The following is a 230686-nucleotide window of genomic DNA, read 5'->3' on the forward strand; positions in this document are numbered from 1 at the left end:
ACCAGTACTGGTATCGACAGCGCCGCCGGCTCGAGCACGTTATGCCCGCCGATCGGCACCAGGCTGCCGCCGACGAAAGCCACTTCCGAAGCCGCAAAAAACGGCATCAGCCGACCCATCGCATCGATCACGAAGACCTGGTGCATCGGCAGCGGCAGGCCGTCGACGCTGTAGCTGGCCGTGGTGAAACCCAGACTTCGTACGGATTGCTCGACTGCACGAAACCGTTCCGGATGGCGTGGCGCCAGCAGCAGCAGCGCATCGGGCAGGCGCTTGAGCACCTCCAGATGCGCCTGCAGCACGGCCAGCTCCTCGCCCTCGTGCGTGCTGGCCGCCATCCACACCGGGCGCCGCGCGCCCCAGTGCTCACGCATCGCGGCGCCGTCGGTAACCGCACCGCAGGGGATCGGCATGTCGAACTTCATGTTGCCGGTCACCACCAGTTGCCGCGGATCGGCGCCCAGCAACCGATAGCGCGCTGCATCGGTGCGCGACTGCGCGGCGATCTGCCGAACGCAGCGCAGCGACGATCGCACCAGGCTGCGCAGGGGCTTGTAACCCCGCAGCGAACGCTCCGACAGGCGCGCATTGACGATCATCAGCGGAATGCCGCGATTGCGGCAGGCGAAATAGAGGTTTGGCCAGATTTCGGTTTCCACGATGAGAGCGAGCTGGGGCCGCACGCGCTGCATGAAGCGGTTTACCGAAAACGGCAGGTCGTACGGCAGGTAGACGTGGAACACGCTCTCGCCAAACAGCTGATGCACCCGCGCCGTGCCGGTGGGCGTTACCGTGGTGATGACCAGCGGGGCGTTCGGATAATCGCGTTGCAGTGCCTTGATCAGCGGCTCGGCCGCATTGACTTCGCCGACCGAAACGGCATGGATCCACAGGCTGCCGTTGAAGCCTGGCGCTTCGAAAATGCCGAACCGCTCCGGCCAGCGCCGGTGATACGGCCGCGAACGCACGCCGCGGGCCAGCAGCCTGAGCACCAGCAGTGGCGTGACCAGATACATCGCAATGGTGTACAGAAAACGCAGCAAGAGTCCGCCGATCAGCCGATCAATCAACGTTGAAGTATAGCCACAGCGATTGGGGCGAGCCGCCGCAGGGGCGGCCCGTTACAATGGCACGGATGCCAGGCATGCCACGCCCCCGTTTCAACCGATCGCTGCTCGCACCTCGGCATTGGCCGGCGTGGGTCGGGGTGGCCGTGATCTGGCTGATCGCCAGGCTTCCCTACGCCGCGCTGCTCTGGCTGGGCCGTCGGCTCGGCGGACTGGTGATGCGCGTGCCGTCGGCACGGCGGCACATCGCCGAAACCAATATCGCATTGTGCTACCCCGAGCTCGATGCGGCGGCACAACGTCGGCTGGTCGATGACAATCTGCGCGACATCGGCTTGATGCTGGTGGAGTTCGCGCTGGGCTGGATGGGCAGCGAAAGGAAGATCGCGGGCATTCCCATCGTCATCGAGGGGCTGGAGCATCTGGAGCAGGCGCGCGCCCGGGGTCAGGGCGTGCTGCTGGTGGGTGGCCACTTTTCGCACCTCGAGCTCTGCGCGAGGCTCGTTTCGCAGCGCATCCGCATTTCCGGCATGTACCGCAAGATGGACTCGGCGGTGTTCGAGTGGGCCGTGCTGCGCGCCCGACTGGACTACGCCACCACCATGTTCGACAAGGACGACCTTCGTGGCACGGTGAAATACCTGCGCAGCGGCGGCACGCTGTGGTACGCGCCCGACCAGGACATGCGCAGCAAGGACAGCGTGTTCGTGCCGTTTTTCGGCGTGCCGGCCGCCACCATCACCGCGACACATCATCTGGCGCGACTGTCGGGCGCCGCGGTGATTCCGTTTTTCCACCGCCGCCTGCCCGATGGGGCCGGCTATGCGCTTCGCCTGGGTGCGCCGCTGGAAAACGTTCCCAGTGCCGACGCGCTGGATGACACCGCGAGAGTGAACGGCTGCATCGAGCAGATGGTGCGCGAGTCGCCCGAACAATATCTGTGGGTGCACAAGCGCTTCAAAAGTCGACCTGAAGGGCAGCCAACGCTCTACTGAGCGCGACAGATTGGCGACAGGAATCCGCCCCAGAATCGCGCATCGCTCGCGCTAGCTGCGCTGCCAGACCGGCAGCGCACTCCGGGCAGCTCAAGGAAGATTGCGCGTCCATGACTTCACCCGCCAAAACCAAACGAGCGGCGATTCCGATTCTGATGTATCACAACATCGCGTCGGCGCCGCGCGATCTTGCGGTCTATCGCAGCCTGTATGTAAGCCCCGGCGCATTCAGCCGACAGATGTGGCTGCTGCGCAAGCTGGGCTATACCGGTCTGTCGGTCAGCGCAGCCGAGCCCTATCTGCGTGGCGAAAAGAGCGGACGGGTGGCGGTCATCACGCTCGACGATGGATACGCGGACAACGTGCAGTCCGCGATGCCGATACTGCAAAAGTTCGGCTTCAGCGCCACCTGTTATGTCGTCAGCGGCCAGATCGGTCGCTACAACAGTTGGGACGACCACCGCCTGGGCATCCGGAAAAAGTTGATGACCGCCGAGCAGCTTCGCGCATGGCGCGACGGCGGCATGGAAGTCGGCGCGCATACGCGCAGCCATCCACGCCTCACCCAATGCACCGAGCCGCAGCTGCACAGCGAAATTCGCGGCTGCAAGGATGAGCTGGAAGATCGCATCGGTAGCGAGGTGACCCAGTTCTGCTACCCGTACGGCGATGAAAACGAGCGCGTAGTCGAAGCAACCCGCGAAGCCGGCTTCAGCACGGCTACCACTACGCATCGCGGCCGCGCCATCGCCGGCGACGACCTGTGGCGACTGCCGCGGATGCAGGTCGCCCGCCACCACTGGCTGCCGCAGTTTGCGATGAAAGTCTTTTCCGATTACGAGGATCGGCGTCGATGAAATTCCTGTTTGTCGGCACCAACCCGGAACATACCGGGGCGGCAACCCATTTTGTGGCGCTGGCACAGGCCATGGCACAGGCCGGCCACGACGTCAGCGCCGTGGTGTATCCGGACGGCCTGATTTCGCACGGCCTGAGCCAGTCGAATGTCCGCCTGCACCACGCGCGGTTCCGCAACATCTTCGATTTGCGTGGCTATCGCGCCGTTTTTGCCGCGGCGAAAGAGCAAAAGCCCGACTGGCTCGTCGGCAATTTCGGCAAGGAGTACTGGCCGCTGATTCTCTGTGGCCGACTGCTCGGCGCAAAGGTTGCCCTGTTCCGTCACCGCACGCCGGCGATGAGCCGGATCTCGGCTTACTTTCTGCCGCGGCTCGCCGATCGATTTTTCGCCGTATCCAAATATGCACGACAGGCCTATCTCGACAGCGGGATCCCGCCCGAGCTGGTGCAGATTCTGTACAACCCGGTAAATATGGACATCTACAAACCGGACCCCGAAAAGGGCCGCCGGGCGCGCCGCCAGCTTGGGATACCCGAAGACGCGATCGTGGTCGGCTACTTTGGCCGCATGAGCGATGGCAAAGGCATCTTCACCCTTCTCGAAGCCGCCAGCGCAGCAATGCGCGACGAACCAAGGCTGCACTGCCTGTGGGTCGGCGACGGTCCCGATGCAGCGGATCTTCGCGGGCGCGTCGCGTCACATCGTGAAACGGCGCATCGCCATCATTTCACCGGCTGGATGGAGGAAGTACATCCCCTCTACAACGCCATCTCGATGCTTGCGTTTCCGTCAAAACGCCCAGAAACCTTCGGCCGTGTTTCCGTGGAGGCGCAAGCTTGCGGCGTTCCGGTTCTGGGGAGTGATGTCGGTGGCGTGCCTGAGACATTGCTGGCTGACATTACGGGTGTGCTTTTGCCGCCAGCCCAGGTAACAGCTTGGCGCGACGCCATCGTGAAATTGACAGACAAGGCCCTTCTGCAGGAAATGAGCAGGGCTGCAAACGCGTTCGTGTCGCAGCACTTCAGTACGTTAATCGTTGCCGAAAATTTTTCGCAAATTCTGGCCACTGCCGGTTCAGAAACAAAGGCCGAAGAAGCCATGTCAGTTTTGCGCAACTCGCTTTAGCAAACTCAAAGAGCGCGCGATATGGGTACGGGATCAAGGCACACGACGGTCCGCATCTGGAGAGATCCGGGCTCTGCCCACAAGGCCTGAACAAGCTCACCTGCCTGGGCGTTCGCTTGATAGCCTGGCCTCACGAAGCTGTAGCGCGCGCTCATACAAGCGAACATCCTTGGCGTGAAACGCACGCACCTTTTTGAGAAAACCTTGATCGAATTCGCGATACGCATTCGTCTTCGCCGTGATGTTTTCTCGCTGCGGCACCAGTTCCGACGATAGAAACTGTCGTGCGAAACAGAGCAGGTCTTCTTGGTAGTGCTCGCTTATGCCGATGAAGGCAAAATTTTCCAGCGGAAAGCACCAGAGATATTGCGTGTATATATTCTGGAATTTTTCGCTGAGACAGAACTCCTCCAGCGTCCACCGCTCCTCTACGACTTGACGGTGATGAGGCGCAGCCGTTCGCTCGCTGTAGCTTTCCTGCCAGTAGTGGTAGTGGGAAATCAGCCTGGCTGCCGGCTCCCTCATCCACGTGATGAAGGTGAGATCTCGTATCAGACTCAAAGGCCGGTATTTGAACGGCAAGAAATGGCCGTGGACGCAATCGACACCAGCCAAACCTTGCCTAAATATTTTTGCGCCTGAAAGCATCGCTTCTTTGCGCCGCCTGTACGTCGTCTTGCTGATCGCCTGATCATCGTAGTCGCCACGATAACGATCGCCAAAATGATTCGCCAGCGAAACCCTGAAGCTCGTTCCGGCGGTCTTTGGCAAATGTAGCGAGATGATGGTCATCGCGCTTCATTCTCCACATCGATGGCGTCCTGCATAGCCATAGTGATCAAGTTAGTCCGTGACATGTTGTCGATTACGTCCAACTGTCAATTCCAGAGCAGCACGTTCGCACATGAAAAATCCCCGGCGGCAAGCCACCGGGGATCAGTAGTTTTGCTTTTGGCACTTTCCGTGCCGAAAGTCGCCCGCCTTCTGCTTACTTTAGCGTCACAGCCTTCGGTGCTATCGGTGGCATCGGGGGAGCACCCACGAACGCGCGCCATGCGATCAGCAGGTTCCTGGTGTTTACGGAACCAAGACCGGCAGCAAAACTCCAGCCCGGATGTGCCGAGTACGCCTTGTTCGACGGCGTATAGCTTGTCGGCGCAGCATCCGTCGTGGTGAGGCCAAAGTTCAGGTAAACCGGATTTCCGTCCTTATCCGTCGCGCCTTGAGTGGTGTTGTAGAAATAGCAATTTTCGGTGTTGAAGTTGTAGTAACCCTCACCCGGTGTCGAGGTCACGCTATAGCAACCGGACGAGATCGAGCCTCGCGTCACGTTGTGAAATACGCAGCCGTCCGTGCCGGTAGCGCCGTTGTCGGCATTGCACGTTGCGAGGCTGCTACCTGCACTTGCCGAGCCGCCGTATTCATCGGCTGCAAGCGCGTACAAGGTGGGTGCCGCGTTGCCCTGATTCGCAGCCAAGCCGCGATCAGAAAGACCCTGATCGATCAGCGCCTGGATGCCGGCGAACATCGGCGAAGCGAGCGAGGTGCCGCCCGACAATCCTACGTTGGCGGGATTGGGCGCATCCGAAGTAGGCGAGGTAAAGTCGGGTGTGCAAACGTAGAGCGAAGAGCAGACCGACACGAAGGTATTGTCACCAAACGAACCGGCAAACAGGGACACGTCCGGCAGATCGCGCGACTGATCTTTTGCGGCGCCGAAAACCTGACGCTGCCACACCGGCTTGCGATCGACCGACGACGGACCGCCGCTGCCAGCTTCGGACGTCTCATAGACCTTCGAATAGTAGGTGGCCACGTCCGGATTGCCCGGCGTACCCGTGCCGAACGATGCGCGGATGGCGTCATTGCAGAAACCTACGGGACGGGTGTATCCGAGCGATTTGGCCGCCACGCCGTTGCCGCAGGATTGATTCCATGGAATCTCCGGCACGTACGACAATGCCGTGCCACCGACTGCACTTGGCGTGGAGGCAAAATACTGGCTGGTGGTGCCGTCGATGATGTCGGCCAGATCGGTACCACCGACGCCGGTGACATTTGGGGAGGTCGCGAACGAGTTGGCGTCGACACCGGTTGCGCCGTAGTAGCCATTGATCAGCGCGCCGTTGAAGCTGGGATTGGAGCCCGAATCACCGGTGGAAACGAACACCGAAATACCTTCGACGTCCGCCTGTGCCCACATCAGGTCGATAGCCGACTTGCTTGGCGAGTCGGTGAAAAATTCACCATAGCCATAGCTGGCGCTGATGATATTCGGGCGACTCCCGTCCGCCGCATTGATCAGGTTATCGGCGGCAAGATAGACGCCACCAAAGAAGTTAGTCGTTTCTGGATCCACTCCATTTGCTTGAGATGCATCAGCGCAAGTTGCCACCACGATATTCGCGCCAGGAGCTATAGCGGTAGACCATTCTGCATCGAGCAGCGTTTCGCCATCATCCGGGTCGTAGTACTTCGTACCGGGGGTGTTTACCGTGTCGGGATCCAGGCAGTTGTTTGTGCCCGCGATCGGCGCTGGGTGCGTCAACGCAAATGTGCCGCCGTATTGCTGCAGATTGAACACCGACGTGAAGTTGGTCCAGTCACTCTGGATCATGTTGTTATCTTCTACGACCGCGATAGTGATGCCTTTGCCGGTCACGCCGTTGGCGCGAATATCGCGGATGCCGTACATGGTCATCATGTCATTCGGCACCAGGGCGCGAATCTGACCCTGCGGGTTGTAGCCGGTGTAACCGACGTTGATGGCCTGGCTCTTCCCGCCCGTTTTCGCCGAGACACCGGGTTGATTCAGAACGAGGCTTTTCTTCTTTGCATCCCACTTCGCCGTCTTGAGCTTGGGGCGCAACGCTTTCGGATGGAAATCGTTGAGGCCCATTACACCAGCTACAACACCATTCAACGCCGCCGGAATCTGGATATCACCGGAATTGGCAAGGTGCTGTTCCTTGTTCTGGCCGACCTCATAAATGCCTTCCTGAGTGTGGAAGGCATTTTTGATCTGGCCGGAGGTACCGCTGAAGTCAATCTGGGTCTTGTTTGGGTAGACGTTGTTGACGGTAAAGCCCTGCGACTTCAGCCAAGAGGTCACGGCGGCGATGTCACTGTCGGCTACGCCATAGCTTTCACCAAACTGCTTCGGTGTCAGCCACTGGTGGAAGCGCGAGGATTTCGGGTTGTGCTGGTCGGCAATAAGACCCGCCAGTGCAGCTTGACGCGCAGCGCTGGGCTTGAGAATCAACTGCATATGATTCATCTTCACCGAGTCGGCAAGCGTCTTGACTGGCGCCTTCCTTTCCACGAAGCCAAGGTGGGTCCTGGCGATCAAGGAAAGATTGTTGTTGTTGACTGTCTGGGTGACCCGCGCTGCCTCCGAGGTGTTACCGGCGAAACTAAGCGCCTGCGCCGGTTGTGAAAAAACGGACGCGCCTGCAAGAGCAGTCGCGATGGATGCACTGAGAATGAAATGCCCGTGTTTCATGGTTGAAGCTCCCTTAATCAATAAGTTGGTCAAAAATTTTTGCCACAACTGCCGGATCACTTTTCAACGCTGAACCCTTGGCCAGCACAGTCCCAAATGCCCTCCCCGGGTTTTTCCCTGTACCACCTCTCGCTTTTTCAATCAAAAGCCCTTTTTGCCACATGAATCCACGCCGATACCGCTCTGAATTGTTCACCCAAATCAGCTAGATAGGCAGCGAGTAACACAGAATTTTCTGGAGCCCCACCGGGCCACAGCGTCCCCAATCTATCGGTGAATTCCCCAACTTCTCGAACAGGAGCAACCCAGGCTGCCGAGTGTGCAACGCATGCTCTCGGCCTGCAATGGCATTCATCGAAATTTAAGCGTTAAACTCAGGAAAAAAATTAAAACCATAAGAAGCAATAAGTTATCTTTAACTAAATAAATAACCGAACGGAATATAAGAGCTTAACAAGTTCGCAAGGTATTGCGTTTTGATTTTTTGGCGTTGAAATAGCCAGAAATGCCTGCCCTTTGTCGCAATTTATTACGTCAAGGTCACGCCACGATTAATTCGAAAAAATAAACCTCAAGCCTTCATGAATTTATGCTTAACAGATGGCCAGCCTGCTAAATTCCGTTTTGGTATTCACGGTGAGTTACAATCGTAGGGGCGCCGCCGCCTAGCCTCATGAAGTTTTGCGTACTTCAAAAACGCGTAGAAAGCGCCGGTGACACTGGCAATAAAGCCTGCCCAGCCGTTCAGAAAGTAGCGCTTGCCAATGTACTGGCGCAGAAAAAAGACCGGTGGGTAAAACACCATGCGCAGTCCCGTGAAACGCTGACGTTTGCGCAGTTTGTGGGCAACCATGCCCGTGGTGTACCGGTTGATCTTTTCTATTCGCGTGGCGATGTCGCTGTCGCCGTTGTTGACGAAATCGGCGCGGCGGAGAGTTTTCACCGGCCCGCGAACCTCAACGGCCGAATGGACCTCGACTTCGTTCATGCCGCCACGGCGCCGATCGAAAAGCCGCAGATGTCCGTTGCGCCAGCTCAGGCGGTGCTGCACGGTCCAGAACATGCGCTCGCGGCGCGGCAGGCGAAAACCGGCGTAAGCAGGGGCAATCAAGGCCGCTTCAATGATCTCGCGCGTTCCCGGCGAAAGAATTTCATCGGCGTCCAGATTGAGTATCCAGTCGTAGCTGGCCATGTCATAGGCGCGCTGCTTCTGCGGGCCGTAGTCATCGAAGGGATGTTCGAACACGCGCGCACCGTGCGCTTCGGCAATGCGCGTCGTGGTATCGGTGGATCCGGAATCGAGCACGATGATCTCCTCGGCCCAGTCGACTTCGCGCAGGCACGCGTCGAGCGTATCAGCGTTGTTGAACGTGATGACGACCACCGAAAGCGGTTCACGCGACATGGCTGACCGCCGTGCCCGCAGCGTTTCTTGCATCCATCGTTTCAACGAACATCGACGCACACCACAGGCCCAGCAGCCAGCCAAACAGCAGGCCCCACCAAGCCGAATAGAAGGCGAGGTGGGTGTTCAGGGGAAATAGCATCACGCTGATGGCAACCGTCGCGGGAAATGCCCGCGCGCGCGCCGCCGGTCCCACGTCTCGCCACGCGCGGAAAGCGAGGCAGGCTCCCGCAAGCCACAGCAGCAATCCCACCGAACCGGTTTCGCAAAGTATCTCCAGCACCAGCTGGTGGGGATGACAGGCACCTTCGCCATCGCCGCACGACTCAGCCACGACAAAATGGTCGCTCGCCGGTGCAAAATGCGGATAGGCGTAACGAAACCCGCGCACGCCCACGCCGTTGACGGGATGCGCGGCAATCATCGCGGCACTGGCGTGCCAGATATCCAACCTTCCGCTAAGTGCCGTATCCACCGATTGCGGGTCACCATGCAGCGCGACCAGAGTGCGGTCCATGCGGTCGTGGAAGCGTTCGGAGGTTTTCCACGCGACGGCGCCGGCCAGCACTAGCGCGACGGCGACGAGCGCGCCGAACCCGATGAATCGCGCGGGAGTTCGGGCTTCACGCCAGACAAAAGCCACAGCGACCAGGGCGTAGCAGATCCAGGCCGCGCGCGATCCGGCCAGCAGCACCGGCCCGAGCAAAAAAACGAAAGACAGCATCAGCCCAGGCAAGCCCCATCGCCGCGACGCCGCCCAGAGCACGAAAGGCGACAGCACCGCCAAGGTCGGTCCCAGCTTGAGATTGGCGGCGCCGAAAATGCCGGAGATACGTTCGGCCTCGGCGTGACCGCCCAGGCTCCAGCCGGTGAGGGCCTGAACCCAGGCATCGGCGGCCCAGAACGCGACCACCCCGGCCACACTGTCGTAGAACGTCTGGAGCTTCTCGATGCGGCGGATCGCAAAGCAGGCGTAAAGGCCAAGCGGAACGTACCGCAGAACCGCCGCCACCGTGCCCCAGCTCTTGCCGGGCATCACCGAATCAAAAGCAGATATCAGCGCCGCGCCGACGTACGCTGCCAGCAACCACAGCAACAGGCGCGCGGCACCATTTTCCCGCAGCGCGTGAGGATGCCTGGCAAAGAGCATGATGACGCCGAGCAGGCAAAGCACCGTGCCCAGCTCCGAACTGCGCCCCACCGGCAACAGCGCCACTACCAGCCAGAACGGCAGCAGCGGCGAGCGCAGCGCGGCCTTGAGCGTGGAGCCAATGGACATCATGCAATCAGCCGCGATGAATTCAATGCCGCATTGTAGGCGACCAGGCAGACGGAGACCGGGTTCAGCTGCCGGCGACTTCCGCGTACAGCGCCAGCGTGGCTTGCTGCATATCCACCAGTCGATAGCTTTGTAGCGGAGCGATCGGCGGCGCGACGCGCAGCAGTTCCGCTGCGCGGTCCACCAGCTTCTCGCGATCTCCGGGCGGGACGCGGCCGGCTGGATACAGTTCGGCCAGCAGTTCGCCGACGCCACCGTGCGCGTACCCGAGCACCGGCCGACAGAGCGACAGCGCCTCGATCACCGTGCGGCCGAACGACTCGGGCTTGTTGGACAGTTGCAGCACCAGCGTGGACACCGCATAGATGTCGCGGACGTCGCTGCGCGAGGGCGTCAGCACCACCTGCGAGGTCACGCCGCGCATCCGGATCAACTCCTGCAGCTCGGCCAGGTAGTCCTCCCTCCCCGGTTCCACCACACCGAGCAGCAGCAGGCGTGCCTCGATGCCGCGCCGTTTGAGATCGGCCAGCAGCTCGATGGCATCGTGATGACCCTTCAGCCGGGTCCCCCGTGCCGGAAGCGTGAGCAGGGGCGCGCCGGCAAGCGCCGGGTATTCGGCGAAAAACGCCTTTGTCCAAGCATCGTCCGGCCGGTGGCCGTAAGGGAAGGCAGCGGCGTCGATACCGCGCGGAATCACCCGCACGCGGCTTGACTCGAGCCACCGGTAATGGCTCAGCACGTAATCCCGAAGGGTCTGTGAAACCGCAATGACCCTTTCACCGCGCAGCAGAATCGCGCTGTACCGCCCGGGCGAATTGAGCCCGTGCACGGTGGTGACGAAATGCGGCCGCGGCGCGAGGCCCTTCATGGCCCACCAGCCCAGCCAGGCAGGCAGGCGCGAGCGCGCGTGCACGATGTCCGGTCGTATGGCGCGCAGCACACGGCGAAGCCGGCCCAGTCGCCCCAGCGTGAGCAGCGACTTGCGCGCAAGGTCCAGCGTGATGTGCTCGCTGCCTTCGGCCTGCAGCTGCGCAGCCATTCGACCACCCGCAGAGATGACTACCGAGCGGTGGCCCGCCTCTACCAACGCACGCGCGATTTCCAACGTCGATCGCTCGGCACCGCCCGCGTGCAGGCGGGGAATCAGCTGGACGACGGTGAGGCGTTTGGCGGCCGCCGCGGCGCCTGGCGCAAACTCTGGGCGAATGACTTTCATCCCGTAGGTGATGCAAAAACAGTGCCGCCACTCGCCGCGAGCCGATGCCTGCCGTCAGTCCCGCAGCACGTACTTAGCGCCGCAATAGGCGCACACCGACTCACCGTCGTCACCGACGATAGGCAGATAAACCTTCGGGTGCGAATTCCAAAGCTCCATGCCGGGCATCGGGCAGGATAGCGGCAGGTCGGCGCGCGTCACTTCGTAACGATTTTCGGCATTGGCCGGCACCAGCGGCACGGCAGAAACAGGGCGCGACATGAGGAACTCCGGACGATCTGACAGGGGGCGAATGGTAGCAGGCTCGGCGCTCGCACCGGACAGGCCGTGCGCCAGACATGGAAAACCCGCGCCGTTGCCGGCGCGGGTCGGAATCAACCAACCGGGGGAGATATCGGCTTACTTGGCCGGGGCGACCGCGCCTTCGGTGGTGATGTGGATCTTGATCTCGTCGCTGACGTTGGGCACGTAGGCGGCGACGCCGAAATCCGAGCGCTTCAGCGTGCCGGTAGCGTCGAAGCCGATCGCCTGCACTTTCTTCATCGGATGCTCGCCGACCTTGTTGAGCTTGGCATCCAGCACGACCGACTTGGTCACACCGTGCACGGTCAAGTCGCCGGTCACCTTGAACTTGTCGCCGCCGAGCGGCTGCACCTTGGTGCTCTTGAAGGTCACGTCCGGATATTTGGCGGCGTCGAAGAAATCCGGCTTTTTCAGGTGCTCATCGAGCGCGCTGACGTGGGTATCCAGATTGGCCAGCGGCAGCGTCACTTCCACACTGGACTTGGACGGCTGCTTCTCGTCGTACACCAGGGTGCCGCTGCCCAGCGGCAGGTCGGCGGTGGGGTTGGAGAAGCCGAAATGGTTCCAGGTGAACAGCACCATCGTATGACCCGGGTCGAGCTGATAGGTGACCGGCGCGGCCTGAGCCGAGGAGACAGCGGCGCCGAGCAAACCGGCGATGGCGAGAAAACGAAGAGTGCGCATGGAGTATCTCCTGGGAGAGGTGAGAGCTTGAAAGGACGATTTGAGATCGGTATTGCGGCGCTCGGCGATCAGGCGATGGTGCATGCCTCGTCGAACGAGAGCCGCGGGCTGCGCGGGAACATATTGCGGCTGGCGTCGCCGTAACCGATGTTGATCAGGAAGTTGGACTTGATCGACGTGCCGGCAAAGAAGGCGGCATCGACGCCGGCCTGGTCGTAGCCGGACATCGGTCCGCAGTCCAGGCCGAGCGAACGCGCCGCCATCAGCAGGTACGCACCCTGCAGGCTGGAGTTGCGGAACGCCGTGGCCTCGATCATGGCCTGATTGCCGACAAACCAGCTACGCGCATCGGCGTGCGGGAAAAGCTTCGGCAGCTTTTCGTAGAAGGCCTGGTCGCTGCCGATGATCGCGGTGACCGGGGCCTCCGCCGTCTTGGCGCGATTGGCTTCGGACAGAAACGGTGCCAGCTTGGCCTTGGCCTCTTTCGACTTTACGAACACCACGCGCATCGGCGAGGCGTTGGCGCTGGTCGGCGCAAACTTGGTCAGCTCGTACAGCTGATGCAGCTGTTCGTCGCTGACGTCCTTGGGCAGCCACGCGTTGAACGTGCGGGCCTCGCGAAAGAGCTGGTCGAGGGCGGCCTCGGAAAGTGTCTGGCTCATCGGTATCCTCTGTCGTCACTGTGCACCGTTACGGCGCGGTAGGCGTTCAGTGTATAGGTGTGGCGTTACCAACAGATCATGGGCTTGAGGAACGTACTGTGCTCGCAGGGGAAACAATGCCGCGCCGCCGACCATGCTGAAACTGCGCGGTGAATGCTGGGCGATTACCGACAGTGCCGCTGGCAACCAGCGCCAGGCCTGGGCGCTGGCCGAACGGCTGGGTCTGCCGGTACGCCATCTGATCCTCGAACCGCGCCCGCCGTGGTCATGGCTGGCACCGCGCCTTTCCCTCGGCGGCGCCCTGGCGCTGCGTGCGGATCAGCAGCGTCTGTTTGTGCCGCCGTGGCCGGACGTGGCGATTGGATGTGGGCGCGCTGCTGCACTATTCACGCGGCAGCTGCGCGGGCTTTCGCAGGCGCGCTGTTACACGGTGCAGATTCTCGATCCCCGAATCGCTCCGGCGCACTGGGATGCGGTGATCGCGCCGCTGCACGATCAGCTGCATGGCGCCAACGTGCTGACGCCGATGGGCTCGCTCAACACCATCGACGACGGCTGGCTGGCCGACGGGCGCGAATCCTGCCCGGCGCTGGCCGACCTGCCGCAGCCGCGCGTGGGCGTCCTGCTCGGAGGCCCGCGCAAGGGCATGCCACTCGACGCCGATTACGCGCAACGGCTGGTCGGCCACCTGCTCGATCGGCATCGGCGCGAGGGCGGCAGCCTGCTGGTGCTGGCCTCGCGTCGCACGCCAGCCGCCCTGATCGACGTTTTCCGCCAGGCGTTCGGGAACGTTCCGGGACTGATCTGGGCCGGGCACGACGATGGCCCCAATCCCTACCCCGGCGTGCTGGGCTGGGCCGACCGCCTGGTGGTGACGCCCGACTCGGTCAACATGCTCAGCGAAGCCTGCGCGGTCGGGTGCCCGGTACATACGTTTGCCATGGCGCCACTGCCGGCAAAAATCGAACGGTTTCATGCGGCCCTGCGCGACGCTGGCCTGCTGCTCGATATCGATGCCGACTCCGCCCGTTCAGCGCCGCCGCTGCGCGAAACCGCGGCCTTGGCCGACGAGCTGTGCCGACGCGTCCGGGCGCGGCAGGCGCTATCGTGACGCTCGCTCGGCCGCTCCCTCGAGCGCTGCATTGATTAAAAAACGCGCTTCAGCCGAACTGAAAGCCCAACGCTTCTGACACATCTCGCACGCCGGCGCAGACCTGCCCGAGCTCCGCATCGCGAGGCGCCAGGCGTGAGCGCAGATCCATCGTGCAAGTGAGCGAGCGCTGCAGCAGATCGGCGTGCGCGACGGTCAGTATCGCTGCCTGGTTGGCATCGAGCAGCCCTGCCCCGCGGCAGGCTTCGATCATCGCCGCGTTTGCGGTAACTTCCAGCAGCTCCGGGTACTGCGCGGCGTTCGCCAGCACAAGCCCCTGCAGCAGAAATTCAATATCGAGCAAACCGCCGTGGCCCTGCTTCAAATCGAGCTGGTGCGCATCGGAGCGATCGCGCTCGGCGCGCCAGCGCTGGCGCATGCTGCTGACTTCGGCAAAGACCGTCGCGTGATCGCGTGGCACGGACAGAATATCGCGACGCACCTGCGCCAGATCCTCGTTGAGCGCCGCATCGCCGGCCACCGGCCGCGCCCGCAGCAGCGCCTGATGCTCCCAGGTCCAGGCGCGGCTTTTTTGATAGGCGACAAACGTGTCCAGACTGCTCACCAGCAGACCCTTGGAACCGTCCGGCCGCAGCCGCGCGTCGACTTCATAGAGTCGGCCGGCGCGGGTCAGCACCGTAAGCCAGTTCAATACGCGCTGCGCGAGGCGCTGATACCAGCGCACGCCTTCGAGCGGCCGATCGCCGTCGCTCAACAGGCTCGCGCGGCGGCTGTCGTAAACAAACACCAGATCGAGGTCTGACGCGAAGCCGAGCTCCTTGCCGCCCATGCTGCCGTAGCCGAGCACGGCAAAGCCCGAGCCCAAGCCCGGCAACCGGCCATGCTTGACCATCAGCTCGCGCTCGGACAGCGCAGTCACCGCAATCACGACCGATTCGGCCAATGTCGCCAGCCGTCGCGCCGTCGCGACCGCATCCACCCGACCGTCGTTGAAGGCTAGCCCGAGCCGGAACGCGGTCGAGGCCTTGAATTCATTGATGCGCTCCAGTTCGGCCTCGGCCTCGCGTTCGTCCAGCGTCGCCAGCACGCGGGTGATCTCGGCGACGATGTCGGCGCGCTTGAACGGCAGTTGATCGATGCGCGGATCGAGCACGTCATCCAGCAGCAGCGGCTGTGCGATGACGCGCTCGGCCAGAAACGCGCTGTCGGCGAACAGCTGCACCAGCCGCTTGCGCGCACCGGGCTGCTCCTCCAGCAGCGCCAGATACGATGAGCGCCGCGCCACCGCCTGCATCAGCCGGCACAGGCGCAGCAGACACGGCACCGGCGCCGCGCTGCGTCGCGCCGCGTCGAGCAGCTGCGGCATCAGATGATCGAGCTGTTCGCGCGAGCGCACCGACATGGCGCGCACGGCGGCCGCCTGCGGCAGTTTCAGCAGCGCATCGGCGAGCTCCGCACCGTGGGTAAAGCCGGAAGCCTCCAGCGTGGCGGCGTCGAGCGATTCATCGCAGGCCTTTTGCCACAGCAGCATGTCCTGCACCGGCACGCTGGCTGCGCGGCCACCTTGCGGCATCAGCACCGCGGCGAATTCCTCACTGACGTTGACACGATGCTCGGCCAGCGCCGCATCGAGCGCATGCCAGTCGGCATACCTCAGGCTCAGCGCGATGCGTTCGCGGCTCACATCGTCATCCGGAATATCGTGCGTCTGCGCATCGCGCAGCATCTGCACGCGGTTCTCCACCCGGCGCAGCAGCACATAGGCGTCGCGCAAAAGGCTCGCGCGCGCGGCGTGAATATGCCCGCGGGCTTCGCATTCGGCCAGCGCCGGCAGCAGGCCGCGCACGCGCAGGCTGGGTTCACGCCCGCCGCGAATGAGCTGGGTCAGCTGCACGATGAATTCGATCTCGCGGATGCCGCCGGGACCGAGCTTGAGGTTGTCGGCCAGATCCTTGCGCACGACCTCGGCATCGATCAGCGCCTTCATTTCGCGCAGGCCGGCAAACGCGGTGTAGTCGAGGTACTTGCGATAGACGAACGGCCGCAGCAGCTCCTCCAGCTGTTCGCCGGCCGCGCGATCGCCGGCGACCGGGCGCGCCTTGATCCAGGCGTAGCGCTCCCAGTCGCGGCCCTCGCTCTGGTAGTACTGCTCCATCGCGCCGAACGACAGCGCCAGCCGACCGGCGTTGCCGAACGGGCGCAGGCGCAGGTCGACCCGCGCGCAGATGCCGTCCATCGTCGGCTCGTTCAACAGGCGCACCAGCTGGCGCCCCAGCCGCACGAAGTATTCGCTGTTGTCCAGCGGCCGCGCGCCGTCGCTCTGGCCGCCCTGCGGATAGGCCAGTACCAGATCGATGTCGGACGAAAAATTCAGCTCGCTGCCGCCGAGCTTGCCGAAGCCGACCACGACCATGCGCTGCAGCTCGCCGTCCTGATCGCGACTGTGGCCGTAGCGCACGGCCAGCGCACGTTCGGACCAGGCCAGCGCCACGCCGAGCAGCACTTCGTAAAGCGCGCTGGTGGCCGACAGCGTCTCGGGCAACGCATCGAGCTGATTGACGTCGCGAAATACCAGGCGCAGCGCCTCGGCGTGGCGAAAACGGCGCAGCACCCTGAGACTGCGTGCCTCGTCATCCGGCAGCTTCAAGTCGTCGACGCGGGCGTCTGCCGCGCTTGTGTCATGCAGACGCGCCAGCCCGGCCGGCGACAGCAGTTCCGGCTGGCGCGACCACACGTCGAAGGCGAAGTCGCTGGCCAGCAGCGTCCGGCGGATGCGCCTCGTGGCCTGGTCGTCGTGCTGAACGGCAAGGCCAGCGGCGCGGCAGCGGGCAAGCAGATCGCCGTAACGATCGTCGATCAGGGCGCGCAGCGCGAGGGATTCTTGGGCAGACATCGCCGCATTGTGCCGTACGAAACCGGGTCGGCGGGTCAACGAGCGAGCCGAGTCCGCCGGTTATCTGTAAACCGGGCCGGCAGCCGGCGCGTTTACGCTCCAATTCGGTTCAGCCTCGGCACGTGGTCACCCACACTGGGTTCATCTGCGCTCGATTACATTTTCGTGTCCAAACCATGTCAGCAAGCGCAGGACTGTCATGCCGTTGAATGCCTCCAAGCCAGTCCGCCCCGCTCGTTCGCTTGCCGTGCGCGCGGGCTGGGTGCTGTTTGCGGCCATCATTTTCATTGTTTTGACCAGCCTGCTGGACGGCGGCCCGGGCGTGGCGCCGTCGCAGTGGCTGCAGCAGCCGCGTTTCGCCGTGGCCAATGCTTTGGCGGGCCTGCTGCTGGCCGGCGTGCTGCTGGTGCTGACGCGCCGGCTGTTGCTGTCGTTCGGGCTGGCCTTTCTGCTGCAGGGCGTTTTTTATGCGGTGAATACGCTGAAGGTTGCCAACCTCGGCACACCGCTGCTGCCCGATGATTTCCGCATGGTGGGTCAGCTGCGCCGCGGCGGCGCGCACCTGCTGCTGGGCTATCTGCCGCACAGCCCATGGCCGTATCTGGGCATGCTGGTCGCCGTGGCGCTGGTGGTGGCGATATGGCGCTTCGAGCCGCCGCTGTTCACCCGCCGCACCGGCGGCAAACGGCTGCTGTCCGGTAGCGTGCTGGCCGCGTTGCTGGTCAGCCTGCTGATCGGCGCATCGCCGTGGGGCCGAATCTACAACGGCCACGTGCTGTGGATGGAGCCCTGGTCGGCCGCGTCCACCAGCGCGCACGCCGGAATGATCAGCTCGCTGGTGATGTTTCAACTGCAGAATGGCAAAAACAAGCAGAAGCCCGATCACGTCGCGGCAAGCCAGCTGATCGATCAGTCGGCGGCAGCGATGAAGCAGTACATGCAGACGCCAGCGGACGGGCACGACCTGCCCGACATCGTGGTGATCCAGAGCGAATCGTTTTTCGATCCCACCATCATGCGCGGCTACGAGCACAGCCAGTTCACGCCAAACCTCAAGCGACTGGCCGAACACGGCGTCAGCGGTCCGCTGCACGTGCCGACCTTTGGCGGCGGTACCATCCGCACCGAGTTCGAAGTGCTGACCGGCCTCTCGCTGCGCTATTTCGACAACCTGCAGTTTCCGTATCTGCAGATGAACAAGAAATCGGTGCCCAGCCTGGTGCGCACACTGAACAGCCACGGCTACGACACCATGGCGCTGCACGGCAACGATCCAACCTTCTGGAACCGCAGCACCGCGTTCAAGGCGCTGGGTTTCCATCGCTTCGTGTCGCAGTCGGCGTTTCCCGCCAATGCGGCAAACGACGGCAAATACATGGCCGACAGCGCGATGACCGACGAGATCATGGCGCAGATGAAGGACAGCGGGCCACCGCAGTTCATCTTCGCCATCAGCATTGAGGCGCACGGCCCGTACGACGTCGAGCCCGCGCACGCCGACGAACGCGACGCCATTCCCGTGCCCAACAGCCTGGCCGATATCGACAAGCGCGAGCTGCAGAATTACATCTATCACCTGCGCCACGCCGACGCCGAGCTGGGCCGGCTGGTCACCTGGCTGGCCAAGCGCAATCGTCCGAGCCTGGTACTGTTCTACGGCGACCATCTGCCCGGTTTGACCGACAGCTACCGCACCACCGGCTTCGTCGACGGCCAGAACATGCTGAGCCAGGCCGGCACGTGGCTGATGGTCGACCCGCACAATCTGCACGGCAAACCTATCAGCACCGACACCGCCGCCTGGCTGCTGCCCGGCAAGCTGCTGGAGCAGGCCGGCATCCACGATGATCCTTACTTCGCCTTGACCACCCTGGTCGGCCCACAGCTCGCATCACTGACCAAGGCGCCCGGCGCGCCGCCGCCGGCCGAAGCCGGCGACGAACAGCGCATCGATCAGGCGATGTCCAGCGTCGACCAGCTGCGCATGAGCGGCAAGCTCGACAACCTGCTCCCGAAAATCGATACACCGCAAGCCAGCGGCATCGCGCGCGACGATGCCGGATCGCCTCCGCCATCGGCACCGGCTGCGTTGTTCTACTAGCGCCGCAAGATCATCAAGAGCGAGCGACGATTGCCCTGTTTCCAAAACCCATGTTCAGGGTAAAAGCGGCAGCCCCAGTTCCTTGAGGAACGCGTTATGGCGCTGCTTTGCCTTCGTCAGCTCCTGCTCGATCTTCTCCAAGTCTTCGTGCACGGCAAAAAGATCGACCTCTTCTTCAGCCTGTGCGGTGCTGACATAGCGGGAGATGTTGAGGTTGAAATCGTTCTGCTCGATTTCTGCCATGTCCACTCGACGGGCATAGCGCGATTGTTCTGAGCGCGCCCGATAAGTATCCACAATTTTGTCGATGTGCTCGGGCAGCAGGCGGTTCTGACGCTTGCCTTTTTCGAAGTGCTCGGCAGCGTTGATGAACAGCACATCGGCTGCGGCGTATAGAACTCGCCGGCGTTCTTGCCGGATACGGCGCGGGAACTGTCCGATCAGATGCTCGTCGGCATCGCCCAGGCGGTTACTGGCGGGGGAAAGCGGCGCTAGCCCTTTGGCAATTTCCCCAACGATCTTCAACAGCTGGCTGTTACGTTGACCTTGTGGGAACACCACACTGCCAGTGGCGCGCGTCGATCCTCCGTTTCCACCGCTGGCTAATCGCAGCTTAGCTCTCGGCACGCTGCGGCTTCGTAGTTATCAGAGAGGTAGCTCAAAAACGGGAAGGCCAGCATTCAGTCGCGTCGCCTTCCGCGTCCATACCGCCGCGCAGCTTGTCGGCGATGCCTCAGAAGGTAGTACCGGGTTTGGGTTTATCGTCCCTGCCTCAGGCAGCTTTCTCCTCGCGCGCACCTCGGCGCAGCTGATCGGCAGATATCAGCACCACTTCTCCATCATTCACGACCACAAGGTTGGTATCTGTCTGGATAGCAGTTTGTCGTGCCAGGGCTGCCGCACGCCGCAACGCATTCAGCGATACACGCATCTCGGGACTTTTTGCTTCGGAAATATCGAGGGCTTGAATGCGTTCTCTCATGGGCATTTATTGTTTCGGGCGTCGGGTAAGTTTCTGTTCGAGAGCTTTGAGCTGGGCTTCATCGGCCCGGTCGGCGTCCAATGCATCCTGCCGCCGGCGCCGATGGTCGAACTCGGCGTAGCGCGTGAAAGTGGTTTGCTCCATCTGCGCTTGACTGACGGAACCGGCGTGGGTCAGCAAAGGGAAGCCATTGGAGGTAATGATCTGACTAACGTTCTCTTTCCAGAAACTCATCCGGATTTCGCGGCGGCTCTTGGTGCGCAGCTCGGCAGTTTCTAGAAAAATCACCACGAGCCGGTTGAGCGTATCGATCTCGTCTTCCGTCAGATAGTTCTTGGCGACGACCACGTCTTGCTTGCGTACTTTCGCACCCTTCCAGGTTCGCAGACCAAAATGTCGGTCGTCGGAATTGGCGCGCGCTGTAATGATTTCCGCGGCCGTCTTGCCTGCTACGGCAAATAAAAGCAGGTTCTGTACGGTGGCAAAAAACTCGCCGGTGGTGCGGTCCGTCGTGTCGTAGTCCACGCTGAGCGCGAACAGGTCGCGCACCTTCTGGTAAAAGCGTTTTTCCGACGCTCGGATGTCGCGGATGCGCTCCAGCATCTCGTCGAAATAATCGGGGCGGCCGTCAGGGTTCTTGAGTCGCTCGTCATCCATGACAAAACCCTTGAGCAGATACTCCTTGAGCACACTGCTAGCCCATCGACGAAACTGCACGGCACGCGGCGAGCGCACGCGGTAGCCCACGGCCAGGATGGCGTCGAGGTTATAAAGCGTCAGCGGGCGCTTAACTCGGCGGCCACCCTCGGTTTGAACTACCGAGGACTTCTCGGTAGTTGTCTCCCGGATCAACTCACCGTCCTCGTAGATGTTCTTGAGATGCAGGCCGACGTTGTCCTGGCTGACATCGAATAACTGCGCCATATCGCGCTGACTGAGCCACACAGTCTGATGTGCCGCGCGCAGTTGGATCTCGCTGCGGCCGTCTTCGGTAGTGTAAAGAATAAGCATGTCAGGCATCCCTATCTCTGACGGATGCGTCACGCATCCACCACAGAAGTATTGCAGCAATAACCCGCTAGCCTTCAGTCTACCGACCATAGAATCGCAGCCAATATTTTTCTCGTTCAAAAAAAACCCCGCCGAAGCGGGGTTTTTTTGTTGCAAACACTTTTACTGAGAAGTGCGGCCTCGTAGGGCCGCTTTGCACCCGCGCAATCAGCAGTGATCGCGCGGGTGCAAGGGACTTAGAAGTCCATACCGCCCATGCCGCCCATGCCGCCCGGCGCGCCGCCGCCGTGGCCATGGCCGTCGTCTTTCTTCGGCACTTCGGCAACGATCGCCTCGGTGGTGATCGCCAGACCCGCAACCGATGCGGCGTGCTGCAGGGCCGAACGCGTGACCTTGGTCGGATCGAGGATGCCCATTTCAACCATGTCGCCGAACTCGCCGGTGGCGGCGTTGTAGCCGAAGTTGCCGGTGCCTTCCTTGACCTTGTTGAGGATCACGGACGGCTCTTCGCCGGCGTTCGACACGATCGCACGCAGCGGCGCTTCGAGCGCGCGGCGGGTGATGGCAATGCCCAGGTCCTGATCGGTGTTGTCGCCTTTCAGGCCTTCGACAGCCTTCAGTGCGCGAATCAGGGCCACGCCACCGCCGGGGACCACGCCTTCTTCGACGGCTGCGCGCGTGGCGTGCAGGGCGTCTTCGACGCGGGCCTTCTTCTCTTTCATTTCGATCTCGGTGCCGGCACCGACCTTGATCACGGCAACACCGCCGGCCAGCTTGGCCACGCGCTCCTGCAGCTTCTCGCGGTCATAGTCGGACGAGGTCTCTTCGATCTGCGCCTTGATCTGGCCGATGCGCGACTGGATCTTCTCCGCTTCGCCAGCACCGTCGATGATCGTGGTGTTTTCCTTGGTGATGACGATGCGCTTGGCGCGACCCAGATCGCCGATCGTGGTCTTCTCCAGCGACAGGCCCACTTCCTCGGAAACGACCTGACCATTGGTCAGCACGGCGATGTCTTCAAGGATCGCCTTGCGACGATCACCGAAGCCCGGCGCCTTGACGGCGGCGACCTTGACGATACCGCGGATGGTGTTGACGACCAGCGTGGCCAGGGCCTCGCCCTCGACTTCCTCGGCGACGATCAGCAGCGGCTTGCCGGCCTTGGCGACGGCTTCCAGCACGGGCAGCAGCTCGCGCACGTTCGACACTTTCTTGTCGTGGATCAGGATGTACGGGTCGTCCAGCTCAACCTGCTGCGACGCCTGGTTGTTGATGAAGTACGGCGACAGGTAGCCGCGGTCGAACTGCATGCCTTCGACGACGTCGAGCTCGTTCTCCAGACCCGAACCTTCTTCCACCGTGATCACGCCTTCCTTGCCGACTTTCTTCATCGCGGTGGCGATGATGTCGCCGATGTTGGTGTCGGAGTTGGCCGAAATGGTGCCGACCTGTGCGATCGCCTTGTCGTCGGCGGTCGGGTTGGACAGCTTCTTCAGCTCGCCGACAGCGGCGATGACGGCCTTGTCGATGCCACGCTTCAGGTCCATCGGGTTGATGCCGGCGGCAACCGCCTTCAGGCCTTCCTGGATGAACGCCTGGGCCAGCACGGTCGCGGTGGTTGTGCCGTCACCGGCAACGTCGGACGTCTTGGAAGCGGCTTCCTTGACGATCTGCGCGCCGAGGTTCTCGTACTTGTCAGCCAGCTCGATCTCCTTGGCGACGGACACGCCGTCCTTGGTGATCGTGGGGGCGCCGAAGCTCTTCTCGAGCACGACATTGCGGCCCTTGGGACCGAGGGTGACCTTGACCGCATTGGCCAGGGTGTTCACGCCCTTCAGCATGCGGGCGCGGGCGTCTTCGCCGAAACGTACTTCTTTAGCTGCCATGATTTTTTTGCCTCAAAAAAATTAAATTAGGTAAGGTTTGTCGCTTGCGAAAGCCCAACGGAAAGGAGCCAAAGGCGACTGGAGTGCGCGGCTTTTCAATTCGCGCTCATCCCGCCCAGACCCCCGCTCGAATCAGCCTTCAATCACAGCCACGATGTCGTCTTCCTTCAGGAAGACCAGATCTTCGCCGTCGATCTTGATTTCCTGGCCGGCATACTTGCCGAACAGGACGGTGTCGCCCACCTTTACCGACATCGGGCGCACGCTGCCGTCCTTCTGGATCAGGCCGGTGCCGGCGGCGGTGACCTTGCCGCGGGTCGGCTTTTCGGTGGCGCTGTCGGGGATGACGATGCCGCCAGCCGAGACGCGCTCTTCTTCGAGACGCTTGACGATGACGCGATCATGCAACGGACGCAGTGTGCTCATGGGTGGACTCCAACTTGGCTAGTGAAATGGAACGAGGTTTCAAAGACCCGGATCGGCGACTTGTTAGCACTCGATTCCGATGAGTGCTAATTTTAATGATGCAGAAATCCTGTGCAAGCGTCTTGAACCGGTGACTGGACAGCAGATTGGGGGCCTTGACGCCGCTTTCAAGGTGCCGTCATCGAACGATCACATTAAGAATCTGAACGCAAGTCTCCGCCCCACCCCGCCAAACCGACCAAGCGCTGGCGAAATGCCTGATTCAACCGAAGGTGCTACTAGCTGAAAGTTGCACACGGTCGTTGGTCGGCATCGCACCCGGAGCGCAAGTCGGCAGATGGAAAACGCCAGCCTTGCATGCGCGCCTAATACGCCATAATGCCGAGTCGCCTGTCCCCGCAGGCCCCGATTGCTGGAGTTGTCATGAGACTGCTGCTTGCCGGCCGAAGGTCCGTTCGTGCGCTGATAAACACGCTGCTCTGGCTGGGCCTGCTGCTCGCCGCCGCGCCGGTATTTTCGCAAAGCACGGCCGATCTGCTGCCGGTCACCGAGGCCTACAAGCTCACCAGTGATGCATCCACGCCCGGCGTATTGAAGCTCCACTGGACCCTGGCGCAGGACTACTACCTCTACCGCGGCCGCATGAAGTTCAAGGCCGGCGCTGGCGTTACGCTGGGCGATCCGCAGTTCCCCAACGGCGAAAAGCATCACGACGAATACCTGGGCGACGTGGAGATTTATCACCACGCCATCGACGCCAGCGTGCCGTACACCGTGGCCGCCGGCACCACGCGGCTGGCGTTGAGCGTGCAGTACCAGGGTTGCCACGAGGTCGATCCGAAGATCTGCTACCCGCCGCACACCGAACAGCTCGACCTGCCGCTGCCGGCTGGGGCGGCCAAGTCCGCCGACTCGACACCGGCGTCAAACAACGGCTCGCTGGGCGACGCCCTGCACGCGCTGGGCGGCAAGTCACCGACGGCCGGCAGCGGACCGCTGCCGCCGGAGCAGGCGTTCCGGCTGGAGGCGCTGGCCAGCTCGCCGGGCCATCTGCTGCTGCGCTGGACCATGCCCAAGGGCTATTACCTTTACAAAGATCAGACCACGCTGCAGCCGCACGATGCGCCGGGCCTGACCCTGAAGCCGACGTGGCCTGCCGGCGTGATGCACCAGGATGCGAAGTACGGCAACGTCACCGTGTATTTCGATCAGCTGGAGCTGCCAGTGGCCGTCGACGGCGATCTCGCCGGGCGGCAGTCGCTCGCGCTCGACGCCAGTTTTCAGGGCTGTCAGGACGGTGGCCTGTGCTACCCGGTGATGCATCGCACGCTGACGATCGATCTGGCCAGCGCCGGCGCTTCGCCAGGCGCTGCAGCAGTGGCGCCGGAAATGCCGCCTGCCGGCATCGCCGGCATGGCGGTGCAGATCAGCCTGGTCAGTGCGCTGCTGCTGGCGCTGGGCGGTGGCCTGGTGCTGAACCTGATGCCTTGCGTGCTGCCTGTGCTGTCCATCAAGGCGGTGAGCATTCTCGAAAGCGGCGAGAGCGCCACCAGAGCGCGTCGTCATGCGTTGTATTACAGCGCTGGCGTGATGAGCAGCTTTGCCGCGCTGGGCCTGGGCATTCTCGCGCTGCGTTCGGCCGGTCACGCGCTGGGCTGGGGCTCGCAGCTGCAGCAGCCGCTGCTGGTCGGTGTGCTGGCCTGCGTGATGCTGGCCGTTGGCCTGTCGATGTCGGGCGTGGTGCAGTTCGGTGCTTCGCTGGGCAATACCGGCGCATCGCTGGCCTCGCGCTCGGGCCCGGCGGGCGATTTCTTCACCGGCGTGCTCGCGGTGGTGGTGGCCAGCCCGTGCACCGCGCCGTTCATGGGCAGCGCGCTGGCGTATGCGTTCGCCGCGCCGATGCTGTCCGCGCTACTGGTGTTTCTGATGCTGGGCGTCGGCCTGGCGCTGCCGTTTCTGCTGATCGGCTTTGTGCCGGCGCTGGCCCGCCTGCTGCCGCGACCCGGCCGCTGGATGGAAACGCTGAAAGAGGTGCTGGCCTTCCCGATGTACCTAACCGCCGTATGGCTGGTCTGGGTGCTGGCGCACCAGCGCGGTGCCGACGCCGTCGGCCTGGTGCTGGTGGCGATGGTGCTGCTGGCGATGGCACTGTGGTGGTTCGAGCGCAGCCGCCACGGACGCGCGCTGAGCAAGGTCTTTGTCGCCCTGCTCGCCATCGCTACGCTGGTGCCGCTGTATCTACTGGCGCACGTGCCGCCGCAGTCGTCCGCCGCCGCGACGCAGGAAGGCGTGGTCGCCTACACGCCGGAGAAGCTCGCCTCGCTGCGCGCCTCCGATACGCCGGTCTTCGTCGACATGACCGCCGACTGGTGCGTCACCTGCAAGGCCAACGAGCACACCGTGCTGGATACGGACGCGTTCCGCGACCTTCTCAAGCGCACCGGCGCGGTCTACATGAAAGGCGACTGGACCGACGTCAACCCGACCATCAGCGCGTTTCTGCAGCAGTACCACTCGCCCGGCGTGCCGCTGTATGTGGTGTTCCCGAAACACGGCGGGCCGGGCAACCAGCTGTCGACCGTGCTCACGCCCTCGATGGTCGAGCAGGCGCTGACCGCGGCGGCGCAGTAAAAAATGACGCGAACGAACTGGTTCATCCTCGGCATGGCCGTGCTGGCCGCGGGCGCCGGCGGCTACATCGAGCATCGCCAGCGCCAGCCAGATGCGTCGATCATCGGCCAGCCCGCGCCCGTCGACAGCCTGCCCGATCTCAACGGCAAGACCCACGCGCTGAGCGACTACCGCGGTCACCGCGTGCTGCTGAATTTCTGGGCCAGCTGGTGCGGACCCTGCCTCGACGAAATGCCCGCGCTCGATCGCGCGCAGGCCCGGTTCGGTGGCGGCACGACCGCCAAACCGGGTGCCATCGTGATCGGCATTGCGATGGACGACCCGGCCATGGCACGCGCGTTTCTTGCCGCGCATCCGCCGCACTATCCGATTCTCCTTGGCGACCTCAATGAGCCGAGCACTTCGCAGCAATTCGGCGATACCACCGCCGTGCTGCCCTATAGCGTGCTGCTGGGGCCGGATGGCCGCGTGCTGGCCACGCATACCGGCGCGCTGTCCGACGCGGAGATGGCCGCCTGGCTGAAACCGGACAGCAAGCCCTGAATCCTCGCCCGGCATACGCCCGCGCACGGGAAACTTTCACTTCTCCGCCAAACATCGCCGATCGTCAGCGAACTGGACAATAGACCCGTCTGCGGGCAGACTTCGCAGATTCCGGATATCCGGGCGCGACCGTGGGTGCAACGTGGCGAAGATTCTTGTCCTGCACGGACCCAACCTCAATCTGCTGGGCGCGCGCGAGCCGGACATCTATGGCCGTCAGACCTTGGCCGACATCAATCAGCAGCTGGCCGAACGGGCACAGGAAGCGGGACACGAGCTGGCTTGGTTCCAGTCCAACGCCGAGCACGAGCTGATCGGCCGCATCCAGCAGGGTCGCGACGATCGCACGGCGCTGATCCTGTTCAACCCCGCCGCCTTCACTCACACCAGCATCGCCCTGCGCGACGCGCTGATGGCGGTGGCGATCCCGTTTATCGAAGTGCATCTATCCAACGTCCACGCGCGCGAGCCGTTCCGGCATCAGTCGTACCTGTCGGATATCGCGGTGGGCGTGATCTGCGGCTTCGGCGGCGACAGCTATCGGCTGGCGCTGGAAGCGGCGATCCACCGGCTGCACGCGTCGGCCGCCAGCGCGCCGGACGTACCGAAGTAATGCCACGACGATTCAACTGACCGTACGACCTCATAGTGACTGTACGACCAAGGCCGCAAGCCAGTTTTCCCCCTCCCCACGCGCCAATGCGATGGTGCGACAGACAAAAGGCTGATCCGATGGATTTGCGCAAAATCAAAAAGCTGATCGATCTGCTCGAAGAGTCCAATCTCGCCGAGCTGGAAATCAAGGAAGGCGAAGAAGTCGTTCGCTTGTCGCGCGTGCCGAAAAACGCCGCGCCCGCCCCGGCACCTGCCGCACCCGTGGCCGCTGTGCCGGTTGCTGCCGCGCCGGTCGCCGTACCGGCAGCGGCCGCCGTTGAATCGCCGGCAGTGGATGCGCTGCCGGCTGGACACGTGGTCAAGGCACCGATGGTCGGCACGTTCTACGCCTCCGCCACGCCGGGCACCCCGGCCTTCGTCAAGGTCGGCCAGCAGGTCGCGGCCGGCGAGACGCTGGGCATCATCGAGGCGATGAAGATGTTCAACCAGATCGAGGCCGACGTGGCCGGCACCGTCAAGGCCATCCTGATCGAGAACGGTCAGCCGGTGGAATTCGACGAACCGATGTTCGTGATCGCCTGAGCGACGGGCGCCCGCCCGGGCGCCGCGCCAAGCACCGCCACCTGACAGCCGCGCGCTCGATGCGCGCCGCTCGGAAGTTACCGCACAGGCTTCAAACCATGCCCAAGCTTGAAAAAGTCGTCATCGCCAACCGCGGAGAAATCGCGCTGCGCATCCTGCGCGCGTGCCACAGCCTCGGCATCAAGACCGTGGCCGTGCACTCCACCGTCGACCGCAACCTGAAGCACGTCGGCCTCGCCGACGAATCGGTCTGCATCGGCCCCGGTCCCTCCGTCGACAGTTATCTCAATATTCCGCGCATCATCGCCGCGGCCGAGATCACCGACGCCGGCGCGATTCACCCCGGCTACGGCTTTCTATCCGAGCGCGCGGATTTTGCCGAACAGGTCGAGCAATCCGGCTTCGTCTTCATCGGCCCGCCGGCCGGCGTGATTCGGCTGATGGGCGACAAGGTCGAAGCGATTCGCGCGATGAAAGCCGCCGGCGTGCCTTGCGTGCCCGGCTCCGGCGGCCCGCTGGGCGACGACGTGGACGAGAACCTGCGCATCGCCAAAGAAATCGGCTACCCGGTCATCATCAAGGCTTCCGGCGGCGGCGGCGGTCGCGGCATGCGGGTGGTCCGCACCGAGGCGCACCTGGGTAACGCAGTGACCATGACCAAGGCCGAAGCCAAGGCCGCGTTCGGCAACGAACAGGTCTACATGGAAAAATTTCTGGAAAACCCGCGCCATGTCGAGGTGCAGGTCATGGCCGACGGCCAGGGCAACGCCATCCATCTGGGCGAGCGCGATTGCTCAATGCAGCGCCGCCACCAGAAAGTGGTCGAGGAAGCGCCCGCGCCGGGCATCACGCCGGAGCAGCGCGCGGCGATCGGCAAGGTCTGCGTCGACGCCTGCCTGCGCATCGGCTATCGCGGTGCCGGCACGTTCGAGTTTCTGTTCGAGAACGGCAACTTCTACTTCATCGAAATGAATACCCGCATTCAGGTCGAGCATCCGGTGACCGAGCTGATCACCGGCATCGATCTGGTGCGCGAGCAGCTGCTCATCGCCGGCGGCGAGAAGCTTTCGATCCGGCAGGAAGATGTCGTGATCCACGGCCACGCCATCGAGTGCCGCATTAACGCCGAAGATCCGGACACCTTCATGCCGTCGCCCGGCACGGTGAAGCGCTTCGAGGCGCCCGGCGGCCCCGGCGTGCGCGTGGACACGCACCTGTACGACGGCTACCGCATTCCGCCCAACTACGATTCGATGATCGGCAAGCTGATCGTGCACGGCCCCGACCGCGAAACCGCGATCGCACGCATGCGCCTGGCGCTGGCGGAAACCGTGATCGAAGGCGTCAAGTGCAATATCCCGCTGCAGCAACGCATCATGGCCGACGCGGGCTTTCAGCACGGCGGCCAGAACATTCATTACCTGGAAAAGCGCATGGCCGAGCAGAAGGGCCAGCAGCCGGCCGAGCACTGATCTGCCAGCACGCGACGGTCGTTTGCCAAGAAACGACAGCTGCACTTCATCGCCAACCTCCACGGACACCGCATGCCCTGGCTAGAACTCTCCCTCGTCGTACGCACCGAACAACAGCCCAGCGCGGAAGAAGCGCTGGACGAACTCGGTGCGCTGTCGATCACGCTGCAGGATGCCGACGCGGAAACGCCGGACGAGCAGGCGATCTTCGAACCCGGCGTGGGCGAGCTGCCGCTGTGGCCGATGATCACGCTCAACGCGCTGTTCGATGCGGGCACCGATCGTCGTGGACTGATCGAAACGCTGGGCGAGTTGCTGTCATGGCTGGAGCCGGCGCAGGTCGTGTTTCGCGACGTCGCCGACCAGGACTGGGAGCGCGCCTGGATGGATCAGTTCAAGCCGATGGTGTTCGGCCGTAGGCTGTGGATTTATCCGTGGAATATCGAGCCGCCGGAAGATGAAGAACTCGTCGGCCGCTCCAGCGCATCCTGCGCCCGCGGCACTAACGCATCCATGCGCGTCGTCGTGCGGCTCGATCCCGGCCTCGCCTTCGGCAGCGGCACGCATCCGACCACTGCGCTTTGCCTCGAATGGCTCGACGGCCTGTCGCTCGCCGGCAAGAGCGTGATCGACTACGGCTGCGGCTCGGGCATTCTGGCCATCGCCGCGCTGAAGCTCGGTGCGGTCAGCGCGGTGGGTATCGACAACGACCCGCAGGCGCTTATCGCCTCGGCCGACAATGCACAGCGCAACGGCGTGGCCAATCAGCTTGAGGTGTTCGAGCCCGGTGCCGTAAGCACCGCGGCCGATGTGTTCATTGCAAACATTCTCGCCGGTCCCCTGGCCGCGCTGGCGCCGACCTTTGCCGCACTGGCGAAACCCGGCGCGCCGTTTGCCATCTCCGGCATTCTCGCCGGCCAGCAGGACGAGTTGCTGGAACGCTACGCCGAGTGGTTCGACGAACTCAGGTTCGACACACGCGAAGACTGGGTGCGCATCAGCGGCCGTCGACGCGCTTGAAATCACTGCGGGGAGAGCGATCGCACCGCAGCGTTCCATTCGCTTCCAATGCAGCACGCAGCCTTGATGGACGACGCTAACAGGCTGCACCGGACCAGCCTGCTAAACTCGTACTACTGAGTTCAAAGCGGCCTGCATGTATACCCAATGCCCTGAATGCCTGTCCGTGTTTTCGCTCGATGCGCACACGCTGGCGCAGGCGCACGGGCACGTGGTGTGCGGGCATTGCGACGCCAGCTTCGACAGCATTGCCACACTCACCGGGCAGCTGCCGCCCGAGCCGTTTCGCGAGCTGCCGATCAACGACCCGGCTTACCAACCGCCGCGCATTGACCTGGTGGTCTATCGCCCGCAGCCGTTGCCGCCAGCGGTCATCGATGCAGTGTTGACGGACCAGGACGCTGCGCTCGAACCGGCGGCTTCGGAAGAAGACTTTTCCCAGCTGGTGTTCGCGCCCCGCTTCGTTCGCCAGAAAGTCAGCAAACAGTCTCGACGCTCGCAGCGCCGGGCGAACAATCAGCGCAAGCGCGCGACGGGCGACCGCCACTGGCCATGGGTTGTCGCCGGCCTGGTGCTGTTGCTGGGCCTGGGCGCGCAACTGGCGTGGGCCAAGCGCGATTTGCTGATACGCGACCCGATCGTCGGCGGTTGGCTGCGTGAAGCGTGCAGCCAGCTCGGCTGCGAACTTCCGCTGATCGCCGCGCCGCAGCAGCTGCGCCTGCTGGCCAGCAACGTGCAGGCGCACCCGAGCGTGTCGGGCGCACTGATGATCAGCGCCAGCGTGCGCAACGATGCGATTTTTGCCCAGCCCTTTCCTGTGCTCACGGTCACATTGTCGGACGCACAGGGCCAGCGTATTGCCATGCGCCGACTGCAGCCGCGGGAGTATCTGGACGACACGTCAATACTCCGCCACGGTCTGGCGCCGGGAGCCAGCGCCGCCCTGCTGCTCGAGGTGGAAGATCCGGGCGACAAGGCGGTGGCTTTCGAATTTGGTTTCGAATAGCACTTAATTTTCTCCACGGGCACGGGTAGACTCGGTCCCTCGCGCGAAAGGGCAGCATGCTCGACACACGCCGCGAACGACACCCACTAATAATCAATGCAGCGGCCAACGCAGCCGTCGCACCGCGAGGGAATCCATCCGTGAATGCCGTCAGACTGCCTGCCATCGAGGCCGCGAAACAGACCTCGTCACCGGGTAACGGTTCGCACAGCGATAGCGAGCACGGCGCCGTGCATCAGGGCAACGGCCACACGCATAACGTCAGCGCACTGAGTGAATGCGTGGCGCGTACCGTACGCCGCTATCTGGCCGACATCGGCGATACCGAATGCGCCGAGGGCCTGCACGCCATGGTTCTGCGCGAAGTGGAAACGCCGCTGCTGCGCGAAGTGCTGGCGTTCCACGACGGCAACCAGAGCCGCGCCGCGAGCGCGCTGGGCATCAACCGCGCCACGCTGCGCAAGAAGCTTGCGGCGCACGGGTTGCTGTAAGACGCCGGGAACGGGGAACGGGGAACGGCCAGAGCGTCGCCCAAAGCGACTTCGTGCTGCGCGTGAATCGCGCTTTCAGTTGTACACACGGCGTTTCAATTTTTTCTCTGCTGACAAACTCGTATAGCACGAGGCTTCCCGCTTCAAACCGTTCCCCGTTCCCCGCTCCTCTATAATAGCCGGCTGCATAAATCGGGAACCGCCATGTCTGCTCCAGCTCTCACACCTATTCGCCGCGCGCTGATCAGCGTGTCGGACAAGACCGGCATGATCGAGCTGGGCCAGCGGCTCGTCGCCGCTGGCGTGGAACTGCTGTCGACCGGCGGCAGCGCCAAGGCGCTGCGCGAGGCAGGCGTCGCGGTAGTAGACGTGAGCGACGTGACCGGCTTTCCGGAAATCATGGACGGCCGCGTCAAGACCCTGCATCCGAAGGTCCACGGCGGCCTGCTTGGTCGACGCGGTACCGACGACGCGGTGATGACCGAGCTCGGCATTGCGCCGATCGACCTGCTGGTGCTGAACCTGTATCCGTTCGAGAGCACGGTGGCGAAGCCCGACTGCACGCTCGAGCAGGCGATCGAGAACATCGACATCGGTGGCCCGGCGATGCTGCGCTCGGCGGCAAAAAACTGGAACGATGTCGGCGTGCTGACCTCGCCCGATCAATATGCCGAAGCGCTGAGCGAAATCGAAACGCACGGCGGCCTTACGCGCGCGACGCGCTTCAAGCTCGCGGTTGCCGCCTTCAATAACGTGGCGAACTACGACGGCGCAATCAGCGATTACTTGTCGGCTCTGCAACTTGACGAGTCGCAGAAGGCCATCGCCGGGCACCACGCGTTCCCCGGACAGATCAACAGCCGCTTCGTGAAATTGATGGACCTGCGCTACGGCGAAAACCCGCACCAGCAGGCGGCGTTCTATCGCGACCAGTATCCCGCCCCTGGCACGCTCGCCACCTTCCAGCAGGTGCAGGGCAAGGAGCTCTCGTTCAACAATATCGCCGACGCCGACGCGGCGTGGGAATGCGTGCGCAGCTTTACCAAGCCGGCCTGCGTGATCGTCAAACACGCCAATCCCTGCGGCGTGGCGGTAAGCCTGGACGGTATCGGCCGCGCGTACGAGCTCGCCTACCAGACCGACCCGACCTCGGCCTTCGGCGGCATCATTGCGTTCAATCGCGAAGTGGATGCCGAGACCGCGCGCGCCATCGTCGATCGTCAGTTCGTCGAGGTGGTGCTCGCGCCGGGCTATGCGAAAGACGCGCTGAAGGTGTTCAGCAAGAAAGCCAACGTGCGCGTGCTGGTGATTCCGCTGCCCGAGGCGGGCGCGTTGGCCGATGCGCATCCGGGCAACCATTCCAAGCGCGTCGGCTCGGGCCTGCTGATACAGACCGCCGATCTGGGCATGATCGGCGCCGACGATCTGAAAATCGTTACGCGCCGTGCGCCGACCGAGGCGGAAATCCACGACCTGATCTTTGCCTGGAAGGTGGCCAAGTTCGTCAAGAGTAACGCCATCGTCTACGCGCGCGATCGCCAGACCATCGGCATCGGCGCCGGCCAGATGAGCCGCATCTACAGCGCGCGCATCGCCGGGATCAAGGCAGCCGATGAGAAGCTCGAAGTACGCGGCTCGGTGATGGCCTCCGACGCGTTCTTCCCGTTCCGCGACGGTATCGACGCAGCCGCCGAAGCCGGTATCCGCGCAGTGATCCAGCCCGGCGGCTCGATGCGCGACAGCGAGGTGATCGCCGCGGCGGACGAGCACGACATGGCGATGGTGTTCACCGGGATGCGCCACTTCCGCCACTGAGCGTCGCTGGCGACCATCGCGCCAGCGCTACTCAGTCGACGGCGGCACCCTTCGGCACGGCGTCCGACAAAGTCGCCGCGCCGGCTTTGCGCTGCGCATATTTGCGCGCCAGCACGGCGCACGTCATCAGCTGAATCTGATGGAACAGCATGATCGGCAGCACGATCGCACCGAGCTGGTGTCCGGCGAACAGTACCTTGGCCATCGGCACGCCGCTGGCCAGGCTTTTCTTCGAACCGCAGAACACGATGGTGATCTCGTCCTCGGTGCCGAAGCCCAGCGCGCGCGAACCGTAGCGCGTCACCGTCAGCGCCACAGCCAGCAGAACCGCGTTCACCACCAGCAGGCCGCCCAGCACCGGCAGCGGCATCTGCTTCCACAAACCTTGCAAAACCGCGGCGCTGAACGCGGTATAGACCACCAGCAGGATCGAACCCTGGTCCACATAGCTGAGCAGACCGCGGTGGCGCTCGACCCAGCGGCCGATCCAGCGCTGCGCGACCTGGCCGGCGACAAAGGGCACCAGCAGCTGCAGCACGATCTTGCCGATCGCATCCAGCGACATGCCGCCCTGTCCGTGCGACTCCATCATCAGCCCGACCAGCAGCGGCGTGATGAAGATACCCAGCAGGCTGGACGCCGATGCGGCGCAAATCGCCGCCGGAATATTGCCGCGCGCGATCGAAGTGAACGCGATCGACGACTGCACCGTCGATGGCAAGGTGCACAGAAACAGCACGCCCAGATAAAGATCCGGCGTCACCAGCCACGAGAGCAGCGGCTTCAGCAGCAGCCCGAGCAGCGGAAACATCACGAAGGTGCTGCCCAGCACGATCAGATGAAGCCGCCAGTGCGTCATGCCGGCCACCACCGCCTCGCGCGACAGCTTGGCGCCGTGCAAAAAGAACAGCAGGGCAATCGCCGCGTCGGTCAGCAGGTTGAAGGCACTTGCCGTTTCGCCCCGGCACGGCAGCAGGCTCGCGATCAGCACCGTGAGCACCAGTGCGCAGGTAAAGCGATCGGGAAGAAAACGGGCGATTGCCATGGCATGGGTGACCTGAAAAGTTCAGGTCGCCATTGCAGCGCGCCGGCATTGATAAATCAAATCGTATTATGTGATCTTTTGATACTCTTTACGCATGAATATCAGCCTGCGCCAGCTGCGCGCCTTTCTCGCCGTTGCCAGGCTGCGGCACTTTCGCCGCGCGGCCGAGAGCCTGCATCTGACCCAGCCCGCGATCAGCCGGCAGATTACCGATCTGGAAAACGAGCTGGACGTGCGGCTGTTCGACCGCAACACACGCGAAGTGGTGCCGACCGAAGCGGGCCGCTACCTGCAGGTGGCGCTGGAGCGCGTGCTGGAGGAACTGGAGGGTGTGCTGGCCCACGTCCACTCCGAAAGCGAACGCCGCCACGGCAAGGTCCGCGTGGCCGCGGTGCCGACGCTGTCGGCCGGTTTGATGCCGCAGTGCATTGCCGCCTGCGCGCAGGCGTATCCCGAGCTCACCGTGCAGTTGCACGATCAGGCGCAGGTGCTGGTACTGGACAGCGTGCGCGGCGGCGAAGTGGATTTCGGCCTCGCCATTGAACCGGGCGAAAAGGAAACCTTCGACTGCGAAACCATTCTGCGCGACCCCTTCGTGCTGGTCTGCCATCGCACGCATCCGCTGGCCAGGCTCGCCGCCGTGCCGTGGAGAAAGCTGCGTGGCGAAGCCCTCGTGCTGCTTGATCACACCTCGGGCAGCCGGCGCCTGATCGACCAGCAGCTGGCCGCGCACGGGGTGGAGGCCAACGTGGTGCAGCAGACCGGGCATACGCACACGGCGTTTCGCATGGTCGAGTCCGGGCTTGGCATCAGCATCACGCCACGACTGTCGCTGCCCGTATCCGATCAGCTCGTCACAAGGCCGCTGACGCCAACGTCCAGTCGCGCCATCACCTTGGTCCGTCGACGCCATCGCTCGCTGTCGCCCGTGGCTGAACTGGTGTGGGCGCAGATTCGCGCAATGGCCGCTGAACTCCCGCAAGCGCCGCGCGCTTCGCTAAAGGACGCCAAATCGGCGTGACATTCCTCACGCACCGTTGAGTCGAACGCGCCTAGCTTCGACCTTATTCAACGGAGGTCGGCATGCGCTATCAGCTTTACTACTGGACCGGTATCCAGGGACGCGGCGAATTCGTGCGGTTGGCACTGGAAGACGCGGGCGCCGACTATGTCGATGTGGCGCGCGAACAGGGCGACGAGGCGATCATGCCGTTCCTGCATGGAAAACATCCCGGCGCCCTGCCCTTTGCGCCGCCGTTTCTAAAAGATGGCCGCGCGGTGATCGCGCAGGTGGCAAACATCCTTTCGCATCTGGGCCCGAAGTTAAAGCTGGTGCCTGCGTCCGCCAGCGCCCAGCAGTATGCGAACCAGCTGCAGCTGACCATCGCTGATCTGGTCGCCGAAGTGCACGACACGCATCATCCGATCGCCAGCAGCCTCTACTACGACGACCAGCGCGCCGAGGCCAAGCGTCGCGCCGAGGATTTCCGGCAGAACCGCCTGCCGAAGTTTCTCGGTTATTTCGAGAGCGTGCTGGAGCGCGGCAACGGGCGGCACGCGCTGGCAGAGCATTCGTACGTCGATCTCTCGCTGTTCCAGGTCGTGAGTGGACTCGACTACGCCTTTCCGCGCGCGATGAAGAAAATGCGGCGCAAGCTGCCCCGTCTGAGAGCACTCACCGAGCGGGTTTCGCAGCGACCGCGCATCGCGGCCTATGTGGCGTCACCGCGGCGCATTGCATTCAACGAGGACGGCATCTTCCGGCATTACCCTGAGCTCGACGCCGCCCGTTGAGCGGCGCTTGACGGTTCGGCCTGTCGCATGAGGTTTAGCGAACCGCGTCAGCCGCCGTCGGACGCCGAGCTGGCCTCGGCCGGCTTGCTCTTGCCCCACTCCAGCACCTTGTACATCGCCGGATGTACCGGCGCCTGGCCGGGCTGCATGTGGCGGGTGCCGTCCGGATCGACGGTATAGCTCTGCGGTATACCGTTCTTCGGCGTCACCACCACCATGTACAGCATGCCGCTGCGGCGGTATTCCTCTACCTGGTTGTCGCCTTCCTGATGCGTGCTGACGTCCGGCAGCGTCATGTGCTTGCCGTCACTCGCCGTGCCGGCATCCTGCATGGCAGGCAGGTTCTTGCCGGCGGAGGATTTGCTCACTGTCGCGTCGGGAGCCTGGGGCGGCGGCGGCAGCGGCTTGACGCCGGGGTCGTTCATGCCCGGCGGCGGCGGCGCGTTGGTCGGCGGCGCGGACGATTGCGCGTAAACGCTGCTGGCGGCGAGACCTGAGACGAAGAAAAAACTGGCGGCAGCTAGCACGGCGGCTGATTTCATGGGGGCAACCTCAGGTCGGGTGTCAGAGGATAGCAGCGCCTTTGCCGATCAACTGTGAAGCGTCGCCGAGGCGGCCTTCGACGCACGCATGCGAGAATGGGGGCATGGCCAAACTCATTCTTATCGACGGTTCGTCCTACCTCTACCGCGCGTTCCACGCGCTGCCGCCGCTGACCAACGACCACGGCGAGCCGACCGGTGCGCTGTTCGGCGTGGTCAACATGCTGCGCGCCACGCTGAAGGCCAAGCCGGACTATCTGGCTTTTGTCAGCGACGCTGCAGGGCCGACCTTTCGCGACGAACTCTACGACCAGTACAAGGCCAACCGCCCGCCGATGCCGGACGATCTGCGCGCGCAGATCGAGCCGATGCTGGCGATCGTGGGCGCGCTGGGCTTTCCGATTCTGCGCGAGCCGGGCGTGGAAGCGGACGACGTGATCGGCACGCTGGCGACCCAGGCGCAGGCGCTGGGCATCGAGGTGCTGATTTCCACCGGCGACAAGGATCTGGCGCAGTTGGTCAGCTCGCACGTCACCCTGGTCAACACGATGAGCAATACCGTCACCGATATCCACGGCGTGATGGAAAAATTCGGCGTGCGGCCGGAGCAGATCATCGACTTTCTGGCGCTGACCGGCGACACCGTCGACAACGTGCCGGGCGTGCCGAAGTGCGGCCCGAAAACTGCGGCGAAATGGCTGGCCGAATACCACACGCTGGACGGCGTGATTGCCAACGCCGACAAGATCGGCGGCAAGATCGGCGAGAACCTGCGCGCGGCCATACCGCAGCTGCCGCTGTCGCGCGAGCTGGTGACGATCAAGCTGGACGTGCCGCTGGAGGTTGGCCCCACGGATCTGGCGCAGCGCGAGGCCGACACCGCACAGCTGCGCGAGCTGTATACGCGCTATGGCTTCAAAGCGGCGCTGAAGGATCTGGAGGCGCTGGAAGAGCGGGAAACGGGGACTGGGGAACGGGGAACAGCCAGCTCTTCGCAAACTGCTGCAAGCGCGGCGGTTGCCACGACAGACGCCATTGATGCATCGCTATCGGCTCCCGGCACCTACGAGCTTGTCACCACGTCCGACCGCTTCGACGCATGGCTGGAAAAACTGCGCAGCGCCGAACTGATCGCCTTCGATACCGAAACCACCAGCATCGACGCGATGCGCGCCGAGATCGTCGGCGTCAGCCTGGCGGTGGACGAGGGCACCGCCTGCTATATCCCGCTGGGCCACGACTATCCCGGCGCACCGTCACAGCTGCAGCGCGATGCCGTGCTCGCCGCGCTCAAGCCGATCTTCGAAGATGCCGATAAACCCAAACTCGGCCAGCACGCCAAGTACGACATCAACGTGCTCAGCCATTACGGTATTGCGGTGCACGGGCTGAAGCACGATTCGATGCTTGAGTCCTACGTGTGGAACGCCACGGCGACGCGCCACGACATGGACTCGCTGGCGAAAAAATATCTCGGCATAGACACCATCAAGTACGAACAGGTCGCCGGCAAGGGCGCCAAGCAGATTTCGTTTTCGCAGGTCGATCTCGACACCGCCTGCCGCTACGCCGCCGAGGATGCCGATATCACCCTGCGCCTGCACCACGCGCTGTGGCCCAGGCTCGAAAGCGTGCCGAAGCTGCGCGCGGTGTATCAGGACATCGAAATTCCGTTGGTGCCGGTACTGGCCGAGATGGAACGCCGCGGCGTGCTGATCGACGGCGACGTGCTGCGCACGCAGAGCCAGCAGCTGGGCAAGCGCATGCACGAGCTGCAGCAGCAGTCGTACAAGCTGGCCGGCCACGAGTTCAACCTCGACTCGCCCAAGCAGCTGCAGGCCGTGCTGTTCGACGAACTCGGCCTGCAGGCGAAAATGAAAACGCCGACCGGCCAGCCGTCGACGAACGAAGAGGCGCTGGAAGCCATTGCCGACACGCACGAGCTGCCGCGCCTGCTGCTGGACTACCGCGGCCTGGCCAAGCTGCGCTCCACGTATACCGACAAGCTGTCCGGCATCGTCAATCCGCGCACCGGCCGCGTACATACCAGCTATCACCAGGGCTCGGTGGCGACCGGGCGCATCTCGTCGTCCGAACCGAACCTGCAGAACATCCCCGTGCGCACCGAAGAGGGCCGTCGCATTCGCCAGGCCTTTATCGCGCCGCCGGGCTGGAAGGTGATGGCGGCCGACTATTCGCAGATCGAGCTGCGCATCATGGCGCACCTTTCCAGCGACGAAGGCCTGCTGCGCGCGTTCCACGAAGGCGGCGACGTGCATCGGGCCACCGCCGCCGAAGTGTTCGGCGTAACCGCGGAAGAGGTCACCACCAACCAGCGTCGCGCGGCCAAGGCGATCAACTTCGGCCTGATGTACGGCATGAGCGCCTTCGGCCTGGCCAAGCAGCTCGGCGTCGATCGCGGTGAGGCCAGCGATTACATGGCGCGCTATTTTTCACGCTACCCCGGCGTGCGAGCGTATACGGACGCCACGCGCGAGCAGGCGCATCGCGATGGCTACGTCGAAACCATCTACGGCCGCCGGCTGTATCTGGAAAATCTCACCTCGCGCAATCAGGGCCTGCGCCAGGGCGCCGAGCGCGCGGCGGTGAACGCGCCGATGCAGGGCAGCGCCGCCGACATCATCAAGCGCGCGATGATCGCCGTTGCCGGCTGGCTGAAGGGCCGCGATGATGCCCACATGCTGATGCAGGTGCACGACGAACTGGTGTTCGAGGTGCGTGCAGACGCCGTGGACGAAGTGCGCGACGCGGTGATCGAACGGATGTCCGGCGCAGCGGCACTGGCCGTGCCGCTGCTGGTCGATGTGGGCGTGGGCGACAACTGGGACCAGGCGCATTGAAAACGCAGTCGGCTCCCACCGCTGCCGAGATGCTAAAAATCCATGCGTAACAGGGAATTGGACGACTCTTTTCTGCACATGAACCGGCAATAAATTTTTTCGAAGATCTTTTGCAACTTTCCCTGCAACCGGCGTTCAAATCTATCGGATGCACGCAACGGCATCCCCGGCGCGCCTACCTCCCTGGGCCGCCACCCGGTACAAACCTCTCCCCTGGGTTTTGTAACGGCCGGCCCCGAAGGTTCCCCCTAGCCTTCGGGGCCTTTTTTTGCCCGCGATAGGCCAGCGCCGTGGACTTTTTGTGCACAGGGCCGTCCGGCATACTCGCGGCTCAATCAATGGGGAGAGTTTCATGCGCGCAGGTCTCATCATCGTCGGCATCCTTCTGCTGGTTGCCGGTATCTATGTCACCCTGGGTAACGGCAGCTACAAGCAGACCGATACCGTGGCGCAGCTTGGGCCGGCCAAAATCGAAGCCACGCACACCAAGACCGTGCCCGAATGGGCGGGTATCGCCGGCATCGTGGTCGGTGGCTTGCTGGTGGTCGGCGGGTTCGTCAGCAAAAAGCGCTGAGGCTTCGGCTCCCGTCCCCATAAACCGCCGCCTCCGCGGCGGTTTTCTTCTGCGCGGGCTTTCATGCCGCGCGGGCCAGCCCACGGAGACGCCGCCCGCTACAATGGACGCGATGGATGTCTCCTACCTGATCGACTCGCTCAACGACGCGCAGCGCGAAGCCGTCTGCGCCCCGCCCGGCCACTATCTGGTGCTGGCCGGCGCCGGCTCCGGCAAGACCCGCGTGCTCACCCACCGCATCGGCTGGCTGACCCAGGTCGAACGCGTACCGCCCTGGGCGATTCTCGCCGTCACGTTCACCAACAAGGCCGCAGGCGAAATGCGCGCGCGGCTGGATGCCTTGATTCCCGGCAGCACGCAGGGGCTGACCGTGGGCACCTTCCACGGCATCGCGCATCGCCTGCTGCGTCGGCACTGGCGCGAGGCGGGGCTCACCGAAACCTTTCAGATCCTCGATTCGGACGATCAGCTGCGGCTGGTCAAACGCGTGGTGGCCGGCCTGGGCCTGGACGACGCGCGCTTTCCGCCGCGCCAGGCCAGCTGGCAGATCAACAACTGGAAGGACGAGGGCAAGCGGCCGGAGAGCATCGAGCACGGCAACCATCCGGTCACGCGCACCTTCGTGCAGATCTATCAGGCCTATGAAGACGCCTGCCGCCGCGCCGGGCTGGTCGACTTCGCCGAACTGCTGCTGCGCGCGCACGAGCTATGGCTGAAAAATCCTGCCGTGCTGGAGCACTACCAGCAGCGCTGGCGCTATCTGCTGATCGACGAATTCCAGGACACCAACACACTGCAATACGCGTGGATTCGCGTGCTGGCCGGCAGCGCCGGACAAGTCTTCGTGGTCGGCGACGACGACCAGGCGATCTACGGCTGGCGCGGCGCGAAAGTCGAAAACGTGCAGCAGTTTCTGAAGGATTTTCCCGGCGCCCGCACGATCAAGCTGGAGCAGAACTACCGCTCCACCTCCAACATCCTCAAGGCCGCCAACAGCGTCATCGCGCGCAACGGCGGACGCGTGGGCAAGCAGCTGTGGACCGCCGGCGACGACGGCGAGCGCATTGCGCTGTACGCCGCGTACAACGAGCAGGACGAGGCGCGCTTCGTGATCGAGCGCATCCGCGAATACGTCGCCGAGCACGGCAGCGCGAAAGACTGCGCGATCCTCTATCGCTCCAACGCGCAGTCGCGCAACTTCGAAGAGCAGTTGATCCAGCGCGATATTCCCTATCGCGTCTACGGCGGCCAGCGCTTCTTCGAGCGCGCCGAGGTCAAGGACGCGCTGGCCTATCTGCGCCTTACGGCCAACCGGCATGACGACGCGGCCTTCGAGCGCGCCGTCAACACGCCGCCGCGCGGCATCGGCGATCGCACGCTCGACGCCCTGCGCAAGCGCGCCCGCACCGACAACACCTCGATGTGGGAAACCGCGCTGACCGAACTGGCCGGCGCCAGCGAACTTGCCGGCCGCGCCAAGAATGCGGTGAAGGCGTTTCTGGCGATGATCGATGGGATGGCGAGGGCGTTTGCGGGCCTCGACAGCGATGCTGCGTTTACGCTTGCCGAACAGATCGACCACGCCATCACCCACACCGGCCTGCGCGACCACTACGAAAAGGACAGCCGCGGCAACGGCGAGGCGCGCGTGGAAAACCTCGACGAGCTGGTCAACGTCGCCAGCCGCTTCGAGCCCACGCAGGAAGATATCGACGCGGGGCTCAGCGAACTCTCCGCCTTCCTGTCGCACGCGACGCTGGAGTCTGGCGAAAACCAGGGCGAGAAATGGGACGACTGCGTGCAGCTGATGACGCTGCACTCGGCCAAGGGCCTGGAGTTTCCCGTCGTGTTTCTGGTCGGCATGGAAGAAGGCCTGTTCCCCAGCCAGCGGTCAGTCGACGACGAGGGGCGACTGGAAGAGGAACGCCGACTCGCCTACGTCGGTATCACCCGCGCGCGCGAAAAGCTGTTCGTCACGCATGCCGAATCGCGTCGCATGCACGGCACCGAAATGCTGGCGCGCCCCTCCCGCTTCCTCGGCGAAATACCCGCCGAGCTGGTCGACGAAGTACGCCCGCGCGTGCAGGTCACCCGCCCCATCTACGCCGGCCGCTTCAATCAGCCGTCCGCATCGTTGCAGGAAGAGCTGCCGGTCAAACTCGGCCAGCGCGTCAGCCACCCCAGCTTCGGCGAAGGCGTGGTGATCAGCGCCGAAGGCAGCGGCGGCCACGCCCGACTGCAGGTGAATTTCGAAGGCGCCGGCAGCAAGTGGCTGGTGGCGTCGTATGCGAATCTCACGCCGCTGTAGTTCAAAGTTATCAATTAGACGTAGGACTGCGCAAATGTAGCTTTCCGCCGTAATCCTTGGCGGCATCGTGTCTGCGCCCATCCGGTCATCATAAGCGTGCAAGGATAGTCATCCGCCAAGCGGTGCTTGGTTTCAGACGCAGGCCAATCGATTGTTGACTGTTTGGGCTGAAGCCTCACTGTGGGGCGCTTGGTGGGATTGGAATGGTGACGCCAAAATAGCGGTCAGGCTCCCCTGACGGCCCTCCACGAATATTCGTTGCTTTCAGCAAGGAAATTTGGATCTTAATGCTCGCTTTGGACAGCGTGAGTCCGCTTATTTTCTTGATCGCGAAGTGACTTAAAACCGGGAGATGAATATCCGTCTGGAATACGTTGACTCCCTTCTTCGTGAGGAGATCAAGAAAAAGATGATTCGGATAAATGCCTGACAGAACGATTATGTTCTCGCCCTCGCACGCAAAGTCGTCTATCGGCGATTGAGGTAGAAACTGCCAATCGTCTTTGCCGATTGAGCGTCCCTCCCCTGCAATGATCGTCGAGGTCACTGAGGGCGAACACTTCCAAGACGTTTCAGGCAGCGATAAAGGTCCCTCTGCGGTGATATTTACTTGGGCACTGGGATATATCTTTACGCCGACACCACCCATACCAATCGGCTTGTCAGTCAAAAGGAACCGGCGCACAAATTCTGCAGCGTGTTGGCCGACCCAACCCATTTGGTGCTCAATTTCACCTTGACGCAAGATTCGGGTGGCGACGATCGAACGGCTCTTTTTATCGTAGATCGTGATTGTTGACCTGCGTGGACCATCAACATCCCATGCCTCGACTGTTTCCGTGACTTGATAGCGCGTAGATCGAATATCCCCGGTCCGAATAACTACTCCGCCGACGCCCGCCCGCTCATATGTTTTGCCATCGTGAGTGAAGTACGGATAGTTTGCCCAGACCGCATATCCCGGCACGAAAAAAGGAAAACTCTTCGGGGGAACGTTTTTATATTTGAGATCGAATCCCTGCACTCCCGAGACTGGCGAGAAGTTGTGCTCTGCTTGTTCAGACGAACCTTTCCTAGCTAGACCAATCCAGGTAACGCATGCGAACCCGATGATTGCCAGAACAGTTGCTATGACGAGCGCTAGCTTTTGTTCTGATCGGCGCTTCAACTCCATGAATCTGTGTCCTCCATGCTCCTGTAACGACAGCCGTCACATTGACTTGCAGCTGGGTTGGGGCATGCTCCGTTTTATAGTCAGCCAATCTAGGCAATCCGAAGGCTGGGTCAGAGTTTGAATCGGCAAATAGCGTAGTTTTTATTTGTGGCTGTCGATTAACCTAGCAAGCTAGTTACTTGGTTGGCCACATACGAGGAACCCCACCTGGGTATATGGTCTTAGATACCAAACCCGACTGGGATTGCTCGTCACCAAATTTCATCATGCCGTCCCTCATCAACCCGGCAACCGGCAAAAACGGGCCAAAAGCAGACATCTTGCTATCCAATCCACTACGACTTACTCCCGCAACCGCGGCACCCCAAGCTCGCTGCGCTCCTCAATCGTGATCGGACGCGTGTCGACACTGCTGTTGGGATTCAGCGGTAGCGGATCGACGGCCTCGCCGCGAGCGAAGGCCAGCGCGTTGCGGTAGCAGCGGCTGGCGAGGGCATCGTTGCTCTGGCCGGCGTGCAGGTCGCCGAGCGCCTCCCACACCGATGCGCTGGGCGCAAGGGCGAGCACGCGCTGCAGGTAGGTTTGCGCCTTGCTCCACAGCTTCAGTCGCAGGCACATGCGGCCCAGCGTGAGCAGCAGGCTGGCGTCGTTGGGATGACCGTCGAGCCAGCCTTCGGCGCGGCGCAGGCGGGCGTCGATGTCGTGGTTGCCGAGCGTGCCGTAGGTTTCGATCAGCAGCGGCGACCACTCGCGGCGCAAAGCCGATTCGACTTCGTCCATCGCCGGAAGGATCAGGCCGAAGCCGGCCGCGCGGCGCGCATAGGCATCGATGATGGCGGGCACGCGGCGCTGCGCCTTGGGCAGCTGCGACCACAGCGTGTTGAGCGCCGCGCCATCGGGCGATGCACTGAGCGTGGCAACGAGTATTTTCGATTCCAGCGCGTTGTACGCACGCGTGCCGAAGGCGCCGCTTTTCTGCAGCGGCTCCAGCGCCTGGCGCGCGCGGCGCAGGTCGCCGCTGGCCAGCGCGGCCAGCGCGAGTTCGCGCCAACCCGCAGGCGTAAGGCTACCGCTGTCCGACTCCGGTGCCAGCAGCGCGACCGCTTCGGCACACTTGCCGTCGCGACGCAGCGCGCGGGCGCGCAGCACGCGGGCGCCTTTGGGTGCCGATTGGGCGGCCTGATCGAGCGACTCGAACGCGCGCGCATACTCGCCCCTGCGAGAGGAGGCTTCGGCCGAACCCAGCAGGGCGGCGCCGCGCAGGCTGTCCAGACGCGAGGCACGATTCAGGTCACGCTCGGCGTCGCTGTGACGGCCTTCGGCCAGTGCGATCAAACCGTCGTTCATGCGCTGACGGCTCACCCGCCGATGGCGCCGCGAGAACGCGCCGAACGGCCAGCGGATCAGCCACCACAGTGTGCTCAGCAAGACCCAGAACAGGATCAACGTGAGCACCGCCGTGACGACGGTGCGCTCGGCATACCAGCCGTGCCACTGCACGTAGACGTAGCCCGGATCGTCGGCTGCCCAGTGCCAGCCGAACGCGACCAGCGCGGCGATCACCAGCAACAGAAGTATCCAGCGCCACAGCTTCATGGCTTGGCTCCGTTGGCAGGAGCGACGCTGCTGGCCGACGGGGCCGGCGCGGTGCCGGTCGCATCGGGTTTCAGCGCATGCACGGTGCGCAGATTACGCAGCTCGGTCAGCGCCGCACCAAGATGCACGGGCGCGCTGGGCGGCAGCGCCGCGCCGAGCTGTTTCAACGTAACGCGCGCCTGCTGCACGTCGGGATTGCTTTCATCGAACTGGCTCGACAGCGCCACGTCCACGCGCTGCAGCGCGGCGGCGTAGGCGTTGGCGTCATAGGCGAGCAGCGCGGTCTGCGCCTGCGCCAGGTCCAGCGAGGCCAGCTCGCGGGCGAAGCGCGCATCGGCGACGGCCAGCGGCGCGCCGTTGGAGCGTTGCACGCTGACCACGCTGGCCAGCGCCTGCTTGATGCGCTGCCACACGGTTTGCGATGGATCGTTGCTGCTCGTGCTGTCCAGCGTCTTCAGCGGCAGCGTAGCGAGGTCGCCGCGCAGCTCGGTCAGCTGCTGCAGCGCGCTGGCCTGACTGGCCGGCTGACTCTTCGCCAGCGCGTCGCGCTCGGCGGTGATGCTCTGGCGCAGGCCGACAAACGTTGCGTCGTTGACGCCAGCCAGGGTCTGATCGGCCAGGGTGTAGGCCGCGGCAGCACCCTGCGCGTCGTGGAAAAGCGTGTAGCGTTCGTCGGCCATGCGCAGCAGCGATTCGGTTTCGTCCAGCAGGGTGGCGTCCTGGCCGGACAGGCTCTTTTGCGCGAGCTTGGCCACGGCGTCTTCGAGATTGCGCGTGCGCTCGGCCTGGCTCAGCAACTCTTCGCGCAGCGAGCGGTTGACCTGATCGGCGTCGCTGAGGCGCTGGTTGAGGCTGGTGCGCTCGCCGCTTACGCCGCTGAGGGTGGTTTCCAGCGCACCGACTCGCTGCTGCAGCGTCGCCAGATTGCGGCTGTCGACCGTGCTCACCTGCGCCTGCTGCCACTGGCACCAGCCCACGTAGCCGGTGCCGCCGATCGCGATCAGTGCCAGCAGTACGGCCAGCGCCAGCGTGCCACCGCCGCGCGGCGCGGGCTGGGCATGCACCGGCGCGGGACGCACGGGTTTTGCCGGAATCGGGGCGACGGGCACTGGATCGGGGCGGATGTTCTCGGGCACGGCGTTCTCACTCGGGTTGTCTGCGTGGATCTCCGCACCATGCTACCAGCCCGTGCGTTCAGGGTCGTAGCGAGGCCTTGTGAAGGGCGCTGCGAGGCGCCTCTCGGCGAATCAGCCGGCGTGCACGGCAGCGTCGAGCAAATCGGCCGAGAGCGCGGACGCCGCGCGTGAAACGCGAGCAAAGCCGGCGGCGCTCGCTGCCGCCGCCAGTCGTTCGCTGCTGACCACCGCGGTCGCCGCCAAAAACCGGGCCAGCGCCGGCGGCGGCAACAACCGACAAAGCTGGCTCAGCGCTTCGGCGCTCGACAGCAAAACCAGCGCCGTGGCCGGCAGCTGCAGCAGCGCGTCGACGTGGCGACGATCGAGCCGCGGCGCCACGCGCCGATACACGTGCACCTCGCGCAGCTGCGCGCCGCGCATCACTAGCTGCTCGCCCAGCAGGCCGCGACCGCCGGGCGCACCGATCAGCGCAACCCGTTGGCCGGCCAGCTCGCGCAAGGCTGGATGATCGAGCAGGCCTTCACTGTCCTGTCGCGCGGGAACCAGCGGCGAACTGATGCCATGCCTTCGCAGCGCGCGTGCTGTACCTTGGCCCACGGCGAGAACGGTGAACGACGTCCGTAACGGCGAAAGCGCGGCGGCGAAGGCCACCGCCGCCGGGCTGGTGAACATCAGCAGGTCGTCGGCAAGCGCCTGCTCGAGCGCAATGCGGGCGGCCGCGGGGTCGGATGCACCGCGCAGTGAAAGACCCGGTAGCAGCATCGGCACGCCGCCTTGAGCACGCACCTTTCGCGCGAGGGCCGCCGCGGTGCCGGCGGGACGCGTGATCACCAGCGTGCGGCCGCCCAGTGTCCCGCTAGCTGCGGGGTTTTGCCGCTGCATCTGCATCTCGCATCCAGGTCTCGCCATTACCCGTAAGTGTAACGACCTCCCTACAATCGGGTATTCGCCCGTACGGACAGAGCATCAACGTGAGCACCATCGATCTCCCAACGCACAACCTCGCCCGCCAGGCAAAGCAGCTGGTGCAGTTCATGCGCGATGAAATTCCCATGGCGCTGGCGATGGATATCCGCCTGGGCGACTGCGATGAAGACCATCTGGACCTGCTCGCCCCGCTCGCACCCAACGTCAACGACAAGGGCAGTGCCTTCGGCGGCAGCCTGGTCAGCGTCATGACGCTCAACGGATGGGCGCTGGTGGAGCTGGCCCTGCGCCGGCACGGCGAGGACTGCGACCTGTTTGTGGGCGAATCCAGCGTGCATTACCTGACGCCGGTGCTGCGGGATTTCCGCAGCGAAGCCAAGCTTTCGGCGCAGGCGGATTGGGCGACCTTTTTCCGCACTCTGGACACCCGCGGCAAGGCGCGCATCGAGGTGGTGTGTACGGTGCCCGGCGAACAGGGCAAGCCCGCGGCCACGCTTTGCGCGCGCTTTGTCGCGAAGCGGCGCGGCGCGCAGGTGTCGTAGCAACACTGCACGCTACCGGACGCCGGCGGCGGCTTCGGGCAGAATAGGCGAGTGAGCAGCAGCCTTTCATCCAAACGCCGTCATACCGACTGAGGCCATCGCCATGCGCCGCCTACCGAGCATTTTCGCCCTTGCTGCCATGATCTTGCTGGCCGGCTGCGCCACGCAAAAACGCGCCGACACCCTGAATACCACGCTGACGGCGTATGCCAGCACCATACGCTGGGGCGATTTCCAGAGCGCGACGATCTTTCTCGACCCGAAGACGCGCGCCGACAAAATGCCCAGCGCGCTCGACCTGGCCCGCTACAAGCAAGTAGAGGTCAGTGGATACGACGCCGGCAACGGCCCCGTCCCCGATGGCGACAATCAGGTGCGGCAGATCGTACACATCAACCTGATCAACGTCAGCTCCCAGTCCGAGCGCAGCATCGTCGACCGCCAGACCTGGCGCTACGATGAAACCACCCAGCACTGGTGGCTGACCAGCGGGCTGCCGGACCTGACGCAGCAGCAGTAATCGGCACGGTCGACAGGCTCGCCGCGTGGCAGTACCGCCCTGCCAGACCCGCACTGCCCGTATAATCGATGGTTTACCCGAACAGCCGCACTTGATGCGGCAGTGGAACCACGATGAACGATTTTCTCCACAAGCTGCCCGAATTTATCGGCAACCATGCGGCGCTGTCCGCGCTGTTCGCGATCCTGCTGCTGGCGCTGATCGTCATGCAGATCACCGAACTCTTCAGCAAGACCAAGGTGCTTACGCCCGCCGGCCTGACTTTGCTGATCAACCGCGAAAGCCCGCTGCTGGTGGATCTTTCGGCCGTGGTCGACTTCGAGAAGATGCATGTGCCCGGCGCGAAGCACGTGCTGATGAGCCAGTTCGATCCGGCGAACAAGGATCTGGCCAAGGCGCGCGAGCTGCCGGTGGTGGTGATGGACAAGGACGGCCGCGGCAACTCGGTCAAGGCTGCGCAGCAGCTGGTCAAGGCCGGCTTCACCAAGGTCTACACGCTGGGCGGCGGCGTATACGCCTGGCAGCAGGCGCAGCTGCCCCTTGCCAAAGGCAGGAAATAAACTATTCGGCGCCCGCCAAGGCGCGCTCGCTCGCCGCTAAGGAAGGTCTGATCAACCCAACTTCGTAGGCGTCGTCAGTCTTCGGCTCGACGCACGGCCTCGGTGAGTGGCGTCCATGCGGTTGAACAGCCAATGCTCGCCGCGTTCTGGCCGCGTTTCGCTGCCACGATGCGTCCTTCAGGCGCACCTATCTTGTCTTTGCAAGCAAATACTCGCGGGACATCCACAGTTCGCTCAACGCCGCGCAGCTGGGTATCGCGCGCGAGGTCGTACCGGAACTGCTGGCGCCCGACAGCCGGCCACTGGCGATTAGCAGCCATGTTGTCAGCCGCGCCGCATACGATGCATGCACGCCGCTGACGTCGCCTCCTGCCGAACGCAGCCCTATTTTTGTTGTCGGCTTTCCGCGCTCGGGCACCACGCTGCTGGAACAGATGATCGATGCGCACGCGGACTTTCGCTCGATGGACGAGCGGGCGTTTATCCACGAGCTGACCGAGAGCATGACGCTGGTCGGCCAGCGCTATCCGGAGGATTTGGCCAATCTTGACCAGACCGACGCAGACCATTTGCGCGCGGCTTATTTCCGCATGGTTGCCGACGTGTTGCCCAATCTCGGCACGCGCCAGCTGGTCGACAAGAATCCGCTGAATATGCTTTGCCTGCCCACGATCATGCGACTGTTTCCGCGCTCGCGCATCATTCTCTGCCTGCGTCATCCCTGCGATGTGCTGCTCAGCTGCAACATGCAGCCTTTTCGCTCGCCGGCGTTTATGGTGCTGTGTTCGTCGCTGCAGCGGCTGGCGCGCGGCTATGTGCAGGCATTCGAGCAGTGGCATCGGCACGTCGAGACGTTCGCGCCTCGCGTACTGGAATGGCGCTATGAATCCGTAGTCAGCCAGTTTGACGATCACGTCGCGCAGCTTGGCCGATTTCTCGATGTGGCCGATGCGTCGTCCATGGCGCGATTCGCCGAGCATGCGCGCGACAAGCGCTACATCAGCACGCCGAGCTACGCGCAGGTGACCCATGGCATCCACCGCAACGCGGTCAACTGCTGACACGCGTATCGCGAGGCGTTCGAGCCCGTGCTGCCGATACTGCGCCCGATGATGAAAACGCTCGGCTACGAAGAATAGCGCGTCGCCTCGTCCTTCTCGCGTATCGACGCAGGCGCGTCGACATGACTTACGGCGTTTTCCGCAGGCGCTGAGCTCCGGCGGAATCAGACGGTCGAGCATTCATCTGTAAATTTCGATCATGCCGAGCTGCACTTCACGGTGCACCCTGCGCAGCAGAGCATCCATGCCAGCGGTACTGACCTTTACGACGGAGTCGAGCATTGACACGCCGCTGCTGGATCTGAAAGGCAATCTGGCGTATCACGCTGTACGGCAGCGCGGTCGCCAGTCCACGGCACGCATTCGCCTGCTGCCGAAGTTCCCGTTCACTACAGGCCAGTCTCATCATGCCCCGGTGAAGATCACAAAACTATGCGTTTATACGTGATCGCTCATTCGCATCCTGTTTGCAATTTCAGGCCGGCAGGATTGCGCTGAAGCCCGGAATCAGTATGTCGAACGCCCTCTGTACCAGCCAGCCCAGCGCGATCACGATGATCACCATCGATACCCAGCGCAGCATCACCACTTGGTAGAAACGCGTCTTGCGCAGCAGATAGGCGAACGGCAGAAAAGCCAGCACAATGGCCTCCTGCCCGATTTCAACGCCCACACTGAAGCCGCCGAGCGACGCGACCATGGCGCCGGTCGGCAGCTGCAGGCCGGTCAGCGCGCTGGCAAAACCCAGACCGTGGATGAAGCCGAACGCAAACGCGATCAGCCACACCCGCTTGTTGACAAGCGGATAGACATTGTTGAACGCCGCCACCATCACCGACAACGCGATGCCGGACTCCACCAGCCGGCTTGGCACATGCACATACCCGAGCACGGCCAGTGACAGCGTAATCGAGTGCGACAGGCTGAAGGCCGATACGATCTTGATCACATCCAGACAGGCCGGCCAGAAACTGGCCACCGGGTCCCAGCGATAGCGCGATGACGACGGCGCGAGCGCCATGAGCGCGCCACTGCTCTCCGCGACGGCGCCACCGGCACGCCAGCTGCGCTTGTCCGACCCCGTACGACGCATGATCAGCACGGCCGGCAGCAGCAACGACAGCAGGAACATGATGTGATCGATGCCGGTCCAGATATGCCAGATGCCGTCGGTCATGAAGCTCTTGAACTCGCCCCAGCGGTCCGGCTCGCGCAGGTTGAGGCTGGCCACCGGGTTGCTCGGTCCCAGCACGGCACCCGCGATCTTGTCGCCCGAGTGAATCGTGACGATGCCACGGTGATACGGATCGAGGTCGTACATCAACTTGTAGACGACGGTCAGTTTGCTCGGGATATTCTTGTCGCAGACCGCATCGAAAAGAATGACGTCGTAGGCACCGTCGGTGTGCTCGTCGATTTTCTGACCAGTCGGCCGCGTGTCGCAGGTAATGCCATCGCCTTTGACCTCCATTCGCGCCAAGGCGTACTGCTCGATCGTCTCGCGCCTCGCCTTCACTTCACCCCAGGTAATCGCGCCGTCGTGATTGGCATCGAGGCCGATGGCGTAATCGAGATCGCGCAGGGCGATATCCCACTGACCATGCATAACGTGGTCATTGGATGGATCGGCACGCAGGGTAAGGTAGGCGTCGCTTTCCTTGTGCGCTAGAGCACTCAATGGCGTGAGGATCAACGCTGTGACGAACAGCGTAAACAACAGCCTTTGCAGCTTCATCGGCCGCTGCCTGATGAGGATGATCCGGTCGCTGATGGACTATTCGTTGTGTCCTGGCCGGCGCGATCCGCCACCACATTTTTCGCTTGCAGCTGCTTCACCAGCGGGTCGATCGCAACGTCACTGAGATTGGTTTTTGCAATAAAGTCCAACGCGGGCTTCGCTGCGGAAGGATCGTTCGCAGCCAGCGCAGCCTCCAGATAAACCCGCACATCTTTCGGCGCGCGCTGCTCTCGCCAGTTCTGCTTGGCGAGGTCCAGTGCCATCATCGGATCGTGCTCAACATGGAGCATGTAGCTTGCTTCTTCGCGCAGGAAAACATGATCGCCGCGCTGATCCATCGACCGGAATCGAGCATCCATCTCAGCCATATCAGCCTTGGCCTTCGGGGCTTCGAGTGCCTTTTCAGCGGTCACCAGCACGAGGAACGACGTGTCCGATTGAGTGTCACCGCTGACCAGATCAACCGCTTCTTTAGCGCGACCCTGATCGATCAGAAACTCACCGTAATCAGCGAGGAGAAAATTGTCGCCCGGCGTTAACTTCAGGGCATTTTTGAAATGAATATCGGCAAGGTCTGGCTTACCCATACGCGCGGCCGTGTCCGCCATCAACCCCTGTATCCAGGCCTTTATAGCCGGAGGCGCCTTCGGACCAGGGTCTTGAACATACGACAGCAGCGCGTACGCTTGCGCGTTCTTCCCGCTGAGGCCTCGCAGCGATGCGGTACAGATCATTCCCATAAAGTTGCCGGCCGCATTGGTCATCTGCACGCACAGGCGGTTGGCCAGATCGTGGTCGCCTTGAACCATCGCCACCGTGGAAAGGGTAAGCAAGGCTTGAACATTCTCCGGATCGCGCTTGAGAATCTGCAGCAGCTCATCTCGCGACGCCTGAAAAAAGTGGCGACTCTGCTGAATCGTCGCGTGAACCAGCATGATCGGAATGGGTGGTGGTGTGCGCGCCATGAATGGCGTGATCACCGCCATGGCACGACCCAGATAGCGCGCGTCACCGGTGGAGCGGCCATAGTCAATATATGCCTGCGCGAGCGCCACTGCTTTTGTCGCGTCCTGCGCATGTGCGTTGAAATCGCTGCGTAGCTGATCGAACTGGCGAACACGCGGGTCGGTTGTTGGTGGCACCAGCTGCAGAACGACACTGGCGCTAGCCGGAACATAAGGCGTGGTCTGGTCTGCCTGTGCACTGAAACTGACCAACACCATCAGCGACAGCAGAATAAAACGGAGTACATCGCAACATGAGCTGCGATGTACTCCTTCGCATTTGCCCCCGAATCCAAATTTCATTTACGTCGTGCTCGAAGGCGGATGGCAGTCATCACTTACCGACCAGATTACTTGATGCTTTTGCCGCTTGCCGCTTTGATATTTGCTGTCGTTACCGTCCCGTTGACGGCACCAGCTACGGGCGTATTGAGGTACGGGAAATGATCGAGATAGGTATCAGCAGCGTTTTCGCCGCCGGTCACCGTCTCCGTAGCAGCCGTTGCTCCTGGTGAACGAGCGCCATCCGTGAATGCCGCACCGTTATTCGGGTCAGCCGTCTGATCGCCGCAGGTGCCGTAAGTCGTGCTGCAAATGGCACCTTCAACCACGCGGAGCGCGATATCGACGACATCGTCATAAGGACGGCGGCCGTTCGGGAAGCCGGCCAGGTCACCACCGAGCACACCCAGATCGTTTTGCTGCGCCGGCGCGGTTGCCGGCGTTGTCACGTTCAAACGCAGCTCTTCCGAAGGAACGACGTTTTTCGGCTGGTTCAGACCCGGCAGACCGGTCAAGAAGGCGCTGACCAGATCGTTACGTGGCGTATGCGGCACAGCGGTGCTGAAAAGTGCATTCAACAGCACGGGCAACGTCGGATTCGTCACATAGGTGAGGAAGTTGGTCGCGTCGTTGCGCTGTACGCTGCCGTTGAACTTGTCCTTGTCCTTCAATCCGATAACCAGCTCGTTGACCAGCGGCGAACCCAGCCGCGAAACCTGGGTGTAATTCTCGGCAAAGAAATTATTCGGTGCGTAATAGTCAGACTGCGTACCGGTCTGCGCCAACACCCAGTTGTTCTGCACGAACGCCGTTGTCCATCCACCGATAACGGGATCGCCAGCCGCATCCTGGAGGCAACTTGCGGGGACTTCCAGCGCCAGGGTTGTAACGTTCTTGTCGGTCAATGCATTCGTTGTTGAATCGCGAGCGCCAAGGGGGTTCAGGTTCACCAGATCGAAGATGGCTCCGAGATCTGCGACGAAGCCGTCCTTGCGCTGTCCAACGAACATGCGGCCAGGTGTCGGGCAGCCTGGGATATTGATGTTGTAAATGTAGCTATCGGCGTAGGCTTCGTAGTTGGCGATCGACTTGTTGCCGATGTTGTCCACCGGCTTGGTGAACGTCGTAGAGTTGTCCGCCGCATTGGTGATCGGAGCACCCGGAGCCATGCCGTCGCGGAAGAGCTGTACCGAATAGGTCTGCGTGACGTTGAGATTGCTCGTGTTGGCTGCGCTGATTGCGCCCACGTTGATCAGGGGTACCGTGGTGTTGGAACTCGCGCCAGTCGGAACGGCGATCTTGTTATACGTGTTGGTAAACGTGAACCGGAAGGTCAAATTCGCCTTGGCGCCGCCGGTATTGTCGATTCGGAAGTCGTAGACGGCACGATCGCTCAGCGCGTGGAAGTTCGGCCCGCTGTACGGGTCCTGTAACGGATTGTAGTTGGCGAGCAGCGTTACGTAACCCGTTCGGCCGGCCTCGTAGCTGGAGAACATGTAGAAATCGCTCGCGTCTAGCTGTGGCATCGTGCTGATGAACGGTGCTTCGCGATGGCTGGATGCCATGACGACGGCAGGAGCCAACCCGAGCAGTAAAAACAGCGGCTTTAATTTCAGCTTCATTGAAAATCCCTCGCAACACAATGTGGTTACCAAATTCCGCGGAGCTCCGAGTCAAATCCTCGCAAAGCTCTTTGCGGCTCCCTGCAGCTGATTCCGTTCCCATGATTCTGTTCGACACAAAGCTGAGGCAATAACCTTGGTGACATCAGCGAACCTAGGCGCGTAGGCTCAATAGTTGATTTCCAATAGTTCTTTGCGGTCGATCCCGTCAGTCAGCATCCGTGCAGCTTGCTGATTGAGTTACGCGGCTTCACGTGACGACGGATGCATGGCCATATGTGAAGATTTATATTGGGTTCAGCTAATTCGGATGCCTGAACGACCGCGCACGAATGGCGCCCTTCGGCGGCGACTGATGCTGCTGTAAAAGAAGAGTACGTAGAGCAGACATGCAGGAGCGGCTGTAACATTGCGCTGCCATCAGGGTTACCTGCATCGAAAAATGCCCACGCTTGAGCTGAGGCGAAGGTGATCGCCCCCCCCTGCGGACTGCGTGAATGACCATCTGCGAATCAGCAGACGGCCGAGTAAATCCCTGGCCCTGGACTCCAGCAATCCATTGCCGCTGCTGCGTAGAACGGCGACATATGGGAGCACTGCATTGACTGCCGGATTCACTATTTATCGGCGCCTGCGGGCCGCGCCCAAGGTGTGTTGGCCCGTTATGGAGAGCTGCCGTAGAAAGACTTTTTTTGATCGATCGGAAGCGCCGCTTCGCCTGCCGGCAGAGCACTGAGCCAACACGCGCATCAACCGGTATTCTGCAGGCCCTGAGAAACGCCGTTGACGCAGGCGACCAGGGCCGCCAGCAGCGTGTCGTCCTGCTGATCACTCGCGCGCCACCGACGCAACAGATCCACCTGCATCAGGCTCATCGGATCGACGTAGGGGTTGCGCAGGCGGATCGATTGCGACAGCCGCGGTGCACGATCGAGCAGCGCATCGCTGCCCTTGAGGCGAAGCAGCCAGCGGCGCGTGAGTTCGAATTCGTCGCGTATCAGACTGAAAAACTCGGCGTGCAAGGGACCGGCGAGTTGCGAGAAGGCCTCGGCAATATCCAGATCGCACTTGGCCAGCACCATTTCCACATCGTCCAGCATGTTGACGAAGAACGGCCAGTCGCGCGCCATCTCGGCCAGCACCTCCTCGCCGAATTCGGCGGCACCGCTTTCGAGCGCTGATCCCAGGCCGTACCAGCCGGTGATGATCGAGCGGCACTGAGTCCATGCAAACACCCACGGGATGGCGCGAAGATCCTGCACGCCGCGCATGCTTCGTCGGCTGGCGGGACGCGAGCCCAGCGTCATGCGCTCGATCACGTCGATCGGTGTGGCCGTGCGAAAATATTCGACAAAATGCTCGCGATCGACCAGCGCGCGATAGGCCTTGCGGCTGTTCGCAGATAGCTGATCCATCCGCTGAACCCACTGCTCCTCGCGCTGATCTGTCTGGCGCGGACGCAGGCTGGACCGCAGCACGGCGCCTACAGTCTGTTCCAGATTGCGCAGCGCCAGCGCGCGAATCCCGTATTTGCGATGGATCACCTCGCCCTGCTCGGTGACCCGCAGTACGCCGGCCACCGAGCCACGCGGTGATGACATCAGGGCCGGCGTGATGCGCGCACCGCCGCGGCTGGCCGAACCGCCGCGACCGTGAAAAAACGCCAGCCGGATACCCGCCGCCTGCGCCAGCTCCAGCAGCTCCAGTTGCGCGCGCTGCAGGCCCCAGCGCGAAGCCAGGGTGCCAGCGTCCTTGCCGCTGTCCGAGTAGCCCAGCATCACCCACTGCCGGTTGCCGCGCGCCGCCAGATGCTCGCGGTACAACGGATTATCGAGCAGCGCGCGCAGGGTGGCCGGTGCGTTTTTAAGATCGTCGACGGTCTCGAAGAGCGGTGCGATATCGATGGGAACGTTTGGCGTTTTGCCGTTGCACGCAGGTTTCGGCGATGTATCGGATGGAGCTACCAGCCCGCCGTAGCGAGCCAGCGCCAGTACCGCCAGCACGTCGGCGGCCGAGCGCGCCATGCTGATGATGTACAGGCCGATGGCGTCGGTGCCGTAGCGCGTGCGTGCATCGTGCAAGGTGTCGAACACGTCGTGCAGGCTTTGCGCGTTGGCATCGTTGCTCACGTCGAACGCCTGCTCGCCGCTGGCGAACGGCTGCAGTCGCTTCACACGATCGGCGACGTCACGCGAAAGCCATTCCGGGTCGTTGAGGAGTGCAGCAAGCGCCTCGTCGTGCACGCGTGAATCCTGCCGCACATCCAGCCGCGCCAGATGAAAACCGAAGGTGCGGACGCGTCGAATCAGACGCTCTACTGCATAAGCACCGGCATGCACGCCGCGGTGATCAACCAGACTGCCTGCAATGATCTCCAGATCGTCCTGCAATTCTTTCGCACACGTATAGCCTTCCGAATGAACATTGTCTTCGGTTGCGCGAAGCCGTGCGCCCATCAAGGTCAGCAGGCTGCGATACGGCATGTCGGCATGCCGCGGGCGAATACTCGCCGCGGCTTGTGGAAAACGCTGCTGATAGTCGGCCAGACGCTGCGAAAGCGCTTCGTCGATACGCACCCGCTGGTCGGTCTGACTGAGCAGGCGTGCGAGCGTGCCGATGTCTTCCACATAACGCTCCAGCACATGAGCGCGCTGGGTGGCGAGGCTGGCGGCGATCGTGGGTGCACCCACATTCGGGTTGCCATCCATGTCACCACCGACCCAGGTCGCAAAGCTGAGCAGCTGCGGCAGCGGCGTTTCTACCTCGTAAACGGTCTTCAGCGCCTGTGCCAACGATTCGTACACCGCTGGCACGATGCGATAGATAGGGTTGGCCAGATAGAAACCGACGTGGTGGTGCTCGTCCTGCACGGTTGGCCGTACCGGCGAGGCTTCGGCGGTCTGCCAGCCCGAAGAAAGTGCCATGTAGATACGATCGTCGTCCTCGCGGCGCTCCTGCGGCGTGCGGGTGGGATCGAAGTTGTCGACCAGCGCCCGCACGATGGCCTGCTCCTTTTCGAGCAGCGAGCGGCGCACCGCTTCAGTCGGGTGCGCGGTGAATACGGGCTCTACCTGCATGCGATCGAGCCAGCCGAGCAGCTCGTCGGTGCCGACACCCTGATCCTTGAGCTGGGTCAGCACATCGAGCAACGACTCGGGCTGCGGCAACGTGCCATCCCGCTGATATTCACGCCGGCGGCGGATGCGGTGAACGCGTTCGGCAATGTTCACCGCCTGGAAATACGTGGCGAAGGCGCGTGCAAGGCTTTCGGCATCGTGCGGCTGCAGGCCGGCCAGCGTATCGGCCAGCGCGTCGACCGAATCACCCTCGCGACGGCGCTGGATGGCGGCCTGGCGGACAGATTCGACGCGTTCGAAAAAGCCCTCGCCTCCCTGTTCGGCCAGCATCAAACCGACCAGGGTGCCCAGACGATTCACGTCCTCGTGCAGGGGGCCGTCGTGCGGCAGGGATGCGATTTCGCGACTAGCGGGCATGGGCAACTCCGTTCAGGTGTTCCCAAGACTACCAATCCAATGCGGTGCTGTGGTCAGCTATAATCAAATCTATCCCCTGTCCGCCGAGGGGCGCTGCGACCGTGCAAAACGGCCAGGCTCGGTGCGGCAAGTTTCACAACGGCGCCCGGTTAACACACGCGAATTCATTCGCACTAACCGGAGACACTGCATGAACGCTGTAACGAAAGACGTCGAAATCGCCGACTATAAAGTGGCCGATCTTTCCCTGGCCGACTGGGGCCGCAAGGAACTGGATATCGCCGAGCACGAGATGCCGGGCCTGATGTCGATCCGCCAGAAGTACGCCGCCGCCAAGCCACTGAAGAACGTGCGCGTGACCGGCTCGCTGCACATGACCATCCAGACCGCCGTGCTGATCGAGACGCTGAAGGACATCGGCGCCGACGTGCGCTGGGCCTCGTGCAACATCTTTTCCACCCAGGATCATGCCGCCGCGGCCATCGCCGTCACCGGCACGCCGGTATTCGCCTGGAAGGGCGAGACGCTGGAGGAATACTGGGATTGCACGCTGGACGCGGTCAGCTTTCCGGCGGGCAATGGCAAGTTCCTCGGCCCGCAGCTGGTGGTCGACGACGGCGGCGACGTCACGCTGCTGATCCACAAGGGTTACGAGCTGGAGAAGGGCTCGAAGTGGGTGGACGAACCGGCTTCCTCGCACGAGGAAGGCGTGATCAAGAACCTGCTCAAGCGCGTGGCGAAAGAGCGCCCGGGCTTCTGGACCACCGTGGTTAAGGACTGGAAGGGCGTCTCCGAAGAAACCACCACCGGCGTGCATCGCCTGTACCAGATGGTCGAGGCCAAGTCGCTGCTGGTGCCGGCGATCAACGTCAACGACTCGGTGACCAAATCGAAGTTCGACAACCTCTACGGCTGCCGCGAGTCGCTGGCTGACGGCCTAAAGCGCGCGATGGACGTGATGCTGGCCGGCAAGGTGGCCGTGGTCTGCGGCTACGGCGACGTCGGCAAGGGTTCGGCCCACAGCCTGCGTGCCTACGGCGCGCGCGTCGTGGTAACCGAGATCGACCCGATCAACGCGCTGCAGGCGTCGATGGAAGGTTTCGAGGTCAATACCGTAGAGAGCACGCTGGGCCGCGGCGACATCTACGTCACCACCACCGGCAACAAGGACGTGCTGACCATAGAGCACCTGAGCCAGATGAAGGATCAGGCCATCGTCTGCAACATCGGCCACTTCGACAACGAGATACAGGTCGATGCACTGAACAACTTCCCGGGCGTGGTCAAGCTCAACATCAAGCCGCAGGTGGACAAGTACACCTTCAAGGACGGCCGCGCGATCTTCCTGCTGGCCGAAGGCCGCCTCGTCAACCTCGGCTGCGCCACTGGCCACCCGAGCTTCGTGATGTCCAACTCGTTCTCGAACCAGACCCTGGCGCAGATCGACCTGTGGGCCAACAAGGACAAGTACGAAGCGAAGGTCTACATCCTGCCGAAGAAGCTGGACGAGGAAGTCGCACGTCTGCATCTGGAGAAGATCGGCGTGGTGCTGACCACCCTGACCCCGGCACAGGCCGAGTACCTTGGCGTGGACAAGGACGGCCCGTACAAGCCGGAGCATTACCGCTACTAATTTCTACCTGTTCCTGAGAGACACGGAGCCCGCCTGAAAAGGCGGGCTTTTTTTGCGCCATGTGGCGCGTGCCGCAAGCGGAAGCAGGCGCTTGAATGACCCGCCCGATACGTGGCCAGGGCACTGCAGCGCTTTTCACGTATCGAGTGCAAATAATGGTTCGGCTGACGCTTTGATCGGCACAGGGCGCCGCAAGAGCCACCTTTCCCGCGACCAGAAGGAAAAGATGCATGAACGTATCCCGGAAAAATATCTCGCTGCTGGCGGCAGTCACCTTCGCCGTCGGCGTGACCACCAGCGCCATGGCCTTTGCTGACACGCCAACCCTTTCGAAGGGCGACCAGGCTTTCGTGGCCAAGGTTTCGCAGGGCGGCATGTTCGAAGTAGCAGCGAGCAAGGTGGCCGAAGGTAAAGCCAGCGCACAGGACGTCAAGGACCAGGCCCATACCGAGGTTCACGATCACGAGCTGGTCGGTAGCAAGCTGAAGTCGATTGCCTCGTCGAACGGCGACGATTTTTCCACCGATCTCAATGCCGATTTCACCGCCCGCGTCGCCAAGCTCAACGCCCTGTCCGGCAAGGCGTTCGACGATGCCTATATCGCGGAGATGAAAACCATCCACGCGCTTGACGGTGCCGCTTTCGCCCAGGAAGCCAAGACCGGACAGAACGCCGATCTGAAAGCTTTTGCCGCCGAAACGGTGCTGATCGTCAAGCGTCACATCGGCGCCCTGCACGGCGTCAGCAGCAAGAGCTGATCTGTCCTGGCCATCGAGGTTACGGGCCACCGGCCCTTGATGTCGGAACGACGCGCCGCGGCTAATATCGCTTCATCGCGAGATAGAGATATATACTCGCCGTCAGCGCACCTCTCAGGAACCGACGCGATGCCGGCGATCAGCTTTGAATTTTTTCCGCCCAAGACCGACGAACAGCGTGCGCAAATGGATCGCGCCGCCGCGTCGCTGAAAGCGCACCAGCCGGAATATGCGTCCGTCACCTTCGGCGCTGGCGGCTCCACCCTGAGCTACACCAGCGAAACAGTGCAGCATCTGAACAAGGTCCACGGGCTGGCGGTCGCGCCGCACCTTTCCTGCATGGGCGGAAGCCGCGCCGAGCTGGCCGCCCTGCTGGACGACTACCGCGCCGCCGGCTATCGGCGAATCGTGGCCCTGCGCGGTGATCTGCCCTCGGGCATGGCCACGCACGGCGACTTTCGCTACGCGGCGGAGCTGGTGGCTTTCATCCGCCAGCACAGCGGAGATCACTTCCATATCGAGGTGGCGGCGTACCCGGAAACCCACCCCCAGGCGGACAACGCGCTGAAGGATCTGCAGCACTTCAAGGCCAAGGTCGACGCCGGCGCCAACGGCGCAATCACCCAGTATTTTTTCAACGCCGACGCGTATTTCCGCTTTGTCGACGACGCCAGCAAGCTGGGCGTGAGCGTGCCGATCGTGCCGGGCATCATGCCCATCACCAACTACAGCCAGCTCAGGCGCTTCTCGGAAATGTGCGGCGCCGAAATTCCCCGATGGATCGCCAAGCGTATGCAGGCCCACGGCGATGACGCCGATTCAGTGCGCGCGCTGGGCGCCGAGGTCGTGGCGCAGCTATGTCGTCGCCTGCTCGATGGCGGCGCGCCGGGGCTGCATTTCTATACGCTCAATCGCGCCAGGGCCACGCAGTCGGTATTGCAGCAGCTGGATTGAGCCAAGCCGCTATGCTGCCGCCATGCGCCTGCTGAAACTTTCGCTCTGGTTTGCTCTGATCCTGTGGGCATGGCCCGGCAGGTCGCAAACGGAAATTCACCGCTGCATCGACACGAGCGGCCGCGCGCTGTTTACCGACCAGACCTGTGCGTCCATGCAGGCGACGTCCGTTCATCCGGCACCCAAGCCGAGCGATGAGCTCACCCATGTCACAACGCTCGCCGCCACGCCGGCCGAGCCGCCGCCGATTCTGTGCGCGTCAACGTTCAGCGAACTGCGGCAAAGCGTGATCGACGCATTCGCCAACCGCAACGCGAACCGGATGGCGGGACTGATGCTGTGGAGCGGCTACACCAGCACAACTGCCGTCGCCGATATTCGTGCGCTCCATGCGTTGATGCAGCAACCGCTGCTCGACGCCGGGCCACCCGACGACAGCAACGCGCAGGCCTCAGAAAACAGCGATTCGCCCGCTGACGATATGCAGGCCAGCGATGCCTCCAGCAGCGGCCAGCTGGTACTGCATCTGGCGGGTAACGACGGCAGCGGCAATCCGCGCGAGCTGCGCTATGGCATCGTCCGTCGGTATGGATGCCTTTGGCTGCGCATGGCGCAGTGACAATCATCGATTCGTTAAAACCCCCTCGGCACAGGTTATACACATGCCGTACAACCGCTCAGCAGTTATCATGCGCGGTCCCCATTGGAGAACGGTCATGGCGCAGCAGTACCCGGAGTGGATCTGGCAGAACGGCGAGATCAAGCCTTGGAAAGACGCGACCACCCACGTGATGTCGCACGCGCTGCATTACGGTTCGTCCGTGTTCGAAGGCATCCGCAGCTACGCAACGCCGGACGGTGCCGCCATTTTCCGGCTCACCGACCACCTGCATCGGCTCTATCAGTCGGCGCGCATCTACGACATGGTGCTGCCGCATACCGCCGATGAACTGGCCGCCGCCTGCCGCGACGTGATCAAGAAGAACGAGCTCGGCGCCGCGTATCTGCGCCCGGTTGCCTATCGCGGACTGGGCGGCTTCGGCCTCTCCGCCGAAACGCCGATTGACGTCGCCGTGGCCGCGTGGCCCATGGGCCCCTACCTCGGCGCCGAGGCGCTGGAGAACGGCATCGACGCGTGCGTATCGAGCTGGCAGCGTTTTGCGCCCAACACCATTCCTGCAGGCGCCAAGGCGGGCGGCAATTACCTCTCCGGCCAGCTGATCGCACGCGAAGCGCGCCGGCTGGGTTTTGGCGAGGGCATCGCGCTGGCCTCAACCGGCCTTCTCAGCGAAGGTGCCGGCGAGAATCTTTTCCTCGTTTTCGACGGCGTGCTGCACACCACGCCCGCCAGCGCCTCGATCCTGGCCGGCATCACGCGCGATACGCTGAAGACTCTGGCGCGCGAAGACGGCATCGAGGTGGTCGAGCGCGACATTCCGCGCGAGTATCTCTACCTCGCCGACGAGATCCTGATGTGCGGCACCGCGGCCGAGATCACCCCGATCCGTTCAGTCGACGGCAAGCAGGTCGGCGCTGGCAAGGCCGGACGGGTGACCCGTCGTCTGCAGGAGCTGTTCTTCGGACTGTTCGACGGCCGCACCAACGATCGCTGGGGCTGGCTGGAGCCGGTGTGACGTTTTCCAGGGGCTAGGGTCGAGAGTTTGTGCTGAAGCGAGTGAGCTTCGTACTTCTCGGCCCTCGCTCATCGCCTCGCGACCTTATCCTCCGAACACGATGCAGGCAATCGCTCCGTTGGTGTCGCTGCGCGGACGCATGGATACGTCCCAGCCGTACAACTCGCACAGGCGGCGGACAATGGCCAGACCAAGACCCGCGCCGCTGCCGCCTGCGCCTTCACCGCGTACGCCGCGCTGAAACAGCCGCTCGGCATCTTCCGGCTTGATCCCAGGTCCCGTATCGATCACTTCGATGCGACCGTTTCCCACCTCGACCCGCACGCTGCCTTCCAGCGTGTACTTGATCGCGTTGCCGATCAGGTTGGTCAACGCGACCGAGAGCACCGATGCTGGCGCGTTCACGGTGACCGCGTCGCTCACGCTGAGCTCGATTTCGATCGGCTTGCCGCGCATCTGCGGCCGTTGGCTCTCAATGACATCCGACGCCACCTTGCCCACCTCAGTGGTTTCACCGCGCGTGGGGCCACGTCGCTCCGCGCGCGACAGCAGCAGCAGCGCCTCGATCAACTCGGTCGCCTGACGCGACGCGCGTTCGATACGCTTCAGACGTTCGCTGATTTTTTCCGTGAGATCGGGTGAACCTTGAAGCAGCTCTGTCGTGCTGGCAATCACCGCCAGCGGCGTGCGCAGTTCATGGCTGACGTCGGAGTTGAATTCGCGGTCACGCTCGACCATCGAGGTAAGCCGCTCGGAATACTCGTCCAGAGCACGCGCCAGTTCGCCCACCTCGTCGTCGGCAAAGTGCACGGCCAGCGGCTCGGCTTTTCCAGCCTTGCGGAAGTCGCGCAGGCGTCTCGCCAGTTCAGTCACCGGCTTGAGGACTTTTCGCGAAAGCCAGAGACCAATGCCCAGAGACAGCAGACTGAAAATAATCACAGCGCCCACTAAAGAGGTAATCAGCTGGCGCTTACCGAGATCTTCTCGGCTGATGTCGTAGCGGGTAAACCCAATGATGCCGTTTTTCCGTCGTACGGCCAGTTTGTAATGCCTATCTTTACTGCTTGCGTCCGTATCGTGAATGTCGTGCACACCGCTGGCTAGGTTCTGCCAGGCGAGTGGCATTTTGTAGAGCGTGCGATCACTTTTTACCCATCCTTCAATCAATTCAGATTGGAAAGGGCGATCAGGATGTTCAATCGCATTGTCAACGGCCTGATCTACGTCGCTTTGCATGCTGTCGTTGATCAGCTGGTTCTCGACCCTTGCACGTACATACAGCGCAGCCACAGCAAACATCGCGCTGAGGCCGAAGCCAAACAGCGCGAAGCTAAGTACAAGGCGGAACCGAAGCTTACGCCTGGACTGCATCCGGCTCGACCATCCGGTAGCCAATGCCATGACGCGTGTGGATCAAAGGCTTCTCGAACGGCTTGTCGATCGCCGCACGCAGGCCGTGGATATGCACGCGCAGGGAGTCACTGTCGGGCAGCTCCTCGCCCCACACGCGCTGCTCCAGATCCTGACGTGTCACTACCGACGGGCTGGCCTCCATCAGCGCCTGCAGCAATTTCAGGCCGATCGGGTTGAGCTGGATCGACTTGCCTTCGCGATTCACCGTCAGCGTATCGAGATTGAAGGTGAGGTCGGCGACCTTCAGCACGCGGCTCTGCGGACCTTTGCCGCGACGCGCCAATACTTCAAGCCGCGCGGCGATCTCCTGCAGCGCGAACGGCTTGGTCATGTAGTCGTCGGCGCCCGATTCGAAGCCGATCAGCTTCTGCTCCAGCGCATCGCGCGCCGTCAGCATCAGGATCGGCGTCTGCTTGTGCGCCTCGTGACGCAGCTTGCGAGCGACTTCCAGCCCATCCATGCCGGGCAAGGTGAGATCCAGCACAATCACGTCGAAATCGTGAACCACCGCCAGGTGCAGGCCGGTCACGCCGTCACCGGCGAAATCGACCACGTGGCCGCGGTCTTCAAGATAATCGCCGATGTTGGTCGCGATATCGCTATTGTCTTCGATCACCAGAACGCGCATGCATCACTCCTGCGCAGCCGTTGCACGGAACGGCTGGGACTGCAAGCTTAACAAGCTTGCATGCGGGAATCCCGTCAATTGCAGCGCCAAACTGAACGCCACGCCGCGCGGGCAAGAAAACGGCCCGATACCGTCACCAGCAGTCTCGGCGCCGTTGACGAACCTGCGCACCAACCCGATGAGCGGTGGGGACTCTGTAGAGGGTCAAAGGTTACAAGCGAGTTAACCCATCGCTGCACCGGGACGCTGAGCCACGATTCGAGACGCGCCGCTGCGTCAGCGCTTTGCGGTCTGCTTCTCTAGGTGCCTGATGATCGCCGCAGAAACATCCACGCCGCTGGCCGCTTCAATGCCCTCCAGCCCCGGTGATGCATTGACCTCCAGCAAAAGTGGACCTCGGTTTGAGCGCAGCAGGTCGACGCCCGCGATGCCAAGGCCGAGGGCGCCCGCAGCACGAATAGCGATGCGCTTTTCCTCCGCGCTCAGCTCGGCCTTGATGGCGCTGCCGCCGCGGTGCAAGTTGGCGCGAAATTCGCCGGGGCTGGCGACGCGCTGCATCGCGGCAACGACTTTCTTGCCGACGACGAAGCAGCGCAGGTCGCTGCCCTTGGCTTCGGCGATGAATTCCTGCACCAGAAAATTGGCGTACAGGCCGCGGAAGGCTTCGACCACGCTCTGCGAAGCGCTGCGCTTTTCGGCCAGCACCACGCCGGTGCCCTGGCTGCCTTCGTTGAGCTTGATCACGTGTGGCGGATCGCCCAGCATCGCCAGCACGTCGTTGGTGTCGTCGGGGTTGTCGCCGAATACGGTGACGGGCATGTCCAGGCCTTGCGAGGCGAGTATCTGCAGGCAGCGCAGCTTGTCGCGCGCGCGCAGAACCGCGTCGGAGGGATTGGGCGTGTAGACGCCCATCATCTCGAACTGGCGCAGCACGGCCGTGCCGTAGAAGGTGCTGGACGTGCCGATGCGCGGAATCACCGCATCAACATCGCGCACGTCCTTGCCCTTATAGCGGATGGCGACGTCTTTCGGTGCAATGCGTACATAGCAGCGCAGCGGATCGAGCACGCGCACCACATGGCCGCGTTCGCGCGCCGCTTCGATCAGTCGCCGGGTGGAATACAGGCGAGCGTTGCGCGAGAGAATCGCAATCTTCATGAAAGGTCCGTAGCGATCGAAGCGGATCGTGACTGCGTATAGGAAAGCGCCGGGTCCACCGCAAAGCGCCCCATCAAGGCGCTGCGACCCAGCAGCAGGGGAAACAGCATATGTCGCCGATCGGTGAGGTTGACGTCCACGCCGAAAGACTGCCCGGCCAAGATGACCTGCGTGCGAATAAACCAGCGTTCCGTGCGTCGCCCGCCCGTGTCGGTGACCGCGCGCCGATCCAGCGCAGGCGCTTCGCAGCTGACTTCAAACGGGTGGCGGCGGCGGATGCTCAGCGAAAAGCGCAGCCACATGGCGCCGTGGCGCTGGAACGTCTGCAGCGTATCGACATGCAGCGAGCTGCTGCGTGCACCCGTGTCGAGCTTGGCCTTGAGCAGGCCGATGCCGAGTTCCGGCAGGGCCAACCGCTCGCGCCAGCCCAGGACAATGGGGCCGGACTGGATCAGATCGGTCATCTGGCGGCAGCGTTGCTCGGTGGGGATCGAGTGATGTGGAGCGGGTGAAGGGAATCGAACCCTCGTCAGTAGTCGGGTGGGAAGGTGGCCTCGCGGCCACCCTCCCCCCTAAGAACCGTACGTGAGACTTTCGCCTCATACGGCTCAAGCAGCCGTGAACTCGAACGTCACCCGCTACGCCGAGCGGCAGCCTATCCTTTCATGCCATGTGCATGCAACTGCACGTGACACGTCGGGTGGAGCAACTGCAAGTTGGACGGTCGATCCGAACCTCCGTAAACCCTCCAGACCACGTGATGAACATGCCATCCCGTAGTCTTCGTGATCTTGGCGGCACAAACCGGACAAAGCCCTTCCTGCCGATTCCAAAGCCAAAACAACTTCCTGCGTCCTTGCAGGCTTGACCCCATTCGGCGAGTCATCCGCTCGTCGAAGTAGGCTTCATCCTTGGGATCGTAAGGGTTTGCATCGGACCGCACCTTGATGTAGTTGCCCACGGAAATACTGGACAACCGCACCAGTGGATACTTCTCCGCCTGAAAGAGCCAGTCGCGTGAACCCTTCGAGCGGAAGTACCGCCGTTTGATCCAGCGCTTGCCCTTCGTCGGATGCCGACGCACTGACCAACGCCAGAGCGCTCGCCATATCTGGTGATCCATCCTCGCGAACGAACGGGATGCATGCACGACCCGGTGATAGTTGCCCCAGCCCCGAATCATCGGGTTGAGGGCAAAGATCACGTCGTCTTGCCTTACACCTCGCAGCTCGCGCAGACGACTCCTGAGTTTGGCGTAGAACACCTTTGCGTTTCGCTTCGACGGCACGATGCGCAGGAAGTCCTTTCTAGCGTTCTCCTTGACGTGCTTCTGCACATGCCACCCAAGAAAATCGAACCCTTCCGTCACATGGGTGATCTTCGTTTTCGTCGCCGAGAGTTCTAAACCCCGCTCGGCGAGAAACCCCACGATCAGCGGCTTGACCCGCGTTTCCAGAATCTCTTTCGAGTCCCCGGTCACGATGAAGTCATCCGCATAACGGACAAAGTTGATCTTGGCGCGACGTGGAAGATTGTCTTTCAACAATCGTTCCATGCCATCCAGCACCAGATTCGCCAAGGTCGGAGAGATGATTCCTCCCTGTGGCGTACCGGCGACCGTCGGAAACAACGTGCGACCCTCGACATATCCTGCCTTGAGCCATCCCAACAACACATGCCTGTCCATCGGCACGTGGTGCACCAGCCAATCATGGCTGATGTTGTCGAAACAGCCCTTGATGTCGCCCTCCAGCACCCATTGCGGCGAATGCTTTCTTGCCAGCCCGTTGTGGCACTGGACGATGGCATCCGCTGTTGAACGTCCGGAGCGAAAGCCGTAGGAGTTCAAATCCCCATGGGTCTCCGCGACGGGATCGAGCGCAAGCCAGTACAGCGCTTGCATGGCCCGATCTTTCATCGTCGGAATCCCAAGAGGACGCTTACCCCCGTTGGCTTTCGGGATATGCACCCGTCGGAGCGGTTTCGGACGGTAGCCGCGCGTCTCCAGCGCTGCGATCGCCCTCCCCTTCTCCTTGGGCGTAGACCAAGTAATGCCATCTACGCCCGGGGTCTTACGGCCTTGGTTCTCCGTAACCCGGCGCACCGCGACTGCTTTTGCGGTGGTCGAGCGGACGAGTAACCGTTGCAGGAATCTCACCCTGCGCCAGTCTTCGTCCTTGGCTGCCTTCGCTATGCGGATCTGCAACCTCCTAACACCCTGGAACGTCTCGGCCCACGGGATCGTGTGCCAATCAGTCCAGCGCGTGGAGGCAATATCACCATCGGTGATGGCGTCCATATCAGTCCTCCAGAGTTGGAGCGGGTGAAGGGAATCGAACCCTCGTCAGTTGCTTGGGAAGCAACAGCTCTACCATTGAGCTACACCCGCCCATGACCCTCTGGGGATGGACGACTCCCTTGGTGGGGTTCGTCACCCCATCGGGAGTTGGTTGTCAGACCTGTCTAGCGACAGGCCACCACGCGGAAGTCTGCACCCTTTCGGGTCGGGGCGATCGTTTCATCCCCTATCCCAGCCATTACAGCTAGGCTTTCGCTTCTTCCGCGATCCTGTGCCCGCTAGGCATTCAACACCCCTTGCGGGATGCCTAGTCGGTGCTGAGGCACCGACAGCCTAACGGGGTTTCCACGTTCCGCACAAGTAACAGCACAACGAGGGTTCCATCTTTTCGCCGGAGGTACTGGTATCAGCGCACTTCCACCAAGCAGGGAAGTGACTGACCTCGTCCCATTTTGGGTAGGGCCTATCAGATGTTTTGGCCCGTCTAGCTTGACGACGTTTAGATGATGGTTCGCTTGCGCTAACCCTTGCTGTGCAGCCTAGCGTCTACTCGGATACATCTTCCGAGGTCACGCCAACCCCTCACGGGGCAGACGTACCCGTGAGGGTGACTACATTGTCGGATCGCTCAGCACCGGGCAGTTATCCGCCCCGCACCGATCCTAGGCTACTGATGGCTGAACATCAGGTCAGGTTGAAATGCATGCACTCCACCTGACAATTACTTGCACGGCCTTCGCCGCGAAACATCGTGTTCACGTGTTTCTTGTGGACACGACTCTCCCTTGCTGCGTCCAGACAAAAACAGCCCTGTCTGGAACGACCGGCAATCAGCGCCGGGTACCGCCCCTGTTTACGATGGGGAATCGGCTGCTACAGCAAAGGCGTGTGACTCGCAGCTCGTGTCGCACGCTTGGGAAGCTACAGCTCTACCATTGAGCTACACCCGCGTCGGCCCGACGATGGTAACCCGGGACATGAATGGTAGGAAATACGCGCCGGACGAAAATATCTCCCTGAGCGCGGCAGTCTCACCCCGGTATTCCGCAACAGGCGGTGTAGACCAGAATTAGCGGCCGGCTGAACGGGCCTGGGGGCCGGCGTACAAAGTTACGGACAGACGGTGTCTGCACATGCACATAATTGCGCCAGCAACGCGCGCCGGCTGCAGCACTTAGGTTGGCGAAGCGTACGCCGTTCATGACGCGACCCTGGTCACGTCCCCCTTCAATCGCCGGAGCACCCCATGGAAGTGTTTGCCAACGTACGATGTTCCCTGCGCCGACGCGGGCCGGTGCTGGCGATGGTGTTGTTGTGCATGTTTGCCGGTCTGGCGCGGGCGCAATCCGCAAACGACGACGCCTCCGTCGATCCGCCGACCCGCGTAGCGCGCCTGTCCTTCATCGAGGGCGACCTGGGCTTTCTGCCCGCCGGCGCTGCGGAATGGAGCGATGCAAGCATCAATCGCCCGCTGACCACGGGAGATCGTCTGTCCACGGCGCAGGGTGCCCGCGCGGAACTGGAGCTGGGCGGTGGCACGCTGCGTATTGCCGGTCAGACCGACTTCGGCCTGTTGAATTTGAACGACCAGCTGACCCAGATCGAATTGACCCAGGGCTCGCTCAACATCAGCGTGCGCTCGCTCGACCCGGGCCAGAGTTACGAGATCGACACGCCGACCCTCGCGCTGGTTGTCGATCAGCCAGGCACGTTCCGGGTCGATATCGATGGCAACGGCCAGAGTACGGAAGTGAGCGCGCTGGACGGCAACGCCACGGTCTACGGTGAAAACAGCGCGCAACGTCCGATCAATGCCGGGCACCGGTATCGCTTCGACGACACCGGCCTGGTCAACGGAACGATTGCCGACCTCAGCGGTGGCGATGCGTTCGACGCCTGGTGCAGCAACCGCGATCGCCAGTACGCGCAGTCCACGACGACACAGTATGTGTCGCAGGATGTGGTCGGCTACCAGGACCTCGCGCAGAACGGTGACTGGGATTCGTACAGCGATTACGGCGCCGTCTGGTATCCGTCCAACGTCGACAGCAACTGGGCGCCCTACCAGGACGGCAGCTGGGCCTACATCGCGCCCTGGGGCTGGAGCTGGGTGGACAACGCGCGCTGGGGTTTCGCGCCGTATCACTACGGCCGCTGGGCACACACGCATCGCGGCTGGGGCTGGATTCCCGGGCCAATCGGCGTGCGCCCCGTCTACGCGCCAGCGCTGGTCGCCTTCGTCGGCGGCGGTGCCGACTGGGGTCGCGGCCATGACAGCGGTCGTCCGGGTTATGTCGGTTTGGGTGGTGCCGGACCGATCCACCCGATCGGCTGGTTTCCGCTGGGCCCGGGCGAAATCTACAACCCCTGGTACCGCAGCAGCCGGCGCTATTACGGCAACGTCAATATCACCAATATCCGTGTCATCAACAATAACCGAGGCAGCATCATCAGCCATATCGACACCGAGTACGGCCGCTACCGGAGCGGCTTGCCGGGTCGGGGCGAGCGCTACGTGAATCGAAGCGCTCCGCATGGCTTCACCGCCATTCCCGGCGCAGCATTCAGCGGCGGTCGCAACGTGAAAGGCCAGTTGCTGAAAGTCGATCCACGCGAGGTAGCCAGCGCACCGGTGCTCGCACGCGGATCGACCCCTCACCCCACGCCCGTCAACGTTGCCGGCCCACGCAGTAATCACGCGCGATCCCTGCCGCTGGCCGGATTCCAGCGTGACGTGGTGGCGCGTCAGGCGCCACCGACGGCCGCGTTGCAGCGTGGCGGCCGCGAACCCCGCAGCGCGATGGCCGACATGCAACGTCCCGGCTCGCCGGGCGGCAATATCCGACCGGGATCCCGCGTGCGAGTGCTGAGTCGACACTACGGCAACGGACCCTTGGCCGCACCAGCCGCGGTGATGCCTGCCAACGGCAACCGTGACGTGGCAGCTGGCCCGCGCGCGTTTGGCGCAAGCGCGCTCCCTGTTTCGCGCACTGTTCCGGCGACGTCGAGCCCCGTTGCGAACGCACCGGCCTCGGTGCAACGAGCCCCCGCCGCACAAGTTTCTGCCTCTCACAGCCAACCCTCTGCACAGACTGGCAGGCTTCAGAACCGCGGCGAGCCCAACCATGTGATGCAAGGCCGTTCGGTTGAGTTGCCTTCGGCGCGGTATGCACCTCCGCAAGCTGGCGAGATACCTGGCCGCGTCGTGAATCCACGAGGGACGATACCGTCGCCGCCGACTGTCAGCTATATCGCGGGCGGTAACGACAGCCATTCACGCGTGAGCGATCAACGCGCGCAAACCCTGCCACAGGTACCGCGGATACAGCGCGCTTCCGCGGTCAATCAGCCGTCACCGCAAAACAATCCGCCGCAGCCAAGGTTTCAACGTCCGGAAAACAATCTGGCACCGCGTGATTTCAACCGCGCGCCCCAACCCGCACAACCACTGCAGCAGGTATCTCAACAACAAATGGAGCAGCGCCAACTGCTACAGCAACAGCAGGCGCAACAGATGCAGCTGCAACGTCAGCAGCAACAAATGCAGATACAGCAGCTTCAGCGGGAACAACAGGCGCTGATGCAGCAGCGGCAGCAACAGCAGGCTCAGCTGCAAATGCAGCTGCAAATGCAGCAGCAAAGACAGCAGCAGATGCAGCAAAGGCCTCAGACTCAGATTGCCGCACCAGCCCAACGCGCGGCGCCGCAGCGTGTTGAGCCCAGACAGGCCGAGCGCGCCGCGCGAAGGGACGATCAGCACTGACGCACAGGCTTCGACGCTCATGAAGAAGGCCCGCTGATACCGGGCCTCCCTCCCTCTCGATATGTCGCGCGCGACATGTCGACTGGAAACAGCCGCGCCTCGGCGCGAGCGATGACCACTACACTAGGCAATGGACCCTCCGCCCCGCGCGGTAAACGCGCCGGACCCGTCACTCGCTGCCGATAGCGACCAGGCGGTTTGCGATATTCACAGCCGGCCGCACCTTCACCGGCCACTGAAGGACGCGGACCCTCAACGCCTAACGAGATATCCCGTCATGAGCGACAACGACAACCCTGCCGACGCGCACGCCCCGGACTACATGCGCCGCATCCGCAGCTTCGTGCTGCGCGAAGGCCGCATGACGCCCGCGCAGCAGCATGCATTCGAGGCGCATTGGTCGCGCTACGGCATCGACTACCATGCTGCCGCACACGACTTCCGCGCCAGCTTCGGACGCGAGGCGCCGATCGTGCTGGAAATCGGTTTCGGCAACGGCGAGGCGCTGGCCTGGGCCAGCGAGCACGACCAGACGCGTGATTTCATCGGTATCGAAGTGCATGGTCCCGGCGTCGGCCGGCTGATGAATGCGCTGGCCGCTCGCGATGCCGCCAATGTGCGGTTGTACAAGCACGATGCGGTGGAAGTGCTCGAACACGCGATCGCTCCAGGAACGCTGGCCGAGGCGCGCATCTGGTTTCCCGATCCCTGGCACAAGAAGCGGCACAACAAGCGCCGGCTGATCCAGCCGGCGTTCGTGACCCTGCTCGCGTCGCGCATGGCGCCGAACGGCCTGCTGCACCTCGCTACCGACTGGCAGGCCTATGCCGAACACATGTTCGACGTGATGGAGTCATCGCCCGACTGGCGCAACGACATCGCGCCCGGGGCCTACGCCGAAAAGCCCGAGTGGCGCATCGAGACCCATTTCGAGCGGCGCGGCCTGAAGCTCGGCCATGGCGTGTGGGACCTGCTGTACCGCAAGCGCTGACTCAGCCATTGGTCCGACGGGACCACCCGTGACGTCGATGCACAGCAGTCAGGCTGGCCCGCTTATACTTGCGCGATCCACCCAGGGACGAATCGACGCAGCGTGAAGCATCCACTGCACTCTCCTATCGAACGTTGCCAGCCACCCTCGCGGAACGCCAGCCAGTGGGAATGACGCTCACCCCCGACATGATGCTGGTGCTCGGCCTGGTGGGCTTCACCATGCTGATGCTGGTGCTGGAGTGGATTCGGGCCGACATGGTGGCGCTGCTGGTGGTGGTGACCATCGGCCTGACCGGATTGATTCCCTCCGAACGGGTATTCAACGGCTTCGCCGGCAACGCGGTGATCGCGATCATCGCCATCATGATCATGGGCGAAGGCCTCGACCGCGCCGGCGTGCTCAACCTTACCGCACGGTTCGTGATGCGCATGGCGGGCGGTGTGGAATCGCGCCTGGGTGTGGTGATCAACATGGTCACCAGTCTGTTCAGCGCCGTGATCCCCAGCCAGGCGCTGGCGGCGCTGATGATTCCGGTCAGCAGCCGCCTGTCCGCGCGCACCGGCGTGCCGCTGTCACGGCTGCTGCTGCCGATGGCGTTCTGTATTCTCACCGCCACCAACACCACGCTGATCGCCAACTCGCCGCTGATCGTGCTGAACGATCTGATCGCCAGCGCCAACGCCAACCTGCTGCCGGGCGCGCACACGATTCCGAAATTCGGCCTGTTCAGCGTGACGCCGGTCGGCCTGTCGCTGGCGGTGGTGGGCGTGCTGTATTTCTATTTCTTCGGCCGCAAGCTGCTGCCCGGCCACGAGGACGAGCGACTCAAGGTCACGCCGGGCCGCACCGAAAGCTATTTTGCGGAAACCTATGGCATCGGTGGCGAAACGGCCGAGCTCACCGTCACCGCGGAAAGCCCGCTGGTCGGCATGAGCATCGGCGAAGTGGAGCAGCTGCACGACTCGCCGATGATTCTGGCGATCAAGAGCGGCAATGACGCGCGCATGGCGCCGCCGGTCGATCACGTGATCTGGGTCGGATCGGTGCTCGGCGTGCTCGGGCCGCGCGAACAGCTGACCGAGTTCGCCAACAACCAGCTGTGCCGCCTGTCGACACGGATGCGTCAGCTCGGCGAGCTGTTCAACCCGACCCGCGCCGGTATTTCCGAGGTGGTGATCCCGCCGAGTTCGCGTTTCATCAAGCAGACCATCGGCGACCTGCGTCTGCGCAAGCGCTTCGGCATTTCGGTGCTGGCGGTGACGCGCGGCGACCAGGTATTCCGCGATGACGTGCGGGCGGTCACGCTGCGCGCCGGCGACACCATGGTGTTGCACAGCAACTGGCGCGATCTGTCACTGGCCTCGGAAGACAAGGACCTCGTCGTCGTCACCGACATTCCCAAGGAAGAGCAGCGCCCCGGCAAGATCTGGCAGGCGGTAGGCTTTTTCGTGATGGCCAAATGCCTGGCCCTGTTTACCCAGCTCGATCTGTCGGTCGCCATGATGACCGGCGCCATCGGCATGCTGCTGACCGGCGTGTTGAACATGGACGAGGCGTACAAGGCGATCAACTGGAAGACCATCTTCGTCACCGCCTGCCTGATTCCCCTGGGCTGGTCGATGGATTCCACCGGCACGGCAGCATGGGTGGCGCAGGAGGTGCTGCAGCACCTCGGCGGCCACTCGCACTGGCTGCTGCAGCTGGCGCTGGCCATTCTCACCCTGCTGTTTTCGCAGGTGATGTCCAACGTCGGCGCCACGGTGATGATGGTACCGGTGGCGATCAGCGTGGCCGTGGCCACCGGCGGCAATCCGTCGGCGTACGCGCTGATCGTGGCGGTGTCGTCCTCGAATACCTTCCTGCTCAGCTCCGGCCACCCGGCCCTGATGATGGTCACCGGACCGGGCGGTTATCGCAGCCGGGACTTCCTGCGCGTCGGTGTGCCGCTGACCTTTATCGTGCTGGTCGTGACGTTGCTGGCGATCAACCTGATGTTTCATTGATCGCACAGACCACTCTGCTTGCTCACGCCAGAAAAATGTCGCCGGCGTGCACGCGCACCGCGATGGAGCGAAGCGATTCGCCCTTGCACGGTCCGCCGATGCAAAGGCCGTTCGTCTGATCGAAACTGGCGCCATGCACGGCGCAGATCAGCGTGCCCTTGCTGAGAAGAAACTGTCCGGGCGCGTAATCGAGCTGGCGCCCGGCGTGCGGGCAGATGTTGAGATAGGCGCACACTTCTTCGCCTCGCCGCAGCAGGATGATATTTTCCTCACCGTCCGCGAGCATGACGCCAACTGACGTGGCACCGCCGTCGGGAACGTCGTGCAACGCGCAAAGCGCATGCCCCGAAGGGGAAACGTCGGAAGTCACTGTATCCATCGGCACTTGTCTCGCGGGCGCGTTAGCGGCATGGTTATCGTCGTAAGTTGTTGATTTTACCACACGGATTTTTAACACATGCCATTTTCACTGCCCTCCATGCGCCATCCGCGCAACCCGCTGGCCCGCATTCTCTCGCTGCTGATCGGTATCGCGGTAATCGGCGTAATGCTGGTTTTTGGACTGGTGGTTGCCGGCGTGCTGCTGGTCGGCGGCGTGGTGCTGCTGGCCTTGCGCCGACCGACGCAGGGCGGCGCACGCGTCGCTTCAACGGCGGCCGATCGTGCGCGCAAGTCCGATGTTCTGGAAGGCGAATTCGTGGTGGTACAGCGCGGGCGCAGCGCAACACAGTAAGCAACGGCCGGATCAAGCACGCCGGTCGCGCGCAGACAAATCACGATCGCGCTCACCGGGACGGATAAGGCTCGCTGCCGCGGGCCTGCTCGCGGATAATTCGCGCTTCCACTTTTTGGCCTCCGCTCCCATGTCCGATGGCTTCGCCCCCGTTTCGGCCGATGCGCCGCGGTCGCTCACTGACCCGCGCCTGCTGATTCCACTGTCGCTGTTTGCGCTGTACATCATCTGGGGCTCGACCTATCTGGCGATCCGCTATGCGCTGGAAAGCTACCCGCCGTTCCTGCTGGCCGGCGTGCGCTTTCTGATCGCCGGCGTGCTGCTGTTCGGCTTTTTGCGGCTTCGCGGCGTCGCCGCGCCGAGCAGGCGGCAGTGGCGCAATGCCGCGATCACCGGCGTGCTGTTGCTGGGCTTTGGCAATGGCATGGTCTGTTTCGCCGAGCAGCGCGTGAGTTCGGGTATCGCTGCGGTCGCGGTGGCCAGCATGCCGCTGTTTGCCGCGCTGTTTTCCAGCCTGTACGGCGAACGGCCGACGCCGCGCGAGGGCGTGGGCCTGGCGATCGGTTTTATCGGCGTGGTGGTGTTGAATCTCGGCAACGGGCTGTCCGCTTCGCGCCTTGGCGCCGCTGCGCTGCTGCTGGCGGCGATGTGCTGGGCGCTGGGCTCGGTATGGAGCAAACGTCAGGACATGCCGAAGGGCCCGATGAATACCGCCGCGCAGATGCTGTGCGCCAGCGTGGCGCTGATCACTGTCGCCCTGAGCGCTGGCGAACGACTGCCCGCGCGCCCGAGCGTGCACGCCACCCTGGCGGTGGCATACCTGATCGTGTTCGGCTCCATCATCGCGTTCAGCGCGTATCTCTACGTGCTCAAGCACGTGCGCCCGGCGCTGGCGACCAGCTATGCCTACGTCAATCCGCCGGTCGCCGTGCTGTTCGGCCTGCTGCTGGTGGGCGAACGCGTGGGGCCGTACGACCTTGCCGGGATGGCGATCATCCTGCTCGGTGTCGGCGTGATCACGCTGGCGCGGCAGCGCCGGACCTAAGCAAGACGCGTTGCCATCAAAGCTCGCGCAGCGCCGTCGTCACCGGTAAGCGCGCCGCGCGTACGGCCGGAAACACGCCGCCGACAAAACCGATCGCCATCGCCCATTGAATACCGGTCCACAGCAGCTGCGGCGATACCTTGAACTGGAACACCACCTGGCTGAAGCTCGAACCCAAGGTTGAAGCGGTGTAACCGTTGAAGAGCAGCCAGGTAATCAACCCGCCGAGCGCGCCGCCGATCAGCGCCAGCAGCATCGTCTCCAGCAGAACCGATACCACCACCGGCACGCCGCGAAAGCCGATCGCACGCAGCGTGGCAATCTCTCGCGCCCGCGTCGAGACGGCGGCGAACATGGTGTTGAGCGCCCCGAAAATCGCCCCGATCGCCATGATCATGCCGACCGTGATGCCCACGATGCGAATCACCTTGGTCAGGCCCTCGGACTGCTTACTGAAATACTCGCGCGTGGTACTCACGTCCACCTTCAGCCGCGGATCGCTGACCAGCGCTGCCTTGAAGGTATCGAAGGCCTGCGGCGACACCAGCCGCACTGTCACCGACTGCGCGCTCGCGCCGCGACGATAAGCCGAAGCCACCGTCTGCATATCGCCCCACAATTCCGAATCGTGCGAATCGCCGGAGGCGAACGTGCCGACCACCGTCCACTGCTGACCGGCCAGCCGCAGCTGTTTGCCCACCTCCAGCCCGGCGAACTGATGCTGCGCGCCCTGCCCGACCACCAGCTCGCGCAAGCCCGGCGTAAAGCGTCGACCCTGCGTCATACGCACATTCGGACGCAGCGCCCAGGCCTCCTCGCCGACACCACGAATCTGCACATTGGCATCGACGCTGGGGTCACTTTTCTTCGGTAGATTCACCACCACCGACAGCTCGGCCGAGGCCACCGGCTCGCCCTTCGGGCCACGCGCCACGCCGGGCGCCTGTTCGATCACGCTGATGTTGTCGCGTTCGAGCACCGAATTGAGTTCGGCGCTGGAGCCTCCGCGCAGCACGATGGCCGTGTCGTTGCTGCCCGTCTGCTGCAGCGTCGCGGCGAAACCGTCGCTCATCGCCAGCATGGCCACCAGCACGGCGACGACGCCGGCGATGCCGATTACGATGACCGAGGACGCACCAATGCGCTGGCCCAGAGTGCTGATGCCCACGCCGGTGACCGACAGCGTCTGCCGTCCACGCCGGGTCAGCACCAGCCAGAGCAGCAGCAGCAACGCCAGCGCACCAACGAGCAGCGGCGTGAGCTGGACCCAGATCACCAGCACGATCGCCAGCAGCGCCAGCAGACCGAAATTGCCGAGAAACGATTTGAATTTACGCATGATCGGAAGCTCCTCAGCGGCCCGCCAGGGCGTCGACAATATTCAGGCGCATGGCGCGAATCGCCGGCAGCGCGCCGACCACCAGGCCGATGATGACCATCAGCCCCACGCCCATCGCCCAGCTGGCGCCGCCCACGGATGGCAGGTTGAGCATGCCGCCACTGCCCTTGCTGACTATCGGCGCCAGCAGCGCGGCCAAGCTCAGCCCGATGACGCCGCCGAGCACCAGCAGCATCACCGATTCGGCCAGCACCATCGCCAGCACGCTGTTGCTGGAGAAACCGATTGTCTTCAGCACGGCCAGCTCGGAGGTCCGCTCGCGTACTGCCTGCGTCATTGTGTTGGCGGTCAGCAGAATCAGGGTGAAGAAGACCGCGCCCATGATGGCGCTGACGATCAGCCCGATATCGCCGAGCTGCTTGGCGAACGAGGCGCTGAACGCCTGCTCGGTCTGCGTCTTGGTCTCGTGGTCGGAGTTTTCCGAAAGCGCATCGATCGCCTTCGACACGCGATCGCCTTGCGACGCGTCCTGCAGCCGATCGATATACCAGCCCATTTCATGACGCGTATAGAGGCTGGCCTCGTCGAAATATTTCCAGTGCAGCAGAAAAAGCTGATCCATACCGTTGGCCGCATCGGCATCCACCGAATAGACGCCGACGATGTCGAAGGCCCAGGTCTTGTCGCCGTTTTTCTGCGGAAAGATGGTGGATTGCAGCGGAATCTTGTCGCCCACTTTCCAGCCGTATTTTTTCGCCAGCGTCGGCCCGATCACCACGCCCGTGCGCGAGCTGTCGAAGGCCTTGCGCAGCTCCGGCGTCAGATGAATTTCCGGATAGACGTCCAGATAGTTGGGACTCACGGCATAACTGAAAACAAAATTCTTCGGGTCCTGATAAATGCCGCCGAACCAGTTGGCATAGGCCACATCGCGTACGCCCGAAATGCCCGATATCCGCGACTGCAACGCCTGCGGCAGCGACTGGATGATGGAATAGCGCGACGAGGTGATCAGTCGATCGACGCCGACCAGACTCTTGCTGCCGCTGTCGAAAGCGGTACGCACGGCGTCAAGCATGCCGAACAGCAGAAACGCGGTAACGATCGACACCAGAGTCAGGATCGTGCGGGTCTTGCGCCGGAACAGCGCGGCCCAGATCAGATGAAAGTATTTCATCGTCCTCTCCTCATGCCGTCGCGGGTGTGACGAGCGTGCCCTTGTCCAGATGCAGGGTATGACTAGCGTATTCGGCGGCCTTCGGATCGTGCGTGACCATCACGATAGTCTTGCCGTGTTCGCGATTGAGCTGCTGCAAAAGTCCCAGCACGTCTTCGGCCGACTGGCGATCGAGATCGCCGGTGGGCTCATCGCAAACCAGCAGCGTGGGGTCGGAAACGATGGCGCGGGCGATGGCCACGCGCTGCTGCTGACCGCCGGACAGTTCGCTTGGCTTGTGCGAGCCACGGTCGGCCAGGCCGACCAGCTGCAGTGCGATCGCCGCATTCTTGCGACGCTGTGCGCCGGACAGCCGGGTCAGCAGCAGCGGCAGCTCCACGTTGCGCTGCGCCGACAGCATCGGCATCAGGTTGTAGAACTGGAAGACGAAGCCGACGTTGGACGCGCGCCACCTTGCCAGCGCGCCGCCGCCGAGCTGATCGATACGCTGGCCGCCAACGGTGATGCTGCCGGCGGTCGGCGTATCGAGCCCGCCGATCAGATTCAGCAAGGTCGTCTTACCGGAGCCCGACGGCCCCATCAGCGCCAGAAAGTCGCCCTCGGCAATCGCCAGGTTGACGTGGTGCAGCACTTCGACTTTCTGCTTGCCACGCTCGTAAACCTTGGCCAGATCCCTGATGTCAATCAATGTGCTCATGCTGGTTCTCCCGATGAGTGCTGATGTGTTTTCTGCTGCCGTTCGCGAAGTGCGGTCCGCGCGATGAAACTACGGTGATGCCGGTTTGATCTGGACGTCCGACCCGTCGCGCAAGTCCGGCGGCGGAGCGATAACGACGCTGTCGCCCACGGCTACCTCGGCCGGTACCAGGCGCAGATCGCCATACGTCTGCGCCGCCGGTATCACGACGCGCTGCTGCGCCCTGGCGTGATCGGACGCGACATGAGTCAACACAAAAACCACGCTGCGCCCGTCGCGCTGCACGATGGCCGTGGCTGGAACCAGTACGCCCTGCGGCGCTTGCGCGGTAGTCTTAGGCTTGACGTCGAGAAACGACACCCGCACGCCCATGTCGGGCACGATGCGAACGTCTTTTTGCTCCAGCGCCACGCGCACTTTGATCGTCGCCTTGCCGCGATCAGCAGTGGGCACGATGGCGATGACGTGCGCGGGAATCTTCCAGTCGGGGTACGCGTCGAGCACCGCCTCGGCCGGCATGTTCGCCTTCACCTTGCCGATATAGGCCTCGTTGACGTCGACATCGACTTCCAGCGAATCCATGTCGACGATGGTGCCGATGCCGGTGCGGGTGAAGCCGCCGCCGGCAGAAAACGGCGAGATGATTTCGCCGACCTGCGCGTCCTTGGTGGTGATCACGCCATCGAACGGCGCGCGCACCACGCAGTAGTCGAAGTTGACCTGCGCCTCGGTCACCTGGGCATCGGCCGACACCGCCTGACGCTGTTGCGATAATAGCTGCGAGCGCGTGCTGTCGGCCAGCGTGCGCGCCTGCTCGGCCAGCTGCGTCGCGACCAGCCCCTGAGCCGCCAGACCCTTCTCGCGATCGGCATCGCGCAGGTTCTGCGCCAGCTGCGACTGGTACTGCGCAACGAGCGCATGCGCTGCACCGGCGGCGGCTTTCGACGAGTCGAGCGCGGCGCGATAGCCGCTGTCGTCCAGACGCGCCAGCACCTGATCCTTTTTGACGCGATCGCCTTCCTCGATCAGTACGTCGGTCAGCGTGCCAGTGATCTGCGCCGATACGGTGGCCTGACGCCGTGCGGTGACATAGCCGGTCGCCTGCAGCACGGCACCGGCTTCGCTGTCGTTGGCCGGCGACACCGCGACTGCCGTCTGCACGACGATCGGCCGATGACCGAACAGCATCCACCCGGCACCGCCGAGCAGCGCCAGCACGATGACGATCGCGACAATCATCCACGGCCAGCGGCCCGGACCGTGATTTCCATGGTCCTCGCGCTGGCTGCGATCGATGCGCAGCTCCTTCAATAGATCCGCGTTACTCACCCTGACTCCCGAGTCCGACATGGCCGGCCGCTTGTTGCATGCGGGCCGCCTGAGTGCGCGCCCCTCGCATGCAAGATTGACTGATCGCTCTCCCGACGATCAGGGTGCAGCATCAGCCATCGTCGATGACAGATGTCATGCGTCCGGCGCCATGCTGTTCGTCCGATCGGCTCATTGTTTCCCCGTGCGCGATTATGCCCCTTCCAGGCGGCAGCGCCATATTGCACTGCGATCACACGACGTCATCGATCGGGTTTGTTACGCTTGTCGTCATGAAAACAATCATTCCCTCCCCTGCAACAGCCAGCTTGCCGATCGTCGGCAGCGATCAACGCTTTCCCGTACGGCGCATTTTCTGCATCGGCCGCAACTACGCCGACCATGCCAAGGAAATGGGCTCGAGCGTGGACAAGACCGCGCCGATCTTTTTCTGCAAGCCGGCCGATGCCATCGTCAGCGACGGTGCCGACGTGCCGTATCCGCAGGCCACCAACGATCTGCATCACGAAGTGGAAATGGTGGTGGCGCTCGGCAGCGGCGGGCGCGATCTTTCGCCGGAGCAGTCGTCGGCCCTGATCTGGGGTTACGGCATCGGCCTGGACCTCACCCGTCGCGATCTGCAGGCGCAGGCGAAAGCCAAGGGCAATCCCTGGGATACCGGCAAGGCGTTCGATCATTCGGCGCCGGTGTCCGCGTTGCGTGCGGCGGCCGACGTGCGCGTGGATGCGCAGACGACGCTGCAACTGCACGTCAACGGCAGCCGACGTCAGCACACGACGCTGGGCGAAATGGTCCACAGCGTGCCGGAAATCATCGCGGCGCTGTCCCATCTGTTCGAGTTGAAAGCGGGCGACCTGATCTTTACCGGCACCCCGGCCGGCGTGGCGGCGCTGCAGCGCGGCGACAGGTTTCATGCCGAGCTGCAGGGCGTTGCCGAACTCAGCGGCCGCATCGTTTAGCGTCACCAAGAACCGCCGGCATCACCAGGCAACCTGCTAAGGTCGATTCGAAACAATCAGAGAAGGCCTCTCATCGAGGCCGCCAACCCGGGGAGAAGCAGACATGAGCATGCTCAAGGAATTCAAAGAATTCGCCATGCGTGGCAACGTGATCGATCTGGCCGTCGGTGTGGTCATCGGTGCCGCCTTCGGCAAGATCGTAACCTCGCTGGTCGATCAGATCATCATGCCGCTGATCGGCATGGTCACCGGCGGCGTCGATTTTTCCGACATGAAGTGGGTGCTCAAGCCGGCCGATGCCAGCAACCCCGCGCACAAGGTGGCGGAAGTTGCGGTGCAGTACGGCGCCTTCATCAACACGCTGATCCAGTTCGTCATCATTGCGTTCGCGATCTTTCTGGTGGTCAAGGCGATCAACAAGCTCACCCGCCGGCAGCCCGCCGCTCCCGCCGCACCGCCGGCCGACGTGGTGCTGCTGACGGAAATTCGCGATCTGCTGAAGTCGAAGTAAGGGCGGAAACGGGGAACGCTGCTCCGTTTTTCGTTTCACGAATCCGTGCCTGTTTCTCTTTCTCCGACGGGTGCCGGTCTCGCGGCAGTTTTTCTTTCCCCCTCTCACATTCTCCGTTCTCCATTCGGAACCTCACCATGCCCCGTTTTCCCCTCACGCTTCTCGCTGCCAGCCTGCTGCTTGCGGGTGTCGGCCAAGCCTGTGCCGCCGACACCCGTATTACCGATGCGGCCGTAAAGACGGCCGAACAGCTGCGCGACAAGGCGCTGAATGACGACACCGGCTACAAGATCATCAGCTCGCTCACCACCGAAGTCGGCCCGCGTATTGCCGGCGGCGTCAACGACGAGCGCGCCCGTACCTGGGCAATAGCCAAGTTCAAGGAACTCGGTTACGACAAGGTCTATACCGAAGCGGTGACGTATCCGCTGTGGCAGCGTCGCAGCGAGCGCGGCGCCATCGTGGCGCCGTTTCCGCAGACGCTGGCGCTCACCGCGCTGGGCTTCTCGGCCGGCACCCCCGCCGGCGGCCTTACCGCCGATGTGATCAGGTTCGATAGCCTGGAGGCATTGAAAGCCGCCGACCCGGCCAGCGTGAAAGGCAAGATCGTCTACATCGGCTTCCGCATGACCCGTCAAAAGGACGGGCACTATTACGGCATGGGCTCGGCGATTCGTACCGGCGGCCCGGCCATCGCATCGAGCAAGGGCGCGGCGGGTTTCATCCTGCGTTCGGCCGGCACCGACGAGCACAGCCGCACGCCGCATACCGGCGTCACCATTTTCACGGATCCAGCGCAGGCCATTCCTGCGGCGGCCCTGTCCAACCCCGATGCCGATCAGCTCGAACGCGTGCTCGCCTACGGCAAGCCGGTGAGCGTGCGGCTCGACCTGGACTGCGGCATTACCGGGACTTTCACCGGCGCCAACGTCATCGGCGAGATCACCGGCCGCAAGCATCCCAAGCAGATCGTCGACATCGGCGGTCATCTGGATTCCTGGGATCTGGGCACCGGCGCGATCGACGACGGCGCCGGCGTGGCCATCGCCATGGCCGCCGGCAAGCTGATCCATGATCTGCCGCAGCGGCCGGACCGCACCGTGCGCGTAATCGCATTCGCCAACGAGGAGATGGGTTTGTACGGCGGCATTGCCTACGCCAACAAGCATGCCGACGACGTTGCCAATCATCAGCTCGGCACCGAGTCCGACTTCGGCTCGGGCCCGGTGTGGCGCATGACCGCCAGCGTAAAACCCGAGGCACGTGCTGCAATCGCGCAAATCGCCGGCGTGCTGGCGCCGCTCTGCGTGGCGTATGACCAGACGCATCCCGGCGGCGGCGGATCGGACCTGTCGCAGATGCACGCCAAGGGCATGGCTGCGCTGTCGCTGACCCAAGACGGCACCATGTACTTCGACTACCACCACAACGCCAACGACACGCTGGACAAGATCGATCCGAAGGAGCTCGCACAAAACGTCGCCGTGTATGCGGCCTATGCGTATATGGCTGCCGAGGCCAAGGGTGATTTCGGCTCCGCGCCGGGTGCCTTCAAGAACGACGGCGCCGGCGAATAAATCCACCCGCACTAAAAAACGGCCCTCGGGCCGTTTTTTTATTAATGCTTGCTCAGGCACGCCTTCTTACGCGCGCTATAAGGACTCTGTCGCTGTGGCGGTCTCATTCTGTTCGAGCGCCAGCAGGTTTTCCTTGATCCGGGTGATCACCGCCAGCGCGCTTTCCAGCTCGTCGATGGTGATATTGACGGTGGCGTCCTTGCGCAGGCCACGACCGATGACCTCCATATCGTCGACCACGCTGCGCGCCTGCTCGGTGATGTGCAGTCGCCACGCGCGCCGGTCCGATGGATCAGGCCGCCGCTCGACGAAGCCGGCGGCCTGCAGCCGATCGATCACGCGTCCCACGGCGATCGGCTCCATTTCCAGAAAGTCGGCCAGTTCGGTTTGCCGCAGGCCGTCACGCAAATTCAGCACCTTCACCGCACGCCACTGCGCGCGGGTCAGGCCGAATTTCGACGCACGCCGATCGAAGTGTTTGCGAACGAGCAAAGTCACATCGCTCAGCAGGTAGCCAAAGGAGATATCTTCAATCTTCATAAGCTTTTGCCACTCCGGCCGTGATCGAAGCATAAGACGCCACCCTACCTGAAGCCATGCCGATCGCCACTATCACCGCCGACATCACGCGATTGCACGTGGATGCCATCGTCAACGCTGCCGCTCCGGCCTTGCTAGGCGGCGGGGGCGTCGACGGCGCCATTCATCGCGCAGCCGGACCGGCCCTGCTGCAGGCCTGCCGCGCGCTGCCAGAGGTCCGACCAGGGGTACGCTGCCCGACCGGCGAGGCGCGCATCACACCCGGCTTCGAACTGCCAGCACGCTACGTGATTCACACGGTCGGCCCGATCTGGCGCAGCGGCGACAACGGCGAAGCGCTTCTTCTGAGCCAGTGCTATCGCCACTCGTTGCATAAGGTGCGCGAGTACGGCTTGCGCAGCATGGCGTTTCCGGCGATCAGCTGCGGCGTTTACGGTTACCCCGCCGAACTCGCCGCGCCGATCGCCGTCGCCGCCTTGTGCGAGGAGCTGGCTGACAACGCGTCTATCGACGTGATCCTGTGTTGTTACAGCGACACCATGCAGGCGATATTCCAGCGCGCGCTCAATGCAGCTTGAACGGATACAGCGGTGGAAGATCGCTGGCCTCTTCGCCACGGCCATCGACTCGCCAGACAAAGCCCTTTTTGAATTCCTCCGCGAGGTTGGAATCGCCTGACGGCGACGAGGCGCCGGCGTAATGCCGCTGCTGCAGGCGTGCGATCGCCACACGCTGCGCCTCGTCGCCGAGCAGCCCGCTCAGATCACCCAGATGCTGGATGGCAGGACGTTCCGCCCTCGCCCAGGCCAGCAGGCTGCGCACCTGTGCGGTCGTATCGCTGCCGTGGGCGGCGGCGAGAAACGCACGCTGCCGTTCGCGCGCGGATGCATTCGCATTCTCTGCGGCCGGTGGCCGCGGCAAAGATCGGCGGCGGCCGCTGCGCAACAACAGCCAGGCCAGCATGCTGAGCAGCCACAGAGCGATGCTGCCGAGGGCGATCCAGCGCCAGGGCGTATCCGTCGACGACGCCGTAACCGGGGTTGACGCAGCGGCCGAAACGACTGTTGAAGCTTCTGCAGGTCTCGCCGTCTGGACGTCCGAACCACCAACAGCTGGCAGCACGGTGAAGCTGTGCGCCGGAATCTGTGCAACCTCCATGTGATCCGTGAGCACGTCCCACCATTTCAGCGTCGTTGCCGGTATCGTCAATGTGCCGGCACGATTGGGCACGACGGCGAAAGCCTCCTGCCGCTGGCCGACGATCCACGGCCCGTCAGTGCGACCTGCCGTCGTCGGCTTGTCCGGATACACGGTGGCTCCGTCCAGAGGCGGCAGACTCAGCGCCGGCAGCGTCTCTGCCGGCAGGCCGGTCGCCTGCAGATTCATCGTCAGATTCAGCGGCTGGCCGACGCGTACGGGGCTCTGTGCGTCGGGCAAGCCATCAAGCGTCAGCGTCAGCTGGCGCGCCGGCAGCCAGGCCGTACCGCCCCAGTCGGCCGGCGTCGGCTTCACATCGATTGCCACCGGCGGCGCGCTCGCCGTCACGGGCTTGCGTGCGCCGAAGAAGCTGTCCGGGTCGGACGGATCCATCGCAACGCCCTGAAAGTTCACTGCGGGGATCTCGACATGACCGGCACGCTGCGGCACTACCGCATAGCGCCGCTCCAGCACGTGGTACTGCCGACCGCCGCGCTCGACCGAATAGTTGGTGTCGTCGCCGATCTTGTTGAACTGCAGGCCGTTGAGCTGCGGCGCCTCGAGCGAGCCGTCGCTGATGCTGGTGGCAAAAAACAGCCGCACGACATAGCTCAACTGCTGCCCGACGTAGGCTTGGTTCGGTTCGATCTGCGACTCCATGAAAACGTCGCCATGTGCCGCGGCAGCGTTCGCAGGGCTTGCGGCCGTCACCTGAACCTGCAGCGGCGCGGTCTGGCTGCCGCCAATGGCGAGCGATGGAATCTGCAGGGTTCCGGTATGTCGCGGGCGCAGCACGACGCCGAGAATCAACTCGGACGTTGCAGCACCGTTGACGACGCTGACGCTGCTGTTTTGCGACGTGCCGAGCATATCGAAATCGTTGCCGAGCACGCTGAGATCGGGCATCGCGATATTGCCCACGTCGCCCTGAATATGCAGGTTCAAGGTCACCGTTTCGCCCAGCGCCACGGTGCTGCGATCGAGCGTCGCCTGCACTTCGGCGGCGTTGGCGAACGCGGGTATCAGCAACAGGGCAAGCAGGCACCATGCAATAAGTCGTCGATGCATCACGGCTGATCATCCTCGTTCGGCACGCCACCGTGGCGCTGCTCGTATTCCAGCTGAAATTTCCGCCGCAGCAGCGCGCCGGGATCATCCGGAACCCGCTGAATCGCCTGGCGCAGATCGGCCGGCAGCTTGGCATTGGGATCGTCTTTCGACATCTCGCCCAGCTGGTGCGTGGCCGGCGGCTTTTGCTGCGATTCTTTTTGCTGACCGGCGAGCGCCTGATCCATCTGCTTCTGCAAAGCCTGCTGCGCCTTGTCGGCGCTGGCCTTTTGTTCGGCCTGCTGCTGCGGCGTCAGCGGCTTGGGCGGTTCGGATGCCTGATCATTCGTCGACGAATTTTTCCCAGGCTGATCCTGTTGGGATGGATTGTGTTTCGACGGATCGGATGCGTCGGGTTTGGATGGATCTTGCGACGGCTGCTTCTGCGTATCCCCCTGACCGCTCTGTCCCGGTTTATCCGATGGCTTGCCGGCATCCGGCGACGGCTTGTCGTTCGGCTTTTGCGAAGGATCGGACTTCCCATCCTTGCCCTGCTCGCCGGGCTTGGGCTGATCTTTGCCCTCGCCGTTTTGCTGATTTTTCGAGTTCGACGAATCCTGCTTATTCTGATCCTTGTTCTGCTGGTTCTGGCCCTGCTGCTTCTGATCCTGCGGCTTTTGCTGTTTCAGCCAGTCCTGCACCGCCTTCAGATTGGCTGCCGCGTCGGCGTTGGCAGGATCGGCTTTCAACGCCTGCTTGTACGCGTCGATGGCCTCGTTGTATTGCCCCTGCTTCGCCAGCGCATTGCCGCGGTTGTACGCCGCGTCGCTGCCGGGCAGGGTTTGCAAGGTTTTTGCAGCGGCGGCGTAATCCGCCGCGCGATAATCCGCCGCGCCGCGCCATGCCGGATCACGCGCGAGCTGCTGCGCCTGCTTTGCCGAGCCGCCCTGGCGCAGGGTCTGCGCGGCCCGCTGATCCGGGCGCTGCCACAGATCGTGCCAGTCGGTCGCGTCGGCGCGACCGGGCAAGAGCGGCAGCAGGATCAGCGGCAGCAGCAAAAGCCAGCCGCGACGAAACCCGAGCGCTACCACCAGCAGCAGCGGCAGCAGCAGCCACGGGCCCCTGTCCTGCCATTCGTCACCGAGTTGACCTGCCGCCTCTGCCGACGGCCCGGCGCGCAGTTCACTTTTCAAGGCGTCGATATCGGCAGCGTCCGTCGTCATCAGCGCGTAGCGTCCACCGCCGGCAGCTGCAAGCGCGTTGAGCGCGGCATCGTCGCGACGGGCCAGAACAATCTGATTCTGCTCGTCGCGCAAAAATCCGCCGTTTGCCTGCGGTATGGGGCCGCCCTGCAAGGTGCCCACCCCGAGCACCGATACGCGCACGCCAGCGGCGTGGGCGACGCGCGCGGCAGCTTCCGCCGACGCGTCGGACTGATCGGTGATCAGCACCAGCGAACCGCCCGACACGTTCGCATCGTGAATCAGCGCCGCACCGCGCTGAATCGCTGCCGCGGCGTTGTCGCCATCCACCGGCATGGTGTCCGGGCTCATCGCGTTGAGCAGGTCGCCGAGGCTGTCCGCATCGGAAGTCAGCGGCGCCACCACGAACGCTTCGCCGGCGTAGCCGATGAGCCCGTTCAGCCCATCGCGATTGCTCGCCAGCAGGTCGTGCGCCTTGTACCGCGCGCGATCCAGCCGGCTGGGCGTGACGTCACGCGAGAGCATGTGCTGCGACAGCGATATCGCCAACACTTGCGCCGCGCGATGGGCGTACAGCGGCTGCGCGACGCGATTCCAGGTCGGGCCGGCCAATGCCAGCGCGCAGAGCGTCCAGCCCAGAACGAACAATCCCGATGGCGCATAACGATTGGCCGGCTGACCACGCAGCAGATACGGCAAGAGCTCGGCATCGACCAGGCGGGAAAGCTCGATTGGCGTCGCGCGCCGCCGCACACCCCAACAAAACAGCAGCGGCAGCGCGACGAGCGCGATCAGCCACATCGGCTGAAGAAAATGGAACTGCTTGAGCGCCTCAGTCATGCGGGGCACTCCGCGTGCCAGCGAATTGTCGCGGCACGATGGCGATCAGCAGCAGCACAATCGCGGCACCCAGCGGCCAACGGAACAGCTCCCGCCTGGGCCGCAGCGTCGGGCCGTGCTGTGGCATCGGCTCCAGCGCATCGATGGCGCGATACGCGTCGGCGAGCGCGCGGCTGTCGGTGGCGCGGAAGAAACGTCCGCCGGTTTCTGTGGCAATGCTGGTCAGCATATCGGCATCGAGATCCGCCGACGGGTTGACCATCTGGCTGCCGAAAAATCCCTGCACCCGCATCTGATCGGCACCGATGCCGATGGTGTAGATCCGCACGCCGGCCGCCTTGGCGGCGCGTGCCGCTTCACGCGGTGCAATGCTGCCGGCGTTGTTGACGCCATCGGTGAGCAGCACCAGCACACGCGCCTGCTGCGGCAGCGCGGAGAGGCGTTTCACGGCAACGGCAATCGCATCACCAATCGCCGTTTCGGTACCGGCAAGGCCGACGGTAGAGCCTTCCAACTGTGCGCGCACGGCGGACAAATCGAACGTGAGTGGCGTCACCAGAAATGCCTGCGTGCCGAACAGGATCAAGCCCATTTCATCACCGCGGCGGCGGCTGATGAAGTCACCGGCAATGGCCTCCACGGCGCCGAAGCGGCTGACCGGCTGACCGGCCAGATTCATATCCTCGGTGCGCATGCTGCCGGATAGATCCAGAGCCAGCATCAGCGCGCGCCCGCTGTGCTGCTGCGCCTGCGGCGGCCCGATCCACTGCGGCCGCGCGGCCGCCGCGAGCAGGCACAGCCACGCGAGTCCCAGCAGCCATGGCCCGACACGATGCGCCGGTTGGCTGCCAACCTGTGCCAGTCGAACGCCCGGCTGCGGCAGGTGCAGCGCCTGCCCCGGCGCTACCGGTCGCATCCAGCGCCACAGCAGCCACGGCAGGGGCAGCAGCACGACAATCCATGGCCAGGCGAAGGTCGTCATGCGCGCGCCCCTCCCCTGGCTTGCGAATTTCTGTCGCGCTTCCATTTGCCCGGCTGCAGGGCCAGTCGCAGCCACTGTCGAACAGCGGCAGATGCCGCGGCCTGATCGAATGACGAGGGCGCGCGATACATCACCTGCTCCAGTGCCACCAGTTGATCCAGCGCCGTGACATCGACCGGCACGCGGGACAGCGTCTCCCGCCACGCCTGGCCGCGCAGGTTCGAGGCCCGCGCATCATGTCGACGGGCGACGCGTCGCAGGAGCTGGTGCATGCCGCTTGCAAGGATCGCGGGATTTCCGTCCCTGGCGTACTGCTGCTCCAGGGCATCGAGTTCGGCCAGCACGCGTCCGCGCTGCCGGACCTTTTTGCGATAACGGCGCAGAATCGATACGCCGATCAAAAGGGTGGCAATCACTAGGGCCGCGAGAATCCACCATCCTGGCGCCGGGGGCCACCACGACGGATCGGATGGCAGGTGGATGTCGCGCAGAGTTGGACCCTGCGCTGCGGCCGCGCTGGACGATGGGGCGGGCAGGCCCTGCATCACGCCGACCTCCGCGCGCCAAGTACGCCGGCCACTGCGTCGAACGGATCGGCAGCGGTGTCGGCAGTGCGCCAACGCAAGCCCAGGGATTTTGCCAATTCACCGAGTTGGGCGGGACCCGCGCCGACGGCGCGCTGAAAATCGCGGCGCTGACGTTCGGATTGCAGCACCACGTCCTCGCGCGCGCCGCCCTGTTCCAGCGGATAGCGACCCGGCGGTACCAGCGCCAGCTCCATCGCGTCCGCGACGACCAGAACACTCACTGCGGCGTGTCGACTGAGATCGAGAAGGCACTGCCGCGACATTGCATCCGCGCAAAAACCGTCGCTGACAAGCAGCACGCGGCTGGCGCCGTGCTGCAGACGATTTGCGCGCATCAGGGCGTCGCTGAGCGACTCCTTCCGATCGGACTCCTGGCGACAATCCCATTCGGCCAGGGCGCCGCAGACCGCTAGCGCGCCGCGCGGCCCGGCGACGGGACGCAAGAGCGCATCAATCCGTCCAAATGCCATCACCCCGACCCGCTCACCGGCGCGTGCGGCATACCATGCCGCGCAAGCCGCCAACCTCGCCGCCTGCACGCACTTGAAGCGCACACGTGTGCCAAAGCGCATGGCGTCATGTGTATCGACCAGAATCAGCAGCGAGCCTTCGCGATCTTCCTGAAAGAGCTTGGTATGCAGCTTGCCGCTGCGCGCGGTCAGCCGCCAGTCCAGCCGGCGTACATCGTCGCCAGCCTGGTAAACGCGGGATTCCGCATAGTCCATACCGCGGCCGTACAGACGGCTGGACTGCTGACCGCTGCGTGCTGCACGGCTGACCAGCGGCGCGAGCTTGGCGCGCCCAACCCGCGCGCGTAACGCGATCAACTCGGCCAGTGAAACCCCGGTGCGACCATCGCCATCACCTGATTGCGGCATCACGACGCTCACGGCAGCGGCACGAGATCCAGCAGGCGATCAATCACGCGATCGGGCCGCACGCCCTCGGCTTCGGCTTCGTAACTGAGCAGCACGCGGTGGCGCAGCACTTCGTGCGCGATGCCGTGCACGTCTTCAGGAAGCACATAGTCACGGCCGGCCAGCCACGCCCGTGCACGCGAGCAGCGGTCCAGCGCGATGGTGGCTCGCGGGCTGCCGCCCCAGGCAATCCATCGCTTCAATTCCGGGCCGTAGCGGCCCGCGTCGCGCGTGGCCAGCACCAGTTGGGTGAGATATTCCTCCAGTGCCGGTGCCATGTGCACCGCCATGGCCGCGTCGCGCGCCTCGAAAACATCCGCCTGGCTCATCAGCGCTGGCGAAACGGCCGGAGCCTGGCCGCGTTGGCTGGCCTGCTCACGCGCGAGGCGAAGTATGGCCAGCTCGGCGGCCGCATCCGGATAGCCGATGACCACGTGCATGAGGAAGCGATCGAGCTGGGCCTCGGGCAACGCGAACGTGCCCTCTTGCTCGATCGGATTCTGGGTCGCCATGACCATGAACAGCTCCGGCAGATGCCAGGTGCTGCGCCCCACCGTAATCTGCTGCTCCGCCATGGCTTCGAGCAGCGCCGACTGCACCTTGGCCGGTGCGCGATTGATTTCATCCGCCAGCACGATGTTGTGGAACAGCGGCCCGCGCTCGAACTCGAACGCACCGCTCTGCGGACGGAAGATGTCAGTACCGGTGAGGTCGGCCGGCAAAAGGTCCGGCGTGAACTGCACCCGATGAAAATCGGCCTCGATCCGCGCGGCCAGCGCCTTCACCGCCGTGGTTTTGGCCAAACCGGGCGCGCCTTCGACCAGCAGATGCCCGTCGGCGAGGAGGGCTACGAGCAGGCAGTCGATCAGGTGCGGCTGCCCAATGATGCTCCGCTGCAGATCCTGACGAAGCAAAGAAAACGCGTGCTGCAGGCGGCTTGTTGACGACGTTTCGGCGGTATCCATGTTCATTCCGGTTGCTGCGACAGACCCGCCAGCCGGTCGAAAGAGGGAAAGAAAGCTCTGGCTGGCGGGTGGCTCTCAGACAATGCAGATCGCCGTAAGTTTAATCATTCCGAGAGAATCGACTTGGAGGCAAAAAAAAGAGGCGGCCGAAGCCGCCTCTTTTGACGATGGACTTCATAACACCTTACTGCAGCGTTTCGCTGAGGATTCGGGGTGTCACGAAAATCAACAGCTCCGCCTTGGTGTTGCTGCGCGAAGTCTGCCGAAACAGCGCTCCAAGTATCGGGACGTCGCCCAGCCCTGGCACTTTCACCACCGTATCAGAGTTGTTGATCTCATAAATACCGCCAAGCACGACCGTCTGCCCATTGTCGACAAGCGCCGACGTATTCACTGAGCTGGTATTGATTGTGGGAACCTGGCCGCTGCCCGGGACAGTAATATAACCCGCAAGCGCGTCCTTGGTGACATTGATCAAAAGGTAAATTCGGTTGTCCGCCGTAATGGTCGGTGTGACTTTAAGTTCAAGCACGGCATCCTTGAAGGCAACCGTCGCCGTACCGCTGCCCGCAGCACTGCCGACCGAGTTTTGGTAAGTCACATAGCCGATTTCCTGACCCTGACGAATAACAGCTTCCTGTTGATTGGCTGTGATGACTCGCGGACTGGAGATGACTTCGGTCCGACCCTCAGTCTGCGCGGCAGAAAGCTCCAAATCGAGTGAATAATTGGCCCCCAGAATTGCCAGTCCGAAGCTTCCCGCCGTGGTGGTCGCGGGCAAATTGAAGTTCAGACCACTACCACCGGCGGTGCCGTTTCCGTTGTCCGTGCCACCGATCGAAACAACATTACCGCCGCCCGTCCCAGATGCCAATGCCGTTCCGGCAGCAGTGGAGTTCTGAAAGCTGGTGTTGTTCTGCTTGCCGGTGATGCCGAACTTCGCGCCAAGATCACGAGTGAAGTTGTCAGTTGCGACGACCAGCCTCGACTCGATCAAGACCTGCTGCACCGGCTTGTCCAATACGGCAATCAGCTCGCGGAGCTGCTTGATTTGTTGCGGCGTGTCGTTGAGCAGCAGCGTGTTGGTGCGAACGTCAAATGCCACGCTGCCTCGGGCCGACAGAAAACCATGCTGTGCATTGGGGTTGGTGCTACCACCACTGATCGATTGGAGGCTTCCGGTCGTCAGCAGCTTTGCAATATCGGAAGCTTTGCCATAGCTGATCGGCACATAGTCCGTGATCAGCTCAGCCGTGTCCTGTGCCTTCAACTTGGCATCGGCGATGTCCTGTTCGTACTTGGCCAGCTCGGCCTGGGGCGCGATCCAGACCACGTTGCCGTCGCGGCGCTTGTCCAGGCTCTTCGCGCGCAGGATCACGTCCAGCGCCTGATCCCATGGAACGTTGTCCAGACGCAGCGTCACGCCGCCCGTGACGCTGTCGGACGCCACCAGGTTGAGGCCGGATTCGTCGGCAATCAGCTGGAGTGCCGAGCGCACCGGGATATCCTGGAAATTGAACGTCGCCCGTTTGCCGGTGTAGACCGGCAGCTGCTGGCCGTCCTTGGTCAGCGTGGTGGCCTTGTCGTCCGATTTCTTGGCCGACACCTCGACCACGTACTGATCCGGAGTCTGATAACCCGACGTATCGACATTGCCTTTCACTGCAATCTCGATGTGCGCGCCGCCGCCCATGCCGGCCTTGGTCACGATCGACTGCACTGGCGTGGCAAAGTCCAGCGTGTCCAGCCGCTGCGCAAGATTGGGCGGCAGATTGGCATGGTCGATGTTGACGGTCACCAGATCGCCCTTGTGCGTGAGCTGGGCATTGGCGCCGGTGCCGCTGAAACTGATCAGTACACGACCTTCGCCATTCGGACCGCGGCGGAAATCGATATTGGAAATGGCCGGCCCATTCATCGACGACGGCAGCGCCTTGGATGGATCGATCGTGGCGACCGTGGTTACCGACTGATCGGCCGTGCCGTTGTTGATCGTCAGCAGCAGGCTGTGCCCTTCGACGCGCGAACGGTAGGTCGACTCACGCGTCAGCTCGACCACCACACGGGTGCGGCCACCGGCGGTCACTGCCGAGACGCCGGCGGTCGAGCCCTGACCGATGGTGATGTGCCGTGCCGATGCATTGTCGGTATCGGCAAAATCCACCGCGATGCGCGGCGGATTGCCGGTGGTGAAGATCTTCGGTTGCGGCACGGGGCCGTTGCCGAAATCCATTTTCAGCTCGACGTTGCCGCCGGGCCGCGTTTCGTAGCTGATGTTCTTCAGCGTGGTGCCGGCGGCAGAGGCTGCGCCGGTCCAGCTGGCGCCGGCGAGCAGCAAGCCCACCAGAATGTAGTGACTCGCATGGCGCATGACACGGCCCCGGAAAGATTGGATTGGATTGGTCATTGCATCAGCCCCTGTGTTTCCTATTGCCCGGCAAGGGCGATGCTGGCAGGACGTTCCATCCAGCCACCGTTACCGTTGGATACCAGCTCGACCAGATCGATATGGTCATCGCTGATGGCGATGACGTGTCCGTAGTTCTGGCCCATGTATTCGCCCTTGTGGATGCGGTGGATCACGCCACCGGGGTCCTTGATCAGCACCTCGGTGCCCGCACCCGTGCCGACGGTGCCGACCATCTTCAAGCTATCCAGCGAGAACATCTCCAGCGGTTCCTTGGCGCGATTGGCATCCGGCCGCGGACCGCTGTTGGCCGAACTCGGCTCGCTTTCGGCCAGACTTGGGCTGAACGGGTCGCGCTTGTCCTGATCGTCGTACTTGAAAGACTCGAAGGTCTTGATCACCGGCAGCGGTGTGATCGGCGCACCTTTCTTGGCTTTCTCCTGAGCGATCCAGTCGCGCAGATCGGAGGTGCCTCGGGTGCAGCCGCTGACGACCAGGGCAATCCCCAGCATCAGCAGAATTTGTATCGCCCGTGTCGGATTGAAGGGGGCAGACTTTTTCATTTGTGCGCTCCCGGCGGGGTGCTGCCTGAAGCCTTGATGGTGGTAGAGCTCTCTTCGTCATCGAGATAACGGTAGGTTTTCACCGTGCCCTGCAGCACCAGCTGGCCGTCACTGGCGGCGCCCGCCTTGGTGGCATTTTTCGGTGTCAGCGACACGTCGTGCAGGGTCAGAATCACCACGCGCGGCAGCGAGGCCACACCGCTGATGAAAGCGCCGAACTGGTGGTAGGTACCGGTCATGCGTAGCGTGATGGGTTTTTCCGCGTAAAAATCCTTCGGTGTTTCCGGACCCGGCTGGAACAGCTCGTTCACCAGGCCCGCGCTTTGCGCGGTCTGCGAAATATCGACCAGCAATTCCGGCATTTCGGTCTTGCCCGGCAGCTGACGCAGCAGCTGGCGCAGCATGTCCTGCATCTCGTCGAGCTGCTGCTGCAGCGCTTCGAGGTTGACCGCCTTGGCCTGCTTGGTCGAGAACTCCTGTTTCAGCGCATCTTCCTTGGCGGCAAGCGTCGTCAAGCTGTCCTGCTGGTCGCCGATGAAGAAATACCAGCCGATAAGCACAATGACCGCAAACAGCAGTCCGGTGAAAAACATCTTGACCGACTGCGGCCAGCCGCCGACGTTATTGCGATCGAGATTGCGCAGGTCGTTGAAAAATTTCATGGTTTCGCTCCTCCCGTCGCAGGAGCGCTGGCCGCCTTGGCCGGGGCGGCGGTGGAAGCGGCTCCAGCGGGCGCGCCAGAATCAGTCACCTGGTCGGCCTTCGGACGGCTGAGTGCGATATCCAGGCCAAAGGTGTAGGGCATGCGCGTGGCTTCCGCACTTTTCTCCGTCTTGCGCAGCTCGGTATGACCCAGCCACGGCGAGGCTTCGATGTTTTTCATGTACTCGGCGACGCTGGCGTTGGACTGCGACACGCCGTCGAGGGACATCGACTGCCCATCCTGCTTGACGCCAGTCAGGCGTGCGCTCGGGGGAATGGTTTTCACCAGTTCGTCGAACAGGTGAACCATCTGCGAGCGGTCGGCCTGCAGCTGCTCGATGATCTGCTTGCGTGCCAGCAGGTGGTCGCGCACTTTTTCCAGATCTTTGATCTTGGTGATGCGCACATCGACCTGAGTGATTTCGTTCTGCAGCAGGGTGTTGCGTTCGTTCTGGTTGTCGATGCGCTCGCCCATCCAGAAGCCCCAGAGCAGCAGAAAGACGATGGCCGCGGCAAACGCCACACCGAGCTGGATGTAGAACTCGCGTTCGCGCTGCTTGCGCCGCGCGGCGCGATGCGGGAGTAAGTTGACGTGTGCCATCAGTCGAAGCTCCTCAGCGCGAGACCGACCGCAATCATCAAGGCCGGCGCGTCCTGCGCCAGCGACTGCGCCTGCACGCGCGGCGACAGCGACATGCGCGCCAACGGGTTGGCCACGATGCACGGCACCCCGAGCTGTTCTTCCAGCATGGCGCCCAGGCCTTCGATCGAGGCGCAGCCACCGGCCAGCACCACCTGATCGACCTTGCTGTATTCGCTCCCGGCGAAGAAGAACTGCAGCAGGCGGCTGATTTGCTGAGTCAGCGATTCCTTGAACGGCTCCAGCGCCTCACTCTCATAAGATTCCGGCAGGCCACCTTTGCGCTTGGCGCGACCAGCCTCCTCGTAGGAAAGGCCGAAGCGACGCATGATCTCGTCGGTCAGCTGCTTGCCGCCGAACACCTGCTCGCGCGAGTAAATGGTTCGCTGGTTGCGCAAAACGGACAGCGTAGTCATGGTCGCGCCGATATCCACCACCGCCACCAGTGCGTCGCGACCCACGCTCAGCTGGTCGGCGACCATGGCAAAGGCGTTTTCCATCGCGAAGGCTTCGACGTCGATGACGCCAGCGGTCAGGCCGCCCAATTCGAGGGCAGCCACGCGCATGTCGACGTTCTCGGTTCGCGAGGCGGCCAGCAGCACGTTGTTCATGTCAGGGTTGTCACGTACCGGGCCCACCACCTCGTAATCGAGGCTGACTTCCTCGATCGGGTAGGGGATGTACTGATTGGCCTCGATCTGGATCTGACCTTCGAGGTCGTCCTCGGACAGATCGCTGGCCATGGGAATGATGCGTGTGATCACCGCCGAACCAGCCACCGCGGCCGCGCCGTGCTTGACTTTGGAGCCGGAGCGGGCCAGCGCACGGCGGATCGCGTCGCCCACCGCCTCAACCTCGACGATGTTCTTTTCGACCACGGCATTGGGTGGCAGCGGCTCGACCGCGTAGTGTTCCACGCGAAAACGCCCGCCGGCCTGACTGAGCTGCAGCAGCTTGACGGCAGTCGAACTGATGTCGACACCTATCAGCGCCGGCTTCTTGGGTGTGAAAAGCCCCACGGTGTTTCCCCCTGACCACTAGGCGCCCCTGACCAGAAACCTGGAGGGATGCGCAATGGCATTAAATCGAAAAATTAACGCAATGGCAACGGTCTACGCGAACTTTCTCAACTAATTGTCGTGATGTCCACCACAATTGCGGGGGTAGACCTCTACGGGCCGGAGCCCCGCCGGCTTGACCTCGACGCGTCCAGACAATACCGCTACATCTATACTCTGGCACGTTTTGACTCTGGCCTTGCCAACCCACCATGCGAATTTTCAAGCGATTGTTGCGCTGGGCTCTCATCCTGGCTTTTTCCGGCATGCTGCTCGCCGTCGTTGCGGTGGGCGTGGCCTATTGGCTGATCGCACCGCGGCTTCCGGCGGTGGCCGTGCTCAAGGACTACCACATGCAGGTGCCCCTGCGCGTACTCAGCGCCGACGGCAAGCTCATCGCCAGCTTCGGCGAAACGCGGCGCATTCCGGTCGACATTGCCAATGTGCCGGACCAGCTCAAGCACGCGGTACTGTCGGCTGAAGATGCCGACTTCTACCACCACCCCGGGGTGGACTGGCACGGAATCGTCCGGGCCGGATGGCACGTGATCGCCACGGGTGGTGACAAGGGTCCGGGCGGCTCAACTATCACCCAGCAGGTCGCGCGCAATATCTTTCTCAGCCCCGAAAAGCTGTATTCGCGCAAGCTGACCGAGATTTTCATCGCCTTGCGCATCGAGCATGAGCTGACCAAGGATCAAATCCTCGAGCTGTACCTCAACAAGATGTTTCTCGGCCATCGCGCCTACGGCGTGGCCGCTGCGGCCGAGTACTACTACGGCAAGACGCTGGACCAACTGACCGTCGCCGAGTGCGCCCTGCTCGCCTCGACCTTCCAGTTGCCCTCCGTGGTCAATCCCATCAATAGCCCGGCCCGCGCCATCGCGCGGCGCAATTGGGTGCTGGGCGAGATGCTCAAGCACGGCTACATCACGCATCCGGTGTACGAAGAGGCCATCAACGAGCCCAATCACGCCTTTCCGCACGAGCAGACCATCGAAGTGGACGCACCTTATCTCGCCGAAATGGTGCGACGCCAGGCGCTGGACCGGCTTGGCAACGAGGCCCTGACCGAAGGTTACGTGGTCAAGACGACACTGCAGAGCGACCGCCAGAAAGTGGCCGTCGAGGCGGTGCGCAACGGGCTGGAAATCTATGACCACCGCCATGGCTGGCGCGGGCCGGAGGCGCACCAGGATCTGGCTGCCGACGCCGGCCCGTCGGACTACGACCGGGTGCTGTCCAGTTACTTCAGCATTTCCGGCATGCAGCCGGGCCTGGTGACCGCCGCCGACGCGACCGAGGCCACCGTTTATATGGCCGATCACACGGACGTCAAACTCGATCTGGCGGCGATGAGCTGGGCCCGTCCGCACATCGACGACGATCGCGTCGGCGCGGCGCCGACCGCCGTCAGCAAGGTGCTCAAGCGCGGCGATGTGATCCGCCTCTCCCGCAGCGACAAGGGCGAGTGGCAGCTCGACCAGATTCCCCGCGCGCAGGCGGCACTGACCTCGATCAGTCCGGAAGACGGCGCGATTCGCGCGCTGGTCGGCGGCTTCAATTTTTCGCTGAGCAAATTCAATCGCGCCGTGATGGCGGCGCGCCAGCCGGGCTCCAGTTTCAAGCCGTATTTTTACTCGGCAGCCTTCGAGCGTGGCTTCACCCCGTCATCGATCATCAACGACGCGCCGCTGGCGTTGCCGGATCCTTCCCGGCCGGGTGGCGTCTGGACACCATCCAACGACGACGGCAAGTTTGCCGGCCCGATGCGCCTGCGCGAGGCGCTGGTGCAGTCGAAGAACCTGGTCTCCGTGCGCCTGCTGGACGCCATTGGCGTGCGTTATGCGCGCGACTACGTAACCCGCTTCGGCTTTCCTCTCGACGCGATTCCACCCAATCTTTCGATGGCCCTGGGCACGGCCTCGGTGTCGCCGATGAGCATGGCGCGCGGGTATTCCGTGTTCGCCAACGGCGGCTATCTGGTCACCCCCTACTTCATCAGCGAAATCGATGATCGCAGCGGCAAGCCCGTTTATGTCGCCAACCCGGCCCGCGCCTGCCTCGATTGCCAGGAGCGCCTCCTCGAGAGCAGCCCGCCCGGACCGCCGCCGGCCGACATGCTCAAGACTCCGGCGAACGATGTCCCCGTCGCCACCAGCGCAGCCCCCGCGTCGGGTAGCAGCGTTGACGGCGTGGGCATTGCCGTGCTTCCCGCCGACGTGCATAACCAGAACGCGCACCCGCCGGTGCTTGCGCCGCATGTCATCGACATCCGCAACGACTACCTGCTCACCTCGCTGATGAAGGACGTGATCCTGCGCGGCACCGGCTCGGCGGCCAAATCGCTCAACCGCACCGATCTGGCCGGTAAGACCGGTTCCACCAACGATCACCGTGACGCCTGGTTCGTCGGTTTCAACGGCGATCTTGCTACCGCCGTATGGGTAGGCTTTGACGATTACGCCTCGCTCGGCCACGGCGAGTTCGGCGCCAAGGCCGCGCTGCCGATCTGGATGGACTACATGGGCGATGTGCTCAAAGGCCTGCCGATGAACTCGTTGCCAATGCCGCCCGGGATCAGTACGGTATTCATCAACCGCGACAGCGGCCTGCCGACCACGCCGGACGACCCCAACGGCATGAACGAGATTTTCAAGGTGGAGGACGTCGACCGCCTGCGCACGCAGGCTACCCAGCAGAAAGAAGAGGACCAGCAGCACGCCTACGATATTTTTTAAGTCGCCACGCTGCTCGCCGCTGCCCTCGCGGCGCCGATACAGCAGGCCATCCAACGATGAGGAGCGTGTCATGTCCCGAGGCGAACACCACCGCATCCACGCGCACGACCGGCTGCAGCGCAGCCGCCTGCGCATAGCCCAGGAGGCCGCTCGCCTGATGAGCGAGCACGGCATCCGCGACTTTCATCACGCCAAACTCAAGGCCGCCGAACGGCTCGGCATTCTCGACACGCAGGCGTTGCCGCGCAATCTGGAAATCGAGGAAGCGCTGCGCGAGCACCAGCGGCTGTTTCTGGGCGACAGCCAGCCCAGATCGCTGCGTCAGCGGCGCGAGGCGGCGGTGGAAGCCATGCGCTTTCTCTCCGCCTTCGAACCGCGCCTGGTCGGCGCCGTGCTCGAAGGCACGGCCGACACGCACTCGGCCGTCTGCCTGCACGTGTTCAGCGACGATCCCGACGCCGTGGGCCGCTATCTGTTCGACAACGGCGTGCCGATCGAAACCCAGACGCGCCGCCTGCGCACCACGCGCGAGGAACAGTCGGAGTTTCCCGTGCTGCTGTTTGCCGCCGACGAGCTGCCGTTCGATCTGACCGTGCTGCCGCGCGACTCGCTGCGGCAGGCGCCGCTGGACCGCCGCGCCGACGACACGCCGATGCGTCGCGCGACGCTGACGCAGGTGGAAATGCTGCTGGCGGAAAACGATGACGATGCGTTCGAACAGCGGCTGTCGGCCGCCCTACGCTGAACCGCTGAACCGGTCGCCTCCTGGACAAACCTCCCGACTGGAAAGTGCCAAAAGAAATGCCCGGGCAAGCCCGGGCATTTTTGTATCGACTGACGCAAAGACACTTAGCGCTTCGCTTCCGGCACGTAGTCGCGGACATCCGCGCCGGTGTAGATCTGACGCGGACGGCCGATGCGCGATCCCGGCGTTTCGTGCTGCTCGATCCAGTGCGCGATCCAGCCGGAGGTGCGTGCAATGGCGAACATCACGGTGAACATCTCCGTCGGAATGCCCAGCGCCTTGTAGATGATGCCGGAGTAGAAGTCGACGTTCGGGTACAGCTTGCGCTCGACGAAGTAATCGTCCTTTAGCGCCGCCTCTTCCAGCTTCATCGCCACGTCGAGCAGCGGGTCGTTGACGCCGAGTTCTTCCAGCACCTTGTGGCACATCTCGCGAATGATCTTGGCACGCGGATCGAAGTTCTTGTAAACGCGGTGACCAAAGCCCATCAGGCGGAAGCTGTCGTTCTTGTCCTTCGCGCGCAGCACGGCCTTTTCGACCTGATCCGGCGTGCCGATTTCCTTCAACTGCTTGAGCACGGCCTCGTTGGCACCGCCATGGGCGGGGCCCCACAGCGCCGTGATACCCGCGGCGATCGACGCGTACGGATTGGCGCCGGTGGAGCCGACCAGACGCACAGTCGAGGTCGAGGCATTCTGCTCGTGATCGGCATGCAGGATGAACAGCAGGTCCAGCGCCTTGGCCGCGACAGGGCTCATCTCCAGTGGCTCGCTCGGTACTTCGAACATCATGTGCAGGAAGCGCTCGACGTAGGCGAGATTGTTGCGCGGATAGCGCGCCGGCCAGCCGATCGAATAGCGGTAGCACGATGCCGCGATGGTCGGCATCTTGGCGATCAGGCGGATGGCGGCCAGCTTGCGGTCGGCCGGATCGTCGACGTTCAGATCGTCATGGTAGAACGCGGACAGCGACGCCACCGAAGCGGCCAGCATCGCCATCGGGTGGGCGTCGTGATGGAAACCCTGGAAAAAGTTCTTCTGCGACTCGTGCATCATCGTGTGATGCGTGATCTCGTGGTCGAACGCCTCAAACTGCGGTTTGGTCGGCAGCTCGCCGTTGAGCAGCAGATACGACACTTCGAGGAAACTGGATTTTTCCGCCAGTTGCTCGATCGGGTAGCCGCGATACAACAGCACGCCCTCGTCGCCGTCAATATAGGTGATGGCGCTCTTGGTGCTGGCGGTGCTGCCATAGCCCGGGTCGTAGGTGAAGTGACCAGTGTCCTTGTACAGCGTGCCGATATCGATGCACGCGGGACCCAGCGTGCCGCTGATCAGTGGCAGTTCGCTGCTGCGCTGGGTGGACTCATCGACCAGCTTGACGATCTTGGTATCGGACACAGGAATCTCCTTACATGTGGATCACCACCGGGATCACCCGTGCGGGCACCGCCGGTCGGCGAGGGGAATGCTTGGTCGTTGCATGCCGGGGAGTGCATGCGGCAAATCGAGCGCCGGAGCGCTTTTCACCGCGAATTATCGCATAAGGCCCTGTGAACATTCGATCGCGAATGGACGTGACGCCGGCACAAAAAAATACGGGGGAAGCTTGCGCTCACCCCGTATGTCGATTCGACTCTTGCACGGCCATCAATGGAAACGGCCCGAGCGGAAATTATTCTTTCGTGGCGCCCGCATAGCGACGGCGGAACTTGTCCACGCGGCCGCCGACGTCGAGCGTCTTCTGCTTGCCGGTGTAGAACGGGTGCGAATGGCTGGAGATATCCACCTTGATCAGCGGGTACTCGTTACCGTCTTCCCACTTGATGGTTTCCTTGCTGGACATGGTCGACTTGGTCAAAAACGCGAAGTCGGACGACAGGTCCTGGAAAACGACCGCTTTGTTGTTCGGATGGATATCAGGCTTCATGACAGACTCGAAAGCGATGGAAACAAGAGCGGCATTGTAACCGTCGTTTGCCAGGCGCCGCAACCCTTGCGGGCCCGAACTCAGTCTGGCGCGCCCAGCGCACGGCGAACCATGGCGGCAAAACGCAGCTGATCGACCTCCAGCACGATATCGGCATTGGCAGGCCTCCCAAGGCGCTTGGCCCAGTCGACCACGGTGGCGCCGCGGGTCAACCGACCGTCGAGTTCGACCGCCACGGCACGCTTTTCGCTGCGCGTGACGATGGACGGATCGATCGCCACCGCCATCGCCAGCGCATCGGCGGCAATCACCCCGCGCCGCCCGTGATCCGCGTTGTAGGCTCGCGCGGTGCCGGCGATGCTGTCGTAAAAATCCGCGCGTTTGTCGCCCAGCTTGAGCCAGCCTTCGAATTCGGCGTCGTCAAACGCGTGCCGCAGCGTAGCCTCCCAGTCGACCAGCTCGAACTGCGGGAACGCTTCGAAAACCACATGTGCGGCTTCCGGATCAAAGCCGATATTGAACTCGGCCGGCACGTTGCCGGTATTGCCGTGCCCGGTGACGGCGCCGCCCATGATCACCAGCCGCGCCACGCGCTCAGGCAGGCCGGGATCGATGCGCAAGGCCAGCGCGAGATTGGTCAGCGGCGCCAGCGCCACCAGGGTCAGCTGGCCGGGGCGCTCGCGGGTCAGCCGCAGCAGCGCCAGCGCGGCCGCTTCGTCCGTCAGGGCCGCGCGCGGCGGCGGGAATCCCACGTCGCCAAAGCCGTCCTGACCGTGCACAAAGGCGGCATCCTCCTCCGGCGCGCGCACCAGCGGCGTGGCGCAGCCGGCAAATATGGGCGTGGTGGCGCCCAGCAAATCAACCAGCGTGCGCGCGTTGCGCACGGTATGGCCCAGACCGACGTTGCCCGCCGCGATGCTCAGGCCTGCGACGTCGGCGTGCGCATACGCCATCAAAATGGCGAGCGCGTCGTCTACGCCGGGGTCGGTATCGATCAGCAGCTGTGGTCGGGTCATGCGAAGCGTGCGGTCAGGAAGTAGCCGGATAGCTTAGTGGGAGTGGGGAACGGGGAACAGGGAATGGGGAACACGAGCCAGAGCAGCGATCACTTTTGATCTTCCCCGTTCCCCGCCAGGCCACCTAGGGTGGTTCCCCGCTCCCGCCCTCAAGCATGCACATACCGCGCAGCGCCGCCGATCCAGCGCTCGATCAATTGCTCGGTCTGTGCCGGATGCTCGGCCAGCATGCGCTCACCCACCTGCTGCACGGCCGGCAGCAAGTGGGCGTCGCGCGCGAGGTCGGCAATGCGAAAGCTGAGCTGCCCGGTCTGGCGCGTGCCGAGCACTTCGCCGGGCCCGCGCAGCTCCAGATCCTTTTCGGCAATAAGGAAACCGTCGTTGGTTTCGCGCATCACCTGCAAGCGCTCGCGCGCCAGCTGACCAAGCGGTGGCTGATAGAGCAGCACGCAGTTCGACGCCACCGCGCCGCGCCCTACCCGACCACGCAGCTGATGCAGCTGCGCCAGGCCAAGCCGCTCGCTGTTCTCGATCACCATCAGGCTGGCATTGGGTACGTCGACGCCGACCTCGATCACCGTGGTCGCCACCAGCACGGACAGCTCGCCGGCCTTGAACGCATCCATCGCTGCCTGCTTTTCCTTCGGCTTCATCCGGCCGTGAATCAGCCCCACCCTGAAGCCCGTCAGCGCTGACGACAGTTCCGCATGTGCCACTTCTGCCGCCTGCGCGCGCAGCTGCTCGGACTCCTCGATCAGCGTACACACCCAATAAACCTGCCGACCCTCGCCGCACGCGGCGTGGATGCGCTCGATCACGTCGAAGCGCCGCGCGTTGGAGATCGCGATGGTCTGCACCGGCGTACGCCCCGGCGGCAACTCGTCGATCGAAGACACATCCAGATCGGCGTAGGCGCTCATCGCCAGCGTGCGCGGAATCGGCGTGGCGGTGAGCACCAGTTGATGCGGCACCAGACCCGTAACGTGGTCAGCTCCTTTATCGCGCAGCGCGAGGCGCTGCTGTACGCCGAAGCGATGCTGCTCGTCGACGATGACCAGGCCGAGCTGCGAAAACGCCACACCTTCCTGCATCAGCGCATGGGTGCCGATCGCCATCGAGGCACCTTCGGCAATGCGCTGCATGGCCTGCTGCCGCGCCTTGCCCTGCTGCTTGCCGACCAGCCATTCCACTGCAATGCCCAGCGGCTGGAGCCAGTGCCGAAAATTGCGCAGATGCTGCTCGGCCAGCAATTCGGTCGGCGCCATCAGCGCCACCTGCTGGCCGGATTCGATCGCCGCCAAGGCGGCCAGCGCGGCCACCACCGTTTTGCCACTGCCCACGTCGCCCTGTACCAGCCGCAGCATCGGCTTGTGCTGCGCGAGATCGCGCGCCACCTCGGCCGACACGCGCTGCTGCGCGCTCGTCAGCGCAAACGGCAGCGCCTCCAGCAACTGCGCGCGCAAGCTTCCATCGCCGCCAAGCGCTGGCGCGCGACGGCGGCGCACGGCGGCGCGCAGGCGCTTGAGGCTCAAATGCTGGGTCAGCAACTCCTCGAAGGCCAGCCGCTGCTGCGCCGGATGCCGGCCGAGCGTCAGCTGGGCCAGGTTCGCGTCCGGCGGCGGGCGGTGCACGTAAAGCAGCGCGTCGCGCAGCGACGTGAGCCCGTGCTCGGCGCAGAGTTCCGGCGGAATCAGTTCCAACTGCGCGGCGGGCGGAAGCAGTGCCAGCGATTTGGCGATCACGCCGGCCAGCCGCTTCGTGCCGAGGCCTTCGGTCGTCGGATACACCGGACTCAGCAGATCGTCGACCGCCGCCAGCTCATCGCCGCTCAGGCGCTGATAGGTCGGATGCACCATCTCCAGACCCTGCGCCGCATGGCGCACCTCGCCGTAGCAGAGCACCCGCGCGCCGACTTTCAGCTGCTCGGCCTGTGCGCGGTTGAAATGAAAAAAGCGCAGCGTCAGGGTCTGGCCGCTGACATCGCCAATGGCGACTTTCAGCTGCGGTCGAAAGCGAAAGCCGCGCTCGACTGCCTCGATTACCCCCTCGACCTGCGCACGCTCCCCGACGCGCAGGTCGGCGATGGCCGTCACGTGCGTCTTGTCCTCGTAACGCAAAGGAAGGTGAAACCACAGGTCCTGGAGATGTTCCAGACCCAGCTTCGCCAGCGTCGCGACCAGCGCGGGACCGACACCGCTGAGCGTGCTTACCGGCGCAAGACCCGGGTCGGCATCCACAATTGAAGAAGGTCGAGGAGTGCGCGCGCTCATGTCGGTCAAGCCTAACCGAGCGATACCGTCTGCCGTAAGCCTGATTTTCGGATTGGGCCGACGCGCCCTGTCGGCAGGCAACGCGCGTAAGGATCAGTCCAGCACCATCACCGCATCCACTTCGACCTGCGCCGCCTTCGGCAAGGCGGAAACCTCGATGGTGGATCGCGCGGGAAACGGCGACTGGAAATATTCGGCCATCACCGCATTGACCGTGGCGAAGTTGGCCAGGTCGGTGACGTAAATGCCGACGCGAACGATCTGCGTCAGCGAGCCACCTGCGGCCTGCGCAACCGCGGTCAAATTGTCGAACACGCGACGGGTCTGCACAGCGATATCGCCGTCGATCAGCGCGCCGGTGGCCGGATCGAGGGGAATCTGGCCGGAGAAATACACCGTATTGCCGGCGCGCACGGCCTGCGAATACGGGCCGATGGCGGCTGGCGCCAGTTCGGTGGAAATGATGGTGCGAGACATGGCTTTCCTTGAGGAAGGGGAATGGGGAACACGAGCCGGAGAAAGCATTCGCTTTGGATAACCCGTTGAACTAGGAATGTGGAGCGGAAAACGAGAGCCGGGGCGCGAGGCCCGCACTTTTGATCTTACCCGTTACCTGTTCCCCATTCCCCGCTGCATCCCCGCGTCACAAAGGATAGCGATGCGCACCGCTGATGACACCGGTGCGTCGCACGCGACGGATCACCTCGGCCAGATGCTTGCGACTCTTCACTTCCATGGAAAACAGCAGCGTTGCCGCGGCGGCATCGCGCTCGACGTATTCGACGTTGTCGATATTCGAATCCGCCGCCGCAATGGCGGCCGCCACCGTGGCCAGCACGCCCGGACGGTTGATGACTTCGATACGCAGCTGTGCACGGAAGTCGCCCTGCACATCGCGATCCCATTCAATCGGCACGTAGCGCTCCGGCGACTTGCGCAGCTCGGTCACGTTCGGGCATTCCTCGCGGTGCACGACGATGCCCTTGCCCGAGGACAGGTAGCCCACGATGTCGTCGCCCGGCAGCGGATGGCAGCAGTTGGCGAAACTCAGCACGCCGCGCTCGGCGCCGGTAATGCGAATTTTTTCGTGCGCGTTCGGCGACGTGTGCGGTGCGCCATCCAGGCGCTTGCCGCGCGAGGCCAGCAGCTGGGTGGCGACCACGTCAGGCATGCGATTGCCCAAGGCGATGTCCGAGAGCAGCTCTTCCAGACGGCTGAACTTGGAGGCTTCGAGGAACCGTTCCAGTACGGCAGTTGGCACCCCATCCAAACTGCTGCCCTGCGCGTCGAGCGCGCGATCGAGCATGCGGTGACCGAAGTCCACTGCGTCCTCGTGCTGCAGGTTTTTCAGGTACTGACGAATGGCGGTGCGGGCCTTGCCGGTGACGACCGACTCCAGCCACGCCGGATTGGGCATCGCCGACGGCGCGGTGATGATTTCAACAAGCTGGCCCGACGCCAGACGCGTGCGCAGCGGCAGCAGCTTCTTGTCCACGCGTGCAGCCACCGCGTGATCGCCGACATCGGTATGTACGGCGTAGGCGAAATCCAGCGCGGTCGCGTTGCGCGGCAGCGAGAGAATGTCGCCGCGCGGCGTGAACAGGTAGACCTCGTCCGGGAACAGGTCGATCTTTACCGCTTCGATGAATTCCGCCGAGGACGAGGTGTTCGCCGAGTTGTCCGCCAGTGACGACAGCCATTCGCGCGCGCGCGCCTGCGCGCTGTTGGCCGGACCGCTGTCGGTCTTGTAGGCCCAATGGGCCGCCACGCCGCGCTCGGCCACCGAGTCCATTTCGGCGGTGCGGATCTGCACCTCGATCGGCGCACCGAAGGGCCCCAGCAGCACGGTATGCAGCGACTGGTAGCCGTTCGCCTTGGGGATCGCGATGAAATCCTTGAAACGTCGATCGACCGGTTTATATAGGGCGTGCACCGCGCCGAGCGCCATGTAGCAGCTCATCGCGCTGTCGACGATCACGCGAAAACCGTACACGTCCATCAGCTGGGCGAAGCTCTTGTGCTCCTCGTGCATCTTCGAATAGATGCTCCACGGCGACTTGATCCGCCCGACCACGTCGCTCTGCATATGCTCGGCACTGAGGCGGCTCGCCAGCGCTGTTTCGATCTTGCCCATCGCCTCACGGCGATTGCCGATGGCGGCGCGGATACGCTCGCTGATCACGCGGTAACGATCCGGGTACAGCGCGCGAAAGCCAAGATCCTGCAGCTCGGCCTTGAACTTGTTCATGCCCAGACGCTGAGCGATGGGGGCGTAGATTTCCAGCGTTTCGCGGGCAATGCGGCGGCGCGAGGCCGGATCCTTGGCGCCCAGCGTGCGCATGTTGTGCAGCCGATCGGCCAGCTTGATCAGGATCACGCGCAGATCGCGCGCCATCGCCAGCAGCATCTTGCGAAAGCTTTCGGCGTCGGCTTCCTGGCGGGAACCGAACTGCATCTTGTCCAGCTTGGTCACGCCGTCGACCAGCTCGGCCACTACCTCGCCGAACTCGCCGGCCAGCGCCTCGCGGCTCAGCGTGGTGTCTTCCAGCGTGTCGTGCAGGATGGCCGCGACGATGGTTTCGGCATCGAGCCCGAGTTCGGCCAGGATGCCGGCCACCGCCACCGGATGGGTGATGTACGGCTCGCCGCTTTTGCGCTCCTGCCCGGCGTGCGCATCGGCACCGACCTCGAAGGCCCGGATGACCTTGGCGATCTGCGCTTCGGACAGGTACGCGACCCGCTCTTTCAATGCCAGCACGTAGGGAGGCAATAGCGACAAGTCGACCGAACCCGGGTCCGTGGCCGTTGTCATGGAAGTCGGCGCCGGCTCAGGCGCCTACCTCGGAAAAACGAGTGAGGCTGACGAAGAATGAAACGCGAATGGCTGCGCGCAGGCGTTCCGGAGCACCAGAAGCAACAGTGCGGAAGGAACGCTGTTGACAGCCGGCGTCCATCAGTCGTCGCCGCCCTTGGACAGATCATCGTCAACTTCGGCGGCGGCCCACTCGAGCGCCTCACGTTCGGCGCGCTCGCGCTCGGCCGTGTCGATCTGGTCGATCATGTTCTGGTCGATGCGGCGCTCGGCGATCTCACGCAGGGCCAGCACGGTAGGCTTGTCCTGCTCGGGATTGACCGCAGGCTCGGCGCCCTTTTCCAGCTGGCGCGCGCGCTTGGTAGCCATAAGCACCAGCTCGAAACGGTTGTTGACCACCTCGAGGCAGTCTTCAACGGTGATACGTGCCATGCGAAATCCTCAAAAAATAAATGACTTAAGCGGCCGAGTAGTGTATCGAGCGGGCGCTTTGCTGGCAATGTGGCCAGCGCGTATGATGGCCGGCTGCCTACGCGCGAGCTTTATGAGGCTAAAAGCACACTGAAAGCCGTGCAAGATATAAAACTAATCAGTACAATTATGTTCGCCTCCCTCGCCCACGAATCTTTCGCAACGATGCCTTCCATGCCCCGATCCCTCCCCCTGAGTCGCTGGTTGCTGCTGCTTGCGATCGTGCTGTTGGCTGGCTGCGCCACCATCGCCCCTCCGCGCACCGACGACCCGCTGGAGAAGTACAACCGCAAGGCCTACAAATTCAATGATTCGCTGGACAAGGCCGTCATTCGCCCGGTGGCCGTCGGCTATCGCAAGATCACCAATGCTCCGGTGCGAAAGGGCGTAACAAACTTCTTCACCAATATCCGCATGCCGATCACGGTGGTCAATGATCTGCTGCAGGCCCGCCCCAAGCAGGCCGCGCAGAGCACAGGGCGCTTTGTGGTCAATCTGACGATCGGCTTCGTCGGCTTCATGGACCCGGCCAGCCAGTTCGGCATCCCGCTGGAAAACAATGACTTCGGCATTACGCTGGCGCGCTGGGGCCTGCCGGAAGGTGATTACCTGATGCTGCCGCTGTTCGGCCCAAGCACCGGCCGCGATATATGGCGCATACCGGTGGACAGCTACTTCCTCGATCCGCTGAGTTATTTCTCGTCGAATTATCACTATCACGGTCTGCAGTATCTGCCGCAGGTGATCTATCTGGTCAACCTTCGTGCCCGCGCCATCGATGCAGAGGGTTTCCTCAACTCGGCCTACGATCCGTACGTGTTCATTCGTGACGCGTATCGCCAGCAGCGGCTTTACGACATTTACGACGGCAACCCGCCGGACAGCGCGATTCAGCACATGCAGGGGCTGGACGACAAGAATTTCGATCCCGATGAATTGCTCGATCAGCAGCACCAGTGGGAAAACAGCCATCCGGGCCAGACCAACAAGGGCAGCCAGTAATCCCGCAGCATCCAAATTTAATGCATACAAAAAAGGGGCCGTCGGCCCCTTTTTTGTGCCTGCAACTTGCCGGACTAGCCGATCAGGTGATCGACCTCGGATACCCTGGCCAGCGCCTGCAGCCCGTCAGGCATGTGCACGATTTTCAGCTGCCGTCCTTTTCTCGCCGCCTCCGCCATGACCGTAACCAGGCATGACAAGCCGGCACTGTCGGCATGCGACACACCGGCCAGATCGAGCTGCGCGATGGAGCGATCCGCCAACGCCGCCTCGATCGCCTCGGTAGCTGCTGCCGCCGTGTTGAAGTTGAGCAGCCCCGAGACACCGAGCACACCCGGCGTCTTGGTCGTCAGCTCAAACCCGCGGTCGGCGACGACAGTCACTGCCCCCCCTTGGTGTCCTTCGCCATCGAGTCGAGCGCCTTGCCGCCCTTGGTCTCAAGATTGGTGATCAGCGCATCGATGCCGCTCTTGCGAATTTCCGCGTCGACCTGATTGCGGTAGTTGGTGACGTAGGAGATGCCCTCGATGATCACATCGTAGGCCTTCCAGTCACCGGAGTGGGTCTTGCGAAAAGCGTAGTCGATCGATACGAGCTTGCCGTCGTCCATCACCACCTGGGTGCGGACCAGGGTGCGCTTGTCGTTGAGGTCGCCGCTGAACGGCAGCACCTTGACGCGCCCGCGCGTGTAGTCGAGCAGCCCTTCGGCATAGCGGTGGGTGATCGAGTTGTAGAACGCCTTGGCGAAGCGCTCGCGCTGGGCCGGAGTCGCTTCGCGAGCGTGCTGTCCCAGCACCAGGATCGACGCGTAGTCAATGTCGAAGTGCGGCAGCAGCACTTCGTCGATGATGCTGATCAGCTTGTCCTGATTCTGCTTCAACTCATCGCGGTGCCCGTCGATGGCTGTGGCCAGCTGGTCGGCAATGGATTGAATGATCTGTTCGGGCGTCTGCGTGGCGGACGCGGCGGCCGGCGCCGGATCCTGTGCAAACGACGGGCTGGCGACGAGGGCGCCCATGGCAATGGCGGTGGCGAGAGCAAGTCTGCGCAACATGGAAAACTCCTTGGACATGACCGGTTTACTGCTTGCCGGTGGGGGTAGTGGGAGAGGATGTATCCGACGACTTGTCGCCGGGCTTGCCGTTGCCGGCATCTTTCTTGTCGCTGGATGAGGAACCATTGACCAGGAACTTGCCGATCAAATCCTCCAGCTGCATGGCGGACTGAGTCAACACCATTTCATCACCGTTCTTCAGTGCATCCGGTGAACCGCCCGGCTGGATGGCGACGAACTGCGAGCCGATCAAGCCGCTGGTGAACACGGCCGCCGAGGAATCGTCGGGAATCTGGTTGTAGCGATTATCTATCGCCAGAGTGACCTTCGCATCGAGCTTGACCGGATCGGCCACGACCGACTGCACGCTGCCGATCGGCACGCCTGCCATTTTCACCGCCGCACCGGCCGACAGCGTACCGACGTTCGAGAAGGTCGCCGTGACCTTATAGGTGCCGCCCAGGTTGTCGGCCATGCCGCCGGCACCGAAGAACTTGCCCAGCATGTCCTCCAGCTGCTCGGCCGGCTTGGTCAGCGCCAGCGTGCCGCCATCGGCGACCGTCTTCTTGGATGTGCCGTAGACAATGCCGACGTACTGGTCGCCCAGCAGGCCACTGGTGAAGATGGTGGCGACCGAATCGAGCGGGATCTTGTCGTAGTTTTTGTCGATCGCCAGCTTCACGTCGGCCACTTCGGCGCCGGGCGCCAGCGTGATCGACTGCACCTGACCGACGCGCACGCCGGCAATTTTCACCGGCGCGCGCTCTTTGAGCTGACCGATGTTGGCGAAGTGGGTGTCGACGGTATAGCTGGCGCCGTGTTGCGTGTTGGCGACAGACGTGGTCTGGGTCGCCAGATACACCAGCGCGGCAAAACCCAGCACGATGAACAGGCCGGTGCCGACGGCATAGGAGTTTCTCGGTTGGCTCACGGCACGATCCTCGATAGACGATGGAAAAACAGGGACTGGGGGAAAATGAAGCGATGCATGGCGGCCATCACATCAGGAACGCGGTGAGGACGAAGTCCAGCGCCAGAATGGCGATCGACGAAGCCACCACGGTACGCGTCGTGGCATAGGCCACGCCTTCGCTGGTCGCCGGCGTGGTAAAGCCCTGATAAACGGCAATCAGCGTCACCACGGCGCCGAACGCCAGGCTTTTCAGCAGCACGCCGTTGACGATATCGGTGTGCAGATCGACCACCGCCGTCATGTTCGACCAGAACGTGCCGTTGTCGATGCCCAGCCAGGTAACGCCGACCAGGTGCCCGCCGAGCACCGACATGGCGCAAAACACGCAGCACAGCAGCGGCATCGCGATCAGCCCGGCCAGAAAGCGCGGCGTGCCGACGTAGGCGATCGGATCGACCGCCATCATCTCCATCGCATCGATCTGGTCGGTGGCGCGCATCAGGCCGATCTCGGCCGTAATCGACGTACCTGCCCGACCGGCGAAAAGCAGCGCAGTGACCACCGGCCCGAGTTCGCGGTATACCGACAGCGCCACCACCATGCCACTGGCCGAGGTGCCGCCGAAGATCGACAGCACGTGGTACAGCTGCAGCATCAGCACCATGCCGACAAACAGACCGCAAACCATGATGATGGTCAGGCTCATCGCGCCAACAAACCACAGCTGGCGCAGCGTTTCGCGCACGTAGCGGAAGCTGCGCGGAATCGCCGCCAGTAGGGTGAGCAGAAACAGCGCGCAACCGCCGATCTGGGCCAGCGACCCGGTCAACGCATTGGTGGTCGGTACCGGACGCGTACTCATTTGGCGGCTCCGGAAAAGCCCAGCGCCCGCGCGTAGTCACCCGCGGGATACTGGAACGGCACCGGGCCATCCTCCTGTCCGCCGAAAAACTGCTTCGTCCAGGCGGAGCCGTCGTCGGCGATGGTCTTCGGATCGCCCTGCGCCACGACCTTGCCGTTGGCAATCAGGAACACGTGATCGGCGATCCGCTTCACCGCCTCGATTTCGTGCGCCACCAGCACGCTGGTGATGCCGAGCGTTTCGTTGAGCGTGCGGATCAACTTCAGCACCTGATTCAGCGCCACAGGATCGAGCCCCACAAACGGTTCGTCATAAAGAATCAGCATCGGATCGAACACGATCGCACGCGCCAGCGCGACCCGCCGCGCCATGCCGCCGGACAGCTCGTTCGGCATCAGCTGCGCGGCGCCACGCAGACCGACCGCCTGCAGTTTCAGCAGCACCACGTTGCGAATCAGCACTTCGGGCAGCTTGGTGTGCTGGCGCAGCGGAAAGGCCACGTTCTCGAACACGCTGAAGTCGGTCAGCAGGGCCGAGTTCTGAAACAGATAACCGATGCCCTCGCGCAGCTTGTACAGCGCTTCGCGCGACAACTGGGGCACGTCCTGACCATCCACCAGGATCTGCCCGGCATCCGGCGTCATCTGCCCGGTGATGTGCTTGAGCAGGGTCGTTTTGCCGGTGCCACTAGGGCCCATGATGGCCGTGACCTTGCCGCGCGGAATGTCCAGATCGAGCTTGTCGAAAATCGTCTTGCCGTTGAGTACCGTCGTCAGGCCGCGAACCCGCACCAGGGTGCTGTCGTCAGGCGGGTTGCGTACGGGATCGGTCATGGGAGGGAAACGGCGATAAGAAGACGTTCAAGGTAGCCGAAGAACCGTGCGAAGACCATGAATACCCGCGCGCCGCTTAACTCTCGCTCAGCCCTATGGCCGCTCAACCGCCGGCCAGCAGCTCCGCGATCAGCGCCTCGTGCCGCCGCCACTGCAGCGCGCTGCGCTGGCGCACCGCCCGCACGATCGCCTGCAGGTCGTCCAGGGCATCGGCAAAGGCATCGTTGATCAGGATGTAGTCGAACTCGTGCGCGTGGGCGATCTCGCCACGCGAGTTGTGCAGCCGCCGCTCGATCACCTCGGCGCTGTCCGACCCGCGCCCGCGCAATCGGCGCTCCAGCTCGGCGCGCGAGGGCGGCAGGATGAAAATGCTGACGCAGTCGGACTTGCTGCGACGCACCTGCTCGGCGCCCTGCCAGTCGATCTCCAGCAGCACGTCACGGCCTTCACCCAGCAGCGACTGCACGGTGGTGCGCGACGTGCCGTAGAGATTGCCGTGAACTTCGGCGTGCTCGAGAAAAATCCCCTCGCCGATTTCGCGCTCGAATTCCGCACGCTCCACAAAAAAGTAGTGCCGGCCGTACTGCTCGCCCTGCCGCGGCGGTCGCGTGGTGTGCGATACCGACAGCGAAATGGCCGGCTCGCGCTCGAGCAGCGCATTGACCAGGCTCGACTTGCCCGCGCCGGACGGTGCGGCGACGACGAACAGCGTGCCTTCGAACTCAACGGTGGCGGCGGCGATGCTCATGCCGGTCAGGCCCGGTGCCATGCCGCGGGCGTCGACGACTGCGACGTTTTGCCACCGGGACGTTTGGCGTCGGCGCGGTACTGGGCGTTTGGCATCGAAGAATTGGCTTTCATCGTCGAAGTATAACGGCTGGACCCGGTCGTCCAGCCGTTGCGGCGCTTCGAAGGCCTCTGCGCGCCATGGTCGGATGCTGCGTTTCTGCCGACTGCCCTGAATTCGGCAGCCTCCGCGTTTATTAGGCTGCGGGAATCGCATGGGGAAAACGGTGCTCGATGAAGGCAAGGCTTTTTTTGATGCTCGCACTGAGCGCGGCAGGCATAGCAGCGACCGCGCAGGCTGCCGCCCGTTTGCGGAGCCCTAGATCGGCGCCCAGTCTCCAGATTTTAGGGTTCACGCTGGGGCAGCCGCCGACGCTGATCACCTGCCCGACCACGCGGGACGGTCTCTTCGACAGCCGATCGTGGTCGCCGACGCTCGACAGCACCTGCATGGAGGCCGCGACCCACGCCGACACAAGCTCGGATGGCCGCGAGAAAACCCTGCCGGTCCACTTCAGCCGCTCCGAAGAACCAACGCTTGCGCCGGGCACCCGCGCGCGCGGTTTTGCGCTGGTGATACTGGACGACACCGTGCAGGGCCTGCGCGTGCGCACCAGCGGTCTGGACAGCCAGAAAGCGACCTTTGCCGTGCTCAGAAAAAAGTACGGCCCGCCTACCTCCGTTGCCGGAGTACACGGCCAGAACAGCGCGGAGAGGTCAGCCGCAAGCATCAGCGCCAGCTGGGTCTTCACCGACCTTAAGGTCCGCTTCGAAGGCATCGATGCGACGACTGGCGAAGGGAGGTTATTCATCACCACCGTCGGCGCATACGAATACGCTGAGCTAAGCAAATCAGCGAATCAGGTAGAACTCGCGGCGCGCGGCGGGTGACTGCCACGCCTGCAGCTGTTCGCGTGATTCGGCGATCACCAGTTCGGCCACGAGGTCGACGGCATCGGCCCGGGTGGCGAATCGCATGACGGATTCCTGTGTCTCGGTGTCGAACACGATGAAGCCTTCGCGCGCGGGCCTGATCTCAAGCATGGTGCGTTCTGCCTCAAGGGAGGGGGCTTCGTTCCCGGAAAGCCCTGACCTTGATCGACGGCGGTTGCCGAACGCTTATCGGGTGGGGCGCTACGTGCGAAGCAGAATCAGACTGACCGGCGCCGCGACGTTTTGTTATAGGCCCAGGCAGTCGCGTCATGTAGGGTTTTGCTGACGCGCAGAGATGTCCTGCTCGCTGCAGGTGCCCGCTTGCATGGTCCGCAACCCCGGCGGACTCAGCCTGCTGTCAGGGATTGAGCAGTGCGCGATGGCATGAACCGCAGCGTCACTCGATGTTCTGCACCTGCTCGCGCATCTGCTCGATCAGCACCTTCAGCTCGACCGCCGCGTTGGTGCTGCGGGTGTCGACCGATTTGGAACCCAGCGTGTTCGCCTCGCGGTTGAACTCCTGCATCAGGAAATCCAGCCGGCGACCGACCGGTTCCTTCAGCCCCAGCACGCGGCGGGTTTCGCCGATATGCGTGCTGAGGCGATCCAGCTCTTCGTCCACGTCGGTGCGGGTGATCTGCATTACCAGCTCCTGCTCCAGCCGGCCCGGCTCGATCGGCTGCTTGATGTCGGCCAGCCGGCCTTCGAGGCGGGTGCGCAACGCCGCACGGATTTCCGGCATCCAGCGGCGCACGTCGGCGACCACGCGTTCGATGCTGTCGAGCTTGTCACGCAGGATCTCGCCAAGCTTTTCACCTTCACGCTCGCGCGTTGCCGTGAGCGCGTCGAGCGCGCGATCGAGCACCTCGAACAGCGCGGCCTGCTGCGCCTCCGGATCGATCTCCGCCTGCTGCATCACGCCGGGAAAGCGCAGCAGATCGGTCAGTTCGACGCGCATCTGGGGAAAGCGCGTGCGCATGCTCAGGGCCAGTTCGGCCAGTTTGGACACCAGCGCGTCGTTGATGTTGAGGCTGTCGCTGCGCGCATCGTTGCCGCGCAGGCGCACCGTGATATCCAGCTTGCCGCGCGACAGCTTGGCCGCAATGCGCTCGCGCAGCAGCGACTCGAAGCCGCGCAGTTCGTCCGGAAGGCGCGGGCTCAGTTCCAGATAACGATGGTTGACCGTGCGCAGTTCGCAGCTGAGCGTGCCTGCGGGGCCGGTGGTTTCAGCGCTGGCGTACGCCGTCATGCTGCGGATCATTCGAGTGACATCCAGACGTCCTGAGAGAGCGCAATGGTAAACTCTGCGGCCCCGCCATGCTCGACCCGGCGATCCGAAGCGAAGCCCTCCATGAATGCAGTCACCCGCCCCAGCGGCCGCGCCAGCGACCAGCTGCGCAGCGTTACCATCGAACGCCATTACACCCGCCACGCCGAAGGTTCGGTGCTGGTGAGCTTCGGCGACACCCGCGTGCTGTGCACGGCCAGCATCGAGGATCGCGTGCCGAACTGGCTGCGCGGCAAGGGCGAAGGCTGGGTCACCGCCGAGTACGGCATGCTGCCTCGTGCCACCAACACCCGCACGCAGCGCGAAGCCGCGCGCGGCGGCCAAGGCGGCCGCACAATGGAGATCCAGCGGCTGATCGGCCGCAGCCTGCGCGCCTGCATCAACCGGCAGGCGCTGGGTGAGCGCGTCATCACGCTGGACTGCGACGTGATCCAGGCCGACGGCGGCACCCGCACAGCGGCGATTACCGGTGCCTACGTCGCCCTGGTCGACGCGGTCAATCACCTGATGAAGCGCGAAAACCTCAAGCGCAACCCTATCGTCGGCGCCGTCGCCGCGATTTCCGTCGGCATCTACAAAGGCATGCCGGTCCTGGATCTCGATTACGCCGAGGACTCCAACTGCGATACCGACATGAACGTGGTGATGAACGACGGCGGCGGCTTTATCGAAGTACAGGGCACCGCTGAAGGTCATGCGTTTCGCCGCGACGAAATGAACGCGCTGCTGGCGCTGGCTGAGAAAGGCATCGGCGAGCTGGTACTGGCGCAGCGCGCGGCGCTGACGCCGGCCGGTTGAGTCGGTTATGCAGCGCATCGTTCTGGCCAGCAGCAATCCCGGCAAGCTCGCGGAGTTCAACCTGCTGCTGGCCGATAGCGGCTTTGAGGTGGTGACGCAGGCGAGCCTCGGCGTGGATGATGCCGAGGAAACCGGCCTCAGCTTTGTCGAGAACGCGCTGCTGAAGGCGCGCCACGCCGCGCGCGCCACCGGCCTGCCCGCGCTGGCGGATGACTCGGGCCTGTGTGTCGACCATCTGCGCGGCGCGCCGGGCCTTTACTCCGCTCGTTATGCCGGCACGCACGGCGATAACGCGGCCAACAACGCCAAGCTGCTGCGCGAGCTCGACGGCGTGCCGCCGGAACAGCGCGGCGCCTTCTTCATCTGCGTATTGGCGCTGATCCAGCACGCGGACGATCCCGCGCCGCTGATCGCCGAAGGTCGCTGGCATGGACATGTGCTCGGCGAAACGCGCGGCGTCCAAGGTTTCGGCTACGACCCGCTGTTTGTCGCAGACGGCCAGAGCGCCAGTGCGGCCGAGCTCGATCCGTCACTGAAGTCGCGCATCAGCCATCGCGGCCAGGCGCTGGCCCGGCTGCGCGCGCAGCTTGGCTGATCCGATGACGATGGACCCATGTCAAAGCTGATCGCTCCGCCGCTCTCGCTCTACGTGCACATGCCGTGGTGCGTGAAAAAATGCCCGTACTGCGATTTCAACTCGCACGGGCTGCGCAACGAGCCGCCGCCGTACGAGGCCTATATCGACCATCTGCTGGCCGATCTCGACGCCGACCGGCGCGACTTTGGCGCGGCGCTTGAACAGCGCCCGATCGTCAGCGTGTTCTTCGGTGGCGGCACGCCGAGCCTATTTGCACCGGCGCTCATCGAGCGGTTTCTGGACGGCGCGCGCGCACGGCTGCCGTTCGACGCCGAGGTCGAAGTCACCCTGGAAACCAATCCCGGCACGGTCGAACACGGCCGTTTCGACGGCTATCTGGCGGCCGGCGTCAACCGCATCTCGTTCGGCATCCAGAGCTTCGACGACGACAAGCTGAAGCGGCTCGGCCGCATCCATTCGGCGATCGAGGCCGAGGTCGCGGTGAAGTCGGCGCAGGATGCCGGCTACCGCAACATCAATCTGGACCTGATGTACGCCCTGCCGCAGCAGCAGCTTGACGGTGCGCTGGCCGATGTCGCCCGCGCGGTGGCACTGCAGCCCACGCATATCTCGCACTACCAGCTCACGCTGGAACCCAATACCGCCTTCGCCGCCAACCCGCCGCCGCTGCCCGACGACGACCACGCCTGGGCGATGCAGGAAGCCTGCGAGCAGGCGCTGGCTGCGGGCGGCTACGGGCAGTACGAAATTTCGGCGTATGCCCGGGCCGACCGGCGCTGCGCGCACAACCTCAATTACTGGCGCTTCGGCGACTATCTCGGCATCGGCGCCGGCGCGCACGGCAAGATCAGCGACGCCACCCGCGGCACGGTTCACCGCCGCTGGAAGTCGCGCCTGCCGAAGAGTTATATGGATGCCGGTGACAGCGCGAAGCGCATCGGCGGCGACAGCGTGGTCGACGCCGCCGAGCTGCCGTTCGAATACATGCTCAACGCGCTGCGGCTGGTCGACGGCGTGCCCTCGGCGGACTTCTCTGCCCATACCGGGCTAGCGCCGGAAATGATTGCGCCCGCAGTGGCCGCCGCCCGCCAACGCGGCTGGCTGACCGACGATCCGGAAAAACTGCAGACCACCGCGCTCGGCCAGCGCTTTCTGAACGACGTCATCGCCAGTTTTCTGGACTGACGCGTCCACCACGATTTCGCCGGGCCCTACACGATTATCAAGTGGCGCGTCCGTGACAAGCGGCATAAACTCAGCCGATTGGGGATAGGGCGAGTTCATCATGGATGTCGAGCAGAATCGACGTCGTCGTTTCGAGGCGTATCAATCATTCCGTCTGAAAGACGGACGCTGGCCCGCGCGCGCGCAGCGGCTGCTCGAATCTTCTTACGCGCTCTGCGTGGAAGGTTTGCAAGAACCGCTGCATCACTGCCTGACTGATTTCGAGCAGAAGCTGTTCAAGCAGGCCGAAAGCGCCAAGCTGCCCAAGCAGCAGCAGGACTTTCTGATCAGCCGACTGCGCGTGGTGCACGACCGCGTGGCGTTCGAAGAGAGGTTTCTGCTGGAGCTGGCTGGCGCCTTCAACGAGATCGACAAGGCCTCGCTCAAACCCGAAACATTCGCGACCCCTCGATCGCGGCTGTCGCTGCAGCTGCTCGATCAGACCGAGCAGGAAATGGTGATGTCGATCGAGCGCCTCGGCGCGCGCGGCGAAATGCGCCATAACAGCGTGCTATATGAGCTGGGCTATCGACTGGCCGTGCTGATCGGCGCGCCGCCGCTGGACGGTCGCGCGCTGCCACTGGGCCCATACGCGCTCACGCGCGCCATCCACGCGGCCAGCCTTGTGCTTGAGCTGCCGCTGGAGCATCACCTGCTGCTGATGCAGAGCTTCGAGGAGCAGCTGATCCAGGCGCTTGCCCCGGTATACGACACGGTCAATGCGAAGCTGCTGGAGGACGGCATTCTGCCCGAGCTGCGCAGCATCCCGGTGCCGCGCCAGGTCAACACGCGGCCGGGAACTGCGACGCCAGAAACCGCCGCCGCTCCGGTGGAGAAAGTCCGTCAGACCAGCGCCTCGGGCGCTGCAACCAGCGATTCCATCGAGGTGCTCGAGTCGCTGCGCGAACTGTTGACCCAGCGACGCACCGCGGCCAGCGCATCCCACGGCCAACCGGCCGGTCGCGCCGCCAGCGCCGATGAACTGCAGGTCGCGCTCGGCGCGCTGCAGCAGCATCTGGTCAAGGTCACCGACCAGGCCAGCCGCGAATTGCGCAGCGCCCAGCGGCTGCGCGAAGAGCTGCTGACCCAGCTCAATCTCGGCAAACCCGCCGGCGCACCGCAGACCCAGCTCAGCGTCGAACAGGGCGACACGGTCGATCTGGTTGCCATGCTGTTCGAGCAGCTCGGCCAGCAGCTGCACGGCAACGGCCACAATGCGCATGCCCTGCTGGGCAACATGCAGCTGCCGGTCACGCGCATCGCCGTGGCAGAGCCGGAGTTTCTGGAAAAACGCGATCACCCCGCGCGCAAGCTGCTCGATACCGTCACCGCTGCCGCGCACGACTGGCTCGACGGCAGCGACGACGAGAGCGGGCGTCCGCTGGCGGCCAAGCTCGACCAGCTGGTGGCGCGCGCCAATCAGGAGCCACCAACCGCCGGCCTCTACACCGCCCTGCTGGCCGATATCGAACATCATCTCTCGCTGCTGACGCGCAAAGCACAGACCGCCGAAAGCCGTCATCTGGAAGCGGCGAAGGGCCGCGAGCGACTCGATCAGGCGCGCCAGCGCGCCAGCGAGTACATGGCCGAGCGCTTTGCCCAGGCGCCGCCGCGCGGCCTGCTACGAGCACTGCTGGATCGCGCGTGGTCCGACGTGCTGGCGCTGACCCTGTTGCGCCACGGCGAACACAGCGGCGCGTTCGAGGCACAGCTAGCGATCACCGACCAGCTGCTAGGCCGTCTGCCGATACGCGATGTCGACCAGCTGCAGGTCGATGTGGAGGTAGGCCTGCAGCAGATCGGCATGCACGCCGAAGAAGCCGTGCAGGTCGCGCAGCGACTGCTGGGGCTGGACGATCCGGATGCCAATATCGACCTGCCCAGCACCACCGATCTGGCGCTGCGGCTGAAGCAGCATCAGCGCCTGGGCGAAAGCGTCAACGCGGAAGGCCCGGTTCCCGAGATTGCGCAGGAGGCCACGATCGATCCCCGCGAGCTCTCCATGCAGCAGCACTTGCGCGACCTGCCCTTTGGTACGTGGTTCGAATTTGTCGACCCCGCCGGCGGACGCATGGTGCGACGCAAGCTCGTGTGGCATTCGCCGATATCCGGCCGCTGCCTGCTGGTGACGCAACGCGGCCAGCGCGGCGAGGAAATGAATATTGCGCAGCTCGCGCACGAAATCGTGGCCGGACGCGTCAGCGAAGTACCGGTGCAGCGCGAAGGCCTGCTCGACCGTGCCTGGCGCAGCCTCACCGGCAGCCTGCGCCAGTCCGCTTCCTTGGGGCAGAAACAACGACAGGAGTCCGTCCGCCCATGAATATCCGCGAAGGCTATGGCGAAAAGCGCCGCATCGAACGCAAGCGCGTGACCTTTCCCGCCCAGGTCACCGACGCCATCAGCGGCCGCATGATGGGCTATGTCGGCAATCTCTCCAGCAACGGCATGCTGCTGATCAGCACCCAGGCGCCGCGCGGCGAAGCGCTGTTCCAGGTGAAGCTGCCGCTGCCCGAGTCGGGACAGGACTTGGGCTCCGCTGCGCTGATCGAGGTCGGCATCCAGGAACAGTGGCACGACCATGCGGCCAGCCCGGGCCAGGTGTGGGCCGGCTACCGGATCGTGGCCATCAGCGATGCCGACGCCGAGCGCCTGCACGTCTGGCTCGATCGAAACTGAGCATGTGGACCCGCTGAGCGTCTAAGAACAAGACGATCCGCGCGCCATGATGCGCGCGTCGTATGGTCTTATCATGGGCAGTCAGGCCGCGCGTGCTGCTCACGCCGCGGCGCTCATCTGAAGGAAAGTCCATGTCTGTCGCCAAGCTTGCCTCGCTATATCCCGATCATCTCAGCACCCTGCGCGAGCGCGCCGACAAAGCGCTGGCGCTGGCCGGCTTCGACCATCTGCTGATCGCCGCGGGCATGCCGCTGCGCAAGTTTCTCGACGATCAGGATCAGCCTTTCATCGTCAGCCCGCACTTCAAGCACTGGCTGCCGCTGACCGACGCGCCGGGCAGCTGGGTCGTCTACACGCCTGGCAAGAGACCCAAGCTGATCTTTCTGCAGCCGCGCGATTACTGGCACGTGGTGCCGGATGCCCCGACCGGCTACTGGGTCGACGCGTTCGATATCAGCATCGTGCGTACCGCGGCCGAGGCGGTTGCGCAGTTGCCTGGCGGGAAATGCGCGGTGATTGCCGCGGGTTACTCGGCGATGGACGGCATCGAGGCGAACAATCCGCCGGCCGTGCTCGATTACCTGCACTGGTATCGAAGCTACAAGACGCCGTACGAACTGGAGCTGATGCGCGAGGCCAGCCGTATCGGCACCCGCGCGCACCGTGCGGCCGAGCAGGCGTTCCGCGCCGGCGAAAGCGAGTTCGGCATCCACATGGCGTATCTGGCCGCCGCCAGCCAGAGCGACGCGGAGCTGCCATACGCCAGCATCGTCGGACTCAACGAACACGGCGCCGTGCTGCATTACACGAACTTTGATCGCAAGGCGCCGGCGCAAAGCCGCTCGTTCCTGATCGACGCTGGCGCCAGCGCCGCCGGTTATGCCAGCGACATCACCCGCACCTACGCTGCGGCCGGCGCCGCTGAATTTCAGGCCTTGATCGACAGCGTCGACCGGGCTCAGCAGGGCTTTGCGGCCAAGGTGCGCGCGGGCCAGAGCTATCCCGAGCTGCACATCCACGCGCACCACGTGCTGGCTGAGGTGCTGCGCGAACACGGCTTCATCCGCATGAGCGCGGAAAGCGCCGTGGCCTCGGGCGTCACCGGCACGTTCATGCCGCACGGGCTCGGCCATCCGATCGGCCTGCAGGTGCACGACGTAGCCGGCTTCCAGCAGAGCGAACGCGGCGGCACGATCAGCCGTCCAGACGGCCATCCGTATCTGCGCATGACGCGTGCATTGGAACCCGGCATGGTGGTGACCATCGAGCCGGGCCTTTACTTTATCGACATGCTGCTGGAAGAACTTCGTGGCAAACCCGTCGCCAGCGACATCAACTGGAACAAGGTTGATGCGTTCCGAAAGTTCGGCGGCATTCGCATTGAGGACGACGTCGTATGCACCAACGACGCACCGGAGAACCTGACGCGCGATGCGTTCGCGCTGTTGAGCTGAGGTCTTCGTTCGCGTGCGCGACCCCTCGTCCGCACAACGAAATCAAGCGGTGCCCGCTAGATCGTTGCGCCCAACCTCGTCGCGCTGATCCGGCACAATTTTATCGACCATGCGGCTACGTCGAGCGCAATCTTAAGAGCCAATGCATGGAGCATCATCGCATCGACCGTTCGCCATCCAGTTATCGCCATTACCGCCACGTGCACGCCAAGCGACCGCTGCGTCGGGTGGTGGTCGAGGTGGCCGTCGTGGCGTTGGCCAAGATCGCCTTTCTGGTGGTGCTCGGCTGGCTGCTGTTCGCGCCCCATCCCCATCCGGCCGTTGCCGTCCGCTCGACGTCGCGCCAGCTTACGCCCGCCTTGGCGGCGCCCACTGTTGTCCCGCCGCAGTCGCCCTTCGCAACGAGGTAATGCGGGCGGCGTCAGCGATAAAGAATTGCCAGTCCACACTCAACGCGCCGCCAGCAGCGCCTCGATCGCCTCGGCCTCTTTCGGCATGCGCTCGGTCAGCACTTCGTGGCCGTCACGGGTGACTGCCACATCGTCCTCGATGCGGATGCCGATGCCGCGCCAGCGCTCGGCCACCGAACGATCGTCCGGCGGAATGTAAAGGCCGGGTTCGACCGTCAGCACCATGTCGGGCTCCAGCACGCGCGACTCGCCGCCGACCCGATAGTCACCGACGTCGTGCACGTCCATGCCCAGCCAGTGGCCGGTCTTGGCGGGAAAGAAGCGCTTGTAGCTTTCGTCGGCAATCGCGGCATCCGCGCTGCCCTTGAGCAAACCCAGTTCGCACAGGCCTTCGGCCAGCACGCGCACCGCGGCGGCATGCGGCGCGTTGAACGGATGGCCGGGCCGCACTTCGTCGATCGCCGCCAGCTGCGCGGCCAGCACCACTTCGTACAGCGCGCGCTGCTCGCGGCTGTAGCGGCCGCTAACCGGAAACGTGCGGCTGATATCCGACGCGTAGCAGTCGAGCTCGGCGCCCGCGTCGATCAACAGCAATTCGCCCTCGCGCAGCGCCGCGCGATTGCTCTGGTAGTGCATCACGCAGGCGTTGGCGCCGCCGGCGACGGTCGGCGCGAACGCCGAAACCGCGCCGCGGCTGCGCATCACGCTGAGCAGTTTGGCTTCCACTTCGTATTCGCGCCGGCCGGGCACGGCGACGTGCAGCGCGGCCAGATGCGCATCCACGGCAATCGAGGCCGACGCACGCATCAGCTTCAGCTCGGCGCGCGATTTGTACAGCCGCAGATCGTGCAGCAGATGACCGAGTGCCACGAACTCCTTCGGCACCACGCCACCGCCGCGCAGCTGGCGCAGCCGGCGCATCCAGCCGAGCAGGCGTGCATCGAATTCGGGCTCGCTGCCGAAATGGCAATACACCCTCGCGCGCCCTTCGATCATGCCTGGCAGGATGTCGTCGATGTCCTCGATCGGAAACGCGTCGTCCATGCCGAATTCGGCGACCGCGCGATCCGTGCCGATCGACTCGCCGTGCCAGCGCTCGTGCACCGCGTCGCGCTCGCGGCAGAACAGCACCGCCTCGCCGTGCTGGCGACCGGGCAGCAGCGCCAGCACCGCCTCCGGCTCGGGAAAGCCGGCCAGATAGTGAAAATCGGAATCCTGCCGATACGGCCAAGCCGCATCCGCGTTGCGCATGCGCTCGGGCGCGGCGGCGACCAGCATTACCGCATCGTCGCCGGCCATCTGCATCAGCTGGCGGCGGCGGCTGGCGAACTCTTCGGGCGTAATCGCCAGCGAGGCCAGGCTGACGCCGCCGGCACCGAAACCGGCTGATCCGATGGCGGAGAGTTTGGGTGCCGCTCGCTTCAATGCAGGGTGCCGCTGGCCGATTTGCCGTGCGCTGTGCATTCGGTGTGCAGCAGCATCGCGCCGATGCGCACGAACTCCTGCACTTCGATCAGCGCGTCCTCGTCCTCGTCTTCATTGCCGAAGTCGAACGACGACGCGGCGATGGTGCCGAGGTCGCGCAAGACTTCCTGCGCCTCCTCCGAAAGCTGCGCGTGCGCGCTGGTGCCGGCCAGACCGAAACCGCCGAGAAAACCGCGGCACCAGTCCACCATCGCTTCGGCGCGCTCGGTCAGCGGACGATCGTCCGCCGGCAGCAGCGGCTCGAAGCCGAGCTCGGGGTCGGCCAGTTCGGTTTCGCACTGCCTGGCCAGCTTGTCCAGCAGCGCCTGATCGTCGGCGGAAGGGTGCGTGGCCTCGCCATCGAGCTGCAGCGCCGACAGCAGCGCCACCTTGCCCAGCAGACCGCCGCCGGCCAGATAGCCGCACAGCGAACCGTGCAGTTCGCTGGCCTCGGTGCCCAGGTGCAGGCTGATGGCCAGCGTATCGAGTTCGTCGTAACCCACCGGCTCGTTGTCCGCCATGGCCCTGCTCCGTCTAAAGAATGACGAGCAGTTTAATGCAGCCGGCGTTGCCCGACGGATTCCGTGCGGGCGGGTAACGGCACGCCAATTCCCGCCAAGCCTCCTGCTATAGTTTCGACCATGAGCACACCCGACCCCGTTCGTTCCGATCCCGTTCGCGAGGAGCTGGCCGCGCTGAGCCAGCAGCTGGATCGGCTGCTGGAAACGGTGCGCCGATTGAACGAGGAAAACCGCAGCCTGCGGCATAGCCAGGAGCAGCTGTCCGGCGAGCGCGCCGGCTTGCTGGCGCGCAACGAGCAGGCGCGCGGGCGGGTCGAAGCGATGATCCAGCGGCTGAAGTCGCTGGAAAGCAACGGTTGAGCGCATGCGTTCGGGCATGCGGCGTTTGGCGCACGGGGAATAAGGACAGCATATGAGCACTGAACCGGTCGCCCTGCGGCTGATCGACCGCGAGTTTCTGATTGCCTGCGAGCCGGAAGAGCGCGAGGGCCTGATCGAGGCAGCCAGCTTTCTCGATCGCAAGATGCGCGAGCTGCGCGCCAACGCCAAGGCACCCAGCTTTGAGCGTCTGGCCGTGCTCACGGCCATCAGCGTGACGCACGAGTTTCTGCTTTTACGCAAGCAGCACGATGGTCAGGAACGGCGGCTCAGCGACGGCCTTGCCGCCCTGCGCAGCAAGCTGGACGCGGCGCTGGAAAACGACGCCCTGAAGCGCTGATTCAACGCGCGCCCAAGGCGCTGCGAACGCGCCATCACGCACTCGCGACAACCCGGCCACGTGACCCGATGCCGCGCGGTTTCATGAACCCGACCAGTCCGAGCCCGGTAGCGCATTCGACGGCAAGGGCATAAAATCGGCTTCGGCGTTTTCTGCGATGTGCGCCAGCACACTCTTACATTTGCCTTGTTCCTAATTACGGCCCCGGGTCGGCTTCACATCGGTTGTTGCGCATGTCCGCTTCGTGCGGAAAGCCTGTAGACCATGTAGCTCTCCCACCTGATCCATTTTGGATCAAGGTCGTTTGGTGGGCAGCGGCATCGCGGTAACGCCACCTCTTTTCGGCTGTCGCCTGCTCACCATGTTTTGGCAAAGCAGCGGCAACCCGCAACACGCAGCGACGCCAACCAAGCGCGCTTTCGACGGGAGACGCGCGACACGTGGACGCCACCGCCCAACGCCGCGAGCTTCGCCAGAGTCTGGCCGAACGCCGCAAGGCGCTTACCCCCGCCGAACGTATCGCCGCCGCGCAGGGACTGCGCCGCAGCCTTGAGCAACTGCCCGAATACCTCACCGATGCGCGGGTCGCCGGCTATTGGGCGACCCAGGGCGAGCTGCCGCTGAATCTGGTCATTCCACCATTGGCCCAGCGCGGCCAGCAGTTTCTGCTGCCGGTGATCAGCAAGGGGCAAACGCTGAAGTTCGCGCCGTGGCAGTCCGGCGAAGACGTGCAGCCGAACCGCTACGGCATTCCCGAGCCGGTTGATCGCGCCGAACTTTTCGAGCCGTTCCAGATCGATCTGGTGCTGGTGCCGCTGCTCGGCTTCGATCGCCGCGGCCAGCGGCTCGGCTACGGCGGCGGCTATTACGACCGCAGCTTCGCCTTTCTCAACGAGCAGGTGCGCCCGACCGAGCCGCTGCTGGTCGGCATCGCCTACGCTTTCCAGGAACTGCCGCAGCTCGAGGAAGCCGACTGGGATGTGCCGCTGGATTTCATCGCCACCGAGCGCGAGCTGATCGACTGCCACGCCGCCGACGACAACGGACCGAACGCATGACCGCGAAACTCAAGCACTGGCTGATGAAGTCCGAGCCGGACACATTTTCCATCGACGATCTGAAGCGCAAAGGCCAGGAGCCGTGGGACGGCGTGCGCAACTATCAGGCGCGCAACTTCATGCGCGACGGCATGCGCCCCGGCGACAAGGTGTTTTTCTACCACTCCAACTGCGCCGTGCCCGGCATCGTCGGCCTGGCCGAGGTGGCGACCGATGCTTATCCCGACCCCAGCCAGTTCGACCCGAAAAGCGATTATTTCGACCCTGCCAGCAAGCCCGAAGAACCGCGCTGGATGCTGGTCGAGGTGAAGTTCGTCAAAAAACTCAGCCGCACGATCAGCCTGGACGAGCTCAAAGGCGTCGAGGCGCTGTCCGACATGGCGCTGGTGCGCAAGGGCAATCGGCTTTCGGTCATGCCGGTCAGCGCGTCCGAGTGGCGTACGATTCTGGCCCTGGAATAACATGCAGCCCGTCTAACGATCCACCGCCAGACGTTACCGTTTGGACGGCCAAATCCATCCGCTTGAACGAACCCCGGGGAATCGACGCATGAGCACCAGCAACGCCAACGAAAAACGCCAGGCCGGCGAAGCCGCCATCCGCTTTGTCGAGGACGGCGCGATCGTCGGCGTCGGCACCGGCTCCACCGTGGCGTTTTTCATCGATGCGCTGGCCGACCTGAAGGACCGCATCCAGGGCGCGGTGTCGAGCTCGGAGCAGTCCACCGCACATCTGAAAAAGGTCGGCATCCCGGTGCTCGACCTCAACAGCGCCGGCCCGCTGCACATCTATATCGACGGCGCGGACGAGTGCGACACGCACCGGCGCCTGATCAAGGGCGGCGGCGCGGCGCTGACGCGCGAGAAGATTGTCGCCGCAGCATCGAAGAAATTCGTCTGCATTATCGACTCCAGCAAACAGGTCGAGCTGCTCGGCAAGTATCCGGTGCCGATCGAAGTGATTCCGATGGCGCGCAGCCTGATCGGCCGCGAGATCGTCAAACGCGGCGGCCAGCCGGTGTGGCGCGACGGCGTGATCACCGACAACGGCAACTGGATCATCGACGTGCACGGCTGGCAGCTCACCGATCCCGGCGCGATGGAAAGCGATCTTAACCAGCTCGCCGGCGTCGTCACCGTCGGCCTGTTCGCACACCGTCCCGCCGACGTCGTGCTGGTCGGCGATCGGGAAATCTGAAGCGGGTGATGGGGTCATCCAGGGGCTGATCTCAACGGATCAATCGGCGTCTGCGTTGTTAAACACACGGGGGAGGTAGCGTCATGACGATAGGGCTTTGGTGCGTGCTGGTTGGCCTGCTGATGCCGTTTTTGTGGACCGGCGTGGCCAAGTCGATGGGGCGCTACGACCTGCGCGCCAACCAGCATCCGCGCGACTTTCTGGCGACCCTCAAGGGACCGGCGAGTCGCGCCAACGCGGCGCAGCTCAACAGCTTCGAGGCGTTTCCCGCGTTCGCCGCCGCCGTGGTGGTCGCCCAGTATGCGCATGCCTCGCAGCATACTATCGATGTGCTTTCCATCGCCTGGGTCGCGCTGCGGCTGATCTACGGCGTGCTCTACATCGCCAACCTGGCGGCACTGCGCAGCCTGGTCTGGTTCGCCGCCATGGGCTGCGTGGTCGGGCTGTTTATCGCTGCCGCCTGAGCGGTACGTCACTCAGTCAAACAGCACGACCTGACGTATCGCTTCACCGCGCTTGAGCCGGTCAAACCCGACGTTGATCTCGTCGAGCTTCAGCCGATGCGACAGCAGCCGATCGACCGGCAGTCGCCCGTGGCGATACAGCGCTACATAGCGCGGAATGTCGCGACTGGGCACGGCCGAGCCCATGTAGGAACCCTTGATCGTGCGCTCTTCGGCGGTAAGGCTGACCGCGGGAATACTCAGCATCTGCTGCGGCCCGGGCAGGCCGACCGTGACGGTGCTGCCGCCGCGCCGGGTCGCGGCGTACGCCTGGGCCAGCACCTTTTCGTTGCCGACCGATTCGATCACGTGCATGGCGCCGCCGCGCGTGTGCTCGCGGATGGCCGCCACCGCATCGTCGCGGCTTGCGTCGATCGTCAGATCCGCACCCAGTTCGCGCGCCAGCGCGAGCTTTTCGGGCACGGTGTCTACCGCTATCAGCGGGTACGCGGACGCCGCCCGCGCACCGAGCAGGGCCGCGAGACCCACGCCGCCGAGGCCAAAGATCGCCACACTTTCACCGGGCGCCACGCGCGCCGTGTTGATCACCGCGCCCACGCCGGTCATCACCGCGCAGCCGAACAGGGCAGCGATCTCAGGCGGTAGGTCGCGGTCGATACGCACGGCCGAATGCGCGGACGTGACGGTGTACTCGGCAAAGCCCGATACGCCTAGATGGTGCTGCAGCGGCGCATCGTCCGCGTCGTGCCAGCGCATGCCGCCGCCGAGCAGGCGGCCTCCCGCATTCGCCTGCGCGCCCGGTTCGCACAGCGCCGGCCGACCGGCCGCACAGGGCTCGCAGTGGCCGCACATCGGCACGAACGAAAACACCACGCGGTCACCCACCGCGAAACCGTCGACGCCGGCACCCAGCTCGACGATTTCGCCGGTCGCCTCGTGTCCCAGCACCATCGGCATCGGCCGCGGGCGCGAGCCGTCGATGACCGACAGATCGGAGTGACACAGTCCGGCCGCCAGCACCCGCACCAGCAATTCACCGGCACCCGGCGGCGCCAGTTCGATGGTCTCGATGGCCAGCGGCTTCGATTGCGCGTAAGGCGCGGGCAAACCCATTTCGCGCAGCACCGCAGCGCGCACCTTCATGGCGTCGTCCTCAGCTTTTCCAACGCGGCGCGCATGGGTGCCGGCAGCGGCGTAGGACGCCGATGGGCGCGATCGACGAACACGTGCACGAACCAGCCTTCCGCCGCCGGCGTGTCGCTGCCGGGACGGAACAGGCCGATGCCGTAGCGTACGCTGGCGTTGCCCAGATGCTCGACGCGCAGGCCGGCGTCGATGGTCTCCGGAAACGCCAGCTCGCCAAGAAACTTGCAGTGCGATTCGGCGCACACGCCGATCACGCCACCAGCGTGGATATCCAGCCCGCCTTCGAGTATCAGATACGTGTTGATGACCGTGTCGAAATAACTGTAGTACTCGACGTTATTGACGTGGCCGTAGATGTCGTTGTCCTTCCAGCGCGTGGGCAGCGGAAGAAAATGGCGGTAATTATCACGTTGGCTCATCGGACGTCCAGACGGCTATTCGAAAACTTCAGTGTAGTGGCAACGCATCAATGGGCCGCTGCGTGCGCACGAGCGTTTTCCTGCTCCTGCAGCGCACGCCACTGCACTTTGCCGGTGGCGGTCTTGGGCAGGTTATCGACGAATTCCACCGCGTGCGGCACCTTGTACGCGGCCATGTGTTCGCGCGCCCAGGCGATGATGTGCTCGGCGTCGGCCTGCACGCCGGAACGCGGCACCACCAGCGCCTTGACGCTCTCGCCGCGATGCGCGTCGTGATAGCCGATCACGCAGGCTTCCTGCACCGCCGGATGGCCGTACAGCAGCGCCTCTACTTCGGCCGGCCAGACCTTGTAGCCCGACGCATTGATCATGCGCTTGACCCGGTCGACCATGAAAAAGTAGCCCTGCTCGTCCTCATAGGCCAGATCGCCCGTGCGCAGGTAGCGCACGCCATCCACTTCGACAAAGGCGGCCGCCGTGGCCGCAGGATTGTTCCAGTAGCCGGTCAGCAGCTGCGGACCGTTGACGATGACTTCTCCCGCGTCGCCCAGCGGCACGCGCTCCAGCGTTACCGGATCGACGATGATCGCGCGCGTGTTGCAGATCGGCAGGCCGAGACACTGCGCCTTCGGTGCCTGCGGCGGGTTGATGTGCGTGGGCGCCATGGTTTCGGACATGCCGTAGCCTTCGATATACGGAATGCCCCACAGCGATTCGATCCGCTCGGCGACCGCCTTGGGCATGGCCGCGCCGCCGCCCGAGAGCACCGACAGCGAGGCCAGCTCCTCGCCGCGCAGATCCGGCTGGTTGAGAAAATCCATCAGCATCGTCGGGATCGCCGTCCACGAGGTGACCTTGTAGCGCGCGATCAGCTGCGCGGCGCAGCGCTTGTCCCAGCGCGTCATGATCACCATCGTCCCGCCGAGCCAGATCGGCGAATTCATGCCGTTCTGCATGCCGGTCACATGGAACATCGGCAGACAGGCCAGGGCGATGCCGTCCTTCGCCATGCGTATCCATTCGGGCGCACCAACAGCCGTATGCATCACGCTGGCGTGCGTATGCGTGCAGCCCTTCGGCTCGCCCGTGGTGCCCGAGGTGTAGGGAATCACGGCGTAGTCGCTCGCGCCCGCGGTATGCGGGGAAGGCACGAGCTGTGCGGCCAGCGCATCGTTCCATGCCAGCGCGCCATCGATCGCCGCGCGCGGTGCCGACACGGCGTCGGGCACCGGCAGATCGGTCGGCGTGGTGAGGTAATCGGAATACGTCGCCGCAATCGCATGCTGCACGATGCCACCGGTAATCAGCGGCGTGACATTGGCTGCCAGCGCCTGGTCGAACACGATCACCGTCGAGCCGCTGTCCTTGACGATGTGCTTCAGTTCGTCGTGCAGGTTCATCGGGTTGATCGGCACCACCACCGCGTCGGCGCGCAGAGTCGCGTAGTACGCAATGACGAACTGCGGGCTGTTCTGCGCGTACAGCGCCACCCGATCGCCCTTGGCTACTTCACAACGCTGCTGCAGAAAACCTGCCAGCGCATCGACCTGCCGCTTGAGCTCGCGGTAGCTGATGACGCTGTCGTAGTAGATGATCGCCGGTCGCTCGGGGTAGCGCGCGGCAGCGACCTCGAGATTGAAGTAGAGGGACGTCTGCGGCACGACGAGGTCGTGTGGCAAACCGGGTGGCCAGGAACTGAAATTCATAGCGGCGAATCTCCAGTACAGCAGCAGGCTGTGATCAGAAGGGTTGTGATCAGAAGTGCCCTTCGGTCGCTTCGTAAACGGTATTGCGCAGCGCCAGCAGGCGCGGTCCGAAATCGTGGATGAGTTTTTCGCGCGTCATCGTGGACAGCCGGCCGCTGCAGTTGAACGCCAGCACGCGCGTGCGATCGGCCGACACCATCGGCACGCCGATGGCGAACACGTCGGGGTTCCAGTCGCCCAGCGAAAAGCAGAAGCCGAAGTTTTCGACATCATGGCGGGCGCGCACCAGCCCGGCGCGAATCGTCGGCCACGCCGCCGGGTCGCATTCGCGCTCCAGCTCCAGCAGTTTTTTCTCGAACACTTCGGGCGGTCGCGCGGCGAGATCGGCGCGGCCCAGCGCCGTGGTTCCGTGCGGCACGTGCGAGCCGGTTTCCAGTTTCATTTCGAACGTGCGGTCGCCCTGACACACCTCGAGCACCAGCATGCGCAGGCCGTCCGCGGCGCCCAGCATCACCGCCGACTGGGTGTAGTCGGCCAGCTCGCGCAGCAGCGGGCGCGCCACGCTCAGCACGTCGCTGCCCTTGACGAAGGCGTGACCCAGCGCCAGCACACCGGTGCCGAGCGCGTATTTTTCCTCACGCGCCGAATAGCTGAGATAGCCCAGCGCCGAAAGAGTGAATGTCAGCCGCGACACAGTCGGCTTGGGCAGGCCGGTGCGCTGGGCGATGTCCCGATTGCCGAGGTAGCGCTCTCCGCGCTCGAAGCAGCGCAGGATCGCGAACGCCCGCGACACCGCGCTGACGAACTGCGGATGGCTGGCATCGACCGAGCGAAACGCGTCGATTTTACGTTTGGGATTACCCATCCATAACTCCACGAAAGCTCCATCCGGCCGGACCCGGTTCCATCGCTTCATGGCGCGCTGGAACTGACGGCTGCAAAATTTACTTTCGTCTGATGAAACTTGAATAGTCGAAGCGAGCCGTAGCGTAGGCCTCGCCGGCGTGCCAGCGCAAGACTCGGAAAGTGAAGGAAATTCCTGCTGCGGCGCGACAAATTAAGATTCCGTGACGCGCTTGCGTTCGTTTTCGTGCGCCGATAGCATCGGTTCGCATCGCAAAAATAGTGTTCCATATAGCAGAACTTGAGGCGACTTGTTCCGCAGAAAGTGCGGCACCGCGATTCGCCTCGCTCTGCACCCGCCGCCACTCCACACGCGTGTCGATCTTTTTCCGGCGCGCGGGCGACTTCACCCCATCGTCGACAGCTCAGGAATTCCCGTATGTCAGTCACCACAGCGATCCACGACTCCGTCGCGGTCATCACCTTCAGCAACCCGCCGGTCAACGGCCTCGGCCTGACCATTCGCCGCGGCCTGATCGATGCGCTCAACGCGGCGCTGGAGAATGAGGCGGTCAAGGCCATCGTCCTCACCGGCGGCCCCAGCTATTTTTCCGGCGGCGCCGACATCCGCGAGTTCAACACGCCGCAGATGATGATGGAGCCGTCGCTGCACAGCGTGATCGACGCCTACGAGGCCAGCCCCAAGCCGGTCATCGTCGCGATCAACGGCACGGCGCTGGGCGGCGGCCTGGAGCTGTCGCTGGGCTTGAACTACCGCGTGGCCTCGGCCGATGCGCTGGTCGGCTTGCCGGAAGTGAAAATCGGCCTGCTGCCGGGCGCGGGCGGCACGCAGCGGCTGCCGCGGGCGGCGGGTCTGGAGAACGCGCTCAACATGATCGTGTCCGGTACGCCGGTGCCGGCGAAGAAGCTGGCCGACACGCGCCTGTTCGATCGCATCACCGACGGCGACGCGCAGGACGCCGCCATCGCGCTGGCGCACGAAGTGGTGGCCGCGGGCAAGCCGCTGCCGCACGTGCGCGACTGGGAAATCGATCACCCCAACGCCGAGGGGTTCCTCGGCTTCTCGCGCACCGCCATTGCCGCGGCGTCCGGCCCCTACCCCGCGCCGCTGCGCTGCCTCGAAGCGATCGAGGCGGCGGTGCTCAAGCCGTTCGACGAGGGCATGAAGGTTGAGCGCGCGGGCTTTATGGCGCTGATGGAAACCACCGAATCCAAGGCGCTGCGCCACGCGTTTTTCGCCGAGCGCGCCGCCAGCAAGATCGCCGACGTCGGCAGCGACGTGAAGCCGCGCGAGATCAAGCGCGTCGGCATCATCGGTGCCGGCACCATGGGCGGCGGCATCGCGATGAATTTCCTCAATGCCGGCATCCCGGTGACCATTCTTGAGGTAAAGCAGGAGTTCCTCGACCGCGGTCTGGCCACCATCCGTAAGAATTACGACAACAGCGCCAAGAAGGGCCGCATGACCGCCGAGCAGGTGGAGCAGCGCATGGGCCTGCTGACGCCGACGCTGCAGTATGCCGACCTCGGCGAGGCCGACATGATCATCGAGGCGGTGTTCGAGGAGTACGACGCCAAGAAGGCGGTGTTCGAGCAGCTCGACAAGGTGGCCAAGCCCGGCGCGATTCTCGCCAGCAATACCTCCACCCTCGACGTCGACCGCATCGCCCACTTCACCTCACGGCCGCAGGACGTGCTGGGCACGCACTTCTTCAGCCCCGCCAATGTGATGAAACTGCTCGAGGTCGTACGCGGCAAGGACACCGCCAAAGACGTGCTGGCCACGGTGATGGCGCTGGCCAAAAAAATCAAAAAGACCGCCGTGGTCTCGGGCGTCTGCGACGGCTTTATCGGCAACCGCATGATCGAGCAGTACAGCCGCCAGGCCGGGTTTCTGCTGGACGAAGGCGCGACGCCGCAGCAGGTCGACAAGGCGATCGAAAAAATCGGTTTCGCGATGGGCCCGTTCCGCATGGGCGATCTGGCCGGCAACGACATCGGCTGGGCGATCCGCAAGCGGCGCTATCAGGAAAAGCCGGACATGACCTATTCAAAAACCGCCGACCTGCTGTGCGAGCTCGGCCGCTTCGGCCAGAAAACCGGCGCCGGCTGGTACGACTACAAGGCCGGTGACCGCACCGCGCATCCGTCGGCCGAGGTCGACGCGCTGATCGTCAAGCACTCGGCCGACATCGGCGTCACGCGGCGCAAGATCGAGGACAAGGAAATCGTCGAGCGGCTGATCTATTCGCTGGTCAACGAGGGCGCGCACATTCTCGAAGAAGGCATCGCCGCCAAGGCGTCGGACATCGACGTCGTGTACCTGGCCGGCTACGGCTTTCCGGTGTGGCGCGGCGGCCCGATGTTTTATGCCGATACCGTCGGCCTGAAAAATGTCGTGGCGGCGATGAACCGCTACGCCAAAGGCTATCAGGGCGACGCGTGGAAGCCCGCGCCGCTCCTCCAGCAACTGGCCGACGCCGGCCAGTCCTTCAACACGTCGGCGAAGCCCGCATGAAAGAAGCACTGATCGTTTCCACCGCACGCACCGCGCTGGCCAAAAGCTGGAAGGGCGCACTCAACATGACCCACGGTGCGACCATGGGTGGCCACGTGGTCGCGCACGCGGTCGAACGCGCCGACGTGGAGCCCGGCGCCATCGAAGATGTGCTGATCGGCTGCGCGTACCCCGAAGGCGCCGACGGCGGCAATATCGCGCGGCAGATCGCGCTGCGTGCCGGCCTGCCGGTGAGCGTGCCCGGTGCCACCATCAACCGCTTCTGCTCGTCCGGCCTGCAGTCCATCGCGATGGCCGCGCAGCGCGTCATGGCCGGCGAAGGCGACGTGTTTGTGGCCGGCGGTGTGGAAAGCATTTCCTGCGTGCAGAACGTCGCCAACACGCACATGTTTACCGAAGGCTGGCTGCGCGAAAACAAGCCGGAAATCTACTGGCCGATGCTGCGCACTGCCGAGACCGTAGCCAGGCGCTACGACATCTCGCGCGAGCGCCAGGATCGCTACGGCGCGCAGAGCCAGCAGCGCGCCGCCGCCTCGCAGGCCGCCGGACGCTTCAACGACGAGATCGTGCCGATCACCGTATTGGCCGGTGTGGCCGACAAGGCCACCGGCCGGCTGTTCACGCGCGAGGTCACCCTGCTCGCCGACGAAGGCATTCGTCCAGACACCACGTATGAAGGCGTATCGACGATTCGACCGGCGATTCCCGGCGGCGTGATTTCCGCCGGCAACGCCAGCCAGTTCTCCGATGGCGCATCGGCCGCGGTGGTTGCCGACGCGGATTACGCGGCCAAGCACGGGATGAAGCCGCTGGGCATTTTCCGCGGCTTTGCGGTAGCCGGCTGCGAGCCCGACGAAATGGGCATCGGCCCGGTGTTCGCCGTGCCCAAGCTGCTCAAGCGCGCCGGCCTTACCGTCGACGACATCGATCTGTGGGAGCTCAACGAAGCCTTCGCCGTGCAGGTGCTGTACTGCATGGACAAGCTCGGCATCGATCCGGAAAAGCTCAACGTCAACGGCGGCGCCATCGCGGTCGGCCATCCGTACGGCGTCAGCGGCGCGCGACTGGTCGGCCACGCGCTGATCGAAGGCCGCCGTCGCGGCGCGAAATACGTGGTCGCCACCATGTGCATCGGCGGCGGCCAGGGCGCGGCCGGCCTGTTCGAGGTGCTGCCAGCGTGAGCAACGAGCTGCTGATGTCGCGGCGCGATCTGGAGTTCCAGCTGTACGAATGGCTCGACGTCGGTACGCTGACAAAGGCGAGCCGCTACGCCGATCACGGCCGCGAAACCTACGACGCCGTGCTCGACGCCTGCGAACGTCTGGCCAATGAAAAGTTTGCGCCGCACTATCAGAAGGCCGACCGCATCGAGCCGCAGTTCGACGGCGAGCGCGTCACCGTGATCGACGAGATCGGCCCGGCGCTGCAGGCGTTTGCCGAAGCGGGTCTGCCCGCGGCCACGCAGGACTACGAGCGCGGCGGCATGCAGCTGCCGACCGTGATCGAGAAGGCCGCCTGGTCGTATCTGTGCGCGGCCAATATCTCGACCACCGCGTATCCGCTGCTCTCGCTGGCTAACGCCCGCCTGCTGCTGCATCACGGCAACTCGGCGCAGATCGCCGCGTTCGCCGAGCCGCAGCTGCGCGGCGAATGGTTCGGCACCATGTGCCTATCCGAGCCGCAGGCCGGCTCGTCGCTGGCCGACGTCGCCACGCGCGCGCAGTACGAGGGCGAATCGCCGTTCGGCCCGCAGTATCGCGTCAGCGGCAACAAGATGTGGATCTCCGGCGGCGACCACGAGCTCGGCGGCAATATCGTGCATCTGGTGCTGGCGCGCACGGTCGATACCGACGGCCAGAGCATTGCCGGCGTCAAAGGGCTTTCGCTGCTGCTGGTGCCCAAATATCTGGTCAACGAGGACGGTTCGCTCGGCGAGCGCAACGACGTGCGCCTGGCCGGCATCAACCACAAGATGGGCTATCGCGGCATCGTCAACACGCTGCTGAATTTCGGCGAAGGCACCGCGTATAAACCGGGCGGCAAGGCCGGCGCGGTCGGTTATCTGGTGGGCCCGCTGCACGGCGGCCTGGCCTGCATGTTCCACATGATGAACGAGGCGCGCATCGGCATCGGCCTGGGCGCCACCGCGCTGGGCTACACCGCGTATCTGCATTCGCTCGACTACGCGCGGCATCGTCCGCAGGGCCGCACGCTCGGCTCGCGCAGCAGCAAGCAGCAGCCGATCATCGAACACGCCGACGTGCGCCGCATGCTGCTGGCGCAGAAATCGTATGCCGAAGGCGCGCTCGGCCTGAACCTGTATTGCGCGCTGCTGGTCGATCAGGCGCGCGTCACCGCCGACCAAGGCGAACGCGCCGCGCTGGAGCAGCTGCTTGAACTGCTCACGCCGATCGCCAAGAGCTGGCCGTCGCAGTGGTGCCTGGCGGGCAACGATCTGGCCATCCAGATCCACGGCGGCTACGGCTACACGCGCGAGTACAAGGTCGAACAGTTCTATCGCGACAACCGCCTCAACCCGATCCACGAAGGCACCCACGGCATCCAGGCGCTGGACCTGCTCGGACGCAAGGTCACGATGAACGATGGCGCCGCGCTGACGCAATTCAGCGTCCGCGTCACAGCCACGATCGACGCGGCGCGAAAACTCGACGGATTGGCGCCGCACGCCGACGCCCTGCACGCCCAGCTCCAGCGGCTGCAGCAGGTCACACGCACGCTGTGGTCCGCCGGCGATCCGCTGCTGACGCTGGCCAATGCCAGCGTGTATCTGGAAGCCTTCGGCCATATCGTGATCGCCTGGATCTGGCTGCAGCAGGCCGCGGCCGCGCACGGCAAGGACAGCGATTTCCACCACGGCAAGCGGCAGGCCGCGCAATATTTTTTCGCGTGGGAGCTGCCCAAGGTCAGCGTGCAATTCGACCTGCTTGCCTCCCTCGATCGCAGCACGCTGGACATGCGCGACAGCTGGTTCTGACGCGCCTTTTTCAACACGATCCAACACCGTTTCCACGGAGCCTTCATGGACCTCGATTTCAACGCTGAAGAAAACGCCTTTCGCGACGAGGTGCGCGCGTTTCTGAAAGCGCATCTGCCGAGCGAGATCAGCACGCGCATCGGCCGCGGCGACGACAGCCAGATTGCGCAGGACATTCCGCGCTGGCAGTCGATTCTGCACCAGCATGGCTGGGGCGCGCCGGCGTGGCCGAAAGCCTTCGGTGGCACCGGCTGGAGCACCACCCAGCAATACATTTTCGAAACCGAATGCGCGCTGGCCGATGCGCCGATCCAGCTGCCGTTCGGGCTGAAAATGGTCGCGCCGGTGATGATGCGCTACGGCAACGCCGAGCAGCAGGCGCGCTTTCTGCCGCGCATTCTGTCCGGCGAAGACTGGTGGTGTCAGGGCTATTCCGAGCCCGGCTCCGGCTCCGACCTGGCGTCGCTGAAGACCCGCGCCGTGCGCGACGGCGAGGAATACGTCGTCAACGGCCAGAAAGTGTGGAACACGCTGGGCCAGTACGCCGACTGGATCTTTTGCCTGGTGCGCACCGATGCCGGCGCCAAGGCGCAGCAGGGCATTTCGTTTCTGCTGATCGACATGAAGTCGCCCGGCGTGAAAGTGCAGCCGACCCGGCTGCTCGACGGCACGCACGAGGTCAACGAGATCTGGTTCGACAACGTGCGCGTGCCCGTCGCCAACCGCATCGGCGAAGAGAACGACGGCTGGACCTACGCCAAGTTTCTGCTCGGCCACGAGCGCACCAATATCGCCGGCATCGGCGGATCCAAGCGCGAGCTAAAGCGGCTCAAGGAGATGGCCGCCGCGCGCCAGCTCGACGGCAAACCGCTGCTCGATGATGCGATGATCGCCGCGCGCATCGCCCAGGTGGAGATCGATCTCACCGCACTGGAAATCACCAATCTGCGCGTGATCTTCGACGCCGAGCAGAAAAAGACGCCCGGCCCGCAGGCCTCGATGTTGAAAATTCGCGGCACCGAAATTCGCCAGCGCATCGCCGAGCTGCAGGTCGACGTGCTCGGCGCTGACGCATTGGCCTTCGACGGTCACGGCGACAGCGACGACGTGCCGCGCGCGATGGCCGACTACCTCAACCTGCGCAAGCTCTCGATCTACGGCGGATCCAACGAGATCCAGCGCAACATCATCGCCCAGATGATTCTCAGGCTACGGGGATAACCAGCATGGATTTTTCATTCAACGACGAGCAGCAGATGCTGCTGGAAACCACCCGCCGCCTGATCGCGAAGGACTACACCTTCGCGCACCGCATGAAGATTCGCGAAGGCGCCGACGGCTGGTCGCGCGATACCTGGTCGCAGCTGGCCGATCTGGGCCTGCTGGCGCTGACCATTCCCGAGGACGACGGCGGCATCGGTGCCGGCGCGATCGGCGCGATGCTGGTCTCCAACGCGGTCGGCGAAGGCCTGCTGCTCGAACCGTTCCACGCCAGCGCCATCGTCGCCACCCAGGCCATCGTGCAGCTCGCCAGTGCGCAGCAGCGCGAGCGCTGGCTGCCCGCGCTCGCCGGCGGCGAAACCATCGCCGTGCTCGCGCATGACGATGCGGGCAAAGGCCTCGGCGTCGAAGCCACACCGGACGGCAACGGCTGGACGCTGAGCGGACACAAGCCGGCCGTGTACCATGCCGATATCGCCGACCTGCTGCTGGTCTCCGCACGCATCGAGGGCGGCGACGAAGTTGCGCTATTTGCGCTGCCTGCCGACACGCAGGGCATCACACGCCACGGCTGCCGCACGGTCGACGATCAGCGCGCGGCCCATCTCGAACTCAAGAATGTTTCTGCCGGTGCCGACACGCGGCTCGGCGGCAATGCCACGACCGGCCTGCAGCTCGCCATCGATTTCGGCCTCGCCGCACTCTGTGCCGAAGCCGTCGGCGCACTCGACCGCATCCTCGCCGCCACCATCGACTACAGCCGCTCGCGCAACCAGTTCGGCGTACCCATCGGCAGCTTCCAGGCCCTGCAGCACCGGATGGCCGACATGCTGATGTACGCCGAGCAGGCGCGCTCGATGTCCTACCTCGCCACCTCGCGCTGCACCGACGCCGACGCCAACGTGCGACGTGCCGCGCTATCGGCCGCCAAGGTTTCCATCGGCCAGGCCGCCCGCTTCGTCGGGCAGCAGGCCGTGCAGATTCATGGCGGCATGGGCATGACGGACGAGCTCGATGTCAGTCATTACTTCAAGAGGCTGACAGCGTTTGAGTTGCGCGGGGGGACGACGGATGCGCATTTGCGGGGGTTGGCGCGGGGGCTGGTGGGGAGGTGAGCCGGTTCGATCACACATCGCTCAACACGATCTACTGAGGGGCCGAGATTCAAACCGCGCGCGTAGTCCGCTAGTAGTCATTCCCCTAATTGATACTAACTTCCATGGTGTTTGGCCATCCGTTCGAACGACGATTGAACCGGCGTAGGGCTCGACTTTGATACTGTCGTTCTGCTCAAGCAATAGGCAGAAGGGGAAAGACCGAGACCACTGGTGGATTAGGCGGAATCGAGCAATTAAATTAGGCTGAACTGCGTTGGATGTACCGAATTCTTCATTGCGAGAAGTTCGACGAGGTTCTGCGCCACCTGACTAGTCATTTCTTGATCACTTAGATTTCTCAACTGCGCTAATCCTTTTACTGTCTCGGGAATATCTGTTGGTCTCGTGGCCCGCCCGTTCACCTGGACGAAAGGTCCATCAGTTTCAGTGAGTATCCGATCAATAGGTAAGGCGGAGAGCAACGAATGCATTTTCGGCGTCCGAATCATTTCGGAGTTGATAGAAAAGTAACAACCCAACGCAGCGGCTCGCTTCGCTTCCCCTTTAGTGCCCGTAAACCAGTGCATGACCGGAATGCAGCTACCCGTTCGCAAGCTGAGTTCTAGATGTTTGAGCACCTTAGAGACAGCGCGGACACTGTGTATGCTCAGAATCTTACCCCCGTGCTCATCGCACGCACGCAAAATACGTTCAAAAACGCGTTGCTGGCTGTCGAAGCTGGCGTAGAACTTTGACCCTGCATCAAGCCCAACTTCGCCAACGAAGGACGTGTTCAGCAGCAACCTCTCGAACAACGGAAGCTCGTCGGCACGTTGCGCAACAAGTTGCGGATGGAGTCCAAGTGCGACCATAACGCGAGGAGAGCCCATTGCCAGCTCAACATTGCGCTCGAAGGCCTTGGGCGTCGTCGTAATTGCTAATGTCGCTATCTTCCACGCCTCGCACTGCTGAATAAGCTCCCGGTGATCCGGATAGAGGTCGAGGTGACAGTGGAAGTCTACCCATCGAGGCATTGTGATCGCGTCACGCACTGGTTGGCTTCGATTTGACGCCCGCAAGAAGCTGTCTGACCTCCAACAGCCCGTCCCTATAAACTTGTTCGTAGGCAGCCCAGTCGCCAGGGAAATCTGTGAGGGGACCAGGCTTGTGTACATCGAATTTCGCGCGATGGGGGCGCGTCATGAGACGAGAAATCGCGAACTGGAAGGAGCGGACATGCGAACCTTCAGCGTTTTCACTATTGAGTGTCCGCGCACTAAGATTTTCCAGTTGGTAGTCGGTTTCGTCTTGACCAAAGCCATAAAAAAGGGCTGCGCGGCGAATCAAGCACGGAACACAGTGGCCACAGTTCTTCGCTTGGCGACGATCTTTTACTGGCGAAAAACGCATCTTGGCAGGTGATGAGCATGACATCGTGTGTTTCGCATTTTTCCGCAGAAAGTCTTGATCCGCACACTCAGAGACCATCTGACCCTTTGTCCGATGCCGGTAGCGATTTTCCAAACTGGCCGTCAGGCCAAGCGCGCGCAAGATCTCATTAAATCGCGCCATGTAATAGGGATGGGTTGTGCGAGTGCTTAGTGCACCAAGCCGGAGTGGATCAAGCGGGACGTTTAATGAAATCAGGCCGTTCTCCGGCACGTGTATCGTGATGTCATCTCCAATCGCGTCGGCAGCGAGAGCGGCAAGAGAGAAGAACAGAAACGATCTTCCGCGAAGTGTGTCCTCACTGGAAGAACCTTCAACTGTGCCTGTGGCAAAGCCAACTCGCGACCGAATGGAGTGGAACGGCAACTTCGCGTAGCGCAGTTGAAGCGCGTCCAAACACAGGCTCTGATGTTTACTCGTAACGCCGTCCCAATAGTGGCTGACTAAAAGGATATTCTCGCCCGCCGACATGAGGTCGACCGCGCCAATAAAACTATCCAGACCACCTGAAAACAGGCACACCGCGTTTGGCTTTTCCGTAATATCTCCGGTGATCGGTGGAATGAGTTGTTCAACCGAGGCAGATCGACCTCGAAATGTCAGCGTCCAAAGATCCCCTGTTAGAAAGTTGAGTGTTCGTTCAAGCAGCACGGAGAGGCTCTTCCAAAGCTCTGGATCGGCTACAGGAACGCAAAGCTCAATCTCCCTGGTCCATGCGTCCTGAGCATCCGTCGACCTCGCGATGCGTGTGTCTGCCGCCGTGATGGCAGCGGCCAGAATAGCGAGATCCAACGCACGGTCTGAAGGCTGCAAGCCCATTGCGTGCAGTTGCCCAACCGTGTTTCCAAGCTGATGATCAAGCTCCTCGAAACTGGCATACGCCAGCTCAGTGGCATGAGCATCCGAGAGTCTTTGTCCCGAAGCGCCATCGTCATCGGCGCCGATGCGGAGTAACAGAGTATGCCTGGTCATTTCACGTCTCCGGCAGTTGCTGACACAAGCTCAAAGGACGCTTCATAAATACGATCGACCACCTTCCCTATTTCTCCATCCGAAATACCCGGCAAGCCCTCGACAAGATGCCCAAGATGCCCCCTGACGTTGCCATCAACGAAATCGTGGAGCTGTTCTTGGATACTTTCAACGTCGGCAACACTGGTCGGCAGCTCGATCGCACGCTGACCGAGATCAGCCATCACACGACCTTCGATCGTGTGGATAACGAATCCGATGAAAAACTCATTCATCTCGTCCGCCGACATGGCGCCGAAGTCGCCCACCCCGGTTTCGGCAAGATCACCAATTGTCTCTAGCATGGCCTGCCTGGCAATCGCCTCATCAACGCGTCCGCCAGGCGGACAGATAACTTCCGTTAGCGCAATGAAGACCTCGGCCGCGGGGCGGCCTACAAGAGCGCCTAAATTTAGTCGCTGCAATACTGCGGTCGCACCATCCCTCTGAACGTCTCGGAAAACTCCTAATAGCTGGGAGCCAACGGCGCGTGACGTTCCCATTCTCCGGGCAGCGCCTTGCGCGCCTCCAGCACCTTGTCGTACATACTGGGACACCGCGCGACGAAGCGCTGCGCGATCACCATTCCTGACAAACCGTGTGAAGTTGCCACGGGCGCCACCTAAGGATTGGGGTGCAGGAGACGCCGCCGGCGATGGTGTTTGTGGCCCATCAGTGTGTGGGATCTGGCCTTCCGTTCCTTGACCGTCATTTTCTGGGCTCGCCGGTGCTGCCCCTGCGCCCGGGGTGACATCATCTATCCAAGTTGGCACCAATCCGTTTGCCGGACCCCCGTATCCCTTCGACGTTCCCATCTACTTATTCTCCTTAACCTGAGCCGAGCCCGCAGCAGCCGCCCGCAGTTTTTGGTTCTCATTCTGCCCGGCCCAGACACCCATAAGATCTTGGAAGTCGCGAATCACTTCCGGATTCTTGAAAGCATTGCCAATCCATGACGGCAACCATGCGCCGACTTTGGCCACGGGAATTTCTCTGGCGAAGTCCAGCAGTCTTCGCTCCAATCCAGCGTGAATCTTGATGAGTGCGACAAGACCTTCGACCCCTTTCGGCTTCGTGGCGAAGCTATCTGCCTCCAGAATGCGCATACGTACGACCTCGAATAACTCCTCGGCGCCCACGGCAGTTAACTTGCGAAGATCTTCCTCAGCCGATTTCACGCTAAGAGCAGGTCCCATGAGCTGGTCGGCTAGATGGCTCAGATGAGTAGACGCACCGGTCCCGCCTAACGCCACCCGCTTATCGCGGGTCACAAAAATATAGGGCCGGAGATCAACTCCGCCCAGCAAAGGATCGAGAGCCGTCCATGTTCGCACCCATTCACTATCCATCCATTCATTGCGGTCGACAGCGGTGTCTTTTTTCCCGGGCGCAGATCTCGACAGCGTGCCAACTTTCGGGAGCTCCGACGGTTCAGGAGTTCCAATATTCTGCGTAGCCTCTTCGAATGCTCGAAGCTCATTGGGCGCCCCATCACTCGATGCAACTGCCAATCTGACAATGTGCTCAAAGAAATCAGGCTTGAAACGCTCCGCGAGCATCAGCTTTGCCAAGATTGGCGCAGAAATCTCTGCGCCAAAACCGCGAGCCTCGCCGATTGCATGGCGCAGCTTCATCGAGTTTAGGAAACGTTTGACCTGGCGTGGATTGCCGCGAGTTCCATCGGTCAGCATGTCGGTAAGTTGGTTGCTCAGGACCAATGCGTGATCGACGCCCTGAGGCAGCGGATCTCCTATTGCATCTACCAATGACTTTCGCGTAAGTCCTTTGCTCAACCAAGGCCGACGCATGTCTTCGCGTGCGGTGACGAGTAGTTTTGCAAAGCCTTCGTCTTCAGAGCCTAGCTCCGCCTCAATGAGCAAAAGAGTGATGTAGGTGCGCGTCTCGGCTGGACCAAGCGCGGGAATTCGAAAGGGCACCTGTATGAGCTTTTCGAGGTAGTTCCTCGCATAGCTAACCGGACCGCTCGAGGGAGGTAAGTCAGGGAAGTGCTCGCGGACGGCATATTCAATCATGGCTTCATCTGCGCCAATCACAAACGCGGTTCGCTCAACGAATAGGAAAAGCCGGATCGCCTCTAATGTGGCAATTGCGGTCTCAGGTAAGCAACGATCCAGGTCATCGACGATCACGATGAGCTGATCAATGTCCGCGGCACTCAGCAGCTCGACGAACTCATTGCGGAATGCGTGAATATGCGCGGGTATACTGTCGTCCTCTGCAGGCTTTAGCAGTCCAGATGTATCCTCAGCAAACTTGCCGAGCTGTTCCCGTGTTAACTCATCTACCTTCTTTCCAAAGAACTTGCTTGCGGCGCCAATCAGGTCTCCGATCTGGCCGAAAGTCGGAGTGCCGGTAGCAACTGTAAAGGCAAGGCCGCCGGCTTTCTTTGCCGCCTTTAGCCAATCAACTCGTTTAAGAAGCTTTCTCGCTGCGGCTTTGACCTTTTCTGACATGGGTCGCGCACGCTTCAGATCTTCGATGATCGTCTCTATGACGACCGCTTTGGCATCTTCGAAACCTTCAAACGCCCAGCCGTTGAACCAGAGGCACAGGGCTCGATCTTCATCAGCAAACGCGGCCTGCGTCATCTTCAGAACACTTGACTTTCCCGCACCCCAATCACCGTGAACGCCAATAGTTATCGGTGACTTGGGTGCATCCCTTATCAATCGAACAACAGTCGTGGCGATGGCTTCGTAATGAAGAAGATCGGTCGCAGTTTCCTGATCGTTTAAAAACATAGTATTCCCTCACCTTTGGCTTTGATCGCCCATGGATTGCCTGGCTCCCCTGGATCGCGCGCTCGCAACGCCCAGCTCTCCGCCACACCTAGCGAGGGCGTGGCTCCGTTATACCTTAGGTTCCGCCCCACAGAAGAAACTCCATCTCACTTGAATTGATGGTCGCAGCCAAAAGCCTGTTTCTCAGGCTCTGCCTACAAACACCATGGAAGGCTTCCGTGCTGGTCATCAACGGATTGATGGGGGAACCCTACGGTTGCCGCGCAAGATCAGATGAACTTTGGATTGTTCCAAGGCTTGAACGCAAACCACCATCGCCAGGCCAAGCGCGTGCTCAGTACGCACCTCAGGAGCAAAGCCATGCTTTTGGACATCACCTCATCCTCTGAACGAGCTCCCTATGCCTTGGTACCCTTACACCTGGCCAATATCAAAGGCCCACATGAGCGAGCCCTTTGATGTTGGCTGGGAGACTAGGATTGTTGGTCCCATCCATGGGACCAACCCCGCTTTGCGGGGCCAGCCTGCGGCTGTCCAAAATCGTTCCGGACGATTTTGTCGAACGATGGTTCGCCTCCGTTGCCTCCCAACCAAAATAAAAAACCCGCCACTTGGGCGGGTTTTTTATTTTGGCTGGGAGACTAGGATTCGAACCTAGATAGACAGCGTCAGAGGCTGTCGTCCTACCGTTAGACGATCTCCCAAAAACTGCTGGATCGATGCGCTCTGACTTTGGTGCATCGAACCGACAAACGCAATTCGGTAGGGAATTAGCGCTTGGAGAACTGGGTGGCGCGACGTGCTTTGTGCAGACCGACCTTCTTACGCTCGACTTCGCGGGCGTCGCGGGTCACAAAGCCGGCCTTGCGCAGCGGCGACTTCAGGGTTTCGTCGTACTCGATCAGAGCGCGAGCGATGCCCAGGCGAATGGCGCCGGCCTGGCCGGTGATGCCGCCGCCCGCGACCGTCACCAGGATGTCGAACTTGCTGGTGTTATCGGTCAGCTCGAGCGGCTGGCGCACGATCATGCAGGAGGTCTCGCGACCGAAGAACTGCTCGAGCGACTTGCCGTTGACCACGATCTGGCCATTGCCCTTGCGAAGGAACACGCGGGCGGCGGAGGTTTTGCGGCGGCCGGTGCCGTAATTCTGCTGGATCGACATGATGATTCCTTAGAGTTCCAGCGCCTGCGGCTGCTGTGCGGTATGCGGATGCTCGGCACCGCCGTAGACCTTGAGCTTGCGATACATCTCGCGGCCCAGCGAATTCTTCGGCAGCATGCCCTTGACGGCGGTCTCGATCACGCGCTCCGGGTAGGTAGCGAGCAGATCCTTGAGGCTGGTGGTCTTCAGGTTGCCGATGTAACCGGTGTAGCGGTGGTACTTCTTGTCGTCCAGCTTGCGGCCGGTGACGTGCACCTTCTGCGCATTGATCACGACGATATAATCGCCGGTATCGCAATGCGGGGTGTACTCCGGCTTGTGCTTGCCGCGCAGGCGATGTGCAATTTCGGTCGACAGGCGACCGAGCGTCTTGTCCGTGGCATCGACCACGAACCAGTCGCGCTTGACGTTGTCTGCATTGGCGCTAAACGTTTTCATTTCAGAATACCTGTTCTGCCGCCGTGAGGCGGTACATATCATCGGTCGATCAGAGGCGCGAGATGATAGCGGAGCCGTCATCTACGGTGCAAGCCCGACGTGCGTCCGGCTGTGAGCTAGTAATCATAGCATGATGGGCGGGCCGCTTGAAAAGTCCCCATGTGCACAAGATCAGGTCCGCGGCGTGGACATGCGGCCCAGCCTTCGCCGTGGCGCCACGGATGCCCGACATGGGCAAGTTTACCGCGCCAGTTTCACACGCCGCTCGGCACGCTTGGGAGCCAATAAAACCGGGCATTGGTGGCTCTGCGGCAAGCTGCCAGGCTGTTGCTGCCGCGGTTACTGTTGTCCAATGGCATTCGTATTTTGTCTTTGTGCCACCGGCTGCACGTGCGCCCGCGCGGGACTTGATCCGGCGGCCCAACATTCACGGAGTAAGCATTTATGAAAGCAGGAGCCGCCATGAACGTCCGTACCCTCACGCCGCTCGACCGGCTGCTTGCCCAGTGCGAGCGCGCGCTGGAAGCGGTGGCCGGATCGCCCGCCGCGCAGCGTCCTTCTCCCGGTCATGCCGTGGTGGAGGCGGATCTGGACGACACCGAGCGCCGCCACGCCGCCGGCCTGATGCGCATCAACCACACCGGCGAAGTCTGCGCGCAGGCGCTGTATCTGGGTCAGGCCGCCCTGGCCCGCCATGCCGATACGCGCGAGCACCTGCTGCACGCGGCCGACGAGGAAACCGATCACCTGGCCTGGTGCGCCGCGCGCCTGAAGGAGCTGGACAGCCGCCCCAGCCTGCTCAATCCGCTGTGGTACGCCGGCAGCTACGCGATCGGCGCCGCCGCGGCGCTGGCCGGCGATTCGCTGAGCCTGGGCTTTGTGGTGGAAACCGAGCGCCAGGTCGAGGCGCATCTGCAGGACCATCTGGAAAGGCTGCCCGCGGCCGACGAACGCTCGCGCGCCGTGCTGACCCAGATGCAGGCGGATGAAGTGCGCCACGCGCAGGAGGCCGAGCAGCGCGGCGGTGTCGATCTGCCCTTTCCGCTGCCGAAGCTGATGTACCTGAGCTCGATGGTGATGAAGGCGGTAGCGTATCGACTTTGAGGGTTGGCGTTTTGGGCTGGCGAAGCAATTACTGACTTCGCCAGATCTGTCGCCGAACCGCAGTTTGCCCTTCGACTCCGGCCCTTTGGGCCTACGCTCAGGGTGAACGGCTAAAAATAGCTGCCTGCCAGTACGACCTCGGCTACGAATGGTGACCGTTAACACCCGCGCGCACCGCATATAACACCCGCGCGCACCGCATAGAAAGAAAAAACCCGCCTTTCGGCGGGTTTTTCGTTACATCAGGTTGCGGCCGTGGAACAGCTCCTCGATCTCGCGCCGCAGCAGCGACTCGATGCGCTGACGCTCCTTGAACGACAGGTCGTCGGCGTGCGAGTCGAACAGGTAGGTGTCCAGGTCGAAGTCCTTGATGTGCATCTTCGTGTGGAACATGTTTTCCTGATACACATTGACGTCGAACATCTCGTACTTCTGGCGGATGTGCTTGGCCAGATAGTCCTGCACCGAGTTGATCTTGTGGTCGATGAAGTGCTTCTTGCCCTTCACGTCGCGGGTGAAGCCGCGTACGCGGTAGTCGCACACCACGATGTCCGACTCGAAGCTGTCGATCAGGTAGTTCAGCGCCTTCAGCGGGGAAATCACGCCGCAGGTAGCCACGTCGATATCGGCGCGGAAGGTGGCGATGCCGTTGTGCGGGTGCGTTTCCGGGTAGGTATGGACGGTAATGTGGCTCTTGTCCATATGCGCGACGACAGCACCGGTGATGGTGTCGCGACCGAGCTTCTCCAGCACCGGCTCCTCGGAAATCAGCATCGTCACCGACGCGCCCTGCGGGTCGTAGTCCTGGCGGGCGATGTTGAGGATGTTGGCGCCGATGATCTCGGCCACATCGGTGAGGATCTGGGTCAGGCGATCGGCGTCGTACTGATCATCGATGTACTCGATGTAATTGCTGCGCTGCTCTTCGGACACCGCATAGCAGATGTCGTAGATGTTGAAGCTCAACGCCTTGGTCAGGTTGTTGAAGCCCTGCAGGCGAAGACGGGGAAGTGGTTTAACCAAGGCGACTCTCCATGGCGTTATGAGGCCAGCAGTGGAGGCGGGTTAGCGACAAGGGTCCCCGCTGAATGGTGTGACGCGCAGGCAGCAACCTTCCGCGATCGTTGTGACCGGCGTGCGACAACGTAACGTTGCCCTCGCCGAAAGACCGCGGAGTATGCGGTAAAACGCGAAAAAACTGAACCTGCGGCAAGGTGCTCAGGTTTGCCATAATGCAGGCCAACAGGGGACGGCAACGACGACTGATTCGACGGCAAGCCTTGGCTGCCGCCGGCATGAAACCATCTGCGGGGATGATAGTGGCGCAACTCAAATACCAGCTGCAGCAAGCGTTTGAACGTTCTCAGGCACCGCTCAACTTCGCGCCGGATCCCGCTTCGATGGAGCGATTTCTTGCGCTTTGCCATCGCCGCCGCTACCCGGGTAAGACCGCGATCATCCGTCCGGGTGACCCGGCCAATACGCTGTATTACGTGATCGACGGCTCGCTCGCCGTCTGCACCGAGGACGAACAGGGCCGCGAATTGATCCTGGCGTACATCAGCCGTGGCCAGTTCATCGGCGAAATGGGCCTGTTCGTGGAGCAGGCGCAGCGCGAATCGATGGTGCGCACGCGCACGCCGTGCGAAATGGCCGAGATCAGCTACGAGCGACTGTTTCAGCTGATGGAGACCTCGCTGCGCGAGGAATGCCCGAAGATCCTATTCGCCATCGGCGCGCAGCTCACCACGCGACTGTTGCGCACGTCGCGCCAGGTCAGCCGCATGGCCTTCATGGATGTGACCAACCGGATTTCGCGCACGCTGCTGGACCTGTGCCAGGAGCCGGACTCCATGACCCATCCGGACGGCACGCAGATCCGCATCTCGCGTCAGGAAGTCAGCCGCATCGTCGGCTGCTCACGCGAGATGGTCGGTCGGGTGCTGAAGCAGCTGGAAGAGCAGCGCATGATCGACGTGTCCGGCAAGACCATCGTGGTGCGCGGCACGCGCTGAAACCGGCAGTTGATCGTTTTCATCAGACGCTCATGTGGCGCCTGATTCATAGGCGAAAGCAGTCCGAACGTCGCGCGCTCAGAACCACTCGACGCGTTTCACGCTGCGGCCCAGCGCCTTTTCGATTTTCTTGCACAGCTTGGGCGTGCCGTTGACCAGCACCGCCTCGGCCGCCGGCTTCAGCATCGGAATGTCGTGCGATGAGTCGCTGTACGCCACGCGCCAGGCCTGCAGGCCGTGCGACGCCAGCGCCTGCAGCTTGCGCCTGCCCACGTTGTGCGACTTCACCCGCATGCCCAGCCAGCTGGGCCGCAGCTGCGAGGCAAGCACTTCGACATCGGTTAGGCCCAGCTCCTGCAGGATGCTGCTGACCAGCGTGTACTCGCAGCCAGTGACCACAACCACCCGGTCGCCCGCGGCCTGATGCCGGCGCAGCGCCAGCAGGCCATCGCGACAGAACAGCCTGGGCCGACGCACCAGATGGGCGGCGAATGCTTTGGCCGCCGCGGCGTAGCGCGGCTCGCTGACGCCGAGCAGACCGATGTGCACCAGCGTGCGCACCGGCCAGCGCCACGACACCATTAGGCCAAGAAGCAGCCACGGCACGGCAGGCAGCACCAGCAGCTTGCGCAGCAGCGAGCGCTTGTAGCGATCGCGCATGAAAAGGCCGAACGAATCGGCATGAATCAGCACCCCGTCGAAATCGAACAGCACCACGCATGACACCCTGGCATCGATGATGGTGGGGTCGCCCGGCACCGTGTCTGTCGTTGCAGCGGGGATATCCAGCTCGACAGGTTTGGCCGCGAACGCCGCCTCGTCCGGCATCGCGTCATGCGGCAGTGGCGCGGTCACGGCGTGCCGAACAGTCGTCGCAGTTCGCTGCCCGGATTTTCGGCGCGCATGAAAGCCTCGCCGACCAGAAACGCCTGGATGCCGCCCTCGCGCAGGCGCGCAACATCTTCCGGCGTATGGATGCCGGATTCGGCGACCAGCACGCGGTCGTATTCGATCAGATCCTGCAGCGCCAGCGAGGTTTCCAGCGAGGTCTCGAAGCTGCGCAGGTTGCGATTGTTGACGCCGATCAGCGGTACCGGCACGGCCATCGCGCGCTCGAGTTCCTCTTCATCGTGCACCTCACAGAGCACGTCGAGATCCAGCTCGGCGGCCAGCAGCGACAGCTGCAGCAGCACGTCGTCGTCCAACGCGGAAACGATCAGCAGCACGCAGTCCGCGCCGATCGCGCGCGCCTCGTACACCTGATACGGATCGATGATGAAATCCTTGCGCAGCACCGGCAGCGTGCACGCGCCCAGCGCCTGCTGCAGAAACGCCTCGCTGCCCTGGAAAAAATCCGCGTCGGTCAGCACCGAGAGGCAGGCGGCGCCGGCCTCCTCGTAGCTGCGTGCGATCGCCGCCGGATCGAACTCCGCGCGGATCACGCCCTTGCTGGGACTGGCCTTTTTCACTTCGGCGATCACCGCAGGAAGGCCGGCGGCGATCTTTGCCTCGATCGCGGCGGCAAATCCGCGCGTGTCGGGCATGTCCTTGACGCGGGCGATCAGCTCGTCCATCGGCATTTTCGCTTTGCGCTCGGCGACTTCTTCGGCCTTGCGCGCAAGAATGCGATTGAGAATGTCGGTCATGGCATGTCTCTGATTGGAATAACGTGGGTATTTGAATCGGGCAAGCGGCGCGTGCTGCAGTATCGCCGCTTCGGCTTGTGCAAGCACGCGGCCATGCTAGTGGCTACGCGAGCCCACTTTACGCGGATGCGGCAAGCCGGCGCGTGGCTTCGACAAACGCATTCATTTTCTCATGCGCCGCGCCGCTGGCAATGGTGGAGCGCGCCAGTTCGATGCCGTCGTCGATCGAGTCGACCACGCTGGCCGCGTACAGCGCCGCGCCCGCGTTGAGGCAGACGATGTCGTGCGGCACGCCGCGACGGCCCTGCAAGGCCTCGAGCAGCATCGCTTTCGATTCCTCCACATTTTCCACCCGCAGATTGCGGCTGGAGGCCATGGCAAAGCCGAAGTCTTCGGGCTCGATTTCGTACTCGCGCACCACGCCGTCGCGCAGCTCGCCCACCAGGGTGGTAGCGCCCAGCGAAATTTCGTCCATGCCGTCGCGGCCCCAAACCACTAGAGCGTTACGCGCGCCCAGCGCCTGCAGCACGCGCACCTGGATTCCGACGAGATCGGGATGGAATACGCCCATCAGGATATTGGGAGCATCGGCCGGATTGGTGAGCGGGCCGAGAATATTGAACAGCGTGCGCACGCCCATCTCACGCCGCGCCGGCGCGACGACCTTCATCGCGGGATGATGGTTTGGCGCGAACATGAAGCCGATGGCGGTTTCTTCCATGCTCTGCGCGACCTGCGCCGGCGTGAGATCGATCGACGCACCGAGCGACTCCAGCACGTCGGCGCTGCCAGATTTCGACGACACGCTGCGGCCGCCGTGCTTGGCCACGCGCGCGCCAGCCGCGGCGGCCACGAACATCGACGCGGTGGAGATATTGAAACTCGACGCGCCATCGCCGCCGGTGCCCACGATATCGAGCAGGTGACGCGTGTCGCCGCCGATCGGCACCTTGGCCGATAGCTCGCGCATTACGCGCGCCGCACCGGTGATCTCACCGATCGTTTCCTTTTTGACGCGCAGGCCGGTCATGATCGCCGCCGTCATCAGCGGACTGACCTGCCCACCCATGATCTGGCGCATCAGCGAAATCATCTCGTCGTGGAAAATTTCGCGATGCTCGATCGTGCGCTGCAAGGCCTCCTGCGGCGTGATCGTGATTTCCCGATGCGGTACCTCGCGATGCGCCGTGCTCATGCGGCGAGCTTCAGCGGCTGACCGAGAAAATTGCGCAGCAGATCGTGGCCGTGCTGGGTCAGGATGGACTCCGGATGAAACTGCACGCCCTCCACCGGCAGCGTCTTGTGGCGCAGGCCCATGATCTCGTCGATCGAACCGTCCGCGTTTTCCGTCCACGCGGTGACTTCCAGGCAATCCGGCAGCGAGTGCTGCTCCACCACCAGCGAGTGGTAGCGCGTCGCCTCGAAAGGGTCGGGCAAGCCGGCAAACACGCCCTGGCCGCGATGGCGCACCGGCGAGGTCTTGCCGTGCATGATCTGCTTGGCCCGAATCACCTTGCCGCCGAACGCCTGCCCGATCGCCTGATGGCCCAGGCATACGCCGAAGACCGGAATTTCCGCCGACAGCTCGCGCAGTACATCCAGCGAGACGCCGGCGTCGTCCGGCGTACCGGGACCCGGCGAAATCATGATGTGCGAAGGCTTCAGCGCGCGAATGCCGGCCACGTCCAGCGCATCGTTGCGCACCACCTTCACCTGCTGCCCCAGCTCCCCGAGGTACTGCACGAGGTTGAAGGTAAAGCTGTCGTAGTTATCGATCATCAGCAGCATGGGATGGCGGATCCTGTCGGTAAAACAGCGCGGGCCACCAACGGCGCGTGCCGGCTGTGCGACAGCGGCAGGTCTGCCTGGACCGCCACCGCTCGCATCTGCAGGCGGTCATTGTGCGGGATGACGCATGCTGCCGTCATCTCGCCAGTTCGACGGGGTAATGCTCCGACACAGGGCTTACCCGCGGTCAACCGGCCTTGCGTGGGCGAGCACTGCAGGTTGTCCGCTCCATAACTGCGGAACGTTGACATGATTGCGCAGCCACCGAAGCGAACCGCTGGCGGACTATCGCCCGCCAGCGACTGGTCTGACTACTGAATCAACCCTCCGGGTGCATGGCCTTGCATGACGCACCGGTGCACTCGATCTGCAGCGCGGCCGTTGTCGGGCATGTCGACTCGAACAACGCACGCTGACCGTCTGCCATGAGCACGCGGATCGCCCGGTCACACTGCCGCGTAGCGGCGACGTTTTGCGCCGCATTGAACATGGAAGCGCCAATTCGCCCATCGAGACTGGCCAGATCCACCTGTGGTGAATTCTGCGGCTGGCTGTAGCTAACCGACGACGGCACCGAAGGACTGATGTAAGAATAGGCGTGCGAAGACGGAGCATTCGACATCACTGAGATCATGTTCGGATAGTGATGCGCCGCGCCGTTGCCGAAATCGACGATCAGGCCAATCAGGCCGCCGAAGAGAATATTGCCCCAGACCATGCCGCGCACCGTGGCGTAGGTCATCTGGCTTCCGACCGGAGCGCCGTCTTTCACACATTGGACGTCGAGCGGACTGCTATCTCGGCGGACGGTGACCGTACCTGGCGTCGTGACGCTTTGTGTTCCCCGGTTATTCGTCACCGTGCAATTGGCGCCCTGGACGCTTTGGCCGCCGGAACGAGCCTCCACGCTGAGGTGTTGATGTGTACCGCCCACGATGGATGCGCAACCGGAAAGGCCGCAAATCATCAGCAACGTCATGGCTTTCTTACTGGACAAATGATGCATCGTTCCCGCTCCTTGAGTAGTGATATGCACACGGACGCACGGCGTTCGAAAGAACGCCTGCTTTAAAGTCACCGGAAGTGTGAAACGCCTGCACCAGCGCCCGACGAAGAAGCCCGGGGTGTCGCGTGGAAGCGACTTGATGCCTCGGCACGAGTACCCCCCAGTCATCGTGCCCGCTGATTCTTGCAGAAACGCGTGGGGAATTTCGACCATTTAATTCGATAATCTTGTCGAAAGATTTTGCGGCATTAAGTTGAGCGAATCGTGCTCAGATTCACGGTTGCGTACAACGTGACTCAACCTGATCTCCAAGGCCACCACGCAAGCGGATTGCGTTGCAGACGCGCGTGGCGAATTCCGACGAAGGCCTTAGGATTTCTGGGTCCCAAGCCTTGCAGCTTAAGGTCCGACTGCTCTGCTCTACCGAATATTTTCTGCGGCTGCTGATGTCGCACGCATTCCGGATACCGTGCCAGAGCAACTACGATTGGCGTAAAAACAGAGCAGCTATCCGATGCGTAACTTGATTGTGGTGCTTGGCGACCAGCTGGATCGCGAATCAACCGTGCTGGAAGATTTCGACCCCGCGCTCGATGCGCTGTGGATGGCCGAGTGCGCCGGTGAGGCCACGCACGTGTGGTCGCACCAGGCGCGCATCGCGATCTTTCTCGCCTCGATGCGGCACTTTCGTGACGACATGCGCACGCGCGACTGGCCGCTGCACTATCGGGCGCTGGGCGAGCACAGGCATGCGCAACTTGATGACGTGCTGCGCGAGGACTTGCGCAAGCTGAAACCCGAACGCGTGGTGCTGGTGCGTCCCGGCGAGTGGCGTGTGCGTGAAGCGCTGCGCGCCGTGGCCAAGGCCGAAGGCGTCGAATACGCCGAGCGTCCTGACCGGCATTTTTTTATCGAGCCGGAGGACTTTGCCGAATGGGTCGGCGCGCGCCGCGAGATTCGCATGGAGCATTTCTATCGCTGGATGCGTCGGCGCTTCGATGTGCTGATGGACGAGGACCAGCCGACCGGCGGTCAGTGGAACTACGACCACGACAACCGCAAGAGCTTCGGCAAGAAAGGTCCGGGCATGCTGCCTGCACCCAAGCGTTTCCCGCCGGACGCGATCACCCGTGAAGTACTCGATCTCGTGGCCGAGCGCTTCGGCGATCACCCCGGCAGCCTGGAGGCTTTCGACTGGCCGGTCACACCAAAACAGGCTAAGCAGGCGCTGAAGGATTTCATCGATCACCGCCTGGCCGCCTTCGGCCAGTGGCAGGACGCAATGTGGAGCGGCGAGCCGTGGCTGTATCACGCACGACTGTCCACCGCGATGAACCTCAAGCTGCTCGACCCGCGCGAGGTGGTGCAGGCCGCCGCCGATGCGCTGAAGAACGGACGCGCAGAACTGGCCGCGGTGGAAGGTTTCGTGCGGCAGGTGCTGGGCTGGCGCGAATTCATCCGCGGCATGTACTGGCGCGACATGCCGAAGCTGCTGCAGGGCAATGCGCTGAAGGCGCATGCGCCGCTGCCCACTTTTTACTGGACCGGCGACACCGACATGAATTGCCTGCGCGAAGCGCTGGGGCAGACGCTGAAACACGGCTACGCGCACCATATCCAGCGGCTGATGGTCACCGGCAACTTCGCGCTGATGCTGGGCGTCGAGCCGGCGCATATCCACGCGTGGTATCTGGCCATCTATGTCGACGCGGTGGAATGGGTCGAGGCACCCAACGTGATGGGGATGAGCCAGTTTGCCGACGGCGGCAAGATGGTGTCCAAGCCTTATTGCTCGTCCGGTCGCTATATCCAGCGCATGAGCAACTACTGCGACGACTGCCGTTTCAAACCCGATAAAGCCGTCGGCGACGACGCCTGCCCCTTCACCACGCTGTACTGGGATTTTCTCGACCGTCATCAGACGCGCTTTGCCCATCACCCGCGCGCCGCGCTGCAGTGGAAGTCGCTGGGGCGCTTGAGCGAGGATGAGCGCAAGGCCATTCGCGCTCAGGCGGTCGCGTTGCGCAAGCAGCTGGCAAAAGCGGAGTGATCGCGAGTCAGTGACTCGCTGGCGCCGGAAACGCCAGCACCTGCTCGGTGTAGGTTTCGATTACCGCGCTGAACGGCCGATTGTCGGCAGCGTATAAAACGGCGCGATGCTGCAGCACCTGATGCGGAATCGACAAGCTGCCCTGGCCTGCAGGCCATGCTTTATCGCTCGTCTCCCAGCCCGCGGGCAATGGCGACCACAGCAACGTCGCATCCAGCGTCTGCCGACGAAAATGCAGCGGCAGCACAACGCGTCCGAAAGGCGTATCCGTGTGGTCGAGCTGCTCGTTCATCGCGGCTGTGAGGCGCGAGGGCACGTACCAGTTATCGGCTTCGGAGAGCACATGCGAGCCGCAGCGCAGAAGCACGCGCCGATAGCGCACCGGCTCGTTCGGTCCGATCGCCAGGCGCGTGCGCAGATCGTCAGGCAGCGGCTTGTCGTCACCGTTGACGCGCTGCGCGCTGACCTTGACCGGCTCGGCCATGTGGTGCGCGCCGCACCATCGCTCCATCGTCAGCGTGGCGCTGTCGTGGCTGAGCAGATCAGCATTGAAGGTTTGCAGCAGCGCCAGCGATTCGAGTCGACCGACCTTGGTAGCCGGCCACGCCGGCGCCGCGTCCTGCGCCACGGCGGTGTCGACCACACAACACAGCATGAGACCGGCGATCGCTGTCGACGCGCTCCGATGCTTCATCACAAGCCTTTCGCCGCCTGCGCCACCGCGCGAAACAGCGCGCGGCCCTTGCTCATGGTTTCTTCCCACTCGGCGGCGGGGTCGGAGTCGTAGACGATGCCCGCGCCGGCCTGCACGTGCAGGCGGCCGTTCTGGATCACCGCGGTGCGGATCGCGATGGCGGTGTCGGCGTCGCCCCACCAGCCGATCCAGCCGATCGCGCCGGCGTAAATATTCCGCTTGTACGGCTCCAGCTCCTGGATGATTTCCAGCGCGCGGATCTTCGGCGCGCCGCTGAGCGTGCCGGCCGGGAACGTCGCCTTGAGGACATCCATGTAACTGAGCCCCGGGCGCGCCTTGCCCTGCACCTGCGAGACGATATGCATCACGTGCGAGTAGCGCTCGATGGCGAACGACTCGCTGACTTCCACGCTGCCGGTTTCGCTGATGCGGCCGATGTCGTTGCGGCCAAGATCGATCAGCATCACGTGTTCGGCGCGCTCTTTCGGATCGGCCAGCAGCTCGGCTTCCAGCGCAACGTCTTCCGCCTCGCACGCGCCGCGTTTGCGCGTGCCGGCCAGCGGACGCACGACGACCTTGCCGTCCTTCAGGCGCGCCAGAATTTCCGGCGACGAGCCGACGATCTGCGTATCGCCCAGATCGACGAAGTACATGTAAGGCGACGGATTGAGCGCGCGCAGCGCACGATAGACGTCGATCGGCCGCGCGTTGAAACGCACGCTCAATCGCTGCGACGGCACCACCTGAAAAATATCGCCGGCGCGGATGTATTCCTTCGCCCGCTCGACCATCGCCTCGAACTCTTCGCGGGTGAACGACGAGGTGAAATCGCTCTCGTCCACCAGCTCGACCGATTGCGTCGGCGATGGATACGAGGCGCCGCCCTGACGCAGGCGGTAGACCAGCGCATCCAGCCGCCGCTGCGCGTTGGCGTAAGCCTGGGGCTGTGCCGGGTCGGCGTGCACGATCAGATACAGGCGGCCCTTGAGGTTGTCGAACACGGCAACTTCTTCGGCCAGCATCAGCAACACATCGGCCGTACCCAGCTCGTCGGCGCGATCCCACTGCGCCAGCCGCGGCTCGATATAGCCAATCGTCTCGAAACCGAAATAGCCGACCAGACCGCCGCTGAAAGCGGGCAGCTCGGGCAGCTGCGGCACGTCGTACTGCTGACGCAGCACTTCGATTTCCGCCAGCGGATCGGCGACGTGGCGGCGCTCGGTCACCTCGCCCGAATCTTCGACTTCGAGCTCGTGCCCACGCAGCCGATAAACGCGCCGGGCCGGCAGGCCGATGATCGAATAGCGGCCCCAGGTCGCCCCGCCCTCGACCGACTCGAACAGAAACGTATAGCGGCCATCGGCCAGCTTCAGATACACCGACAGCGGCGTATCGAGGTCGGAAAACACCTCGCGCACCAGCGGAATGCGCGTATGGCCCCTGGCCACCAGCACGTCGAATTCGTCTCGGGAAATCACAAGCGGCTCTGACTCAAGGAAAGCGGCTGCTGAAGATAGCAGGCGACGGCATTTGACGTCGCCTGCCCAAGATTTTTCGACGCAACGTTTGGCTGGCTCAGAGCCGCTTGCGCTGCATGGGATGCAGCTGCAGCGCAAACGCCACGCCGCTGCCGTCATCGAGATTGCGCGCGGTGGCGACGCCGTGATGGCGTTCGGCGACCAGCCGCACCACGTAAAGACCCAGTCCCAGATGCGGCACGTCGCCCGGCGTGGCCTTGTCGCGCAGGCTGACCAGGGTGTCGAACAGGCGACCCTGCATGGCTTCGGGCAGCAGCGGGCCCTGGTTGGCCAGCTCGATCTGCGCACCATGTTCGATCGGCGACAGGCTCAGCCGCAGCCAGCCCTGCTCGGGCGTGAACGACAGCGCGTTGTCGAACAGCTTGTCCAGCGCCTGGGCTACCAGTTCGGGCGCGCAGTGCAGTACCAGCGGCGCGTCGGGCAGCACGCAGTCCAGCCGGCGCGGGCCGATCAGTGCGCGATAGGCGTCGGCGCAGCCGCGCACGACGTCGCGTAGATCCACGTCTTCAGGTTCGGCGCTGTTGATCGAGCGCTCCATGCGGCTGGATTCGCTCATGGCGCGCACCAGGGCACCGAGCCGAGCCACGCCGTCGCGCGCGCGTTCCAGATAGGGGCGGCCTTCAGGCGTCAGCGCTGCGTGCTCCAGATTGTCCAGCGACGATTTGACGATCGCCAGCGGCGTGTTGAGCTCGTGCGACAGCTTGGAGGTCAGCGTGCGCAGGTAGTCGGTATAGCTGCCGACCATGCCGAACAGTTTTTCGAAGCTACGCGCAAGGTCGCCGATCTCATCCGTCGATTCGGTCATCGGAAAACGGCCGTCTTCGAAAAGGCCGTCCAGACGTCCATCGTTGAGCTGCGCGCGCTCGGCCGCGTTGCGCAATCGGCCGAGTCGCAGGCTTAGCCGCGTGGCAAATGCCAGCAGGATCGCTCCGGCGATCAGCAGCACGCCAAAGCTGGTCAACAGCAGGCCGAGCAGCGCGCGATTGGCCAGCAGCGGCACGGTGCGGCTGGCCTGCTCCAGCAGCAGCACGCCGTTGACCTTGCCGCCCTGCCCGATTGGTACGGCGGCGGTGAGCACCACGCTGCCGCGCTGCTCGCCGCTGCGCCACACGCTGACCGGCTTGCCCGCGCCAGCGCGAGCGACTTCACGCGTATCCAGTCGGGGCACGTCCTGCGACCACAGGCTGGCGTCCTCCAGCCGCTTGCCGAGCAGCGAGCGGTAGATGATCGAGGCAAACCAGCCGGGCTGGCCGTCGGTGCCCGGCGTGGTATTCAACCGGCCGCTACGCGCCAGCAGCCAGCCCTGCGGCGCCAGCAGGCGCGCCTGCACGTCGTCCGGCGCCAGCCGACCCAGTTCACCAGACAGGAGCGTCGAGTAGGCAAGCAGCGGTCGCGTATCCGCCGCCGTGGGATCGCCGCCGGCCGAGGCGTCGTACACGCCCACGCCCAGCGCGCGCAGTTTCAGGCCGCGCGGCAGGCGCAGCTCGACGCGATAACCGCTGCCGTCTTCCTGCCACTGCGCGGTGAGCGGATCGGGAAAGCCGGCCACCGGCGGATCGAGCGGATGCGCGGTCAGCGGGCCGGGCGCCGCGCTGGCCAAGAGATAGCGCTGCTGGCCCGCCGCGTTCGCCAGCGTGAGGATGAGATGGTCGGCGGCCAGCGCATTGGCGTCGCTCGCATCGGCGCGCGTGCGGCGCGTGTCGCGCACGTCGGCGTACAGGTAAACCCACTCGCCGTCCTGGGCCAGCAGCAGTTTGCCGCGAGGATTCGATGCGGGGCCGAGCGTCTGACTCCACGGCGTCAGCGGCGCCCAGTCGTCGCCGTAGCCGTCCACCGTGATGGGGCTGGTCGCCTCCTGCACGTACCAGCCGTTGGCATCTTCCGGCAGCACCGCGCCGGTGACCACCAGGCTGCGCGCCACGGCGCGTGCCGAAGCGAGCAAGGCATCGGCCTGCCCTTCGCGCAGCAGCGTCTCCATCTGCCGCACATACAGCCAGCCCGCGATCGGCAGCGCCAGCGTGCACAGCGCCACCAGCAGCAGCTTTTTGCGCAGGCTCATCGGCAGACTAGCCGCGATGCAGGCATCGGCGTGCCATCACGGCGCTGACGTTCGGCTGGTGGACTTGTCGCCGCGCTGATATTTCGTGTACGTCGATTTCTGCACCACCTGCCGGAGCAGCGCCAGCACCGACGCGCGCTGCGGATCCTTGGCGGCCACCGTCATCGACCAGCTCAGGCGGATGCCGGTGGCTTTGCCGGGATCGCAGAACACCACGGCATCGTCCATGTGGTCGCTGCCCTGATACAGCACGCCGTCGCAGGTCATGGCCGTGCCGGTGACCGGAAACGCACTGACCGCGGCTTGCGGATCTTTCTTCAGATAGCTGGCCTGGTCGGCCGCCCGCTCCGCCCTCAGCGAAGGCAGTTTGCGCGGCCATACGTTGAGCACCATCACGCGATCGGGGTTGCCGGTCCAGTCACCCTGGTAGATCACCAGATTCACGCCGATGGCGCGGGCGTACTGGCAGCAGTCGCTGGTCCAGCCCGCGGGCGGAACGGTCACGATGGACCAGCCGGGCACCGACTCGTCGGCGCCGCCGCTGACAGTTACCGTCTTTGCGTCACCCTGGGTCGCTGCGGTCGCAGCGCGCGGCGGGACGTGCGAGGCGCCATGCGACGTCGACAGCGAAATCGGCGACGCGGCGGACGATGCAGCCACCGGAGCGGCCGCCGTGCGATCGACGGAATGCCCCGTCGTGGCGACCAGCATCAGTGCAAGCGCGATGAGCGGCGCGCGCATCACGGCTTCCACCGGTAGCCGACGCCGTGCACGGTTTCGATGCCGTCGAACTCGGGCGCCACGGCGATGAATTTTTTGCGGATGCGTTTGACGTGCGAGGTGATGGTGGCATCGTCCACCACCAGCTCGGCCTCGCGCATCAGCTGGTCGCGATTCTTCACGTGGCCGGGGAAGCGGATCAGCGTGTGCACCATCCAGAACTCGGTGACGGTGAGCGGAATCTCCTCGCCGTTCCAGGTGATGCGCATGCGCTCGGACTCCAGCTTCAGCGGCCCGTGCTGGATCACCGTTTCGCTGGAGGCCGGCGCCTTCAGCGACTCGATCCGGCGGAACAGCGCCGCAATGCGCGCAGCGAGCTGATGCAGGCTGGTGTCCTTGCTGAGGTAGTCGTCGGCGCCCAGGCGCAGGCCGGAGATCACGTCGAAATCCGAATCGCGCGCCGTGAGAAAAATCAGCGGCAGCGTGGACGATTTGGCGCGCAGCTCGCGGCACAGGTCGAAGCCGCCCTCCGGCTCGTCGCCCAGGCCGATGTCGATAATCACCAGCTCCGGCAGACGCATGGCGAACGCGCTCGAGGCTTCCTGCCGCGAACCGTAGCCGCGCGCGTCGTAGCCGAATCGGTTCAGGGCCTCGACGTAGTTGGCGCGGATCAGCGGTTCGTCTTCAACGATGGCAATGCTGCGGCCCATGGCGCGCTCCTTTGTGGTGGGCGCAGCGTGCTATGTGAAGGGCACTGGCGCAAGCCATCCGTCGCCACTGCCCGCGTATTGCCACAACCCAGCGGCAGGCACGCCCGATTGCGTCGGCGCCAGCGCCCCAGAACGCGGTGTGATGGCCGCCATGAACCACGCACGGAGAACGGCAATGCCAGGCAACGAACCCAAAGAACGCGACCCCAACGCCGAATTGCGCAGCTTCGAGCCGTTGCGCGTGTCGCTGGCGATCGGCGCGCTGCTGCTGGGCGTGATTTTCGGCTTTCACTGAAGCCGCGGCCGTGCTGAAACATTCACTCTATTCAGGTTTTATCGACTCAGGCTCCGACGGCTGGGCTGCCATGGAAGGCGAGCGGGCATCTGGCGCGAACGGAAGCCCGCCAGATGCAACGACGCGGCAGGACCCGGACCCCAGCTGGCAGCCGCTCTGACGCCGTATCGGCGCATTTTTCGACGATGATGGTGACCTGTTCTCCCCTCAGTAACGGGGGGAGCTTTTTTGAGCTCCCGTAAATCACGCGAGCGTTCGCAGTTTATTTCGACCAACGCGGGAACCAAACCCGAAAACCCACTGTCTGAGTCTGTGATTGGCGCGCTTCCATAGCCGTGGAATGTGTCGATGCGGGCGTTGACCCCTCCCTCCGATGCGCTCGCATCGACCCGCGCCAATCGTTGATGTTTCCTCTCACGTCTGACGACGTTTATCCCGGTGCTGCCCTGCGCCGGGATTTTTATTGGGCGCTACTCGCGCGCCGACCCCGATATTTAACTCAGCCGATGGCCTTGCGCATGGCGTCGATCTCGGCGCGGTAGTCCTTGGCGTGGAAAATCGCCGAACCGGCGACGAAGGTGTCCGCACCGGCTTCGGCAATGGCAGCGATATTTTCAGCCGTGACGCCGCCGTCGATCTCCAGCCGAATCGCGCGGCCGCTGTCATCGATGCGGCGACGCACCTGACGCAGCTTCTCCAGCGCGCCGGGGATGAACTTCTGCCCGCCAAAACCCGGGTTCACCGACATGATCAGGATCAGGTCGAGCTTGTCCATCACATAGTCCAAGTGATCCAGCGGCGTGGCCGGATTGAACACCAGCCCAGCGGTGCAGCCGGCATCCTTGATCAGGCCCAGCGTGCGGTCGATATGCTCGCTGGCCTCCGGATGAAAGCTGATGTTGGTCGCACCCGCCTTGGCGAAATCCGGCACGATGCGATCGACCGGTTTCACCATCAGATGCACGTCGATCGGCGCCGTAATGCCGTACTTGCGCAGCGACTGAAGCACCGCAGGGCCGATCGTGAGGTTCGGCACGTAGTGGTTGTCCATCACGTCGAAATGTACCCAGTCCGCACCCGCGGCCAGCGCAGCGGCAGTGTCATCACCCAGCCGCGCAAAATCCGCGGCGAGGATGGACGGAGCGATCATCGGGGCTTGCTTCATGATTAACCTCGGAGCGAGAACGGGGAACGGGGAACGAAAAAAGGCGTAAGGCCGGCAGCGCTGAAGGTCTCAATTGTCTCGCGAAACGAGCGTTACGAAGAAACAGCACATCCCTGCTCCCCGTTCCCTGTTCCCCGCCTCACTTAAACCCCCGCTGCTCCTTGATCCGGTCGTACGCCGCGTTGATCTCGCTGGCGCGCGACTCGGCCCGCTTGCGCATGTCTTCGGGCAGATCGCCCAGGCGGTCGGGGTGGTGTTCGGAAATCAGCTTGCGATAGGCCCGCTTCACCGCGCGATCGTCGGCGCTGCGGTCGATCCCGAGCACCGCGTACGGATCCGGGCCCTGCGCCGTGCGCTGCGGGGGCACGTAGTTCCCGCTCGAACCGTAACCTGTGCCGCGGCTATAGCCGCGCTGGCCGCCGCCGTTCCAGGCGTAGCCTTTCATCGCCATCAGCGCCATCAGCTCCATTTCGCTGACCCGCAGCGCAAACGCAAGCTGGCGCAGAATCGCCATTTTTTCCGGCGCCGGATTGCCTTCGGCGAGCACGGTGTCGATCACCACATCGAGCACGGGGAAGGCGTGGTCGCGGCGCATGCCGACCCAGCCGCGCAGCTCGTTGATGGTGCGGGTCACGTCGAACTCCGGCTGCTTGCCGGCGTTGAAGCTGGCGGCGGCCTGCTTGCGCTGGTCGGCATCGAGGTTCATGCGCGCCATCATCCGTTCGGCGATGGCGATTTCCGCTTCCGACACGCGGCCGTCGGATTTCGCCACCGCGCCCAGCAGGGTGAACAGCGGCCCGATAAAGCCGCCCGCCTCCGGCGTGGCGTTCTTGCGCTGGCTGTGGCGCAGGTTGTCGAAGATAAAGCCGACGATGGCGCCGGTAATCGCGCCGGGCGCGTGACCGATCAGCAGGCCGAAAAAGGCGAACCAGAGGGTATAGGAGTAACTCATCGCGACGGCACCGCCTGCGGCGGCTGGGCGCTGTACCAGCGCGCCAGCGCATCGAGCTCGACATCGCTGACCGGGCCGATCGCCGCACGCATCAGCGCCACGTTGCGGCTGCCGTCGCGGTACTGCTTCAGCGCGCTGCGCAGATAGTCCAGATGCTGCCCGGCCAGATTCGGCACGCCGGGCTGGCTGGCGTACCCGTTGGCGCCATGACAGGCCGCACACAGGCCCAGCCGGCTGGGCGGCTGCATGGCTGACTGGCTTTGGGCAAGCACAGGAATGGCCGCGGCGAAGCAACATGCCGCAATCTGAAGGGTTCGCATCGGCAGGACATGGGGTTGAAGACGCGCAATTCTAGCAGTGCCCGCCACACGGCCTGTGAGCTGCGACGTTCCGGCGGCGCGGCCGCAGCAGTTACAATGGCGATTCTCCACCGCCAGCGGAACCCACGTCGTGCCCACCAGCTTGCTGCAATCCGATCTGCCCGGCCTGGAACTGCTCCATCGCGGCAAGGTGCGCGACGTCTACGCGCTGCCTCCGAGCCATCGCCCGGATGGCACGCCGGAAGAGGCCCGCCTGCTGATCGTGGCGACCGATCGCCTGTCCGCGTTCGACGTGGTGCTGCCCAACCCGATCCCGGGCAAGGGCGAAATGCTCACGCAAATATCCAACTTCTGGTTTGCGCAGACGGCGCACCTGGTACCCAACCACCTGCTCGACGTGCCGCTCGCCGACGTACTGCCGCCTGGCACCGATCTTGCGCTGTACGAGAAGCGCTCCGTGGTGGCGCGCCGCCTGAAGCCGGTGCCGGTCGAGGCGATCGCCCGCGGCTACCTGATCGGCTCGGGCTGGAAGGACTACCAGGCCACCGGCACGCTGTGCGGCATCACCTTGCCGGTCGACCTGCAGCAGGCCCAGCAGCTGCCCGCGCCGATCTTCACGCCGTCGACCAAGGCGGCCGTGGGCGATCACGACGAGAACGTCAGCTTCGATGCCGTGGTCGCCGCCGTCGGCACCGCCACCGCGAATGAAGTGCGCGACGCCACGCTGAAAATCTACCAGTGGGCGGCGGCGTTTGCGGCCGAGCGCGGCATCATCATCGCCGACACCAAGTTCGAGTTCGGCACCGACGCCCACGGCAAGCTCTATGTGATGGACGAAATGCTGACGCCGGACTCCTCGCGCTTCTGGCCCGCCGAGGACTACCAGGTCGGCATCAGCCCGCCGAGCTACGACAAGCAGTTCGTGCGCGACTATCTGGAAGCCATGGGCTGGAACAAAAAAGCCCCGGGCCCGACCATTCCCGACGACGTGATCGCCGCGACGGCCGAAAAGTACGCCGAAGCCCTGCACAAACTCGCCGGCATCACGCTGGACTGACCGACGCGGATGCGCGCGTGGTGCAACGCGACGTTGCGCCCGGCGCGGGCTGGATTAAGCTCAGCGCAGTGTTGAGACCCGCGCGGCCACCACGCCGCCGGCTTCCATCCCGCGAATACGAGGGCATCACCATGCGCACCATGCAGAACTGGCTCGACAGTTACAGCAGCGACCATCAGAACCCGACCAACAAGCGCCTGCACTGGATCTGCGTGCCGCCGATCGTGTGGAGCGTGATCGCGCTGCTGTGGGCGATTCCCGTACCGGCCAGCTTCCTGCGGCCCGGGTCGTGGGCGGTGCTGGCGATGGTTGCCGCGTTCTACTGGTACTGGAAACATTCGCATCGTCTGGCCGCCGCGCTGCTCATTGCGTTCGTGGTGCTGGGGCTGATCACCAACGCGCTGTTCTACCAGCTCGGCGCCGTGGGGCTGTGCGAACTGGCGGTCGGCGTATTCGTGCTCGCGTGGATCGGCCAGTTCATCGGCCACAAATACGAGGGGCGCAAGCCGAGCTTTCTGACTGACCTTTCCTATCTGCTGATCGGGCCGGCCTGGCTGATGGCCAAGGTGCTGCGCAAGCTGGGCTTTCAGCAGGTCACATGATCACTTTACTCACCCTGCTCAGCAGCCTGCTGTGGTGGGTGCTGTACAGCTCCATCTTCGCCCTGTTTTTCGCCCTCATCGCCTACGCCGTGCTGCGCTGGACCGAGCGCAGCCGCGTGCTGTTCAACCGCGTGTATCTCGCGTGCCTGCTGTGGAACCTGATCGGCATTGTGCTGATCGTTGGCGTGGCGAGTTTCGAAGGGCACCTGCATCCGCCCTACGCGCCGCTGCTCGCCTCCGGCCTGCTGCGCGTGGCCCTGGTGTTCGACATGCTGATAGGCACCGTGCTGCTTTGGCGACTCACCCCGCGCATCGACGCCCGCCGCATTCGCCCCGGCAGCGCCTGTATGGCGGTGGCGGCGATCATGGCGATCGGTTTCGGGGTGGCGACCAGCCTGGTGTGACCTTCGCCACACGTGACGCCGTCTCCCATAGCGAGACCGGGTCGAGCTATACAGGAAGCTCGCTTACGAGATTTGCATGAGCCTGCGCAGCCTGTTCGTCGACTTCAACAGCTACTTCGCCTCGGTGGAACAGCACGAGGACGAAACGCTGCGCGCTCGTCCGGTGGGCGTGGTGCCGGTGGCCGCCGAAACCACCAGCCTGATTGCCGCCAGCTACGAGGCCAAGGCCTTTGGCGTCGGCACCGGCACGCTGGTGCGCGACGCGCGGCGGCTGTGTCCGGGCATCCAGATTCGCGTCGCGCGACCGGAGCGCTACGTGTACTGGCACCATCGGCTGATCCAGGCGATCGATCGCGCCATTCCCATTGCGCGCGTGGGCTCCATCGATGAGGTGGCGTGCGAACTGGTCGGCCGCCAGCGGCAGCGCGCCGTGGCCGAAGCGATTGCTGCGCAGGTGAAGCACGAAGTTTCGCTGGCTGCGCCGGGCGGCGCGATCCGCTGCTCGATCGGCATCGCGCCGAACGACTTTCTGGCGAAGACGGCGTCGGATATGCGCAAGCCCGACGGCCTCACCGTGATCGAACAGGCCGGGCTGCCGCAGGCGCTGCACGGTCTGGCATTGCGCGATCTGTGCGGCATCGGCGCCTCGATGGAAGCGCGCCTGCACGACGCCGGCATCAGCACGGTGGAGGAGCTTACCGCGGCAGACAAACATCGCTTGCGGCATGTGTGGGGCGGCATCGAAGGCGAGCGCATGTGGGGGCTGCTACGCGGCGCGTGGCTGCCGGTCGCAGCGACCGTGCGTGGCTCGATCGGCCATTCGCACGTGCTCGGTCCCGAGCTGCGCAACGCCATCGGCGCACGCGCCGTGCTGAAAAAGCTGCTGGTCAAAGCCGCCATGCGCATGCGCCGCGAAGAGATGCTGGGCGGCGCGCTGGCGGTACGCATCCGCTTTGTCGGCCACGAGCTGCGCTGGGAGCGCGATCTCACCTTCGATCACACCGACGACAGCCGCGAGCTGCTGCAGCTGCTCAACAGCATGCTGGACAGCGGCCAACGTACACGCCTGCTGCCCGGCCCCGCCAACGCCGTGCCGCTGTCGGTCAGCGTGACCTTGCTGCGGCTGGTACCGCGCACGCAGAGCAGTGGCTCGCTGTTCGCATCGACCGACGACCCGCGCAAGGTAGACGCGCTCGTTGATCGCATCAACGCGAAGTTCGGCTACAACAAGGTCTACTTCGGCAGCATGCAGCTGGCGCTGGAACACGACGCGGCGCCGATGCGCATTCCGTTCAACCGCATTCCCGACACCCTCAGCGAAAACGAAGCCAGCATCGAAAGCGACGCCAGCCACAACGCACTCTGGCTGCAATCGCTGAACCGCTTCAAGGTGCTGGCGGAAGGCCAGCACCGGCAGAAGGATCGCAAGCGCAAGGGCGATTGAAAGCCGTTCGAGTCAGCGACGTTCAACCGCGATGTGCGGACGCTCAATCTTTCAGTGCGTGGCCAGCGCGGCGAACGCCAGCGCTACCGCCTCGGCCCCGGGATCGACCGCACCCACCAGCGCATGCTCCGGCACATAGGCCGAGCGCCCCGCGCGGGCGCGAGTGATCGTGGCCGTGTGGTCGGCACCGGTGCGAGCGGCGGCCGCCGCGGCCGCCAGCCCCTGCGGCAATGCCGCGATCGCCGGAATCAATGCATCCAGCATGGTGCGGTCGCCGAGCCGAGCGCCGCCGTAGTGCTGTACCCGCTCGACCCCGTCGCTCAAGGCATCGGGCCAGGCTTTGCCGGCTGCTAGCGCCGTGCCGGTAGCCGTGAACAAAATGGACAACAGCACGCCGCTGGAACCGCCCATGGCGCGAGCGAGCAGGCGTCCCAGCTCGTCATTCAGACGCGAAGGCTCCGCGCTGCTCAGTGCACCGTTGGCTAGCTTAGCGTCGACGGCCCGTGCGCCAGCGGCAAATGTACTGCCGGCATCGCCGTCGCCGCTGCGCGCATCGAGTTGGTCGAGCTGTTGTTCCGCGTTGCGCAGCGCGGCAGTGACTCGCTGAATCGCCTGTTCCGTGGTGGAACTGCGCTCGCCGACCGCAGGCTCATCGTCGGCATCGCCTGCGACAGCGAACGTCTGCTGCGCGTGCGGCCGGCAGACGCCCGGCCATGCGGCCACGTCGACGGGGCTGCTGAGTGCCTCCAGATAGTCGTCATCGGCTGGCAGCAGGGTGATCGAAAAACCGTGCATATCGAGCGAGGTCATCAGGGCCGCCGGGCGTACCAGCAGAGCGATGCGCTCCACGCCGATGCGCGTGAGCAGCTCATCCGTCAGCACCGCCACTTCCTGCGTGGAACAGCCGCCGAGATTGTTGAGCATCACGATCAGCCGGCGCTTGCCGCCGAAGCGCCGCTGCGCCTCGGCCAGCAGCGGCTTGAGCACGATGGCTACCGCCTCGCCGGCGTCCCCGGGCGCCACCTGCTCGGCGCCCGGCTCGTTATGAATGCCCAAGCCCAATTCGGGACTGCGTCGCTCGATCGGATGCCCCGGCAGGGTGCAACTGGACAAGGCCATGCCCAGCGAGAGCAGCTGACTGGCAAAGTGCTCGGCGCGCTTGGCTAGCTCATCCAGCGCAAGGCCCTGCTCGGCGAGATGGCCGACATACTTGTGCATCAGCACCGTGCCGGCAATGCCGCGCGGCTGGCTCGCATCGGCCAGCGCGATGTCGTCGGCGACGATCACCATGCGTACGTCCAGCCCTTCGCGTCTGGCCTGCTCGGCGGCCAGGCCGAAATTGAGTCGGTCGCCGGTGTAATTTTTCACGACCAGCAAGCAGCCGGACTTGCCGCCGCAGTGCCGCAGGCCGGCCAGTACCGCGGCGACGCTGGGGGAGGCGAACACTTCGCCCGAGACCGCGGCGGCGAGCATGCCGCGCCCCACAAAACCCGCATGCGACGGTTCATGACCGGCGCCACCGCCAGACAGCACGGCAACCTTTTCACCGCGCCAGTCGGCGCGCGCCAGAATGCGCATGCCGGAGGCCGGTTCCGCAACAATCAATGGCTCCGAGCTGGCCAGTGATCCCAACACCTGATCGACGACCCGGTTTGGTTCGTTGAAGAAAAAATCCATGACGTACCTCGCGCAGATGAGTGGTTTGTGGACACCCATGATGCTAGCGACCTCGGCGTTAGCAACTCGCAATGAACGTCAGCAGAGCGTGCGCCGAGCGGCGGCTTGCGAGATCACGTCGCAGCCTGCGGTGCCTGTGCCTGATCTCGTGCCCATCAGTGAACGAAGCCGCTCAGCTACTCTCGGCAGGCAAGGCGGCGATGGCGCGGCGCGCATAGTCCATCAGCGCTGGATCGATACCGGCGCGCTGCTGCATCGTTTCAGGCTCCTGCGCAAACATGGTGTTGAGTGAGCGCTGGATGCCGGAATCACCGCCGGTAAATTCCCGCACCAGCGAGCGCCATTTCTGCGCCAGCAAGCGGACATCATCGGAGGCGGGATCCTTGTCCAGTTGCATGGCTGCCGCCATGCCCGCGATGACCTGCGGCCAGGCCTGTTCGACTTCGCGTATGCGTTCGGCGCCCAAAATTTCGCCGCGTCGACGCACGGTTTCCAGTTGTTCGGTGGTCAGATATTTTTCCATGATCGTACTTGCCTCAATGGTTTTCAGGAGTGTGTCGCCATCGATCACCTCGCCGGCAGCAAGCCGCTGCTGCAACTTTTCCAGGCACAAGAGCATGTCGTGCTGGCGGGCGATCGTCTCCCGCAATCGGCTGGTCTGTCTCGACAGCGCATCGGCCAGTGACGGCGTATCGGCATGGAGGCAGGTGTGGATGGCGTCGAGTGACAAACCGAGCGCCTTCAGTGAAACGATATGCTGCAGCCGGCGCAGCTCAGCTTCGCCGTAAAGGCGATAGCCGGCGTCACTGCGTGAGGCCGGCATCAGCAAGCCACACGCTTCATAGTGGTGCAGAGTGCGGACCGTGACCCCGGTGCGGCGCGCCACCTGACTGACCGAGAGTAGCTTCATCGTTTCCTCCGTTGCGGTTGACGATAGCCTGCGGTCTTACGTTGCGTGAGGGTCAAGCACTCATTTCGGGGTTGCGATTTGCCTGTTCGCCGCGCTTACGGCCCGGACAAAACCGCCGAACGGAATATCGGTAATGCCGACCAGACCGATATGGCTGTTCTCGCCATCGAGCAGCCGTCCGCTCACCGGCTGATCGACGTATTCGAACCAGTGCGCGCCAACGATGTGGGTGTCGGCTGCTGCAGCGGCGACGAACTTGGCGTACGCCTCGCCACGCTGCGGCTCGGTATAGACCGACACCACGCCCTTGCCGAACGGCCCGCGATCGGCGGAGCCGAAATGGAACTCGCTGATCAACGCCGGCTTGTCGAGCTGGTGGATCGCGGCGGCGTCGAAGCCGTGCTGCGGCAGATCGGCATAGACGTTGAAGCTCACCACGTCGCAATACTGCGCGCAGGCGGCCACAGCTTCGGGCGTATTGACCGCGAAGCGGCCGCCGAGAAACAGATGGTGCGTGTCGTGCCGATGGATGGCCTCGGCCACGGTCCGGAAATAGGTGTCGGCGTAGCGGCGAAGCCAGGCGGTGTAATCGGCGGCAATCGCCGGGTGCGACTCGTTTGGCACAGGAGCGGCGAACGCCGTGACGTTCAGCGCATCCCACGAACCCAGCGCCATGCCCCAGGCGCTGGCTAGCGTTTCGGGCTCCACGTACTTCTTCCGCAGCATCGCGATGAACGCCTGCTTGGCCGGGCTCCTGGCATCGCCGCGCAGGGTGCCCAGCGCCAGCCCCCAGCGACCCTGCGGACCGACGCCGGCCCAGGCCAACTCGTTGTCGGCGAAATAACCCAGCAGCCAGGGGTCGTCGCGCACGTCGCGGCTTGCATTCGCCACCGCCCGTTCGGTCGCCTGCACGAAGCGCGGATCGAACGGATCGGGCATGCGGCCCCAATAGTCGTAGCCGGCGGAGACGTTGGCGTAGTCGCCGGCGATATTGATGGGGCGCGTGTACGGCACACGATGCGCGCGGCCGAGCGACGCATCGCTCCAGTTGCCGATGGTATTGAAGCCCCAGTCGCGCAGTCGATCCAGCGTGCGCGCGCGCCAGGCGTCCATCCACTTGCCACCATCGACCCGGTAGAGATTGGCCGCGTAAAAATCGAACCAGCGCCCATGGTTGTATCCGATGCCCTCGCTGGCACCCTGATCCGGCTGACGGCTGTCGCCACTGCCGTAGAACGGTGACCATGCGCCGCTGTCCGGCGGAAGATTCTTAAACATGAACTCGCGCCCCTCGACATAGCTGCGGCCGCCGTCGGCGACCACGGCGTTGACGCCGAGCGAGAAAAACGCGTGCCCGTCCGGCGTCACCAGCTGCCAGCGGCCATTGGCCTTCTGCGCATGGAACCAGCCGGTGGCCGTGAGATTATGGACGTCCAGACGTCCGCCGTAGTTATCCATACCAGCCGGAGCATCCGGCGTCTTGGCCGGCGCCGATTGCTCGGCCGCATGGGCGTCGCGCAGTGCCGCGTCGTCAGTGACTTTTTCCGGCCACTGAGCGCGAGTGAACTGCCCGTACCGGTCGACGATGCCGGCATAGGCATCGTGCAGCGCTGCCTCGCCCGCTGCGGTGTCGACACGACCAAGCAAGAGCGTCTGCGCCGCCTGCAGTGTTGGCATGCTTAGCCGGATTGCGCCGACCTGACGCAGATCGACCGCGCCCTGCACGGTCGTGGCCAGCAGGGTCAGTTGCCCGTGGTCGTCGAACGGCATGGGCGGCGGTGCCTGCATGCCTTCGCCGCGCGGCGACTCGGCGTGCAGCGGCAGCACCACCGTCTGCGCGGGACCAGCCGGCAGGCCGACCGTCGCGTGCAGATGCTGCGCGCCGGCAACACTGTCGATATCGAGATTGAGGGTGACCGCCCACGGCATCGCGTTCTGCACGCGCAGACGCAGCTCGCCCCTGCCGGTCCAGTCCCACGTCTTGCCATCGCCGGGCGCGATCGTGATCTGCGGCTGAGCGGCTGGCTGAAAGGCGTAGCGCTGCTGCGTCACGCCATCGCTCGCCTGCTCGGCGCTGCCCGTGCGCTGCACCTGCACCAGCGTCACGTGTGCGACGGGCGAGGCCGATGCCAGATCGATCGCTGCCGACGCTTCCGTCGCATGGCAGGCGTTCAGTCCCAACAGGCACAGCGGCCAGAGCAAGGCGTAACGTTTCATGGGCAAGCGGCTCGATCGATAGTTGCCCAAGTATGCCGCCGACAGCTGAAGCGCAGCCCGACAGCCCGGACCGTTCGATAGGACGAAACAGTGCGCGCTAGCGCAGCCGCGATGCCCTGCGCCAGCCGTAATACGCCGGCACACCGAGCGCGATGATCAGCAGGCTCATGCCGGCATCGCTTGGCGTATGGATCGCCGTGGCCACGATCACGCTGAACACGGTGATCACAAACACCAGCGGCAGCAGCGGATAGAACGGCACCCGATACGGCGACGGCTGGTCGGCGAAATGCCGGCGATACCAGAACAGCGTGCCGATGCCGAACACGTGCGCCAGCCACTCGCCCACAGTGGTGTAGTCGAGCAGCTGGTTGAAGCTGCCGGAGACGGTCAGCACGATCGCCCAAGCGCCCAGCGCGGCGAGCGCAATCTGCGGCGCGCGAGTGCGCGGTTCGATGCGACCGGCCGCCCGAAAAAACATGCCGTCGGCGCCCATCGTCTGCAGCACGCGCGCGCCACCGGCGATGGCGATGTTGCAATAGCCGAACGCCGAACAGGCGATGCCGATGGCGATCACCGTGGCGCCGCTTTCGCCGAATAGCCGACGCATCAAATCCGCCGCCGGCGCATGGCTGGCAGCCAAGCCGGCGTGACCGAGGCCCGCCAGATACGCAAAGTTCACCAGCACGTAGCAGATCACCACGCCGGCCATGCCCATGCCCAGCGCGCGCGGCAGCGTGCGCTGCGGGTTGCGCACTTCGCCGGCCAAATCGTTGAGGTAGTGAAAGCCGCCGTAGGTAAACAGCACCGGCAGCAGCGCACCAATGAATGCCCACGATGACACCGGATGCGCGGTATCTACCGCGAGCGCCGTACCAAGATGCCCCCGCGCCAGCACCATGCCGACCACCACCAGCAGCGCAATGGCAGCGATTTTCAGCACGGTAAAAACGTTCTGCACCCACGCGCCGGCGCGGATGCCGAACAGGTTGATGCCCACGATAAAGGCAATGGCGCCGGCGGCCACCGGCTTCACCCACAGCTCGGGCAAACCCGTCGCCGCGCAGAGATAGTCGGCGAAGATCGTCGCGACCGCGGCCACGCTGCCGGGGTAGTTGATCAGCGCCATGGTCCAGCCGAACAGAAAGGCCGGCAGCTGGCCGAACGCCTCACGCAGATAAACGTAAGTACCGCCCGCCTGCGGTCGCCGCGCGCCCAGCTCGGCGTAGCAGAGCACACCGGCAAGGGTCAGCAGGCCGCCGATCACCCACAGGATCAGCACCTGCAGGCCGGAGTTTGTCTGCTGGGCAATCGTAGCCGGGTTGCGGAAAATGCCCGCACCGATCACGCCGCCGATCACGATCATCGCGGCGTCCCAGGTGGTCAGGCGCCGCACATAGGCATTGGCAGGTTCAATCGACATGGCCGCTACCTTGCCATTGTGCGCGGTGTTTCAGCTAGTCCCGTGTGGCATGGTCGTGGCCACCAATCGTTTGCGTTATGGCGAACGAGTAAACGCCAACGCTCGGTGTCATTGGGAAACGCTTCCGTCACGCTTGACCATCGTGTGCGTCCGCGCATAGTTTGTTTTGGCATGCCCGTTCACACGCATCGGGCACACTGGCAACAGCAAAGGCTCATCGTATGACTGCGCGCAACACGTTAGCGAGGCTCCGCTCCCGCGTTGGTTGCGGGATGTTTGCCGCCGCCGCGGCGGCGCTTCTGTGCGCGATGATCACGCCGGCCTATTCGTCGGGCGGCACGCAGCCGCCTTGGCATATCGAGAGCTTCTGCCATCGCGGTGCGCCGGCAGCGCATCGATGCCTGGTGCGCGCGCGTCAGGGCATCATTGTTTCAACGCTGGCCGAGCTCGCCTCGGCGCCCAGGGTGAGCTGGAGCAATGGCGTGGCGGTGCTGGCTTCGGGCGCGGACAAAGCATCGCGCCAGCTGCGCTTTTTCCTCCCGCCGCAAAAGCTCAGCGCGCCTTTCATGCAGGTGCGGGCTTATGACGTCGCGCGGCAGCGGGTCGCCTTCTATAACGAGGGCCAGCTGCATGTTCGCGCAATGTTTGGCGAGGGTGCGGATGGCCATCACGATCTTGCCGTACTCGTACTGCCGTACAACATCGTCACGGATACGCTGCGCGTGAGCTTCGACGGGCCGTCGTTGCATGCATCCTGGCGTGATCGCGACGGCCACGCGCAGGAGCGAACGCTGCCTGCCAAGGGTTGATCCGGAAGCGGACCGGCTATGCCTGCACACGGAGTGCGTGCAGTCGCACGGTCTAGAATCAGGCCTTCCGTTTCAGTAGCCGCACGCCAGCGCGCATGATTGCTCCGCCCCGCAAAATTCTGCACATCGACATGGATGCGTTCTACGCGTCGGTCGAGCAGCGCGACGATCCTTCGCTGCGCGGCAAGCCGGTGGCGGTGGCCTGGCGCGGCGCGCGCTCGGTGGTCTGCGCGGCGAGCTACGAGGCGCGCGTGTTCGGCATCCGCTCGGCGATGCCCGCGCTGCGCGCAGAGCGGCTGTGCCCGCAGGTGGTCTTCGTGCCGCCGGACTTTGCGCGCTACAAGGCGGTGTCACGCCAGATCCGCGAGATCTTTTCGCGGCACACCGAGCTGGTCGAACCGCTGTCGCTGGATGAGGCCTATCTCGACGTCACTACAACACTCACCGGCCTGCCGTCGGCGACAGCCACGGCCGAAGCGATCCGCGCCGCGATCCGCGAAGAAACCCAGCTCACCGCATCCGCGGGCGTGGCGCCGAACAAGTTTCTCGCCAAGATCGCCTCGGACTGGCACAAGCCCGACGGGCTGTGCGTGATCCGACCGCACCAGATCGATGCGTTTCTGATACCGCTGCCGGTCGGCCGCCTGCCCGGCGTGGGCAAGGTGATGGAGGCAAAGCTCGCCGTGCTCGGCGTCACCACCGTGGGCGAGCTGCGCGCCTTCGCCCTGCCCGAACTCGAACAGCGCTTCGGCCGCTGGGGCCGGCGCCTATATGAGCTGGCACGCGGCATCGACGACCACGCGGTGGAGCCGGAGCGCGCGAGCCTGCAGATTTCCGCCGAAGACACCTTCGAACACGACCTCACGCTGGACGAACTCGAACCGCACATCCGCCGGCTCGCCGAAAAGACCTGGGCCGGCTACCTGCGCAACAACGCGGGATCGGAACAGGCACGCGTGGCGCGCACCGTCGTGCTGAAGTTGAAGACGTCCGACTTCCGCACGCTCACGCGCAGCCTTACGCCGTTACAGCGCCCGCAATCGGCCACAGAGCTGGGCGACATCGCCTGCGCGCTGCGGGCTCGCGTCGAACGCCCACAAGATGCGCTTTATCGACTCGTCGGCGTTGGCCTGGCAGGCTTTGTCGAACGGGACAGCTATCAGGCGCAGACGGATCTGTTCGACCAGCCTGGTTGACGGATGGCCCGATCACTCGGCGTCGGGCAACGGGCTTTCGGACAGCAGGTAATCGAACGCGTAATGATGCTGCCCGTCGACGATCTTGATCGCCAGCGTACCGGACAGGCCGGACAACTCGTCGGTCGCGGAATCGGGCACCACGGTAACGCTCAGCGACTGCGCGCCCTGCGCCATGGTGCCGCTGTGCTGCAAGGCGAAGGAGCCCCGGCGGCCGTGCAGCGTGCCGGTGACGCGCTCCATCGCCACGTATCCCGCCGAGCCCTCGACCGCGGTGCGTACCGCCAGCATCTGGCCCTTGCTCGTCGCGTCGAGATCGCCGCTGAAGATCTTGTCCAGCGCCATGCGGGCGATGCTGGCGTCGCCGACGTTTTCCTCCGGCGCCTGGGGATTCATGGTCAATTCGAAGGTGCCGCTGGCGAGCTTGGTCATCGTCGTTCCCGTTACGTCTTGTCGCTGAAGTCTAACGCCGATAGCGCTTGAGCACCGGTTAGCTGCGGGTACGGCCAACACAGCGCTCGCTAGCGGCGAGTCGGACTTTTCGATTTCATCGAAAGACAGTTCCTGAACAAGACTAAATAGATCGCTTGCAATTAGATAGCGCACTATGTATATTTCTAGCCCATGAAGCCGAAGACCTCAGCTGCCATTTCCACCCAGTCGATGCTGCAGCTCGACCAGCAGCTGTGCTTTGCGCTGTATTCAGCGAGCCTCGCCATGAACAAGGTATACCGCACGTTACTGGCCAAGCTCCGGCTCACCTATCCGCAGTACCTGGTGATGCTGGTGCTGTGGGAGCGCGATGCGCTGACCGTATCGGAGATCGGCGAACGCCTCTTCCTCGATTCGGCCACGCTGACGCCGCTGCTCAAACGGCTGGAAGCAGCCGGGCTGTTGGACCGCATACGTTCGGACGAGGACGAGCGCCAGGTCATCATTTCGCTCACGGCCGAAGGTCGTGCGCTGAAAAAACAGGCCGGCAGCGTGCCTTCAGAAGTGTTTTGCGCCACCGGCTGTGAAGTCGACGAACTGCTGGCGCTAAAGACTCAGCTGACCGGTTTGCGCGAACGGTTGTCCAGCAACGGCTAAGAACCTGCCGCAAGAAAGTTAAACAGCTAGAAACGCACAACGACACGAATACGCTCAAGCACGCCGACTTTTTTCCATCCAATGTTCAATTGACTCACCCACCCCCCAAAAGGAGACGCATCATGTCTATCGAAAAAGTTGCCTACCGCGCTCACGCCAAAGCCCAGGGCGGCCGCGACGGTCGCGCCGTGTCGTCCGACAAGGTGCTAGACGTCAAGCTGACCACGCCGAAAGAACTCGGCGGCGCCGGCGGCGAAGGCACCAACCCAGAGCAGCTGTTTGCCGCCGGTTATTCCGCCTGCTTCCTCGGCGCGCTGAAGTATGTGGCCGGCCAGCAGAAAATTACCCTGCCCGCCGAGACCACCGTCGAAGGCGATGTCGGTATCGGCCCGATCCCGACCGGCTTCGGCATCGAAGTGGCGCTGAAGATCACCATCCCTGGCCTCGACCACGCCCAGGCCGAAGCGCTGGTCGAGAAGGCACACGTTGTATGCCCTTACTCGAACGCCACGCGCGGCAATATCGACGTCACGCTGACAGTTGCCTGAGCCAACGGTGAGTCTTGCCGACGTGCTCAATGCACGTCGGCGGCTCCCGAAACACCATGCCGGCCGCACGCGATGCGGGCCGGCATTTTTTGTTCCGTACACCCCTCCACGTCAGACTAGTTGTCGCCTCGTTTGATTTGATCAATCACACTGGAAGGCGGCAGCGAGCGAGAGCATGAAATGGGTACGTTACACAGCCGAACAGCGGCAATGGGCGATCGAACAGATGGGGCCACCGACGAACCGCCGAATCCGTGCGTTGGCCTTGGCGTCGGGCATTACGGAAGTCACGCTGCGGACGTGGCGAAATGCAGCGCTGATCGAGGGATCGCTGGTGCGTAAGGACAGCGGACAAAGCGAGCGTTGGTCCGGTCCGGAGAAATTTCGGATCGTGGTGGAAAGTGCGCCGATGAATGAGGCAGAGCTCTCCGAGTACTGTCGCCGGATAGGGTTGCTGCCGGAGCAGATCCGGCAATGGCGCGTGGCGTGCGAGCAGGCCAATGCGCCGATGACCACCGCCCAAGGTGTGGTGAAGCCCGATAGCGGCATGGCGCGCGAGCGCATCAGGCAGTTGGAGCGCGAACTGCGCCGCAAGGATGCGGCGTTGGCGGAAACCGCCGCGCTGTTGGTGCTGCGAAAAAAAGCCGAGGCGATCTGGGGCAAGGACGAGGACGCATGACCTCTCCCTCAGATCGCCGCGAGGCGTTGGCTCTTCTCGATGACGCGGTGGCTGCCGGGGCGCGGCTTGCGCCAGCCTGCGCGATGCTGGCGCTGAGCATCCGCACGGTGCAGCGATGGCGGCAGAAGCCCGAAGATGCGCGCCCACAGGCGCATCGGCCCGCACCGGCCCATCAGCTCAGTGACGAAGAACGTCGGCACCTTCTGGCCGCCGCCAACGAACCGGCCCATGCCCAGATGACGCCGCACCAGATCGTGCCGAAACTGGCCGATGAAGGCATCTTCCTGGCCAGTGAGTCGACGTTTTACCGCGTGCTCAAAGCGGCCAGTCAAACCGCGCATCGGGGACGCAGCAAGGCGCCCCAACGTCGTGCGCCCACCACCCATAGGGCGACCGGCCCCAACCAGGTCTGGTGCTGGGACATCACCTGGATGCCCAGCACCGTCAAGGGCCGCTACTTTTACTGGTACATGGTCAAGGACATCCACAGCCGCCTGCTGGTGGCCAACGAGGTGCACGAGGCCGAGTCATCCGATCATGCCAGTGACTTGATCAGGAAGGCCTGTTTGCGCGAACGCATCGTCGGTCGGCCGCTGGTGCTGCACTCGGACAATGGCTCGGCGATGAAGGGTGCCGTCATGCTCGCCACGCTTCACGAACTTGGCGTCGCCTCGTCGTTCAGTCGTCCGCGGGTGAGCAACGACAACGCCTACGCCGAAGCGCTGTTCCGCACGGCGAAGTACTGCCCGCTCTGGCCCGAACGCCCCTTCGACACGATCGACGAGGCGCGCGTATGGGTCAACCGCTTCGTCGCCTGGTACAACCACGAGCACCGCCACAGCGCACTCAACTACGTCACGCCCAGCCAGCGCCACTGCGGTCATGCAGAACGCCTGTTGGCCGCACGTGCCGAGCTCTATGCGAAGGCACGTCAACGACATCCCGCGCGCTGGGCGCGGCATACGCGCGACTGGACACTCGCCAACGAGGTCTATCTCAACCCAGAACGAACCGAACTGAAGCACGCGGCATAACGCACGACGCGACAACTAACTTGACGCACGCCGACACGCGCGAAAGCAACCTCGAAACCGCTAGTGTAGGCACACCCACGGAGCCTGCCATGACGACCGAATCCAAGCCCCTGTCCATCGCCGTACTGCTCGGCACGGTGCGCCACGAACGCATGGGCATACGCGCCGCCAAGTTGGTGATGAGGTCGCTGGAAGAACGCGACCACGAAGCGGTGCTGGTCGATCCCATGCAGACGCCGCTGCCGCTGCTCGACCGCATGTACAAGGAGTACGAGGCCGGCACGGCGCCCGACGTACTGGAAATGCTGGCAACGCTGTATCGCCGCGTCGACGGCTTTCTGATCGTCAGCGCCGAATACAATCACGGCATACCGCCGGCGATGAAAAACCTGCTGGATCACTTCCTCGAGGAATATTTCTGGCGACCGTCCGGCATCGTCTGCTATTCGCAGGGGCAGTTCGGCGGCGTGCGTGCGGCGATGGCTTTGCGCGCCACGCTGGCGGAGCTGGGCATGCCGAGCGTGCCTAGCCTCTGCCCGATTCCGCATATCGGCAAGGCGCTGGACGAAGATGGCAAACCGACCGATCCACGCACGCAGAAGTCGCTCGATCGCTTCCTCGATGAATTCTTCTGGTACGCCCGTGCGCTCAAGCGGGAACGCGAGTTGGGAACGCCCTACTGAAGCCCGCACTCGCTCGGATCACGCACGTAAAAGCCCGGACGAAAAACGCATCCGGGCTATGAGTGGCGAACTCTGCAACAGAGTTTGTCAGTCGTTGACTTCTTCGCAGCGACGCTCGGTCGTGTAATAAGCCTTTTTATTCTGCGCGTTTTTCTGCACCTGATTGCCGACAACGCCGCCGGCCACCGCGCCACCGACGGTCGCCAGGGTCTTGCCCTTGCCACCGCCAACCTGATGTCCAAGCAGACCGCCCGCGACCGCACCGACGCCGGTGCCGATGAGACGATGGTTGTCCTGCGACTGAATATGTTTGACTCGCACGTTGTGACAGACTTGTCGCGCCTGCACCGCTGTCGCTCCAAACGCTCCCAGTGCCAGTCCAACCGTCATGACAAGTGTGTTTTTCATGGCCAACTCTCCGATAACGTAGGAACTATTGATAGCCTGCGCTGTGTGACGGATGAGTCAAGTCGAAAGCTCGGGCCAACGGTCTGGCGTATCGGGCAGGAATGTCGACAGGCGATATATTCAGCCGCAAAGGCGACGATTGATGACCCCTATGACCCAAGCTGCCGCAACCCAGATCACCAAGCCCGTCAAAAGCTGGTGCCTCTATCTGATCGAGTGCCGCAACGGCAGCTATTACGCCGGCATCACCAATCGGCTCGACACACGCTATGCCGCCCATGTAGCCGGTCGCGGCGCACGCTATACCCGCGCCAACCCACCGCTTCGACTGCTGGCATTCCGAAGTTACCCCGATCGATCCAGCGCGTCGCGCGCGGAGTGGGAGATCAAGCAGCTGCCGCGGGAAAAGAAACTGCAGTTCCTTGAAAGTTGAGGGTCGCCCGATGACGCCGCCGCTCGGGTATCCCGATTCAGGGGCACTTGAGCGGCGATAGACGGCAAACGCTTCGCGCAACGCATCGGGAGTGCGCGCCCGGCGCAGAGTGAGCTCACCCGTCAGGGCTGCAGCTTTATTTTCTTTCCCGTATAAACCGACATCATGCATGCGTAGTCGGTCATCGGCGGCAAATCCATGGCTGCGCGGCGTTTATCCAGATTCGCGATATCTTCGGTCGATTGAAGTTTCATGCTTGAACCATCGGCATCCTGATCGAACTGAGTGCCATAGCGCTGGGGCTTGCCCTGTGCGCGGAGCACACGGTCGGTCAGTAGAGCTACATCGCTTCCACCGATCATCCCTTGATCATGAAGCGCCACCAGCTGAGGCAAAACCTGCGACTGCAGCGCGGGATCCCGATCAGCATGTTGAATCAGCAAAAACGCGGCCTTGAACCCATCGACGCCGACTTGCGAGGGCTTCGGAAATCCCTGCCGTTGGATGATCGGCTTGAATGCCGCCAAATTTTTAGCATCGACCGACAGCATTTTCTTCAGAGCATCCTGCGATTGAAAGCCCGACTTTGCGACAGCCTCTCGTGCAGCTTGATCGGGCTTCACCATATTCAGAAGTTGCTGGCGTAACTGGGGATCAGTCGGCTTTCCGAAGGCCGCCGTAAGGCGCGCCGCCTGATTCTTCTCTGACCATTGCGGGTGAGCGCTTTCCCATGCGGACAAACCTGGACAACGCTGTTCAATCGGCGCGTGAACAGCGTCACTGGCGTGTGAAGCGACAATGGAGGAAGCCAGTAAGACTGCACAAAAAATCGAACGGCGTATCACAGGAAAATCCCTATTTTTTCTTGGGCATGTACAGGTCGGTGATCGTGCCTTCGTAGATTTCCGCGGCCATGCCGACCGACTCGCTCAGCGTCGGATGCGGGTGGATGGTGAGGCCGATATCGGCCGCTTCGCTGCCCATCTCGATGGCCAACGTCACTTCGGAGATCAGGTCGCCGGCGTGCTGGCCGACGATGCCGCCGCCGACGATGCGATGGGTTTCTTCATCGAACAGCAGCTTGGTGAAACCCTCCGTGCGATCGTTGCCGATGGCGCGGCCGCTGGCGGCCCAGGGGAATTTCGCCACGCCAACCTTGAGGCCTTTTTCTTTCGCCTCCCGCTCGCTGACGCCGACCCAGGCGATTTCCGGGTCGGTGTAGGCCACCGACGGGATCACCCGCGCGTCGAAGAAGCTCTTGTGCCCGGCCACCACTTCGGCGGCGACCTTGGCCTCATGCGTGGCTTTATGCGCCAGCATCGGCTGGCCGACCAGATCGCCGATGGCAAAGATGTGCGGCACATTCGTTCGCATCTGGCTGTCGACGGTGATGAAGCCGCGCTCGCTGACGCCGACGCCGGCCTTGTCGGCGCCGATCTTGCCGCCATTGGGCGAGCGGCCTACCGAGACCAGTACGCGATCGAACAGCGTCGTTTCCGGCACGCTGTCGCCTTCGTAAGTCACTTCGATGCCTTTCTTGGTCGCCTTGGCCTCGATCACCTTGGTCTTGAGATGGATGCCCTTGAGGCGCTTGCCCATGCGCTGCGCCAGCGGCTTGATCAGGTCGGCGTCGGCGCCGGGGATCAGCTGATCCATGAACTCGACTACGGTCACTTCGCTACCCAGCGCCGAATACACGGTGGCCATTTCCAGGCCGATGATGCCGCCGCCGACGACGAGCAGCTTCTTCGGCACGTCCTTCAGTTCCAGTGCGCCGGTGGAATCGATGATCCGCTCGTCGTCCCAGGGAAACGAGGGCAGTTTCACCGACTGCGAGCCGGCCGCGATGATCGCGTTTTCGAAGCGGATCAGCTTCGTGCCATTTTTCGTCTGGACTTCCAGTTCATTCGGCGAAATAAATGCGCCCACTCCCTCGACCGTGCGCACCTTACGCTGCTTGGCCATCGCCGTAAGGCCGCCGGTAAGCTTGCCCACCACCTTGGTCTTGAACTCGCGCAGCTTGTCGATCTCGATGGTCGGCTTGCCGAAGGTGATGCCGTGTGCGGCCATCGCTTCGGCTTCGTCGATCACCGCGGCGGCGTGCAGCAAGGCCTTGGATGGAATGCAGCCGACGTTGAGGCAGACGCCCCCGAGCGTGGCATGGCGCTCGACCAGCACGGTGTCGACGCCAAGATCCGCCGCACGAAACGCCGCGGTATAGCCGCCCGGACCGGAGCCCAGCACGACGAGTTTGCATTCGATATCGGCCTTGCGACCGGATTCACCGGCGGCTTTCGGTGCTGGCGCGGTCGGCTTGCTGCTGTTAGGGGCGGGCGAAGCCGAAGGCGCGGCTTGAGGCGCCTCGGTCTTGCTCGGCTCGGCTTTCGGGGCAACCTGTTTGGGCGCCTCGGATGGGGCAGCTTCCGGAGCTGCGGCAGCATCGGCTGCCGTCTCGACGATGGCAATCACGCTGCCTTCGGACACCTCGTCGCCGACCTTGAGCCTGATCTCCCTGATGACGCCCGCGACGCTGGTGGGAATCTCCATCGTCGCCTTGTCCGATTCCAGCGTGACCAGACTCTGTTCCTTGGTGACCGTGTCGCCGACCTGCACCAGAATTTCGATGACCGGCACGCTGCCGTTGCCGCCGATGTCGGGGACTTTGATTTCGATGGTGTTGGCCATGGGAGAGCATCCTTCTATAGTCGCTCGCGGCACGAACGGCGCGTAGCTTGAGTATGGGTATGGCACAGGCAGGAGGCGGTCGACCGACCGCTCTCACCCTGGCGCCTCCCCGCCGGGAGAGGCGCCAAGACGTCAGAGCAGCAGGCGGCGAATATCGCCCAGCTGAGTCGCCAGGAACGCCGCGAAGCGCGCGGCCAGCGCGCCGTCGATGACGCGATGGTCATAGCTCAGCGACAGCGGCAGCAGCAGGCGCGGCGCGAATTCCTTGCCGTTCCAGACCGGTTTCATCGCGGCCTTGGAGACGCCGAGAATCGCCACTTCCGGCGCATTGACGATCGGCGTGAAGCCGGTGCCGCCGATGCCGCCCAGCGAGCTGATCGAGAAGCAGCCGCCCGACATTTCCGCCGGGCCAAGCTTCTTTTCGCGCGCCTTTTTCGAGATCTCGCCCAGTTCGCGCGCCAGATCGAGCAGGCCCTTCTTGTCGCAGTCGCGGATCACCGGCACGACCAGGCCGTCGGGCGTGTCCACCGCGATGCCGATATGGAAATATTTTTTCAGGATGAGTTTTTCGCCGGACTCGTCCAGCGACGCGTTGAACTGCGGAAACTGCTTCAGCGCCGCGACTACGGCCTTAATCTGGAACACCAGCGGGGTGACCTTCAGATCCTTGTTCTCTTCGCCGAGCTTCTTGCGGAACGCTTCCAGCTCGGTGATGTCGGCATCGTCGTGCTGGGTGACGTGCGGAATCATCGCCCAGTTGCGCGCCAGGTTGGCGCCGGAAATTTTCTGGATGCGCGAGAGCGGCTTTTCCTCGATCTCGCCGAATTTGGAAAAGTCGATCTTCGGCCACGGCAGCAGGTTGAGGCCACCGACCGATGCCGAGGCGTTGCCCACGACCGGACGCGCGCCCGACGCCAGCGCGTGCTTCACGTAATCGCTGACGTCCTCGCGCTGGATGCGGCCGCCGCGGCCACTGCCCTTGACCTGGGCGATGTCCACGCCCAGCTCGCGCGCGAACGCGCGAATCGCCGGGCTCGCATACGGCGCGTCGCCGGGCATCACGATGGTGGCGTCCAGCGGCGGACGCGCGCTCGGCGCCGCGTCGCCCTCGGGCGCATTACCCGGCAGCACGGCGCGACCGCCGATCGGGGCGGGCTTTTCTTCAACCGGTTGGGTTTCCTCTTTCGCCGCTTCGACCGGCTTTTCTTCCGCCTTCTTCGGCTCGGCCTTCGGTGCCTCGGCCTGCGCCGGCGCAGCGGCCTTGGCGGGTCCAGCGGCTTGCGAACCGGCGTCATCGGCTTCGATGGTGGCGATCAGGGTACCTTCGGCGACTTCGTCACCGACTTTGACTTTGACTTCCTTCACCGTGCCGGCAAACGGCGCGGGCACTTCCATGGTGGCCTTGTCCGATTCCAGCGTGATCAGGCTTTGTTCTTTTTCGACGCGATCACCGGCTTTGACCAGCACTTCAATGACTGGAACGTCGGACTGGCCGATATCGGGAACGCGGGCTTCTTTCAGATCAGCCATGGGGACTCCTGCTAATGGCGATGGCGTTCCGCCTGGGGATGGCGGTCGCGGGCAAGGCCACCATCATAACGAACGCCTGCGCAGTCCGTCTGCCTTGACAGCGTTATCGGAGCCTGAAGACAGCTACCATGCGCGCGCGTATGCATGACCTTGAGCGCACGCAAAGCGTCGATTGATGCCCTACGCTGAACTCACTATCGCCGTCACGCGCTCACAGCGCGGCGGGTCAAGGAAGCCAAGCATGCTGATCATTCGCGACCTGTCAAAGACCTACGCCAATGGCGTGCGCGCGCTGCGCGGCGTGTCGCTAGAGATTCCGCACGGTATGTTCGGATTGCTCGGCCCCAACGGCGCGGGCAAGTCGTCGCTGATGCGCACCATCGCCACGCTGCAGGATCCGGACGCGGGCAGCATCACGCTCGACGGCGTCGATCTGCTGGCCGACAAGCAGGCCACGCGGCGCAAGCTCGGCTATCTGCCGCAGGAGTTCGGCGTGTATCCGAAGGTATCGGCCGAGGCGATGCTCGATCACTTCGCCGTGCTCAAAGGCGTCACGGTCAAAGCCGAGCGGCGCGAGCTGGTCGAGTCGCTGCTGCGCCAGGTAAACCTGTGGGACGTGCGCAAGCGCAAGCTCGGCACCTACTCCGGCGGCATGCGCCAGCGCTTCGGCATCGCCCAGGCGCTGATCGGCGACCCGCGGCTGGTGATCGTCGACGAGCCCACCGCCGGGCTCGACCCGGAAGAGCGCAACCGCTTTCTCAACCTGCTGGCGGAAATCGGCGAACGCGTGGTGGTGATTCTTTCCACGCATATCGTGGAGGATGTCACCGACCTGTGCCCGCGCATGGCGATCATCGCGCAGGGCCAGGTGCTGCTCAGCGGCGAGCCGATGGAAGCAATCCGCTCGCTCGACGGCCGCGTCTGGCGGCGCAGCATCGACAAGGCCGAACTGGATGGCTATCGCGCGCGCATGAACATTCTGTCGACCCGACTGGCCGGTGGCCGCACCGTGCTGCACGTGCTGGCCGATTCACGGCCAGGCGAGGGCTTCGAGTCCGTCGCGCCCGATCTGGAAGACGTGTATTTCGGAAGGCTGCGGGCCCAGGGCGCCGTGGCGCAGGCCGCTTGATGCGCGCGCTTTTTCGCGCGCTTGTCTCGCCGCAAGCCCCCGCACAGCGACAGGAACATTGATGTTCTTCGAAATCCTCCGATTCGAATGGCGCCAGCAGCTGAAGGCACCGCTGTTCTGGATCGTGGCGCTGGTTTTCGGCGCGCTGGCTTTCACGCTGGTCAGCACCGATGCCGTTGTCATCGGCGGCGCCAGCGGCAACGTGCTGCGCAATGCGCCCACCGTGATCGTGCGGCTGATGAGTGCGCTCACCGTTCTCAGCATGTTTCTGGTGACGCTGTTCGTCGCCGGCGCCGCGCTGCGCGACTTTGACTTGCGCACCGCCGAGCTTTTTTTCAGCACGCCGATCAGCCGCGGCGCCTATCTCGGCGGGCGCTTCGCCGCCGGCTATCTGGCGTCGCTGGCGATCATGCTGGCGTGTGCTCTGGGTATCGCGGTCGGCGGCTTTATGCCGTGGATCGATGCGGTACGACTCGGCCCCGCGAGCTGGCATGGCTACGCCTGGGCGTTCGGCGTGATGGTGATACCGGACATGCTGTTCATCGCGTCGCTGCTGTTTCTGCTGGCCACCACCACGCGCTCGCTGCTGGCCACCTATGTTGGGGTGATCGTCTACTTCGTGCTGCAAAGCGTGGTCGGCCAGCTGACCAAGGACGTCAACAATCACTTCGTTGCGGCGATGCTCGATCCCTTCGGCGCGCGCACCATGTCCTTGGTCACGCGCTACTGGTCGGCATATCAGTCCAACCACGAATTGCCGGCGCTGGAAGGCGTGCTGTTGTTCAACCGGCTGCTGTGGAGCGCCGTCAGCGTGGTGTTGCTGGCAGCGGCCTTTGCACTGTTTCGACCGAATCGCGAAGGCCTGCAGTTGCCCCGCCGCAAGAAGCGCGCGGAGCCGCCGATGCTGCGACCGCTGTCTGCCGCGACGTCATTGAGTGTGCCGCCAGTGCATCTCTCCGACGACACCCGTACGCACTGGCTGCAGCTACGCACGCTGTTCGCGTTCGACACGCTGGGCGTGCTGCGCGGCGCGCCTTTCCTGATCATGCTAGCCCTTGGCGTGGCCAACGTGATGGGCGCCTTTCTGCTGTCCGGCCAGATCTACGGCACCTCGACCTATCCCGTCACGCATCAGGTGCTGGAGAACATTCGCGGCGGCTACCAGTGGCTGCTGTACATCATCATCACCTTCTATGCCGGCGAGCTGGTGTGGCGCGAGCGCAGCCAGCGCTCGGCCGAAGTCAGCGATGCATTTCCGCTGCCGGACTGGATACCGCTGACAGCCAAGCTCGGCGCGTTGCTGACCGTCATCGCAACGTTCCTGCTGGTCGGCGCGCTGGTCGGCATCGGCTGGCAGCTGGGGCATGGCTACACGCATATCGAACCCGGCCTTTATCTAGGGTCGCTGGCGCTGGATTCCATTCCGTTTCTGTTGCTGGCCGTGCTGGCGCTGTTTCTGCAGGTGATCTCCAACAACAAATTTCTCGGTTATCTGCTGACCATCGTGTGGCTGGTCGCGCAGATCGGCTTTGGCCTGTTGCACTGGGACCAGAATCTGTACAGCTACGGCAGCGCGCCGGACACGCCGTATTCGGATATGAACGGCTTCGGCCATTTTCTGAAGGCCGCCCTGTGGTTCGACTTCTACTGGGCCAGCTGCGCCGCCGTGCTGCTGTTGCTGGCCGCGCTGTTCTGGGTGCGCGGCACCGGCGATGCCTGGCGCGACCGTCTGCGCGAAGCGCGTATGCGGCTGCGTGCGCCCGCGGCATCCGTCCTAATTTTAGCCCTACTCGCCTTTGTCGGCAGCGGTGCCTGGATCTACTACAACACCAACGTGCTCAACCATTATCAGAGCAGCGCCGACAAGCTGCAGCAGCATGCGGATTACGAAAAGAAATACGCGAAATACGACAATCTGCCGCAGCCGCGCATCACCGCGGTGAAGGCCGACGTGGACATCTATCCGAACGAACGAAGGCTGGCGATTCGCGGCCATTACATCCTCACCAACAAACACGCTGCACCGATCAGCGACCTGCATGTGAACTTTGCCGATCAGTTCACCGTGAAGTCACTGGACTTTGCAGCCCATGAAACGGTGAGTGAGGACAAGCCGCTTGGCTACACGATTTACAGGCTGAAAACGCCGTTGGCTCCGGGCGCCTCGATGAGTTTCGACTTCGCACTCGAATACGCTCCCAGAGGTTTCACGAACAGCCCGGAAGGCCAGTTCCTTGCGTACAACGGGACGTTTTTCAACAACAGCGTCATGCCGCAGTTCGGTTACCAGAGCAGCGAGCAGATTACCGATCGCAACGATCGCCGCAAATACGGCCTGAGCACGGACGTGCCGCGCATGCCCAGGCTAGGCGATGAACAGGCCCGTGCGAATACCTACCTGAGCAACGACGCGGACTGGATCAGCTTCGATACCACGGTATCGACATCGGCCGATCAGATCGCCGTGGCGCCGGGCTATCTGCAAAAAGAGTGGACGGCGAACGGCCGGCACTATTTCCACTACACCATGAATCAGGACGCCAATGCCAAAGACGGCGTGGATCAACCGATGCTGCCGTTCTTCGCCTACCTCTCCGCGCGCTATGCGGTGAAACACGCGCTGTGGAAAGGGGTGGATATTTCGGTCTACTACAACCCCGCGCACGCCTGGAACGTGGACCGGATGATTCAGGGCGCCAAGGACGCGCTGGATTATTACGACGCCAATTACACGCCCTACCAGTTCCACCAGCTGCGCATTCTGGAGTTTCCCAACTACGCCGGTTTTGCGCAGTCGTTCGCCAACACCATTCCGTTCTCCGAATCGATCGGTTTCATCGCCGACCTGCGCAACACCCGCAAGATCGACTACGTCTACTACGTCACCGCGCACGAGGTTGCGCACCAGTGGTGGGCTCATCAGGTGATCGGCGCGAACATGCAAGGCTCGACCATGCTCAGCGAATCGCTGGCGCAGTACTCGGCGCTGATGGTGATGAAGCAGAAATACGGCGCCACCCAGATGCGCAAGTTTCTGAAGTACGAGCTGGATGCTTATCTGGCCGGCCGTGGCACCGAAAAGGTCGCCGAAGAACCGCTGGCGAAAGTGGAGAACCAGCAGTACATCCATTACCGCAAAGGTTCGCTGGTGTTCTACGCGCTGCAGGATTACGTCGGCGAAGCCTTACTGAACAAAATGCTCAAGCAGTTCCTGCTCGACAAGGGTTTTCAGCAACCGCCCTACACCACTTCGAAGGAGTTCATGGACGCGCTGGGCCACGCTGTCGACCCGAAGTGGAAGCCGCTGCTGGACGACTTGTTCTGGAACATCACCCTGTTCGACAACCGCATCACCGACGCCACGGCGAAGCAACTCCCCAACGGCCAATACCAGGTGACGATGAAGGTGCACGCCGGCAAGGTCTACGTCGACGGTACCGGCAAGGAAACCGACGCGCCGCCCGACACGCCTATCGAGATCGGCGTATTCGCCGCGCCAGCACGCGCAGGTATGGACGGCAAGCCGCTGTATCTGCAGAAGCGCATGCTGCCCAGCGGCGACAGCACGGTCACGGTGACGGTGGACGGCAAGCCGTTCGACGCGGGCATCGATCCGTACAACGAACTGATCGATCGGGTGTCAGGCGACAATCGAAAGCCGGTGACGCTTCAGTAGCCGCACATGCGGCCGACTCGGCGTGTCGACGGAAGCCGCACCCCTCAGCCCGGCTTGGTAGCGCCGTCGGGCAACGCGCCACTCACCACGGTGAGCTCGCGCTGCGGGAACGGCATGCTGATGCCAGCGGCGTCATAATGCTCCTTGATCGCCCGCAACAGGTCGGTCTTGGCCGCCCAGGAATCCGATGAGCGCGTCCACCCGCGCACGACCAGGTCTACCGAGCTTTCCCCCAGCGCGCTCGTCCACACGCCCGGCGCGGGGTCTTTCAGGATGCGCGGATCCGCCTCGAACAGCGCGTTGATCTCGGCCATCGCCGCGCCGATGTCGTCCTTGTAGCCAATGCCGACAGTCAGCTCGAAACGGCGCGTGCCGCGACGGTTGAAGTTGAGTATGGCGTCGCCGCCGACCTTGCCGTTGGGCACGATGGCCTCGCGGTTATCGGGCAGAACGATCAGCGTATGCATGAGGTTGATGCTTTCGACCGTGCCTTCCATACCGCCGGCGGTCACATAGTCGCCGACGCGAAACGGTCGGAACACGATCAGCAGCACGCCCCAGGCCAGATTGCTGAGCGAGCCCTGCAGCGCCAGACCAATCGCGAGCCCGGCCGTGCCGAGCGCAGCGACCAGCGGGGCCGGCGACACGCCGGCCGTGGTCAGCGCCATCACGACGAGTACGGCGATCAACACGCCATAAATCACCCTGCGCAAAAAGCCGCTGAGAGTGACGTCGACCTGCGCACGCTGCAGCGCGCGCTGGGTGAAATTGGCAAGGCGTGCGGCCAGCCAGATGCCGACGACGAGGATCAACAGTGCCAGCAACAGATTCAGACCGACATGGATCACTCTTTCGGAGAGATTCACTCCCAGCAGCTTGTCGAGAAAATCGTGCATGGCCCGGGTCCGCGTTGTGGAGAACGTCCAACGCTAACAAACCGATCATGAAAAATTTGCTGAAGCGAGTCAGGGTGGCGTATCGATATCCATCCTCTCGCGCACGCCGCGAAGCGAGCGCATCTCCCAGAGGGCAACTACCAGCAGCACGATCGTTGTCGCCAGGCCAAGCGATGCGATAGTCCACCGCGCGAAGGTAAGCGCCAAAGCAAGGAGCAGCGCCAGACCAATCAGGTGCGATAGCGGCAGGTTGGTGCCATTCACGGTTTTTTTGAAGAGCGCATTGCCGATCAGATATACCGCCGGTCCGCCCAGCAACACAGCCGTATGCAACGGATCGGCCTGCTCGCGCGGGTCACGCAAGGTCAGTTCGTCAGCGACCGCGCACACGATGATGCCGGCAACGATCAACAGGTGCATGTACGTATAGGCGATCCGCGCCGTGCGACCCGGATCGACCGATTGCCGTATCGCGCGGCTGCCGCGCTCGGCAGCCAGATCGAAATAGATCCACCACATCGCCACGCTGCCGACAAACGCGCTGACGAATGCCGGCAGCGCGTCAGGCGCCTGCAGCGCTTCGGCAAAACTCGACCCGGTCACCAGCACCGACTCGCCCAGCGCGATGATCACGAACTGACTGCAGCGCTCGGCCAGGTGGCCACCGTCGACGTTCCAATCTGCCGTGCTCGATCGCCCAAGGCCTGGAACGCCAAACATCAGCGCGGGACCGAGGTATTCCAACGACAGCGCAGCGACCCAGAGCAGTACGCGCGTTTGGCCGTCCAACCGTCCGCCGAGCAGCCAGAGAACGCCCGATGCCGCCAACCACATGGCGATACGCTGAAAATTCCGCGTATTCGCCGGCGCCGCATCGCCGATCGCCCACAACATGAACAGCGTGCGCCCAACCTGCATAAAGACATAGGCCCCGGCGAACAGCATGCCGCGCTCGCCGAATGCCTCCGGGATGGCCATCGAGAGCAGCAGCCCGGCCAGCATCAGGGTCAGCAGTGCCACCCGCACCAGTGGCCGCTCCGGATCGAGCCAGTTGGTGACCCAGCCGGTGAAAATCCAGACCCACCACACAGCGAGAAAGAGCAACAGCACCTGCAGCGCGCCGATCAGGTTCAGCTGGCGCAGCAACGTATGCGAGAGCTGGGTTACCGCATAGACGAAGACCAGGTCGAAAAACAGCTCGATGTTGGTGACCTTGCTTTCTTGGTGCTCCCCGCGCCGGCGTAGCAGGCTGACCCGCGGCAGCAGGCCGGCACGCGCGAACCAAGCGTGGCGCGATGTTGGATACGGCACGTTCACACTCCACGACTATTTCCCCGACTTGCTCGCGTTTATCGCACGGTGCGGCCGGATTCACCAGCGCATTCCAGCGCACGGCGTGGCAGCGCGGTCAGAGGCGGCGGTCTTCGATGTCGCTGACCCTGCCATCCACGATGGTCACTGTGGTGACGTGATCGTCGCGCCGGTATTGCCACTTTTCGCCGAGGCCTTCGTTGGACAGAACGCGTACGCCACCTCGGGTACGCCGGGTGCTGCGGGAGTGGGTGCTGCGCGAGCTGCGGCTGCGCGATTTGTGCGAAGGTTTACCAAGCAGCTCGGTCACGCGGACCTCGCTGTCGCCAACGGTAAGCACCTGGTTGCCGACGCGCAGCGTACTGACGGCGTGGCTGGCGGCGCTCACAGCCAGGGCCGCAGCGAATGAGCAAAACACGACGATACGATGAATACGCATGACATCTCCTTGTCTGCTTGAAATCCTGAGTTTGACGACGCCGCAGCGCCGCGCGGCGGCTCCAGCCGTACGACGCCAGCTTAGTAGGCCTGACTTTCCTCGATATTGGCGACCCTGCCACCGACGATCGTAATCGTCACGACTCGCCCGCTGTCGCGCCTGTATTGCCAGCGCTCGCCGACATACGTGCCGTACTCATTCTGCAGGGGCTCCTTGTAAACCGGACTGCCCAGCAGGTCGATGACGTGCGTGACGGGATCGCCGGACGTCAACACCTGTTGACCGACGCGCAGCGTATCGTTCGCATGAATGCCGAAGCTGATTGCCATGAGCGGTATCAACATGAGCGGTATCAAAAGCAGTCGACGCATGGCGCTTCTCCTTGAATCTAGTCAACTGACAATGCCTCTTGCATCGGATCGAGCGCGATCGTTTTACCCAAGCAGGGGCGCTGCCATGACCGCTCCGCAGCACCCGCTTTGGGCTGACCGACGAACATGCTCACGGCTGAGGCAAAGCATAGTCATATTTGGAAAAAAGTTGCACTCACGGAAACGCCGGGGCACAAACTGCAACCCCGCTCTCTTCGAACAGCTGCGCCAGCGCCCTGCTTTTTCATACAAACGCGTGGAGTACGGACCGTACCGCTAAAAACTGCCCGCCCGGATGAGGTAAGGCCGGCGGCCGGCCATTCAGCTGACTTGTCTCGTGCAGTTGAAGCGGTGATGGCGTACACCACCCATTGGCGCGAGCGGACTCTTTTTTCGGGATAATCAGATCTTTGTTTAAGAAAAGCCATCGCGTCTTTCTTTACAAACAACCACACCCAACTACAGCGCAGTGCCGGCAAGATTGTCCATGTCCAGGTGAATGTTGTTGAGCCGCGGGAGCTGTCTGCGCAGGGCGAGCGCGGACTCCGGCGGCAGCTGGGAGACCACGGTTTCAAACGCACGCAGCAAGCCGCTTTCCCCGTCCGACAACTCGCGAATCCAGGCGACGTCTCGGTGCGATGCGACCCGGTTCAGAGAGCCGGCGATATGGCGGCGCAGCGCACCACGCAAAGTACCCGCGCTACTGGGATTGCCGCCGCTGGCGCGAAGCTGCGTCTGCAGGTCGGTAATCATGGCATCCAGCGTCTGGGCGTTTTCATCGAGAATGACCTTGAGTCCCGGCTCGCACGACGAAGCCGCCCGCCGGTACAAGTTGAGCAGATCGATGCTGCGCTGAATCAAGGTGTTGTAGGTGCTCTGGGGCAACGTCGAGGACATGGCCACCTCCTGAGGATGGGCTGGTATTCCTGACGCCATGGTCTGCCTCGGCGACTTAGCACCAGATAAATCGCACGGAATCGATCGAAACCCGGTCAGCGTGGAGTCGGCTGCGCCTCCCGGACTTCCCCACAAACGCGATCACTGGGTGGTCTGCACCAGATCGAGCGGCTGACCGTTACTGCCACGCATGCCCTCCTGCAGCTCGCTCAGCGCCTCAATCGAAGGACACAAAGCCTGAATCTGCGGACGCAGCGCCTGCATGCGCCGCAGCAGGCGCGGCTGGATCTGCGTGGAAAGGCTGGCCGCCTGGTCACGCAGATCGGACGCTGCCTGGAGATCGCCGCTCAACACCGCGTCGATCGCCTGCTGGCCCATATCGCTGGCAATCAGCGGCATCAAGTCTGCGGCAATCTGGTTGGCGTACTGGCCGATGGCGTCACCATCCCAGTCATGTGTGCTGCGGCTGGCAGCGATGCGCCGCTTGAGGTCTCGGGCGTGGTCGTTCAGCCGCTGCTCGAGCTCGCTTCGCGTGGCCGCACTCAGATGCATGCCGGCAGCCTCGGCGCGGACCGCTTGCACCGCCATGTCCACGCCGTTCTGCGCGACCGCCCGCACACGTGGCGCCAATGCGCGCAGGTCGCGCTCGAACAGGGTCATGCGATCCCGATTCTCCGCATTGAGCTGAACCATGATTCCATCGGTGCGCAGCGAGCCACGCTGAATCTCGACCCGCAAGGGGGCCGGCGTAGCGCGATCGAAAACCACGCTGTCTGCGTTGAGGGTGACGTCGTAGCTGCTCGACGCGTGGCAGGTGGAGGCCAGGTCCTGCGCATAAACAGGACTAATCGCCAGCGCGAGCAAGAGCGCGGCGGTTGAACTCGGAACGTGCATTGGCGAAGTCCTTGTGAGAGCGCCATCAGCGATATTCTGCGAGCGGCGAACCCACGCTGAACGGGCGTGGCTGAAGGCTCGATCAGCTCAAAAGACAACGGTTGTCCGATACACCTAGCCGCCGTTGAGCTTCGTGATCAAATGCAGCCCACCAGACGAGAAAAAGCTGCCGCCCGCCGGGGTTGCATCCACGTTTTCCGTCAGTAGCTTGTCATCCGTTATTTTAGGCAGACTGTCTATCCAGGGTGCCGACTCAATCGGGCCTGGGACGTAAACATCCCATTCGCCATAACCGGGAGGACCATATCCGTTTCCCTCTATATTGAAGTCGACCGGCACACGTGCAAACCAATTGCCATCATCTGCGTGCTTGCCCGTCGTGGGTATGTTGAAAGTCCAATGTTTCAGCGCAGAAGTCGCCGCCAATGCAAGCTGGCTGCGGTACCTGTGCATGTCCATATCACTCGCCGCCAAACGCAGATTAACCTGTTGAGCCGTTGCGTCCTCAATGTTTCCTGCGCGATTGATTCGGAGCAGGACATAGACGGTTCCAGTCACATGCTCTGCCACCAGGTCCGGTGGGTAGGAGGGCTTGGGTGCATTCTTTTCACTGGGCACATCCGTCGGAGAACTTGCTCCAGGTTTAAGCATCTCCTGTCCGAAATCAGCTCCGGAAATGCTCACGGCATATTTGCCACCGGCAACCGGGCTGGCAATCACGCGCAAACTCATTGTTGATTTTGCAATAACTGGCTTGCCGTTCTCCACGACCGGCTCGAATTGCCAGCGCGGTATGCTTTTGGCTATCAGCTGAACAACAGCCGGCGGCAATTTGGACGATCGATCGATGTCATATCGGCCTACACTGCCATCTTGCGACACCTCTATGTGACCCGTAACCACCATGCTGCCAACTGCCCGCTTGCGCGCGGAAGCTGCGCCATCTGCCAGCGCAACTGCAGATAAAATCGTGCATAACAACAGCGCCGATAATCGCTTCATCCGTGTCCCCTCGGTCAGTTCGTAAAGGCTATCACCAGCTTCGCTTACGCTGCCAGCTCAACGGCGCGAGCGAAATTGCATGCGTACCAATGGCTGGCCAAGCTTCTTGGCCAGCCAAAGCAGCGCGATCAAACCCACCGCCTTGAACACCAGCGCCAGCTGATAGCCGCGCTGCAATCGCACCAGCATTTGCGCCGCGCCGGCAGTGCCCTGCTGCTGGGCCTGCGCCAGGATGGCGGCGCTGTTCGCGCCGAGCGCCTGCAGATCGCGCAACTGCAGATACCCGGTAATCAACAGCCAGACAGCCAGCAGCACCGCCGCCACGCGCATGCACGGCCTGGCCCAGGCCTGGCGCATGATGCAGCCGGCGCAGATCACGATGAGCACGAACGCCACCAGCAGATACGCCGCATCCCAGCCAAGCATGCCGTGAAGCGCATCGAGGTCGGCAGGCTGCAGCGAAGGATTGTCCCGCAGCTGGCCCCACACGTTCTGCATGTGCTTGATGTACTGCAGGGAGCCGAAAGCCGATACCAGCAACAATATCCACACCTCCACGCGCCACAGCATCGGACCGCGCGTACGCGTCGATACATCGGAAGAAACGGCGACCGGCATTACGGCGCCGCTTTGAGTGCGGTCAGATCGGTCAGCACCTGCCCGGAGTTCTTCTCCGGATCGACGTCCACATAAATCTTGGCGATACGGCCCTGCGGATCAATCAGAAACGTGGTGCGCTTGGCGTAATGAACGCCACCATCCGATGTCAGCACACCGTAGCTGGTTGCCACCGAACGATCCGAGTCGGCCAGCAGCGGAAAGGGCACGTGATATTTGGCCGCAAATTCCGCGTGCGACTTCACGTTGTCCAGGCTTACGCCGACCACGCTGGCACCGGCCTTGCGCAGCTTCGCGATGTCGTCACGGAAGGTGCACACCTCGGTGGTGCAGCCGCCGGTGAAGTCCTTGGGGTAGAAATACATCACCAGATAACGGCCGTGAAAATCCGCGGGCGTGACCCACTTGCCGTTCTGATCTTCGAGACGGAACGCCGGCGCCTTCTGTCCGACCTGCAGTCCCGCGGCGCTGTCGGCCGCAGCGGCGGATGACATGAGGCTTCCACCGGCAAGCGCCAAGCCGAGAATCAACACCAGCAAACGGGACAGACGAAACATGACGGAATCTCCAGATGAGAAAAATGGGCATAACTCGACGCGCGAGTGTACGCGCAGAAAAGCGAAGGGCGCCATGCGGCGCCCTTCGTCAAATCATCCAACGGCTGCCGAGAATTAGCGCGGCGAGATGGTGAACTTGCCGGCCGAGATACCCAGGTTCACACCCTCACCGGTACCGGCCAGAGCGAGCGACGTGGTGCCCTTGGTCAGCACCTGCGCGTTGGCGCTCTTGACCAGACCCGCGTCAGCACCAGCCTGCGCGTAGTCGCCGAACACGTCCTTGATGCCGTGGACCGTACTGATTTCGCCCGTGCCATTGTTGATCTTGTACTTGCCGGCGGTAAGACCGCCGCCAACGACGGCGATCTTGACGTTGGCGCGCTGACCGTTGTCGCAACGCACGGTACCGTTGCCTTCGGCGTGCTTGTAGATCAGGGACCAGCCGGCCAGGTTGAAGCGCAGATGGCACTTCACCGTGCCGGTATCGGCCTGGGCGTTCGAAGTGGGCAAAGCGGTCATGCCGCCGGCCAGAGCCAGCACCAGAGCGGCCGTTCCAAAAGTACGCTTGATCATCGTCGTCTCCTTAAGTGATTGCATGAGGGAAAAATGGAATGCCATGCCGATGCGGTTTCGAAGCCTTCACAAAAGTGAAGCCGCGTCAGGGAGGTCAAGATTGTTCAGGTGAGCGTGATGACGATGTGCACGCACCTGCGCCCGTTCAGATTCCTGACTGACCGCTGCAGACAGGGGCCGGCGACGGCGCCGGGCGTTGCGACGGCGCAGCATTTCCAACTGGCCCATTTCGCGGCAAAGTAATCCTGCGCGCCGGTTTTCTGGCATGGTCGCGTTTATTGGTTTTGCAGGTGTTTTTCCCATCTTCGCCCGCGGTGAAAAAGGAAACTTATGGTCAAGTACTCGCTGGTTGGCTACGACGGTTCCCAGGCATCGCGGCGGGCGCTGGATTTTGCGGTCGATCTGGCGCGTGCCGGGGGCGGACGCGTGCGCGTGGTTTCCGTGCTGCAGGTGGCCGAGGGCGGGGTCGACGCGTGCACGCTGATGATGGCCGACTCCGGCAGCCGCCGCGTGAAGGAGCTGCACGACGAGCTGGCGCAGATCGTGCCGGACGCTGCCGACCTGCTCGACATCGAACTGATCCACGGCAGCCCGGGCGACGTGCTGCTGGGCCAGATCGATCAACATGGTGTGGACCATATCGTGATCGGCCACACCGAGCGCGGCGCATTGGCGCGCTGGCTGATGGGCTCGGTGTCGGGCAACGTGCTGGCGCGGGCGCACGTGCCGGTCACCGTGGTGCGATAAGCGTCAAGGCTGGAACACGTTTGCTGCGCGTACTCGCCCTTTCAGCTGCGTGGTGCGCAGCACAGGTGGGCCTGCGTTAATCCGGTGCGGAAATCAGGCCGTATGCTGTCGCATCGACTTTCGAGAGCGCGCCGCCTGCATACCGCAGCAGTTGCCGCGGCAACGCTCACGCATCACTGACGGGAAACGGCACGTTGAGCTATCACCCCATGCCCTGGACTCTGGAGAGTCTCGATCTGGACAACATCCAGATCGCGCGCATACGCCATCACGAGGATCTATTTTTTCTGCTGTGCAGCTCGTCGTTCGTGGAAAGCGGCTCGGATCTTTACATGCAGAACCTGGTCGACCACTTTGCCGGCGATGAAGCATTGCAGACCTGGCTCAGCGAGCACTGGGAACACGAAGAACTGCAGCACGGCCGCGCGCTGGCCGCCTACGTGCGCAAGGTCTGGCCGGAATTCGACTGGGAGCAGGGCTTCACCGCGTTCTGGAACGACTACGCCGCCGTCTGCACGTCGGAGCAGCTGGAGCCCAATCGCGGGCTGGAGCTGGCGGCGCGCTGCGTGGTGGAAACCGGCACCGCCAGCCTGTATCGCGCGCTGCACGACATCACCGACGAGCCGGTGCTGAAGCAGCTGACCATCCATATAAAGAGCGACGAGGTGCGCCACTACAAGCACTTCTACCAGCACTTTCGCGCCTACCGCGAGCGCGAGGGTTTCGGCCGCTACAAGGTGTTCCGCGCGATCCTGCGCCGGGTCAACGAGATCAAGAGCGAGGACAGCGACATCGCCCTGCGCCACGTATTCAACCAGTGCTATCCGCAGCACATGGGCAACGAAAAGGAATTTCGCCGCATCAGCGACCGCGCGCAGGGATTGCTGCGCCGACACCTGCCGGCAGAGATGACGGTGAAGATGCTGCTCAAGCCGCTGGACCTGCCCGCCCGGCTGCTATCGGCGCTGGAAAAGCCGCTGGCTCGCCTCACCGAGAAGCTGTTTCTGCATTGAGCGTGTTTGTCAGCCAGCGACCGGCCTGCGAAAACGATCAGGCGCCAGAGGTCGCCGGTCGGGGATCGGCCTCGATCTTCCGCTGCGCCTGTTGCACGGCTTTCAGATGTGCCATGTCGATCGGCCGTATCTGCGAGATGACGCACGGAATGCGGGGAGACCGGGTGATGACCCGATCAAAGCGCACCTGGACCTGGCCCAGATTCGAGGTAAGCCCGATGCCGTTGGTCACCTGCAGATTGACGCAGGCCTCCAGGTCGAGCAGATAGGCTTCCTTGGGCTTGGTGTAGACCACCAGCTGGGTATCGCTCAACGGCTCCCAGGAATACAGCGGAGTGAAGAAGCGAAAGCTTTTTACCGGCGCGCCAGCGGCGGCCGTATAGGCGGCCAAACGGTCACTATTGCGTTTGGCGTAGGGCACGCTGGAGCACGCAGCGAGCAGCCCGGCAAGAACCGCTGCGGCCACAAGCGAAAGACTTTTCATGGCGAATCTCCCTTGTACGAGGTGATGTGCCCAACCGTCAGGGCGCCAGCGGCTGACCCGCTGACGGCATGCGTGCGGCATTAAAAACGTCACTACACCTTTCTAGTCCGCTCACGCCCAGCGGCGCCTGAGCCAGAGCCGACGTGGCCGCTATTTTTTCTTGCCCTTGCCCACGCTGGACCACTTCGACGGATCGAACCCGCCGACCTCGTAGACCAGCGCCTCTTTTTTCTCGCCGTCGACCAGGGTCACATTCATGGTGATCTTTTTCGCTTTCTGCAGCATGGCGATAAAGGCCTTGTCGTCGCGGATCATCAGCGCCGGTTCGCCGGTGGTAGGCGCAAACGCCTTGATGCCGACCGATTTGCCGTCGACCGTGGTGGGAATGGTGCAGTTGGCGCGACACACAAAACCGTGGCCTTCGCCGTAGAGAAAGGCGTTCTGGCCCCACTGCGTATGGCGGCGCAGCACCAGCCGCACGCGACCATCGCCGGAAGGCTGGCTGCTGTCGATGGTGGCCGTGGACTGCGTGCCCCCTTCCATCGGCGAAACCTGGTAAAGCCACAGCGCCGCGAGCCGGTTCTTTTCGCTGGAAGCCTTGTAGCGCGCCTCGATGTCCGGCAGGCTCTGCGCCACTTCGGCGGCGGCGGGGGTGTTCGGGTAGTGGTCGAGTATGTCGTGGCCCATCGACACCACCATCTCGTCGTTCTTGATGCGCAGCAGCTCGTGATACGTGTTGAGCTTGTCTGCCGCCTCGGCGCTCGCCGTCTGCTGCGGGTTGGGCGCGGCGGGCGCTGTCGACGAGCCGCCCTGCGGCGAGCAGGCCGCCAGCAGCCAGGTCGCGCCCAGCAGGGCGGGCAAGGATCGATAGTGAAACGGTTTCATCGGCAGGCGTCCATGAATGGCAGGCGCCTAGAGTGAAGCCAGCCGGGAGCTTGGCGCAACCGTGGCCGCTCTACGCCGTCGCGCCGGGCGTTTCGGCAAACCGGTCACGCAGCGCCGCACGATAGCGTCGGCTGCAGGGAATTTTCGCGCCGTCGCGCAGCTGCAGCCGCGCATCGCCGGTGTCCAGCGGCTCGATCTCGGCCAGGTAGTCCAGATTGACGAAATAGCTGCGGTGCACACGAACGAAACGCGACGGGTCGAGCCGGTTCTCGATCATTGCCATGGTGGTGCGCAAAGGATAGTCGCGTCCGCGCACGCGCAGGTTGACGTAGTTGCCCGAGGCCTGCAGCCATTCGATCTCGCGCGCGTTGATCAGAAATTCCTTGCCCAGCTTGCGCACCAGAAAACGTTCCGGTCGCTCGATCGGCTCCACCGGTGGGCCATCGTCCGGCGCCTCCAGCAGCCGCGCTTCGCCCTGCAGACGCAGCAGGGCCAGCCGATACAGCCAGACCGTGGCGATGATGCCGAAATAGCTGCGCACGTCCTTGAGGTATTCGTACCCGAAATTGCGCCACCAGGGGCCGAAATCGTAGTGCGAACCGGCATAGGCATAAGCGAGCTTGCGCAATGCGATCATGCCGCCGACGTGGATCAGGCTGAACAGCACACTGGCGGCCAGGTGCAGCGGCAGCGTCTGTCGCCACGTACTTACCCGCAGGGGCCAGCGCCGCTCCAGCGCGATCACTGCAGGGACCAGCGCCAGCGCCAGCAACGAGCTGCTGCATTCCCAGCACCAGGGCTGCCAGGGCGGCAGCGCGGGATGATCGATCTGCGCGGTCACCGAGTTGAACAGCATGCTCACAACATAAGACACCACCCACAAGCCAACCTCGAACGGTCGGCGCCAGCGCAGGTACTCGTGCAGGGAAAATCGATAGCGGGAATTCATGCCGGGCATTCTACGGAGTGGCTGACGACGCGCGCTCGCCCTCGTCCCCACCAGCCCACCGTTCGTCACTCAAACCCCGCCGACGGTCACTTTCGAGGAGGCAAAAGCCGGCAGGCGGACCATTCTGGTGACTCCTTGAACGCCGGACCCCGCCATGAATCGCCGCCACGATATCGATGCCCTGCGCGTTTTCGCGTTTGCACTGCTGATTTTTTACCACCTCGGCATGCTGTACGTGGCGCCGCTATCGGACTGGCGCGGCATGCCGCTGCACAGCGCCCACATGTCGCCATGGCTGCAGTACCCGATGCTGTTCGTGAACCGCTGGCGGATGGAGCTGCTGTTTCTGATCTCGGGGCTGGCCGTGCATTTCATGCGTGGCAGGGCCGGGCTGGCCCGACTTGCACAAAAACGCAGCCTGCGCCTGCTGGTTCCGCTGATCTTCGGCATGCTGGCGGTCATACCGATCCAGTCGTACGTGGCGGGGCTTACCGATCATGCGATCGCGCCCGGCTTCGGCGCTTTTCTCCTGCATTACTGGACGCACGGCTACAAGGACTACGGGCTGGACTGGGCGCACCTTTGGTACCTGCCCTACGTCTGGCTGTACACCATGCTGCTGTTGATCGTGTTGCCTGCGCTGGAGTCACGCATTGGCCGGCTGCTGCAAGCGCGGTGCCTGCGGCTGCGCGGCGCGAGCCTGCTGGTGCATCCGGTGCTGCCGCTGTTCGCCTATGGCGTGCTGCTGTCCTGGCGCTATCCGGAAACGCATGCGCTGGTGGGCGATTGGTATGCGCTGGCGCTTTACGCCACGATGTTTTTCTACGGCTACCTGCTCGGCACCGACGCGGCGCTGTGGGCCGAACTGGCTCGGCTGCGCAGGCACTCGCTGGCGACGGCGCTGGGCTGTTTCGCGCTCTATTTGTTCCTCGACAAATTCGCCGGCCAGTCCATTGATCAATACATTCATAACCACGCGGTGCTGGTCGTCACCAACCTGCTCCACGTCTGGCTGCACTACAGCTACACATGGATCGCGATCACCGCCGTGCTGGGCTGGGGACACGCGTATCTCAATCGCCCCTTCCGCTGGTTGCCGTATGCGCGCGAGGCGGTGTATCCCTGGTACATCCTGCATCAAAGTCTGCTGCTGTTTTTTGCCTGGCAGGTGATGCCGCTGCAGCTGGGACCCGTGGCCGAACCGCTGCTGATTCTGCTGGGCACGGTGGCCGGCTGCGCCCTGCTGCACGAGTGCCTGATCCGACGCATACGCTGGCTCAGACCGCTGTTCGGACTCAATCCGCTGCCGGCACGCGAGCTGCCCGACGTCACCGCCATGCTGCCTGCCCGCATGAAATAGGGCTTGGACGCGGTGACTGCTTTTTGCGCGGACGTTAGGCGTCGATTTCGCCACTGACGATTTGCCGCGCTATGTCAGCCAAGGCCATGGCACGATACTGTCCGAATTGATCAGGACATTCGATGCCAGCTCACCCTCTACGTTCGGATTCGCTCTTTCACCACCGCGCCTTCGTCGCTTTCTGGTTTGCGCGGATCGCCTCCAGCTTTGGCTTTCAGATGCTGTCGGTGGCGGTGGGCTGGCAGATCTATTCGATTACCGGCCGCGCGTTCGACCTTGGCTTGATCGGCCTGGTGCAGTTCATCCCCTCGGTGCTGCTGGCGCTGCCGGCCGGGCATGTGGCCGATCAGTTCGACCGTCGCCGTATCGTGCTCATCGGCCAGATCGTGGAATGGGTGGCGATTGCCGCGCTGGCGGCGCTGACGCTGTCGCACAACATCCACGAGATCGGCATTCTCGCGCTGGTGCTGGTAATCGGCGTGGCCAAGGCGTTCGAGTTTCCGGCGCTGCAGTCGATGCTGCCGGCGCTGGTGCCGCCGGCGATCTTGGCGCGCGCGATGGCGATCAACAGCTCGGCCGGCCAGGCGGCGATGATCATGGGACCGGCGCTGGGCGGCTTTCTGTACGTTGCCGGCCCGGGCGTGGTCTATGTGGTGTCAGCCGTTCTCTATCTGGTCGCCGCCACCATGATGAGCCGGCTGCGCTACGAGCAGGCGCCGCCGCGGCGCGAACCGGCCACGCTGAAAACGCTGTTCGCCGGCGTGCACTTCATCCGCGCGCGCAAGGACGTGTTGGGCGTGATTTCGCTGGACCTGTTCGCCGTGCTGCTGGGCGGCGCCACGGCGCTGCTGCCGATTTTCGCCAAGGATATTCTGCATACCGGTCCGTGGGGTCTTGGCCTGCTGCGCGCATCGCCCGCGGTCGGCGCGCTGCTGATGTCGCTGTGGCTGGCGAAGCACACCATGGAGCGCCGCGTCGGCGCGACCATGTTCGCCTGCGTGGCCGGCTTCGGCGTGGCGACACTGGTATTCGCGCTGTCGCAAACACTGTGGCTGTCGATGGCGGCGCTGTTTGCGCTGGGCGCGTTCGACATGGTGAGCATGGTGATACGCGGCGCGCTGGTGCAGCTTGATACGCCCGATGACATGCGCGGTCGCGTCAGTGCGGTAAACGCGATTTTCATCAACACCTCTAACCAGCTCGGCGAATTCGAATCCGGCATGCTGGCGGCATGGATGGGCGCCGTGCACGCCACGGTACTCGGCGGCGTCGGCACGCTGGTGGTAGTCGGCCTGTGGATGGTGATGTTTCCCACCCTGCGTCGGCGCCAGCGCCTGCAGAATGAGACGATCGAAGGCGCTACCGATACGCTGTAAGTGCCGGCAGGCCGGGCCGAACGGATTGTCAGCGGCGCATGGAATCGTCATGCTCCGCTCACGCCCAGTAGAGACTCGATGATGTCTGTACCGCCACCCATTCCGGTCAAACGCTCGATGCTGGTCACGGTGGTGGCCTGGATTTTCATCGGGCTGTCGGCGGTCATTACGCTGGCGCTGCTGCTGGAAAGCCTGCTGCTGCCGAGGCTGATTCTGCCAATGCTGTATCAGCAGCTGGCCAGTGCGCCGGCTTCTGTGCACTTGTCGCCCGCCGCGCAATTTCTTTTCGACCACGCCGTCGGACTCTGCCGCGGCATGCTGCTTGTCGCCATGCTTCACCTGATCGCGGCTGTCAGCCTGCTCTGGCGCAAGGACTGGGGCCGACGGCTCATGCTGGTGATGCTGGGCTTCGATCTGCTCTACCAGTTCGCCATAGCCGCCCTGCAATGGTGGGTGGTGGGGCCGATGCAGCACGCCATGCTGCAGATGCAGTTCGGTCCGGGGTCGCAGATGCTGGGGTCCGCTCATCTCTCACCGCAGATGCAGGCCGCACAGGCGGCGCAACTGGCGCAGATGTTGCCGATCGTGGACAGCATGATGGCCGTGACGCGCGTGCTCGGCGTCATCGCCGCGGCGGTCTTCATCATCGTGCTCGGCTGGCTCATTATGCGTCTGTCCAGCCAGTCGATCCGGAGCGAGTTCACCGCGCGGCCCGCCTTGCCCTGATTCACTGCGTCACGCCCCATCATCTCCATTTTCAGGAATAACCATGATCGTTCTTCACCACCTCAACAACTCGCGCTCGCAGCGCATCCTTTGGCTGCTGGAAGAACTTGGCGTGCCGTACGAGGTGAAGCGCTACCAGCGCGATGCGAAAACGATGCTGGCGCCGCCGGAGCTGCGGACGATTCATCCGCTGGGCAAGTCACCAGTGATCACCGACGGTGACGTCACCCTGGCCGAATCCGGTGCCATCATCGAATACCTCGCCGAAAAATATGGAGACGCTCGTCTGCTGCCGCCGGCCGGCACGCCGAACCGACTGCGCTGCACCTACTGGCTGCATTACGCCGAAGGCTCGGCGATGCCGCCGCTGCTGCTGAAGCTGGTATTTCATCGTGTGGAAACCACGCCGGTGCCGTTTTTCGTAAAACCCATCGCCAAGGGCATCGCGCGCAAGGTGCAGGACAGTTTCGTCGATCCACAGCTGAAGCTGCATCTGAAATATCTGGAGGGCGAACTGGGCAAGAGCGCGTGGTTTGCCGGCGACGCGTTCAGTGCCGCCGACATCCAGATGAGCTTTCCGCTGGAAGCCTTTGCCGCGCGCGGCGGTCTCGATGCGCAAAGCACGCCACGACTGTGGGCGTTCCTTCAGCGCATCCACGCCATGCCGGCCTATCAGCGCGCGCTGGAACGCGGCGGTGAATACCGCCTGGGCTGAAGGCTGAACGAGAGGTAGCGGCGACGTTCGCCGTCTACGTCGTGCTCACGATTCGCTGGGCATCCTTTTTGTCCACACTTGGAGGAGAGCAATGATGGGTAACCGAGATATTGAACGTCAGATTCGCGCCGCCGGTGAGCGCGCTGGCGACCGCGTGCGCGGCTACGCCGACGATGCAGCCAGTGGCGCGCAGAATCTTTTCGAGCGCGGACGCAGCGTGACCGAGCGTGCGGTCGAGCGTTTTAGCAAGAAGGGCGACAGCTACAGCCGCCGCCTGACCAACGCCGCGGAAGATTTTGCCGACGAGGCCAACTACCACTACCGTCGTCTGCGTCGTCAGGTAAACCGCCATCCGGGCGCCACCGTCGCGATCGTGGCCGGAACGATTGGCGCCTTCATCCTGCTGCGCCGCGCGTTCCGCAGCGACGAGGATTGATCAGCGGCACGGCATTCCGGCCGCGTTATTAGCGCCGGAATGGACGCCAAAAAAAAACCGCCGTCATGGCGGTTTTTTTTGCTCGTTCGAAGCCCTCCGCAGCGGTCAAACGGTCTGCGGATTGGGCTTGTCCTGATCGAGCTTGTACTCCTTGATCGCGCGGCTGACGTCCTTGGCGTTGACCTTGCCATCTTTGGCCAGTGCCGCCAGCGCCGCGTGTGCGATCCAGTACCGATCGACCTCGAAGAAGCTGCGCAGATTGGCGCGCGTATCCGAACGGCCATAGCCATCCGTGCCGAGCACCGTGTAGCGCATGCCGTCCGGCATGAAGGCGCGCACCTGATCGGCGAACTCGCGCACGTAGTCGGTCGCGGCGATGGCCGGACCCTGGCGACCTTCCAACAGGCCGGTGATGTACGGCACGCGCTGCGTCGCTTCCGGGTGCAGGCGGTTCCAGCGCTCGGCGTCGAAACCGTCGCGGCGCACTTCGATAAAGCTGGGCACGGACCAGATATCGGACTTCACGCCGAAGTCCTTCTCCAGCAACTCGGCCGCCGCAATCACCTCGCGCAGGATCGTGCCCGAGCCGAGCAGCTGCACGCGCGGCTCGCCCTTCTTCGGCTTGCCGCCGTCCTTGAACAGGTACATGCCCTTGATGATGCCTTCCTCGCTGCCTTCGGGCAGGTCGGGATGGCTGTAGTTCTCGTTCATCACGGTGATGTAGTAATAGATGTCTTCCTGCTCCTGCATCATCCGGCGCGTGCCGTCCTGCAGGATCACCGCGACCTCGTACGAGAACGTGGGGTCGTACGACTTCACATTGGGGATCGCGCCGGACATCAGGTGCGAGTGGCCGTCCTCATGCTGCAGGCCCTCGCCGTTGAGCGTGGTGCGGCCGGCGGTGCCGCCGATCAGGAAGCCGCGTGAGCGCATGTCGCCCGCCGCCCAGCACAGGTCGCCGATGCGCTGGAAGCCGAACATCGAGTAGTAGATGAAGAACGGCAGCATCGGCTGATCGCTGATCGAATAGCTGGTGGCCGCGGCCATCCACGACGCCATGCCGCCGGCCTCGCTGATGCCCTGTTGCAGCACCTGGCCTTTCTGGTCTTCGCGGTAATACAGCAGCTGATCGGAATCCTGCGGGCGATACTTCTGGCCGAACGGCGCGTAGATGCCGATCTGCCGAAACATGCCTTCCATGCCGAACGTGCGCGCCTCGTCGGCGACGATCGGCACCACGCGCTGACCGAGCTGCTTGTCGCGCAGCAGCAGGTTGATGCCCCGGACCAGGGCCATGGTGGTGGAAATTTCGCGCTCGCCGGTGCCCTTGGTGATCTGCTCGAAGGCGGCCAGCTCGGGCGTCTTCAGCTTCACCTCGGTCTTGCGCCGACGCTGCGGCAGCGAGCCGCCGAGCGCCTTGCGGCGCTCGAGCATGTACTGCACTTCCGGCGAGTCCTTGCCCGGGTGGTAGTACGGCACGTCCTTGAGCTGCTCGTCGGTGATCGGAATCTGGAAGCGGTCGCGGAAGTGGCGCACCGCCTCTTCGTCCAGCTTCTTCTGCTGATGGGTCGGGTTCTGCGATTCGCCGGCCGCGCCCATGCCGTAACCCTTGACCGTCTTGGCCAGAATGACAGTGGGCATGCCCTTGGTGTTGGACGCCGCGTGGTACGCCGCGTACACCTTGTGCGGATCGTGGCCACCGCGATTCAAGCGCCAGATGTCGTCATCGCTGAGGCTGGCGACCATCTCGCGCGTTTCGGGATACTTGTTGAAGAAATGCTCGCGCGTATACGCGCCGCCGAACGCCTTGCAGGCCTGGTATTCGCCGTCGACGGTTTCCATCATCAGCTTGCGCAGCACGCCCTTGCTGTCGCGCGCAAGAAGCGGATCCCAGTAGCTGCCCCACACCAGCTTGATCGCATTCCAGCCGGCGCCGCGGAACACGCCTTCCAGCTCCTGGATGATCTTGCCGTTGCCGCGCACCGGGCCGTCGAGGCGCTGCAGGTTGCAGTTGATGACGAAGATCAGATTGTCCAGACCCTCGCGGCCGGCCAGCGAAATGGCGCCGAGCGACTCCGGCTCGTCGGTCTCGCCGTCACCGAGGAAGCACCAGATTTTGCGGTCGCTTGGGGGCACCAGGCCGCGGTGCTCGAGGTACTTGAAGAACTGCGCCTGATAGATCGCCTGGATCGGACCCAGACCCATCGACACCGTCGGCACCTGCCAGTAATCCGGCATCAGCCACGGATGCGGATACGACGACAGCGCGCGACCCTTGCCGGCCACTTCCATGCGGAACAGATCCAGCTGGTCTTCGGCAAGGCGGCCTTCGAGGAAGGAGCGCGCGTAGATGCCGGGGCTGGAGTGACCCTGATGGAACACCAGATCGCCCGGATGGTCGGCCGACGGCGCACGCCAGAAATGATTGAAGCCCACGTCATACAGCGTGGCGCTGGAGGCGAAGCTGGCGATATGGCCGCCCAGTTCGCCCGGCTTGCGGTTGGCGCGCACCACCATCGCCATCGCGTTCCAGCGAATCAGCGTGCGGATGCGCCATTCCATCGCGGCATCGCCGCTCATCTTCGCCTCGTGACCGGGCGCGATGGTGTTGACGTATTCAGTGGTCGGATCGAACGGCAGATAGCCGCCCGAACGGCGCGTGTTGTCGACCATGCGCTCGAGCAGAAAGTGCGCGCGCTCGGTGCCGTCGTGCTGAATCACGGCGTCGAGCGAATCCATCCACTCGCGGGTTTCGGTGGGGTCGATATCCTGGTTGAGGATGTCGTCGAGCTGATCCATGGGGGGATTCTCCGCGGCGCTATTGCGGCGCCAGACCTGATGGGGATGTCCGCCGTGGGGATCGGCGGTACCAATCTCCAATTCTAGCCGTTGGTGGGCAAGGCCGCCAATTTGAAATCCATGCGCTTAAGCATGGTTAGCCCGATGCATCCGGCTGCCCACAGACTTGTCGCACTGACGAAAATTACCGCTGGAGAATCGCCACACTTTGCCCGAGCGCTCCTGGCGCACCCCAGGGCGCGCCCGTGCTGTCAACAAATCGCACGCGCTGATAGCCGATCTTTTCGGCCCACAGAGTGATCTGCGGCCGCTCGATGTACTGGTTCAGATGCGGCAAGGTCGCCGTGCGCTGAACCTTTACGGTGGCTTCGAACTGCGACCAGTGGGTCTCCTCGGCGAACTCCAGAAAAGAAAATACGACCGAGCCGCCGGGTCGAACGACACGGTGTAGTTCTTCGAGGTAGATATAGCTTTCGTGATGCAGCAGATGGGTAAAGACGCTGAACGCCGTGGCCATGTCGAACGACGCATCCGGTAGCGGAACGCTGAGCGACCGGTTAAGGATGAAACGATAGTTTTCCGGCGACTTCTTCTTGGCGTATTTGAGCAACGCCCTCACCACGTCGATGCCGCAATACTCGATGGCCATGTGCTGACCCAACGCCGAGGCCAACCGGCCGCTGCCGCAGCCCAGGTCAACCAGTGACTGCCCGTCATGCAGCCCGACGTAGGCGACGATGCCGGCCTCAATGTCACCCATCTGCTCGTAGGTACCGCCTCCGACGGCGCGACTCATCGCCTCATGCATGGGGTACTTCCACATCAGGCGCCTGACCAGACGCTCGTAATCTTCGATGAAGTGGAACTTCGCCATGCCGATACCCGATGTGAATGGTCTGGATGCAGCGTTTCTGGATGAACGCCTCGAAAGCGGCTGTGCTATGCGCAGCCAAACCCTCGACAGCCCCTGACGCCGCCGGTTACTCGGCCGGGCGATTCGTCGCGCGAATTTGCGCCTCGACGCAGGCCACCGCGCTCATGTTGACGATGCGGCGCACGGTCGACTGCGGCATCAGGATGTGCGCAGGCTTGGCCACGCCCATCAGAATCGGGCCGATCACCACGCCGTCGCTGAGCATGCGCGTCATGTTGTAGGCGATATTGGCCGCGTCGAGGTTCGGGAACACGAAGACGTTGGCCTTGCCCTCCAGCCGCGAGTTCGGAAACAGCTTGTCGCGGAGCTCGGGCGTCAGCGCCACATCGGCCTGCATCTCGCCTTCCACTTCGAGGCGAGGCGCCTTGGCGCGAATCAGCTCCAGCGCCTTGCGCATCTTGGTGGCGCCGCAGCTGTCGCGGCTGCCGAAATTGCCGGCCGAGAGCAGCGCGATCTTCGGCGTGATGCCGAACAGCTTCAGGCGGATCGCGGCCTGCAGCGTGGCCTCGGCGATCTGCTCGGGCGTGGGGTCGTCCTGCACGTGGGTGTCGAGATAGAAGAACGCGCCCTTCTCGGTCGACACCGCCGCCATCGCTGATGGTCCGCTGACACCCTCGTCCAGTCCGATGATTTCCTGGATATAGGTCAGCTTGCTCTGGTACTGGCCGATCAGGCCGCAGATCATGCCGTCTGCTTCGCCGCGCTCGACCATCAGCGCCGCAATGATCGTCGGCCGCGTGCGCACCAGCGCCTTGGCCATCGACGGCGTCACGCCGCGGCGCTCCATGAGGCGGTGGTAGTGCTGCCAGTAATCGTCGAAACGTGGATCGCTGTGGATGTTGCACAGCTCGATATCCACGCCGACTTTCAGGCGCAAGCCGGCGCGCTTGATGCGCTTTTCGATCACCTCCGGACGGCCAATCAGAATGGGCCTGGCCACGCCTTCGTCGACCACCACCTGCACCGCGCGCAGCACGGTTTCCTCCTCGCCCTCGGCATACACCAGACGCTGCGGCGCGGCCTTGGCGCGCTCGAAAACCGGCTTCATCAGCAGACCGGTGCGGAACACGAAGCCGGTCAGGTGATCGCTGTAGGCGACAAAGTCGGTCATCGGACGCGTGGCCACGCCCGAGTCCATCGCCGCCCGCGCCACCGCCGGCGGCAACTGCAGCAGCAGGCGCGGATCGAACGGCTGCGGAATGAGATATTCCGGCCCGAAGCTTGGCGGCTTGCCGCCGTAGGCGCGTGCGCTGACGTCCGACGACTCGCGCCGCGCCAGCGCGGCGATCGCCTTGACGCAGGCGATCTTCATCGCCTCGTTGATCACCGTGGCGCCCACATCCAGCGCGCCGCGGAACAGGTACGGGAAACACAGCGCGTTGTTGACCTGGTTCGGATAATCCGAGCGGCCGGTCGCCATGATGCAGTCCGGCCGCACGGCCTTGGCTTCCTCCGGGGTGATCTCCGGATTGGGGTTGGCCAGCGCGAAGATGATCGGCTGCGAGGCCATTGTCGCCAGCATCTCAGGCTTCAGAATGCCGCCGGCCGAAAGGCCGAGAAACACGTCCGCACCCTCCACGATTTCAGCCAGCGTGCGGAACTTGGTATCGCGCGCGTAGCGCTGCTTGTCCGGATCCAGATCAGTTCGCTCGCTGTGCAGCACGCCGTCGCGATCGAACGCCAGAATGTTCTCCGGCTTGGCGCCCAGCGCTACCAGCATGTCGACGCAGGAAATGCCCGCCGCGCCCATGCCGGTCGTCGCGATGCGGATATCTTCAATACGCTTGCCGACCACCACCAGCGCATTGGTCAGCGCCGCGCCGACGATGATCGAGGTGCCGTGCTGATCGTCGTGGAATACCGGAATCTTCATGCGCTCGCGCAGCTTGCGCTCGACGATGAAGCACTCCGGCGCCTTGATGTCCTCCAGGTTGATGCCGCCGAAGGTCGGCTCCAGCGAGGCGATGATGTCGACCAGCTTGTCCGGATCGGACTCGTCGATCTCGATATCGAATACGTCGATACCGGCGAACTTCTGGAACAGTACGCCCTTGCCCTCCATCACCGGCTTGGCCGCCAGTGGCCCGATATTGCCCAGGCCAAGCACGGCCGTGCCGTTGGTGATGACCGCGACCAGATTGGCGCGTGCCGTGTACTCGGCCGCCGTGCTGGGGTCTTCGACGATCGCATCGCAGGCTGCCGCTACGCCAGGCGAATACGCCAGCGACAGATCGCGCTGGGTCAGCAGCGGCGTGGTCGGCGTGACCTTGATCTTGCCGGGGCGCGGCAGGCGGTGATACTCGAGGGCGGCAAGACGCAGTTCTTCGGGGAGGGACATCGGCGGCGTTTATTTGAGTTGGGGAGGGGCGGCACCCGCCGCAGCGGATGGCTTTTCATGGTATCACCGCGGCGGCGGGTGCCGCCGCTGCCGCCGTCAAACGCTCAGCGACAGCTCGTCACCCTGCACGCGGTTCATGTGGATGCCGTTGACGAACACCGAGAACGCCAGCTTGCCGGCCAGCCCATGCACGTGCTGCATCCACGGCGGCAGCCAGTGCGGCGGCAGGATCGCGCCGGATTCGAAATATGGCTGCAGCGCCACCACGTCGTGCAGCGCCAGCTTGCCGGCGAACAGGCAGCGCAGTAGATCCATCCGCCGCTCCTTCAGCGCCCAGCGGAAAAACGTGTGCACCGTGAGCAGGCCGGCCAGATAGACGTTGTCCTTGGCGAAGGCCGAACCGCCGGTCAGCGGCACGCCGCGGAACACGCGCTGGGCCGAGTGAAAGCTGTCGGCCGGGCTCTGCCCGCAATCGCTGAAATAGCGGTAGACCTCGACGAAATCCGCCCCCTTGAGCGCCATGTCGATCGCCAGGATGCGCAGGCTGATGCGCTTGAGCCGGGTAATGTCGATGGCGCCGGACATCAGCTCGGCAAACACCGCCAGACCTTCCTGCGTGGCCGTGACCCGCGGCGAGGTACGCGCCAGCGAGGTCAGCAGCGGCTGGCGGCGCCCGTTCAACGCGGTCAGCGAATGCACGAAGGCCTCGTGCGCCAGCAGCTGATGGTGGTCGTATTCGGTGAAATGCGTTTCGCCGCGCAGGCGGATGCGCGTGGCGCCAGCAGCGGCCTTCGCGGTCAGCTCGGGATCGACCTCCACGCGGATCGTGCCGGCGCCGAAAAAGTCGTCCAGCGTCTTGCTCAGCTCGTCGCGCAACGCTTCGGAACTGATGTCGGTATGTACACCGTCGGACAGCAGGTCGGCACCCAGTTCGTCGGACAGCTCGACGAAGTAGCGGGCCGCGTCCAGATTGCTGCGCTTGCTGCCCGGCAGCGTGTCGTTCGGACGTCCATATAGAATGATCGACGGTGCCGTGACACCAGCGGTGCCCACGGCCTCCAGCATCTCGGCGGCGATGCGCCACGACTCCGCGGTACGGCGCAGGTAATCGCCCAGCGGATCGATATCGGCAGGATCGAGGCCGCCGGCATCGGCCTCGATTGACGCCAGCTCCGCCCGTGAAGCCGAGAGATCGGGACGCCTGTAACCCACCTCCGGCAGTGCGAACTGGCCCCTGGCATAAGCGGCGATCATGCGGTTTTCCAGCGACGCCGACCACGCCACCGTCGGCAGAATGGTGATGCCGCGCGCGGCGGCGAGCAGGCGCTTGTCCAGCTCGGCGTAGCGCTGCAGTTCGGGCTTGACGGCGGCTATCGGATGGCTCATCGGCGCGCCTGCCGCAGGGCATCGATGCGGCCGATCAAATCCGTGGCGATCGGATCGGGCTTGAACGCCGCACCGAACCCGCGCGGGCTGGCAGGGATGAAGGTGATGGTGCGACCGAAGCGCGAATCGCTTCGCAGCATCAACGTTACGCGCCTTGGATTGATCATGATGGTGGCATTGACGTTAATCACATCCGCTAACGCAATGCGCGTCTGCTGACCGCGGTCCTTGATCACCAGCTGATCGCCATCCAGCCAGACCTCGTCGACCAGATCGAAAATCAGCTTGCGATGGATCGCCAAGCCGACCACAAAAATGACGACCGGCGGCAACAGCGGCAGCCAGCCTGCGGGTGCCCGACCGTGCATCGACGCATTCCACAGCGCAAACCCCGAGATGGCGGGAACCAGCAACCACACCACGGGAAACACCCGCTTGTAGAACACGGTGAAGGTGGAGGACAGCCGGCGCATGGCGCGATCCGCAAAGGCGATACGTTGATATTATGCGTCATGCCGTGACCATGGCGTCCGGCAACGCTTCTGTGTGAGCCTGCGGGCGGCTAGGCGCGCGGCGTTTCGGTCGCCTGGGCCAGACTCAGTACGGTCTGCGCGATCGACTGCGTCGTGGCCAGGGTGTTGATCGCGCCGGTGCGCAGCGCACCGAGAATGCCGGTAACCTTGGTCGGTTCGCTGGCGATCGCAATCACGTTGGGAATGCGCCGCAGGTCTTCCAGGGTCAGGCCGATGACGCGCCCGGCCAGCGGCGTATTGGCCAGGCGCCCGTGGATGTCGATGAAGTCGTAACCCATGATGTCGCCGACCGCGCCGAGCTCGCGCACGGCCTTGATTTCATCGGTGGTGAACCAGCCCATGCGGACCATGTTGCTGTCCTCGAGGATGTCGCCCACGCCGACCAGGGCGATATCTGCCCGCTGGGCCTTGTTGAGCGACTGGCGCACGGTGTCGTTTTCCAGCAGGTCGCTGCGGGAGCGCTCGTCGCTGACCATGGCCGGCGCGTACAGCGTCACGCTGGCGCCGCCGAAACGCAGGGCCAGGTGGCGGCAGATGTGGTCCGCATTCATGGCCTCGCCGCCGCGATAGGAGCCGCCGATGGCGCACACGAACGAGCAGTTGCGCTGCCGGGCCGAGACCGCATGCTTGGACACCGCGCTCACGTTGCGGCCCATACCCACCGCGACGATGCTGCTGTCGCTCAGGGTGTGATCGAGATAGCCCGCGACCAGACCGGCGAGCAGGTCGCGCTGGCTGTCCAGGTCCTTGTGATCCACCGAGATGATCGCCCGCTGGATACCGAAGCGTTCGATCAACGCGTTCTCCAGCGCCTGCGTCTGCTCCGGTGGATGCCGTAAACGCACGCGTATTTCGACCACGCCCTCCTTGACCGCCCGTTTGAGCAGGCGCCCCACCATTACCCGCGACATGGAGAACTTTGTCGCCAGGTCCTCCTGCGTCATGCCGTCGACGTAGTAAAGCTTGGCCAGCTGGGTCAGTTGTTCGGGAGACATGGTTCTGCCGTTCCATTCGCTGAGGCGGTGACGCTCGCGCCGGGACGCGAGCGCGCGACAAGTTTGCACATCTGTTCAGTATAAGATCATTTGTTCATCACGCGCACTCTGCCATTACTCCGTGATCAAGGCATCGCACTTTATAGCGATGGTCGCTGATTACCTCATGCACAACGCCGGCTAGCGAGAAATGTTGCTTAGCACCAATTACTTAGCGGCAAAATTAATAATCAGGAAAGCGAAATTCTGTCGTTGACACTCAAAATGGACTGCGCCTACTATCCGAGTCCCGAGTATCAAATGATACTCTCATGATCAATAGAACAATAACCGTGCGCCAGCCGGGCCGGCTGCTTTCCCCGCCCCTCCCCAGTGGGCAGCGCCTTCCAAGAACAAGCCCTCAAGCACACCGATCCAGGAGAAAGTCGTCATGTCCAGCGTGATTGATCATCCGCAAAGCGCCAGCGGCCCCGTCGATCCGGCGGCGGCCATCCCCAAGACCATGAAGGCGGTGGTCTGCTACGCACCCAACGATTACCGACTGGAAGAAGTACCGGTACCGGTGCCGGGCCCGGACGAGATCCTCACCAAGGTCGAGCTGTGCGGCATCTGCATGGGCGACGTCAAGACTTACCGCGGCGCGCCATCGTTCTGGGGCGACGCCGAGCAGCCGCGTTACGTGAAGCCGCCGATGATTCCCGGTCACGAATTCGTCTGCCGCGTTGTCGGCCTCGGGCCTGGCGCCGAAAGCCGCGGCGTGGCGGTGGGCGATCGCGTGATTTCCGAACAGATCGTGCCGTGCTGGGGCTGCCGCTTCTGCACCCACGGCCAGTACTGGATGTGCCAGAAGCACGACCTGTACGGCTTCCAGAACAACGTGCAGGGCGCGATGGCCGAGTACATGATCTTCACCAAGGAAGGCATCGTGCACAAAGTGCCCGACAGCATTCCGCCGGAAGAAGCGATCCTGATCGAGCCGCTGGCCTGCTCGCTGCACGCGGCCGACCGCGCCAATGTCGGCCTGGACGACATCGTCGTGGTGGCCGGCGCCGGCACGCTGGGCCTGGGCATCATCGGCGCGGTGCGCCTGCGCAACCCGAAGAAGCTGATCGTGCTGGATCTGAAACCCGAGCGCGCGGAGCTGGCGCTGCGCATGGGCGCCGACGAAGTGTGGAATCCGGCGCAGGAAAACGTGCTGGAAAAGATCAAGGCGATCACCGACGGCTACGGCTGCGACATCTATATCGAGGCCACCGGGCATCACAAGGCGGTCAACCAGGGCCTGGCGATGCTGCGCAAGCTCGGCCGCTTTGTGGAATTCAGCGTGTTCAACGACGAAGCCACGGTCGACTGGTCGATCATCGGCGACCGCAAGGAGCTGGACGTGCTCGGCTCGCATCTGGGTCCGTACATGTACCCGCGCGCCATCGATTTCATCGGCTCGCGCAAGATCGACGTGCGCGGCATCGTCACCCATACCTACCCGCTGGCGCAGTTTGCCGAAGCGCTGGCCGTGATGGAGCGCGGAGACAAGTCGCTCAAAGTGGTTCTCGATCCCAATGCATGAATCGGCCCGGCGGTCGGGCGAATGCGGGGCAACCTCCCGTTCGCCCCCGTCGTGCAGCACCGGGCAGACAGCCAACATCCAGGCCTCACCATCAGGAACGGCAGCATGAATCGAGTCATCAACGATCCGGACAACGTGGTGGAAGACATGCTCCGCGGCATCGTCGCGGCGCACCCGGAATTGAGCCTGGATGCGGACAACGCCCGCGTCATCGGCAACGCCGCACCGATCGCGGCCGGCAAGGTCGGCGTGGTCACCGGCGGCGGTTCCGGCCACGAGCCGGCATTCCTCGGCTTTACCGGTCCGGGCCTGCTGGACAGCGTGGCGATCGGCGAGATTTTTTCCTCGCCGACGGCGAAGAGTTTTCTCGGCGCGTTCAAGCGTGCCGATGGCGGCGCGGGCGTGGCCTGCCTCTACGGCAACTACGCCGGCGACAACATGAACGTCAGGATGGCGGTGAAGCTGGCTGCGGCGCAGGGCATCGAAGTCAAGACCGTCGTGGCCAACGACGACGTGGCCTCTGCACCGGCAACTGAGCGCGAAAAGCGCCGTGGCGTCGCCGGTGAAATCCTGATGTGGAAGGCCGGCGGCGCGCGCGCCGCCCTCGGCGGCGATCTGGACGCGGTGATTGCCAGCGCACGCAAGGCCATCGACAACACCCGCTCGGTCGGTATCGGGCTGTCCGCCTGCACCATTCCGGCCAACGGCAAGGCCAATTTCCACATCGCTGACGGCGAGATGGAGCTCGGTATCGGCCATCACGGCGAGCATGGCGTCAGCGTGACCAAGACTGTGCCGGCCAAGGACATGGCCAAGATGATGCTCGACATCGTCCTGCCCGACTTTCCCATTGCCCGCGGCGATGAAGTCGCCGTGCTGATCTCGGGACTAGGCGCCACGCCGGTGATGGAGCAATACATTCTGTATGCCGAAGTCGCCGACCAACTGGCCGCCGCAGGGGTAAAGATCGGCTTCCGCTTCGTCGGCAACCTGTTCACCTCGCTGGAGATGATGGGCGTGACGCTAACCATTACCCGCCTCGACGACGAGCTGCGTGAACTTCTGGCGCATCCGTGCAGCAGCATCGGCCTGACCGTTGGAGCCGGCGCATGAGCACGCAAAGCCTGCCGATGGCCGACTCGGCCTTTGTCGTGCGCGACCTGATCGCGGTGATCCGCGAGAACCGTGACTATCTGTCCGAGATCGACGCCGCCATCGGCGACGGCGACCACGGCATCAACATGAGCAAGGGCTTCTCGCAGTGCGCGCAGCGGCTGGACAAGGACGGCAGCACCGATCTGCCGCGCGCCTTCGACACGCTGGCCGAGTCGCTGATGGACGGCATCGGCGGCTCGATGGGGCCGCTCTACGGCAGTTTCTTCATGCGCTTTGGCGAGACATTCAAGGGCAACGATACGCTCGACGCCGCGCTGTTCGCCAAAGCCCTGCGGCAGGGCCTGGAATCCATCGGCGAACTCGGTGAGGCCAAGGTCGGCGACAAGACCCTGGTCGACACCCTGCAGCCGGCAACCGACGCGTTTGACGCCGCGCTCGCCCACGGCGCGGACTTCACGACTGCGCTGCAGCTGATGAGCACCGCCGCCGAGAAGGGCAAGGACTCGACCAGGGACATGCAGGCGCGTATCGGCCGCGCGGCCCGCCTGGGCGAGCGTTCGATCGGCGTACTCGATGCGGGCGCCACCTCGTGTTTTCTTATCCTGCGCAGCATGGAGAAATCCATCGGCGCCAAGCTCGCGTTGGTATGACCGTGACGACGTCGACGAAGAAAAAACTCAGCCCCGCTGCACGCCGCGCGATTGCCGCGGCGCTTGCGGTGATCGTCCTGGTCGCGATGGGCCTGGGAACCAAGGTCGTCAAGATCGGCGCCGACACGGCCGCTCAGTCCGGCGCGTTTTCGCCCGAGCAGTTCGGCCAGACCGAGTTTCCGAAAATTCAGGCGGCGGTGGAAAAACGCGCCGTCGACGCGGCGACCCTAGCCGCTGCGGTGGCCAAGGATCAGGCGGCCGCCATCAAGACCTACGGCGTGCCCGCGAATACCGGGCCGGAAATATCGGTCAAATTCACCGGCACCGTGGGCGAAGGACAGTCGGGCGTCTACCACGTGGCCATCGACGGCGTACCCGCAACGGTGACCGTCCGCGTGCAGACCGGCCCGGCGATCAACGGCACGGATCTGCGCGACGCCACCGGCACCATCACGTTCGGTCAGTTCGTCAACCAGATCGAATACCAGAACGCCGGTTCGGCGCTGAACAACGCGATGAAGCAAGCCGTGTTGTCCAAGCTCGACACCAGCAAGCTCACCGGCAAGAAGATCACCGTCGTCGGCGTCTTCGAACTGATCAACCCCAACAACTGGCTGGTCACGCCGGTGACGCTGAGCGTGCAATGACGAGGAGCCCCGACAGCGCCAGCCGCACCGGCGACGTCGTGCTGGCCGCGCGCGACATCGTCAAATCGTATGGCAATACGCACGCGCTGAAGGGCGTCAATTTCGAGATCCATCGCGGCAAGGTCACCACGCTGTTCGGTGAAAACGGCGCGGGCAAGTCGACGTTGATGAAGATTCTTTCCGGCGTGGAAACACCAACCTCGGGCAGCATCGTCCTCGACGGCGAGCCGGTGACCTTCAGCTCGACCGTCGAGGCGCGTGATCGCGGTATCTCGATCATCCACCAGGAACTCAGCCTCGCGCCGAACCTCAACGTGCGCGACAACATCTTCATGGGCCGCGAACTGCGCACCGCCTACGGTGTGGACTTCGCCGAAGAGGCGCGTCAGACCGCCGCGCTGATGGCCAGTCTGGAGGAAGACATTGCGCCAACCACGCTGATCCAGGCGCTGCGCCTGGGCCAGCAGCAGCTCGTGGAAATTGCGCGCGCGCTGTCGGTGAACTCGCGCATCCTGATTATGGACGAGCCCACGTCGGCGCTCAGCGCCGCCGAGGTCGAACTGCTGTTCAAGGTGATCCGCGACCTGACCAGCCGCGGCGTCTCGATCGTCTACATCTCCCATCACCTCGAGGAGGCGCTGGAGATCACCGACCACGCCGTGGTGCTGCGCGACGGAAACATCACTGCGACCGCCGAGGCGAAGGACATCGATCTCGAATGGGTCGTGCGCAACATGGTCGGCGAAAACTTCAACCTCGGCTCGCCGCCGGACGGCTATGAACTCGGCGAGGTCGCGTTGAGCATCGATGACGTCAGCATCGCCGATGCGGCGAACCCGGAACGCTCGGTAGTCAATCGTCTGTCGCTTGACGTTCGTGCGGGCGAGATTGTCTGCATCTACGGCCTGATGGGCGCCGGGCGCACCGAACTGATGGAGTCGATTGCAGGACGCGTGCCGATGACCGGCGGGCGCATTCTGCTCAAGGGGCAGGACATCTCTCGCCTCAGCATCGCCGACCGTATCGAACGGGGCCTGGGCCTGGTGCCGGAGGATCGGCAGCGCGACGGTCTGGTGCAGACGATGTCGGTCGGCGCCAATCTCTCGCTGGCCAGCATTGGCGCCTTTGTCCGCGGACTGCTGATGTCGCGCCCGGACGAGCATGCGCTGGTCGACAATGCGATCCGCGATGTGCACGTCAAGACCCCCGGCGGGAGTGCGCCGATCGGATCGCTGTCCGGCGGCAATCAACAGAAGGTAGTCATCGGCAAGATGCTGATGACGCAGCCGCAGGTGATTCTGCTGGACGAGCCCAGCCGCGGCATCGACATCGGCGCCAAGGCAGAGGTGTTTCGCCTGCTCGGCGAGCGCGCGGCGCAAGGCCTGGCTGTGCTGTTCTCGACCTCGGAGGTCAGCGAGTGCCTGAGCATCGCGCACCGGATCATCGTGATGCGGCGGGGCAGGATTTCCGCCGAGTTCGGCCCGGATGTCACCAAGGAACAGATCATGGCCGCCTCGGGCGAGGCCGTGGTCGCATGATCGCCACGCACAACGTCACCAAGCACAACGGAAGCCGACCATGACCGACAAACGCCGCAACGATTCGAGCCCAGCCACCGCGCCCGCACGCGCGGGCCGGTTCAGTGGGCTGAGCGTGGGCAAGCTGCTGCTGGAAGGTCGTGCCTTCTTCGCGCTGATCGTGATCATCATCGTTTTCTCCAGCATGTCGCCGTACTACTTTTCGCTCAACAACTTTCTCACCATGGCCTCGCATGTGGCGATCTACGGCATTCTGGCGATCGGCATGCTGCTGGTCATTCTCAACGGCGGCATCGATCTGTCGGTCGGTTCGACGCTCGGGCTTTCCGGCGTGATGGCAGGCTTTCTGATGCACGGCGTGACGCTGAAGACGTTTGGCGTGACGCTGTTCCCGTCGGTCTGGGTGGTGGTGATCGTGGCCTGCGCGCTCGGCGCGCTGGTGGGCTTGATCAACGGCGTGCTGATCGCGCGGTTCAAGGTGCCCGCCTTCGTCGCGACCCTGGGCATGCTCTACGTGGTGCGCGGCGTCGCGCTGCTGATGACCAATGGCCTGACCTACAACAACCTCGGCGGCAAGCCCGAACTGGGCAACACCGGCTTCGACTGGCTGGGCTTCAATCGCCTGCTCAATGTGCCGATCGGCGTGCTGGTGCTCGCGGCCATCGCACTGATCTTCAGCGTCGTGCTGACCCGCTCGGTGTTTGGCCGCTGGCTGTATGCCTCCGGCGGCAACGAGCGCGCGGCGCAGCTTTCCGGGGTGCCGGTGAAGAAGGTGCAGGTCTACGTCTACGTGATTTCCGGCGTGTGTGCCGCCATCGCCGGCCTGATCCTGTCGTCCGAACTGACCTCGGCCGGCCCGACGGCCGGCACCTCCTACGAGCTGACCGCCATCGCGGCGGTGGTCATCGGCGGCGCAGCGCTGACCGGCGGCCACGGCAATATCCGCGGCACCCTGCTTGGCGCGTTTGTCATCGGCTTCCTGTCCGACGGGCTGGTGATCATCGGCGTATCGGCCTACTGGCAAACCGTGTTCACCGGCTCGGTCATCGTGCTTGCCGTGCTGCTCAACGCGGTGCAGTACCGCCGCCCGGGCAAGCGCGCGGACAAAAACGGCGGCGGTTCCCTGTCTGCGCGAACGAAAGACCCGGTCTCCGTGACCGGCGCAGTAATCAAGAAGACTGCCGGCTAGTCGGCGATTTACCCCTCAACAACAGGAGCATTCCATGTCTCGCAAAGCTATCGCTTTAAAGCTGGTGACCGTCGCCGTGGTTGGCGCCCTCGCCCTCGCCGCCTGCTCCAAATCGCCTGACTCCGGTGCCAGCGCGGCTCCGGGCGATGCCAGCAAGGCCGGTGGCCTGATCTCGATCATCGTCAATGATCCGTCCAATCCGTACTGGCAGACCGAGGGCAATGTCGCCAAGGCCGAGGCAGAAAAGCTGGGTTATCAGGCGACCGTCGGCGCATCCAAGGGCGACACCAACACCGAAAGCAACCTGATCGACACGGCGATCACCAATAAGTCGGTCGCCATCATCCTCGACCCGGCCAACGCGAGCGGATCGATCGGCGCGGTGAAGAAAGCGGTCGCCGCGAACATCCCGGTCATCATCATCAATGCCGAGATCAACCAGGAAGGTCTCGCCAAGGCGCAGCTGGTTTCCAACAACGCGCAGGGCGCCGCTCTCGGTGCACAGCAGTGGGTCAAGGACATGGGCGAGACCGGCAACTATGTCGAGCTGCTCGGTTCGCCGTCGGACAACAATGCCGCTACCCGCTCGAACGGTTTCAACACGGTGCTCAGCCAATACCCGAACCTGAAAAAGGTCGGCTCGCAGGTCGCCGACTGGGATCGCACCAAGGGCCACGACAAGATGCAGAGCATGCTGCAGGCGAACCCGAACATCACCGGCGTAATCAGCGGCAATGACGAGATGGCACTCGGCGCCATCGCCGCACTGAAGGAAGCCGGCAAGCTGGCGAACGTCAAGATCGGCGGCTTCGACGGTTCACCCGATGCCATCGCCGCGATCAAGGCTGGCGAACTGCAGTACACCGTCCTGCAGCCGGTGGCGACGTTTGCCGCCAAGGCGCTGGACGAAGCCGATGCGTTCGTAAAAACCGGCAAGACCGGCGCGGCGACCGAGAAGCAGCTGTTCGACTGCATCCTGGTGACCAAGGCCAATGTCGGCGACTACACCTCGCCGTTCACGCTCAGCAGCAAGTAACCCGTATCAAACCGGGAGCGTTCTCGGACGCTCCCGGCCAACGGCGTGCAAGCGCCGGAGAAAGCGATCGACAACTGTTTCGGCGACGTCGACTCACCGTCGGACAGAACGCCCGATGCACACAACGAGGCACTCCATGAACCGTAAACTGCGGATCGTTGTCGGTTCCGACGACGCCGGCTTCGAATACAAGGAAGCGCTGAAAGCGGACCTGGAAGCCAACCCGAACATCGAACTCGTCGAAGACATCGGCGTGGACTCGAACAGCCACACGCCTTACCCCACCGTGGCCATCGCCGCGGCGAAGATGATCGCCGCCGGCACCGCCGACCGTGCCCTGCTTGTTTGCGGCACGGGTCTGGGCGTCGCCATTGCCGCGAACAAGGTGGCCGGCGTACGCGCGGTGACGGCGCATGACAGCTACTCGGTGGAACGCGCGGTGCTGAGCAACAACGCTCAGGTGCTGGCGTTTGGTCAGCGCGTGATCGGGCTGGAGCTGGCGCGCCGTCTGGCACGTGAGTGGGTGACATACACGTTCGACGACGCGTCGGCCTCGGCGAAGAAAGTGGCGCTGATGTCCGATTATGAAAATCAGGTTGAAGGTTGACTCGCCTGCACAGACATCAGCCGGTTGGCTGGACGATCGCAAACCAGGCCATGCCACCGGGCGCCGTTTTACGTGAAACGCTTTGGCGCGTTATGAAATTGAACGGACCAACAGTCCATCTCGCCCTGCAACATCGCCCGCGCATTTTGCAGCCGATAGCGGAAGCGCATCTTGCGGCCGACAGCCGGTTTTGTGCGCCTCGGCCCCATCGATTTCCCCGATTCGATGCAGCGCATTGCTGCAGTCGCAGCAATGTCATTTAGATCGATCCATCACCCGCAAGGCTTGGGCAATGTTCGAAGATAGTTGCTTAGTAGCTCCACCGATTCAACCATCGCGCCGGCCAAGCCTCAACGGGTTTTGCCCTGCCGAATCGAGCTCTACCTACCGCGCTACATCGACATTTACGCCTACTGAGGACGAATGATGACCATCAAGACGTTGCTTTTCATCGCAGGCATGGGCGCCACGGCGGTGGCCTCTGCGCAGAGTGCCATTACGGTCGCGGTGGTGAACAACCCCGACATGGTGACCATGCAGAAACTGTCCGGCGAGTTCGGCAAGCTGCATCCCAACGTCAAGGTGAATTTCGTCACCCTGCCGGAAAACGAATTGCGCCAGAAGGTCACTACGGATATCGCCACCAGCGCCGGCCAGTACGACGTGGTGATGCTCAGCAACTACGAAACGCCGATCTGGGCAAAGAACGGCTGGCTGATGCCGATGACCCCGCCCGCGGACTATGACATCAACGACCTGCTGCCATCGGTGCGCAAGGGCCTGTCGTACAACGACAAGATCTACGCGCTGCCGTTCTACGCCGAGTCGTCGATGACGTATTACCGCAAGGACCTGTTCGCTGCGGCCAAGCTCACCATGCCGGCCGAGCCGACCTGGACCCAGATCGGCCAGTTCGCCGCCAAGCTCACCGACAAGTCCAAGGGCACGTATGGCATCTGCCTGCGCGGCCTGCCCGGCTGGGGCGAGAACATGGCGCTGTTCGACACCATGGTCAACGCCTACGGCGGCCGCTGGTTCGACATGAACTGGAAACCGGAGCTGACCTCCGCGCCGTGGAAGAATGCCGCCAACCAGTACAAGACTCTGCTGACGCAATACGGCCCGCCGGGTGCGACCTCCAACGGCTTCACCGAATCGGAAACGCTGTTCGCCAACGGCCAGTGCGCGATGTGGGTGGATGCGACGGTCGCGGCGGGCTATCTGGCCGATCCGAAGACCTCCAAGGTGGCCGCCAACGTCGGCTTTGCCCAGTCGCCGCACGAAGTGACCAAGGCCGGTTCGAACTGGCTGTACATCTGGGCACTGGCGATTCCGAAATCGTCCAAGCACGCGGCCGATGCGCAGACCTTTATCGACTGGGCGACCTCGAAGGGTTATATCGCCACGGTGGCCAAGGCCAAGGGCTGGGTCGCCGTACCGCCGGGCACGCGTCAGTCGACCTATGCCAATCCGGAATATCTGAAGGTCGCGCCGTTCGCCAAGCTGGTGGCGCAGGCTATCGGCACGGCCGATCCGACCAAGCCGTCGGTGCAACAGGTGCCTTATGTCGGCATCCAGTTCGTCGATATCCCCGAGTTCCAGGCGATCGGCACTCGCGTTGGCCAGATCATGGCCGGCATCCTGGCCGGGCAGACCACGGTGGATCAGGGCCTGCAGGTGGCGCAGACGTTCACCGAACGCATGATGATCCAGTCGGGCAAAACCAAGTAAAGCTCCCTCGCGACCGCTGACGCACTGGCGTCGGCGGTCCGCACACTACTGGATTCGCCTATGTCGTCCTCCGCCGTCGCCGTACCGTCTCGCGGCAAAGCTAAAGCCAACCTGTCCGGCGCGCCCGTGCGCCGGCTGCTCGCGCCGGCCGTGATCTTCATGTTCGTATGGATGATCGTGCCGCTGGTGATGACGCTGTACTACGCGTTCCGGCGCTACAACCTGATGATGCCGGACGTCACCGGCTTCGCCGGCATCACCAACTTCAAGCTGATGTTCACCGATCCCACGTTCTGGGATTCGCTGATCAATACGCTGGTGCTGGTAGGCGCCAGTTTGGTCATCACGGTAGGCGTCGGGCTGGGGCTGGCGATACTTTTCAATCGCACGTTCGCCGGCCGCGGCGTGGCGCGCACGCTGGCGATCGCACCGTTCTTCGTGATGCCGGTGGTCACCGGCCTGATCTGGAAGAACATGCTGTTTCATCCGGTCTACGGCCTGCTGGCCTGGGTGTTTCGCCATCTGGGGCTGAACCCGATCGACTGGCTCGCGCAGTATCCGATGCTGTCGATCATCATCATGGTGTCGTGGGAGTGGATTCCGTTTGCCCTGCTGATCCTGCTGACCGGCCTGCAGTCGCTGCCCGAAGACCAGATCGAGGCCGTGCGGCTGGACGGCGCCAACCGCTGGCAGGAGTTTCGCCATATCGTGGTGCCGCATCTGGGCCAGGTTCTGTACGTGGTGGTGATGCTGGAAAGCATTTTCTTTCTGACGTCGTTTGCCGAGATCTACACCACGACATCCGGCGGCCCCGGTACGGCAACCACCAACCTGCCCTATTACATCTATCAATCCGCGTTTTTCCAGTACGACATCGGCATCTCGTCGGCAGCGGCGATCGGCGCGGTCATCCTGGCGAATATCTTCTCGATCTTTCTGATCCGCTTCGTGGCGGGCAACTTGAACGCGGGGAGCCGTAGATGAAAGACAGAACCATAGGAGGCATCCTGCTGACGGCGCTGGCGTACTTCGTGGCGCTGGTGATGTTCTTTCCGATCCTTTGGATGCTGCTGACGGCCTTCAAGACCGAGCAGAACGCGTTCACGATCGACCCGCATTTTCTGTTCGTGCCCACGCTGGACAGCTTCCGCGTGGCGCTGGAGCAGGGCAGCGGCTATCTGCATTACGCGCTCAACTCGGTCGTCTCGGCCGTGGTGTCCACCCTGGTCGGGCTGCTGCTGGCAATTCCGGCCGCGTATGCGATGGCCTTCTTCCCGACCAAGCGCACTGACTTCACCCTGGTCTGGATGGTCTCGACCAAGTTCATTCCGGCCGTGGGCGTGCTGATCCCGATTTACCTGGTCTACAAGCAGCTTGGCCTGCTGGATAACCTGGCCGGACTGACCCTGCTGTTCACCGCCATGAACATGCCGCTGCTGGTGTGGATGGTTTATTCATACTTCAAGGATATTCCCAAGGATCTGGTCGAGGCAGCGGACATCGACGGTGCCACCACCCTGCAGACGATGCGCAAGGTGATCCTGCCGCTAGCCCTGCCCGGCATTGCCTCGGCCGGACTGCTGGCGCTGATTCTGGCCTGGAACGAGTCGTTCTGGAGCCTCACCATGACGGATCACACCGCCGCGACGCTGGCCGTCTATATCGCCTCGTTCAAGAGCGCCGAAGGCCTGTTCTGGGCCAAGATGTCGGCCGCCTCGGTGCTCACCGTTGCGCCGATCATCGTGCTCGGCTGGTTTGCCCAGCGGCAGATGGTGCGCGGGCTCACCTTTGGCGCCGTGAAGTAGCGCGTCATCCCCATCTGCTGAAAAGGTTTATTCATGGCCATCGTTGAACTGAAGGACGTCGTCAAAAACTACGGAGGCAAGGGCAGCGATGCCGCCGACAACGCCGTGGACAGTTTCAACCTGACCACCAAG

The 230686-nt window shown here is 63.5% G+C and carries 213 protein-coding genes, 2 tRNA genes, 1 other RNA gene and 1 riboswitch (2 of these 217 running past the window's edge); of the genes, 96 read left to right on the top strand and 120 right to left on the bottom strand.

Annotation, left to right across the window (positions count from 1 at the left end; translation table 11 throughout):
• Window positions 1–1040, bottom strand: partial view of a lipid IV(A) 3-deoxy-D-manno-octulosonic acid transferase gene (waaA, locus tag ACDK93_RS16745; RefSeq protein ID WP_458072511.1) — the 5' portion only. It extends 226 nt beyond the left edge of the window; the window shows 1040 of its 1266 coding nt (coding positions 1–1040); it begins with the start codon at window positions 1038–1040; its stop codon lies off the left edge, out of view.
• Between the two features lie 104 nt (window positions 1041–1144).
• Here waaA and lpxL point away from each other — a divergent pair, with 104 nt between their 5' ends.
• The 3 genes from lpxL to ACDK93_RS16760 all read left to right on the top strand — a co-directional run bounded on the left by lpxL (window position 1145) and on the right by ACDK93_RS16760 (window position 4046).
• The gene (gene lpxL, locus ACDK93_RS16750; RefSeq protein ID WP_458070120.1) at window positions 1145–2062 is read left to right on the top strand and encodes an LpxL/LpxP family Kdo(2)-lipid IV(A) lauroyl/palmitoleoyl acyltransferase; all 918 of its coding nucleotides are present in this window, start codon (window positions 1145–1147) and stop codon (window positions 2060–2062) included.
• Window positions 2063–2172: 110 nt separating this feature from the next.
• Window positions 2173–2919: a polysaccharide deacetylase family protein gene (locus tag ACDK93_RS16755; RefSeq protein ID WP_458070122.1), complete on the top strand. Its 747-nt coding sequence runs from the start codon at window positions 2173–2175 to the stop codon at window positions 2917–2919.
• Window positions 2916–4046 carry a glycosyltransferase family 4 protein gene (locus ACDK93_RS16760; protein WP_458070123.1) on the top strand — a complete coding sequence of 377 codons (1131 nt, stop codon included), beginning with the start codon at window positions 2916–2918 and terminating at the stop codon, window positions 4044–4046. Before ACDK93_RS16755 ends, ACDK93_RS16760 begins: the two co-directional genes overlap by 4 nt.
• 96 nt (window positions 4047–4142) lie before the next feature.
• Here ACDK93_RS16760 and ACDK93_RS16765 read toward each other — a convergent pair whose 3' ends face one another.
• The 9 genes from ACDK93_RS16765 to ACDK93_RS16805 all read right to left on the bottom strand — a co-directional run bounded on the left by ACDK93_RS16765 (window position 4143) and on the right by ACDK93_RS16805 (window position 13097).
• Entirely contained in the window at window positions 4143–4838 is a 696-nt protein-coding gene (locus ACDK93_RS16765) for a hypothetical protein (RefSeq protein ID WP_458070125.1), read from the bottom strand.
• A 196-nt stretch (window positions 4839–5034) separates the two neighbouring features.
• Window positions 5035–7548 (bottom strand): S53 family peptidase, encoded by a 2514-nt coding sequence (locus ACDK93_RS16770; RefSeq protein WP_458070126.1) that lies wholly within the window; start codon window positions 7546–7548, stop codon window positions 5035–5037.
• A 13-nt stretch (window positions 7549–7561) separates the two neighbouring features.
• Complete coding sequence (locus ACDK93_RS16775) at window positions 7562–7711, bottom strand: hypothetical protein (protein ID WP_458070127.1); 150 nt, start codon at window positions 7709–7711, stop codon at window positions 7562–7564.
• Between the two features lie 468 nt (window positions 7712–8179).
• A complete protein-coding gene (locus ACDK93_RS16780) occupies window positions 8180–8953 on the bottom strand; it encodes a glycosyltransferase family 2 protein (RefSeq protein WP_458070128.1) in 774 nt (257 codons plus the stop codon).
• Window positions 8943–10235, bottom strand: coding sequence for an O-antigen ligase family protein (locus tag ACDK93_RS16785; RefSeq protein ID WP_458070129.1), 1293 nt, complete (start codon window positions 10233–10235; stop codon window positions 8943–8945). The genes ACDK93_RS16780 and ACDK93_RS16785 overlap by 11 nt, the downstream gene beginning before the upstream one ends.
• A gap of 61 nt (window positions 10236–10296) precedes the next feature.
• Window positions 10297–11448 (bottom strand): glycosyltransferase, encoded by a 1152-nt coding sequence (locus ACDK93_RS16790; RefSeq protein WP_458070130.1) that lies wholly within the window; start codon window positions 11446–11448, stop codon window positions 10297–10299.
• 54 nt (window positions 11449–11502) lie between these two features.
• Window positions 11503–11709: a zinc-finger domain-containing protein gene (locus ACDK93_RS16795; RefSeq protein WP_458070131.1), complete on the bottom strand. Its 207-nt coding sequence runs from the start codon at window positions 11707–11709 to the stop codon at window positions 11503–11505.
• Between the two features lie 138 nt (window positions 11710–11847).
• The gene (locus tag ACDK93_RS16800; protein WP_458070132.1) at window positions 11848–12435 is read right to left on the bottom strand and encodes a YceI family protein; all 588 of its coding nucleotides are present in this window, start codon (window positions 12433–12435) and stop codon (window positions 11848–11850) included.
• A 68-nt stretch (window positions 12436–12503) separates the two neighbouring features.
• Window positions 12504–13097: a malonic semialdehyde reductase gene (locus tag ACDK93_RS16805; RefSeq protein WP_458070133.1), complete on the bottom strand. Its 594-nt coding sequence runs from the start codon at window positions 13095–13097 to the stop codon at window positions 12504–12506.
• A gap of 133 nt (window positions 13098–13230) precedes the next feature.
• On the opposite strand from ACDK93_RS16805, the gene ACDK93_RS16810 reads away from it, so the two are divergent.
• On the top strand, window positions 13231–14208 hold the full coding sequence (locus ACDK93_RS16810) for a mitochondrial fission ELM1 family protein (protein WP_458070135.1): 978 nt from the start codon (window positions 13231–13233) through the stop codon (window positions 14206–14208).
• Window positions 14209–14257: 49 nt separating this feature from the next.
• Here ACDK93_RS16810 and glnE read toward each other — a convergent pair whose 3' ends face one another.
• Window positions 14258–17101 (bottom strand): bifunctional [glutamate--ammonia ligase]-adenylyl-L-tyrosine phosphorylase/[glutamate--ammonia-ligase] adenylyltransferase, encoded by a 2844-nt coding sequence (gene glnE / locus ACDK93_RS16815; RefSeq protein ID WP_458070136.1) that lies wholly within the window; start codon window positions 17099–17101, stop codon window positions 14258–14260.
• A 199-nt stretch (window positions 17102–17300) separates the two neighbouring features.
• Here glnE and ACDK93_RS16820 point away from each other — a divergent pair, with 199 nt between their 5' ends.
• Window positions 17301–19202, top strand: coding sequence for an LTA synthase family protein (locus tag ACDK93_RS16820; RefSeq protein ID WP_458070137.1), 1902 nt, complete (start codon window positions 17301–17303; stop codon window positions 19200–19202).
• Window positions 19203–19256: 54 nt separating this feature from the next.
• Here ACDK93_RS16820 and ACDK93_RS16825 read toward each other — a convergent pair whose 3' ends face one another.
• From ACDK93_RS16825 to ACDK93_RS16845, 5 genes are all read right to left on the bottom strand, one after another.
• Complete coding sequence (locus ACDK93_RS16825; RefSeq protein WP_458070139.1) at window positions 19257–19829, bottom strand: N-6 DNA methylase; 573 nt, start codon at window positions 19827–19829, stop codon at window positions 19257–19259.
• A 145-nt stretch (window positions 19830–19974) separates the two neighbouring features.
• A complete protein-coding gene (locus ACDK93_RS16830) occupies window positions 19975–20184 on the bottom strand; it encodes a hypothetical protein (RefSeq protein ID WP_458070140.1) in 210 nt (69 codons plus the stop codon).
• A 6-nt stretch (window positions 20185–20190) separates the two neighbouring features.
• The gene (locus tag ACDK93_RS16835) at window positions 20191–21195 is read right to left on the bottom strand and encodes a virulence RhuM family protein (RefSeq protein ID WP_458070142.1); all 1005 of its coding nucleotides are present in this window, start codon (window positions 21193–21195) and stop codon (window positions 20191–20193) included.
• Between the two features lie 236 nt (window positions 21196–21431).
• Window positions 21432–23081 (bottom strand): chaperonin GroEL, encoded by a 1650-nt coding sequence (gene groL / locus ACDK93_RS16840; RefSeq protein WP_458070143.1) that lies wholly within the window; start codon window positions 23079–23081, stop codon window positions 21432–21434.
• 132 nt (window positions 23082–23213) lie between these two features.
• Window positions 23214–23507: a co-chaperone GroES gene (locus ACDK93_RS16845; RefSeq protein WP_179480678.1), complete on the bottom strand. Its 294-nt coding sequence runs from the start codon at window positions 23505–23507 to the stop codon at window positions 23214–23216.
• A 423-nt stretch (window positions 23508–23930) separates the two neighbouring features.
• Here ACDK93_RS16845 and ACDK93_RS16850 point away from each other — a divergent pair, with 423 nt between their 5' ends.
• The 9 genes from ACDK93_RS16850 to purH all read left to right on the top strand — a co-directional run bounded on the left by ACDK93_RS16850 (window position 23931) and on the right by purH (window position 33682).
• Complete coding sequence (locus ACDK93_RS16850; RefSeq protein ID WP_458070145.1) at window positions 23931–26138, top strand: protein-disulfide reductase DsbD family protein; 2208 nt, start codon at window positions 23931–23933, stop codon at window positions 26136–26138.
• A 3-nt stretch (window positions 26139–26141) separates the two neighbouring features.
• The gene (locus ACDK93_RS16855) at window positions 26142–26681 is read left to right on the top strand and encodes a TlpA family protein disulfide reductase (protein ID WP_458070146.1); all 540 of its coding nucleotides are present in this window, start codon (window positions 26142–26144) and stop codon (window positions 26679–26681) included.
• Window positions 26682–26823: 142 nt separating this feature from the next.
• Window positions 26824–27294: a type II 3-dehydroquinate dehydratase gene (gene aroQ / locus ACDK93_RS16860; RefSeq protein ID WP_458070147.1), complete on the top strand. Its 471-nt coding sequence runs from the start codon at window positions 26824–26826 to the stop codon at window positions 27292–27294.
• 119 nt (window positions 27295–27413) lie between these two features.
• The gene (gene accB, locus ACDK93_RS16865) at window positions 27414–27878 is read left to right on the top strand and encodes an acetyl-CoA carboxylase biotin carboxyl carrier protein (RefSeq protein WP_458070148.1); all 465 of its coding nucleotides are present in this window, start codon (window positions 27414–27416) and stop codon (window positions 27876–27878) included.
• Between the two features lie 98 nt (window positions 27879–27976).
• Complete coding sequence (gene accC, locus ACDK93_RS16870) at window positions 27977–29350, top strand: acetyl-CoA carboxylase biotin carboxylase subunit (protein ID WP_458070149.1); 1374 nt, start codon at window positions 27977–27979, stop codon at window positions 29348–29350.
• A 72-nt stretch (window positions 29351–29422) separates the two neighbouring features.
• Window positions 29423–30370, top strand: a complete 948-nt coding sequence (prmA, locus tag ACDK93_RS16875; RefSeq protein ID WP_458070151.1) for a 50S ribosomal protein L11 methyltransferase — start codon at window positions 29423–29425, stop codon at window positions 30368–30370.
• A 136-nt stretch (window positions 30371–30506) separates the two neighbouring features.
• Window positions 30507–31376, top strand: a complete 870-nt coding sequence (locus ACDK93_RS16880; RefSeq protein ID WP_458070153.1) for a zinc-ribbon and DUF3426 domain-containing protein — start codon at window positions 30507–30509, stop codon at window positions 31374–31376.
• A 140-nt stretch (window positions 31377–31516) separates the two neighbouring features.
• Window positions 31517–31867, top strand: coding sequence for a helix-turn-helix domain-containing protein (locus ACDK93_RS16885; protein ID WP_458070154.1), 351 nt, complete (start codon window positions 31517–31519; stop codon window positions 31865–31867).
• Window positions 31868–32071: 204 nt separating this feature from the next.
• Window positions 32072–33682 (top strand): bifunctional phosphoribosylaminoimidazolecarboxamide formyltransferase/IMP cyclohydrolase, encoded by a 1611-nt coding sequence (gene purH / locus ACDK93_RS16890; RefSeq protein WP_458070155.1) that lies wholly within the window; start codon window positions 32072–32074, stop codon window positions 33680–33682.
• Window positions 33683–33713: 31 nt separating this feature from the next.
• Here purH and ACDK93_RS16895 read toward each other — a convergent pair whose 3' ends face one another.
• A complete protein-coding gene (locus ACDK93_RS16895) occupies window positions 33714–34727 on the bottom strand; it encodes a bile acid:sodium symporter family protein (RefSeq protein WP_458070157.1) in 1014 nt (337 codons plus the stop codon).
• 94 nt (window positions 34728–34821) lie between these two features.
• On the opposite strand from ACDK93_RS16895, the gene ACDK93_RS16900 reads away from it, so the two are divergent.
• Window positions 34822–35748, top strand: coding sequence for a LysR family transcriptional regulator (locus tag ACDK93_RS16900; protein ID WP_458070158.1), 927 nt, complete (start codon window positions 34822–34824; stop codon window positions 35746–35748).
• Window positions 35749–35810: 62 nt separating this feature from the next.
• Entirely contained in the window at window positions 35811–36521 is a 711-nt protein-coding gene (locus tag ACDK93_RS16905; RefSeq protein ID WP_458070160.1) for a glutathione S-transferase, read from the top strand.
• 47 nt (window positions 36522–36568) lie between these two features.
• On the opposite strand, the gene ACDK93_RS16910 is transcribed toward ACDK93_RS16905, so the two are convergent.
• Window positions 36569–37063: a DUF2782 domain-containing protein gene (locus ACDK93_RS16910; protein ID WP_458070162.1), complete on the bottom strand. Its 495-nt coding sequence runs from the start codon at window positions 37061–37063 to the stop codon at window positions 36569–36571.
• A 104-nt stretch (window positions 37064–37167) separates the two neighbouring features.
• Between ACDK93_RS16910 and polA the strand changes: the two genes are divergently transcribed.
• From polA to uvrD, 3 genes are all read left to right on the top strand, one after another.
• Window positions 37168–39924 (top strand): DNA polymerase I, encoded by a 2757-nt coding sequence (gene polA, locus ACDK93_RS16915; protein WP_458070164.1) that lies wholly within the window; start codon window positions 37168–37170, stop codon window positions 39922–39924.
• Between the two features lie 352 nt (window positions 39925–40276).
• Window positions 40277–40498 (top strand): hypothetical protein, encoded by a 222-nt coding sequence (locus ACDK93_RS16920; RefSeq protein ID WP_458070165.1) that lies wholly within the window; start codon window positions 40277–40279, stop codon window positions 40496–40498.
• A 112-nt stretch (window positions 40499–40610) separates the two neighbouring features.
• The gene (gene uvrD / locus ACDK93_RS16925; protein ID WP_458070166.1) at window positions 40611–42806 is read left to right on the top strand and encodes a DNA helicase II; all 2196 of its coding nucleotides are present in this window, start codon (window positions 40611–40613) and stop codon (window positions 42804–42806) included.
• 175 nt (window positions 42807–42981) lie between these two features.
• Here uvrD and ACDK93_RS16930 read toward each other — a convergent pair whose 3' ends face one another.
• From ACDK93_RS16930 to ACDK93_RS16945, 4 genes are all read right to left on the bottom strand, one after another.
• Entirely contained in the window at window positions 42982–43980 is a 999-nt protein-coding gene (locus ACDK93_RS16930) for a hypothetical protein (protein WP_458070167.1), read from the bottom strand.
• Between the two features lie 342 nt (window positions 43981–44322).
• Window positions 44323–45576 carry a heme biosynthesis HemY N-terminal domain-containing protein gene (locus ACDK93_RS16935; RefSeq protein ID WP_458070168.1) on the bottom strand — a complete coding sequence of 418 codons (1254 nt, stop codon included), beginning with the start codon at window positions 45574–45576 and terminating at the stop codon, window positions 44323–44325.
• On the bottom strand, window positions 45573–46712 hold the full coding sequence (locus ACDK93_RS16940) for a uroporphyrinogen-III C-methyltransferase (RefSeq protein WP_458070169.1): 1140 nt from the start codon (window positions 46710–46712) through the stop codon (window positions 45573–45575). Before ACDK93_RS16940 ends, ACDK93_RS16935 begins: the two co-directional genes overlap by 4 nt.
• A gap of 111 nt (window positions 46713–46823) precedes the next feature.
• Complete coding sequence (locus tag ACDK93_RS16945) at window positions 46824–47594, bottom strand: uroporphyrinogen-III synthase (protein ID WP_458072512.1); 771 nt, start codon at window positions 47592–47594, stop codon at window positions 46824–46826.
• Between the two features lie 89 nt (window positions 47595–47683).
• Between ACDK93_RS16945 and ACDK93_RS16950 the strand changes: the two genes are divergently transcribed.
• From ACDK93_RS16950 to ACDK93_RS16970, 5 genes are all read left to right on the top strand, one after another.
• The gene (locus ACDK93_RS16950) at window positions 47684–48181 is read left to right on the top strand and encodes a YiiD C-terminal domain-containing protein (protein ID WP_458070171.1); all 498 of its coding nucleotides are present in this window, start codon (window positions 47684–47686) and stop codon (window positions 48179–48181) included.
• Window positions 48182–48284: 103 nt separating this feature from the next.
• Window positions 48285–48701 carry a hypothetical protein gene (locus ACDK93_RS16955; RefSeq protein WP_458070172.1) on the top strand — a complete coding sequence of 139 codons (417 nt, stop codon included), beginning with the start codon at window positions 48285–48287 and terminating at the stop codon, window positions 48699–48701.
• 113 nt (window positions 48702–48814) lie between these two features.
• Complete coding sequence (locus ACDK93_RS16960) at window positions 48815–49261, top strand: rhodanese-like domain-containing protein (protein ID WP_458070173.1); 447 nt, start codon at window positions 48815–48817, stop codon at window positions 49259–49261.
• Window positions 49262–49647: 386 nt separating this feature from the next.
• Window positions 49648–50322, top strand: coding sequence for a sulfotransferase family protein (locus ACDK93_RS16965; protein ID WP_458072513.1), 675 nt, complete (start codon window positions 49648–49650; stop codon window positions 50320–50322).
• 244 nt (window positions 50323–50566) lie between these two features.
• Complete coding sequence (locus ACDK93_RS16970; RefSeq protein WP_458070174.1) at window positions 50567–50770, top strand: hypothetical protein; 204 nt, start codon at window positions 50567–50569, stop codon at window positions 50768–50770.
• 27 nt (window positions 50771–50797) lie between these two features.
• On the opposite strand, the gene ACDK93_RS16975 is transcribed toward ACDK93_RS16970, so the two are convergent.
• The 4 genes from ACDK93_RS16975 to ppc all read right to left on the bottom strand — a co-directional run bounded on the left by ACDK93_RS16975 (window position 50798) and on the right by ppc (window position 58462).
• A complete protein-coding gene (locus ACDK93_RS16975; RefSeq protein ID WP_458070175.1) occupies window positions 50798–52057 on the bottom strand; it encodes a HupE/UreJ family protein in 1260 nt (419 codons plus the stop codon).
• The gene (locus tag ACDK93_RS16980) at window positions 52054–53367 is read right to left on the bottom strand and encodes a tetratricopeptide repeat protein (RefSeq protein ID WP_458070177.1); all 1314 of its coding nucleotides are present in this window, start codon (window positions 53365–53367) and stop codon (window positions 52054–52056) included. Before ACDK93_RS16980 ends, ACDK93_RS16975 begins: the two co-directional genes overlap by 4 nt.
• Before the next feature lie 47 nt (window positions 53368–53414).
• Window positions 53415–54968, bottom strand: coding sequence for a DUF4331 domain-containing protein (locus ACDK93_RS16985; RefSeq protein ID WP_458070178.1), 1554 nt, complete (start codon window positions 54966–54968; stop codon window positions 53415–53417).
• A gap of 749 nt (window positions 54969–55717) precedes the next feature.
• A complete protein-coding gene (gene ppc / locus ACDK93_RS16990; protein ID WP_458070179.1) occupies window positions 55718–58462 on the bottom strand; it encodes a phosphoenolpyruvate carboxylase in 2745 nt (914 codons plus the stop codon).
• A gap of 79 nt (window positions 58463–58541) precedes the next feature.
• Window positions 58542–58616, top strand: a riboswitch (S-adenosyl-L-homocysteine riboswitch).
• 36 nt (window positions 58617–58652) lie between these two features.
• Between ppc and ahcY the strand changes: the two genes are divergently transcribed.
• The 5 genes from ahcY (at window position 58653) to ACDK93_RS17015 (ending at window position 63441) form a co-directional block, all read left to right on the top strand.
• Window positions 58653–60095, top strand: a complete 1443-nt coding sequence (ahcY, locus tag ACDK93_RS16995; RefSeq protein ID WP_458070181.1) for an adenosylhomocysteinase — start codon at window positions 58653–58655, stop codon at window positions 60093–60095.
• Between the two features lie 230 nt (window positions 60096–60325).
• Complete coding sequence (locus ACDK93_RS17000; RefSeq protein ID WP_458070182.1) at window positions 60326–60853, top strand: DUF4142 domain-containing protein; 528 nt, start codon at window positions 60326–60328, stop codon at window positions 60851–60853.
• 129 nt (window positions 60854–60982) lie between these two features.
• Entirely contained in the window at window positions 60983–61807 is an 825-nt protein-coding gene (gene metF, locus ACDK93_RS17005; RefSeq protein WP_458070184.1) for a methylenetetrahydrofolate reductase [NAD(P)H], read from the top strand.
• A gap of 22 nt (window positions 61808–61829) precedes the next feature.
• A complete protein-coding gene (locus ACDK93_RS17010; protein WP_458070185.1) occupies window positions 61830–62426 on the top strand; it encodes a DUF4124 domain-containing protein in 597 nt (198 codons plus the stop codon).
• 97 nt (window positions 62427–62523) lie between these two features.
• The gene (locus ACDK93_RS17015) at window positions 62524–63441 is read left to right on the top strand and encodes a branched-chain amino acid transaminase (protein WP_458072515.1); all 918 of its coding nucleotides are present in this window, start codon (window positions 62524–62526) and stop codon (window positions 63439–63441) included.
• Window positions 63442–63525: 84 nt separating this feature from the next.
• On the opposite strand, the gene ACDK93_RS17020 is transcribed toward ACDK93_RS17015, so the two are convergent.
• The 6 genes from ACDK93_RS17020 to ACDK93_RS17045 form a co-directional block, all read right to left on the bottom strand.
• Complete coding sequence (locus tag ACDK93_RS17020) at window positions 63526–64812, bottom strand: sensor histidine kinase (RefSeq protein ID WP_458072517.1); 1287 nt, start codon at window positions 64810–64812, stop codon at window positions 63526–63528.
• The gene (locus ACDK93_RS17025; protein ID WP_179477853.1) at window positions 64796–65482 is read right to left on the bottom strand and encodes a response regulator transcription factor; all 687 of its coding nucleotides are present in this window, start codon (window positions 65480–65482) and stop codon (window positions 64796–64798) included. The genes ACDK93_RS17020 and ACDK93_RS17025 overlap by 17 nt, the downstream gene beginning before the upstream one ends.
• A 276-nt stretch (window positions 65483–65758) precedes the next feature.
• Complete coding sequence (gene rimK, locus ACDK93_RS17030; protein ID WP_458070187.1) at window positions 65759–66640, bottom strand: 30S ribosomal protein S6--L-glutamate ligase; 882 nt, start codon at window positions 66638–66640, stop codon at window positions 65759–65761.
• On the bottom strand, window positions 66637–67104 hold the full coding sequence (locus ACDK93_RS17035) for an ATP-dependent zinc protease family protein (RefSeq protein WP_458070188.1): 468 nt from the start codon (window positions 67102–67104) through the stop codon (window positions 66637–66639). The genes rimK and ACDK93_RS17035 overlap by 4 nt, the downstream gene beginning before the upstream one ends.
• 191 nt (window positions 67105–67295) lie before the next feature.
• Window positions 67296–68939 (bottom strand): group II intron reverse transcriptase/maturase, encoded by a 1644-nt coding sequence (gene ltrA / locus ACDK93_RS17040; protein ID WP_458070189.1) that lies wholly within the window; start codon window positions 68937–68939, stop codon window positions 67296–67298.
• A gap of 16 nt (window positions 68940–68955) precedes the next feature.
• A tRNA-Gly gene (locus tag ACDK93_RS17045) sits at window positions 68956–69029 on the bottom strand.
• Between the two features lie 1156 nt (window positions 69030–70185).
• Between ACDK93_RS17045 and ACDK93_RS17050 the strand changes: the two genes are divergently transcribed.
• The 3 genes from ACDK93_RS17050 (at window position 70186) to ACDK93_RS17060 (ending at window position 75699) form a co-directional block, all read left to right on the top strand.
• Window positions 70186–72702 (top strand): DUF6600 domain-containing protein, encoded by a 2517-nt coding sequence (locus ACDK93_RS17050; RefSeq protein ID WP_458070190.1) that lies wholly within the window; start codon window positions 70186–70188, stop codon window positions 72700–72702.
• A gap of 277 nt (window positions 72703–72979) precedes the next feature.
• Window positions 72980–73693, top strand: a complete 714-nt coding sequence (trmB, locus tag ACDK93_RS17055) for a tRNA (guanosine(46)-N7)-methyltransferase TrmB (protein WP_458070191.1) — start codon at window positions 72980–72982, stop codon at window positions 73691–73693.
• A 188-nt stretch (window positions 73694–73881) separates the two neighbouring features.
• Window positions 73882–75699, top strand: a complete 1818-nt coding sequence (locus tag ACDK93_RS17060) for an SLC13 family permease (protein ID WP_458072519.1) — start codon at window positions 73882–73884, stop codon at window positions 75697–75699.
• A 22-nt stretch (window positions 75700–75721) separates the two neighbouring features.
• On the opposite strand, the gene ACDK93_RS17065 is transcribed toward ACDK93_RS17060, so the two are convergent.
• On the bottom strand, window positions 75722–76078 hold the full coding sequence (locus tag ACDK93_RS17065) for a Rieske (2Fe-2S) protein (protein ID WP_458070193.1): 357 nt from the start codon (window positions 76076–76078) through the stop codon (window positions 75722–75724).
• A gap of 78 nt (window positions 76079–76156) precedes the next feature.
• Between ACDK93_RS17065 and ACDK93_RS17070 the strand changes: the two genes are divergently transcribed.
• Window positions 76157–76432, top strand: a complete 276-nt coding sequence (locus ACDK93_RS17070) for a hypothetical protein (RefSeq protein WP_458070195.1) — start codon at window positions 76157–76159, stop codon at window positions 76430–76432.
• 130 nt (window positions 76433–76562) lie between these two features.
• Window positions 76563–77477, top strand: coding sequence for a drug/metabolite exporter YedA (gene yedA, locus ACDK93_RS17075; RefSeq protein ID WP_458070196.1), 915 nt, complete (start codon window positions 76563–76565; stop codon window positions 77475–77477).
• Between the two features lie 16 nt (window positions 77478–77493).
• Here the strand turns inward: yedA and ACDK93_RS17080 are convergent, their stop codons facing one another.
• The 4 genes from ACDK93_RS17080 to ACDK93_RS17095 all read right to left on the bottom strand — a co-directional run bounded on the left by ACDK93_RS17080 (window position 77494) and on the right by ACDK93_RS17095 (window position 82019).
• Complete coding sequence (locus tag ACDK93_RS17080) at window positions 77494–78816, bottom strand: ABC transporter permease (RefSeq protein WP_458070198.1); 1323 nt, start codon at window positions 78814–78816, stop codon at window positions 77494–77496.
• Between the two features lie 13 nt (window positions 78817–78829).
• Entirely contained in the window at window positions 78830–79993 is a 1164-nt protein-coding gene (locus tag ACDK93_RS17085) for an ABC transporter permease (RefSeq protein WP_458070200.1), read from the bottom strand.
• 10 nt (window positions 79994–80003) lie between these two features.
• Complete coding sequence (locus tag ACDK93_RS17090; protein ID WP_458070201.1) at window positions 80004–80690, bottom strand: ABC transporter ATP-binding protein; 687 nt, start codon at window positions 80688–80690, stop codon at window positions 80004–80006.
• A 69-nt stretch (window positions 80691–80759) separates the two neighbouring features.
• Window positions 80760–82019, bottom strand: a complete 1260-nt coding sequence (locus ACDK93_RS17095) for an efflux RND transporter periplasmic adaptor subunit (protein ID WP_458070203.1) — start codon at window positions 82017–82019, stop codon at window positions 80760–80762.
• A gap of 272 nt (window positions 82020–82291) precedes the next feature.
• On the opposite strand from ACDK93_RS17095, the gene ACDK93_RS17100 reads away from it, so the two are divergent.
• The 3 genes from ACDK93_RS17100 to ACDK93_RS17110 all read left to right on the top strand — a co-directional run bounded on the left by ACDK93_RS17100 (window position 82292) and on the right by ACDK93_RS17110 (window position 85066).
• Window positions 82292–82978 carry a fumarylacetoacetate hydrolase family protein gene (locus ACDK93_RS17100; RefSeq protein ID WP_458070205.1) on the top strand — a complete coding sequence of 229 codons (687 nt, stop codon included), beginning with the start codon at window positions 82292–82294 and terminating at the stop codon, window positions 82976–82978.
• Between the two features lie 103 nt (window positions 82979–83081).
• Window positions 83082–83489 carry a large-conductance mechanosensitive channel protein MscL gene (gene mscL / locus ACDK93_RS17105; RefSeq protein WP_458070206.1) on the top strand — a complete coding sequence of 136 codons (408 nt, stop codon included), beginning with the start codon at window positions 83082–83084 and terminating at the stop codon, window positions 83487–83489.
• Window positions 83490–83626: 137 nt separating this feature from the next.
• The gene (locus ACDK93_RS17110) at window positions 83627–85066 is read left to right on the top strand and encodes a M20/M25/M40 family metallo-hydrolase (RefSeq protein WP_458070207.1); all 1440 of its coding nucleotides are present in this window, start codon (window positions 83627–83629) and stop codon (window positions 85064–85066) included.
• 75 nt (window positions 85067–85141) lie between these two features.
• On the opposite strand, the gene ACDK93_RS17115 is transcribed toward ACDK93_RS17110, so the two are convergent.
• Window positions 85142–85606: a MarR family winged helix-turn-helix transcriptional regulator gene (locus tag ACDK93_RS17115; RefSeq protein ID WP_458070209.1), complete on the bottom strand. Its 465-nt coding sequence runs from the start codon at window positions 85604–85606 to the stop codon at window positions 85142–85144.
• A 56-nt stretch (window positions 85607–85662) separates the two neighbouring features.
• On the opposite strand from ACDK93_RS17115, the gene ACDK93_RS17120 reads away from it, so the two are divergent.
• The gene (locus ACDK93_RS17120; protein WP_458070210.1) at window positions 85663–86184 is read left to right on the top strand and encodes an O-acetyl-ADP-ribose deacetylase; all 522 of its coding nucleotides are present in this window, start codon (window positions 85663–85665) and stop codon (window positions 86182–86184) included.
• Here the strand turns inward: ACDK93_RS17120 and ACDK93_RS17125 are convergent.
• The 11 genes from ACDK93_RS17125 to ACDK93_RS17175 form a co-directional block, all read right to left on the bottom strand.
• Window positions 86171–87871: a BatD family protein gene (locus ACDK93_RS17125; RefSeq protein ID WP_458070212.1), complete on the bottom strand. Its 1701-nt coding sequence runs from the start codon at window positions 87869–87871 to the stop codon at window positions 86171–86173. The genes ACDK93_RS17120 and ACDK93_RS17125 overlap by 14 nt on opposite strands.
• Complete coding sequence (locus tag ACDK93_RS17130; RefSeq protein WP_458070213.1) at window positions 87871–89892, bottom strand: tetratricopeptide repeat protein; 2022 nt, start codon at window positions 89890–89892, stop codon at window positions 87871–87873. Before ACDK93_RS17130 ends, ACDK93_RS17125 begins: the two co-directional genes overlap by 1 nt.
• Window positions 89885–90874, bottom strand: a complete 990-nt coding sequence (locus ACDK93_RS17135) for a VWA domain-containing protein (protein WP_458070214.1) — start codon at window positions 90872–90874, stop codon at window positions 89885–89887. Before ACDK93_RS17135 ends, ACDK93_RS17130 begins: the two co-directional genes overlap by 8 nt.
• Window positions 90871–91419 (bottom strand): DUF4381 domain-containing protein, encoded by a 549-nt coding sequence (locus ACDK93_RS17140; protein ID WP_458070216.1) that lies wholly within the window; start codon window positions 91417–91419, stop codon window positions 90871–90873. Before ACDK93_RS17140 ends, ACDK93_RS17135 begins: the two co-directional genes overlap by 4 nt.
• A complete protein-coding gene (locus ACDK93_RS17145; RefSeq protein ID WP_458070218.1) occupies window positions 91419–92339 on the bottom strand; it encodes a DUF58 domain-containing protein in 921 nt (306 codons plus the stop codon). Before ACDK93_RS17145 ends, ACDK93_RS17140 begins: the two co-directional genes overlap by 1 nt.
• 8 nt (window positions 92340–92347) lie before the next feature.
• Complete coding sequence (locus ACDK93_RS17150) at window positions 92348–93343, bottom strand: AAA family ATPase (RefSeq protein WP_458070220.1); 996 nt, start codon at window positions 93341–93343, stop codon at window positions 92348–92350.
• Window positions 93344–93527: 184 nt separating this feature from the next.
• A complete protein-coding gene (pilQ, locus tag ACDK93_RS17155) occupies window positions 93528–95714 on the bottom strand; it encodes a type IV pilus secretin PilQ (RefSeq protein ID WP_458070222.1) in 2187 nt (728 codons plus the stop codon).
• Between the two features lie 56 nt (window positions 95715–95770).
• Window positions 95771–96313, bottom strand: coding sequence for a pilus assembly protein PilP (locus ACDK93_RS17160; RefSeq protein WP_458070223.1), 543 nt, complete (start codon window positions 96311–96313; stop codon window positions 95771–95773).
• The gene (locus ACDK93_RS17165) at window positions 96310–96975 is read right to left on the bottom strand and encodes a type 4a pilus biogenesis protein PilO (protein WP_458070225.1); all 666 of its coding nucleotides are present in this window, start codon (window positions 96973–96975) and stop codon (window positions 96310–96312) included. Before ACDK93_RS17165 ends, ACDK93_RS17160 begins: the two co-directional genes overlap by 4 nt.
• Complete coding sequence (locus ACDK93_RS17170) at window positions 96972–97616, bottom strand: PilN domain-containing protein (protein WP_458070227.1); 645 nt, start codon at window positions 97614–97616, stop codon at window positions 96972–96974. Before ACDK93_RS17170 ends, ACDK93_RS17165 begins: the two co-directional genes overlap by 4 nt.
• A complete protein-coding gene (locus tag ACDK93_RS17175) occupies window positions 97616–98674 on the bottom strand; it encodes a pilus assembly protein PilM (protein WP_458070229.1) in 1059 nt (352 codons plus the stop codon). The genes ACDK93_RS17170 and ACDK93_RS17175 overlap by 1 nt, the downstream gene beginning before the upstream one ends.
• 251 nt (window positions 98675–98925) lie before the next feature.
• Between ACDK93_RS17175 and ACDK93_RS17180 the strand changes: the two genes are divergently transcribed.
• Both ACDK93_RS17180 and ACDK93_RS17185 read left to right on the top strand, forming a co-directional pair.
• The gene (locus ACDK93_RS17180; RefSeq protein WP_458070231.1) at window positions 98926–101454 is read left to right on the top strand and encodes a penicillin-binding protein 1A; all 2529 of its coding nucleotides are present in this window, start codon (window positions 98926–98928) and stop codon (window positions 101452–101454) included.
• A gap of 70 nt (window positions 101455–101524) precedes the next feature.
• Entirely contained in the window at window positions 101525–102199 is a 675-nt protein-coding gene (locus ACDK93_RS17185; RefSeq protein WP_458070233.1) for a hypothetical protein, read from the top strand.
• Between the two features lie 104 nt (window positions 102200–102303).
• Here the strand turns inward: ACDK93_RS17185 and ACDK93_RS17190 are convergent, their stop codons facing one another.
• The 7 genes from ACDK93_RS17190 to rpoZ all read right to left on the bottom strand — a co-directional run bounded on the left by ACDK93_RS17190 (window position 102304) and on the right by rpoZ (window position 110658).
• Complete coding sequence (locus ACDK93_RS17190; protein WP_458070235.1) at window positions 102304–103599, bottom strand: citrate synthase; 1296 nt, start codon at window positions 103597–103599, stop codon at window positions 102304–102306.
• Window positions 103600–103873: 274 nt separating this feature from the next.
• Complete coding sequence (locus ACDK93_RS17195) at window positions 103874–104128, bottom strand: type B 50S ribosomal protein L31 (protein WP_179482637.1); 255 nt, start codon at window positions 104126–104128, stop codon at window positions 103874–103876.
• An 80-nt stretch (window positions 104129–104208) separates the two neighbouring features.
• Window positions 104209–105144 (bottom strand): nucleoside hydrolase, encoded by a 936-nt coding sequence (locus tag ACDK93_RS17200; protein WP_458070237.1) that lies wholly within the window; start codon window positions 105142–105144, stop codon window positions 104209–104211.
• 149 nt (window positions 105145–105293) lie between these two features.
• Complete coding sequence (gene recG, locus ACDK93_RS17205; protein WP_458070239.1) at window positions 105294–107414, bottom strand: ATP-dependent DNA helicase RecG; 2121 nt, start codon at window positions 107412–107414, stop codon at window positions 105294–105296.
• Between the two features lie 93 nt (window positions 107415–107507).
• The gene (locus ACDK93_RS17210) at window positions 107508–107891 is read right to left on the bottom strand and encodes a RidA family protein (RefSeq protein ID WP_458070241.1); all 384 of its coding nucleotides are present in this window, start codon (window positions 107889–107891) and stop codon (window positions 107508–107510) included.
• 166 nt (window positions 107892–108057) lie between these two features.
• Window positions 108058–110226 carry a RelA/SpoT family protein gene (locus tag ACDK93_RS17215; RefSeq protein WP_458070243.1) on the bottom strand — a complete coding sequence of 723 codons (2169 nt, stop codon included), beginning with the start codon at window positions 110224–110226 and terminating at the stop codon, window positions 108058–108060.
• A 141-nt stretch (window positions 110227–110367) separates the two neighbouring features.
• Entirely contained in the window at window positions 110368–110658 is a 291-nt protein-coding gene (rpoZ, locus tag ACDK93_RS17220; RefSeq protein ID WP_179482627.1) for a DNA-directed RNA polymerase subunit omega, read from the bottom strand.
• 204 nt (window positions 110659–110862) lie between these two features.
• On the opposite strand from rpoZ, the gene ACDK93_RS17225 reads away from it, so the two are divergent.
• Window positions 110863–111699 carry an MlaA family lipoprotein gene (locus tag ACDK93_RS17225; RefSeq protein ID WP_458070245.1) on the top strand — a complete coding sequence of 279 codons (837 nt, stop codon included), beginning with the start codon at window positions 110863–110865 and terminating at the stop codon, window positions 111697–111699.
• Between the two features lie 74 nt (window positions 111700–111773).
• Here ACDK93_RS17225 and ACDK93_RS17230 read toward each other — a convergent pair whose 3' ends face one another.
• The 6 genes from ACDK93_RS17230 to gmk all read right to left on the bottom strand — a co-directional run bounded on the left by ACDK93_RS17230 (window position 111774) and on the right by gmk (window position 116130).
• Entirely contained in the window at window positions 111774–112082 is a 309-nt protein-coding gene (locus tag ACDK93_RS17230) for an STAS domain-containing protein (protein WP_458070247.1), read from the bottom strand.
• Window positions 112079–112753 carry an MlaC/ttg2D family ABC transporter substrate-binding protein gene (locus ACDK93_RS17235; RefSeq protein ID WP_458070249.1) on the bottom strand — a complete coding sequence of 225 codons (675 nt, stop codon included), beginning with the start codon at window positions 112751–112753 and terminating at the stop codon, window positions 112079–112081. Before ACDK93_RS17235 ends, ACDK93_RS17230 begins: the two co-directional genes overlap by 4 nt.
• A 25-nt stretch (window positions 112754–112778) precedes the next feature.
• Window positions 112779–113684 carry an outer membrane lipid asymmetry maintenance protein MlaD gene (mlaD, locus tag ACDK93_RS17240; protein ID WP_458070251.1) on the bottom strand — a complete coding sequence of 302 codons (906 nt, stop codon included), beginning with the start codon at window positions 113682–113684 and terminating at the stop codon, window positions 112779–112781.
• 67 nt (window positions 113685–113751) lie between these two features.
• Entirely contained in the window at window positions 113752–114528 is a 777-nt protein-coding gene (mlaE, locus tag ACDK93_RS17245) for a lipid asymmetry maintenance ABC transporter permease subunit MlaE (RefSeq protein ID WP_458070252.1), read from the bottom strand.
• A complete protein-coding gene (locus tag ACDK93_RS17250; RefSeq protein ID WP_458070253.1) occupies window positions 114525–115361 on the bottom strand; it encodes an ABC transporter ATP-binding protein in 837 nt (278 codons plus the stop codon). Before ACDK93_RS17250 ends, mlaE begins: the two co-directional genes overlap by 4 nt.
• A 103-nt stretch (window positions 115362–115464) precedes the next feature.
• Window positions 115465–116130 carry a guanylate kinase gene (gene gmk / locus ACDK93_RS17255; RefSeq protein WP_458070254.1) on the bottom strand — a complete coding sequence of 222 codons (666 nt, stop codon included), beginning with the start codon at window positions 116128–116130 and terminating at the stop codon, window positions 115465–115467.
• A gap of 251 nt (window positions 116131–116381) precedes the next feature.
• Here gmk and ACDK93_RS17260 point away from each other — a divergent pair, with 251 nt between their 5' ends.
• Window positions 116382–117038, top strand: a complete 657-nt coding sequence (locus ACDK93_RS17260) for a hypothetical protein (protein WP_458070255.1) — start codon at window positions 116382–116384, stop codon at window positions 117036–117038.
• Here the strand turns inward: ACDK93_RS17260 and ACDK93_RS17265 are convergent.
• The gene (locus ACDK93_RS17265) at window positions 117000–117191 is read right to left on the bottom strand and encodes a hypothetical protein (protein WP_458070256.1); all 192 of its coding nucleotides are present in this window, start codon (window positions 117189–117191) and stop codon (window positions 117000–117002) included. The two genes, ACDK93_RS17260 and ACDK93_RS17265, sit on opposite strands and share 39 nt — an antisense overlap.
• A gap of 286 nt (window positions 117192–117477) precedes the next feature.
• Window positions 117478–118341 (bottom strand): YicC/YloC family endoribonuclease, encoded by an 864-nt coding sequence (locus tag ACDK93_RS17270; protein ID WP_458070257.1) that lies wholly within the window; start codon window positions 118339–118341, stop codon window positions 117478–117480.
• Between the two features lie 90 nt (window positions 118342–118431).
• On the opposite strand from ACDK93_RS17270, the gene rph reads away from it, so the two are divergent.
• The 7 genes from rph to ACDK93_RS17305 all read left to right on the top strand — a co-directional run bounded on the left by rph (window position 118432) and on the right by ACDK93_RS17305 (window position 125528).
• A complete protein-coding gene (gene rph, locus ACDK93_RS17275) occupies window positions 118432–119166 on the top strand; it encodes a ribonuclease PH (protein WP_458070258.1) in 735 nt (244 codons plus the stop codon).
• Between the two features lie 7 nt (window positions 119167–119173).
• Entirely contained in the window at window positions 119174–119761 is a 588-nt protein-coding gene (gene rdgB / locus ACDK93_RS17280; protein ID WP_458070259.1) for an RdgB/HAM1 family non-canonical purine NTP pyrophosphatase, read from the top strand.
• Window positions 119762–119779: 18 nt separating this feature from the next.
• Window positions 119780–120949 carry a radical SAM family heme chaperone HemW gene (hemW, locus tag ACDK93_RS17285; protein WP_458070260.1) on the top strand — a complete coding sequence of 390 codons (1170 nt, stop codon included), beginning with the start codon at window positions 119780–119782 and terminating at the stop codon, window positions 120947–120949.
• Between the two features lie 100 nt (window positions 120950–121049).
• Window positions 121050–123308 carry a DUF1631 family protein gene (locus ACDK93_RS17290; protein WP_458070261.1) on the top strand — a complete coding sequence of 753 codons (2259 nt, stop codon included), beginning with the start codon at window positions 121050–121052 and terminating at the stop codon, window positions 123306–123308.
• Window positions 123305–123664 carry a PilZ domain-containing protein gene (locus ACDK93_RS17295; protein ID WP_458070262.1) on the top strand — a complete coding sequence of 120 codons (360 nt, stop codon included), beginning with the start codon at window positions 123305–123307 and terminating at the stop codon, window positions 123662–123664. The genes ACDK93_RS17290 and ACDK93_RS17295 overlap by 4 nt, the downstream gene beginning before the upstream one ends.
• A 131-nt stretch (window positions 123665–123795) precedes the next feature.
• Entirely contained in the window at window positions 123796–125118 is a 1323-nt protein-coding gene (gene pepQ, locus ACDK93_RS17300; RefSeq protein WP_458070263.1) for a Xaa-Pro dipeptidase, read from the top strand.
• Window positions 125119–125264: 146 nt separating this feature from the next.
• Window positions 125265–125528 (top strand): hypothetical protein, encoded by a 264-nt coding sequence (locus tag ACDK93_RS17305; protein ID WP_458070264.1) that lies wholly within the window; start codon window positions 125265–125267, stop codon window positions 125526–125528.
• Window positions 125529–125567: 39 nt separating this feature from the next.
• Here the strand turns inward: ACDK93_RS17305 and ACDK93_RS17310 are convergent, their stop codons facing one another.
• A complete protein-coding gene (locus ACDK93_RS17310; protein WP_458070265.1) occupies window positions 125568–126992 on the bottom strand; it encodes an aminopeptidase P N-terminal domain-containing protein in 1425 nt (474 codons plus the stop codon).
• Complete coding sequence (locus ACDK93_RS17315; protein ID WP_458070266.1) at window positions 126950–127513, bottom strand: UPF0149 family protein; 564 nt, start codon at window positions 127511–127513, stop codon at window positions 126950–126952. The genes ACDK93_RS17310 and ACDK93_RS17315 overlap by 43 nt, the downstream gene beginning before the upstream one ends.
• A 120-nt stretch (window positions 127514–127633) precedes the next feature.
• On the opposite strand from ACDK93_RS17315, the gene ACDK93_RS17320 reads away from it, so the two are divergent.
• From ACDK93_RS17320 to ACDK93_RS17350, 7 genes are all read left to right on the top strand, one after another.
• Entirely contained in the window at window positions 127634–127873 is a 240-nt protein-coding gene (locus ACDK93_RS17320; RefSeq protein ID WP_179482592.1) for a TIGR02449 family protein, read from the top strand.
• Between the two features lie 52 nt (window positions 127874–127925).
• Window positions 127926–128231, top strand: a complete 306-nt coding sequence (locus ACDK93_RS17325; RefSeq protein ID WP_458070267.1) for a cell division protein ZapA — start codon at window positions 127926–127928, stop codon at window positions 128229–128231.
• A 146-nt stretch (window positions 128232–128377) separates the two neighbouring features.
• Window positions 128378–128564, top strand: a non-coding RNA gene (gene ssrS, locus ACDK93_RS17330) — 6S RNA.
• 107 nt (window positions 128565–128671) lie between these two features.
• The gene (locus ACDK93_RS17335) at window positions 128672–129289 is read left to right on the top strand and encodes a 5-formyltetrahydrofolate cyclo-ligase (protein ID WP_458070268.1); all 618 of its coding nucleotides are present in this window, start codon (window positions 128672–128674) and stop codon (window positions 129287–129289) included.
• Window positions 129286–129750 (top strand): EVE domain-containing protein, encoded by a 465-nt coding sequence (locus tag ACDK93_RS17340; protein ID WP_458070269.1) that lies wholly within the window; start codon window positions 129286–129288, stop codon window positions 129748–129750. The genes ACDK93_RS17335 and ACDK93_RS17340 overlap by 4 nt, the downstream gene beginning before the upstream one ends.
• A gap of 88 nt (window positions 129751–129838) precedes the next feature.
• Window positions 129839–130486, top strand: coding sequence for a ribose-5-phosphate isomerase RpiA (rpiA, locus tag ACDK93_RS17345; protein WP_458070270.1), 648 nt, complete (start codon window positions 129839–129841; stop codon window positions 130484–130486).
• Window positions 130487–130569: 83 nt separating this feature from the next.
• Window positions 130570–130950 (top strand): MAPEG family protein, encoded by a 381-nt coding sequence (locus tag ACDK93_RS17350; RefSeq protein ID WP_458070271.1) that lies wholly within the window; start codon window positions 130570–130572, stop codon window positions 130948–130950.
• 12 nt (window positions 130951–130962) lie between these two features.
• Here the strand turns inward: ACDK93_RS17350 and ACDK93_RS17355 are convergent, their stop codons facing one another.
• The 4 genes from ACDK93_RS17355 to ACDK93_RS17370 are packed head-to-tail and all read right to left on the bottom strand — an operon-like array spanning window position 130963 to window position 135086.
• The gene (locus ACDK93_RS17355; protein WP_458070272.1) at window positions 130963–132093 is read right to left on the bottom strand and encodes a zinc-dependent alcohol dehydrogenase family protein; all 1131 of its coding nucleotides are present in this window, start codon (window positions 132091–132093) and stop codon (window positions 130963–130965) included.
• Window positions 132090–132515: an acyl-CoA thioesterase gene (locus tag ACDK93_RS17360; RefSeq protein WP_458070273.1), complete on the bottom strand. Its 426-nt coding sequence runs from the start codon at window positions 132513–132515 to the stop codon at window positions 132090–132092. Before ACDK93_RS17360 ends, ACDK93_RS17355 begins: the two co-directional genes overlap by 4 nt.
• 47 nt (window positions 132516–132562) lie before the next feature.
• Window positions 132563–134221 (bottom strand): long-chain-fatty-acid--CoA ligase, encoded by a 1659-nt coding sequence (locus tag ACDK93_RS17365; protein ID WP_458070274.1) that lies wholly within the window; start codon window positions 134219–134221, stop codon window positions 132563–132565.
• A gap of 49 nt (window positions 134222–134270) precedes the next feature.
• Window positions 134271–135086, bottom strand: a complete 816-nt coding sequence (locus ACDK93_RS17370) for an IclR family transcriptional regulator (RefSeq protein ID WP_458070275.1) — start codon at window positions 135084–135086, stop codon at window positions 134271–134273.
• Window positions 135087–135503: 417 nt separating this feature from the next.
• On the opposite strand from ACDK93_RS17370, the gene ACDK93_RS17375 reads away from it, so the two are divergent.
• Genes ACDK93_RS17375 through ACDK93_RS17395 form a run of 5 tightly spaced genes read left to right on the top strand, consistent with a single transcriptional unit; the run spans window position 135504 to window position 142934 of the window.
• Window positions 135504–137603 (top strand): 3-hydroxyacyl-CoA dehydrogenase NAD-binding domain-containing protein, encoded by a 2100-nt coding sequence (locus tag ACDK93_RS17375; protein WP_458070276.1) that lies wholly within the window; start codon window positions 135504–135506, stop codon window positions 137601–137603.
• Window positions 137600–138784, top strand: a complete 1185-nt coding sequence (locus tag ACDK93_RS17380; RefSeq protein ID WP_458070277.1) for an acetyl-CoA C-acyltransferase — start codon at window positions 137600–137602, stop codon at window positions 138782–138784. The genes ACDK93_RS17375 and ACDK93_RS17380 overlap by 4 nt, the downstream gene beginning before the upstream one ends.
• Window positions 138781–140598 (top strand): acyl-CoA dehydrogenase, encoded by a 1818-nt coding sequence (locus ACDK93_RS17385; RefSeq protein ID WP_458070278.1) that lies wholly within the window; start codon window positions 138781–138783, stop codon window positions 140596–140598. The genes ACDK93_RS17380 and ACDK93_RS17385 overlap by 4 nt, the downstream gene beginning before the upstream one ends.
• A 45-nt stretch (window positions 140599–140643) precedes the next feature.
• Window positions 140644–141819, top strand: a complete 1176-nt coding sequence (locus ACDK93_RS17390) for an acyl-CoA dehydrogenase family protein (RefSeq protein WP_458070279.1) — start codon at window positions 140644–140646, stop codon at window positions 141817–141819.
• 5 nt (window positions 141820–141824) lie between these two features.
• Window positions 141825–142934 carry an acyl-CoA dehydrogenase family protein gene (locus tag ACDK93_RS17395; protein WP_458070280.1) on the top strand — a complete coding sequence of 370 codons (1110 nt, stop codon included), beginning with the start codon at window positions 141825–141827 and terminating at the stop codon, window positions 142932–142934.
• Between the two features lie 236 nt (window positions 142935–143170).
• On the opposite strand, the gene qatD is transcribed toward ACDK93_RS17395, so the two are convergent.
• The 8 genes from qatD to rplM form a co-directional block, all read right to left on the bottom strand.
• Complete coding sequence (qatD, locus tag ACDK93_RS17400) at window positions 143171–143968, bottom strand: Qat anti-phage system TatD family nuclease QatD (protein ID WP_458070281.1); 798 nt, start codon at window positions 143966–143968, stop codon at window positions 143171–143173.
• Window positions 143961–145337, bottom strand: coding sequence for a Qat anti-phage system QueC-like protein QatC (gene qatC, locus ACDK93_RS17405; protein WP_458070282.1), 1377 nt, complete (start codon window positions 145335–145337; stop codon window positions 143961–143963). Before qatC ends, qatD begins: the two co-directional genes overlap by 8 nt.
• Window positions 145334–145879, bottom strand: a complete 546-nt coding sequence (gene qatB, locus ACDK93_RS17410) for a Qat anti-phage system associated protein QatB (RefSeq protein ID WP_458070283.1) — start codon at window positions 145877–145879, stop codon at window positions 145334–145336. The genes qatC and qatB overlap by 4 nt, the downstream gene beginning before the upstream one ends.
• Window positions 145843–145989: a hypothetical protein gene (locus ACDK93_RS17415; RefSeq protein WP_458072539.1), complete on the bottom strand. Its 147-nt coding sequence runs from the start codon at window positions 145987–145989 to the stop codon at window positions 145843–145845. Before ACDK93_RS17415 ends, qatB begins: the two co-directional genes overlap by 37 nt.
• A gap of 202 nt (window positions 145990–146191) precedes the next feature.
• On the bottom strand, window positions 146192–148138 hold the full coding sequence (gene qatA, locus ACDK93_RS17420; RefSeq protein WP_458070284.1) for a Qat anti-phage system ATPase QatA: 1947 nt from the start codon (window positions 148136–148138) through the stop codon (window positions 146192–146194).
• Between the two features lie 630 nt (window positions 148139–148768).
• Window positions 148769–148842 (bottom strand) — tRNA-Gln (locus ACDK93_RS17425).
• A gap of 66 nt (window positions 148843–148908) precedes the next feature.
• On the bottom strand, window positions 148909–149301 hold the full coding sequence (gene rpsI / locus ACDK93_RS17430; RefSeq protein ID WP_179482528.1) for a 30S ribosomal protein S9: 393 nt from the start codon (window positions 149299–149301) through the stop codon (window positions 148909–148911).
• A gap of 9 nt (window positions 149302–149310) precedes the next feature.
• On the bottom strand, window positions 149311–149739 hold the full coding sequence (rplM, locus tag ACDK93_RS17435) for a 50S ribosomal protein L13 (protein WP_458070285.1): 429 nt from the start codon (window positions 149737–149739) through the stop codon (window positions 149311–149313).
• Window positions 149740–150201: 462 nt separating this feature from the next.
• Between rplM and coq7 the strand changes: the two genes are divergently transcribed.
• The gene (gene coq7 / locus ACDK93_RS17440) at window positions 150202–150843 is read left to right on the top strand and encodes a 2-polyprenyl-3-methyl-6-methoxy-1,4-benzoquinone monooxygenase (RefSeq protein ID WP_458070286.1); all 642 of its coding nucleotides are present in this window, start codon (window positions 150202–150204) and stop codon (window positions 150841–150843) included.
• Window positions 150844–151080: 237 nt separating this feature from the next.
• On the opposite strand, the gene speD is transcribed toward coq7, so the two are convergent.
• A complete protein-coding gene (speD, locus tag ACDK93_RS17445; RefSeq protein WP_179482522.1) occupies window positions 151081–151866 on the bottom strand; it encodes an adenosylmethionine decarboxylase in 786 nt (261 codons plus the stop codon).
• A 377-nt stretch (window positions 151867–152243) separates the two neighbouring features.
• On the opposite strand from speD, the gene crp reads away from it, so the two are divergent.
• On the top strand, window positions 152244–152858 hold the full coding sequence (gene crp / locus ACDK93_RS17450; RefSeq protein WP_458070287.1) for a cAMP-activated global transcriptional regulator CRP: 615 nt from the start codon (window positions 152244–152246) through the stop codon (window positions 152856–152858).
• Window positions 152859–152936: 78 nt separating this feature from the next.
• Here the strand turns inward: crp and ACDK93_RS17455 are convergent, their stop codons facing one another.
• The 5 genes from ACDK93_RS17455 to ACDK93_RS17475 form a co-directional block, all read right to left on the bottom strand.
• Window positions 152937–153713: a haloacid dehalogenase-like hydrolase gene (locus ACDK93_RS17455; RefSeq protein ID WP_458070288.1), complete on the bottom strand. Its 777-nt coding sequence runs from the start codon at window positions 153711–153713 to the stop codon at window positions 152937–152939.
• Entirely contained in the window at window positions 153710–154504 is a 795-nt protein-coding gene (trpC, locus tag ACDK93_RS17460; RefSeq protein ID WP_458070289.1) for an indole-3-glycerol phosphate synthase TrpC, read from the bottom strand. Before trpC ends, ACDK93_RS17455 begins: the two co-directional genes overlap by 4 nt.
• Before the next feature lie 118 nt (window positions 154505–154622).
• The gene (trpD, locus tag ACDK93_RS17465; RefSeq protein WP_458070290.1) at window positions 154623–155699 is read right to left on the bottom strand and encodes an anthranilate phosphoribosyltransferase; all 1077 of its coding nucleotides are present in this window, start codon (window positions 155697–155699) and stop codon (window positions 154623–154625) included.
• Complete coding sequence (locus ACDK93_RS17470) at window positions 155696–156292, bottom strand: anthranilate synthase component II (protein ID WP_458070291.1); 597 nt, start codon at window positions 156290–156292, stop codon at window positions 155696–155698. The genes trpD and ACDK93_RS17470 overlap by 4 nt, the downstream gene beginning before the upstream one ends.
• Before the next feature lie 319 nt (window positions 156293–156611).
• On the bottom strand, window positions 156612–157298 hold the full coding sequence (locus ACDK93_RS17475) for a hypothetical protein (RefSeq protein WP_458070292.1): 687 nt from the start codon (window positions 157296–157298) through the stop codon (window positions 156612–156614).
• A gap of 514 nt (window positions 157299–157812) precedes the next feature.
• Between ACDK93_RS17475 and ACDK93_RS17480 the strand changes: the two genes are divergently transcribed.
• Complete coding sequence (locus ACDK93_RS17480; RefSeq protein ID WP_458070293.1) at window positions 157813–159348, top strand: cryptochrome/photolyase family protein; 1536 nt, start codon at window positions 157813–157815, stop codon at window positions 159346–159348.
• Window positions 159349–159355: 7 nt separating this feature from the next.
• On the opposite strand, the gene ACDK93_RS17485 is transcribed toward ACDK93_RS17480, so the two are convergent.
• From ACDK93_RS17485 to ACDK93_RS17520, 8 genes are all read right to left on the bottom strand, one after another.
• Window positions 159356–160042 (bottom strand): hypothetical protein, encoded by a 687-nt coding sequence (locus ACDK93_RS17485; RefSeq protein ID WP_458070294.1) that lies wholly within the window; start codon window positions 160040–160042, stop codon window positions 159356–159358.
• Window positions 160042–161520, bottom strand: coding sequence for an anthranilate synthase component I (gene trpE, locus ACDK93_RS17490; RefSeq protein ID WP_458070295.1), 1479 nt, complete (start codon window positions 161518–161520; stop codon window positions 160042–160044). Before trpE ends, ACDK93_RS17485 begins: the two co-directional genes overlap by 1 nt.
• Before the next feature lie 97 nt (window positions 161521–161617).
• Entirely contained in the window at window positions 161618–163639 is a 2022-nt protein-coding gene (locus ACDK93_RS17495) for an ATP-binding protein (protein WP_458070296.1), read from the bottom strand.
• A gap of 36 nt (window positions 163640–163675) precedes the next feature.
• A complete protein-coding gene (locus tag ACDK93_RS17500; protein WP_458070297.1) occupies window positions 163676–164380 on the bottom strand; it encodes a hypothetical protein in 705 nt (234 codons plus the stop codon).
• Window positions 164380–165069 carry a proteobacterial dedicated sortase system response regulator gene (pdsR, locus tag ACDK93_RS17505; protein WP_458070298.1) on the bottom strand — a complete coding sequence of 230 codons (690 nt, stop codon included), beginning with the start codon at window positions 165067–165069 and terminating at the stop codon, window positions 164380–164382. Before pdsR ends, ACDK93_RS17500 begins: the two co-directional genes overlap by 1 nt.
• A 794-nt stretch (window positions 165070–165863) precedes the next feature.
• A complete protein-coding gene (rpe, locus tag ACDK93_RS17510; RefSeq protein WP_458070299.1) occupies window positions 165864–166529 on the bottom strand; it encodes a ribulose-phosphate 3-epimerase in 666 nt (221 codons plus the stop codon).
• Window positions 166530–166668: 139 nt separating this feature from the next.
• Complete coding sequence (gene djlA / locus ACDK93_RS17515; RefSeq protein ID WP_458070300.1) at window positions 166669–167481, bottom strand: co-chaperone DjlA; 813 nt, start codon at window positions 167479–167481, stop codon at window positions 166669–166671.
• Window positions 167478–167729, bottom strand: a complete 252-nt coding sequence (locus ACDK93_RS17520) for a c-type cytochrome (RefSeq protein WP_458070301.1) — start codon at window positions 167727–167729, stop codon at window positions 167478–167480. Before ACDK93_RS17520 ends, djlA begins: the two co-directional genes overlap by 4 nt.
• A 202-nt stretch (window positions 167730–167931) precedes the next feature.
• Here ACDK93_RS17520 and ACDK93_RS17525 point away from each other — a divergent pair, with 202 nt between their 5' ends.
• From ACDK93_RS17525 to ACDK93_RS17540, 4 genes are all read left to right on the top strand, one after another.
• On the top strand, window positions 167932–168858 hold the full coding sequence (locus tag ACDK93_RS17525; protein ID WP_458070302.1) for a phosphoribosylaminoimidazolesuccinocarboxamide synthase: 927 nt from the start codon (window positions 167932–167934) through the stop codon (window positions 168856–168858).
• A gap of 131 nt (window positions 168859–168989) precedes the next feature.
• Window positions 168990–169460 (top strand): Mpo1 family 2-hydroxy fatty acid dioxygenase, encoded by a 471-nt coding sequence (locus ACDK93_RS17530; protein WP_458070303.1) that lies wholly within the window; start codon window positions 168990–168992, stop codon window positions 169458–169460.
• Complete coding sequence (locus ACDK93_RS17535; RefSeq protein WP_458070304.1) at window positions 169457–169864, top strand: hypothetical protein; 408 nt, start codon at window positions 169457–169459, stop codon at window positions 169862–169864. Before ACDK93_RS17530 ends, ACDK93_RS17535 begins: the two co-directional genes overlap by 4 nt.
• Window positions 169865–169940: 76 nt before the next feature.
• The gene (locus ACDK93_RS17540; RefSeq protein ID WP_458070305.1) at window positions 169941–171308 is read left to right on the top strand and encodes a DNA polymerase Y family protein; all 1368 of its coding nucleotides are present in this window, start codon (window positions 169941–169943) and stop codon (window positions 171306–171308) included.
• A gap of 51 nt (window positions 171309–171359) precedes the next feature.
• Here the strand turns inward: ACDK93_RS17540 and ACDK93_RS17545 are convergent, their stop codons facing one another.
• The 4 genes from ACDK93_RS17545 to ACDK93_RS17560 all read right to left on the bottom strand — a co-directional run bounded on the left by ACDK93_RS17545 (window position 171360) and on the right by ACDK93_RS17560 (window position 177535).
• Window positions 171360–172985 (bottom strand): dihydroxyacetone kinase subunit DhaK, encoded by a 1626-nt coding sequence (locus ACDK93_RS17545; protein WP_458070306.1) that lies wholly within the window; start codon window positions 172983–172985, stop codon window positions 171360–171362.
• A gap of 172 nt (window positions 172986–173157) precedes the next feature.
• Window positions 173158–173871 (bottom strand): MerR family transcriptional regulator, encoded by a 714-nt coding sequence (locus tag ACDK93_RS17550; protein WP_458070307.1) that lies wholly within the window; start codon window positions 173869–173871, stop codon window positions 173158–173160.
• Window positions 173872–173955: 84 nt separating this feature from the next.
• Window positions 173956–176112 (bottom strand): beta-agarase, encoded by a 2157-nt coding sequence (locus tag ACDK93_RS17555; protein ID WP_458070308.1) that lies wholly within the window; start codon window positions 176110–176112, stop codon window positions 173956–173958.
• Between the two features lie 97 nt (window positions 176113–176209).
• Complete coding sequence (locus ACDK93_RS17560; RefSeq protein WP_458070309.1) at window positions 176210–177535, bottom strand: APC family permease; 1326 nt, start codon at window positions 177533–177535, stop codon at window positions 176210–176212.
• 272 nt (window positions 177536–177807) lie between these two features.
• On the opposite strand from ACDK93_RS17560, the gene ACDK93_RS17565 reads away from it, so the two are divergent.
• Together ACDK93_RS17565 and dinB are read left to right on the top strand one after the other, a co-directional pair.
• The gene (locus tag ACDK93_RS17565) at window positions 177808–178344 is read left to right on the top strand and encodes a hypothetical protein (protein WP_458070310.1); all 537 of its coding nucleotides are present in this window, start codon (window positions 177808–177810) and stop codon (window positions 178342–178344) included.
• 95 nt (window positions 178345–178439) lie between these two features.
• Window positions 178440–179540, top strand: a complete 1101-nt coding sequence (dinB, locus tag ACDK93_RS17570; RefSeq protein ID WP_458070311.1) for a DNA polymerase IV — start codon at window positions 178440–178442, stop codon at window positions 179538–179540.
• A gap of 12 nt (window positions 179541–179552) precedes the next feature.
• Here dinB and ACDK93_RS17575 read toward each other — a convergent pair whose 3' ends face one another.
• Entirely contained in the window at window positions 179553–179972 is a 420-nt protein-coding gene (locus tag ACDK93_RS17575) for a DUF3224 domain-containing protein (protein ID WP_458070312.1), read from the bottom strand.
• 192 nt (window positions 179973–180164) lie between these two features.
• Here ACDK93_RS17575 and ACDK93_RS17580 point away from each other — a divergent pair, with 192 nt between their 5' ends.
• The 4 genes from ACDK93_RS17580 (at window position 180165) to ACDK93_RS17595 (ending at window position 183573) form a co-directional block, all read left to right on the top strand.
• Window positions 180165–180629, top strand: a complete 465-nt coding sequence (locus tag ACDK93_RS17580; RefSeq protein WP_458070313.1) for a MarR family winged helix-turn-helix transcriptional regulator — start codon at window positions 180165–180167, stop codon at window positions 180627–180629.
• 122 nt (window positions 180630–180751) lie between these two features.
• Window positions 180752–181177, top strand: coding sequence for an organic hydroperoxide resistance protein (locus ACDK93_RS17585; RefSeq protein WP_458070314.1), 426 nt, complete (start codon window positions 180752–180754; stop codon window positions 181175–181177).
• Between the two features lie 175 nt (window positions 181178–181352).
• Window positions 181353–182890, top strand: a protein-coding gene (locus tag ACDK93_RS17590; RefSeq protein WP_458070315.1) for an IS3 family transposase whose coding sequence is annotated in 2 segments (ribosomal slippage) — window positions 181353–181812 and window positions 181812–182890 — 1539 coding nt in all. Because the reading frame shifts where the segments join, the coding sequence is not laid out codon by codon here.
• 89 nt (window positions 182891–182979) lie between these two features.
• Entirely contained in the window at window positions 182980–183573 is a 594-nt protein-coding gene (locus ACDK93_RS17595; protein WP_458070316.1) for an NADPH-dependent FMN reductase, read from the top strand.
• An 87-nt stretch (window positions 183574–183660) separates the two neighbouring features.
• On the opposite strand, the gene ACDK93_RS17600 is transcribed toward ACDK93_RS17595, so the two are convergent.
• Complete coding sequence (locus ACDK93_RS17600) at window positions 183661–183981, bottom strand: glycine zipper 2TM domain-containing protein (RefSeq protein WP_458070317.1); 321 nt, start codon at window positions 183979–183981, stop codon at window positions 183661–183663.
• A gap of 151 nt (window positions 183982–184132) precedes the next feature.
• Between ACDK93_RS17600 and ACDK93_RS17605 the strand changes: the two genes are divergently transcribed.
• Window positions 184133–184414 carry a GIY-YIG nuclease family protein gene (locus ACDK93_RS17605; protein WP_458070318.1) on the top strand — a complete coding sequence of 94 codons (282 nt, stop codon included), beginning with the start codon at window positions 184133–184135 and terminating at the stop codon, window positions 184412–184414.
• Between the two features lie 122 nt (window positions 184415–184536).
• Here the strand turns inward: ACDK93_RS17605 and ACDK93_RS17610 are convergent, their stop codons facing one another.
• The 3 genes from ACDK93_RS17610 to aceF form a co-directional block, all read right to left on the bottom strand.
• Window positions 184537–185259: a DUF6624 domain-containing protein gene (locus ACDK93_RS17610; RefSeq protein WP_458070319.1), complete on the bottom strand. Its 723-nt coding sequence runs from the start codon at window positions 185257–185259 to the stop codon at window positions 184537–184539.
• A 10-nt stretch (window positions 185260–185269) separates the two neighbouring features.
• Complete coding sequence (lpdA, locus tag ACDK93_RS17615) at window positions 185270–187099, bottom strand: dihydrolipoyl dehydrogenase (protein ID WP_458070320.1); 1830 nt, start codon at window positions 187097–187099, stop codon at window positions 185270–185272.
• 132 nt (window positions 187100–187231) lie between these two features.
• Window positions 187232–188629 (bottom strand): dihydrolipoyllysine-residue acetyltransferase, encoded by a 1398-nt coding sequence (gene aceF, locus ACDK93_RS17620; protein ID WP_458070321.1) that lies wholly within the window; start codon window positions 188627–188629, stop codon window positions 187232–187234.
• A 241-nt stretch (window positions 188630–188870) separates the two neighbouring features.
• Here aceF and ACDK93_RS17625 point away from each other — a divergent pair, with 241 nt between their 5' ends.
• Window positions 188871–189758, top strand: a complete 888-nt coding sequence (locus ACDK93_RS17625; RefSeq protein WP_458070322.1) for an ABC transporter ATP-binding protein — start codon at window positions 188871–188873, stop codon at window positions 189756–189758.
• 61 nt (window positions 189759–189819) lie between these two features.
• Complete coding sequence (locus ACDK93_RS17630) at window positions 189820–193434, top strand: ABC transporter permease/M1 family aminopeptidase (protein WP_458070323.1); 3615 nt, start codon at window positions 189820–189822, stop codon at window positions 193432–193434.
• A 44-nt stretch (window positions 193435–193478) separates the two neighbouring features.
• Here ACDK93_RS17630 and ACDK93_RS17635 read toward each other — a convergent pair whose 3' ends face one another.
• From ACDK93_RS17635 to ACDK93_RS17680, 10 genes are all read right to left on the bottom strand, one after another.
• The gene (locus tag ACDK93_RS17635; protein WP_458070324.1) at window positions 193479–194330 is read right to left on the bottom strand and encodes a mechanosensitive ion channel family protein; all 852 of its coding nucleotides are present in this window, start codon (window positions 194328–194330) and stop codon (window positions 193479–193481) included.
• 69 nt (window positions 194331–194399) lie between these two features.
• Entirely contained in the window at window positions 194400–195641 is a 1242-nt protein-coding gene (locus ACDK93_RS17640; protein WP_458070325.1) for a low temperature requirement protein A, read from the bottom strand.
• A gap of 97 nt (window positions 195642–195738) precedes the next feature.
• Entirely contained in the window at window positions 195739–196080 is a 342-nt protein-coding gene (locus ACDK93_RS17645; protein ID WP_458070326.1) for a DUF2845 domain-containing protein, read from the bottom strand.
• 80 nt (window positions 196081–196160) lie between these two features.
• Window positions 196161–196451, bottom strand: coding sequence for a DUF2845 domain-containing protein (locus ACDK93_RS17650; RefSeq protein WP_458070327.1), 291 nt, complete (start codon window positions 196449–196451; stop codon window positions 196161–196163).
• 459 nt (window positions 196452–196910) lie between these two features.
• The gene (locus ACDK93_RS17655; protein ID WP_458070328.1) at window positions 196911–197348 is read right to left on the bottom strand and encodes a PA2169 family four-helix-bundle protein; all 438 of its coding nucleotides are present in this window, start codon (window positions 197346–197348) and stop codon (window positions 196911–196913) included.
• 141 nt (window positions 197349–197489) lie between these two features.
• A complete protein-coding gene (locus ACDK93_RS17660) occupies window positions 197490–198242 on the bottom strand; it encodes a DUF2884 family protein (protein ID WP_458070329.1) in 753 nt (250 codons plus the stop codon).
• A gap of 114 nt (window positions 198243–198356) precedes the next feature.
• Complete coding sequence (locus tag ACDK93_RS17665; RefSeq protein ID WP_458070330.1) at window positions 198357–199244, bottom strand: energy transducer TonB; 888 nt, start codon at window positions 199242–199244, stop codon at window positions 198357–198359.
• A gap of 57 nt (window positions 199245–199301) precedes the next feature.
• Window positions 199302–199862 carry a hypothetical protein gene (locus ACDK93_RS17670; RefSeq protein WP_458070331.1) on the bottom strand — a complete coding sequence of 187 codons (561 nt, stop codon included), beginning with the start codon at window positions 199860–199862 and terminating at the stop codon, window positions 199302–199304.
• Window positions 199862–200419, bottom strand: coding sequence for a peroxiredoxin (locus ACDK93_RS17675; protein WP_458070332.1), 558 nt, complete (start codon window positions 200417–200419; stop codon window positions 199862–199864). Before ACDK93_RS17675 ends, ACDK93_RS17670 begins: the two co-directional genes overlap by 1 nt.
• 114 nt (window positions 200420–200533) lie before the next feature.
• The gene (locus ACDK93_RS17680) at window positions 200534–200992 is read right to left on the bottom strand and encodes a hypothetical protein (protein WP_458070333.1); all 459 of its coding nucleotides are present in this window, start codon (window positions 200990–200992) and stop codon (window positions 200534–200536) included.
• 330 nt (window positions 200993–201322) lie between these two features.
• Here ACDK93_RS17680 and ACDK93_RS17685 point away from each other — a divergent pair, with 330 nt between their 5' ends.
• Complete coding sequence (locus tag ACDK93_RS17685) at window positions 201323–201739, top strand: universal stress protein (protein ID WP_458070334.1); 417 nt, start codon at window positions 201323–201325, stop codon at window positions 201737–201739.
• Between the two features lie 209 nt (window positions 201740–201948).
• Window positions 201949–202752, top strand: coding sequence for a ferritin-like domain-containing protein (locus ACDK93_RS17690; protein ID WP_458072521.1), 804 nt, complete (start codon window positions 201949–201951; stop codon window positions 202750–202752).
• 37 nt (window positions 202753–202789) lie between these two features.
• On the opposite strand, the gene ACDK93_RS17695 is transcribed toward ACDK93_RS17690, so the two are convergent.
• The 3 genes from ACDK93_RS17695 to ACDK93_RS17705 form a co-directional block, all read right to left on the bottom strand.
• Window positions 202790–203236: a DUF6491 family protein gene (locus ACDK93_RS17695; RefSeq protein WP_458070335.1), complete on the bottom strand. Its 447-nt coding sequence runs from the start codon at window positions 203234–203236 to the stop codon at window positions 202790–202792.
• A 150-nt stretch (window positions 203237–203386) separates the two neighbouring features.
• Window positions 203387–204121, bottom strand: a complete 735-nt coding sequence (locus tag ACDK93_RS17700; RefSeq protein WP_458070336.1) for a hypothetical protein — start codon at window positions 204119–204121, stop codon at window positions 203387–203389.
• 70 nt (window positions 204122–204191) lie between these two features.
• A complete protein-coding gene (locus ACDK93_RS17705; protein ID WP_458070337.1) occupies window positions 204192–205070 on the bottom strand; it encodes a LytTR family DNA-binding domain-containing protein in 879 nt (292 codons plus the stop codon).
• Window positions 205071–205224: 154 nt separating this feature from the next.
• Here ACDK93_RS17705 and ACDK93_RS17710 point away from each other — a divergent pair, with 154 nt between their 5' ends.
• The 5 genes from ACDK93_RS17710 to ACDK93_RS17730 all read left to right on the top strand — a co-directional run bounded on the left by ACDK93_RS17710 (window position 205225) and on the right by ACDK93_RS17730 (window position 209683).
• Window positions 205225–206430, top strand: coding sequence for an acyltransferase family protein (locus ACDK93_RS17710; RefSeq protein ID WP_458070338.1), 1206 nt, complete (start codon window positions 205225–205227; stop codon window positions 206428–206430).
• A gap of 122 nt (window positions 206431–206552) precedes the next feature.
• Window positions 206553–207806 carry an MFS transporter gene (locus ACDK93_RS17715; protein WP_458070339.1) on the top strand — a complete coding sequence of 418 codons (1254 nt, stop codon included), beginning with the start codon at window positions 206553–206555 and terminating at the stop codon, window positions 207804–207806.
• An 81-nt stretch (window positions 207807–207887) separates the two neighbouring features.
• Window positions 207888–208532, top strand: coding sequence for a hypothetical protein (locus ACDK93_RS17720; RefSeq protein WP_458070340.1), 645 nt, complete (start codon window positions 207888–207890; stop codon window positions 208530–208532).
• A 43-nt stretch (window positions 208533–208575) separates the two neighbouring features.
• On the top strand, window positions 208576–209247 hold the full coding sequence (locus tag ACDK93_RS17725; protein WP_458070341.1) for a glutathione S-transferase family protein: 672 nt from the start codon (window positions 208576–208578) through the stop codon (window positions 209245–209247).
• A 94-nt stretch (window positions 209248–209341) separates the two neighbouring features.
• Entirely contained in the window at window positions 209342–209683 is a 342-nt protein-coding gene (locus ACDK93_RS17730) for a hypothetical protein (RefSeq protein ID WP_179478006.1), read from the top strand.
• 105 nt (window positions 209684–209788) lie between these two features.
• On the opposite strand, the gene aceE is transcribed toward ACDK93_RS17730, so the two are convergent.
• The 6 genes from aceE to ACDK93_RS17760 all read right to left on the bottom strand — a co-directional run bounded on the left by aceE (window position 209789) and on the right by ACDK93_RS17760 (window position 218668).
• Window positions 209789–212482 carry a pyruvate dehydrogenase (acetyl-transferring), homodimeric type gene (aceE, locus tag ACDK93_RS17735; RefSeq protein WP_458070342.1) on the bottom strand — a complete coding sequence of 898 codons (2694 nt, stop codon included), beginning with the start codon at window positions 212480–212482 and terminating at the stop codon, window positions 209789–209791.
• 184 nt (window positions 212483–212666) lie between these two features.
• Window positions 212667–213356, bottom strand: a complete 690-nt coding sequence (locus ACDK93_RS17740; RefSeq protein WP_458070343.1) for a class I SAM-dependent methyltransferase — start codon at window positions 213354–213356, stop codon at window positions 212667–212669.
• Window positions 213357–213462: 106 nt separating this feature from the next.
• Entirely contained in the window at window positions 213463–215754 is a 2292-nt protein-coding gene (locus ACDK93_RS17745) for an NADP-dependent malic enzyme (protein ID WP_458070344.1), read from the bottom strand.
• A gap of 96 nt (window positions 215755–215850) precedes the next feature.
• Window positions 215851–217140 carry a flavohemoglobin expression-modulating QEGLA motif protein gene (locus tag ACDK93_RS17750; RefSeq protein WP_458070345.1) on the bottom strand — a complete coding sequence of 430 codons (1290 nt, stop codon included), beginning with the start codon at window positions 217138–217140 and terminating at the stop codon, window positions 215851–215853.
• Entirely contained in the window at window positions 217137–217613 is a 477-nt protein-coding gene (locus ACDK93_RS17755; protein ID WP_458070346.1) for a hypothetical protein, read from the bottom strand. The genes ACDK93_RS17750 and ACDK93_RS17755 overlap by 4 nt, the downstream gene beginning before the upstream one ends.
• 89 nt (window positions 217614–217702) lie before the next feature.
• Complete coding sequence (locus tag ACDK93_RS17760) at window positions 217703–218668, bottom strand: sugar-binding transcriptional regulator (RefSeq protein ID WP_458070347.1); 966 nt, start codon at window positions 218666–218668, stop codon at window positions 217703–217705.
• Between the two features lie 430 nt (window positions 218669–219098).
• Between ACDK93_RS17760 and ACDK93_RS17765 the strand changes: the two genes are divergently transcribed.
• The 12 genes from ACDK93_RS17765 to ACDK93_RS17820 all read left to right on the top strand — a co-directional run.
• Window positions 219099–220235: an MDR/zinc-dependent alcohol dehydrogenase-like family protein gene (locus ACDK93_RS17765; RefSeq protein WP_458070348.1), complete on the top strand. Its 1137-nt coding sequence runs from the start codon at window positions 219099–219101 to the stop codon at window positions 220233–220235.
• A 105-nt stretch (window positions 220236–220340) separates the two neighbouring features.
• Window positions 220341–221348, top strand: coding sequence for a dihydroxyacetone kinase subunit DhaK (locus ACDK93_RS17770; RefSeq protein ID WP_458070349.1), 1008 nt, complete (start codon window positions 220341–220343; stop codon window positions 221346–221348).
• Window positions 221345–222001 carry a dihydroxyacetone kinase subunit DhaL gene (gene dhaL, locus ACDK93_RS17775; protein ID WP_458070350.1) on the top strand — a complete coding sequence of 219 codons (657 nt, stop codon included), beginning with the start codon at window positions 221345–221347 and terminating at the stop codon, window positions 221999–222001. The genes ACDK93_RS17770 and dhaL overlap by 4 nt, the downstream gene beginning before the upstream one ends.
• Window positions 222002–222003: 2 nt before the next feature.
• Window positions 222004–222648: a DUF2291 family protein gene (locus ACDK93_RS17780; protein WP_458070351.1), complete on the top strand. Its 645-nt coding sequence runs from the start codon at window positions 222004–222006 to the stop codon at window positions 222646–222648.
• Complete coding sequence (locus ACDK93_RS17785; protein ID WP_458070352.1) at window positions 222645–224186, top strand: sugar ABC transporter ATP-binding protein; 1542 nt, start codon at window positions 222645–222647, stop codon at window positions 224184–224186. Before ACDK93_RS17780 ends, ACDK93_RS17785 begins: the two co-directional genes overlap by 4 nt.
• Before the next feature lie 40 nt (window positions 224187–224226).
• Complete coding sequence (locus ACDK93_RS17790; protein WP_458070353.1) at window positions 224227–225375, top strand: ABC transporter permease; 1149 nt, start codon at window positions 224227–224229, stop codon at window positions 225373–225375.
• Between the two features lie 34 nt (window positions 225376–225409).
• Complete coding sequence (locus ACDK93_RS17795) at window positions 225410–226411, top strand: substrate-binding domain-containing protein (protein ID WP_458070354.1); 1002 nt, start codon at window positions 225410–225412, stop codon at window positions 226409–226411.
• 136 nt (window positions 226412–226547) lie between these two features.
• Entirely contained in the window at window positions 226548–227018 is a 471-nt protein-coding gene (locus ACDK93_RS17800) for a ribose-5-phosphate isomerase (RefSeq protein WP_458070355.1), read from the top strand.
• Between the two features lie 426 nt (window positions 227019–227444).
• Complete coding sequence (locus ACDK93_RS17805; protein ID WP_458070356.1) at window positions 227445–228749, top strand: ABC transporter substrate-binding protein; 1305 nt, start codon at window positions 227445–227447, stop codon at window positions 228747–228749.
• A gap of 60 nt (window positions 228750–228809) precedes the next feature.
• Window positions 228810–229733: a carbohydrate ABC transporter permease gene (locus ACDK93_RS17810; protein WP_458070357.1), complete on the top strand. Its 924-nt coding sequence runs from the start codon at window positions 228810–228812 to the stop codon at window positions 229731–229733.
• Window positions 229730–230554, top strand: a complete 825-nt coding sequence (locus tag ACDK93_RS17815) for a carbohydrate ABC transporter permease (RefSeq protein WP_179478015.1) — start codon at window positions 229730–229732, stop codon at window positions 230552–230554. Before ACDK93_RS17810 ends, ACDK93_RS17815 begins: the two co-directional genes overlap by 4 nt.
• Before the next feature lie 33 nt (window positions 230555–230587).
• Window positions 230588–230686: the 5' portion of an ABC transporter ATP-binding protein gene (locus ACDK93_RS17820; RefSeq protein ID WP_458070358.1), read on the top strand. The gene runs 1029 nt beyond the window's last position; the window shows 99 of its 1128 coding nt (coding positions 1–99); it begins with the start codon at window positions 230588–230590; its stop codon lies off the right edge, out of view.

It is taken from the genome of Rhodanobacter sp. BL-MT-08 (assembly GCF_054161255.1).

Coding starts and splice junctions, on each gene's coding strand:
- lpxL (WP_458070120.1), top strand. CDS start 1,145: ATGCCACGCCCCCGTTTCAACCGATCGCTGCTCGCACCTCGGCATTGG.
- ACDK93_RS16755 (WP_458070122.1), top strand. CDS start 2,173: ATGACTTCACCCGCCAAAACCAAACGAGCGGCGATTCCGATTCTGATG.
- ACDK93_RS16760 (WP_458070123.1), top strand. CDS start 2,916: ATGAAATTCCTGTTTGTCGGCACCAACCCGGAACATACCGGGGCGGCA.
- ACDK93_RS16765 (WP_458070125.1), bottom strand. CDS start 4,838: ATGACCATCATCTCGCTACATTTGCCAAAGACCGCCGGAACGAGCTTC.
- ACDK93_RS16770 (WP_458070126.1), bottom strand. CDS start 7,548: ATGAAACACGGGCATTTCATTCTCAGTGCATCCATCGCGACTGCTCTT.
- ACDK93_RS16775 (WP_458070127.1), bottom strand. CDS start 7,711: ATGTGGCAAAAAGGGCTTTTGATTGAAAAAGCGAGAGGTGGTACAGGG.
- ACDK93_RS16780 (WP_458070128.1), bottom strand. CDS start 8,953: ATGTCGCGTGAACCGCTTTCGGTGGTCGTCATCACGTTCAACAACGCT.
- ACDK93_RS16785 (WP_458070129.1), bottom strand. CDS start 10,235: ATGATGTCCATTGGCTCCACGCTCAAGGCCGCGCTGCGCTCGCCGCTG.
- ACDK93_RS16790 (WP_458070130.1), bottom strand. CDS start 11,448: ATGAAAGTCATTCGCCCAGAGTTTGCGCCAGGCGCCGCGGCGGCCGCC.
- ACDK93_RS16795 (WP_458070131.1), bottom strand. CDS start 11,709: ATGTCGCGCCCTGTTTCTGCCGTGCCGCTGGTGCCGGCCAATGCCGAA.
- ACDK93_RS16800 (WP_458070132.1), bottom strand. CDS start 12,435: ATGCGCACTCTTCGTTTTCTCGCCATCGCCGGTTTGCTCGGCGCCGCT.
- ACDK93_RS16805 (WP_458070133.1), bottom strand. CDS start 13,097: ATGAGCCAGACACTTTCCGAGGCCGCCCTCGACCAGCTCTTTCGCGAG.
- ACDK93_RS16810 (WP_458070135.1), top strand. CDS start 13,231: ATGCTGAAACTGCGCGGTGAATGCTGGGCGATTACCGACAGTGCCGCT.
- glnE (WP_458070136.1), bottom strand. CDS start 17,101: ATGTCTGCCCAAGAATCCCTCGCGCTGCGCGCCCTGATCGACGATCGT.
- ACDK93_RS16820 (WP_458070137.1), top strand. CDS start 17,301: ATGCCGTTGAATGCCTCCAAGCCAGTCCGCCCCGCTCGTTCGCTTGCC.
- ACDK93_RS16830 (WP_458070140.1), bottom strand. CDS start 20,184: ATGAGAGAACGCATTCAAGCCCTCGATATTTCCGAAGCAAAAAGTCCC.
- ACDK93_RS16835 (WP_458070142.1), bottom strand. CDS start 21,195: ATGCTTATTCTTTACACTACCGAAGACGGCCGCAGCGAGATCCAACTG.
- groL (WP_458070143.1), bottom strand. CDS start 23,081: ATGGCAGCTAAAGAAGTACGTTTCGGCGAAGACGCCCGCGCCCGCATG.
- ACDK93_RS16845 (WP_179480678.1), bottom strand. CDS start 23,507: ATGAGCACACTGCGTCCGTTGCATGATCGCGTCATCGTCAAGCGTCTC.
- ACDK93_RS16850 (WP_458070145.1), top strand. CDS start 23,931: ATGAGACTGCTGCTTGCCGGCCGAAGGTCCGTTCGTGCGCTGATAAAC.
- ACDK93_RS16855 (WP_458070146.1), top strand. CDS start 26,142: ATGACGCGAACGAACTGGTTCATCCTCGGCATGGCCGTGCTGGCCGCG.
- accB (WP_458070148.1), top strand. CDS start 27,414: ATGGATTTGCGCAAAATCAAAAAGCTGATCGATCTGCTCGAAGAGTCC.
- accC (WP_458070149.1), top strand. CDS start 27,977: ATGCCCAAGCTTGAAAAAGTCGTCATCGCCAACCGCGGAGAAATCGCG.
- prmA (WP_458070151.1), top strand. CDS start 29,423: ATGCCCTGGCTAGAACTCTCCCTCGTCGTACGCACCGAACAACAGCCC.
- ACDK93_RS16880 (WP_458070153.1), top strand. CDS start 30,507: ATGTATACCCAATGCCCTGAATGCCTGTCCGTGTTTTCGCTCGATGCG.
- purH (WP_458070155.1), top strand. CDS start 32,072: ATGTCTGCTCCAGCTCTCACACCTATTCGCCGCGCGCTGATCAGCGTG.
- ACDK93_RS16895 (WP_458070157.1), bottom strand. CDS start 34,727: ATGGCAATCGCCCGTTTTCTTCCCGATCGCTTTACCTGCGCACTGGTG.
- ACDK93_RS16900 (WP_458070158.1), top strand. CDS start 34,822: ATGAATATCAGCCTGCGCCAGCTGCGCGCCTTTCTCGCCGTTGCCAGG.
- ACDK93_RS16905 (WP_458070160.1), top strand. CDS start 35,811: ATGCGCTATCAGCTTTACTACTGGACCGGTATCCAGGGACGCGGCGAA.
- ACDK93_RS16910 (WP_458070162.1), bottom strand. CDS start 37,063: ATGAAATCAGCCGCCGTGCTAGCTGCCGCCAGTTTTTTCTTCGTCTCA.
- polA (WP_458070164.1), top strand. CDS start 37,168: ATGGCCAAACTCATTCTTATCGACGGTTCGTCCTACCTCTACCGCGCG.
- ACDK93_RS16920 (WP_458070165.1), top strand. CDS start 40,277: ATGCGCGCAGGTCTCATCATCGTCGGCATCCTTCTGCTGGTTGCCGGT.
- uvrD (WP_458070166.1), top strand. CDS start 40,611: ATGGATGTCTCCTACCTGATCGACTCGCTCAACGACGCGCAGCGCGAA.
- ACDK93_RS16930 (WP_458070167.1), bottom strand. CDS start 43,980: ATGGAGTTGAAGCGCCGATCAGAACAAAAGCTAGCGCTCGTCATAGCA.
- ACDK93_RS16935 (WP_458070168.1), bottom strand. CDS start 45,576: ATGAAGCTGTGGCGCTGGATACTTCTGTTGCTGGTGATCGCCGCGCTG.
- ACDK93_RS16945 (WP_458072512.1), bottom strand. CDS start 47,594: ATGCAGCGGCAAAACCCCGCAGCTAGCGGGACACTGGGCGGCCGCACG.
- ACDK93_RS16955 (WP_458070172.1), top strand. CDS start 48,285: ATGCGCCGCCTACCGAGCATTTTCGCCCTTGCTGCCATGATCTTGCTG.
- ACDK93_RS16960 (WP_458070173.1), top strand. CDS start 48,815: ATGAACGATTTTCTCCACAAGCTGCCCGAATTTATCGGCAACCATGCG.
- ACDK93_RS16970 (WP_458070174.1), top strand. CDS start 50,567: ATGCCAGCGGTACTGACCTTTACGACGGAGTCGAGCATTGACACGCCG.
- ACDK93_RS16975 (WP_458070175.1), bottom strand. CDS start 52,057: ATGAAGCTGCAAAGGCTGTTGTTTACGCTGTTCGTCACAGCGTTGATC.
- ACDK93_RS16980 (WP_458070177.1), bottom strand. CDS start 53,367: ATGAAATTTGGATTCGGGGGCAAATGCGAAGGAGTACATCGCAGCTCA.
- ACDK93_RS16985 (WP_458070178.1), bottom strand. CDS start 54,968: ATGAAGCTGAAATTAAAGCCGCTGTTTTTACTGCTCGGGTTGGCTCCT.
- ppc (WP_458070179.1), bottom strand. CDS start 58,462: ATGCCCGCTAGTCGCGAAATCGCATCCCTGCCGCACGACGGCCCCCTG.
- ahcY (WP_458070181.1), top strand. CDS start 58,653: ATGAACGCTGTAACGAAAGACGTCGAAATCGCCGACTATAAAGTGGCC.
- ACDK93_RS17000 (WP_458070182.1), top strand. CDS start 60,326: ATGAACGTATCCCGGAAAAATATCTCGCTGCTGGCGGCAGTCACCTTC.
- metF (WP_458070184.1), top strand. CDS start 60,983: ATGCCGGCGATCAGCTTTGAATTTTTTCCGCCCAAGACCGACGAACAG.
- ACDK93_RS17010 (WP_458070185.1), top strand. CDS start 61,830: ATGCGCCTGCTGAAACTTTCGCTCTGGTTTGCTCTGATCCTGTGGGCA.
- ACDK93_RS17015 (WP_458072515.1), top strand. CDS start 62,524: ATGGCGCAGCAGTACCCGGAGTGGATCTGGCAGAACGGCGAGATCAAG.
- ACDK93_RS17020 (WP_458072517.1), bottom strand. CDS start 64,812: ATGCAGTCCAGGCGTAAGCTTCGGTTCCGCCTTGTACTTAGCTTCGCG.
- ACDK93_RS17025 (WP_179477853.1), bottom strand. CDS start 65,482: ATGCGCGTTCTGGTGATCGAAGACAATAGCGATATCGCGACCAACATC.
- rimK (WP_458070187.1), bottom strand. CDS start 66,640: ATGAAGATTGCGATTCTCTCGCGCAACGCTCGCCTGTATTCCACCCGG.
- ACDK93_RS17035 (WP_458070188.1), bottom strand. CDS start 67,104: ATGACCGATCTGATCCAGTCCGGCCCCATTGTCCTGGGCTGGCGCGAG.
- ltrA (WP_458070189.1), bottom strand. CDS start 68,939: ATGGACGCCATCACCGATGGTGATATTGCCTCCACGCGCTGGACTGAT.
- ACDK93_RS17050 (WP_458070190.1), top strand. CDS start 70,186: ATGGAAGTGTTTGCCAACGTACGATGTTCCCTGCGCCGACGCGGGCCG.
- trmB (WP_458070191.1), top strand. CDS start 72,980: ATGAGCGACAACGACAACCCTGCCGACGCGCACGCCCCGGACTACATG.
- ACDK93_RS17060 (WP_458072519.1), top strand. CDS start 73,882: ATGATGCTGGTGCTCGGCCTGGTGGGCTTCACCATGCTGATGCTGGTG.
- ACDK93_RS17065 (WP_458070193.1), bottom strand. CDS start 76,078: ATGGATACAGTGACTTCCGACGTTTCCCCTTCGGGGCATGCGCTTTGC.
- ACDK93_RS17070 (WP_458070195.1), top strand. CDS start 76,157: ATGCCATTTTCACTGCCCTCCATGCGCCATCCGCGCAACCCGCTGGCC.
- yedA (WP_458070196.1), top strand. CDS start 76,563: ATGTCCGATGGCTTCGCCCCCGTTTCGGCCGATGCGCCGCGGTCGCTC.
- ACDK93_RS17080 (WP_458070198.1), bottom strand. CDS start 78,816: ATGCGTAAATTCAAATCGTTTCTCGGCAATTTCGGTCTGCTGGCGCTG.
- ACDK93_RS17085 (WP_458070200.1), bottom strand. CDS start 79,993: ATGAAATACTTTCATCTGATCTGGGCCGCGCTGTTCCGGCGCAAGACC.
- ACDK93_RS17090 (WP_458070201.1), bottom strand. CDS start 80,690: ATGAGCACATTGATTGACATCAGGGATCTGGCCAAGGTTTACGAGCGT.
- ACDK93_RS17100 (WP_458070205.1), top strand. CDS start 82,292: ATGAAAACAATCATTCCCTCCCCTGCAACAGCCAGCTTGCCGATCGTC.
- mscL (WP_458070206.1), top strand. CDS start 83,082: ATGAGCATGCTCAAGGAATTCAAAGAATTCGCCATGCGTGGCAACGTG.
- ACDK93_RS17110 (WP_458070207.1), top strand. CDS start 83,627: ATGCCCCGTTTTCCCCTCACGCTTCTCGCTGCCAGCCTGCTGCTTGCG.
- ACDK93_RS17115 (WP_458070209.1), bottom strand. CDS start 85,606: ATGAAGATTGAAGATATCTCCTTTGGCTACCTGCTGAGCGATGTGACT.
- ACDK93_RS17120 (WP_458070210.1), top strand. CDS start 85,663: ATGCCGATCGCCACTATCACCGCCGACATCACGCGATTGCACGTGGAT.
- ACDK93_RS17125 (WP_458070212.1), bottom strand. CDS start 87,871: ATGCATCGACGACTTATTGCATGGTGCCTGCTTGCCCTGTTGCTGATA.
- ACDK93_RS17130 (WP_458070213.1), bottom strand. CDS start 89,892: ATGACTGAGGCGCTCAAGCAGTTCCATTTTCTTCAGCCGATGTGGCTG.
- ACDK93_RS17135 (WP_458070214.1), bottom strand. CDS start 90,874: ATGACGACCTTCGCCTGGCCATGGATTGTCGTGCTGCTGCCCCTGCCG.
- ACDK93_RS17140 (WP_458070216.1), bottom strand. CDS start 91,419: ATGCAGGGCCTGCCCGCCCCATCGTCCAGCGCGGCCGCAGCGCAGGGT.
- ACDK93_RS17145 (WP_458070218.1), bottom strand. CDS start 92,339: ATGCCGCAATCAGGTGATGGCGATGGTCGCACCGGGGTTTCACTGGCC.
- ACDK93_RS17150 (WP_458070220.1), bottom strand. CDS start 93,343: ATGGATACCGCCGAAACGTCGTCAACAAGCCGCCTGCAGCACGCGTTT.
- pilQ (WP_458070222.1), bottom strand. CDS start 95,714: ATGCGCCATGCGAGTCACTACATTCTGGTGGGCTTGCTGCTCGCCGGC.
- ACDK93_RS17160 (WP_458070223.1), bottom strand. CDS start 96,313: ATGAAAAAGTCTGCCCCCTTCAATCCGACACGGGCGATACAAATTCTG.
- ACDK93_RS17165 (WP_458070225.1), bottom strand. CDS start 96,975: ATGAAATTTTTCAACGACCTGCGCAATCTCGATCGCAATAACGTCGGC.
- ACDK93_RS17170 (WP_458070227.1), bottom strand. CDS start 97,616: ATGGCACACGTCAACTTACTCCCGCATCGCGCCGCGCGGCGCAAGCAG.
- ACDK93_RS17180 (WP_458070231.1), top strand. CDS start 98,926: ATGCGAATTTTCAAGCGATTGTTGCGCTGGGCTCTCATCCTGGCTTTT.
- ACDK93_RS17185 (WP_458070233.1), top strand. CDS start 101,525: ATGTCCCGAGGCGAACACCACCGCATCCACGCGCACGACCGGCTGCAG.
- ACDK93_RS17195 (WP_179482637.1), bottom strand. CDS start 104,128: ATGAAGCCTGATATCCATCCGAACAACAAAGCGGTCGTTTTCCAGGAC.
- ACDK93_RS17200 (WP_458070237.1), bottom strand. CDS start 105,144: ATGACCCGACCACAGCTGCTGATCGATACCGACCCCGGCGTAGACGAC.
- recG (WP_458070239.1), bottom strand. CDS start 107,414: ATGAGCGCGCGCACTCCTCGACCTTCTTCAATTGTGGATGCCGACCCG.
- ACDK93_RS17210 (WP_458070241.1), bottom strand. CDS start 107,891: ATGTCTCGCACCATCATTTCCACCGAACTGGCGCCAGCCGCCATCGGC.
- ACDK93_RS17215 (WP_458070243.1), bottom strand. CDS start 110,226: ATGACAACGGCCACGGACCCGGGTTCGGTCGACTTGTCGCTATTGCCT.
- rpoZ (WP_179482627.1), bottom strand. CDS start 110,658: ATGGCACGTATCACCGTTGAAGACTGCCTCGAGGTGGTCAACAACCGT.
- ACDK93_RS17225 (WP_458070245.1), top strand. CDS start 110,863: ATGCCTTCCATGCCCCGATCCCTCCCCCTGAGTCGCTGGTTGCTGCTG.
- ACDK93_RS17235 (WP_458070249.1), bottom strand. CDS start 112,753: ATGTTGCGCAGACTTGCTCTCGCCACCGCCATTGCCATGGGCGCCCTC.
- mlaE (WP_458070252.1), bottom strand. CDS start 114,528: ATGAGTACGCGTCCGGTACCGACCACCAATGCGTTGACCGGGTCGCTG.
- ACDK93_RS17250 (WP_458070253.1), bottom strand. CDS start 115,361: ATGACCGATCCCGTACGCAACCCGCCTGACGACAGCACCCTGGTGCGG.
- gmk (WP_458070254.1), bottom strand. CDS start 116,130: ATGGCACCGGGCCTGACCGGCATGAGCATCGCCGCCGCCACCGTTGAG.
- ACDK93_RS17260 (WP_458070255.1), top strand. CDS start 116,382: ATGAAGGCAAGGCTTTTTTTGATGCTCGCACTGAGCGCGGCAGGCATA.
- ACDK93_RS17265 (WP_458070256.1), bottom strand. CDS start 117,191: ATGCTTGAGATCAGGCCCGCGCGCGAAGGCTTCATCGTGTTCGACACC.
- ACDK93_RS17270 (WP_458070257.1), bottom strand. CDS start 118,341: ATGATCCGCAGCATGACGGCGTACGCCAGCGCTGAAACCACCGGCCCC.
- rph (WP_458070258.1), top strand. CDS start 118,432: ATGAATGCAGTCACCCGCCCCAGCGGCCGCGCCAGCGACCAGCTGCGC.
- rdgB (WP_458070259.1), top strand. CDS start 119,174: ATGCAGCGCATCGTTCTGGCCAGCAGCAATCCCGGCAAGCTCGCGGAG.
- hemW (WP_458070260.1), top strand. CDS start 119,780: ATGTCAAAGCTGATCGCTCCGCCGCTCTCGCTCTACGTGCACATGCCG.
- ACDK93_RS17290 (WP_458070261.1), top strand. CDS start 121,050: ATGGATGTCGAGCAGAATCGACGTCGTCGTTTCGAGGCGTATCAATCA.
- ACDK93_RS17295 (WP_458070262.1), top strand. CDS start 123,305: ATGAATATCCGCGAAGGCTATGGCGAAAAGCGCCGCATCGAACGCAAG.
- pepQ (WP_458070263.1), top strand. CDS start 123,796: ATGTCTGTCGCCAAGCTTGCCTCGCTATATCCCGATCATCTCAGCACC.
- ACDK93_RS17305 (WP_458070264.1), top strand. CDS start 125,265: ATGGAGCATCATCGCATCGACCGTTCGCCATCCAGTTATCGCCATTAC.
- ACDK93_RS17310 (WP_458070265.1), bottom strand. CDS start 126,992: ATGCACAGCGCACGGCAAATCGGCCAGCGGCACCCTGCATTGAAGCGA.
- ACDK93_RS17315 (WP_458070266.1), bottom strand. CDS start 127,513: ATGGCGGACAACGAGCCGGTGGGTTACGACGAACTCGATACGCTGGCC.
- ACDK93_RS17320 (WP_179482592.1), top strand. CDS start 127,634: ATGAGCACACCCGACCCCGTTCGTTCCGATCCCGTTCGCGAGGAGCTG.
- ACDK93_RS17325 (WP_458070267.1), top strand. CDS start 127,926: ATGAGCACTGAACCGGTCGCCCTGCGGCTGATCGACCGCGAGTTTCTG.
- ACDK93_RS17340 (WP_458070269.1), top strand. CDS start 129,286: ATGACCGCGAAACTCAAGCACTGGCTGATGAAGTCCGAGCCGGACACA.
- rpiA (WP_458070270.1), top strand. CDS start 129,839: ATGAGCACCAGCAACGCCAACGAAAAACGCCAGGCCGGCGAAGCCGCC.
- ACDK93_RS17350 (WP_458070271.1), top strand. CDS start 130,570: ATGACGATAGGGCTTTGGTGCGTGCTGGTTGGCCTGCTGATGCCGTTT.
- ACDK93_RS17355 (WP_458070272.1), bottom strand. CDS start 132,093: ATGAAGGTGCGCGCTGCGGTGCTGCGCGAAATGGGTTTGCCCGCGCCT.
- ACDK93_RS17360 (WP_458070273.1), bottom strand. CDS start 132,515: ATGAGCCAACGTGATAATTACCGCCATTTTCTTCCGCTGCCCACGCGC.
- ACDK93_RS17365 (WP_458070274.1), bottom strand. CDS start 134,221: ATGAATTTCAGTTCCTGGCCACCCGGTTTGCCACACGACCTCGTCGTG.
- ACDK93_RS17370 (WP_458070275.1), bottom strand. CDS start 135,086: ATGGGTAATCCCAAACGTAAAATCGACGCGTTTCGCTCGGTCGATGCC.
- ACDK93_RS17375 (WP_458070276.1), top strand. CDS start 135,504: ATGTCAGTCACCACAGCGATCCACGACTCCGTCGCGGTCATCACCTTC.
- ACDK93_RS17380 (WP_458070277.1), top strand. CDS start 137,600: ATGAAAGAAGCACTGATCGTTTCCACCGCACGCACCGCGCTGGCCAAA.
- ACDK93_RS17390 (WP_458070279.1), top strand. CDS start 140,644: ATGGACCTCGATTTCAACGCTGAAGAAAACGCCTTTCGCGACGAGGTG.
- ACDK93_RS17395 (WP_458070280.1), top strand. CDS start 141,825: ATGGATTTTTCATTCAACGACGAGCAGCAGATGCTGCTGGAAACCACC.
- qatC (WP_458070282.1), bottom strand. CDS start 145,337: ATGACCAGGCATACTCTGTTACTCCGCATCGGCGCCGATGACGATGGC.
- qatB (WP_458070283.1), bottom strand. CDS start 145,879: ATGGGAACGTCACGCGCCGTTGGCTCCCAGCTATTAGGAGTTTTCCGA.
- qatA (WP_458070284.1), bottom strand. CDS start 148,138: ATGTTTTTAAACGATCAGGAAACTGCGACCGATCTTCTTCATTACGAA.
- rpsI (WP_179482528.1), bottom strand. CDS start 149,301: ATGTCGATCCAGCAGAATTACGGCACCGGCCGCCGCAAAACCTCCGCC.
- rplM (WP_458070285.1), bottom strand. CDS start 149,739: ATGAAAACGTTTAGCGCCAATGCAGACAACGTCAAGCGCGACTGGTTC.
- coq7 (WP_458070286.1), top strand. CDS start 150,202: ATGAACGTCCGTACCCTCACGCCGCTCGACCGGCTGCTTGCCCAGTGC.
- crp (WP_458070287.1), top strand. CDS start 152,244: ATGGAGCGATTTCTTGCGCTTTGCCATCGCCGCCGCTACCCGGGTAAG.
- trpC (WP_458070289.1), bottom strand. CDS start 154,504: ATGACCGACATTCTCAATCGCATTCTTGCGCGCAAGGCCGAAGAAGTC.
- trpD (WP_458070290.1), bottom strand. CDS start 155,699: ATGAGCACGGCGCATCGCGAGGTACCGCATCGGGAAATCACGATCACG.
- ACDK93_RS17470 (WP_458070291.1), bottom strand. CDS start 156,292: ATGCTGCTGATGATCGATAACTACGACAGCTTTACCTTCAACCTCGTG.
- ACDK93_RS17475 (WP_458070292.1), bottom strand. CDS start 157,298: ATGCATCATTTGTCCAGTAAGAAAGCCATGACGTTGCTGATGATTTGC.
- ACDK93_RS17480 (WP_458070293.1), top strand. CDS start 157,813: ATGCGTAACTTGATTGTGGTGCTTGGCGACCAGCTGGATCGCGAATCA.
- ACDK93_RS17485 (WP_458070294.1), bottom strand. CDS start 160,042: ATGAAGCATCGGAGCGCGTCGACAGCGATCGCCGGTCTCATGCTGTGT.
- ACDK93_RS17495 (WP_458070296.1), bottom strand. CDS start 163,639: ATGAGCCTGCGCAAAAAGCTGCTGCTGGTGGCGCTGTGCACGCTGGCG.
- ACDK93_RS17500 (WP_458070297.1), bottom strand. CDS start 164,380: ATGCGCGCGCCGCTCATCGCGCTTGCACTGATGCTGGTCGCCACGACG.
- pdsR (WP_458070298.1), bottom strand. CDS start 165,069: ATGGGCCGCAGCATTGCCATCGTTGAAGACGAACCGCTGATCCGCGCC.
- rpe (WP_458070299.1), bottom strand. CDS start 166,529: ATGAAGCAAGCCCCGATGATCGCTCCGTCCATCCTCGCCGCGGATTTT.
- djlA (WP_458070300.1), bottom strand. CDS start 167,481: ATGAGTTACTCCTATACCCTCTGGTTCGCCTTTTTCGGCCTGCTGATC.
- ACDK93_RS17520 (WP_458070301.1), bottom strand. CDS start 167,729: ATGCAGCCGCCCAGCCGGCTGGGCCTGTGTGCGGCCTGTCATGGCGCC.
- ACDK93_RS17530 (WP_458070303.1), top strand. CDS start 168,990: ATGCGCACCATGCAGAACTGGCTCGACAGTTACAGCAGCGACCATCAG.
- ACDK93_RS17535 (WP_458070304.1), top strand. CDS start 169,457: ATGATCACTTTACTCACCCTGCTCAGCAGCCTGCTGTGGTGGGTGCTG.
- ACDK93_RS17540 (WP_458070305.1), top strand. CDS start 169,941: ATGAGCCTGCGCAGCCTGTTCGTCGACTTCAACAGCTACTTCGCCTCG.
- ACDK93_RS17545 (WP_458070306.1), bottom strand. CDS start 172,985: ATGGATTTTTTCTTCAACGAACCAAACCGGGTCGTCGATCAGGTGTTG.
- ACDK93_RS17555 (WP_458070308.1), bottom strand. CDS start 176,112: ATGAAACGTTACGCCTTGCTCTGGCCGCTGTGCCTGTTGGGACTGAAC.
- ACDK93_RS17560 (WP_458070309.1), bottom strand. CDS start 177,535: ATGTCGATTGAACCTGCCAATGCCTATGTGCGGCGCCTGACCACCTGG.
- ACDK93_RS17565 (WP_458070310.1), top strand. CDS start 177,808: ATGTTTGCCGCCGCCGCGGCGGCGCTTCTGTGCGCGATGATCACGCCG.
- dinB (WP_458070311.1), top strand. CDS start 178,440: ATGATTGCTCCGCCCCGCAAAATTCTGCACATCGACATGGATGCGTTC.
- ACDK93_RS17575 (WP_458070312.1), bottom strand. CDS start 179,972: ATGACCAAGCTCGCCAGCGGCACCTTCGAATTGACCATGAATCCCCAG.
- ACDK93_RS17580 (WP_458070313.1), top strand. CDS start 180,165: ATGAAGCCGAAGACCTCAGCTGCCATTTCCACCCAGTCGATGCTGCAG.
- ACDK93_RS17585 (WP_458070314.1), top strand. CDS start 180,752: ATGTCTATCGAAAAAGTTGCCTACCGCGCTCACGCCAAAGCCCAGGGC.
- ACDK93_RS17595 (WP_458070316.1), top strand. CDS start 182,980: ATGACGACCGAATCCAAGCCCCTGTCCATCGCCGTACTGCTCGGCACG.
- ACDK93_RS17600 (WP_458070317.1), bottom strand. CDS start 183,981: ATGAAAAACACACTTGTCATGACGGTTGGACTGGCACTGGGAGCGTTT.
- ACDK93_RS17605 (WP_458070318.1), top strand. CDS start 184,133: ATGACCCAAGCTGCCGCAACCCAGATCACCAAGCCCGTCAAAAGCTGG.
- lpdA (WP_458070320.1), bottom strand. CDS start 187,099: ATGGCCAACACCATCGAAATCAAAGTCCCCGACATCGGCGGCAACGGC.
- aceF (WP_458070321.1), bottom strand. CDS start 188,629: ATGGCTGATCTGAAAGAAGCCCGCGTTCCCGATATCGGCCAGTCCGAC.
- ACDK93_RS17625 (WP_458070322.1), top strand. CDS start 188,871: ATGCTGATCATTCGCGACCTGTCAAAGACCTACGCCAATGGCGTGCGC.
- ACDK93_RS17630 (WP_458070323.1), top strand. CDS start 189,820: ATGTTCTTCGAAATCCTCCGATTCGAATGGCGCCAGCAGCTGAAGGCA.
- ACDK93_RS17635 (WP_458070324.1), bottom strand. CDS start 194,330: ATGCACGATTTTCTCGACAAGCTGCTGGGAGTGAATCTCTCCGAAAGA.
- ACDK93_RS17645 (WP_458070326.1), bottom strand. CDS start 196,080: ATGCGTATTCATCGTATCGTCGTGTTTTGCTCATTCGCTGCGGCCCTG.
- ACDK93_RS17650 (WP_458070327.1), bottom strand. CDS start 196,451: ATGCGTCGACTGCTTTTGATACCGCTCATGTTGATACCGCTCATGGCA.
- ACDK93_RS17655 (WP_458070328.1), bottom strand. CDS start 197,348: ATGTCCTCGACGTTGCCCCAGAGCACCTACAACACCTTGATTCAGCGC.
- ACDK93_RS17660 (WP_458070329.1), bottom strand. CDS start 198,242: ATGCACGTTCCGAGTTCAACCGCCGCGCTCTTGCTCGCGCTGGCGATT.
- ACDK93_RS17665 (WP_458070330.1), bottom strand. CDS start 199,244: ATGAAGCGATTATCGGCGCTGTTGTTATGCACGATTTTATCTGCAGTT.
- ACDK93_RS17670 (WP_458070331.1), bottom strand. CDS start 199,862: ATGCCGGTCGCCGTTTCTTCCGATGTATCGACGCGTACGCGCGGTCCG.
- ACDK93_RS17675 (WP_458070332.1), bottom strand. CDS start 200,419: ATGTTTCGTCTGTCCCGTTTGCTGGTGTTGATTCTCGGCTTGGCGCTT.
- ACDK93_RS17680 (WP_458070333.1), bottom strand. CDS start 200,992: ATGATCAAGCGTACTTTTGGAACGGCCGCTCTGGTGCTGGCTCTGGCC.
- ACDK93_RS17685 (WP_458070334.1), top strand. CDS start 201,323: ATGGTCAAGTACTCGCTGGTTGGCTACGACGGTTCCCAGGCATCGCGG.
- ACDK93_RS17690 (WP_458072521.1), top strand. CDS start 201,949: ATGCCCTGGACTCTGGAGAGTCTCGATCTGGACAACATCCAGATCGCG.
- ACDK93_RS17695 (WP_458070335.1), bottom strand. CDS start 203,236: ATGAAAAGTCTTTCGCTTGTGGCCGCAGCGGTTCTTGCCGGGCTGCTC.
- ACDK93_RS17700 (WP_458070336.1), bottom strand. CDS start 204,121: ATGAAACCGTTTCACTATCGATCCTTGCCCGCCCTGCTGGGCGCGACC.
- ACDK93_RS17705 (WP_458070337.1), bottom strand. CDS start 205,070: ATGAATTCCCGCTATCGATTTTCCCTGCACGAGTACCTGCGCTGGCGC.
- ACDK93_RS17710 (WP_458070338.1), top strand. CDS start 205,225: ATGAATCGCCGCCACGATATCGATGCCCTGCGCGTTTTCGCGTTTGCA.
- ACDK93_RS17715 (WP_458070339.1), top strand. CDS start 206,553: ATGCCAGCTCACCCTCTACGTTCGGATTCGCTCTTTCACCACCGCGCC.
- ACDK93_RS17720 (WP_458070340.1), top strand. CDS start 207,888: ATGTCTGTACCGCCACCCATTCCGGTCAAACGCTCGATGCTGGTCACG.
- ACDK93_RS17725 (WP_458070341.1), top strand. CDS start 208,576: ATGATCGTTCTTCACCACCTCAACAACTCGCGCTCGCAGCGCATCCTT.
- ACDK93_RS17730 (WP_179478006.1), top strand. CDS start 209,342: ATGGGTAACCGAGATATTGAACGTCAGATTCGCGCCGCCGGTGAGCGC.
- aceE (WP_458070342.1), bottom strand. CDS start 212,482: ATGGATCAGCTCGACGACATCCTCAACCAGGATATCGACCCCACCGAA.
- ACDK93_RS17740 (WP_458070343.1), bottom strand. CDS start 213,356: ATGGCGAAGTTCCACTTCATCGAAGATTACGAGCGTCTGGTCAGGCGC.
- ACDK93_RS17745 (WP_458070344.1), bottom strand. CDS start 215,754: ATGTCCCTCCCCGAAGAACTGCGTCTTGCCGCCCTCGAGTATCACCGC.
- ACDK93_RS17750 (WP_458070345.1), bottom strand. CDS start 217,140: ATGAGCCATCCGATAGCCGCCGTCAAGCCCGAACTGCAGCGCTACGCC.
- ACDK93_RS17755 (WP_458070346.1), bottom strand. CDS start 217,613: ATGCGCCGGCTGTCCTCCACCTTCACCGTGTTCTACAAGCGGGTGTTT.
- ACDK93_RS17760 (WP_458070347.1), bottom strand. CDS start 218,668: ATGTCTCCCGAACAACTGACCCAGCTGGCCAAGCTTTACTACGTCGAC.
- ACDK93_RS17765 (WP_458070348.1), top strand. CDS start 219,099: ATGTCCAGCGTGATTGATCATCCGCAAAGCGCCAGCGGCCCCGTCGAT.
- ACDK93_RS17770 (WP_458070349.1), top strand. CDS start 220,341: ATGAATCGAGTCATCAACGATCCGGACAACGTGGTGGAAGACATGCTC.
- dhaL (WP_458070350.1), top strand. CDS start 221,345: ATGAGCACGCAAAGCCTGCCGATGGCCGACTCGGCCTTTGTCGTGCGC.
- ACDK93_RS17785 (WP_458070352.1), top strand. CDS start 222,645: ATGACGAGGAGCCCCGACAGCGCCAGCCGCACCGGCGACGTCGTGCTG.
- ACDK93_RS17790 (WP_458070353.1), top strand. CDS start 224,227: ATGACCGACAAACGCCGCAACGATTCGAGCCCAGCCACCGCGCCCGCA.
- ACDK93_RS17795 (WP_458070354.1), top strand. CDS start 225,410: ATGTCTCGCAAAGCTATCGCTTTAAAGCTGGTGACCGTCGCCGTGGTT.
- ACDK93_RS17800 (WP_458070355.1), top strand. CDS start 226,548: ATGAACCGTAAACTGCGGATCGTTGTCGGTTCCGACGACGCCGGCTTC.
- ACDK93_RS17805 (WP_458070356.1), top strand. CDS start 227,445: ATGACCATCAAGACGTTGCTTTTCATCGCAGGCATGGGCGCCACGGCG.
- ACDK93_RS17810 (WP_458070357.1), top strand. CDS start 228,810: ATGTCGTCCTCCGCCGTCGCCGTACCGTCTCGCGGCAAAGCTAAAGCC.
- ACDK93_RS17815 (WP_179478015.1), top strand. CDS start 229,730: ATGAAAGACAGAACCATAGGAGGCATCCTGCTGACGGCGCTGGCGTAC.